Origin of the sequence: Cobetia sp. 3AK, assembly GCF_029846335.1 — a bacterium.
GTDB classification, from domain to species: Bacteria; Pseudomonadota; Gammaproteobacteria; order Pseudomonadales; family Halomonadaceae; genus Cobetia; species Cobetia marina.
In genome coordinates, this window is sequence record NZ_JARWKR010000001.1 from 1 (window position 1) to 230,686 (window position 230,686).

The window sequence follows — 230,686 nt, forward strand, 5'->3', positions numbered from 1 at the left end:
CCACCAGAACAGCTTGAGGATCTCGTAATCCCACATGATCCATTACTCCTTGAATAGCAGGTTGCCGAAGATGAGGCCGAAGAAGGCAGTGGGAATCAGGCTGCCGGCGACGATGCCGCGGTCCCACCAGCCCCGCCATTGGGGGCTCTCGAGCTTGGAGCGATAGTCAAAGCCCAGCGGACGGAAGAACAGCGAGAACAGGATGGTCAGCATCGCGAAATAGAAGCTGGAGAACGCCGCGCCATAGACCACCGGCCACACCGCGAAGACGGCACCGATGGCGGTGACCAGCCATACCTGATTGCCATCCCAGTGCGGCGCCAGCGTGTTGATCACCACGCGCCGTTCGCTGTCACTGCGACTGACCAGCGGCATCAGCATCGCCGCGCCCATGTCCATGCCATCGGTGATGACGAAGCCGATCAGCAGCAGACCCACCGCCACCCACCAGAACAGCTTGAGGATCTCGTAATCCCACATGATCCATTACTCCTTGAATGACAGCGAAGGATTGAGCGACATGCCCTCGTCGTCTCGCAGGGCGCCGCGCTCGAAGTGATAGCGGCCGGTATGCAGGGAAGAGGGTCCCTTGCGCGCGAAGTGGAACATCAGCCACATCTCGATCACGAAGAACAGGCTGTAGAAGGCCAGGAAACCGCCGATGGACCACCACAGATCCGACTCATCCAGGCTCGAGGCCGCCATGAAGGTCGGCAGAATCTCTCCGACCGCCCAGGGCTGACGCCCGAATTCGGCCACGAACCAGCCGGTCTCCACCGCGATGAACGGCAGCGGGATCGACAGCAGGCAGATCCACAGGAAGGGGCGCACATCGAAGCGATGCTTGGCACTCATCCATACCGCGACGATGAAGATCGCGAGCATCGCCATGCCACAGGCGACCATGATGCGGAACGAGAAGAACATCGGTGCCACCGGGGGGATCGAGTCGGCCGCGGCCTTGTCGATCATCTCCGGCGTGGCATCGGAGGGCGTCTCGACATAGCGCTTGAGCAGCATGCCGTAACCGAGATCCTGCTTGACGGCATCGAAGGCCTTACGGGTCGCGATATCGTCCTGACCCTCACGCAGCTGCTGGAGCAGATCATAGGCCTGCATGCCATTGACGATGCGTCCGCGGTGCTCCTCGGTCAGCTCCTTGATGCCCGGAATCTCGGTATCCAGCGAGCGCGTACCGATCAGCCCCATCACATAGGGAATGTGGATGCCGTAATCGGTGTGCTGGGTCTCCTCGTTGGGCAGACCGATCAGCGTGAAGGACGCCGGCGCCGGCTCGGTCTCCCACATCGCCTCGATGGCGGCCATCTTGGCCTTCTGCACGTCGCCCACCTCATAACCGGACTCATCGCCCAGCACGATGACCGAGGCCACCGAGAACAGTCCGAAGGCCGCGGCGATGGCGAAGCTGCGCTTGGCAAAGCCCAGATCCCGCCCCTTGAGAAGATAGAAGGCACTGATGCCGAGCACGAACATGGCGCCGGTCACGTAGCCTGCCGACACGGTATGCACGAACTTGGCCTGGGCGACCGGATTGAAGATGACATCCGCGAAGCTGGTCAGCTCCATGCGCATGGTCTCGAAGTTGAAGGCCGCCCCGACCGGATTCTGCATCCAGCCATTGGCGATCAGGATCCACAGCGCCGAGAAGTTGGAGCCGAAGGCGACAAGCCAGGTCACCATCAGGTGCTGACGCTTGCTCAGGCGGTCCCAGCCGAAGAAGAACAGCCCGACGAAGGTGGATTCGAGGAAGAAGGCCACCAGGCCCTCGATGGCCAGCGGCGCACCGAAGATGTCGCCGACGTAATGCGAGTAATAGGCCCAGTTGGTGCCGAACTGGAACTCCATCGTCAGGCCGGTGGCGACACCGAGCGCGAAGTTGATGCCGAACAGCTTGCCCCAGAACTTGGTCATGTCCTGGTAGACCTGCTTGCCGGTCATCACATACAGGGATTCCATGATGGCCAGCAGGAAGGCCATGCCGATGGTCAACGGGACGAACAGGAAGTGATAGAGCGCGGTCATGCCAAACTGGAACCGCGACAGCTCCACTACGGTATCGGAGATCATGTCTAACCCCTTTGCGATAAGACGAACGGCCAGACTGCCGTCTCTGCATGCGCTTGCCACCGACGTCGGGGGCAGTCTCCCCCCGACTCCCGCCGGAAAGCGCACAGGCAATGGCACCGTGGTACCAAGACCTTGGTCGGACATTCTCTGCCCTCTCGCGACAGGCTCCAGATGACAGGTTGTCGCAGCCGCACTCCGGCAAGCGCCGCCTGCGGGGATCGCAAGCCCATGAGCTGACAGCGGAAACGTCCATGGCCCGCATCATTGCTGGGCTGACGCGCAGTGGACCGCCAGCGGCCTCTCAACGCTCTCCTCGCGCACCTGCGCGACACCTGCGACCTTCCACCACACGCCACAGAGCACGGGCCTGCACGACAGCAGCCATGCACGGCTCGGACAATCCTGCGACGCGTGTTGAATGCGCAGACACAGGAGTTGCCGATCAGCGACTATCACTTCACCAGCAGGCTAACTATCATAGGGCGATCCATCGCTGGGTCCTGCGGCAGGGATTGCCCGTGACCCACCTCCCCTCTTTCGCTCGTGAACTTGCCATGACCTCCTTTTCCCGCCACTCCCTGTCCAGCGCCTCTCGGGGCCCACGTGCCACGGCGCCCCGTGGCCATGCCGACTACTGTGACCCCGCCCTGGGGAATCTGCTGGATTACCACGGCCTGAACCGGTTCGAGGCCCTGTGGCACGTGGCCGCCCAGGACGTTGATGCCCCTAACCGTGAGCGCGGAGGCATCTCGACGGTCTCGCTGCTCACTCTCGAGGACGAGCAGGGCCAGACACATCGCCTCTACCTCAAGCGCCAGACCAACCATCTGGGCCGCAGCCTGTCACGCCCACTGGGCGAGCCGACTTTCTCGCGCGAGTGGCGTGCCATCCGCCACTATCACGCGCTGGGCATTCCTTCGGTGGATGCCGGCTGGTATGGCGAGCGCCGCACCGGCAAGGAGTGGCGCGCCATCCTGATCACCTTCGATCTCGACGGCCGCGATGATCTGGACCACTGGCATGCACGCTGGACGGCGCTGGACGATACCCGACGCACGCAAGTCATCACTGCCAGCGCGCGTCTCGTGCGACAGATTCATCAAGCCGGCATGATGCACGGCTGCCTGTTCCCCAAGCATCTGTTCCTCAGCCGCCCACAGCCCGCCGCCGACGGTGCCAGCGCCATGCAGGAACAGATGGATGCCGTCATCATCGACCTGGAGAAGACCCGACGCTTCGTGCTGCGCCGTCACGAGTGCCAGCGCGACCTCTACGTGTTGTGGCGCCGCCTCAAGGCCTGGCAGGCAGCGGAGTGGCGAGAGTTTCTGGCCGTCTACCTCGACTGTCCCGCGCAGAGTGACGAGGTCAGTCGATGGCTCAACGAGCTTGAAGCACGTGCCCAGCGCAAGCGTCGCTGAATTCCCACACTGGTGGGCGCATCACGCATTGCGTAGCATGCGCTCACCTCACGAGCCGCCTACGACCAACGTCTCATGAATCTGTCGTGAAAATGAACGACCCTGTCGCTGTCCTGCGCCACCTCCAGTCTCATCCTCGAGACATGCACCTTTTCTGAAATAATCGGTAACATCCGCTAACAAGACGTCAAATATGTTTTCAAACATTGTTCTAAAAAAATGCTTGCCAAAAAGAACAGTGTTTTTTATAGTTCATCTCGTCCCCTGAACAAGGCAGCCTTGCCACACTCGGTACATCCCCCGAGTTCGCCAGGCACCGCCGACAGGAAGCCCCCGAGGCCACAAGCTTCAAGGAGAACATCACATGAAAACCATCAAGATCCTGACTGCTACCGTCATCGCCGGCACCATGGCAATGGGTGCACAATCTGCACTGGCCTACGGCAAGGGCGACATCTTCCTGCGCGGCGGCGTTGCCAAGGTCGACGGCAAGAGCAACAACGGCAATGGCCTGATCGCCAAGGATGAATCCGGTTTCGCCGGCTCCGTGGGCTACATGTTCCACGACAACCTGGCAGTTGCTCTGCAGTCCACTGAAGCATTCAGCACCGACTGGAAAAACAGCGACGGTGGCTTCGATCAGATGCCGATCAACCTGATGCTGCAGTACTACCCGCTGGGCGGTACCGAAGCTCGCGTTCAGCCTTACGCTGGCGTCGGCCTGAACTACACCCACTTCTCCGGTGAGTCTGCCGGTGGCCAGAGCATGGACATCGACGACAGCTACGGCGCTGCTGCCGAGCTGGGTGTTGACCTCAACATCAACGAATCCTGGGCCGTCAATGGCTTCGCTCGTTACGCTGACGTCAAGGCCGACACCAAGATCAACGGCCAGGACGTGAACGACACCGAGCTGGACCCGGTCACCGTCGGTGCCGGTGTCACCTACCGCTTCTAAGTGCTGAAACACGCACTGACGAGCCGCGCCGAGCCATGACGCATCAGGGGTGATCCCCTTGCCTCATTGACGACGCACAAGAACGCCGCAGGCCTCAGGGCCTGCGGCGTTCTTGCATGCGCGGACAGTCGGCGAGACAGACGGAACTTGATTTGAATCAAGTGTGACGAACCCTTGTCGGACATGACGGCAAACCCTTGTCATGGATCAATTTTTCGGCGACATGAGCTCCTAGACTGACATCTCCTTTCTCACCCCCTGTCACTTCGGGAGCGAACATGTCAGCCGCACAGTCCTTCTTGCCCTTCTCCTTCTGCCGGTCCTCTTCACGTCCGCTGCGCATGGCGGCGATCACGGCCGCACTCACGCTGACTGCCACGTCGGCTGTCGCTGCGCCGTTCTCATCGACTGACTCAGGCCTCGAGCACCTCGATTATGGTGCCGGCCAGTTCTGGACGCGTGCGGGTGTCGCCAAGGTCTCGCCTAAGAGCGACAACGGTCGCATCGATGCCATCGGTGCCGACGTGGACGTCGATGATGACAGCGCCTTCGCCTTCACTCTGGGGTATCGCTTCACCGATACCCTGGGGATCGAGCTGCTGGCCGCGCAGAATTTCGAGCATGACATCTCGCTGAATGGCCAGAAGGCCGGCTCCGTCGATCATCTGCCACCGACCCTGACACTGCAGTACTACCCCCTCGGTGGACGCGACTCCCGCATCCAGCCGTACATCGGTGCAGGCGTCAATTACACCCACTTCTCCGATGAAACCCTCGATGACGGCACCAAGCTCGAGATGGATGACAGCTGGGGCGCGGCCGCACAGATCGGTGTCGACCTGGTCATCAATGAGCATTGGGCGGCCAACATCGCTGCCTGGTATCTGGATATCGATTCCGATGTCACCGTGGCGGGCAGCGTCAACGACAAGGTCGAGATCGACCCGATCGTGACCATGGCCGGTATCAGCTATCGCTTCTGAGTCGCGCATCTGACTGGCCACAGACGACAACGCCCCGCCAGCCCATCACGGGCCGGCGGGGCGTTGTGCTTTCAGGGTGAATCAGCGCGAGGCGGCCTGCCCGCTGCTCGGTGCCGACGTCTCGGGCGCTGACGGCGACGTGTCGTCAGCCGGCGCCCTGGCTACCTTGCCCGGACGGGGGCGATCCAGCACCAGTCCCAGCACGACCAGTGCCGCTCCCACCACCATCAAGGCGGTCCACTGCTCATCGAACAGCCACCAGGCCATCAGCGCGGCACACGGCGGCACCAGGAAGAAGGTACGTGCGACCTGGTGGGCCTCGCCACGTTCGAGCATCAGCATCAGCAACCAGATGGCACCCACCGAGATGGCGATCACCAGCCAGGCGAGGGTCAGCAGCAGACGAGGCGTCGGGTCGAAGGCGAAGCTACCTACGCTGCTGGCTGCGATGAGGAAGACACAGCCCGCTCCCAGATACTGGAATACCAGCCCCTCCACCAGCCCCATCCGACCACCGACACGCTTCTGCCACAGCGTCGAGCTGGACACGCCGATGAGCGCCACCAGACACCACAGCAGGCCGATCATCGGCCACTCGAGCGTGGCGCTTGCGGCGCCTGCCCCCTGAAGCACGCCCGCCCCCAGCACCAGACTGACGCCAATCGCGCCACACCCCAGCCCCAGCCACTGCCTGGCGCCCAGACGGATACCGAACAGCGGCAGTGACAGCGCAGCCGTCACCAGAGGGTGCAGGCTGACCAGCAAGGCCGTCAGCCCCGCGGGCAGCCCGGCCTTGACCGCCGCGAACACGCCACCCAGATAGGCGCCGTGCAACAGCATGCCGATGCCCATCTGAGCCAGCTTGTCATGGCGCTGCCCCCACTGGCGCGGCTTGCGGCGTATCCACAGGATCAGCCCCAGCACCGGCAGTACCAGCAGGCTGCGCACCAGCAGCAGCGTGAAAGGCTCAGCATCCAGGGTGCCGAAACGTGCGGCGATGAACCCGGTGGCGAACAGGAAGACGAAGGTCAGCGGCATCCACATCAGATTGACTCCAAAGCACGAGAGACGGGACCTCACTGTCCCGAGGAGCGCTCACACCGAGCGCGTCATGCATCGCCGGCGTGATGTGACATGAGCTTGCCGCGAAGGCATCAGGGGATACAAGATACAGAGAATGGCTTTTTCAGGGGATACAGTCCGCATGAGTGGCACTCAAGACCTCCCATCAGCGCCGCGCTACCAACAACTGGCGACGCGCTTGAAAGCCGAGATGGCGACGGGGCAACTCGTCCCCGGACAACGGCTGCCCTCATTGCGCCGCCAGGCGGCCCTGTCAGGGCTGGGACTCAACAGCGTGATCCGCGCCTATGGCGAGCTGGAATCCGCCGGCTTCCTCGTGGCTGTCCCGCGCCGGGGATTTCAGGTCGCGGCCGCAGCGGCGCCTCCCTCTTCCGCCAGCCGCGATCACGACGCCGCCCCGTCACGCTGCACCCCTCTTGCCACTCCGTCACTGGCCATCGATGACCCGGCCTGGCAGGCCATGGCACATGCCAGCGACCCGGCGCTGGCTCCGCTGGGCGCGGCGCACCCCGAGCTGGATGCGCCCGCCGTGCGGCGCCTCTATCGGCTGGTGCGCCAGAAGCTCAAGCATCACGCCGAATCCCCCAGCGCCTACGCGCTGCCCCCGGGCTCCCCCGCCCTGCGCGAGGCCATCGCCTCTCACCTCAGCCACCATGGCCATCACTGTCACGGTGACACCCTGTTGCTGTGTCAGGGGGCTCAGCAAGGCATGTCGCTGATTCTCCGACAATGGCGCGCAAGCCGGGGACGCTGTCGCATCGGCATCGAGGCCCCCGGCTATTTCGGTGTGCTTGCGGCGGTGGAAGCCAATGGTCACGAAGCCATTGCCCTGCCGACACATGCTGGAAGCGGACTGGATATCGAGGCATTGGCCAGACTGCTGGAGGAAGGAGAGGCAAGGAAGATGGACAGGCGGCAGACGTGTGCAGGCAAGACGCGGCCAGAGATGCCGCCCACGGCCGGGCACCGACACGGCAAGGCCGCCCTCGACGCGCTGATCGTCTCACCGGATTGCCACAACCCGCTGGGTGGCCAGCTGAGCCTGACGGATCGAGATCGCCTGCTCAAGCTGGCCCAACGCCACGGGGTACAGATCATCGAGAATGCCACCTTCGCGGAACTGAGCTTCGACACCCGTCTGCCCTGGCTGATGGACCTCCATCAGCGCCAAGCACCGTCACCGGCGCAGACAACGCCACTGGGACAGACAATATCACCGGAACAGGCACCCGGCGTGATCACGGTGGGCTCGCTGTCCAAGACGCTCGACCCGCGAGCACGCTGTGGCTGGGTGTGGCTCCCACGGCCCGAAAGCGTGACGCCTGACGCCGAGCTGGGCATGCAGGGGCTGATTCGCGCACGCTGGGCCGATGGCATGGGCGACATGCCATGGATGCACGCCGCCCTCGCGGAACTGATCGCCAGCGGCGATTACGGGCGCCATGTCCACCGCATGCGCCGCTGCTACGCGAAGCGCCTGCAACTGCTGCGCGAGACGCTTGCCTCTGCTCTCGGCGATGGCGTCTGGCTGCCCGGTGTCAGTGGTGGCTATCTGCAGTGGTGCGGCCTGCCGGGACTCGATGGCGCGGCCCTTTCCCGCCTGCACCGCGAGCTGCTCGAGGCTGGCATCGCCACTCTGCCCGGCTACCTGTTCAAGGCGGTCAGCCCCGGCCTGCGCCTCAATGCGGCCCAACTGCAGGACGATGAGACCCTCGCTCGATTGACCAAGACCCTGCGCAACGCGCTGCACGGAGCCGATGCCTAGCGAACGCTCTGCGCCTCACGCGCGCGCTGCTCGCGCTGGCGCGCCCAGAACTGATTGATCAACAGCGCCAGCACGATGACCGCCCCGCCCAGCGCGAGACGCGGCAGGTCCGCGTCGCGATTCCAGATCAGCAGATTGACCAGCAGTCCCGCCGGTACCAGCGCATTGTTCATGATCGCCAGGGTACCGGCATCGACGCGCGTCGCTCCCTTGTTCCACAGGAAGTAGCCCATCCCGGACGCCACGATGCCCAACCAGCCCAGCACCACGAAGTGCACCGGCTGCGAAGGCAGCTTGTCGGTATTGCCGAACAGCAGGAACATCACGACCACCAGCGCCAGGGCGCCAAGATAGAACCAGCCGAACACATGACGGTGTGCGACACCTTCAGGCAGCTGGGGCGAGAGATGACGATAGGCGACCTGGCCGATGGCAAAGCACAGATTGGCCCCCTGAACGACGGCAAAGCCGAGCCAGAAGCCCTCGGTGACCCCGTCGTAGCGAATGATCGCCGCACCGATGACCGCCACCATCGCCGTGAGCAGGTAGAATGGCGACAGCCGACGTTTCATCATGTCATCCAGGAGGGTGATGTAGATGGGCGTGAAGATCGTGAACAGCAGCACTTCCGGGACGGGCAACAGCAGGAAGGAGCGGTAGAAGAAGATGTACATCAGCCCCAGCTGCACCGCACCGATGGCCATCAGCTGCCAGCGGATGCGGCCACTGATCGCCCGTGGGCGCAGAAAGGGAGCAAAGATCAGGCTGGCCAGCACGATGCGTGTCAGCACGGCCAGATAGCTATCGACCTGACCGGACAGGTAGACGCCGATCAGGGAAAACGAGAAGGCCCACAGGGCCGTGACACCGATCAGGTAGGACATGACGAGTAAACCCGTTAGGCAGAGAAAGTTGACAGGCATTGTAACCCTCCACGCGCTGCTTGAGCAGATACGCCACCTGGAATTTTCGTCACGCTCAGGGCCTGCCTCACGCAACGCCTGGTCCGGCCATGGCAGCGGTGAAGTGCGCCTCGAGAAGGAGATGCCTGATGGGGCCGGCAGGACTGGGGCGGAAGTCTCGTGGGACATCCTCTTCAATGAACAGGGGCAGTTCCGACTGGAGGGCCAGGCCAGCAGTGTCACGTTCAGCAATCGCTATCGCTGGCGACTGAGCCCCGATGGCACGGCCCTGTCACTGAGCCATGAGCGCCGCGGCCGCGATGCGGCGGTCTTCCTGTTCGACCTGATCGAGGCTCCCGCAGGCGATGGTGACCACTTCATCAGCCGCGAGGCACACCTGTGCATCGATGACCTCTATTCCGCCACCCTCGTCATCGTGCGCGATGCGGATGACAAGCCCTGCGGCTTCGACCTCGACTGGCGCATCACCGGTCCGCGCAAGGATGAACATCTCGCCTATCGCTATCGCTGCTGAACGTGACCCGCGCTGCCGGCACATGAAAACGCCGCTGACGAATCACTCCGTCAGCGGCGTTGTGGGACTGGCGGCCGATCAGGCCAGCAGGCGTGCCGTGAACCATTCACCGATCGCCTCGATCTCCTCGAGACACACGGCGTGCGCCATCGGCCAGGTGTGCCATTCAAGCGGATGCCCGAGGGCGCGAGCACTCTCGGTGCCAGCCTCCCCCAGTGCCAGCGGCACGATGTCATCCTGGGTGCCGTGATGGACACTGATGGCCAGCCCCTGATTGGCGGCTGACGGCGTGATGGTCGCGCTGGTGGCGAAATAGGTGGAGAGCGCCAGCAACCCACCCAACGGCCGCTCACAGCTCAACGCCGCCTCGTAGACCACGGCACCGCCCTGAGAAAAGCCTGCCAGCAGGATGCGCTCACTGGCGATCCCCTGCGCGACCTGCTCCTCGATCAAGGCATGCACGTAAGCCGCGGACTCGCGCAGCTGCACTTCATCGACACGCCGCCCAAGATTCATCTCGAGAATGTCGTACCAGGCCGGCATGCGCATGCCGCCATTGACGGTCACGGCCAGCTCACGCGCGTGCGGGAAGACGAAACGCACGCCGTGATCAGCCGGCAATCCCAGCGCCGGCACCACGGGCACGAAATCACTGCCGTCCGCCCCCAGCCCATGCAACCAGATGACACAGGCATCCGCCTGGCCCTGAGGCTCGATGATCTGCGGACTACGGTGGCCATGCTGGGGTGATGCGTCGTTCATCTCTGCGCTCCTGTCTGGAAAAGGGGAATGCCGCCCAGCCTACCATTGACATTGGTTTCTGCCACCTGCGCTCCCCTCGCTCAGACCCCGACCGCGCGATGCAGCACGCCTGCTCGGCCTGCGCTCCCCCTCTTCTGGCGCGCCCTCACCATGACACTGCCTCTGGACGCGAGACATAAAAAAACCCGCCAATCGGGCGGGCAATGAATGTCGGGACAGCGACACCCAGGACAGGAAAGCGCTTGAGAAACCGTGCCTGCGGGGGGCTTTCTCAAGCACTCTGGGTCTTTCTGACGAACATCCTTCTCGAGATCGCCTGAGGACTGTCACGCCACCTCGATGCGACCTGTCAGCGCGCCATTCCATCATCACGCACCATCGATCAACATCAATGAAATACAGCGCATGACAGCGCATGACAGCGCATGACAGCGCATGACAGCGAACCACCATCACGAAATCTCGACAATATCGCCAGAATACTTGCGGAGTATTCACGATGAATCTGCCAGGCGATGGGACCGGCAGCCTCCCGATTGACAGGATATGATTTCTGTCAAAGGAGATTCGCCAGCCCCACCGATACCTCGGACTTCAGGGTGACAGGATCTCGATAGCCCCCGCCAATCAAGGAAATTACTCCAGGATGTCGGCCAGTTCGTTCACATCTTTCACGACATGATCCGGCGCCTTTGACAGCGGGAAGAGTGCCTTGCCCGGGCGGGCGATGAAGGTGGTCTGCAAGCCCGCTTCCTTGGCACCCGCGACATCCCAACCATGTGCAGCGACCATCATGGCTTCTTCAGGTTCGACATCGAGCTTGTCCAGCACCCACTCATAGGAACGCAGGTCCGGCTTGTAGATCTGGATATCTTCAATGCTGTAGCGAGCATCAAAATACGGCAGCAGTCCCGCGTTCTCGAACTGGGCCTTGACGCCCTTGTTGGACGAGTTGGTCAGACTGACGATCTTGTAGCCTTCGGCCTTGAGCCTGGCCAGACCTTCCTTGACATCAGGGTGAGGCGGGAGTGTCAGCAACGGTGTGATGATGGCCTTCTTCGCCTGCTCATCCGTCAGTTCGACACCGTTGTTCTGCGCGACCACCAGCAACGAGGCGACACCGATCTGCCCGAAGTCGTGATAGTCCCGGGTCACGGTAGACACCAGGGAGTAATGCAGCATGGTCGAGAACCACAGGGGCAGCAGGTCTTCTCTTCCCCCCAGTGCCTCACCGACCGAACTGCGCATCGAGGTCAGGTCCAACAGCGTTTCATTGACATCGAAGATGAGCACCTTGGGCTTATCGGCGACATCATCCGCCATCGCATTCCCCGACATCAGGCCGATACCCAACAACACTGAACCTGCCACCTTCTTGAGTTTTCCGCGCACCATCATGGGTCTCCACTTGATCGATATCATGGCATCCGGCCTCGACATTTCCGGCATGCCGCTCGGCAATCAACAACGTTTAATCACCGTGACTCACCATGACACTCTCACCATGTACTGTCGATGAATCTTCACGAAAAACGCGGGAAATATCTGCAATTATCCAGATTAACAATCCTTCCTTGCGAGGGCTGACTGGCTTGTCATTCTCGAGCGCCTATCACGCCTTGCGCCCCAGAAATCGTCTCAAATCTGTCCAATGATACATCGCAGATATCAGCATCCAACCGGCGTAAATTTTGGCAAGAATGCCTCACGAAGACTCAAGAAAATCCTCTAACACCTTGTCGACATCCAGCACATACCATGCGCAGAGACGACCCACCCGGTGGCGGTAGCCAAGACCATCCACCAATGCGATCCCCTGTCCTCAGACGCTTTCGCTCAGGGCATGCTGGACGCGGGTAGCGGAAACGCTCTTGCCGGCATCATTGACGTACTCGCGGGAATCACGAGTGATCTGCGCCTGCTGACCATTGACGCTCTGGTTGTTCAGCGCCTGCTCGACACGACTGGCCGCAACACTCTTGCCGGCGTCGTTGAGGTGCAGCGGCTGAGTCGCTGCCTGCTGGGCCTGACCGTGGATCACGGATTCGCTGATGGTGGCGCGGACCTGCTGGTCGGCAACGCTATCAGCGTTGGCAACGCCTGCGGTGGTGACGGAGAGAACGGCGGCGGCGATGAGGGCATTGAAGGTCTTCATGATGTGACTCCTGGAAATGACACTGACGAAAGAGGTAGGGAAAGACAGAGTGCTTGAGAGCGACGCGCCGAGAGGCCGTATCTTGCGACCCGTTGACGACTCAGCGTTGCGTCGGCTCAGGCGTTGTCGCTGATGCTCTGCTGGACTCGGCTGGCTGCGACACTCTTGCCCTGCTCGGAAACGGTGTCATTGGCCCGGGATACGGCAGCGGTCTGCTGGCCACGAATGTGCTCGGCATTGAGTGATTGCTCGACACGTCCGGCGGCAACGCTCATTCCAGTCTCCGCGAAGCTCTGCTGGCTGGTGGCTGCCGGCTGGGACTGGCCGATGATCTGCTGGCTGTTCAGCGCATTCTGGACGCGCAGAGCGGCAGGGCTGTCATCAGCGGCAAGGGCGGACGTGCTGGCAGTGGCGATGACGGCGGCGGCGATCAATGTCTTCAGTGTGGTGTTCTTCATGGTCTATCTCCTGATCCTGGGTAGCGGATGATTCCGCGTGAAGTCGTTGTCAGCGAGTGAAGGATCTGGCGAGTAGCCCCTGTCCGGGCTCCGTCCTCCATTGGCTGTGGGTCGTGCTTCGCTTCGATAATTAACAGACTAATCTTTATTCCGCTTTCTAACTAGCCGTGCCATTGGAAGCTCACTGTTTCGCATTGAGCAACAAACTCGCGGTGGGCTGTCGATTCCGGGGCCAGCCTCTTCCGCGCGCCCCTCGAGATCGAAAATTCTTGTCAGAGTCATGGACAACTCTTGTACAACCATGATGGCGCAGAAACTTCCTGATTCCGTGCCGAGCCAGCCATCTGACTGACGCCTTGCCCTGGCAGAATCCTTCGGTGCTCGAGAGAAGTCCCCGTCTCGAGACTCCCCTCGGGAGAACATGTCGCCAGCGGTGAAGTGTGTCGTCATGTTCTGATGAGACATACGCCAAGGCCTTGAGACTGGATGCAGCAGAAAGAGAAATAATGCGTTTATTTTTCTGTCGGCCAGCGACAGGAAGCCGGATAACTCCCTTGCAGAGCAGAGGATTGTTCACCCCGGTCGCCCGAATTGTTCCTCACCCACCGGGTACGCCGAAGGTCGCTTCCACCATCGCCGGGGGCCCTGGCTCAAGCACGCTGCCTGGGCGCGATCGTCAGATGACGGCTCCGTCCTGGTCAGGTGACAAGGGGGCATTCAGACCTCAAGAGACACGCGCACATTGCCTGCATATTGTCTGCATGTTGCATCTACCCTTCGTTGAACACGCCGAGAGACGTGCAGCGCGTGGAGTACCGGCCTGACCATCACGGGTTGGTTCTCATGAGGAATCAATCCTCAACGACGATGCCCTCGCCAACACCGTCAGCAGAGGTCGCGGGTCCCTCTGGCACGAATGGCCGCGTGGGTGAGTGAGCGTTACACTGGCGACATGCCCAACCCGCCACCCATTCCTGACAATGACGCGCCTTTGCAGGCCCCTCCCACCCGCTGGCCGAAGACTGCCGGGCAGACCCTGCGTGGCGAATGCGAGCGCTATACGCATCCGCGCGTCAGGGATATCGCCTGGCTGTTGAGTGCCCCGGACCTGCTGACACTGCTCCCCTATCAGCGCCCGGCTCTCGAGGCGTTGGGACTGGGCGACGTCATCGCTCGCCATCGCTGGCTGAGCGAGCTTGAGCAGGCCCCCGAGGCACTGGAATCCGCGGTGGATGAGCGTCGCCACCATCGGCTCGGTCTCTATCACGAGCTGCTGTGGCGGTTCGTACTGGCCCACGCCCCGGGCAGCCGACTGTTGGCCCACAATCTCAGGATCATGGAAGGCAAGATCACGCTGGGCGAGCTGGACATGCTGTATCTGGCGGCAGGCGATACGACCCCCACCCACCTGGAAGTCGCGATCAAGTTCTATCTGGGATTGCCACAAGGTCCGGGGCCGGCGGATGGTCTGGAGCGCTGGATCGGCCCGGGCGGCGCCGACAGTCTCGCCATCAAGACGCGACGCAGTCTTGCGCACCAGCTGCCACTGGCGCTCAGCGAGCGGGGGCAACAGACGATTCGTCAGGCGCTTGGTCTACCCGTGAGCGACGCCGCCGAGGCGACGGGAGACTCGGCCCCCGGGTGGCTCGCGGGCCAATGCCTGGCCATGCCCGGCGGTCTGTTTCGCCCCTGGCAGCCGGAGACACCTGCCGATGAGCAGCTGCCGCCACCGCGTCACTGCCATCCTTCAAGCGCGGCGCAGGCTGGCTGGTGGGTCCCCGTGAGCCAGTTTGCCGCCTTCTGCCAGAGCCTCGACAGTACCGCGATGAATACCGCGCCGCTGCTGGGCTGTCTCAGGGAAAAGCCCGCCTGGCTGGCCCCTCCCCCAGTGCAATCACTGACCGGGTGGCGCGAGCTGCAACTCTGGCTCGAGGACTATTTCGCGCCCTCTGACGGGGAAGCGAACCCACCAACGGGCACTCCCCGGCAGGCGCCGCCTCAGCATCCGCGTCAGCTATGGCTGGAACGCGCGCCGCACCGGCCCTTGGACTCGCGACACGACACCCCCTCTCAATGGCGGGTATTCGTGGTGCCGGATGGATGGCCTCACTTCATCCCGCTGTCCCCGGCTTCCCCCACCTGACGGTTCACGTCGCGATCAGACCGGCAAGCGGACTGCTCGGGAGGGAGTACTCACTTTGTCTTGATGCGTGAAATCAACGATAATGCGCCGCGTCAGATTCAGGCGACTCACAGGTTGGCCTGTTTCTCGCCATGAGACGCGGGCTTCGCACTACCCCGCGAGCCCGAGTCTGCTGGTGACCTCACCCCTGTCGCTGGCCAACGGCTTCCCGGCAGCGTGTCGACTCCGACATCCTGCTGCCGCAACGCATCCGCTGAATCCGTAGGACGTCATCTTGAAAACACGACTTTCCAGCCTCGATATCGTGGCGCTGGGCTTCATGACATTTGCGCTCTTCCTTGGCGCTGGCAACATCATCTTCCCGCCTCAGGTAGGTCAGGGCGCAGGAGCCGAGTTCTGGCCAGCCGCACTCGGCTTTCTGACCACCGGTGTCGGCATGCCGCTGGCCGGAATCGTCGCGGTGGCCGTGATCGGCGGCGGGCTCGACAAGATCACCTCCCCGCTGCCCAAGTGGGCGGCAGCGGCCTTCGGCGTCGCCATCTACCTGTCCATCGGGCCGATGTTCGCCATCCCGCGTACCGGTACCGTCGCCTTCGAGATGGGCATGCGTCCGTTCATCGACATGACGCCCGAGTCAGGCCTGGCATTGCACTCGGTGGTGTTCTTCGGCATTGCCACCCTGATCGCCCTGAGCCCCGGCAAGCTGATGGACGTGGTCGGCAAGTGGCTGACCCCGCTGTTGATCGCGCTGCTGGCACTGATCGCGCTGTTCACCATCATCGACCCGCAGGGGCCGCTGGGCCCGGTGAGCCCCGAGTGGGCCGAAGCGCCCTTCATGACCGGCTTCCAGCAGGGCTACCTGACCATGGATGCGCTGGCCTCGATGGTGTTCGGCATCCTGATCGTCTCCGCGATCAAGGCGCGTGGCATCACCGCCACCGCTGACGTGACGCGCTACACCCTGTGGGCCGGCGCGATCGCCGCGATCTGTCTGGCAGCCGTCTATCTGCCGCTGACCTACATGGGCGCCACCAGCCATGCTCTGGTGACGGAAGCCGCCAAGGGCGAACTGATTCCGGTCTACGTCGAGGCCTTGTTCGGGGATGCCGGCAAGCTGATCCTGGCGCTGGTCATCACTCTGGCGTGTCTGACCACCGCGGTGGGCCTGCTGACCTCCTGCGGCGAGTTCTTCCATCGCCTGCTGCCGAGCGTGCCCTACCGTCTGCTGGTGATCGTGATGGCAGTGGCCTCGGCGTTGATCGCCAACCTGGGCCTCTCGACGCTGATCAGCGTCTCGATTCCGGTGCTGGTCACGCTCTATCCGCTGGTGCTGGTGCTGACGCTGCTCTCCTACCTGCGCCCGCGCCTGCATGATGCACCGCGCGTGTTCGCCTGGAGCCTGGGCCTGACCCTGCTGGTCAGCCTGCTCGATGGCTTCGAAGCCAGTGGCATCGATTCCCTGATGGCCATCTCGCACCGCATCGAGCCGCTGCTGCCGCTGGCCTCCATGAATCTGGGCTGGCTGGCACCTGCACTGGCGGGCCTGATCATCGGCATGCTGACCAGCCGTCGTGACCAGACGAATCTGGACCCGGTACTGACCGAGCAACGCTGAGCGCCCCTCGGCCCTCCCCTGGTGGCATGATGTTGCCAGGGCGTTGCCATGAAAAAGCCCGCCCCTCGTGATGAGGGGCGGGCTTTTTTCGTCACGGCTGTCGTCTCTGGCGTCTCAGCGCGGCGTGCTGCGTGACAGCCCCAGCCGTGCGAGCGTGTCATCATCCAGCGAGTGCACCGCTTCCACGTCTGCCAATGCCGTGAAATAGTCCGGGGTCAGGAAGTCACGCCCACCCAGCAGGTGCTCGAGATACTCACGGGCCGGCTTGAGTCCCTGACCGGTGCGCTCCGGCAAGGCGATGTACACCCAGGCCTCGATGACACCGTCACGTGTCACGATGGCATTACGAAAGCGCTCATATTCATGTGGGCGCCCCTCGTAGGGGTCCATCAGGGTGATCTGCTCAGGGTCGCGCAGCTCGTAGAGCACCCCTTCGACACGCTCACCCCGCGCCGGTTGCACATTGGCATGTGCGATCCCCGGAACACGCGACGCCTTGTCGAAACTCAGCCGATGCTCCTCCAGCCAGCCATGCAGGGCACGACGCGTGTCACCGATGCGTGCCGCGACACGCGCCGGATTCATGTTGCTTCCGTAGGCGAAGTAGTACGGCATACCCATCTCCCGTGTGAACCGCGACGACTCAGTTGTCGGTGATCAGCGTATCGATCTCGCGCACGACTTCCGTCATCGCCACGCGGCGCTCCGGACGCGCATCCTTCAACCAGGCCTCGATGGCAGGCGCCACGTCACACTTCACCGGGAAGCTGCCACGCGCGTCACACAGTGCCTCGAGACGCGCGATGAACACGAAACGCAGCCACTGCCCCATGTCCATGCGGTCCACGCAGAAGGGCTCCACGCTCATGAAGGCCTCTGGGGTCGGTGTCTCCATGCGCCACAGATCCGCCGCCTTCATCGTCGCTTCCAGGCGTGCCAGCAGGTCACGCAATTCGTCATGCGCGTTGCCGGCGAGTTCGCCGTCCTGGGGTATTTCGGTCGGGTTCATGACACCTCCGTCAATTCATGCATGATGCGTTCACGGTATTATCCCGTTCATACGCTTGGAAGGCCAGGAGGGCCAGATGGCAGATAGCCTGTTCAATGACGTGATGATCCTGCTGGGGGCCTCGGTGGTCGCGGCGGCGCTGTTCCGACGCCTGCACCTGCCACCGGTACTGGCCTATCTGGCGGTGGGCTTTCTGGTCGGCCCGCATCTGGCAGGCTGGATAGGCCGTCCGGAAGAGCTGGCCTTTCTGTCGGAGTTCGGCCTGGTCTTTCTGTTGTTCTCGCTGGGATTGGAATTCTCGATGCCCCGCATGCGAGCCCTCAAGACCACCGTCTTCGGACTGGGAGCCTCCCAGGTGGTGGTCTGCAGCGGACTCTTCTGGGCGCTGGGCTGCGCACTGGGGCTGACCCCTGCCGCGGCGCTGGTCGCGGCCGGCGCACTGGGACTTTCTTCCACGGCCATCGTGACGCGGGAGCTGGCGCGCTGGAACGAGCTGGACAGCCCCCACGGCCATGCCGCGGTGGGAGTGTTGCTGTTTCAGGACCTTGCCGCCCTGCTGTTCCTGATCCTGATTCCGGCCATGGCGGGAGATGGCAGCCAGCTGCTCAGCGATCTGGGTGTGATGCTGGCCAAGGGCATCGGCCTGGTGGTGGTGATGATGGCCATCGGCAAATGGGTGCTGCCACTGGTCTTTCAGGAAGTCGCGCGCTCACGCTCGGAAGAGCTGTTCGTGCTCACCGTGTTGCTGGTGGCCCTGTTCTCGGCCTGGCTGACCCATAGCCTGCACCTTTCGATGGCGCTCGGCGCCTTCCTGGCGGGCATGATGCTCGGTGAAAGCCATTACCGGCATCAGATTGAGGCGGACATTCGCCCGTTCCGGGACATCCTGCTGGGCCTGTTCTTCGTCTCGGTGGGCATGCTGCTCGACCCGCATGTCCTGCTGGCACAGTGGTACTGGGTGGTGATCGGCGTGATCTGTCTGCTGACCACCAAGGCACTGTTGATCACGGGGCTTGCCAGACTCTCCGGACGACCACTGGATTCGGCCATGCGCACCGGCCTGGTGCTGTCACAGGGCGGAGAGTTCGGGTTTGCCCTGCTGGCACTGGCCAGTCAACAGCAGCTGATGGACACCGATACCGTGGGACTGGTGGTGGCGATCATCATCGGCTCGCTGGTCGTCACGCCCTCGCTCATTCGTCACAACCAGCATCTGTCGCAACGTGCCTGCCGCTCACATACCCCCACCCAGGAAAATCCGCACACCACGGCGCAGTTGAGCGAGGCCACGGCCCCGCTGCACGATCACGTCATCGTGTGCGGCTTCGGGCGTGTCGGTCAGACGGTCGGGCGCTTCCTGACCCAGGAGAAGCTCCAGTGGATCGCCATCGATGCCGACCCCATCCGCGTGCATGAAGCCGCCAGCGCGGGTGAACCGGTGGTCTTCGGTGATGCCCAGCGTCAGGACATTCTGCGCGCACTGGGCATCGAGCGCGCCCGCCAGGTGGTGATCACCGTCAACCAGCTGCCGCATGCACTGGCCATCCTGCATGCCATCCAGCCGTTGCAGCTCCCCGAGCTCAAGGTGCTGGTGCGCACCCAGGATGATGCCGACCTGGACACCTACAAGGCCGCCGGCGCGACCGAGGTGATCCCGGAGGTACTGGAAGGCTCATTGATGCTGGTCTCGCATGTGCTGGTCAATCTCGAGGTGCCATTTCGCCGTGTGGCGCGCTCGATCCAGAAGGCCCGCGAGGCCCGCTACAGTCTGCTGCATGGCTACTTCCACGGCCAGCAGTCCCAGCTGACCGACAAGCGTGGCAACCCGCTGCTGAGACGCCATCCCGTGACCCTGACCGAGAGCACCTGGGCCTGTGAGCGCCGACTGGACGAGATCTCCCTGCCGGAGCGCAGCGGTATTCTGATCTCCCGCATCGTGCGCGCCAACGGGGACTGCATCGAGGAGCCCACGGGTGATCTTCGTCTCGCGTGTGGCGATACGCTGGTATTGTCCGGGCTGGCTGATCATATTGAAGAGGCAGAAGCGCGTCTGTTGTCGGGCTGAGGCTCTGTCCGCCGGACGGGCACAGGAGACCGGCCTTTCGACAGCAGGCAATGACCGCCTTCGTCACGTCACAAGGGATACTCATCATGCACGGACAGCACGCAACGTCTTGCTCGACCCAGGGGAGCCCACAGTCGATGGGCGTCCACAATTACATGGAGCAGCTGGTGTTCGATGGCATACGCCTGCATGCCACGGCCAGCGGCATGGATGGCGACAGCCGCGAGGATGTCGCCTGCATCGCGCTCAATCAGCTGGCACCGCGCTACATCCGTCATGATGTGGACATGGCCTTCTACATGACCCCTGCCGAACAGGAGCTGCTGGAAGAGCGTGTGGCCCTGGCTCTTGATGATGCGGTGGCCAGGGTGCACAGCATGCCGCGACGCAGCTAGTCGCCGCCCTCTTCTGCCCCGGGCGCATCGCGGGGATGCGCCCGGGCAATCACGATGCTCGCCATCAATCACGACGGGCCTCACCAACCACGACGAGCCTCACCAACCACGACGGCCCACCTGCGCAGGCAGGTGGGCCGTCGTGATGAGGGTTGCCCTTGAGATGGCAGCCGCTCAGATACCTGCCGCTCCCTGCGGCGGGACTTCATCGAGCACCTTGCGCAGGAAGGCGCGGGTGCGGTCATCCTTCGGCGCGCTGAACAGCTGACTCGGTGGCCCCTGCTCGACGATACGCCCGCCTTCCATGAAGATGACGCGGTCAGCGACTTCCCGCGCAAACTGCATCTCGTGAGTGACCACGATCATGGTCTGACGCTCCACCGCCAGCTGCTTCATCAGCTCCAGCACTTCGTCGACCCACTCCGGGTCGAGCGCCGAGGTCGGCTCATCGAACAGGATGACCTCGGCCTGGGCCGCCATGGCACGCCCGATGCCGATGCGCTGCTGCTGTCCACCGGAAAGCGCCGCCGGGAAGGCATCCGCCTTCTCGCTCATGCCGATGCGCTCGAGAATCTCGCGGGCGCGTTGATGCGCCTTGGCCTTGGGCCAGCCATTGACGACGATCAGGCCCTCGGCAATGTTCTCAAGCGCCGTCTTGTTGGCGAACAGCGCATAGTTCTGGAACACGAAGGCGCTGTTGCGACGCAGGGCAAGAATGTCATGGCGACTGGCGCGTGTGGCCGCGACCTTGTGCTCGCCGATCTGGATTTCCCCGTCATCGGGTTGCTCCAGGAAGTTGATGCAACGCAGCAAGGTGGACTTGCCGGTACCCGACGGGCCGATGACGACGATGATCTCGCCCTGCTTCACTTCCAGCGTGATGCCATCGAGTACGGCCTGTCCGCCGAATTTCTTGATCAGATTTCTGACTGCAATCATCGCTGATAGGCCTTGTTGAGACGTTTCTCCATCCAGCGCTGCACGAAGGACAGCCCTTCCACCATCACCCAGTAGACGATGGCCACCATGATGAAGGATTCAAAGTACAGGAAGCTGCTGGCCGCTTCCTTCTGGGTCGCGCCCATCAGTTCGGTCACCCCCAGCGTGAAAGCCAGCGACGTGGACTTGATCATGTCCACGAAGTAGTTCATCAGCGTGGGAGCCGCCACACGGGCTGCCTGTGGCAGCACGATGCGACGCATCAACTGGACATTGGTCATGCCGATGGACAGCGCCGCCTCGGTCTGGCTGCGATCGACGCCGACGATGGCCGCACGGATCGACTCGGCCATGTAGGCAGAGAAGTGCAGCGTCAGGCCCAGAATCGTCGCGGTCACGCCATCGATCTGGGTGAGGAACGACATCACCTGCGGCAGGCCGTAGTAGAACAGGAACAGCTGCACCAGCAGCGGCGTACCGCGGAAAAAGGAGATGAACACCACGGTCAGCGCATTGAGCACCGGCACCTTCAGCACCCGCACTACCGCCAACAGCGAGGCCAGTACCAGCGCGGCCACCATGCCGATACAGGCCATCTTGAGTGTCAGTGGCAGGTATTTGAGCATGACCGGCAGCAGGCCAAGCATGTAATCGATATTGAGAGTATCCATTCGTTATCCGGACAGGCTGAGGGCTTGGCTGAGAGTCTCACGGAAGACGCCCATCGACGTGATGACGGCAATATCCCGGCGACACGCGGAGCATCATCACGGCAACGGGGTGACGGTTGTGCCGTCACCCCGTTTGCTCACGACATCGATTGACGCGCCTGCACGTGACACACCGTCATGCGTCAGGCTCGTCCACGGGTGCCCCCTGTATCAGGGCGCGCCCGTCAATGTTCAAGGCGTGGTGATGTCATTGCCGAACCACTTGTTGGAAATCTCGGCCAGACGACCATTTTCCTTGAGCTCGGTCAGCGCGGCATCCACCGCGTCACGCTTGGCTTCACCCTCGGCATCCTTGCGGAATGGCAGCGCGTTCTCGAGACGTGAGAACGGCGTGCCTGCCAGCTCCAGCGGCAACGGCGTCTTCTGGATCACCTGGCTTGCGCTGACGCGGTCCATCACGAAGGCATCGACACGGCCCAGGGCGGTGTCCTGCTCGATGTTGGATTCATAGGTCTTGATGTCGATCTGGTCGGCGTACGGCAGCTCCTTCATCAGCGCTTCGTAGTTGGACCCCAGATTGACCGCCACGCTGTGCCCCTTGAGGGACTCGACGCCGGTGATCTCGTCGTTGCCACGACGCTTGACCACCTGCGCCCCGTCATAGACGTACGGCTGGGTGAAAGCGAACTTGGCCTTGCGCGCATCGGTGATGGTGATCTGGTTGGCCACGGTATCGATACGACCCGCTTCCAGTGCACCGATCAGACCGGAGAAGCTCATGGTGACGAATTCGACATCGTCGCCGGTGATCTCGCCCACGGCATTCAGGACATCCACCTCAAAGCCCTGCAGCTTGTCCTGCTTGACGAAGGTGAACGGGAAGTAGCCCCCGGACATGCCGACCTTCAGGGTGTCGGCGTGAGCGGCCAGGCTGCCCATGGCAGCAGCCCCCAATGCCGCCGCCATCACGGTGCCCTTGAGAGCAGTGGAAGAGAAGACGGCAGCAAGTGAACGTGAATGGCGCATCGGAAATCCTCGATGGTGGCAGACTTATGCGGGCAGGGCATGTGTCGAAGTGCAGACGTCATCCACCGTCCCACACGCAGCGAGCACATGACAGCAACGAATCAGGCATAAGCGCCAGCATTTATATGTGATTTAGTTTTATAGAATAACGAGCCTGTCGCGCATTCCCAAACATTTCCTCCACTTTGGTAAGAACGAAAAGGAATAACGCTACATGCGCGAGCAATGATGAGATTCTAGCATGCCTGCCCCTGCTGACCAGCCATGCGCCGAGGCGTCCCGGCGGGCGCAACGGCCGCTGCCACTCGGATTGAGTGTGCCCTCTCAAGAGCACGCCATCGGGTAGCGGCTAACGATGACAGCCTGAGGTCATCAGGATGACAGTTATTCACGTCTTCCGTGGACGATACTGTGGATAACCTTGTGCTTCCTCGCTGCAAGCCGCGCCAGACCTGGGCAGGAGAAAATTGATCAAATTTTCATCAGCGAGCCACCAGGACGTCTCCCAAAGGCCCCATAGCCGGCAATCCTTCTGCAATCAAGGTGTTGCGACAATGCGCGATAGCCTTCGCGGGTGGCATGCCAAGAGGCGAATCGCTAAAGTCTCAGCCATTCTTGGCGTATCCTTGCCGATATCACGCCCAATCTCAGGTCGTCCCGGACGCGTACTGCGTCCGGGGAGCCCAACCGCAGCGGTGAGCCTCATGACTCCACTCTCCTCCCTGAGCAACTTCTTCCAGCGCACCGGTGCTGACGTGTACCTTTATCATCTGGGGCGCATCCTGTCCCCCTTGAGCCTTGAAGAGCTGGAAGCCTTCGAGACCCAGCAACAGCCGTGGTCGCAACCTTTCAAGGGACAGGCCCGGCTGGCGTGCGTCTTCCGACCCGCCGGCATCGACGATCCACTGGTATGGTTTCTGGCCCTGCCGCTGGATGAAGAAGGCCGGCTTTCTCCGCCGCAACGAGATGCATTCCTCGAACGCCTGCTGACCACACTCGGCCAGACGGCACTGAGCGTCGGTCGTTCTGACCTGTTGCAGGCCGAGGCAGGCAAGATCGACAACCTGATGCAGGACAATCCCCTGGCCTTCACTCCAGATGACAGCCTGCGCGCCATGCTGCATGCCCGCGCCAGCATCGACTGTGATCGCCCTGCCAGTCAGTACTACGAACAGGCGGAACGCTATCTCGCCGCGCAACTGCCCCTTGATGACTGGCCCAGCGTTGGCCTGCAGGGCATCGCCGATGGGCTGACGCGTCGCGGTGAGTTCACCAATGAACTTGCCGAGGCGATGATCGAACGGATCGGCTATCTTCCCGACACGCCGCTGCGCGCGCTCGCCCTGTGCCTGGAGCAGGCTCCCCCGGCCCATCCGCAGCTGGCCAGTCCGCTGACGGACAGTCTGGAGGCGGAGCTGCTCGACAGTCTGATTCGCCGCGGTCAGACGGCACGGGAGCTGGGAGACCTGGAAACCCTGTGCGCCTGCCTGCGTGCAGCGGCTGCCAGCCCCCTGCCAGCGGCCGCCGAATGGCTGGATATGCTATTGGCGGACGAGAGCGCCGCCAGCGTGGATGTGCTGGTCGCGATCGCCGCACGCGGTTATGCCCATCTGGAAGATGCCGAGCGCCTGCCGACCTTCCTCGTGCGACTGGCCAACTGCCCGCAAGCCAGCTTCCAGGCTCTCGCCCGTGATCTGGCGCTGATTCCGCGTCTGCGTCTGCCGGTACTGATGACGCTGCGCAACGCCGAACCCGACAGCGCCCTGGGGCTCGCCCTGGCGTCGCTCACCGGCCGGACGGTGGCGCCGACGCAACGCCACTGAGCCACTGAATTACTGAGCCTCTGAATTACTGAGCCTCTGAGCCAGCCCTGCCATCAGGACCCGCCGCCCTCGCCGGTCCTGATGGCCAATCCCCTGCCGGCCCGTCCTGGCCAATCTCTCCTCTCGGCTCGTGCCCGGCACTGCGCCACGTACCTCGTTCGGCCCCAGGCCCAGCCCTATGCCTAGCTCTAGGCCCAGCACCTTGCCCGGTGGTCGCCAGCGCAAGCGACAGGTGAGCATCACAGTCCTTGAGATCATGCGCATAACCCACGACACTTGGGAGAGGCCTGATCATCGTGCGCGAGAACTGCCCGGTGAAAGCGCTCTGCAAGGCGCCAGGCACGGGAGCGGCGCTGCTCGCAGCCAAAGATATGCCAACAAGGATTGCTGCTGATACGGTAAGTGACTATGCTGCGCGCCCGTCTGGTCGCAATCCCGCTGTCTGCCACGCGCCATTGCGATCACCACGGTGCCTTTCATGCCGTGACCCGACCTCCAGGCCAGGTCATGCCCTCTGATTCAGGATGAAACATGCCGCATTCCAAGACCCCTGCTCGTCATCACGCTCACAAGGCACCGCCTCTGGATCTCAGATCCCTGAACCACGATCTGCTCGGCTTTCGACCGCGAGCCGTCGTCGGGCGGCGTGAACTGATCGAGCTGCCGGAGCTGCATCTGCACCTCAACGCCAAGATCGACACTGGCGCGCACTCGAGCGCACTGCACGCAGAGAACATCGAGGTCTTCGAGAAGGATGAAGACCTGTGGGTACGCTTCATCACGCGCAGTGGCGGCAGTGATTCTCCGCCCCATGATGTCGAGACACGGGTCCACGACCGGCGTCGGGTCAGGTCTTCCAACGGTCAGGCACAGTGGCGCTACGTGATTCGCTCCCGCATGCAGCTCGCCGGGCTCGACTACGACATCGACATGACACTGGTCGATCGCTCCCAGATGCGCCACCCCATCCTGCTGGGGCGCCGTGCACTGCGTCGCCTGCTGGTGGCACCGGGTGCCGCCTATCTGCATGGCGAGCCCTGACGACCTTCACATTGCGCAAGACTCGCCCCCGGCATGACTCGAACGGGCACGCCGCCTTCGCGGCGCTCGCGCAAGACGCCTCCTGACGCACCTCTTTCATCCTTTCGCCACCTTCTCATTCCTGACGGCCCTTTCGGCTCTGGAGGATTTCATGCATATCGGTATCCTGTCGCGCAATTCCCGCCTCTACTCCACTCGCCGCCTGATCGAGGCAGCCGAAGCCCGCGGGCATACCGCACGCGTCGTGGACACGCTGCGCTGCTACATGAACATCGCCTCGCACCGCCCCTCCATCCATTACAAGGGTGCCGAGATCGAGCATTTCGACGCCGTAGTGCCACGCATCGGCGCCTCCGTCACCTTCTATGGCTGTGCGGTACTGCGCCAGTTCGAGATGATGGGTACCTACGTGGTCAACGACTCCGTGGCCATCGCGCGCTCGCGTGACAAGCTGCGCTCGCTGCAGCTGCTGTCTCGCAAGGGGCTGGGCCTGCCGGTCACCGGCTTCGCGCATTCGCCGGATGACATCCCCGACCTGATCACCATGGTCAAGGGCGCGCCGCTGGTCATCAAGCTGCTGGAAGGCACCCAGGGCATCGGGGTGGTACTCGCCGAGACCAATCAGGCCGCCGAGAGCGTGATCCAGGCCTTCATGGGCATGAAAGCCAACATCATGGTGCAGGAATACATCAAGGAGGCGCGCGGCGCCGACATCCGCTGCCTGGTGGTGGGTGACAAGGTGGTCGCCTCCATGAAGCGCCAGGCCGCCGATGGCGAGTTTCGCTCCAACCTGCACCGTGGCGGCACCGCGAGCGAGATTCGCATCACGCCGGAAGAGCGCTCCACCGCCATCCGCGCCGCCAAGGCCATGGGCCTGGCCGTCGCCGGTGTCGACCTGCTGCGCGCCAACCATGGTCCGGTGATCATGGAAGTGAACTCCTCACCGGGTCTGCAGGGCATTGAAACGGCAACCGGCAAGGACATCGCGGGGACGATCATCGACCACATCGCCAAGTCCGCCGCACCCGCCAGGAAGATCCCGCCCAAGCCCAAGGGGTGAGATGCCGCCGGCTTGCCTGAGCATTCGGGGAGACATGACGCTGATCACGGACAGCCGTGACACTGTCGGACGTCACGATAACGTCATCGAACTGTCGTAAAATGAGTGGATTGACGCTACGGGAAGAAATATCAGGACTTTCTGCACATCAGGGGTAGAAAAACACTGTTTTCACCCGCACAATCTCTCCTGACGGAGGAGGTGACCGCCCATGTTTCTCGACAATCGCCAGGTGGCGATGGATAGCGTCCAGGAAGCCCTGGCAGACAGTCTTGATTATTTCGAGGACAACGCCGAACGGCTGCGTCCCGGGCTGCTGAAGGCCTTTGAACCCTTCTATGCCCGGCGCGTGGAGCTCAAGCAGGCGCTGGAAGTCGAGACGCGCAAGCATCTGAGCCTGATGCCGCGAGACGCTGATGTCGAGCGTGATGACTACATGTGGCTGTGGAGTCGCCTGAAGAGCATCGTCAGCAATGACAATCAGGTTCTGATCAACGAACTGCTCGAACAGGAGCGCGTGCTGATGCAGGCCTGCTCGACGGCCTTCACGCATCCTCTCCCGGACAGCATGGAGAAGGTGCTGGAAGCGTGCTTCCACAACTGCCGCCAATTGATTCGCGAGCTCTATCGTCACCAGACCGGCATCGCGGCACGCCGCCGCGCCGGCTGACCTCGGGCCCGCTCAGCGGAAAAAGCCTCGAGCAGACACGAAAAGCCCCCGCTTCCTATCGGAAGACGGGGGCTTTTCGTGTTGGCCGGCCGGTACGCTGAGCCGCTGTCGTCAACTGCCTGACACGGCCGGTACGGCTGGCAATACCGGTGTCGGTAGTCGCTCCGCCGGCCCCAGGAAACGCGGCTTGCGGCCCCACAGGTAAAGATCCCCCACCGTGGCGGCACGCGCCAGCCATTCGCGCAGCATCAGCCGCAGCCCCGCAGGCCGACGCTCGGAAACTGCCGGACAGCCGACGGCATCCAACCCCAGCACGTCAGCGATGAACAGTGCCCGTGGTAGATGCCAGGGCTGCGTGACCAGCACCGCCTGATCGACACCGAAGACCTTGTGCGCACGCACCAGCGTATCGAAGGTCGAGAATCCGGCGTAATCCAGCGTCATGAACTGCTGTGGCACATTGCGATCACGCAGGTCACGCCACATGGTCATCGGCTCATTGTAATAACGCGTACGATTGTCCCCTGACAGCAGCAGGTTGCTCACTCGATGCAGCCGGTAGAGCTGGGCGGCGGTGTCGAGACGAGCCTGATAGTGCGGGTTGCGTCCTCCGCCCACCAGGCCATGGGAGGTCCCGAAGACGATTCCCACTTCACGGCTTTCGCAGGTCAGCGGGGAAGACGCGATGCGATCACGGGTCGACATCACGACCCACAGATTGAGCCCGACCACTATCATCAGGCTCACGACCAACAGGCCAATCATGGCCATCACGGCCCGCTTGATCACTCGTCGCATCTGCTCCCCGCACCCATCCTTGCCTGTCACTACCGAATATCGCCATTCACTGCATCATGCAAGCATGAGCGCCCAGCCTACCCAAGCCATGCACACGACACCAGCGGGATGACGCCTGCAGGCTCGAGGGCCACGGGGTCAGGGCAGACGCCTGTCGGCTCACTCTTCCTGCGTCATGATCGCCTTGACGCTGACCGGCACCTGGGTCGCGATGTTGCCCAGTCCCGCCAGGTCACGCAGGGTACGGATGCCATCCACCAGCGAGAACTGGCTGGCATCGACCATCACCGGCGCGTCCGTCTGCACCAGCCAGCGCTCCCCCTGCAGACGTGTCACCTGCAGGCTCACCGGCAGGGTCTGGGTACTGTCATGCAGCGTCAGCTGCCCTTCCAGGCTGACATGCTGGGTATCGCCCGGCTCCATGACCTTGAGCGTCGGCATGTCCAGTGACGCGGTCAGCACGGCCAGGGGATAGTCACCGGCCTCAAAGAGTTTCTCGCTGACACGCTGATCACGGATCTCGATACCGGTATCGGCAGAGTCCAGGTCGATCTCGACCGACAACTGGCCCGCATCATTGACGCGAGCACGCCAGGAATCGAAGGCGTGCTGCTCGACGGTGCTGGCACCGTCCTTGCTCATCTTGGTGGACTGGAAATTCAGTTGCGAGGCATCGCTGTCCAGTGTCCATGACGCCTGTGCACTGACGGCAGTACTCATGATCAGGCTGGCGGTCAGGACACGTAAGGCTGTCGGGTAGCGCATTGGGATATTCCTTGCTGGCAGAGAATCACGATCTTCGACGCCACATGACGCAACGACGGCGCCATGGTGCAGTCCTTGGCACGGCTTGGAAAGCAGTTGGCGCGAGAGGTTCCGTCAAGACGGCCGTGCCGCCCGTTGCGCGATTGCGCCCGAGCGACACGCAGCGTCAGAACATGCCAAGTTCAAGGCGCGCCTCTTCACTCATCATCTCCCGCGACCAGGGGGGCGAGAACACGATCTCGACGTGAACCTTGGAGACATCCTCCGCGCCCAGGATCTTGCGCTTGGCATCCTCGGCGATCACGTTGCCCATGCCGCAGCCCGGCGCCGTCAGCGTCATCTTCAGATTGACCATCTTCTCGCCGCTGATCAGGGTGTCGATACGACAGCCATAGACCAGCCCGAGCTCGACGATGTCCACCGGGATCTCGGGGTCGAAACAGGTGCGCAGCTGCGCCCAGACGAAGGCCTCTATCTCGGCGTCGCTCTGCCCGGCCGGCAGATGCGGGCGCGGCACGGCGTCCAGTCCCAGTGCATCGAGGCTGAAGCTCTCGATCAGGTACATGCGGCCCTCGTACGCCACGCTGACGGTGCCGCCCTTGGCCTGCATGACTTCGACCACCGCGTCCTCATGCAGGGTCACCGACTTGCCGAAGGGTACCGAGATACCTTCCACGTCACGCTGCAACGGCATCTTCTGGCCCTTGCCGAGGCTGGCCAGCTGGTCTTCAGTGTGGCTCATGCCCTCTCCTTGCCGAACCGCATGACAGCCATGCGGATCAAGAATACTGTGGGTTCACTCAGGATGTGCGGGTCACAACATCCCCTGGCAAGCGCCGATAGCAATGAGGCCCGCCATGCGCGAGCCTCATTGATCAGCGCCCGTCAGGGCCACCGCAGGGGATGCTCAGCGCACCATGGTCAGCACGCGCTGCAGAGCCTCGACGAACAGGTCGATCTCCTCCGGCGTGTTGTAGGCCGCGAAGGAGGCGCGACAGGTGGCATCGACACCGAAACGTCGCAGCACCGGCTGAGCGCAGTGATGACCGGTCCGGATGGCGACCCCCAGCTGATCGATCAGCAGACCGATGTCCTGGGCGTGGGCACCGTCGACCACGAAGGAGATCGCGCCGGCCTTGTCGGGCGAGTTGCCGATGATGCGCAGCCCGTCCACTTCGCGCATGCGCTCGGTGGCATGGCGCATCAGCTGCTGCTCCCAGCGCGTGATCAGCGCCATGTGGGTGCAGTCCAGCCAGTCGATGGCCTTGCCCAGACCGATGACCTCGGCGATGGGCGGCGTGCCAGCCTCGAACTTGTGCGGCAGATCCGCGAACAGGGTGCCGTTCTCGAACGAGACCGTGCGGATCATCTCGCCGCCGCCCTGCCACGGTGGCATGGCATCGAGCAGCGCTTCCTTGCCGTAGAGCACGCCGATGCCGGTCGGGCCATACATCTTGTGGCCCGAGAAGACATAGAAGTCGGCGTCGATCTCGCGTACATCGACCTGCTGATGCGGCACCGCCTGGGCGCCATCGACCAGAATCAGCGCGTCGTGAGCATGCGCCAGCCTGGCCATCTCGGCCACCGGGTTGATGCTGCCCAGGGCGTTGGAGACCTGATTGACGCAGACCAGGCGCGTCTTCTCGCCCAGCAGGTCACGGTAGGCCGCCATGTCGAGCACGCCATCGTCGTCACACGGAATCACCTTGATGACGATATCCAGGCGTTCCGCCAGCATCTGCCAGGGCACGATGTTGGCGTGATGCTCCATTACCGAGATCAGCACTTCATCACCGGCATTCAGCCAGTTGGCACCCCAGCTGTTGGCAACCAGGTTGATCGCCTCGGTGGTGCCGCGCGTGAAGATGACTTCACGCGTCAGGCGCGCATTGATGAAGGCACGTACCTTCTCGCGCGTCCCTTCGTAAGCGGCCGTCGCCTCGTCCGCCAGGCTGTGCAGGCCACGGTGGATATTGGCATTGGTGTTGCGGTAATAATCGCTCATCGCGTCGATGACGGCAGTCGGCGTCTGGCTGGTGGCGGCGCTGTCGAGATAGATCAGCGGCACGTCACCATGCACGCGACGCTCGAGGATCGGGAAATCCTCGCGGACCCGCACGACATCGAGCATCAGATTGTCGAGTGCGCTCATGCGAAGTCCTCATCACGCGCCACCGCCACGGCCCCACCGCCCAGCTCGACACTCAGATCCACCAGCTCATCGAGGTGGAAGCGTGACGGCAGGCGACCCGCGACGCTGCGCTCGATACGCTCAGCGATGGCGTCGATGCCCAGACCGGACATGACCTCATTGGCGAAGGCCAGGGTCAGCAGGCCGCGTGCCGTCTGCTCATCGATGCCACGCGCACGCAGTGCGAAGACAGCCGTCTCGTCGAGCTGGCCGGTCGTGGTGCCGTGAGAGCACTTGACGTCGTCGGCGTAGATCTCGAGTTCCGGCTTGGTATTGATCTCGGCGCGGTCCGACAGCAGCAGGTTGGCGTTGTTCTGATGCGCCTCGATCTTCTGACTGTCACGCTTGACCAGCACGCGGCCATTGAAGACGCCACGTGCGCGGTCGGCCAGGATGCCCTTGTAGTTCTCATCCGAGAAGGTCAGAGCCTCGTTGTGATTGACCAGCGAGTGGGTATCCACGTGCTGACGATCACGACCGAAGAACAGGCCATCGAGGCGCGCATGGGCATTGCTGCCGTTGAGATCGCAGACGATGTCGTTGCGTACCAGACCACCACCGGTATTCAGGTTGATGGAGCGGTACTGGCTGTCACGCGGCTGCTCGACCTGCAGTGAGGCGATATGCGTCTCGCCGGTGGCGGCCTCACCCAGCTTGTAGTGATTGAGCACGGCGCCGCGCTCCAGCATCACTTCGCTGACCATGTTGGTGAAGTTGGTCGCGCCGGTCTCGCCGATGTGATGCTCGATCACGCTGGCTTCGGCACGGCTGCCCAGCTGCACCAGCAGGCGCGGATGGCTCATGGTCACGGGCTCGCCTTCGACGGCGGCGCGCGACAGGAACAGCGCATAGACCGGCTTGTCGAGCACCGTCCGAGGGCCGACCTGAATCACCGCACCCTCTTCGGTGAAGGCAGAGTTCAGCGCCACGAAGGGCGTGAAGTCGATACCGGTCAGGCGATTCAGCGAGCCGCCGATCACTTCCGGCTGATTGACGATGGCGTCAGACAGCGGCACGACACGCACGGTGTCGGGCAGACCTGCCACATCGGAAAGCTCGGCGTTGTAGAGACCATCGACGAACACCAGGCGGTAAGCATCGACGGCGAGCGCCAGCTCGTCCTTCACCGCCGCCGAGAGATGGGCATCGTCGGCGAGACGGTATTGCTGGCGACCCAGCGCCTGGGTGTCGGTGTACTTCCAGGCCTCGACCTTGCGAGTCGGCAGACCCAGCGCTTCAAAGCGGGCGATGCCGGCCTGACGGCGCGCCGCCATCCAGCTCGGGTCAGCCGCGAAGCGAGCCTTGCGCGCGGCGAATTCGCTGGCGAAGGCTTCGCTGCCGGGGACGGACGCGGTAGCAAGTGCTGTCATTACGCGGTTTCCTCCTGCAGCCAGTCATAGCCCTGGGCTTCGAGTTCGAGGGCCAGCGACTTGTCGCCGGACTTGACGATGCGGCCATCCATCAGCACGTGGATGTGGTCCGGCACGATGTGCTCGAGCAGACGCTGGTAGTGCGTGACCATCAGTACGGCGCGGTTCTCGTTGCGCAGGGAATTGACGCCCTTGGCGACGATCTTCAACGCATCGATGTCGAGACCGGAGTCGATCTCGTCGAGCATGGCGAGCTTCGGTTCCAGCACCAGCATCTGCAGGATCTCGTTGCGCTTCTTCTCGCCACCGGAGAAGCCCTCGTTCACCGCACGCTGCAGGAAGCTGGCATCCATCTGCATGAAGGCAAGCTTCTCGCGGATCAGCTTCATGAATTCCGGGGCCGGAATCTCGCCCAGGCCTTCGGCTTCACGCTTGGCGTTCAGCGCCGCCTTGAGCAGGTAGACATTCTTGACCCCCGGGATCTCCACCGGGTACTGGAAGCCCAGCAGCAGGCCGGCACGCGCGCGCTCCTCGACTTCCATCTCCAGCACGTCCTCACCTTCATAGGTGATGGTGCCCGAGGTCACTTCATAACCGTCCTTGCCGGCGATCACGGAGGACAGCGTGGACTTGCCCGCACCGTTCGGCCCCATGATGGCGTGGACTTCACCCTTGTTGATGGTCAGGTCGAGCCCCTTGAGGATTTCCTTGCCTTCCACCGAGACGTGCAGATCTTTGACTACGAGCATGATGATACCTTTGGCTGACAGGCCGCCCGCAAGCGGCCCTCAAGAATGGGGATGAATGCGAAACAGGCTGTGGCGTTAGCCGACGGCGCCTTCGAGGGTGACGTTGAGCAGCGCCTCGGCCTCGACGGCGAACTCCATCGGCAACTCCTGGAAGACGTCCTTGCAGAAACCGTTGACGATCATGTTGACCGCATCTTCCTCGCTGATGCCGCGCTGACGGCAGTAGAACAGCTGATCCTCGCCGATCTTGGACGTCGTCGCCTCGTGCTCGACGGTAGCGGTGGCGTTGCCGATCTCCTGATACGGGAAGGTGTGCGCACCACAGCGATCGCCGATCAACAGCGAGTCACACTGGGTGAAATTGCGCGCGCCCTTGGCCCGTGGACCGATCTTGACCAGGCCACGATAGGACTGCTCGGAGTTGCCGGCCGAGATGCCCTTGGAGACGATGGTGGACTTGGTGCCCTCACCGATGTGGATCATCTTGGTACCGGTGTCCGCCTGCTGGCGACCATTGGTGACGGCGACGGAGTAGAACTCCCCGACACTGTCCTTGCCACGCAGGATGCATGACGGGTACTTCCAGGTGATCGCGGAGCCGGTCTCGACCTGGGTCCAGGACACCTTGGAACGATCACCGCGGCAATCGGCGCGCTTGGTGACGAAATTGTAGATGCCACCCTTGCCGTCTTCATCGCCCGGATACCAGTTCTGGACGGTGGAGTACTTGATGTAGGCATCTTCCAGCGCGACCAGCTCGACCACGGCGGCGTGCAGCTGGTTCTCATCACGCTGCGGTGCGGTGCAGCCTTCCAGATACGAGACCTGAGCCTGCTTCTCGCAGATGATCAGGGTGCGCTCGAACTGGCCGGTGTTGGCGGCGTTGATGCGGAAGTAGGTGGAAAGCTCCATCGGGCAGGTCACGCCTTCCGGCACGAACACGAAGGAGCCATCGGTGAAGACGGCCGCGTTCAGCGCGGTGAAGTAGTTGTCTGCCTTGGGCACGACGGTCCCCAGATACTGCTTGATCAGCTCCGGGTAGTCCTGGATGGCTTCCGAGATGGAGCAGAAGATCACGCCCGCCTCGGACAGTTCCTTCTTGAAGGTGGTGGTCACCGATACGGAGTCGAATACCGCATCCACCGCCACGCCAGCCAGCGCGGCGCGCTCGTGCAGCGGGATACCCAGCTTCTCGTAGGTCTCCAGCAGTTTGGGGTCCACCTCATCCAGACTCTGCGGACGATCTTCCGGCTTCTTCGGGGCGCTGAAATAGGAAATCGCCTGGTAGTCGATCTCGGGGTAATCCAGGTGTGCCCAGGACGGCGCCTTCATCTTCAGCCACTGATGATAGGCATCCAGACGCCACTCCAGCATCCACTCCGGCTCACCCTTCTTGGCCGAGATGAAGCGAATCACGCTCTCATCCAGTCCCGGCGGAATGGTGTCGCTCTCGATGTCGGTCACGAAGCCCTGCTTGTACTCTCGCTGTACAAGCTGCTCCATCTCCTGGCTCGCCATGCTGGTCTCCTCTCCCGGAGAAGCTCCGGGTCTGTTCAGATTCCTGATCACCCCGCCTCAACTGCGGCGAAGCTCGAATATTCGAATATTTCTGAAGCCTGGCCCGCAACCGTGGGGCTGAGCATTCAGCGCCCGGACATGCCGTTGACGGCGCTTCCTGCACTGCTGTCCTTGTCGGGGGCTCCCCCGTCAGCCTCTTCATCGCTGTAGAGACTGACGGCCTGAATGGGCAACTGGATCGGCATCCGCAGCGGTGTGGTGGATGCCAGATGTGCCAGCGTCACGCTGCCCAGCAGTTCACCGATGGCGCGCGAGACTCTCTGCCAGTTGTCGGCCACGCCACAGGTGTTGACCAGCTCGCAATCGCCATCGGCGTGGCTGCATTCCGTGACGGCCACTGGACCTTCGATGGCGCTGATGATGTCACTGGCCGTGATGTCACTGGCGGGTCGCGCCAGACGGTAGCCCCCCTGCGCCCCACGACGTGACTCCAGCAATCCGGCGCGTACCAGCGCCTTCAAGGTCTTGCTGACGGTGGGATGCGGCAACTGAACGCTTTCCGCGAGATCGATCGCTGCATGGGCCGACTCCGGCTCGCGAGCGATGCGCGCCATCACCACGGCGGCATAATCGGTCATTCTGGAAAGCTTCAGCATCTTGCCTCCACTGCGGGGTTATCAATTGGGGACCATTTTAGTCCTGTATCAGAACGATGTGAAGCCAAGCACCCAGCGAAAACGCCAAATTGCGGCCTGGGCAACCAGTTTGCCGACAAGATAGCCGCCGATCACAACAAAAATAACAATCATTCCCATTTAAAATTCCTACTGACCACTCCATCCTGCCACTCTCAAGCCTGTACAAGCCCTTCTGCTGCCAGCCTTGGAACGCAAGACACCCCGCCGGGAAATCCCGACGGGGTGTCTTGGTCTTGCATCATCTCGACATCACGCGCCGCTCAGGAAAGCGACGTGGTCATGATCAGTCGTGGAACGGATTGCGCAGCACGATGGTCTCGTTGCGATCCGGGCCGGTGGAGATGATGTCGATCGGCACGCCGACCTGCTCTTCCAGGAAGCTGATGTAGGCACGGGCATTGGCCGGCAGCTTCTCGACTTCACGCACGCCGATGGTGGAGTCGCTCCAGCCCGGCAGATCCTGGTAGAGCGGCTCGATGGCTTCATAGCCTTCGGAATCCACCGGGTTGTCCAGCACGTCGCCATCCTTGCTGCGATAGCCGATGCAGACCCGGATGTTCTCGAGACCATCCAGCACGTCCAGCTTGGTCAGGCAGATGCCGCTGACCGAGTTGATCTGCACGGCGTGACGCAGGGCGACGGCATCGAACCAGCCACAACGACGCGCACGACCGGTGGTAGCACCGAATTCGTGGCCACGCTCGGCCAGGTGACGGCCGAACTCATCGAACAGCTCGGTCGGGAACGGGCCGGAACCGACACGGGTGGTGTAGGCCTTGGTGATGCCCAGCACGTAGTCGAGATACAGCGGGCCGACACCGGAACCGGTGGCGGTGCCGCCGGCAGTGGTGTTGGAGCTGGTGACGTACGGGTAGGTACCGTGGTCGATGTCGAGCAGTGAGCCCTGAGCACCCTCGAAGAGGATGTTCTCGTTGGCCTTGCGCACGGAGTGGACCAGGTCCACGGTGTCGCAGACCATCGGACGCAGCTCTTCGGCCATTTCCATGGCTTCGTCCAGCACCTGCTGGAAGTCGACCGGCGCTTCACCGTGATAGTGCTGCAGCACGAAGTTGTGGTAGTCCAGCACTTCGCCCAGCTTGGAGGCGAAACGCTCACGGTGGAGCATGTCACCCAGACGCAGACCACGACGCGCGACCTTGTCTTCGTAGGCCGGCCCGATGCCACGACCCGTGGTGCCGATCTTGGCGACACCACGCGCCTTCTCGCGCGCCTGATCCAGGCGCACGTGATAGGACAGGATCAGCGGGCAAGCCGGCGACAGACGCAGACGGTCACGTACCGGCACGTCATTGGCTTCCAGCTCACGGATCTCCTTGATCAGCGCTTCCGGAGACAGCACGACGCCGTTGCCGATGACGCAGGTCTTGCCCGGGTGCAGGATACCGGACGGGATCAGGTGAAGAACGGTCTTCTTGCCATCCAGCACCAGTGTATGGCCGGCGTTGTGGCCACCCTGGAAGCGCACGACGGCGCTGGCGGATTCGGTCAGCAGGTCAACGACCTTGCCCTTGCCTTCATCACCCCATTGGGTGCCGAGCACGACTACATTCTTGCCCATGATTCCTAGTCTCTTTCGGTGAATAACCGTCGGTGAAAACCCACTCACAAGTGCAGCCACCTCAAGGGCAGCTGCACCTCGGGACCTGGTGGCCCCTGCTGTTCTGCTGGCTGGCACGCGTGGCCGTCAGCGGATCACGACTGCAGCGTCACGACCTGCCAGGCGCCATCGACCTGGACAAGCTCGCGGTTGCAACGGTGCGCATCGGCACCGGTGGTCTGGCCCGGCAGCGCGGCGATGACACGCTCGCCGTCGGCGCGCAGCTGATCGACACACTCGCGCAGCGCGCTGTCATTGAGCGCCGGTGCCCAGATGCCATCGCAGGCCGGAGGCTGCACGGCGAGCGACGCCAGCTGCTTCAGGTCCATCGAGAAGCCGGTGGCCGGACGCGCACGTCCGAAGGCACGCCCAGTATCGTCGTAGCGCCCGCCCTTGGCCAGCGCCTGACCGTAGCCCGGCACATAGGCCGCGAACACCATGCCGGTGTGATATTCATAGCCGCGCAGTTCGGCGAGATCGAAGTACAGCGTGACCTGCGGATGACGCTCACGCACGACCTGACTGAGGGCGGCAAGCTGATCCAGTGCGCCGGCGACGGCAGCGGGCGCGCCGGCAAAGGCGGTCCGGGCCTGGGCAAGAATCTCTTCATCCCCGTGCAGGTGCGGCAGGGTCTTGAGCATGCCCGCCACCACCTTGTCACCCACCACCCGATCGATCAATGCATCGAGAGCGGAATACTGCTTGCGTTCGATGGCGGCGAACAGCTCGCGCTCGTGCTCGTCGCTCATGCCGGCTTCGGCGATCAAGGCACGATAGATGCCGATGTGCCCCAGCGCCAGGTGCAGCTCGCCAGCACCGGCCTGCTCGAGGCTGGTCAGTGCAAGGTGCAGGATCTCGTGGTCGGCCTCAAGGCCAGCATGACCGAACAGCTCGGCACCGACCTGCACCGGGCTGCGTCCGCCCTGATGCTTGTCCGCCTTGGTACGCAGCACGTTGGCGCAGTAGCACAGACGCACCGGCCCTTCACGATGCAGGGAGTGGGCATCCATGCGTGCCACCTGCGGGGTGACATCGGCACTGGCTCCCATCATGCGCCCGGTCATCTGATCTGTCAGCTTGAAGGTCTGAAGGTCAAGCTCGGTACCGGTGCCGGTCAGCAGGGAATCAAGGAATTCGACGGGAGGCGGCAGCACCAGGTCATAGCCGAAGCGATGATAGAGGTCGAGCAGCGCGCGGCGCAGCGCCTCCATACGGGTTGCCTGAGGCGGCAGTACCTCATCCATGCCATCCGGGAGGAGCCAGCGATCTGCGATGGTCATTGCGCTATCCTGCGAGAAATTTTTGACAAGGAGTGGCGCGTATCGCGCGTGCCGTCAGTGCAGGGACATGCCGCTGCAACTCAGTGACGAAACACCCGCGCAACACGCTGGACACTCGACGGCAACGCCCTTGAAACACGGCGTGAGACAGGCTCGAACCGCGCCTTGAGGCGGCTTCGCGAGCAAGGACTGTCACGCTGACAGCGCCTGTCCGGGGCCCATCGGGACTTCGTGGGAACGTCGTCGATAGAGGAAAAACGGCCACAAAAAAACCGGGCGGTGCCCGGTTGCAGGAGTCTAGCATGAATCCTTTCGGGATGAACCCCACACGAGACTTCGTGCGGGGTTCATCCGCGGCATCGTCATCTGTTCGCCTGATGACGATGCGGACGGTCAGCCGTTACTGAGAGCCGCCCTGCGAATCCTTGAAGAAGCGGAAGAATTCGCTATCCGGCTGGATGACCATCATGTTGCCATCACCCTTGAAGCTGTCGCGATAGGCCTGCAGCGAGCGATAGAAGCGGAAGAACTCCAGATCCGCCCCGTAAGCCGCAGCGTAGATGGCGGCCGCTGATGCGTCCCCCTCACCACGCAGGGTCTGCGCCTGCTCTTCAGCCTGCGCAAGCAGTACCGAACGACGGCGGTCCGCATTGGCCTGGATCTTCTCGGCCTGCTCCTGACCCTGGGCACGATATTCACGTGCCTCACGCTGACGCTCGGTCTTCATGCGCTCATAGACCGCCTGAGAGACTTCGTCCGGCAGGTCGATGCGCTTGACGCGGATATCGAGAATCGACACCCCCAGTTCCTTGCGCATCACCGCGTCGAGCTCTTCGGTGGGCTTCTTCATCAGCGCATCACGCTGTTCGGAGATGATCTGTACCAACTCGAGCTTGCCGAACTCGTTACGCAGACTCTCGTCGACACGCGGCGCGATCAGACGCTCTGCCATCTGCTCATCACCGGACGTCGCCTCGTAGTAGCGCTTCGGGTCGATGATCTTCCACTTGACGAAGGAGTCGACGATGACCGCCTTCTTCTCGCGGGTCAGATAACGGCTCGCCTGGGCATCCAGTGTCAACACGCGCGTATCGAAGGTACGAATCGTGTTGTAGACCGGCAACTTGAAATGCAGGCCCGGCTGGATGTTGTCTTCCACCACCTCACCAAACTTGAGCTTGATGGCGCGCTGGGTCTCATCGATCGTGTAGAGGCTATTGCTGGCGAACCAGGCAACGACGGCCAGACCCGCCACGGCCATCAGTGAGCGATTGTTGATCATTGACGACCCTCCCGACGAATGCTGTTGCTGCTGTCATTGCTGCTCTGGCTGCTGCGGCCGAGAGCGTCGCTCGCCTGTCGGGACACGCGATCCAACTCACTGCGACTCATGCCACTGGCATCCTCGGACGTGGCATTGGACTTGCCAGCCAGCTTGTCCAACGGCAGGTACATGAGGGAGTTGCCGTTCTCGACATCCACCAGCACCTTGTTGGTCTTGCCGAGCACTTCCCCCATGGTCTCGAGGTACATGCGCTCGCGGATGATCTCCGGTGCCTTCTGGTACTCGGTCAGCAGGGAAGTGAAGCGATTGGCCTCACCCTGGGACTTGGCCACCACCGACTCCTTGTACCCTTCGGCTTCCTCGATGATGCGCTGCGCCTGACCTTGAGCCGCCGGGAGAATCGAGTTCTCGTAGGCCAATGCCTGGTTGATCGTGCGCTGACGATCCTCACGAGCCTTGATGACGTCATCGAAGGAATCCTGGACCGCTGCCGGCGCCGACGTGGACTCGACGTTGATGGTCTGCAATGTCAGACCCACGCCATAGTTGTCCAGGTAGGACTGCAGACGCGACTTGACGTTGCTGGCCAGCAGCTCACGCCCGGAGGTCAGGATGTCGTTCATGTCGGCGCTGCCGACTTCGTGACGCAATGCAGAATCCATGGCGTTCTCGAGGCTGACCTCGGGAGCACGCACGTTGAGCAGGAAGTCACGCGGGTTGGATACCTGATACTGGACGGACATCTGCACTTCGACGATGTTCTCGTCCTGCGTCAGCATCGACTTGGTCTGGGAGAGCGAGCGCACCTTGGTGACGTTGATCTCGCGCACGTCATCGATGATCGGCGGATTCCAGTGCAGACCCGGGCCGACGATGTCGTTGTACTTGCCGAAGCGAAGCACCACGCCACGTTCGGACTGATCGACCAGATAGAAACCGGAAGCCGCCCAGATGGCGACCAGCACCACCCCGATGATGCCCGGCAGGGCAAAGGCATTGGTGCTGCCACCACTGCCGCCGTTACCGCCTCCGCTGCCGCCACGACGCTTGCGGCCGTTGCCCAGCATGCCGTTGAGCTTGTCCTGGAACTTCTTCAGCGCTTCGTCGAGGTCGGGCGGTCCACCGTTGCCACCGCCGTTGCCTCCACCCCCTTTCTTGTCCCCGTTGCGGCCACCGCCACTCCAGGGGTCATGCTGGTTGCCGCCACCCGGCTCATTCCAAGCCATACGTCGTCTCCACTCAGTCGATGTTCCGCTCGTCATTATGATGACGCCGCCCATGCCGGCTTTCGTTGCCGGGAATCGTCCCCGGCAATTGATGACCGGTTCTTTGCTATGACACGGCGGCGCGCCCCTTGCGGGAGAAGGCCATGGCCCTGCCTGACAACCATCCTCTGCCAGGCGGCATCCGACAATCCCTTCACGTCGAATGCCTGTTGCTCGCTGCACGTCACTATCCGTGCAAGGGCATCTGCATCAGGTACCTGCAGATGCCAGATGACGCAATCACTGCGTCAGGACTTGTGCGTCACCGAGAGGCGATGCTTCTCGGCGCGCTCGGCAGACAGCTCACGCTGCCAGGCCTCACGATCGTCATGCTCGCCCCCGAGGTAGGCCTCGGGAGATTCCCCAAGATGCGACAACAGCTGGAGAAAGTCGCGCTTCTCGAGACGAATGTCCATCAACGCATTGCCCTGCTCGTCATACGCTTCACTCTTGACGGCATCCAGCTCATGCAGACCGGCACGCAGGCGTGACTTCTCCGGCCCCAGCGTCAGACGGGTCGAGATGACATTGTCTGACAGCAGCTCGGAGAAGGCCTGCATCAGCAGATCCAGCCCCTTGCCGTCACGCGCCGACAACCATACGACCAGCGGACGCCCGAAGCCGTCGCGCTCGATACGCGGCGCCATGTCGAGGCGATCGACCTTGTTCATGACCAGCAGGCGTGGCACGTCACCGGCCTCAATCTCGTTGAGCACCTCGTTGACCTGCTCGGTATTGCGATCATTTTCCGGGTCAGCCGCATCGATGACGTGCACCAGCAGGTCCGCCTCGGCGGCTTCCTGCAGGGTGGCCTGGAACGCTTCCACCAGCTTGTGCGGCAGGTGCCGAATGAAGCCGACGGTATCCGCAAGCACCGCAGGGCCCACGTCTTCCAGCTCCAGACGGCGCAGCGTCGGGTCGAGCGTGGCGAACAGCTGATCCGCCGCATAGACCTCAGAGGTGGTCAGCGCATTGAACAGCGTCGACTTGCCGGCGTTGGTATAGCCGACCAGTGACAGGCTGGGGATCTCGGCACGTGCCCGAGCACGGCGGTTCTGATCGCGCTGCTTGTGCACCTTCTCGAGCCGCTTGTGGATCGACTTGATCCGGGCACGCAGCAGACGACGGTCGGTCTCGAGCTGGGTTTCCCCCGGGCCACGCAGACCGATACCGCCCTTCTGACGCTCAAGGTGGGTCCAGCCACGCACCAGGCGGGTGGACATGTACTCGAGCTGAGCGAGCTCCACCTGCAGCTTGCCCTCGTGGGTACGCGCGCGCTGGGCAAAGATGTCGAGGATCAGACCGGTGCGGTCGATCACGCGACACTGGAGCGAACCTTCAAGATTGCGCTGCTGGGAAGGGCTCAATGAATGGTTGAAGATCACAAGCTCGGCTTGGTGCTCGGCCAGGGCCTCACGCACTTCCTCAAGCTTGCCTTCTCCGATGAACGTACGGGAGTCAGGGCGGGGCCGGCTACCCTCGATGAGGGTGGCCGGCACGGCGCCTGCCGAACGTACGAGTTCGAGGAGCTCACCGGCATCCTCGCGTTCTTTTTCGTCCCGGAAATTGACATGGACCAGGACGGCCGTTTCACCGGCTTCGGGTCGTTCGAAGAACAATCAGCGCCTCGGATTTCAGCTTTCTGTGGAGGGCACGGTCGCATCCTGGGCCGGCAGGCGCACATTGCGCGAGGGCACCACGGTTGAGATAGCGTGCTTGTAAACCATCTGGGAGACGGTATTGCGCAGCAGGATGACGAATTGATCGAAGGATTCGATCTGGCCCTGCAGCTTGATGCCGTTGACCAGGAAGATCGAGACCGGAATACGTTCCTTGCGCAGGATGTTCAGGTACGGGTCCTGGAGTGATTGACCTTTGGACATGTGACTCTCCGTAAAAAATGTCTCGTTCGAGGCAAGTATGGTTATGTTCGCCAGCGCTCCGGGTTGCCCTCTTTGGGGGGCTTCACGGGCGCGGGTCGTGACAGCTCATGTTACGCTAAGTGCTGGTCTGGCGCACGATTTTCAAGGTTTCACTGTAAGGATTTACACCCATGGAATCCACGTGGTGAATCCCCTTCCAGCTACGCAGCCAGGTCAATTGACGCTTGGCGAGCTGGCGGGTGGCAATGATGCCACGCTCACGCATCTCGTCACGCGTCAGATGCCCCTCCAGATAATCCCACACCTGACGATAGCCGACGCAGCGTATCGAGGGCAGCCCGGGGTGCAGCTCCGAGCGAGCCTTCAGCGCTTCGACCTCGCCAATCAGGCCCTGTTCCAGCATCTGGTCAAAACGCGTCTCGATACGTTCATGTAACACGGCTCTGTCATGGGGCGCCAGTGCGATCGGGATCGGCCGGAACGGAAGCTCGGCTTCCGGCTGCTCCGCGAGCAGCTCCGTCATCGATCGCCCGCTCAACAGACAGACTTCCAGCGCACGTGTCAGACGCTGCGGGTCCGAGGGCCGAATTCTCTCGGCGCTCGCCGGATCCAGCCTGGCAAGCTGCGCATGCAGCGCCGGCAGCCCTTCGTCTCTGGCGCGTGCTTCCAGCTGTTCACGCAGCGCGGGATCCGCCGCCGGCAGCTCCGCCACACCTTCCAGCAGCCGCTTGAAATACATCATGGTGCCACCGACCAGCAGCGGCATCTTGCCGCGGGACTGGATCTCGGCGATATGCGCCAGTGCATCGCGACGAAACTCCGCTGCCGAATAGCTCTCCAGCGGATCCAGAAAGTCGATCAACCGATGCGGCGCCCGCGCCAGCTCTTCGGCGCTGGGCTTGGCGGTCCCGATGTCCATGCCACGATAGATCAGCGCGGAATCGACGCTCACCAGCTCCGCCCCCTGCTCCTCGTGCCAGCGGATGGCCAGGTCCGTCTTGCCGGAGGCTGTCGGCCCCATCAACAGCATGACGGGCGGTTTGTCAGCCAGCTCATGCGCGGCACGGGGGGAAATGTCGGGGGATTGCGTCTGGGTCATGACCTATTGTCTGGGCTAGGAGGTGAATCAAGGGTGAACCACTGTCGATACCGGGCAGGCTTACTGCCCACGCAGGAACAGCTTGTCGAGTTCATTCATGGAAAGTTCGGTCCAGGTAGGACGGCCATGATTGCACTGACCGGAGCGCTCGGTGCGCTCCATGTCTCGCAGCAGGGCATTCATCTCGGGAACCGTCAGGCGACGATTGGCCCGCACGCTGCCCCGGCAGGCCATGTCCGCGAGCAGCTCATTCATGTGAGCTTCCATGCGATCGCTGCGGCCGTAACGCTCGAGATCCTCCAGCATGCCGCGCACCAGTGGCTCGACATCGGCATTGCCGAGCACCACCGGCACCTGCCGCACCAGCAGGGTTTCCGGTCCGGCGGCGTCCAGCTCGACGCCAAGACGCGTGAATGCCTCGGATTCGCGCTCGAAGGTCCCCATCTCGCGCGAACTGACGGCAAGTGACACCGGCACCAGCAGCGGCTGGGCCTCCAGATGACCGCCGCCATGCACATGGCGCTTCATGCGCTCGTAGGTGATGCGCTCGTGGGCAGCGTGCATGTCGACCATCACCAGTCCACGCGAGGTCTGCGACAGGATGTAGACCCCGTGCAGCTGCGCGATGGCGTAGCCCAGCGGTGGCGTATCATCCTCGGCGCTCTGGGCTGGCAGGCCACGCATCACGATGTCAGAGGCGACAGGCGTGGCACCGTCAGCGGACACATTCTCTGCCGGGACTCCCGACGATGGCTCCGCTGACGGTGCCGAGACCTGCCAACCGGCGGCAGATTCGCTGATACCGGCCGGTGCGTCATCCTCACCTTGGCGCATCCCTTCGCCCAGGGTGACACGCGGGGCGCGCCGCGCCTCGCGCTCGGCACTGGCGATGGCGGCAGGGTCGCGAGCAGCGCCATGCTCAGGCGTCGTGCCCGCAGGCCCGCCACCCGGCGTCAGCAGATGGTCTTCGCTGGGATGCAACGCACGATAGCCGGCCATGAACTGACGCACCCGCTCAGCACTCAGGCGCTCGCTGGAGCGGCCATCTCCGGCCGGCGGCAGCTGTGACGATGGCTTCCAGGGCGCGGCAGCACCTGACGGCTCACCTGCAGCGGCTGACTGATCCTTCCCGGCCGACGCACCACCACCAGGGGATGACTGCGCTGACGCACCATGCTCCTGCGCATCCTGCTCCTGACGCCCGAGACGCATGCCCTGCTGCTGCCAGCCGGGATCCTCCTCCTTCTCCTGGCCCTCGATACCGGTGGGCGCGGCGCTGTTGTCACCGGGGCGCACCTCGGCCAGTGCCTTGTGCAGGCTGGAGAACAGGAAGTCGTGCACCAGGCGTCCGTCGCGGAAGCGCACTTCGTGCTTGGTGGGGTGAACGTTGACATCCACCACCGTGGGGTCCAGCTCCAGATAGAGCACGAACACCGGATGCCGGCCGTGGAACAGCACGTCGCGATAGGCCTGACGCACAGCATGCGCGACCAGACGGTCACGCACCACGCGGCCATTGACGAAGAAATACTGCTGGTCCGCCTGGGCACGCGAATGCGTCGGCAAGCCGACCCAGCCGGAGAGACGCAAGCCGGAGGCCTCGATATCCAGATGCAGCGCATGCTCGAGGAAGTTGCGGCCCAGCAGTGCGCCGATCCGGCGCTCCACCGTCAGCGTGTCCTCGCCGGCACGCAGCTGATGCACCACCTTCTGGTTGTGGCGCAACGTCCAGCCGATGTCGTGACGCGACAGCGCGAGACGCCGGAAGCTTTCTTCGACATGGCCGAATTCGGTCTTCTCGGTACGCATGAACTTGCGACGCGCCGGCGTATTGAAGAACAGGTCACGCACGGCCACGCTGGTGCCACGCGGATGGGGCGCCGGCGAGACACGCGGCGACATCTCACGGCCTTCCGCCACCACCCGCCAGCCATTGGCGGGCTCATCCGAGACGTTCGAGAACAGCTCCAGGCGCGAGACCGAGCTGATCGAGGCCAATGCCTCCCCTCGAAAGCCGAGACTCGCCACTCCTTCCAGGTCATCAAGGCTCTCGATCTTGCTGGTCGCGTGACGTGACAGGGCCAGCGGCAGATCCTCCTCGGTGATGCCGCAGCCGTTGTCACGCACGCGAATCAGCCGCGCACCGCCGCCTTCCAGTTCCAGCTCGATGCGCGTACTGCCGGCATCGATGGCGTTCTCGACCAGCTCCTTGACCACGGAGGCCGGTCGCTCCACCACCTCGCCCGCCGCGATCTGGTTGGCAAGACGCGGATTGAGAATGCGGATACGCCGCTCACGTGTTTCAGCGACATCCGTATCAGATGGCTCGACGGACATGGAAGAACTCCTGATTATGCATGCGTAGAGGGCGTCTCTCTGAAAACGACACTGCCCGCCGACCCGGCCTCTCCGTGCGGCGAGCACGCAAGAGCCGGGGCTGCGGACAGTCGACGGGCTTCATGCCCGGTGAATAGCGTGCTCGGGCCGCCACGCCCGCCTGCCGCCACGTCGAAGGAACAGGCGGCCTGACACTCAGCCGCGCGGAATCTTGAGCACCTGACCGACGCGGACCGTGTCCCCGCTCATGCCATTGGCCTGCTTCAGCGCGGCCATGCTCACGTTGTGACGCTGTGCGACTTCCGACAGCGTATCGCCACTCTTGACGCGATACTCGCCACCGTTGCCGCCTCGTGCCTGGCTGCGTCGCCATGCCAGCAGACTGGCAGGCGGCGGATTGCGCTCGAAGTGACTCTGGATACCCGAGAAGATCGAGCGCGCCAGCTTTTCCTGATAGGCGCCACTGTTGAGGTTGCGCTCTTCCTGGGGATTGGAGATGAAGCCCGTTTCCACCAGCAGAGACGGGATGTCCGGCGACTTGAGCACCACGAAGCCGGCCTGCTCCACCTGACGCTTGTGCAGCGAGTTGATGCGGCCCAGATTGGCCAGCACGCCGCTGCCTGCCGCCAATGAATCATTGAGCGTGGCGGTCATGGTCAGGTCCAGCAGCACGCCGCGCAGCATCTCATCCTTGTCATTCAGGCTGAGGTGGCCATCCACGCCGCCGATCAGGTCAGCACGGTTCTCGGTGGCCGCCAGCCAGCGGGCGGTCTCTGAGGTGGCGCCTCGGCTGGAAAGCGCAAAGACCGAGCTGCCATGCGGCCGCGGACTGTTGAAGGCGTCGGCGTGCACCGAGACGAAGAAGTCTGCCTTCTGCTCACGCGCGATCTCGGTACGCTTGCGCAGCGGGATGTAGTAATCGCTGTTGCGGGTCAGGATGGCCTTGAAGCCGGGCTGCTCGTCGAACATGCGCTTGAGACGCTTGCCGATCTTGAGCACCACATCCTTCTCCTTGGTGCCGCTCGGGCCGCTGGCGCCCGGGTCCTCACCGCCGTGACCGGGGTCAATGGCGATGATGATATCGCGCTTGGGATGCGTCGCCGCCTTGCTGCTCGGCAGCGGCGCGGCAGGCTCGCCCTTCAGCTTGCGCTTGGCTGCCGCCTGCTCCTGCTCGCGGATACGGGCTTCGATCGGGTCAATGGGATTCTCGACCGCGGACTCGCCCGGGAACTCGAGGTCCACCACCAGACGGTTGCCGTACTTGTCGTTCGGCGCCAGCGTGAAGTCCTTGGGATTGACCTGGCGCGTCAGATCCAGCACGACCCGCAGGGCATCGTCCTGTCGTCCGGTACGGATCGCCTTGATGGCACTGCCTTCCAGATCCAGCGCATCGAGCTTGCGCTTCACCGCGTTGCTGGCCACCTCGCTTGCCGCGAGGTCGATCACCAGACGCCGAGGATTGTCGAGGCTGAAGATGTTGGCACTGGCTGCGCTATCGAGATCGAACACCAGCCGCGTGTGGTCCGGCGCGGTCCACAACCGCAGATTCTCGACCTTGGCGGCCAGCGCCTGGGGAGCGAGCGCGAGACTTGCCAGCGAGCACATCACCCCCCCCGCCAGGCAGCGACGTAGACCGCGCATCATGCGCAGGCGAGAGGATTGGGGCGCAGTTTCAGGCATCGGAAAGGGTGACTCGAACAGAAGGAACATGGATGAATATAGCGAAGGATGACCAGACGCAGCCACGAAGATGATACGGCACGTCAGGCGCCATCATGCCTGAGAGGCGCGTCGCTCGGCCAGTGCCTCAAGCCAACCCTCTCCTCGCGGTGTGAGGGCATGCAACTCGGCCTCGCGGCCCTGCTCGGCGACGGACAACGTCACGCGCAGGTCCGGCACCGGCAGGAAGCCCTGACCACAGCTTGGCCACTCGATCAGCGCCAGGCTGTCATCGGCAAGCAGGTCTCGCCCGCCGATGAACTCAAGCTCCTCCGGGTCAGCCAGCCGGTAGAGATCGAAATGATTGATGTGCCATTCGCCGCCCTCGGGACGTGGCAGCACATAGGGCTCCACCAGGGTATAGGTCGGACTCTTCACCGCCCCCTCATGCCCGTAGGCACGCAGCACGCCACGCGTGAGAGTCGTCTTGCCGGCCCCCAGCTCACCTTCCAGGAACACCAGCCCTCGGCCGGCAAGGACGTCGCCCAGCTGGCTGCCAAAGGCAACCTGGGCATTTTCATCAGACAGGAGTATGCGCATTTCGGGCCCGTGGATTGAGCAATAAATGCATATAGGATGCCAGATCACCCGCGAGCAGGCCACGCTCGCCGCGCTCCTGCACCGCACGGTCGGCGGCCAGGGCGTGCACCAGCACGCCGACCCGTGCCGCCTGCGCCATGCAACGCGTGACATGCGCCGCCTGTGCCGTGCCCTGCTCATGGGTGCGTGACTGGCGTGCATCGAAGCCACCATTGAGCGCCTGGGCCGCCAGCCCCGCAATGATGCCGCCCAGCACGTCCCCCATGCCGCCACTGGCCATGCCGGGATTGCCATAGGGACACAGCGCCACGTCTGGCCCTTCCAGTACGCCGGCGGGACTGGCAATCAGACTGCCGGCCCCCTTGAGCACCACACTGCCGCCATATCTTTGCTGCAGGGCACGCACGGCGCCGGGCCGGTCCTGCTCGACCTGTGCCACCGAGCAGCCCAGCAGGCGCGCCGCCTCTCCAGGATGCGGCGTCAACACCCAATCGTCGCGTCGGATCACCTCACCTTCACCGGCTCGCCAGGCCAGCAGGCTCAGGGCGTCGGCATCCACCACCAGCGGCTGGTCGGCCGCGAGCACGCGAGACAGTCCTCCCCAGCCCCACAACAGGCTCTCCAGCGGCTCCGTCCCCATGCCGGGGCCGACCAGTGTCACGCTGGCCTGTGCCATCTGGGCTTCCAGTACGGCAAACCCGTCATGACTGCTGCCCTCCGGCCCGCTCTTGAGACCACGCACCATGACTTCCGGGCAGCGTGTCAGGCTGGCGCTGACATGCGCCGGCGCGGTAAGCAGCGCCACCTTGCCGGCACCGGCACGCGCGGCGGCTTCACTGGCCAGCAGAACGGAGCCGCCAAGCCCCGGCCCGCCGCCAAAGACCAGCACGCTGCCGGCATCCCCCTTGTGCGCCAGCGGAGAGCGCGGCACCAGCTCGGTCTCCAGCCAGCGTGGCGTGAGGCGCTGCACGGACTCGCACGCCAGCAGCGCTGCCGTTCGGGTCTGCTTGACCACCTCCGGCAACACCCGAGCCGCACCAAGCCGCGCCAGACTGACGTGTCCGGCATGCAGCTCGGCGCGCCCGGTGTGCAGACCCGGCTTGTCGACCAGAAATGTCAGCGTGACATCCGCCTCCACGGCGACACCGGCCACCGCCCCCGTGGCGGCATCAAGCCCCGAGGGCACATCCAGCGCCATGACATGCGCGCCCTCCCGGTGACGTTGGTTGATCAGCTCGATGGCGTGGGCGACCGCGCCGCGGGGCGCCTCGCGCAGACCGATACCGGTCAGGGCGTCCAGCAGCAATGGCCAGCCCTTCACCAATGATTCTGCCGTGACGGTATCTTGTGGCCAGGGGTGACGCTCGACCCCGGCTTCCCGCGCGGCAATCGCGGCCAGCTGGGCATCGCCCGTCAATTGCGCCTCATCCTTCAAAGCGATGATGCGCACCTCGAACCCCGCCAGCTGGGCAAGACGCGCCACCAGATAGCCGTCGCCCGCATTGTTGCCGCCACCACACAGGACACACAATCTGCGCGTCTCGGGCCATCGCTGCCGCAGCAGGTCGAAGGCTGACTGCGCCGCCCGCCCCATCAGACGCTTGTCCACCGACGCTTCAGGCAAGCCGTTGGTCATCGAGACGGTCTCTTCCGCCAGCAGCCAATGCTCGAGGTCACGCAGCGCCGCGATGGGCCACAGGCAATTGACCGAACGCCACAAGGCTTGAGTGGCGGATGAGACCGGCGTCACATCGCAGGGGTTAGAGGAATCGCTCACGGCCATGCCCACACTCCATGTCTGATAAACTGAGTCGTGCCCGCGCCCTGGAAAAGCGACGCCGCACGCCCTGAAATACTGGGTAGCGCACACCTCACATGCCGCTTGGGCTGATCGGCAAGTTACGCTAAGGTGGCGCCCTTTCGCACGCACCGCCGACTCCTCGCCGTGAGACGCCAGCGTGCACCATGCTCCTGAACATCCTGTCCAGCTGGAATGCCCATGCCTGCTTCATCCGCCACCATGTCCCTGCCCGCCGACGCAGCCGCAAGCTCTCCCGCCGAGACATCCGGTGCTGACTCGCGCGTCGCCGACCCTCAGGCCATGGCGGAACTGGCAGCCCGCATCAAGACATGGGGGCGCGAACTGGGGTTTCAGCAGGTCGGGATCACCGATGTCGACCTCTCGGAACACGAGGCCTACCTGGAACGTTGGCTGGCCAATGGTCATCACGGCGAGATGAACTTCATGGCCAAGCACGGCACCAGACGCACGCGCCCGGAGGAGCTGGTGCCCGGCACGCTGCGCGTCATCAGCGTGCGCCTCGACTACCTGCCGCCCGAGGTCGAGACCACCCAGGTACTCAGCCAGCCCGAGCGCGCCTACGTCTCACGCTACGCGCTGGGACGCGATTACCACAAGCTGATGCGCAAGCGGCTGGCCAACCTGGCCAAGCAGATAGAGAAGGAAGTCGGCACGTTCGGCTACCGCGCCTTCGTCGACTCCGCTCCGGTCATGGAGCGCGCGCTGGCCCAGAAGGCCGGTATCGGCTGGTTCGGCAAGAACGCCATGCTGATGAACCAGCAGGCCGGCTGCCTGTTCTTCCTGGGCGAACTCTACACCGACCTGCCTCTGCCGGTGGATGCCCCCTTCGAGAAGGAACACTGTGGCAGCTGCAACGCCTGCAAGGTCGCCTGCCCGACGGATGCCATCGTCGAGGACAAGGTCGTCGATGCACGCCGCTGCATCTCCTACCTGACCATCGAGCTGGATGGCGCCATCCCCGAAGAATTCCGCCGTGCCATGGGCAACCGCATCTATGGCTGCGACGACTGCCAGCTGTTCTGTCCCTTCACGCGCTTTGCCAAGGCGACCCAGGAGGCGGATTTCTCGCCACGCCATGATCTGGATCGCATCGAGTTGATCCGGCTGTTCTGCTGGGGGGAGCAGGAGTTCCTCGACAAGACGCAAGGCAGCCCCATCCGGCGTATCGGCTATGAGAAGTGGCTCTCCAACATCGCCATCGGACTGGGCAATGCGCCCTGGTCGGAGCAGGTCGAGCATGTCCTGCGTGCCCGCCTGCCCTATCCCAGCGAGCCACTGCGCGAGCACGTGCGCTGGGCACTGAAGGAGCAAGCCATCAAGCGCGGCGCCCGTCTGGCCACCGCGCTCTGAGACTCTCACCCTGCGTCGTTCAGACGATGCCCTGCTGGGTCAGCTTGAGGAAGGTCTTGCGGTAATGCGCAAGCTCCGCCAGTGACTCGCGGATATCATCCATCGCCTGGTGAGTCGCCCGCTTCTTGAAACCGTCCAGCGCGGCCGGATTCCAGCGCTTGGCGAGTTCCTTGAGGGTCGAGACATCGATGTTGCGGTAATGGAAGAACGCTTCCAGCAACGGCATCTCATGCTGCAGGAAACGGCGGTCCTGATGCACGCTGTTGCCGCACATCGGCGAGGCGCCTGCCGCCACGTGGCGGGCCAGGAACTCGAGAGTCTGACGTTCGGCTTCGGCGGTATCGATCTGACTTTCCTTGACGCGCGTCACCAGTCCGGATTCGCCGTGGGTGCGCGTGTTCCATTCATCCATCGCCTCCAGCAGGCTGTCCGGCTGATGCACGGCCAGCACCGGCCCTTCGGCAATCAGGTTGAGATCTCCGTCGGTGACCAGCGTGGCCACCTCGATGATGCGCTCACGCGCGGGGTCCAGCCCGGTCATTTCCAGGTCGATCCAGATGAGTCGATCGGCCTGCGCGGTGGGATTTGCCATGGGTCACTCCTTGCTGAACGGGGAATGGGAAGACGCTGAGGATCCGCCTGTGACGGCAGTATCACACGCCATCCCGGGGTGTCGCACGACACCCGAGGGCGCAAAGGGTACAATCGCGCCGCAGAGGGGGGAAGACGCTCCCATCCCTGGCGAACGAACGGCGACCGGAGTCACCAGCCAAGCATGAGCAAACGCAAGCTAAGCCGCCAGCAACAATGGCGCATCGAGAAGGTCCAGGCCGAGCGTACCAAGCGCGCCGAAAAGCGCGAGACGCAGGACCGCGACAAGCTCGACGCCGGCGAATACGGCCCGGAACAGCACGGCCGTGTCATTGCCCACTACGGGCGCAGCCTGGAAGTCGAAAGTGAATCCGGCAGCCTGCATCGCTGCCACCTGCGCGCCAACCTGGAAACGCTGGTCACCGGTGACCGCGTGATCTGGCGTGAAGCCAGCGATGCCACGGGTGTGGTGGTGGCACGCGGTGCCCGCACTACCGAGCTTGAACGCCCGGACATGCGGGGGGTGCTCAAGCCGGTGGCCGCCAACATCGACCAGATCATGATCGTGTTCGCCGCCGAACCCGCGCCACAACCCAATCTGATCGACCGCTACCTGATCGCTGCGGAAGCCACCGGCATCACGCCAGTGCTGGTGCTCAACAAGGTTGACCTCCTGCCCGAGAGCGGTGGTGTGCTGCGTGACCTGCTGGCACGCTACGAGGCACTCGGCTACGACGTCGTCGCCTGTACCACGCGCGGCGAGGCAGGCCTGGACGCCCTGAAGGCACAGCTGAGCGATCGCACCTCGGTGTTCGTCGGTCAGAGTGGCGTCGGCAAGTCGTCACTTGTCGGCATGCTGCTGCCCCGAGAAGAGATACGTGTCGGCCCGCTCTCCACCGAATCACGCCAGGGCATGCACACCACCACCACGGCCTGGCTCTATCACATGCCGGACGGCGGTGATCTGATCGACTCACCCGGTATCCGTGAATTCGGCCTGGTCCACCTGACGCCGGAGCAGGTCACCGATGGCTTCCGTGAATTCCACGACTACCTGGGGCTATGCCGCTTCCGTGACTGCAAGCACGAGAAGGAACCGGGCTGCGCCCTGCTTCAGGCGGTCGACAGCGGCGAGATAGGCCGCGTGCGCTTTGACAGCTACAAGAAGATCCTGCTGTCACTGACCGAGAGCTGAACGTGCGCGACTGACGCCTCTCTTCAAGGCCTGGTTCGCAAGCACCACGAAAAACCCCCACCCGTCTGTGACGGGTGGGGGTTTTTCATGTCAGTCGAACTGACGGGGCGAGGACGTGATCCGGCGGATCAGGCCAGCGCCTTCTCCACGACCTCGTAGAGATTGCGCGACAGCTTCTCGCCACGGATACGCTCGAGCTCAGCCTTCATCAGCGCCTGACGCTTGGCATCGAAACGCTTGTAGCGCGTCAGCGGCGTGATGATGCGCGCCGCGATTTCCGGATTCAGGCGATTGAGTTCGATGACCACATCCGCCAGCAGGCGATAGCCTTCGCCATCGAGGCGATGGAAGTTGACCCGGTTCTGGCCGGCGAAGGCACCGATCAAGGCGCGCACCTTGTTGGGGTTGGTCAGCGAGAATGCCGGGTGCTCCATCAAGAAGCGCACGCGATCCAGCACGTCAGCCTGCGGACGCGTGACCTGGATCGAGAACCACTGATCCATCACCAGCGGATCATGCGACCAGCGCTCGGCGAAGGCCTTGAGGGCCGGATCGCCCAACTCGGTGCGCGAGGAGTGCACCAGCAACGTCAATGCCGCGCGTACGTCGGTCATGTTGTGCGCCGCGGCCAGCTGAGCCTGGGCCAGACGCACGCCCTCCTCGTCCTCGATGCTCATCAGATAGCTGAGCGCGGCATTCTTGAGGCTGCGGCGCGCCATCTGCTCGAAGGTCGGCGCGTAGTCGCCCTGCTGCTCATTGGCGTGATAGAGCGCGACGAAATCATCGCGCAGTGCCGTGGCCAGTTGCGCCTTGGCGGTCTTGCGCGCCCAGTGGATGGCATCGACATCGACGACAGTCTGCTGCTCGGCGATATAGGCCTCCGACGGCAGGGTTAGCATCTCGGCCAGCACGGCACGATCGGACGGCTCGCTCTGGAGCAGGAAGCGATAGGCGGCCAGCAGACGCGCATCGAGTGATGCCTGGGTGTCGCCCTGCTGCCAGGCGGCCATCAGGTCCTCGAGCGCCGCCAGTGCCAGACGCTGGCCGGCATCCCAGCGGTTGAAGCCATCGCTGTCATGCTGCATCAGGAAGGCCAGCTGCTCACGGCTGTAGGCGAAGGACAGCTTGACCGGCGCCGAGAAGCCGCGCAGCAGCGACGGCACGGGGTCGGCACCGGCCTCGAGGCCAGTGAAGACGAAGGTCTGCTCGGCCTCGGTCAGCTCCAGCACCGTTTCCGTGCCCAGCGCCTCGCCGTCGAGCGTGAGCGCCAGATCACTGCCATCCGCACCCACCAGGCCCATGCGTACCGGGATCACCAGCGGCAGCTTCTCAGCCTGCCCCGGTGTCGCCGGCGTGGACTGATGCAGCGTCAGGGAATAGCGGCCCGTCTCGGCATCGAAGTTGCCACGGGCACTGATTTCCGGCGTCCCCGCCTGAGAGTACCAGCGCATGAACTGGGTGAAGTCACGCCCGGAGGCTTCGCTCATCGCACTGATGAAATCCTCGATGGTGGCGGCGCTGCCATCGTTGCGCGCGAAGTAGAGGTCACTGCCGCGGCGGAAGGCCTCTTCGCCCAGCAGGTTGGCGACCATGCGCACCACTTCGGACCCCTTCTCGTAGATGGTCAGGGTGTAGAAGTTGGAAATCTCGATATAGGACGCCGGGCGCACCGGATGCGCGGTGGGACCGGCATCTTCCGCGAACTGCGCGGTGCGCAGCATGGCGACGTCTTCGATGCGCTTGACCGGCGCCGAATTCATGTCGGCGGAGAAGGTCTGGTCACGATAGACGGTGAAGCCTTCCTTCAAGGACAGCTGGAACCAGTCACGGCAGGTGACGCGATTGCCGGACCAGTTGTGGAAGTACTCGTGTGCCACCACCCCTTCGACGCGCTGGAAGGCAGCGTCGGTGGTGGTGTCGGGATTGGCCAGCACACAGGCGCTGTTGAAGATGTTGAGACCCTTGTTCTCCATCGCGCCCATGTTGAAGTCATTGACCGCGACGATCATGAAGATATCGAGGTCATACTCGCGCCCATAGACCTCCTCATCCCACTTCATGGAGGCCTTGAGAGAGTTCATGGCGTGCTGGGTCTTGTCGAGATTCTCCGGCTCGACCCAGATCTCCAGGGCGACATCACGCCCGCTCATGGTGGTGAAGCTGTCGGCATGCTTGACCAGATCCCCCGCCACCAGCGCGAACAGGTAGCACGGCTTGAGGTGCGGGTCCTGCCAGGTGACGAAGTGACGGCCGCCGTCCAGCTCGCCACGCTCGACGGGATTGCCGTTGGAGAGCAGGATCGGGTAGTTCGCCTTGTCCGCGATGACGGTCGTCGTGAATACCGACATCACGTCCGGACGATCCGGGTAATAGGTGATACGGCGGAAGCCCTCGGCCTCGCACTGGGTGCAGAACATGCCGGAGGACACATAGAGCCCTTCCAGTGCCGTGTTGGCCGCCGGGTCGATCAGCACGACCGTCTCGAGCTCACAGCTGGCCGGCAGCGCCGCGAGGGTGAGATGCGTCTCGTCGACCTTGTATTCATCACTGGCGAGCGCTCGCCCATCGACACGCACGGATTCCAGCGTCAGGTGCTCGCCATTGAGCACCAGCGGCGGCGTCGCGTCACTGCCCACGGCGGCATCGGGATTGGCCTCGAGGGTCAGCACGGCCGTCACGCGGGTCGCGGACGGCGCCAGATCGAACGTCAACCGAGTGCTGAGAATGCGCCAGGCCGGCGCTTGATAATCATCAAGATGAATGGCGGCAGGTTGTGACATGAAGGACTCCACGATCAACGCCGCGCGGACGATGCCACACGGCAGGAAAACATCGGGCAGCGATGGCAGCCTGCCACCTCGCCCGCGATGAATGGCCCCTCACGGGAGGGGCGGGACACGCGAATGACTAGTCGTTCTGCAGGCGTTCGCCGCTGACGGGGCGGGAGGGCTCATCGAAGGGCTCGGCCGGGGAAGGCGCAGGCGCGAGTTCCTCGTATCCCCCGCGCGGCTCGGGGCGCGTGCCCAGCCAGATGGCCAACAGGGAAAGGAAGATCAGCAACGAGACCTTGACCGCCATCACGGAAACGGTGAAGAGAATGATCAGCATCGAGACCACCAGCATGCCGACCGCCAGGATGCGTGCACGCAGCGGGATGGCACGCTCGCGCTCCCAGGAGATCAGGGGAGGCCCGATCTGGGGGTGTTCGCGAATGTAGCGCGCGAAGCGAGGGGAGCCGCGACTGGCGCAAGCCAGCGCCAGCAGCATGAAGACGGTCGTCGGCAACAGGGGCAGAAACATGCCGGCAAACCCGATCGCGAAGAACAGCCAGGCCAGCCCCAGCCAGCAGATCCGCTTCATGCGCCGAAAAATCATCATCTCAAGGTCCCCTCAACCATCGGGCGCACACCGCGTGCCACCTGCTACCAGTCAAGCGCCAGATGCCTCCCGAGGGAAGTGCATTCTGGCTATCTTTCCCATAGCTGCTGCGTGCATGGTAACGGGCTTGCCCGTGACACGAAAGGCGAACGGGGTTGCGGTGCAGGCGACATTCAGTCGCTGTGCGCCACCTGCCAGAGGCGCATGATGGCTTCACAGCGGTCCGCCAGCAGTTCAGCGGTGCGCGTCAGGGCCTGCTCCAGCGGCATGGCAGCGTCACACAGGGTGAAGACGGCGCTGACGCCTTCGTCATGCGCAGCCTGCCAGCCATCCGCGAGACGCCCTGCCAGCACGATGGCCGGCACTCCAGCCGCTCGGGCGGCACGCGCCGCGCCGATGGGCGTCTTGCCTCCCAGGCTTTGCCCATCCAGCCCGCCCTCGCCGGTGATCAGCAGGTCACACCCTTCCAGGCGCTGCGCCACGTTCAGTCGTTCCATCACAAGCTCGATGCCCGGGCGCAGCTCCCCCGTGAGCCAGGCCGCCACTGCGTAGCCCATGCCGCCTGCGGCACCAGTGCCCGGCAGCTGCTGGTGGTCCTCCCCCAGCACCTCGGCACTCATCCGCGCGAAACGCCCCAGCGCGACGTCCAGCTCCTCGACCACCGCCTCATCCGCGCCCTTCTGGGGCCCGAACACGGCCGTCGCGCCACGCGGGCCACACAGCGGGTTGTCGACGTCCACCGCCGCGGACACCTTGAGAGTCGCCAGCCGCGGGTCCAGACCACTGGCATCCAGCCGCGCCAATCGTGCCAGCGCCGCCCCTCCGTCCGGCAGTTCGTCACCCGCCTCATCCAGCAGACGCAGACCGAGTGCACGCAACATGCCGCTGCCGCCATCGTTGGTCGCGCTGCCGCCCAGCGTGACGATCAGGCGCTCGGCACCGGCCTCCAGCGCGGCAAGCACCAGCTGTCCGACGCCGTAGGTACTGGCGATGCGCGCATCACGCTCATCGGGGCTGAGCAGGTGCAGACCACTGGCCTCGGCGAGCTCTACGATGGCCGTGCGGCTATCCGCTTGCCAGCCCCATTGCGCAGTGACCTCGCGCCCCAGCGGATCAAGTACCTGAGCGCTGCGCGCCTCGATGGGATCTGCGTCGCTTGCAGCGGCCAACAGTGCCGCCAGGGTGCCCTCTCCGCCATCTCCCAACGGGCACAGGTCGAGCTCGGCCTCGGGCAATACGCGCCGGATGCCGCTCGCCATTGCCTCGGCAGCCTCCAGCGCAGGCAGCGCCTCCTTGTAGCTGTCAGGGGCCAGCAGGATACGCAACGCCGAACGAGAGGAGGAAGTGGTAACGGGAGACATGGGCTGACGATCCTTGTTGTCAATGGTGGGGATGATCTCAGGTGCTCCTGCGTGATCAGGCATGCGCTGGATGACGCCACGGCACGCTCAGCGCGTCATGGACACGCAGGGCGACTCATGGTCCGCAGGGTCCTGACGCTCATTGGTGCCATGCGCTGCCCACAAACGCAACTGCCACCCGCCGGAGAACCGACGAGTGGCAGCGAAATTGCCGATGGAAAGCTTGTGATGCTGGCGCGGCAGAAGCCGCTCGGGCGATGCGCGACGCATCACCGGCGCCTCACTTGACCAGGCGCGTCTCGGTGGGGGCCAGTGTCACCTTGCCCTCGCGCTTCAGGTGGCCGATGGCACGCTTGAAGTTGGCCTTGCTGGCGCCGAAGGCGTCGCTGATGGCCTGGGGGTCGCTCTTGTCACCCAGCGGCAGCACCCCGGCGTTGGCTTCCAGACGTGCAAGGATGCGGTCCGCCAGCTGTTGATGGCCTGCAGGGCCCGGTGCCTGCGGGGTCAGGTCGATGTTGCCGTTGCCATCATTCTTGAGCACCCACAGACGCAGACGATTGCCGATATGCAGGCGGGTGAAGATGCGATCATGGTGCACCAGCCCCCAATGGGCATTGTCGATGATGATCTTCATGCCCAATTCGGTCTTCGCCGCCACCAGGCCGGAGATTTCCTGACCGACGGTGTACTCGGCCGGTGTCTTGTCCAGCCAGCGATCCAGGCGCATCGACGCGACCATGCGATCGCTGTGCTTGTCGAGCCCCACGTGCACCATGGCGAACTGGCCCGCCTTGAGCTCACGCTTGCGCTCGCCGTAGGGCAGCAGCAGGTCCTTGCCCAGGCCATTGTCGAGGAAGGTGCCGATGTCGTTGACCTCGACCACCTTGAGGGCGGCGAACTCACCGACCATGGCGCGCGGATAGCGCGTGGTGGCCAGCAGGCGGTCTTCATCATCAAGACTCACGAAGACTTCCACCGCGTCACCGATATCGGCACCGGCAGGAATGAAGGGAGTCGGCAGCAGGATTTCACCGCGGTCACCGCCGTCGAGGAAGACGCCGAAGCCGACCCGCTTGGTGATGGTCAGGGTATTGCGCTGGCCGATAGCGAGCGGAGCAGACATGTAACCTCTCTTTGCGCAGCCCGACCCACCCGGGGCGAGCGTCACGCGAATATGACGAACGAAGATGGTGAAACGCTTTGAGAGCGCAGCGCCTGAAACGGGTACGTGACGCTTTCAAAGCGATTCAAACGAACACAGCACCGCTCGCCGAGAGCGAACGGTGCTGAGAGTGGCGCCCCTGACACTTGTCGACGACATTTGCCGCTGACAGCGGTCAGCCGTGACATGAGCGCCAGGCGCGCGAGGAAGATCAGTCGCGGAAGTTGTTGAACTGCAGCGGCAGCTCGATGCTCTCGTCACCTTTCAGCAAGGCCATGGCCCCCTGGAGATCATCACGCTTCTTGCCGGTGACGCGCACCTTCTCACCCTGGATCTGGGCCTGGACCTTGAGCTTGGCATCCTTGAGCGCCTTGACGATCTTCTTGGCGGTCGGCTGGTCCAGCCCCTGACGCAGCACCAGCTGCTGGCGGGCACGCACACCGCCGGTGTCGGCGTCCTTCTCTTCCAGGCAACGCACGTCGATGCCACGCGCGATCAGGCGACCCTTGAGCAGCTCGATCATCTGACGCAGCTGGAAATCGGCGTCGGCTTCCAGATTGACGGTCTCTTCCTTCTCGAGTTCGAAGCCGGCAGTCACGCCCTTGAAATCAAAGCGTGTCGCAAGTTCGCGATTGGCCTGATCGACGGCGTTCTGAACTTCGTGCTTGTCGAGTTCGGAGACAATATCGAATGACGGCATGGGAGCGATTCCTTTGAAGCCATGAAGAATAAACAGCGCATCCTAGCCCATGGGGGCGACGCGCGCCATGCCCGGCCGTCAGGCAGCGCCCGCATCTCCCCACGTCGAGATCCCCTCAGCCCTGATGTCGCTGCTGCTGGCGGGCGGGTTTGATGAGGGAATCACCAGTGACTTGCGCATCTTCCAGGCCGCTGCGCCGTCGGCGTAGTAATCGCGCAGGCGACCATTCCTGGCAAAGCCGTGGCGCTCATAGAGGGTGATCGCTGCACCGTTGCCGGTATGCACTTCCAGATCGAACTGCTCACAGCCCTGCTCGATGGCCAGCTGCTCGAGCGCGATGAGCAGACGCTGGGCGAGACCGCGTCCGCGCGCCTCGGGATGCAGACAGAAGGAATAGAGTCGTGCCCGGCGTGAATTGCGTCGGAACAGCACGGTGCCATAGCCCAGCACGCTGCGCAGCGGGGTAGCGTCATCCTGCGCCACGCTGCCCGCCGGCCACAGTGCGGCCATCGCATTGCCTGCCGCCGGCAGGGCGTCCGAGCCATCGCCTTCTGGCTGGATGATGACGAGGGTGCGTGCATTGGCACGCAGAATCAGATGGGACAGCTGACGACGACTGAACCAGTCGCTATCGAAACTGACTTCCTCGAGCTCTACCAGAGCATCGAGATCGGCCCGGATCGCCGGACGCAGAATGGGGGTCATGATGCAGGCTCTCCCGCCTGTCAGCGCCCTGAGGCAGCCCTGAAATCAAGGTGTCGTGGGGCGGTAGCAATCCGCTGCATTCTGGGCATGCAGGCACGTCTTGTCTCGACCTATTTGCATGAAATTATTTCATCTTGTTGCCTATTGCGATGACGGAGATTGTTTTTCATGATGCGCTGCATTCGGCACCGCTTCGGTGCCCGCCCTTCGAGGCTACTCAATGTCCCGCCTGCGTATCGTGGTTGACCGTGTCAGTGACTGGCGCGCCTTCTATCCCAGTGATGATGTCATCAGCGCCCACGACTTTCTGTCCGAGCTCTCCCACGACAGCTCCGTGCCCACGGCCCGGGCAGACCAGGACGCTCCGCAGCCCGCGACCCACGTCATCAATCTCTGCGGCGGGCTCGATTACCTCGGGATCGGCTATTACGTCTCGCTGCTGGCACAGGCTCGCGGACAGAAAGCCCTGCCGTCGGTGGAAACGCTCAACCAGCTGTCGCGCAAGTCACTGATCGACATGGAACTGGGCAGCATCCGTGTGCTGCTTGAGGAGCTGACGCGCAAGAGCGCCCTGCCCGCCCCGCAGACAGTCCCCCACGAGACCGGCAAGCATGCGCATCTCGACCTGCTGCTGACCTTCGGTGAGAGCGATGACCCCGCACTGGCACGTCTCGGTCGCAAGCTGTTCGAGCGACTACCCTGCCCGTTGCTCGAGGTGCGACTCGAGGTGCGTGGCGAGCGCTGGACCCTCAGGCGAGTGCGCCCGCAATCCTTGAGTCATCTGGCGGAAACGGACGAGGATCGCTTTGCCCAGGCGCTCAACCGCCATTCACGCAAGGTCTGGCGCACCCCGAAGGCTCGCCGCCACTACCGTTTCGACCTGGCGATGCTGGTGGACCCGAATGAGGCACTGCCACCGTCCAATCGAACGGCGCTCAAGCACTTCATCCGCGAGGGACGCCGCCTGGGCATCGATGTCAGTCTGATCACCAAGCGTGACGAGGGACGTCTGGCCGAATTCGATGGACTGTTCATCCGCGAGACCACAAGCCTGGACCACCATACCTACCGCATGGCCAAGCGAGCCGAACACGAAGGGCTGGTGGTGATCGACGACAGTCAGTCGATTCTGCGCTGTACCAACAAGGTCTTCCTGCATGAGCTCCTGAAGGCTCGCGGCCTCAGCGCCCCACAGGGACGCCTGATTCATCGCGGCGAACTGCGCCAGCTGGCCGAACGCGGACAGCACATGCGCTATCCGCTGGTGATGAAGGTGCCGGATGGTGCCTTCTCGCGCGGCATCGTCAAGATTGACGGGCCGGAGACACTGGTGCGTGAAGCCGAGCGACTGTTCCATGACTCCGCTCTGCTGCTGCTGCAGGAATGGCTGCCGACCGAGTTCGACTGGCGTATCGGCGTGCTCGACGGCAAGGTGCTGTTCGCCAGCCGTTACTACATGGCGCGTGGCCATTGGCAAATCTATGACCACAGCGGCGCCCGCACCCGCTCCGGCGGCTTTGCCACCGTTGACCCGAGTGACGTGCCCCCCGCCGTGATCAAGGCGGCTCTCAAGGCGACACGTCTGATCGGTGATGGGCTCTATGGAGTTGACCTCAAACAGCTCGAGGATCGCGTGGTGGTCATCGAGGTCAATGACAACCCCAATCTGGATGCGGGAGTCGAGGATGTCGTGCTGGGACGCGAGCTCTACCACCGAGTGATGCAGGTCTTCCTGGAGCGCATGCAGGCGCGCCGCCAGCCCGTGCTCGGCTGAATCCCCCGGCTGAATCCCCCGGCTGAATCCGCTGGCTGAATCCGCTGGCTGAACCAGTCGGGCCGGCATCTTTCTTCGATATCCCCAGGCCATACGACAACGCCCGCACTCCTGGAAGGGAGCGCGGGCGTTGTCATCCTCATTAGCCTTGAGCTTATTCTTCAACACGGGACGACGTCATTCGCCGAGCTGGACCTCGACCTCATACCCCATGAACTTGCGCAGATTGATCACCCCGCTGTCGAGGATCAGATACTGACCCTTGAGCCCTTCGAGAACGCCTTCCACCACGGGTGTCTTGTCGAAGTTGAACGAGGTGACCTTGGTCGGCGCGGTACGCACCGGAAACTCGAAGGCCAATGCCGTGGTATCCAGTACCCGGATGGCGTCTTCACCGCAATGCGCCTGCAGCGCCGCCAGACCCTCGGCCATCTGCTCGAGCAGTGCATCACGCTCGGCTTCCAGATCCAGCTCGGCCACATCGCCCTTGAGCATCGCGCGCCAGTTGGTGCGGTCATTGAGTGCCTGCTTGAACAGCACCTCGACCAGCCCTGACTGCAGACGATTGGAGACCTCGACGATGGGCAAGGCCTGGATGGCACCCTGATCGAACCAGCGCGTCGGCATCTGGGTCTTGCGGGTGATACCGACCTTGAGGCCGGAGGAGTTGGCCAGGTAGACGATGTGCGGCTGGAAGCAATGTTCCTCACCCCACTGAGGATCACGACAGGTTCCTTCGGCGAAGTGACAGGTCTCCGGCTTCATGATGCAGCCATCACACTGTGGCAGCTTGCGAAAGCAGGGATAGCAATGCCCCTGTGCGAAGCTCTTCTTGGTCTTGCGCCCGCAATGGCTGCAGTGGATCTGACCGGTGAAGTCCAGGCGTACCTTGTGGCCAATATAGGCGTTCAGCGGCTGGGTGATCTCGCCCAGTCGCAGGCCATAGCTGGCCGCCAGCGGCTCACGCGAGCCTGACTGCGCATCCGCCGAGGTATCGATCGCAAGCGCCTCACCGGCAGGCACGATGGACATCTTGCGGATGTCTCCTCTCAGGGTCACCGACTCCACGGCGGGCTGAGGTGCGCCATCGACGTCCAGTGCATCATCCAGTGTCAGTTGACCCACTTGATCTGCTCCGGCTCATCGCGTGAAGCAGTGTCGTCACCGTCACGCGGACCGCAAGTACCGTTGTCGATGAAGCCGACACGTGACTCGGCAGGCACGTTGTTGTGGACCTCGTACTTGATGACGGCTTCCATGCACAGCTCGACCTGCTCCGAGGTCAGCACCCGGCCGTCCGGCCATTTGCGCAGCTGCATGGACTGCTTGAGGCTCTCGTAGATGGCCGGGGTCATCTGTTCGACCATCCCGTCGAAGGTCATGTCACTCATGGGAGTTCTCCTGATGCTGGAGCACGGCGCGGGGGCAGCGCCACGCCGTGCAAAATGCGCCCATTCTATCATTGTCATCCGCCTGGCTGTCATGACGTGGCGCCCGGCGCGCGGCGCGGCAGCACGAATCCCAGCACCAGCCCTGCCAGCAGCCCACCGAGATGCGCCTCATTGGCGATGGCCCCAAGGCCGATGGCACTCGATAACGGTGTCATGCACAGCACCAGATAGATCAACATGAAGATCATCAGCGAGCGCTGCATCTGATAGCCCAGCATCGGCCGTCGACGAGCCGCGATGAAGACATAGCCGATCACGGCGAAATCGATTCCCGAGAGCCCGCCAAACAGCACACTGCCGGTGGCGTACTGCGCCAGGTTGGCAGCCACCCCGCTCACCAGCACCACCAGCGCGAAGCGCCAGGCGCCATCGATGGCCTCGATCTGGCGCCCGAACACCCAAAGCCACAGCAGATTGAAGACCAGATGCAGAATGCCGAAATGCATCAAGGAAGGTGACCACAGCCGCCACCACTCCCCCGCCAGTGTCGTGGACAACGGCGCCGGTGCAATGTGCTGACTGCCCACCAGCTCAAAGGGCACGATGGCCAGCCATTCGAACACCGCCGCCTGACCCAGCACGTACTGACAGAGTACCGTGAGGCAGCAGGCGAGCCCGACCAGCCATGTCAGCGGGGTCTGTCTGACGAGCTGCCAGAGACCGCCCGATGAACCGCTTGAGAAACCCGACGCCTCCGTAGCCTCATCGCGCAGCGGCTCTCCGCGTGAGTGGCGCTCCAGCATCGCGATCACGCGGGGGAGCTGCTCGGGGTCCGCCAGCCACAGCATCTGACGCACCGCCTCCCCGTCAGGGGTCGAGACGCGCTCGGAGGTGATCTGGTGGCCGATCTTCTCCGCCCACAGCGCCTGACGCAGTGCGAGCGTATCGAAGGAGTCGTCTAAGGTCAGAACCTGGAACATGCAGTGTCCTTGCAGTGACAAGTCAGCGTGATGGCATCTCTCGACAGTAGCCCGACGTCGAGAGCGCCGATGGGCGGTCGGTGGCAGATCCAGCTGATGCCACTCTGGATAGGGACTTGTCTGGAGAGCCGCGGTGGCGGCGATGACAAACTGACAGGCATAAAAAAAGTCCGGTGGGGGGCACCGGACTGAGCAAGGGATCATTCAAGGGAACACTTACTCTGAGTCCGGGATGGCGCTTTGGTTCACTGGCTGCTTATTGAAAAAAACAATGGCAATGAGAAAAGACCGGCAGGTATGGCTATGGCCCAGCACGCTATCCCCTCATCTCACCGCGCCCCGACAACTCCTCGGCCGGCAACTCTTCCGGCAGTGGACGACTCGAGGGTTCGCGCGGCACCGGCACCCAGACGAAATTGGCGGCATCCAGCGTCGCTTCGCCACTGAAGCGATAGGCGACCAGGCGACCGCATTTGACGGCGCTGTAATCGAGACAGGCGATATTGGTCGCCGGGAGCGCAGGCACGCCTTCACACCAGTAATGCCCCAGGAACAATGGCAATTGCTCTGGTCCGTAATACGGCAATTTCTCGAGCTCGCCCTCGCTCAACCAGCGCGACTCCAGCTCTCCCGGCAGATTGTCGGGCTGGAACACCACATCGCCATAGGTGCGAGGCTCGCGCGCCCAGAAATGCGCCCGGAAACTGCGGCGCGTGAAGCCATCCCCCGAGTGGATCTCGACGCCCTCCGGCAAGCGCAGACTGGTCCCCCGGGTCAGGCGATCCAGCACCCGATAGGCAAAGCTCGAGGGGTCGACGGAGTCCTGCAGGAAGGCTTCATCGATGCAGCCATCCGGAAAGCGCGCCAGAAACGGACGCACCAGCGCTTCATCCCAACAGGCGTGGACCACGCGCAGACCACTCTTGCCCTCTCCCAGCGACGGCAGTTCAAGACACAGCGGCATGCGCATGAACCAGCTCAATACGTCATCCCACTCATCGGGATGATGCTGATACTGATCGAGCGTCTCGCGAATGATGCGATTGTGCCGCGAGGTATGCGGGCGCAGAAAATCACGGTGATCGCCACTCTCCCGCAGGCGTGCACGCCGACAATAGGCCAGCGCGTTGTATTCATGGTTGCCCATCACGATCAACGCCTCACCGGCTTCCACCATCCGGCTGGCCAACTGGACGGCCAGTCGGATACGAGGCCCACGATCGATGATGTCACCAAGAAAGATCACCTTGCGCGTGGCATGACGATACACGCCATCCTTCAGGTGATAGCCGAGCTTCTCCAGCAGCGCCGCCAGCGTGGCGCCACAGCCGTGCACATCACCGATCAGATCATAGCCATCCCGTGGCGCCACGAATGCGTTCATGCTGCTTGCCTTGATGTCATTCGCCGAGGCGGTTGCTCCAGCCGAGCTTGGTGCGACAGATCTCGAAATAGTTGTGCTCCAGCGGATGGATCAGCGTCAGACGTTCGCGCTTGCGACGAATCTTGAGCACATCGCCGGGCTTGGCCACGACCTGAGTCTGGCCATCGCAGCTGATGTGGGGATAGGTCGTGTTGCTGGCGCTGATGTGCAGGAGTATCTCGCTGGCCGCGTCGATCACGATCGGACGACTGGACAGCGTATGCGGGAACATCGGCACCAGCGTGATGGCCTCCAGGCGCGGGTGGACGATCGGCCCGCCGCCGGAGAGCGCATAGGCGGTCGAGCCGGTCGGAGTGGCCACGATCAAGCCATCGGAGCGCTGGGAATAGACGAACTGGCCATCGATGAACAGCTCGAACTCGATCATCCGCGCCGCCTTGCCAGGATGCAGCACGACATCGTTGAGGCCGTCCGCCGCACCTATCTTCTCGCCGTCCCGAAAGACTTCCGCCTCCAGCAGGAACCGCTGCTCACTGAGGTAGTCACCCTCGAGCACCTCGGCGACCTTTTCCTCCAGCTCATCTGGACGGATGTCGGTGAGAAAGCCCAGCCGGCCGCGATTGACGCCCAGTACCGGCGTGCCACTGCGACACAATGCACGCGCCGCGCCCAGCAGACTTCCATCACCGCCCACCACGATCACCAGATCACAGCGCTCGCCCATCTGACGACGGCTCGCCACCTCAAGGCCATGGTCAAGCAACAGCGTCGCCGTGCGCTCCTCGATGATCATCGCCAGCTGGCGAGCCTCAAGAAAGCGAATCAAGCGCTTGAGCGTGTCCACTACCTGAGCACTGCCCAGTCGACCAATCACGCCGATCGTATTGAATTGCTGCTTCATCACGCCTCCCGGGCTGTCATGCAGAACATTATGCGGACTCCCTTCACCAGCGGCAATGCACCTGCATTTTCCGTTGCTGCATCAAGTCACTACCCACCCTTGGCGATATCAGCACATCCAATTGCCTGAATGGCGCGTTAGTTCAGGCATATCGCAAGACATTGTCCCGGTCCACGCCCGCGTGTGACAGACAGCGACTCAACGGGACCGGACCAGCACGCCATGCTCTGCATGTCTCGCCATCAAATCACCTTCATGCCTCCTCGACGTGCTCCATCAATGTCACAGCCGAGGGGTTCACACGACTCTGGAGCTCTCTCCATGTCACTTGCCAACCTCTCATGGGGCGACTACCGTCAGCTGAACGATGGATTCCCAGCCAATGGAGTCGGGCCCCCGATGCCAGCACACACGACACCCGTCAGTTCGCAAGACCCGGACGACTTTGACCACGCCAGTGCCATAGAGGCCTGTGCGCTCGGTGATGAAACCGCCTTTCGTCGCCTTTATGACCTTGAGTCCGGCCGCATGCTGGCACTTGCCATGCGCCTGCTCGGCAGCCGGGATCAGGCCGAGGACGCCGTCCACGATGCCTTCATCAAGCTGTGGTCCAATGCCGGCCAATATCGCCGTGAACTCGGCAATGGCCGCGCCTGGCTGTTCACCATCCTGCGCTATCGTGCACTGGATCAGCTGCGGGCCCAGGGACGGACGCCCCGCGGTGACAGCGAGGCGCTCGATAGCCTCGCCGACTTGCTCGCCAACCCGGAAGCGGCAGCACACGACAGTCAGACAGCCCATCAGCTGAGCGATTGTCTGGGTGAGCTGGAAGCCCCACGACGCGAACCCATTCTGCTGGCATTCTTCAAGGGCCTGACCCACGAGCAGATCGCCGAAAAACTCAGCGCCCCGCTCGGCACCATCAAGGGTCGCATCCGTGCCGGACTCAAGCGACTGCAGGAGTGCCTGTCACGATGAACCATTCCCCGATCCCCGAATCTCCACAAGAGCAGAATCTGTTGCTGGGTGAACACACCCTGGGCCTGCTGGACCCCGAACGTGAAGCCGAGGTGCGCGCCTGGATAGAGCGCGACGATGAGGCCGCCCGCATGGCACTTCGCTGGCAGCAGCACTGGCTGAGCGTCAGTGATCGCCTGCCGCCGGAACCGGCCTCCGATTCGCTGTGGAAACGCATCGATGCCAGCCTGACGCGCCTCAAGCAGACTCCGACGCCAGCCAATGACACGGGTGGCGCTCCTGCTCCGCAAGCCCCTTGGCTATGGCGCTGGCTGGGAGGCGGGCTGGGTCTGGGGCTGGGCGCCGGACTCGCCCTTGCTCTGGCGATGCAGGTGGGACCCTTCGCGCCTCAATCACCACAAGAGGGCACCCCGCCGGTGGCGACCGAAGTGCCCGAGTCATCCGCGCAGCGCATGGTCGCGGTGCTGCAGACTCTCGAGGACCCTGCCACGCCGACCTGGGTCGCCAGTGTCACGGCCGATGGCGGACTTCAGCTGACACCCAAGGTCAGTATCGAGCGTCCGACGGATCGCGCCATCGAACTCTGGACCCTGACCGATCCTGCGGAGGGCCCGCGTTCGCTGGGTCTGGTGGACCCGGTGGCAGGTATCGAGTTGAGCGCCGAACAGATCGGCCGCATGAGTCCGGGCCAGTTGCTCGAGATGACACTGGAGCCCAGCGGTGGTTCGCCGACCGGCAAACCGACCGGCAAGGTGCTGGCCATCGGCCGCCTGGTCAACCTGGGACAGATCGACAGCTGACGGGAGCGCTCTCTGCCCAGGCTCGCCCGCCCTGCTCTCGGAGGCCCCCCAGGCCATGGGGAGCAAGGTCAGCGCAATGGCAACATCAGCGCCAGACACGAACGCCAGACACGAACGCCAGACACGAAGAAGCCCCGCCATGGCGGGGCTTCTTCGTGTCTGGTCAACCGTCTCTTCAGCAGATGCTCAAGGAAAGTGTCAACTCAGCTCTCGGTACGCTCGAGCCAGGATTCGACGGTTTCGGCACCGTGCTCTTCCTTCCACTCTTTCAGCTGCTTGTGATTGCCACCACGGGTCTCGATCACTTCACCGGTATTCGGGTTCTTGTAGACCTTCAGCTTGCGCTTGCGACGAACGCCGCCAGCCTTGGTTTCCGCGCTCGCGGCAGCTGCCGGCGTCTGGCTGGCTTTCGGATCCAGCAGGCCAATCACGTCGCGAGTGGACTTGCCGTATTCACTCATCAGGGAATCAAGCTTGTCCTTGAATTCCAGCTCATTCTTCAGGCGATCATCGTTGCGCAGGCTTTCCAGTTGCTCTTGAAGTTTCTTGAGCTCTTGTTCTTTCTGCATGAAATCAGTCAACAGGGACATGGGGTTCTCCAAGGGTATCGGGACAGTCAGGAATTCACTTCCGGAAACAGGTGTTGCGAAAGAATTCGCCGATCAACAAATAACAGCTGCTTCCTGGATTTGGCTCACGCAGGGACTTGGGACAGTAAGACCCTACAGAAGCTGAAGGGATTATAGACCAAGCATGTCCACGCCGTGAAGCACTAATCAACTAACGACAAGTTAATCAAGCGCTCTCTGGAATGCAATAGCTGGCACTCGAAAAGATATGTGAATTCAAAATAGTCTCTGCCTGCAAATATCGTTAATTAGAATCGACATGAGCCTAGAGTCCCTATATGGCGGGCGTCAGCGGCCGTCAGGCGGTATTGTAGAATCACATCGACATCACAGGCAGGTAAATTCTCTCGCTGGCAAGCCGCAGCTTTCATGAAGTATTCATATTGTGACTTTTTCAGTAGCTCTTTCATCACACATCATCACTCCGAGTCCCTCTTGTTCTTGAGCGTATCCTCAAAAGCATGCAGACACAGAGGAAAGTAAACCTTCGCTTCGGCTCCACCAATCCCTCAGCACTATTTTCGCCGGCAATATTAGAGACATCACCCCCTCCAGAAAGTGACACTTCACAAATCATGTCAACCTGATAAAGTGGTCAAGGTTAACAAAGAGGTTCAATTGCCGTCAGCGTCGATGGAGAACATCATGTCCTACCCCCAGACCGCCTCACATGCCGATCAGCCACAAGCGCTTTGGCATCCGTATACGCAGATGCACGCGATGCCTGCCCCGCTTGAGGTCGTGGGCGGAGTCGGGCCGCGCATGACACTGAGTGACGGCGAGACCCTGCTGGACGCAACCTGCTCCTGGTGGTGCATGATCCATGGCTACGGCCATCCTCGACTCGTCTCCGCGATTCAGCAGCAAGCGGCTCAATTGTGTCATGTGATGCTCGGGGGCATTCGGCACCAACCGGCGGTGGCGCTGGCCGAGGCACTGGTGCGCATCACCCCGGAGGGGCTGAACCACGTGTTCTTCTCGGACAGTGGCTCCGTCGGCATGGAAGTCGCCATGAAGATGGCAGTGCAATACCAGCAACAGCGTCAGGATCGTGATGACACTCGCGGGCGGACGCGAATGCTGTCGTTGATGAAGGCCTACCACGGGGACACGGCAGGCTGCATGGCGGTCTGCGACCCGGAAGAGGGCATGCACTCACTGTTTGCCGACTTCCTGCCTAGACATCATTTCGCGCCGGCACCGACGGCGGGATTCACGGCGCCATATGAAGAGGTCCTCGGTGACATCGCAGCTCTGCGCAGAGAGCTCGAGACGCATGATGACATCGCCGCCCTGCTGATGGAGCCGCTGCTCCAGGCAGCCGGCGGCCTCAACATGTACTCGCCTCACTACCTGAAAGCGGCACGTGATTTATGTGACGAGTTCGGTGTGGTGTTGATCTTCGATGAGGTCGCGACAGGATTCGGACGTACTGGAAAACTGTTTGCCTGTGAGCATGCAGATGTGACGCCCGATATCATGGTGCTGTCAAAAGGACTGACGGGAGGGTATCTGGGACATGCTGCCACCCTCGCCCAGAGCCATATCTTTCATGCCTTCGATGGCAAGGATGCCAATACTGCCTTCATGCATGGCCCGACGTTCATGGGCAACCCATTGGCTTGCCGAGTGGCACTGGAAAGCCTCAAGGTTTTCGAGGAAGACGATTATCTCGGCAAGATCGCCAGCCTCAATCAGGTACTACGAGAGGAACTCGCGGATTTCTCACATCCCGCCATTGGCGACATACGCGTATTGGGAGCCACTGCCGTGATAGAAGTTCACGATGCAGCAAGTCTTGAAGGGGCTCAGGCTCACGCTCGTCAGCAAGGGGTCTGGTTGCGACCGTTCGGCCGCTGGCTCTATACCATGCCGGCATATATCACCTCACACGACGACTTGCGCAAGATCACGCATGCCATGAAGAGCCACTTTACCGACAATCTCTGAGGCAAGACGTCAGGACAGGGATCTGCTCGGCTGCCTGTCGGCTGACGGGGAGTGACTGAGAGTGACGATCGCCCTCATCACTCCCCTCTTCTTCCTTCACTCTTCTCTCAACGCCGAGATTCGAAGCCCATCTCCCGGCAGGGGAATGCGGTCGGAAGCGCTCAATCTCCCCAGAGACGCCGCTCGAGGCGCGCATGTGCATCTGCCGTCAGCATCCCGCCCTTCATCAGTTTCTTGAGAAAATGACGATAGCGGCGGGCGATCTTGCGGCGCGCCAACCAGGCGATACCGGTGGCGAGGGGGATGAAGTCCGGATTGGAGATGCCATCGATCAACCACAGGCGCGGGGATTGATGCTCGCGAAACTGGACCACGATGTTGCGATCATTGAGGTCGGACGGTATCAGCCAACGCTTGTCGAGATAGCGATAGAGGTTGGCCAGCTCATCCATCAATGCCTCCTCCCCCACCCGCTCGGGAGTTTCATGACAGACCTCTCGCAGACGGCGCGAGGTCGTGCCGTCATCGTCGAGTATCAGGTCGAAGACCAGCCCGAGGCCCTCTCGGGTCGCCACGCTGCCATGATAGGCAGGCACGTAGGACCAGTCGTGCACACCTCGCCTCACGAGCCCTTCGAAGTAGCGCTGCTCGCGCTGATTCTGGCGGCTTCCTTTGTCGGGATAGCGCGGTACCTTGATGCAGCGCCGAGGATCACGGGGGTCCTGATAGACACGGCGATCATTGCCCATGCCGATGACACGGGCATTTTCAAGCTCCAGCATGCGCTCTCCTGTTGAATAACGCCTGCGACTGCAGCCGCCGGGCAGCGTGGCATTCTACAAAAAGCCCTTCCCTTGCGCCAACCGTGCCGCCGGCGGCCGCGTTCCATGAGGTCATTCATCGGCCATTCAGCTTGGGACCTCGCTCTGGTATGATAACGCGCCGTTTTCTGGCAGTTTCAGGACGAAACCGCCTGACGTAAGCGATCAGCACGACTTGCGAGGTATTGCCCGGGATCGGGTGGCCGCGCACACCTGCAACCCCCCGCTCCATTGGCACATCTCCCTTAATGAGGTACTCGCATGAATGCGGTAATACTGGCCGTTCTGGTCATGGTCGGCCTGTCACTGGCCCGAGTCTCGGTCGTCTTCGCTCTGGTGGCCGGCGCCTTGGTCGGCGGCCTGTTCAGTGGCCTGTCTCTGACTGACACTCTCGGCGCCTTCAACGACGGCGTCGGCGGTGGTGCCAAGGTCGCCCTGGCCTATGCCACGCTCGGTGCCTTTGCCGTGGCCCTGTCTCGCTCCGGCCTACCGGATCTTCTTGCCGCACGCCTGATCGGTATGCTCAATGGGGAGAGCACCCCTCGCCGTCAGACCGCCATCAAGTACGGCTTGCTGGGCAGCGTGACATTGGTGGCGATCTCGTCCCAGAACCTGATCCCTGTCCACATCGCCTTCATTCCGATCCTGATTCCGCCACTGCTGGTGGCCATGAACCGCCTGCGCCTGGATCGCCGCGCTGTCGCCTGTGCCCTGACCTTTGGTCTGACGGCTCCCTACATGCTGCTGCCGGTGGGCTTCGGTTCCATCTTCCTCAATGACATCCTGCTGGCCAACATCAATGAAGCGGGCCAGGCAATGGGGCTGGAAGTCACCCGCGGCATGGTGCCGATGGCAATGGCCATTCCGGTAGGCGGCATGTTCCTGGGACTTCTGACTGCGGTCTTCGTCTCCTATCGCAAGCCGCGTGACTACGCCAATCGCGAGATCAAGTCGACCAATGTCCCGCACCATACTCCAGTGCATGCACCATCCCGCAGCGGCCTGATCATGGCTGGGGTCGCCATCATCGCCGCCCTGGGCATCCAGCTCTATTCCGGCTCGATGATCCTGGGCGGCCTGGTCGGCTTCGCCATTCTTTCCCTGGGTGGCCTGTTCAAGTGGAACGAAGCCGACGACCTGTTCACCTCCGGCATGCGCATGATGGCACTGATCGGCTTCATCATGATCTCGGCAGCCGGCTTCGCCTCCGTCATGAAAGCTACGGGTGATATCCAGACCCTGGTGGATGCCTCCTTCCACATCATCGGAGACAACAAGCCGTTGGCCGCGCTCGTCATGCTGATGGTCGGACTCTTCATCACGCTGGGCATCGGCTCCAGCTTTTCCACCATCCCGATCATCGCGGCGATCTATGTCCCGCTGGCCCTGCAGTTCGGCTTTTCCCCCCTGGCGACCGTCGCCCTGATCGGCACCGCGGCCGCACTGGGCGATGCTGGCTCCCCCGCCTCTGACTCCACACTCGGCCCGACGGCAGGCCTGAATGTCGATCAACAGCATGATCATATCTGGGACAGCGTGGTGCCGACCTTCATCCACTACAACATCCCGTTGATCGTCTTCGGCTGGGTGGCGGCGATGACGCTGTAATCCGCCGGCCAGGGTAGCCTGGCAACGGCAACAGGAAATACGACAACGCCCGGCAGGCATCACGTCTGCCGGGCGCTGTCGTCTCTGGGCGAAGAATGAGGCGACACGCCGCCTGACACTGGACAGCCATCCAGTCTTTTAGGATGATGCGCGAATGCGCAAGATCCTTCATGCTGACTGCGATTGTTTCTACGCCGCCGTCGAGATGCTTCGTCACCCAGAGTGGCGCGAGGTGCCCATCGCCATCGGTGGCCGCACCGAGCAACGTGGCGTGATCGCCACCTGCAATTATCCGGCTCGCGCCTTCGGCGTCCGCTCTGCGATGTCCACAGCGCGCGCCCTGCGCCTGTGTCCGCAACTGATACTCGTCCCCCCCGACTTCGAGCGCTACCGTGCCGTCTCGCAGGAGATCCAGGCACTGTTTCACGAACTGACACCACTGGTGGAACCTCTATCGCTGGACGAAGCCTACCTGGACGTCAGCGATATCGAGGAATTTCAGGGAAGCGCGACCTGGATGGCGCGCTGGCTGAAGGAAGAAGCCCTGAAGCGCACCGGGGTCACGCTGTCGATCGGCGTAGCCGCCAACAAGTTCCTGGCCAAGATCGCGAGTGACTGGGAGAAACCCGATGGCCTGACGGTGATCACGCCAGAGTCCAGCGACGCCTTCATTCGTAAGCTGCCCGTCGGCAAGCTGCATGGCGTCGGCCCGGCCACGCTGGCCCGCCTCAATCGGCTGGAGATTACCACCTGCGATGACATCCGCACGACACCACTGACCACACTGGTCGAACACTTCGGCAAATTCGGACATCGCCTGCATGAACTCTCTCATGGCATTGATGACCGCCCCGTCAAGGTCGAGAGAGAGCGGAAGTCCATCAGTGTCGAACGCACTTTCGATCAGGATCTTCCGGATCTCTCCGCGTGCCTCGCCAAGCTTCCCATGCTGATGGAGCGCCTCGGGGAGCGTCACGCACGCCAGGAACAGCCGGTGCTGGCCAAGCAGTTCGTCAAGGTACGCTTCAACGACTTCACCAGCACCACGCTGGAAAGCCTCCTCCCCGCCTCCACCCTCTCATTGCCGGACGCCAGGAGTTTCGCACTGCTGATGGAGCAAGCCTGGCAACGTGGCCATCGACCGGTGCGCCTGCTGGGAGTCGGTGTCCGACTCAAGGCCCACGAAGAGACGCAACAGCTGGGGCTGTTCTGAGAGGGTGACGAGTGATGGGTGTAAACATCTTGGACAGGAGAGGGTGAGCTTACTTAACACCACCTGCAACGGCATCGTTTTCCCGATGAGTCTCGCCCTCCTCCCCCCAATTACCCCAGAGCGCCGAGGGTGAGCGTAGCCGTATTTCCAATGGCAAGCCCTCCACATCGTGTTGAACATCGATTTTCTCAAGCGGTTTCAACCTTACTTCCAGCATTGCCTGATGACCGTCGAAAGGGCCCGCCAATTGAGAGGGAAGCTTCTGCGTCAGTTCCGGTGGCGCTACGATGCGAGCCAATATACTTCGCCCATCTGCAAAATGTGCTTCAGCAACCCGCCCTACGGCGACCTTGCCAACATACTTGGGTGAGAAATAAGCATGGAACTCGGGTGAGTTGGCTGGCACCAGGACTCCCAGAGGATCTCCTGCACTGACTCGCTGGCCGACCTGGACATAGGTCTTGGCCAACAGACCATCTTGCGAGGCATCGATCCTCAACTCATGGATCATCGCTTCCAGCTGAGCAAGCTCCCGTGTCAGATTCTGACGTCGCTGGACGATAGGACCCACCAGCTCGGCACGCAACTTCTCACGTTGCTGCAACAAGAGGTTCTCTTCAGCCTCGGAGAGCTGATCACGAGCATTTGAACGCGCGACATGAATACTGGCCAGATCCGTCAGAGGCACTTCTCCCTGTCGTCGGAACGCTTCGAACTTGTCCGCCACCCCGGACTGGAACGTCAAGGACGACTGTGCATTGGCCACACGTCGCTGTGCCGTCTCTATCAATGACTCACTTTGTTCCTGGGCGCCTTGAGGAGGCAAGGTCGACAATATATCTTCAAGTGCATGTCGCTCGGCAGTGAGTGCCGGATCCTCAAGCTCGAACAGCCTCATATCGACGGACACCTTGTTACCCGCACGCTGGGGAACCTCAGTGACACGAGCATCGCGCGGACTGGTGATCACAAGAGGCTCATGAGTCAGCACTGCTGGCGCCACCAGCAACACACGATCACGTAATGCATACCAGCTGAAGGCGACGATGGGGACCAGTACCAATGCCATCAAACCAAACCAACGCCAGCGCCCCCCGCCACGACGTGCCTTGGCGTAAGGCACCTTGAGCCCATCCTGCTGATCAGGACGACGGGATTTTTCGGGATCGAAACGAATATCCATCAGAAACGGTTTCCTCTTCGCAGGACCCACCAGGGTGCCATGCTGGTTTCTTCGTGGCTGCGACGCAGCATTTCATTGAGAATCGCGACCAGAGCCAATAGGCGCATGCTCAGCTGATATATCGGAAGTACCGGCAGCCAGATCATGTCGCGTAGCGCAAGTGACGGCACTCGGCTCACACATAGCAATCCCATCAATGCATACCAGGAGCACAAGGCAAGATAGATCAGATACAACAACACGCTGATCGCCACGGCATGCACCAGCGGCTGGGTGGCATACCACCACATGACATACCCTCCTATCAGGAAGGGTAATGCCACACTCTGGACAAGCCCGTAAGCCAGGGTGAACAAGGTTCCGGGCCATCCCATCAATCGGGGTCGGATGCCATGCCAGTGCTTGCGTAGATAAACAAAGTAGAGATCTCCCTCCCAACGCATGCGCTGACTGGCAAGGCCCGCCACCGTATCCGGGCCATCCGTGAAACCTATGGCGTCCGGAATGAAGGCAAGGCGCATGCAGGGATGACGACGCTGGTACTGCTTCAAGCGCAGGGTGAGATCGAGATCTTCCGCCGTGTGGGTATCCCAGCCACCGATCTGACGCAGAATATCCGTGCGAAAGATCCCGAAAGCCCCAGAGATATTGTTGATCAGGTTCCAACGAGCCAATCCAGTTCGCCCATACTCGATGGACAGCAGATATTCCAATGATTGAAGTCGGGTCATCAAGGACTTGGTTCGATTGCGAATTCGCAGATTGCCCGCCGCAGCCAGCACATCGGGATCTTCGAACACCACCACACTGCGTGTGATCATGTCAGGGGCAAAACCTGTATCGCCATCCAGCGCATACACAAGCTCTCCCCGTGCCAATCCAAGCCCGGTATTGAGTGAAGAGACTCTGCCTCCCCGCTGCCATTTGGGGACAACACGCAATGTACGGTTAGTCACATCCTTGAAGGCAGCAGCCTGACGCCGTGCTGCCATCAAGGTAGCCTGATTGGCATTCGCACCATCAATCACCATGATGACTTCCACATGCCCAGGATAATCCTGATGCAGCAAGGTTTCGGCGCTCTCAGCTACACCCTCACCCTCGGAGTAGCACAGTACCAGGCAACTGACGGTGGGATAGCGGCAAGGAAGTACATCGGCATCACCCGATGCGTTTAGCCCACGTGCCTTCAGGTGCCCAACCATGCCGGTGATCACGATAGCCGCCAACGGTAGCTCAAAGAGAATCAACAGCGGCAGGATCGCTATGGCCACCCAGACGGATTGCAGCATTCCGTTGAGCACCCAATGCATTTCCCACACCACTTGAGAGATGAAGAAATTGAGGGCATTCATGCGAAGTACCTCATGCCATTTCCGATGGTGATCTGTAAGGCTTGCCTCCCAGCTCTGGCAACCACTCCGCTGCCTTGCCGACTTGGTGCTCACCCGGAAGTTCATGCATGTCGAGAGACAAGCCGGACTCACCCTCGGATTGTTCCAACTCCATGACGGAACGAATTCGCTGTGCCACATCGGTAAAGCGGGCACGCGGCGTGTGAGGCAGCAAAAATATCCACTGTCTCATCGAGTACTGACAGAAGAGGTCCGTGTCGCGCAGCAAGCTGCCAATGCGAAGGGCTAAGCGTTCAAGCAAGCCTTGCTCGCTCTCTCCATGTTGTGAGAGCACCATCAGCAGATGGTGATGAGAATGGCGACGCGCCAGCGGCACCAGAATATCCAGCATATTATGCAGCTCATGCGACTTCATTCGCTGACCCGAAGCCACTACTTTGACCTCCTCTGAAGCTGCAACTGCTTCCCGGCCAGCGGCACTCAATTGCAGCGAGGCAATTCGATGCTGAATAAGCTCGCCAGGTTGCTGGCTCTGTCCACAATCCAGGCATTGCGCTTCCACTTCACCCTCGACGATCCATAGATCGCATTTACCACAGGCCAAGGATTCAAGTGGGCGATCATAATCGACCCCGATATGGCGCAATCGAGTCCGACACTGAGGACAGCTGAGCTGCTCGGCCTTCACGAATCGATCCATTCGGTCTACATGGCCACAGGCAAAACAATGCAGGCCATCCAATGCCTTGAGATCCACCTCGCGACAGCGAGGACAAACATCAACATAATTGAGGTGCACACTTCGGCATTGACGGCAGTGGCGCGTCCGAGTGACCAACACCCTCTCCTCCACCCATCTCCGCTGCTCGAATGACCTTAGTACCTCGCGCTGCGCATCGGGCTTCACTCCCCATGCCGTCAGCAGAGGCCAATGACACCCTGACGTCAGTTCTGGGGCGAGCGAGACCTCAAGGACATGATCTGGATACAGGGTCCACCAGCGCAACAATGCCTCGAAAGGCGCCTTGCTCCTGTTGAGACTCACCATGACATCACTTTCTCCTGAGGGGCCATGCTGCTGATACAGTCGCTTCAGGTCGATCTCCCGACGCCCAGGCCATTGATTTGCCAGAGCCCGGACACAGGGTGTATCAGCCCCTTCCACAAGAATAGGAACAAGTGCGCCTCTCACCGTCGACCTGATACAGGTAATCAGCTCATCGAGCCGGTGCAAACCCTCAGCGCCTTCGGTGACCGGAGTGATACGGATGGCAGACCAAGCATATTCCTCAATCCGCTGACTATCGTGATCCGAGAGAGAATTTTGCGTCGCATGCTGGTCTAGCGCGGCCAGCATGGTGTCCTGTTCAACAGGGTATTCATAGGAATGGGTCGCGGCACGACCGATAACAGCAATACGCATGAGAAGGCTTCCAGAGACGTTACGTACTTCCAAGAGGCAGAGGCATGAATGTCGGCGCTTGTACAACGCATGAAGCACACCATCGGAATCGACTCATTCGGACTGACCAGATACACCAAAGTTCAGGTGGCAGATAGTGTCGACATGACTCGATTAGCAATATCAACCCTATGTAAACCTTAGTGACATATCTTTTTATGATGTTTTTGGATTAGATTGCTAGCACTAAAGGCTATGCCTGATAGCGTAATGCGCTTGAATAGAAAGGGGATCATTCGTTGGCTCAATAGCCGACAGGAGGCGACAGGCATAAAAAAAGCCAGTCACAAGGACTGGCTTGTCCGGTCATCGATACCCCAAGGGTATCGCCGGAAGGGTCGTGAAACCCGCTCAAGGAACCATCGCAACCTGCAATGCAGGCAGGAAGCGAGAGTGGGCGAACAGCTCTGCGCATTGAACGACGCAGCCACTCTCGGCAAACGCCTGCGGGGAGCATGAGATGCTCGACCCGCAGGTGTCAGGAAGGAATGCCCAGATTCATCGATGATGATGACAGTCCATCCGCTTCAACTGTCAGCATCATATCTTTTAGCCCGCAAACTAAAAAGCCGATCCACAGCAACAGTCCCATGACACAACGGCACCGGATCAACGCTGACTCAATGGCAACCGTTGGATGCACTGGTTGGATCACTGGACGGGCGATGGGCGCCAGGATGAGGCGGGTTGTTGCCCCCGGACAGCAGCCGCTGGATATCCGCCGCCGCCATGGGCTTGTAGAAGTAGTATCCCTGAATGAGATCACAGCGCATTTCGCGCAACAGCTCGAGTTGCTGGATATTCTCCACCCCCTCGGCCACCACCTCCAGCCCCAGTCGATGCCCGAGGAAGACCGTCGCTTCCATGATGGCGCGGTCCTTGGGTTCCTGAGCACATTCGATCACGAAGGAGCGATCGATCTTGAGCGCCGTCACCGGCAGCATCTTGAGGTAGCTCATCGAGGAGTAGCCGGTCCCGAAATCATCGATCGCGATCTTGTAGCCTCTGTCGTGCAGGGCACGCAGGCTATCGCGCACCTTGACGTCAGCATCGATCAACACGTTCTCGGTCAGCTCGATGCCGATGTCCCGTGGCGTCAGGCCATATTCCGCCACGCATGCCTCAAGACGCTGGAAGACGTCGCTGTTGATCGCCTGACGCCCGGAGATATTGATATCGATCCGATAGCCCTTGATCCCCATGGCATGCCACTCGGCCTGCTGGCGACATGCCTGGCGAATCACCCAGTCACCCAGGCGCTCGATCAGATTGGTGCGCTCTGCCACCTTGATGAAGTCAGTCGGGGGAATGGGTCCCTCGGGCGCATGCCAGCGCATCAGCGCCTCTACCGACTCGATACGCTCACTGCGCGCCGCGACCTGAGGCTGGAAGTGGAGGAACAGCTCGCCACCCCCATCCTCGCTCAGCAGCGTCTGAAGGCGCCCCGCCAGATGATGCTGATGCAGCATGGCATCGCGCACTTCCTGGTTGAAGAACTGATATCCATCACGCCCGGCCTGCTTCGCTCGGTGCTTGGCGACGTCCGCATTGCGCACCAGTTCCGGCGCATCATTGCCATTCTCGGGATAGAGGCTGACGCCGATGCTTAGACGCAGCAACAACTCACGCCCTTCTATCTGGAAGGGGCGCTGGAAATCTTCGCGGATCCGCTGCACGACCGACAAGGCATCACTTTCATAATCCAGGCGCGGCATCGCCATGACGAACTCATCGCCGCCGAAGCGTGACAGTAGATCCTGACTCCGCTGGAACCCCTGCAAGCGCGACGCGACGCTGCGAATCACGAGGTCCCCCATCTCATAGCCCTGGGTATCGTTGATCTCGGTGAAGTGGTCGATATCTAGGAACAGCACCATCAAGGTATCGCCGTGACGCTGACACTCCCCGAGCATGTTCTCGAGCTCAGTCTCGAACGTCTGCCGATTGGGCAGTTCGGTCAACGGATCGAATCGCGTCATGTAGTCCAGCTCACGCTGCACCTTGCGCTCGCCCGCCAGATCGATGTCGATGCAGAACATCAATGGATTGTCCGACCGCTCACCCAACATGACGTGGTGAGAGAACACCGGCACCGGTGCGCCTGACTTGTGCTTCAGCTCAAGCTCGCTCGCCGGGATCTGGGTGCCGTGATTGACCCACGCGTGGTGGGCATCCACCACGATGTCCGCCATTTCATCCGGTATCAGCAAGGCTTCAAGACAACGCCCTCGAGCTTCCTGCTCGCTGAAACCATACAGTCGCTCGCTGGCCTCATTCCAATAGATCACTCGGCGCTGGCTGTCGTACCCCTGCACTGCCACACGTGGCAGGCTTTCCAGCAATTCGCGAAAGCGCTGGTCACTGGCGGGGAGTCCCATGCTGGCCGAGGGGCCAACAACACTAGTCTGCATGACCGCCTCCTGCGTGTGCTGTTGATATGCCATCTGACGATGACGAATCAGCATGATGCCCGCAGTTGCGCCAATAATCACCATCAGCAGCGCTGAAGGCCAGCGGCCGATGATGTCCTGCACTGCCACGACCCCCACCAGCAGGCCGATCGCGATGGCAGCGACCACTGTTCCAAAGAGCGCAATTCCAGTCGCTCTTCCGGTCTGACGAGACCCATCTGCCATGATCCAGGATACCTCCCCTACCATCTTGTCTACCGACCGGTGCTCGGCGGGGACACGCACGTTGCCTGAATCCGCTGAGTTATCGCGATATACATCACTGGAGCCAATAGCAGTCTAAGTGTCTGCCTCGCATAAACACAGTGCCAAACCCGCCGTGACACACGCCTCCTCTCAACGCTACCAGCACCTGCGTCACGCATTGCCCATGCCGTTTTTCGCCGAAAGGCGACAAAGAATACCGCTCATGACTGACATGATGCCAGGAGATCAGACCTCTAATACCCCTCCATCGCCCAGACGCCCATATTGATGATACTTACGCAAGATTAACGCTCTAAGCCGCGCGCTTGGTTTGACTCTCTCTCATGCATCTTCCCATTCTCCTCGACGTTGCGAACGCAACACCTTCCAACAGGCGCTAAATGCCGAAACATCGAGGAATTCTTGCATGAACATCGTAAACCGTGGTGTACGTCAGCTGGCCGATGCTTCCCGTAAACTCACTCTGGACCAGAGCGCTCTCAACGATCGCTACCCGGCAACGTCATCAGAGGATAGCGCTCTCTCGCTGCCCAGGATCTCTGAGTACTGGCCGACAAGCGTGCATGAGGAGCTGGCTCGTCAGCACTGGAGCAAGGCAACGATCACTCCACACATTGACTTGAACGCCTGGCAGGGTTTCCTGGACAACCTTCCCCGTGACCCTTACGTCAACACACGCTGGAAGCGCATGTCCTGGCTGCACCTGAATGACCAGATGGAAGTCGAAACCCTTGGCGAGTGCCCGATGGCACAGGGTGGACGCTTCAATGACGCTGCCAGCATGGCGGACCGCCTGAGATACTACGATCCGCTGGAAGCGGCGTTCACCGAGCGCGACGACGTGCGCGCCTTCGTCAAGGCCTGGGCCGACATGTGGGGCATCGGGCCGCGTGAGCCGATCCTGATGCAGATCACGGGTGTCCGCGGCGACGGCACCATCGACCCTCTCCAGGGACAAGGCATTCACGCCGATGGCTGCAAGTACTTGAGCATTCTGGTACTCAATCGCGAGAACGTCAGTGGTGCCATCAATACCCTCTACCGCGACAAGGCCGGCAGCGAGTTGCTGGCGACCACCGAGCTGGCACCGGGAGAGGTTCTGCACATCCATGATGACCAGCTGTTCCACAGCGTCAGCTCCATCACTCAGGATAACGCGGGCCAGCACTTCGAGCGCTTCATCATCATCATCAACTGCTCATTCATCGATGAGTTCCAGAACCGCATGCTGCGTCGTCACTTCCCGGGGGCAGTCCTGAACGACTGCGAGTGAAGCCATTCGAATTCACTGAGCAGACTGGCAACCCGGTGTCCGGGCATCGCCCGCACAACTGCCTCGACGACAGCTTTCCTCATCTCATCCTGGGGGATCGGTAGCTTCCGAGGCCTCCCCACCTGACCTGCACTCAAGCGTCGCAGCACGCTACCTGAGCACGACACGAGGAACCAGCCGGGCAACCGGCTGGCCTGGCGTGCCACTCCTGACTGGCCCGAAGGCCTCAGCCTGACCGCGACCTGCCCCCCTCCTGCAACAGCCCCGCCAACGGCTTCCGCCTGCATGCCAAGCGCATCGGTTTCATTGTCCGCGCGCCATGTACAGGCGATATACTCGATTCATGACAGAGGCGTTGCCCACGATGCGCCTTCCACGACAGGAAATCCTCATGACGCTTGAATCAGGACTGACCTTCTTCCTTGCCATCTTCCTCTTCGGGATCACTCCCGGCCCCGGGATCCTCGCCCTGATGGCGCGTGGCATGAGCCAGGGAGGCAATGCCTGTGTCCCGATGGCCGTCGGCATGAGCCTCAGTGACGTCTGCTACATGCTGGCGGCCGTCTTCGGTCTCTCGGCACTGGCGACCCATTGGAGCGAGCTCTTTCTGGTCATCCGCCTGCTGGGGGCCGCCTATCTGATCTACCTGGGGTACAAGCTCTGGACCTGCCGGCCCAGCCTGGAAGACACGGAAATTCCCGACATGCGCGGAAGCTGGTGGCGTGGCTTCCTGCAGGGCTTCCTGATCTCGGCCTCCAACCCCAAGGTCATCCTGTTCTACATCGCCTTTCTGCCGACCTTCATGGACATCACCCGCCTGAGTGGTGGCGATATCGTGATCGCGGCCGCTCTCAATCTCAGTGCCTTGCTGATCGGGGTCGTCCCTGTCGGTTACGCCGCAGGCCGCATTCGTCGCCATCTGCGCTCGACGCGAGCCGTCAGACGCCTCAACCGCAGCGCTGCCAGCCTGATGATCGGTGCCGGCAGCTACCTCGCACTGCGTGGTTGAGCACCGGCCTCCTGCGCCAGTCTGGCCGCCGATACGAGAACGCCCCTGTCAATCACATGACAGGGGCGTTCTCTTCGATCACTGAGGCAATTCGCTCAGGTCATGCAACGGATGGCACCGTTACTGACGGATACCTTCCACCACCAGGTACATGTCGACCGTCGCGGCCGCTGGCCCAAGCTTGGAGGTGTCGATGCCATAGTCGGCGAGCTTGAGCGTGGTGGTGCCCTCGAAGCCCTGACGATAGCCGCCCCAGGGGTCTTCGCCACCGCCGATGTGATCGACATCGATGGTGATCGGCTGCGTCTCGCCATGCAGTGTCAGATCCCCCGTCAGCTTGCCGGCACCATCACCGGAAGAGGTGAACCCGGTGGAGACGAAAGACGCCGTCGGGTACTCGGAAGCATCCAGGAAATCAGCGGACTTGATGTGCTTGTCTCGCTCGGCGTGGGCGCTGTCCAGGCTGTCGACATCGACTTCGACCTTGACGCTTGACGCCTCGGGCTGACCCTCGTCATAGCGGAAGGTCCCCGTGAAGTCCTTGAACTCACCCAGGACGTAGGAGTAGCCGAGATGGCTGATCTTGAACTGGATGAAGGCGTGCTGGCCCTTGGTGTCAATGACATAGTCCGAGGCCTGAGCCTGGCCCGCCATCAAGGGGAGTGCCGCTGCCAGAAGGCCGCCAGCGAACGTCTTGCCCAGCGAGAAGGCCTTGGGTGTCAGGGATGTGTCGTTCATGTCCTAGCTCCTTGAGGATTCGTCATGCATGGTGCCGCCGTGGTGGCCGGCAATTCCTTTCAGCGCAGCGGCCAGAGCATACGTCGCAACGTGTCCTGGCCCTCCATCAGATGATGCTTGAAGGCGGCAGCGGCGTGACCAAGCGACAGGATGACAAGCGCCCAGGCCGCGTACCAGTGAACGTCTCCTGCCAACGTCGCCTGATCCTCCATCCCGCTGAGCAAGGCAGGCACGTCAAACAGCCCGAATACGCTGATGGCTCGTCCATCCGCCGTCGAGATCAGATACCCCGAGATCATCACCAGCAACAGCAATGCATACAGCAAGGCATGCCCGATGCGCGCCGCCCGCTGCTCGATGCGGGAGCCATGCGCCTGTGGCGTCGGCTGCATGGCTCGCCAGACAAGGCGCAGCAACGTGATCACGAACAGCACCACGCCCACGGAGCGATGCCACCAGGGACCCAGCTGATACCAGCGATCATAATAGCCCAGTGATGTCATCCACCACCCGAGGGCGAAGAGGCCGATGATGGCCAGCGCCGACAGCCAGTGCATCACGATGACGGGCCAGCCCCACCCCCGACGACTATTGCGCCACATGCTTGTCTCCCTGTCCTGTCATCCAACGCGCCGAGCGTGAGCCCACCTGCCGTGATCGACGCTCTGAACCGCGATACGACACCGTATCGTGATGATGCCTTCCCATGGCTGCCAGCTTACCCACTGGCCTGCCACGCGCCAAGCGATAGTCCCACCCCTTTCTCATCATGCCGCGCCAGCCATGCCGGCGCTGAGCGCTCTCTTCCCGAGACACCGGCCACCGTCACGGCCGAGCAGATGCAGAAACGCCCGGCATGGCCGGGCGTTCCCTCACGAAAGTGCTGGTCGACTCATGCAGACGCCAGGCGATCCAACCCAAGCGCCAGATCACGCTTGATGTCATCGAGATCTTCCAGGCCCACTGCGATGCGCACCATGCCGTCCACGATACCGGCGGCCGCTTTCTGCTCATCACTCAAGCGGCCATGCGTGGTGGTGGCAGGATGCGTGATGGTGGTCTTCACATCACCGAGGTTGCCGGTGATCGACAGGATGCGCGTGGCATCGATGACCGACCAGGCCCCTTCACGGCCTCCCTTGATGACCACCCCCAGCACGGCACCGAAGGCCTTCTGCTGAGCCTTGGCGAGTGCATGCTGCGGATGACTCTCGAGGCCTGAATAGTGGACGCGCTCGACCGCAGGATGCGCTTCCAGCCAGTGCGCCAGCTCCAGCGCACGTGCACAGTGGGCCTCCATGCGAATGTTGAGCGTCTCCAGTCCCTTGAGGAAGACCCAGGCATTGAAGGGGCTCAGGCAGGGCCCGCACGTCCGCACCACGCCGAAGACCTCTTCCATCAACGCGCTGCTGCCGACCACTGCCCCGCCCAGAGTCCGCCCCTGCCCATCCAGATACTTGGTGGCGGAGTGGATGACGATATCCGCGCCCAGGGTCAGCGGACGCTGCAATGCCGGGGTGCAGAAGCAGTTGTCGATGGCAAGCCATGCATCATGTTCATGTGCCAGCGCTGCCAGCGCCTTGATGTCACCGATCTCGGACAACGGGTTGGACGGCGTCTCGGCGAACAGCAGCTTGGTGGACGGTGTGATGGCCGCGCGCCAGGCCTCGAGATCCCCCAGTTCGACGAAGCGCGTGGTGATGCCCAGCTTGCCGAAGTACTTGGTGAACAGGCTCACACTGGAGCCGAAGATGGAACGCGAGGCGACGATCTCATCCCCGGCTTCCAGCAGGGCCAGCACGGTGGACATGATCGCGGCCATGCCGGAGCTGGTGGCCACGCAGCGCTCACCGCCCTCCATCGCCGCCAGTCGCTCCTCGAAGAAGCGCACCGTCGGGTTGGTGAAGCGCGAGTAGATGTTGCCGGCTTCGTCACCACCGAACTTGGCTGCCGCCTCGGCCGCACTGCCATAGACGAAGCTGGACGTGGTGTAGATGGGCTCGCCGTGCTCCTGCTCACCGCCACGCAAGTGACCGGCGCGGATGGCGAGCGTCTCCAGTCCCAGCTCATCGCGGGAAAGGTCGGCGCGGGAAAGATTGTCGTCGTGCATGGTGTCCAGTACCTCTACTGATGGAATCCGCTGATCTCTGTCTCGGATGACGTGGCTCACGGGATTGTCAGGTTACGCGCCGCGGGCGCTTCTTTCATGAGCCGGGAAACAGAGCAGAAAGCTGTCGGTCAATGTTACCGGTTTTGAACGCGCAACGGGCCCCGGATTTCTCCGGAGCCCGTTGCGAATCACTCACCCTGCCATGACCTGTCACGCGAGACAGGTCATGGGGTCAGTCGATGTCTTCGGAATCGTTGTGCAGATCCACGACCGCGTGGGTCTCGCCTGCGTTCTTGGCACCGTCGTTGCGTGAGGCCTGCAGGTCGTTGAGGTAGGCCTCATCGATATCGCCGGTCACGTAGATGCCATCGAACACGGAGCAGTCGAACTCGTCGAGGGCAGGATTGACCTCGCGACAGGCGTCCTTCAGGTCATCGAGATCCTGATAGAACAGACGATCCGCGCCGATCAGATCCGCGATTTCCCTCTCGGTACGACCATGGGCGATCAGCTCTTCCGCGGCCGGCATGTCGATACCGTACACATTGGGATAGCGAACCGCTGGCGCCGCCGAGGCGAAGTAGACATTCTTCGCGCCCGCCTCACGGGCCATCTGGATGATCTCGTTGCAGGTGGTGCCACGCACGATGGAATCATCCACCAGCAGCACGTTCTTGCCGGCAAACTCGATATCGATGGCGTTGAGCTTCTGACGCACGGACTTCTTGCGCAGCGTCTGCCCCGGCATGATGAAGGTACGGCCGATGTAACGGTTCTTCATGAAGCCTTCGCGGTAAGTCACTCCCAGATGCTGAGCCAGCTCGAGAGCGGACGTGCGCGAGGTATCCGGAATCGGGATGACGACATCGATGTCCTGCTCCGGCCATTCCCGCACGATCTTGTCGGCCAGCTTCTCCCCCATGCGCATGCGGGTGCCGTAGACATAGGCACCGTCCAGCAGGGAGTCCGGACGCGCCAGATAGACGTGCTCGAAGATGCACGGCTTGAGTACCGGGTCATCAGCGCACTGCAGGGTATGAAGCTGACGCTCCATGTCGATGAAGACGGCTTCCCCCGGTGCCAGGTCACGGATCAGCTCGAAACCGGCGACGTCCAGCGCCACGGATTCGGAAGCGATCATGTACTCGGTACCTTCAGCAGCCTCGCGCTTGCCGAAGCACGCCGGACGAATCCCGTGCGGATCACGGAAGGCGACCAGGCCGGTGCCGTTGATGATCGATACGGCGGCATAGCCACCCTTGCAGCGACGGTGCACACGACGTACCGCATCAAAGACATCACCCGCGCCCAGACGCATGCCCTGCTTGCCCAGCTCGTGAGCGAAGACATTGAGCAGCACTTCGGAATCGGAGCTGGTGTTGATGTGACGCAGGTCGGAGGAGAAGAGCTCCTGCTTGAGCTGCTCGGAGTTGGTCAAGTTGCCGTTGTGCGCCAGGGTGATGCCGTAGGGCGAATTGACGTAGAACGGCTGCGATTCCGCCTCGCTGGAAGAGCCAGCGGTCGGATAGCGAACATGGCCGATGCCCATGTTGCCCTTGAGTCGCTGCATATGACGAGTGCGGAAGACATCACGCACCAGGCCATTGCTCTTGCGCAGCAGGAAACGACCCTCGTGCCAGGTCATCATCCCCGCGGCATCCTGCCCACGATGCTGCAATACGGTCAGCGCGTCATACAGCGCCTGGTTTACCGAGGCGTTGGCCATCAAACCTACAATCCCGCACATCCCGTCATTACCTCACTGATACACACTAGGAGAGGGAGGCGCCAGCCATCATCAGCGCGCCTCCACATGGCAATATGAGTGCTCACATGCCGCAATTGTCAGGCCTGCCCACACCACAGGCAACACCTGACCGATGGGTCAATCGATACCACGATGCTTGCTGCACCTCGACGCGCTGACCTGCTCGGGGGGCGAACAGACAAAACAAAAGCGCCGAGCAAGAATGCCCGGCGCTTTTGTCGTCTCAAGGTGCTGCGGTGTCACCATCACGCTGCTGATGCTGCTGACGCATGAACTGCTCGGCGACCTGCTGACTGACGCCTTCACTCAGCGTGCGGCCTTCGTGGCGGGCACGCTCGAGCAGGCCACTCGCCTGCTGCTGGAAACCGGCAGTCTGTGAGGATGGAGCCGTCCCGTCCTGCGGCAACTGCCAATCCCCTCCCGTGTCCCACTCACGGTAGCGTGCCAGCGACCAGTCGCGCAGCTGCTCCAGCGTCGGGCGCAGCTGCGCCGCCTGCCAGTCCGCACTGTCACGCAGAGGTGTCAGGCCGACGACAGCCGTCACCAGCACCAGGATCACCGCCGCCCGAAGCGCGCCGAAGACACCCCCCAGCAGGCGATTGAAGCCCCCCATGCCGACCGCCTGGACCAGGCGTTCGAGCAGACGCAGCATCAATCCCCAGACTAGCACCGTGCCCAGTACCACCAGCACGAAGCCGACCGCGGTGCGAATGCCCGGAGACAGGATCACCTCGTCGAGCAGGGCCCCGGCTTCCGCCCCGAACTGGCGTGCCGCCACCAGGGCCACCAGCCAGCCTGCCAGTCCCAGCGCCTCGCTGAGCAGACCACGCATCAACCCCAGCAACACGGAGATGATCAGCAGCCCCAGACACAACCAATCGATCCAGACCAGCGCGTTCACTCACCCTCCTTCCGGCGTACCAGAAGGCCCTTGATATTGACCTGCTCCTGAAGGCGAGAGCGCGCGGACTCACCAATCTCGGAAGATTTGTAGGGACCGACGAATACCACGGTCAGATTGCCATCCCGCGCGACGCGATAGGCCGCGAATCCCTTGCTCTGCAGGTCCTTCTGGAGTCGCTCGGCGTTGGCCGGCTTGCCGAAGCTGCCGACCTGCACCGCCCAGCCACCGGCGGAAGAAGATGGCGCGCTGGCGGCAACGGCAGGCTTGGGCTCAGGCGCCGGCTTGGGCTCTGGCTTGGGCGTCGGGGCCGGCTTGGGCTGCGGTGTCGGCGCAGCCTTCGGCTCGCTGCTGGACACGGATCTGGTCGGCGACAGCTGCTGCGCCTCCGCCACGCGAGCTCGCGACTCGGAGGCGTTTTCGATGCCGGGTCCGGGATCACTGTCACGCACCTTGCCATTGCCATCCACGAAGGTGATGGGGACATCGGTACCAATCTTCAGCTCGCTGGGGGGCTGCGGTGCATCCACCGTCGAACGGTCGATATCCACCGGCTTGCCCAATGTCATCACCGGACTGGGACGCTCATCACGGGCCGGCGGCTCATCAAACAACATCGGGATGAAGATCACGCCCAGGGCCAACAGGATGACTGCGCCGCTGATCCGTTCTCGCTTGCCATATTTCATCGTGCCATCTCCCTTGCACCCGGATTCCAATGACCGCGGTCCTGCTTCACCTCAGGCATCCTCGTCGTCAAGCCATGCCAGCGCTTCGCCGACCGTGAAGAAGGAGCCGCAGACCAGCACCTCCCCCGCGGTGGCATGCTCCACCAGCCAATCCGCCGCCTCAGCGACCGAATCACACTCCGCCAGCACGGTCCCCTGGCAGGCACGCACCACGGCAGCCAGCTCACTGGCCTGGCGAGCACGCTCGCCGCCCAGTGTCGCCACGACGAAGCCATCCACCACGGGCGACAGCGCCTCGATCACGCCTCGTGCGTCCTTGTCTCCCAGCATGGCCAGCAGCACCAGACGCGGTCGAGCGGAACACTCACGCGCCGCCAGACGACTGGCCAGATAACCTGCCGCATGCGGGTTGTGCCCCACATCCAGACACCAGTCACGCCCATGACGCTGGACCCATTGCATGCGCCCCTTGAGCTGGACATTGGCCATGGCATGGCGCACGCATGACACCTCAAGCGCCACACCGGCTGCGACGAGCGCATTCAGCGCACTGGCCGCGTTGTCGCGTGGCAGGCCGGGGTCCGGAAGTGCCTCGAGGGTCATGACGGGGTCGCTCAGTCGCTGCCAGCGCCAGAGCCCATCCGCTGACGACCTTGCCGGGGAGGCGAGGTCCTGCTCGCAGGCGTCCTGCCAGACAAAGTCCTGCCACAGCACCTGAGGCGTCACACCCAGCGAGCGGGCGTGCTCGGCACAGCTGCTCGGCAAGTGATCGGAGCCGAAGATGGCCGGGCGCCCTGCACGCAGGATACCCGCCTTCTCGAAGCCGATGTTCTCGAGGTCCGTGCCCAGGAAGGCAGCATGATCCTGTGCCACGGTGGTGATCATCGCCACATCGCAGTCGATGATGTTGACGGCATCCAGACGCCCGCCAAGACCGACCTCCAGAATCGCCAACCGTGGCTGTCGCTGAGCGATCAACCACAGGCCAGCGAGCGTGCCGGCCTCGAAGTAGGTCAGGCTGATCACGCCCTGCCCATCTCCCGCATCCGAATGACGCGCCGAATCCACCTGCTCGAAGGCAGTGATCAGCTCGGCATCACTGGCGTGCTGCCCATCGAGGGTCACGCGCTCGTTGTAATGCAGCAGGTGCGGAGAGGTGTAAGTCGCGGTCGTCAGACCATGCGCACGCCCGAGCGCCTCGAGCATGGCGACCGTGGAGCCCTTGCCGTTGGTACCGGCCACGGTGATGACCCGCTCGCCAATGCGACGAGCCCCGGGGCCGACAAGCCCCAGACGCTCAGCCACGCATTGCACGCGGGCGAGCCCCATGTCGATGCTGACGGGATGCTGGCGCTCCAGACGCGAAAGCCAGTCTTGCAGTGACAGCTCGCGTGGCACGGCCTCATGCAGGGCAGCAACGCTCAGCGGAGGCCGCTTACGGGACTGCAGCACCTCTCGGGTGCTGCAGTGGCCCGGCGCATTGGCCTGCTCAGCCATCGCGACGATCGCCTTGCGGCTTGTCGGCGGAGAATGTCTCGTCAAGCACGCTGTCAACCGCGGAGCGCGGCTCTGCAGGCTGCGGCTCGCTCGGTGCAGCCTCGACAGCCTCACCTTCGACAACGACTTCCGTGGCATCTACCACCGGTGCCTGCACGTCAGCCTTGACCGGCAGACCCTGCAGCTTGAGCAGGATGCTGGACAGACGCTCACGCATGTCGCGACGATGGATGATCATGTCGACCGCGCCATGCTCGAGCAGGAACTCTGAACGCTGGAAGCCTTCCGGCAGTTTCTCGCGCACGGTCTGCTCGATGACACGCGGGCCAGCGAAGCCGATCAGGGCATTCGGCTCGGCAACGTTCAGGTCGCCCAGCATGGCAAGCGATGCCGATACGCCACCGAAGACCGGATCCGTCAGCACGCTGATGTACGGTACGCCTGCCTGTTTGAGCTTCTCGAGCGCGGCGGAGGTCTTGGCCATCTGCATCAGGGAGAACAGTGCTTCCTGCATGCGCGCGCCACCGGAGGCCGCGAAGCATACCAGCGGCACTTCTTCCGCCAGCGCGAGTTCGGCTGCACGCACGAACTTCTCACCGACGATGGCCCCCATGGAGCCGCCCATGAAGCTGAATTCGAAGGCAACGGCCACGACAGGCTGTCCGGAAAGCGTGCCGCGCATGGCGACCAGCGCATCCTTCTCGGACGTCTGCTTCTGGGCGGCGCTCAGGCGATCCTTGTACTTCTTGGAATCGCGGAACTTGAGGCGATCGACCGGCTCCAGATCTGCCGCGATCTCCTCGCGACCCTCGCTGTCGAGGAACCAGGACAGACGGGCACGCGCAGTGAGACGCAGGTGGTGGTCACACTTCGGGCAGACGTTGTCGTGCTTGGTCAGCTCCGGAAGGTACAGGACTGCTTCGCACTTGGGGCATTTACGCCACAGGCCATCAGGAATGGAGGTGCGCCGATCCTTGCGTTGGATACGGCTCATTGACGGCACAATCTTGTCAAGCCAGCTCATGGTGGGGAGGCTTCCGTTTTGCTGCTGTTCTGGGCACCGCTCGACGACTGTCGGCGGCCATGCGAGTTGGCACACGCCCACCTCTCCGGGAGGCAAGGACGTGGCGGGCAACGACTGACACCCTCTTCGCCCCCTTGTCTCGGGACGCTGGAGGAAGTCAGTGGCGCCAAAGGAAAAGACCGTGCAACCCATTGGTCGTACGGCCCCTTTTCCAGATTCTGGCAAACATTGTAGCGGCTTCGCCCCCCTTGCGGGTAGTGCGATATGCCAATTGCCTTGTGGAGTCCAGTGTTGCGCCTGTCCCGCGCAGGCCTTGCGGCATGCCGCGCAGGGCATCAGTGGAGTCAGTCGGCGGCTCGTACTGCCTGACAGAACGCCTGGAGGCGCTCCCGTGACTTCTCGCCAGGGGCAGACTCTACCCCTCCCGAGACATCGACCGCGTGGGGCGCTACCTGCCTGACCGCCTCCGTCACGTTGCCGGCCTCGAGCCCGCCCGCCAGGATCACTGGCAGGGGCAATTCTCGAGGGATGCGCGACCAGTCAAAGGTCTCGCCCGTGCCACCGGGGACACCGGGACGATAGGCATCCAGCAGCAGCCCGCGTGCGTCATGGAAGCGTTCTGCCTCTGCCGCCAGGTCGATCCCGTCACGCATGCGCAACGCCTTGATATAGGGGCGGCCAGCGGCGCGGCATTGCTCGGGCGTTTCGTTGCCATGGAATTGCAGCAGATCGAGATGCGGGGCAGCGGCGGCCACTTCAGCCTCACTGGCATCGACGAACAATCCGACACGCATCACGAATGCCGGCACCAGGCGCGAAAGCTCCGCCAGGCGAGCAACGCCCACCGCCCGCTTGCTGCCCGCCCACAGCACGAATCCCAGCGCATCGGCACCTGCCGCCACGGCGTCGCGGATATCCTGCTCACGCGTCAATCCGCAGATCTTGATTCGGGTACGCTGGCTCGCTCGAGCGCTCATCTCGGTCATGGGATCACTCCGTTCAACGTGAGGATTCATTCTGTGCGGCAGGAATCGCTTGTTCATGTTCCCGACTGAGACGCTCGGCCTCACGGGCAACGCTTGCCAGCCGAATGGCTTCCTTTTCACTGAGCTTGCCTGCCGCCCGAGCCTCTTCGGCACCCTCGGCTTCGGCACGGGCCAGGCGTGAGCGTACCATCGGGCAATCCGGCAAGGGACGCTCTCCCGTCCACTCCCCGAGATGGGCCACCAGACCAGGCCCGAGCGGCTCCCTGGGCAGCTCATAGCGCGGCGGATAGATGACGTCGACGAAGTGAAGTCCCGTGGCTGCTGCCGTGGCACTCGAACGCGTGCGATCTCCCCCGCGCATCAGCTCGACGATCCACTCGACAGGCTTCTCGCCACGTCCGATGGCCATCAAGGTACCGGCAATATTGCGCACCATGTGGTGCAGGAAGGCATTCGCCTGGATGTCGATCATGACCAGCTGGCCGTGACGACTCACCTCGATGAAATGCACGTGGCGTCGTGGCGAGCGCGACTGACAACCTGCCGCACGGAAGGCCGAGAAGTCCAGCTCCCCTACCAGATGGGCGGCCGCCGCCTGCATGTCGGCGACATTCAGGGGTTCACGACACCAGGTGGCGTTGTGACGCTCCATCACCGGCCGAAAAGGCTGATTGATGATCATGTAGCGATAACGACGCGCGATGGCGCTGAATCGGGCATGGAAGTCATCGGGAACGGGGACCGCCCAATGGATACCGATATCCGGGGGAAGATTGACGTTGCCGCCCATGCGCCATGCCTTGCGGCTGCGGCCCACGGGGGTATCGAAGTGCACGACCTGACGCACGGCGTGCACACCTGAATCGGTGCGCCCGCTGCAGTGGACGGTGATGGGAGTGGAAGCCACCTTGGAAAGCGCCTTTTCAAGCGTTTCCTGCACGGAAGGTGCGTGGCTGAGGCGCTGCCAACCGCAATAGCGGCTGCCATCATACTCGACGCCCAGAGCGATGCGCCCCGGGCGTCTTTCATTATCATCAAGCGGTGTAAAAAAGGGCATCAGGTCAGACCAAAGCGCTCCATCAACGCCAGCGCCTCTTCACGGATCATCCCGTCACTGGCGGAGGCGAGCGGCTCAAGCAGCGCTGCCGCTTGATCATCCTCACCATCCACCAGCAACTGGCGGGCTTCCTCGAGCTGCTGGAAGGCCACGCTATCCTGGGCGCCAGCCCCTGCCCCTGCCATGCCGACAGAGGGATAGGCATTATCCTGATCCCCGGACTCGAACGCCACTTCCTCCACCTCGAATTGCGAGATATCACGACGAGGGACATCCACCTCTTCCAGCGTCATGCTATCCAGCGACGGCAACTCGTCGGCTGCTGAAAAGGCGCTTGCAGGCGCCACCTCGTCGCCTGAAGGTGCACTGGATTTCGCAGATTCACCTTCCTCATCAATGGAGGCGGAGGTAAATTCGACCGCCTCACCCTTGAGCGCCTCGTCCGCCTTCTCAACACTTGCCACTGCCGCAGGCTCCACACCGTCGTCAAGCGTCAGTTCCGGCGCCTGGTAATCGATCACGTTGTCACTGAAGAAACTGGTATCGGTTGCCGCCTTTCCGTGCTCGGGACTCTTGCCCTTGAGGCCGGGCTCGAATGCGACTCCCACGTCTGCCGGAGTGTCATTCGTGACGGCGGTATCAGCGTGCAAGTCATCCTCGAACGAGCCACTGTCCTGCCCTTCGCCTGAAGAGTCAGACACGTCACCCTCCGGCTCGCGCTCATCGTCCTGCAGGTTTGCGCCACCTGCCGCCAGCCTTTCAGAGGCTGCGCTGCCCGAGGATGGCACACGTAGGGACTGGGCATATTGACTGACGACACCGGAGAGATGCGTCACGTTGCTTGCGGCCACCGCGCCACCCATGGCGGCACGCATGGGGCTACCCATTCCGGCATAACGGTTGAGCAGCGCCTGAGCCTCTTCACGCTCTTCTGCATTGCCCGCCGCCAATACCTTCTCGCTTTCGTGATTCAGCGCCTCGAGATTGCCAAGTTCTCCATGCACACCCATCAGCTTGAGACGCAGGTCCTGACGACTCTCATCGTCTGCAAGACCGGTTTCCAGCAGGGCTTGCGCCTGATCGAAGCGTCCATAGGCGATGAAGATATCCGCCTCGCTGATGGCAGCGGCCTCAGGCTGGGCCAGAGGCTCAAGAGTGTGAGAGCCACGACTTGCCACTGCAGACGCCTCTTCCGGGACCTGTCTGTCAGCGGTACCCGCTGCAGCACCAAAGGCACCCCGTGACGGGTCCTGCAGGTCCTGGTCGTTGTGACGCACGGCATCCGCGAAGCTCATGCTGGAGTCATCCTTCGGCCCCGAGCGACGACGCAGCAACAGCAACAGCAGCAACAGCAATGCTCCCGCCGCGCCGCCCACCATCATCAGATTGTCCTGTACCCACTTCCACGTCGCCTGCGGCCAGGGCTGGCTGGGCAACACGAGATTACCTTCACCATCACGCGGCTGGCCCAGATCCACCCCGGCAGCGACCAGACTCTCGGGTAGCGTCAAGGGAGTGATGCCGCTGTTGACCAGCAGACGGTTCTGCTTGGCCAGCAATACCTTGGCCGTTTCCAGCTGCTCGGTACGCTCGGCCAGGGAAGCACGCAGCTCACCGACCTCACTGCGCAATGAAGCGACTTCACTGCGCAGGTCGTCACGCTCCTGCTCCAGTTGATCCAGACGCTGCTGGTTGGTCAGCAACTGGTCTTCCAGCGATTCGAGGCGATCCGACAGCTCATCGATGGCCTGCTGGCTGCCCGCGGAAATCTGCGTACTGGCGGCCGCCTTGCTCGCCGGCGTGGCCTCTTCATCGATCAGCGTCAGGCGCGGCTTGCCGTCAGCACCCGCACTGGCGGGGCCGCTGGGAGCGGGCGCTGCAGCGGGCGTCTCACTGGCCGTGGCGGTATCCTTCGGAGACGCGGATGCCGTCTTCTTGCTGGCCGGAGCAGGGATGGTCTTGCCTTGCGCCCCCGCGACCCACTGCTGATATTGCTCACGCACTTCGCGATCGGCCGCCGTGCGCGAGCGGCCCAGCATGGTGGCGCGATCGGGAACGCTCAGGACCACCCCCGCCCTCAGCTTGTTGATGTTGCCGCCCGGGAAGGCACTGGGATTGGCTTCCTGAATCGCCAGCATGGCCTGACGGATGCTGACCCCGGCATCCGGACGCACGCGTCGTGCGATGGTCCACAGGGAATCGCCACTGCGTACCTTGATGCTTGACGGCGTTTCGCCCGCCGCGGGCGCAGCGCTTGCCGAGGACGACTGACCACTGTCACGGAAGACCACGGAACGCGAGGGTGTCGACCCCGTGTCGGCCAACGGACGTGAGCGCGCACCAGAAGGCGTCACCAGTGCCGGCTGACTGGAATAGCCCGCCGGATCGAACAGCAGCGTGACCTGACGCTGCAGCTTGCCATTGGGCCACTCGACGTCCAGCAGCAGATCCACATAGGGCTCACGTACCGCCCCGTTGGTGGTCAGCTGAAGATAATAGCGGCTGCCCTGCTGCTTGATGGCCACCTTGACGTCATCACTGACATAGCTGCGGTCCACACCGGCACGCGCAAAGGCGGCGGCATCGGAGACGTTCGCCTTGATCAGGCTGCTATCAAGCCCGGAGGTATCTGTCAGGCCGATGCGGGCATCCAGCGGTTGATTCAGATTCGAGCGCAATCGCGGCGATTCCATGCCGACCGCCAAGGCCTGAGCACTATAGATGGCGAAGGAGATCGCCAGTGCGAGAGGAAGCTTGCGTCCCATTGAGTGTCCCTTCGTATGCGACCGATTCAGTGTCCGGCCGGCGCATTATGTTACGTATTCTTACATATAAGATACCAGAGAGTCCGCCTCATGATTCAGGCAAGGCGCGACTCAGCCAGAAAAATTTCAACGCTAGCGGGCGTCGTCCCCTCTGATAGCCCACCTGCTCCCCGGATGACAGGAGTGACCAGCTCCACCTCATCCGGCTGACACGATACTCAAATATGCATACGAGATGCCATCATGCATCAACATCGCCAGCCAAATTCGCAAAAAATGCGCAAGCCGGAATGAAGCCGGTCAGTCATTCGAATGACATGCCGGTCATCTGCTGCCCATGGCACTGCCGATCATCGGCACGACCGACCATCGCAATCACCCTTCATTGGGCATTCGGGACATGACCGGGAACCCGGACATGGTCCGCCAGGACATTCGTCAGGGACGTTCGAGTGCATGGATATTCGATTGCAGGATTTACGATTGCAGAATTTTCGAGCGCAAAAAAGTCGCCCCCGGCTCCGAGGAGTCGGGGGCGACGTCTTGCATCACGCCATGGCACTCAACCGCGAGGGCCAGCCATCGTGATGATCAGGCGGCGCGATGTTCCCGCAGAATGGTCAGCATGCGCTTGAGCGGCTCCGCGGCCCCCCACAGCAGCTGGTCACCCACGCTGAAGGCAGACAGGTATTCACCACCCATCGCCAGCTTGCGCAGACGGCCGACCGGAACGGTCAGGGTGCCGGTAGCAGCAGCCGGTGTCAGGTGCTTGAGGCTGTCTTCCTTGGTGTTGGCAACGACCTTGACCCAGTCGTTGTGCTTGGCCAGGCGGTCTTCGATCTCGTCCAGCGGCACGTCCTGCTTGAGCTTGACGGTGAAGGCCTGGGAGTGGGAGCGCATCGCACCGATCCGCACGCACAGCCCATCGATCATGATCGGGTTGCCCTGGCTGTCGAGAATCTTGTTGGCCTCGACACCGGCCTTCCACTCCTCGCGGGTCTGACCGGATTCCATCGGGGAATCGATCCACGGCAGCAGCGAGCCGGCCAGCGGCGCACCGAACTGCTGGGTCGCGAAATCATCGCCGCGCATGGTGGCGGTCACCTTGCGGTCGATATCCAGAATCGCGCTGGCCGGGTCGGCAAGCTCCGAGGCCACGCTGCCATTGAGCTGGCCCATCTGGGTCAGCAGCTCACGCATGTGGCGCGCACCGCTGCCGGAAGCCGCCTGGTAGCTCATGGAGGTCATCCACTCGACCATGCCGGCCTCGAACAGGCCACCCAGACCCATCAGCATCAGGCTGACGGTGCAGTTGCCGCCGACGAAGGTGTTGGCACCGGCACCGATCTTCTCATCGATCACGTGACGATTGACCGGGTCCAGCACCAGCACGGCATCCTTCTCCATGCGCAGGGTGGAGGCCGCATCGATCCAGTCGCCCTTCCAGCCGGCTTCACGCAGCGGTCCGAACACCTGCTTGGTGTAGTCGCCACCCTGACAGGTGACGATGACGTCCAGCGCCTTCAGCTCATTGATGTCATTGGCATCCTTGAGCGCCGGCACCGGCGTGCCCACGTCCGGGCCGGCCTGACCGACCTGGGAAGTGGAGAAGAATACCGGCTCGATACCGGCGAAATCGTTGTCATCACGCATGCGTTGCATCAGCACGGAACCGACCATGCCACGCCAACCGACAAATCCGACTTTCAACATGCTTGTTCTCCTTGTTCATGCACGGCCGGGAGCATGGAAGACACCACCGCTCCCGACACAGGAATGACCCGCAGCGAGCACAGGCAACTCACCCAATGTGAGCCTTGCCCAACGCTCCAGCCGCAGGTCCTGACACGAAAGCCCAGCGACGCACGCCAGGCTTCCTCATGATCATCTCGCGTGAACGCCACTCACGAGCGGCGTTCACGCGGGTCTTGCCTTACGCCTGGGCCTTGAAGGCGGCCAGCACGGCATCGCCCATCTCAGAGGTGGAGACCTTGCGAGTGCCGGCGTAGGCGATATCGGCGGTACGCAGACCTTCATCCAGCACCACACCGACGGCCTTCTCGATACGCTCGGCCCACGCCGCTTCATTCAGCGAGTAGCGCAGCATCATCGCCACTGACAGGATGGTCGCCAGCGGGTTGGCGATGCCCTGACCCGCGATGTCCGGCGCGCTGCCGTGGCACGGCTCATACATGCCCTGGCCGCTGGCATTCAGCGAGGCGGACGGCAGCATGCCGATGGAACCGGTCAACATCGCGGCTTCATCCGAGAGGATGTCGCCAAACATGTTGCCGGTGACCACCACGTCGAACTGCTTCGGTGCGCGCACCAGCTGCATGGCGGCGTTGTCGACGTACATGTGCGACAGCTCGACATCCGGGTAGTCGGCGGAGATGCGCTCCATCACGTCACGCCACAGCATGGTGACTTCCAGCACGTTGGCCTTGTCGACACTGCACAGCTTCTTGTTGCGCTTCTGGGCCATCTCGAAGGCGGTACGGCCGATACGCTCGATCTCGGATTCTGAGTAGACGTAGGTGTTGTAGCCGACCTGCTGTCCGTCGCGCGTCTCGATGCCACGCGGCTGGCCGAAGTAGATGCCACCGGTCAGCTCACGCACGATCATGATGTCCAGACCGGACACCACTTCCGGCTTGAGGCTGGAGGCCTCGGCCAGCTGCGGGTAGAGAATTGCCGGACGCAGGTTGGCGAAGAGTTCAAGCTCCTTGCGCAGCCCCAGCAGGCCGCGTTCCGGACGCAGCGAGATGTCCTCGAGCTTGTCCCACTGCGGGCCACCGACCGCGCCGAGCAGGATGGCGTCTGCCGCCTTGGCGGCGTCCAGCGTGTCCTTCGGCAGCGGATGGCCCGCCGCGTCATACCCTGCACCACCGACCTTGCCTTCGCTCAGCGTGATGTCCAGCCCTTCGCTGCGTGCGGCTTCAAGGATCTTCACGGCTTCGGCCGTGATTTCCGGGCCAATGCCATCACCGGGCAGAATCAGGATATTGCGGCTCATCTGGAACTCCTTGGGCCGGAGAGCATCCGGCAAGACCGACGGTTCACCGCCGGTGCTGAGACTGGGCTCGCTGCCACTCTGGACGGCGAGCCATGACGAATGTGTTGCGACTGCGGCGCTGACTGGCGTGACGCTGGACAGATCAGGCCGTCTTGCCATCGCGGAACAGCCACGGACGCTCGGCGCGATGACGCGTCTCGAAGCTGTCGATGGCGTCCTGATCCTTGAGAGTCAGACCGATGTCATCCAGGCCTTCCATGAGGCAATGCTTGCGGAAGCTGTCCACCTCGAAGGCGATCGACTCACCGGACGGCGTGATGACGGCCTGTGCCTCGAGATCGATATCCAGACGATACCCTTCCACCGCCTCGGCTTCCTTGAACAGGCGATCCACCGTGTCCTCGTCGAGGGTGATCAACAACAGGCCGTTCTTGAACGAGTTGTTGTAGAAGATATCGGCGAAGCTCGGCGCGATGACGACACGGAAGCCGAAGTCGGTCAGTGCCCAGGGCGCGTGTTCGCGCGAGGAACCACAGCCGAAGTTGCGACGTGCCAGCAGCACGCTTGCGCCTGAATAACGCGGCTGGTTGAGCACGAAGTCCGGATTCAGCGGACGCTTGCTGATGTCCTGTCCGATATAGCCCTCATCGAGATAACGCAGCTCATCGAAGAGGTTCGGGCCGAAGCCGGTACGCTTGATCGATTTCAGAAACTGCTTCGGGATGATCAGGTCGGTATCGACGTTGGCGCGATCGAGCGGTGCCACGAGGCCCTGCTGGCGAATGAACTTTTCCATGTCGGGCCTCCTCAGGCTGCGTGAGTATCGGAAGTAGGAATGGGGGCAAAGTCACGAACATCAACGAAGTGACCCGCAATCGCGGCAGCGGCGGCCATGGCCGGGCTGACGAGGTGCGTACGCCCACCGAAGCCCTGACGGCCTTCGAAGTTGCGGTTGGAGGTGGAAGCACAATGCTCGCCGGCGCCCAACTTGTCGGCGTTCATCGCCAGACACATGGAGCAGCCCGGCTCGCGCCATTCAAAGCCCGCGGCGAGGAAGATCTCGTGCAGTCCTTCGGCTTCCGCCTGTGCCTTCACCAGGCCAGAGCCCGGCACGACCATCGCCTGCTTGAGGCTCTTGGCGACCGTACGGCCTTCGGCCACGCGCGCCGCTTCACGCAAGTCCTCGATACGCGAGTTGGTGCAGGAGCCGATGAACACGCGGTCCAGCTTGATGTCGGTGATCTTCTGCTGAGCGCTGAGGCCCATGTACTCGAGCGCACGGGTGATGCCACGCGCTTCGGTGTCATCGTTGGCGGCTGCCGGGTCCGGCACCACGCCATTGACGCTGGTGACCTGCTCCGGGCTGGTGCCCCAGGTGACCTGCGGGGCGATGTCTTCCGCCTTGAGCACGACGACCTTGTCGAATTCGGCATCTGCATCGGAGACCAGATTCCGCCAGTCGGACACGGCCGCTTCCCACTGCTGGGCGTTCGGCGCATAGGGACGGTCGCGCAGGTAATCGATGGTGATGTCATCGACCCCGACCAGACCGACCCGTGCCCCGGCTTCGATGGCCATGTTGCAGATGGTCATGCGGCCTTCCATGGAGATGTCCTGGATGGCGGAGCCGCCGAATTCGATGGCATAGCCGGTACCGCCGGCGGTGCCGATCTCACCGATGATGGCGAGCACGACATCCTTGGCGGTGACGCCAGTGCCGAGACGACCATCGACGCGCACCAGCATGTTCTTCATCTTGCGCTGGATCAGACACTGGGTGGCGAGCACGTGCTCGACCTCGGAGGTGCCGATACCGTGAGCGAGTGCCGCGAAGGCACCGTGGGTCGCAGTGTGGGAATCGCCACACACCACGGTCATGCCCGGCAGGGTCGCGCCCTGCTCCGGCCCGACCACGTGCACGATGCCCTGACGCGCATCATTGATGGTGAACTGCTCGATGTTGAAGCTGTTGCAGTTGTCGTCGAGGGTCTGCACCTGGATGCGAGAGGTTTCATCCTCGATCCCCGCGATGCCGGCAGCGCGCTCCTTGAGAGAGGTCGGCACGTTGTGGTCCGGCGTTGCCAGGTTGGCATCCAGACGCCACGGCTTGCGACCGGCCAGACGCAGCCCTTCGAAGGCCTGCGGCGACGTCACTTCGTGCAGCAGGTGACGGTCGATGTAGATGAGTGCAGTACCGTCTTCACGTTGCTTGACCAGATGCTGGTCCCACAACTTGTCATAAAGGGTCTGGCTGGCCATGTCGTGTCTCCTCGTGGCGCCCTACGGTAAGAGCGCTTGCTGCCTCGGGGCTCGTGGCGGCCCCTTGATGAGGTGTGTCGTCCAGTGTTGATGGCGGGGCGGTCGTGCGAGCCATGTCGCAGGTGGCTTGCCACCAGAGGCTCGAGCATCGCCGCCGCGTCCTGTGCATCAAGAGTACTCGGCGGCGATGAATAAAAGCAATTCATGTTTTTCATGCTTTGGATTCCCAGAAGGAATACCATTGCCTCAGCCGACATTCCCCCTGATCGCACGGAAGATCATTCTTCTGAACGCCCTCATGACAGGATAGCTGCCTCACATGGACACTCCCTCTCTTCAGGCCTTCGTTGCCGTCGCGGAAACCGCTTCCTTCTCGCTGGCGGCCGAACAGCTGCACCTGACACAACCCGCTGTCTCCAAGCGCATCGCGCAGCTGGAACAGCTCCACGGCGCGCGGCTGTTTGATCGCATCGGGCGGCGCGTCACCCTGACGGAGGCCGGCAATATCCTGCTGCCGCGGGCACGTGCCATTCTGGTGATGCACGATGACACGCGGCGCGCGTTGCGCAATCTGTCCGGCGAGGTAAAAGGCAGCCTGACGATGGCGACCAGCCACCATGTGGGCCTGCACCGTCTGCCGCCACTGCTCAAGGCCTTTACCATGTCCCATCCCGAGGTACGCATGGACATGCGCTTCCTGGATTCGGAACAGGCCTATCAGGGCGTACTGGATGGGGAGCTGGAACTGGCCGTCGTCACTCTGGCACCGCATCGCGATCCCAATCTGACGGTGGTGCCGGTGTGGCTGGACGAGATGCGCTTCGTGTGCGGACGAGACCACCCGCTGGCGGGACACAAGGCGTTGCCGCTGGCCGCCCTTTCACAGCACGACGCCGTGCTGCCGGGCCACCTGACCTTCACGCGCGGCATCGTCATCGACACCTTCGCGCGTGACGGCCTCTCGGTGGAAGTCTCGATGTCCACCAACTACCTCGAGACCCTCAAGATGATGGTCGCCATCGGCCTGGGCTGGAGCGTACTGCCGGAAAGCATGATCGACGACGAGATCGAGATCCTGCCCATCGACCACCGCCCCATCGAACGCCAGCTCGGCTACCTCTATCACAACAACCGCACCCTCTCGAACGCCGCCAGTGCGATGATCGAACTGCTGGAAGGCGCAAGGGATGCGGCGTCGAGAAATCTCTAGCCGATGCCGTAATCTATTCAAGTCAATCGATAAAAATTACCGCATAAGGTTGCCTAGAGTAGAGAGTTGAAAATTTTAATCATCTCACTCTAAACTCAACTCGGACATACCTAAACACTCAACCATAAATCTAATTGTCGCTAACACAGCATCTCTATACGGCGCCATAACAACCTCCAAAGGGATTACAAATTGAGCATAGACTTCCAAGAAATCAATCCAGCTTTACAGTTTATGTTTTTCATAGCAAGTCCTCTCATAACACTTTCCGCAGTAGCTGTTGCTTATCATGCGCTTTATCGACAGGCAAAGCCTTCTATCTCTATCTATTACGAGCCCAATCCTGATATAGCATCCATTATTGATTTGGTAATTATTAATAGTGGAGGGAGTGCTGCGAAGGACCTAACCTTTTCTCCACCTATTCCAATTAATAGATATGGCATTGAAAAAGCAGATTCGAACCAAGAAGACACTTTCAACTATACTATTCGCCATCTAAGCGCAGGTCGCGAGCTAAGATATAGAGCTGGGCAGTTTGCTGGACTAAGGGAAGTGATCCCCTCGGACCTAGAGGTTACTGCTAATTATAGCTTCAAATCTCCTATACGTAGCAAGAAAGCTAATGACATCTCTATTTTAGACATAAGATACTTGGAGAAAGCTCAGAGCTCAAATAGCGCCGCAACAACTTTATCAGATGCTCTACGGGGAAGAAATAACACCATTTTTATACAAGTCAGCAAAAACATAAGTGATGTAACGAAAGAGCTTAAGAACATAAACAACCACCTAAAGGAGTTCAAAAAATAAACCCTAGAAAATGTTAGCAAACAAATGGAGACAAAGGATTAAAAATCATAAAACTCCAATATCAGAACAATAAAAAATGACCAGCCTAATATAGACTGGTCATTTATCATGACCTCAAAGTATTTAGTCTTTATCAGACCCCTTCGGCCCACCAGACGCGCCATCCGTCTTGCTTGCCCCAGGCTTGGCATCGTCCTTCTTCGCCTCTTCCGCTGCCTTGGCGGCGGCAGCCTTGCTGACGTTGGAGGGACGGCCACGGCGCGGCTTGGGTGCTTCGCTGCCGGTGTCGCTCTTGGCGGTGGTGGCGGAAGCACCAGAGCCTGAAGCGCCCTGACTGGAAGTCCCAGTACTGCTGCCCGTCTTGGCAGTGCTCGCGCTTCCCGTCGAGCTGGCGGTGCTCTTGCTGGTTCCAGTCGTCTTGCTCGCTGTGCTCTTGCGCGTCGTCGCTGGCTTCGCAGCACTGGAGCCGGAGGCCGCGGAAGAAGTGCTGCTGTTCGAGGTGCCGGAGGCAGACGTCTTGCTGTCAGAGGCAGACTTGCTCGCCGCTGTCTTTCTGGCAGTTGTCTTGCGAGGCGTTGCTGGCTTCTTGGCAGCCGGGGCTTTTGCCGCAGGCGCCTTGTCAGCAGCGCTTGAGGTGCTGCTGCCTGAGGCTTCGCTCGTGGTCGACTTTAGCGTAGCTGATTCAGGTGCGGCCGGCTTCGGTGCGGCCGGCTTCGGTGCGGCTGGCTTCGGCGCTACCGACTTGGGTGTCGCTGCCTTCCTGGCAGGCGCCTTGCGTGCTGCAGGCTTGGCAGTTGTCGCCGATGGCTTGGCAGACGACGCGGCAGGTTTGGCGGAAGACGGCTTGGCCGTAGAGGCACTGCTGGCATCATTGGCGGCCTTGCCGGTGACGGCTTCGGTCATCGCGGTCATGGCCTCTTCCAGCGGCAGCGTCACCTGCTTGAGCGCTTCATTCACGCTCTTCTCGACCGTCTGCTGCACATCACGCACGGCCTTGAGCTGCGCATCCGCCACGCTGGTGATCTCTTCCGGGACGGCCTGCCCCAGCACTTCGGGGATGGTCTGGCGCGCGTAACGGCCCGGCGCCGCTTCGATCACCTCAAGCTTGCCCTTGCCAGGCGTGCGCGCAGAGACTTCCGGTTCCGGCTCGACGAAACCATTGCCGGACATCCATGCCTGCCAGTCATTCCACCAGGAGCCTTCATGCGCCTCGGTGCCTTCAAGCCAGGCATCCGGTGTCGCCGGCAGCTCGTCATTGGTGACGTAGCCGTACTTGTTCTTGTGCGGCGGATTGACGATACCCGCGATATGGCCTGAGCCACCCAGCACGAAGCGCTTGATGGAAGCCTTGGGCAGCTGGGTGCCGTTGTAGGTGGTCTGCCACTTGGCGATGTGATCCTCGCGGGCGGAGACCCAATAGCTGGGAATCTCGATCTGCGAGAGGTCGATCGGGACACCGTCCAGCTCGATACCGCCGGGCTGCACAAGGCGGTTCTCCAGATACATGTGACGCAGATACCAGGCATGGGTACCGGCCGGCAGGTTGGTGCCGTCGGTATTCCAGTACAGCAGGTCGAACGCGGTCGGCGCTTCGCCCTTGAGATAGTTGGAGACGTAGAACGACCAGAAGAGGTCATTCTCGCGCAGCAGGTTGAAGGAGAACGCCATCACGCGGCCATCCAGGTAGCCGTCCTGCGCCATCTGCTTCTCAAGGCCCTGCAGTACCGGCTCGTTGAGGAAGACACCGATCTCGCCGGGATCGGAGAAGTCCTGCAACGTCGCCATGTAACTGACCGAGCGCACGCGATCCGCCTGTTTCCTGGCCGTGAGATAGGCCATGGTGCTGGCCGTCAGCGTGCCGCCGATGCAGTAGGACAGGATATTGACCTGCTTCTCGCCGGTGGCCTGCTCGATGGCATCCATCGCGGCAAGCGGCCCCATCTGCATGTAATCGGCCCAGGTGAGATCGCTCTGCTCCGGCCCGGGATTGCGCCAGGAGATCAGGAACACGGTGTGCCCCTGCTCCACCAGCCAGCGCATCATCGAATTGTCCTGACGCAGATCGAGAATGTAGTACTTGTTGATCCACGGCGGCACGACCAGCAACGGCGTACTGAAGGCCTTTTCCGTCGCCGGGCGATACTGGATCAGCTGGATCAGCTCATTCTCGAACACCACATCCCCCGGCGTGACGGCGATGTTGTCGCCGAGACGGAAGGCTTCGGTGTCGGTCATCGCGACATTGATGCCTTCGGCGGAGTTGGCAAGGTCTTCCCGCAGACGCTTCAAGCCGTCGAGCAGATTCTGGCCGCCGGTTTCGCGGGTCACCCGCTGCACTTCCGGGTTGGTGGAGGCGAAGTTGGAGGGCGAGAAGGCACTGACGTACTGGCGCGCGTAGAACTCGAGATTGCGCTTCTGGCTCTCCGGCAATCCCTTGATGCCCGCCAGCATCTCATCCACGGCGCGCGAGAACAGCAGATATTGCTGCACGAGGAAGTGATAATACGGTTCGCTCTGCCAGGCCTCATCGCGGAAGCGACGATCAGAGCGTGCGGGGCTGATCACGGGCTCGACACTCTCACCGCTCATCTCGCGCAGCGTGCCCTGCATCAGGGCCATCTGGTCCTGGAAGAGGCGGGTCTGCGTGGAAATCAGCAATTGGGGGTCACGTGCCAGCGCCTCCGCGCCTGCCTGGAAGCAACGTCCCATCTCGTCGTAGATGGTGGAGGCAGCAGCACTTGGCCACAGGCGCTCCAGCATGTCACTCATCAGAGCCTGATACTGGGTGCTGGCTTCCTGTACCACGCCGGCCCATTCACCGCCGTCGGCGCCATCGGGAAACAGATGGGAAAAGGCCTGAGAGAATGCCTGAGAAAGTGCCTGCTGCTGGGCTGAAACCATATCGCCCGTCCTCCTTGTCATTGGCTATCGAAGCATGGCTGTCGAACGAACGCCGACATGCACGATTTCATCGAACCGAATCCTTCCGTACCTCTGCAGTGCAATGCCCTCGAAAGGCGTTCGCGGCGCCGTCACTGGCACCTTGCACCGACTCTCTTCACTCTGGCGTCACTCTGGCAAGCCAGAGCCTTGCAGTCCGCTTTCCGTCGCATTCATGCCAAAGGCGCGAATACGACGGAAAGCCGGCTGAGACCTCTCATCTGTCGTCTTGCCGCCTCGGGGGGGGCGACTCTCAGCATGCACCCGGGCCGTGATGGGGGCAATGCCTGACCTCGCCAAAAAAAGGGCTGGCGCGTGCGCCAGCCCTCTCGATGATTCTTCAGCTCTGCTTGGCGCGGCTGGTGGCACTTGCCGGCTTGCTGGTGCTGTCTTTCGCGGCATCCGCCGTGGCGGAAGACGCCTTGCTGGCAGCGGAAGATGCCTTGTCCGTGGCTTCCTTGCCCGCATCGGAATAGGCCTGTTCCATCTGGCTGCGCATCTCGTTGCCCATTTCCGCCAGTTTCAGGGAATCGTCCATCATCTGCTGGGACAGCTCGGTGGCCACTTCCAGCTGACGATTGCCGAATTCGCTGAGCTGCTCGACACTCTTCACTTCCGTCGCGGCGCGGGCACGCTCGAAACCGGTATCGGCATAGCGCTTGGCGGCATCCATCTGGAACTCGGCCACCTTGCTCATGTGGTCGAGCACCAGGCTGTTGAGCTTGCGCATCGGCTGATAGAAGCTGCGGGCCTGCTCGGCAAAGGCGTTGAACATCTGATCCTGTTGCATGACGGTTCCTCCCATGGATTCCGTACCGGAAGAGCGCGCAGAAGACTCTGCGCCATCTTTTGAGCGCAGCATTATGCTGCACTGCACAAAGACTAGTCTGCTCCCGAAGCGGTTGCAATCCCATGACGATAATCCTGCAACGCAATGCCTTCAGCTTCCCTCGTCATCCATCAGTCACGCTGACTGCGTGAGCGCGCGCTGGCGGCCTTGGGTCTGTCCTCAGCGGCCGCCTTCTGCGCAGCTCCCGCATGCGGGTCATTCCCAGCGGGCTCACTGTCGCCACCACTGGCCCCACCACTGGCGTTGCCCGTGCCCTGCTGACCGAACTGCTGCAAGGTATCCAGCATCATCTTCTGGTACTGCTGGAAAGCCGCCATGCCCTTGGCCATGCTGTCGCCCATCTCGTTGGATGAGGCCCCCGGGGAATCGGCCGCTGACGAGCCGCCCATCCCCGCCATGCCTTCCGCCATCCCCGGCGGCATGAACCTGGCAAACGGCGTGCCCGCCCCCGGTGTCATCAGCGGCTTGAGCAGGCTCATCGGATCATAGCCCTCGACGCCCGCTTCCATCTGGCGACGAAAGCGCTCCATCAATTCCTGTTGAAAGGCTTCCACATCCGGCAGGCCCATCGCCTGGCGAAACTCCTGAGGCGTCAGGTCGAATTCGACATTGATCTTCATGGCAGTGTCCTTGTGTTGTCTGCCCGCGCACGGCGTGGTGCGCGAGTCCGCTGGCATGCTTGCCATTCGAGTCTAGCAGCGAGAATGACACGGGGGCAGCCTGCTACTTACGCCTTTTCTTATTTACTTTGTGCAAGCCAACCCACCACGCAAGACGCCCCAGCCACGAAGGATGCAGGGCATCACTCCACGGATGGGGCGTCTCTTTCTCACTAAAAGTTCAGCAGCTTGGCAGCGTTACAAGTTCAACAGCTGGGCAGCGCCAGCAGTTCAGCCGCGCCGCAAGCGGCTTACACCTCGCGCAGCACCGGTGTGTCGACCTTGACGTCGGCATTCTGGCCACGATGGCGCAGCAGGTGGTCCATCAACGTCAGCGCGACCATCGCCTCGGCGATCGGCGTGGCACGGATGCCGACACACGGATCATGACGGCCGGTGGTGATCACTTCGACCGCTTCGCCATTGACGTCAATGCTGCGCCCCGGCAGCCGAAGGCTGGAGGTCGGCTTAAGGGCGATGCTGGCACGCAGGGTCTGGCCGCTGGTGATACCGCCCAGGATGCCGCCGGCATGATTGGAGAGGAAACCTTCCGGCGTCATCTCGTCACGGTGCTCGGTACCCTTCTGGCTGACCACGGCGAACCCGTCCCCGATCTCGACGCCCTTGACGGCGTTGATGCTCATCAGGCCATGGGCCAGCTCGGCATCGATGCGATCGAAGATCGGCTCACCGAGACCCACCGGCACGCCAGTCGCCTCGACGGTGACCTTGGCGCCCACGGAATCGCCTTCCTTGCGCAGGGCGTCCATGTACTGCTCCAGCTCCTCGAGGCGGTCCGCATCGCCACAGAAGAACGGATTGGTGTCGACCAGCGACCAGTCCTTGACCTCAAGCTGGATGGGACCGAGCTGGGACAGATAGCCGCGCACCTGCACGCCGTGGCTCGCCAGATACTTCTTGGCGATGGCACCGGCGGCGACGCGCATGGCAGTCTCGCGCGCGGAGCTGCGGCCACCGCCACGGTAGTCACGCTCACCATACTTGTGGTGATAGGTGTAGTCGGCGTGGGCCGGACGGAACTGGTCCTTGATCTTGCCGTAGTCCTTGGAGCGCTGATCGGTGTTCTCGATCATCAGGCCGATGGCCGTGCCGGTGGTGCGGCCCTCGAACACGCCCGAGAGAATGCGCACCTGGTCCGGCTCGCGCCGCTGGGTGGTGTGGCGCGAGGTGCCGGGACGGCGGCGGTCCAGATCGACCTGCAGATCCGCTTCGCTGATCTCGATGCCCGGCGGGCAACCATCGATGATGGCGCCCAGCGCCGGGCCATGGCTTTCGCCGAAGGTGGTGACGGTGAACAGCTTGCCGAAGGTATTTCCGGACATTCAGGGGGTCCTCAGGCGATGCCGCCGGTCATGGCCGACGGCGTTCTGATAATAGTTGTCGTGAGCTTTTTCAGGTCTGGCGCTGAAGCGAAGGCACCAGACGAGCCTGTCTTCAGGCGAATTCGGGGGCGCAGACGTCCAGTGTCTGGGCATCGATGGCGAAGACGCCGTTGCCGCCACGCTCGAACTCCAGCCACATGAAGGGCACGTCCGGGAACGCGTCCATCAGGTGGCGCTCGGAGTTGCCGACCTCGACGATCAAGACGCCGTCGTCGGTCAGGTAGTCACGCGCCTCGCGCAGGATACGGCGCACGATATCCAGGCCATCATCACCGGCGCCCAGCGCCAGCGCCGGCTCGTGGCCGAATTCCTGCGGCATGTGGGAGAGATCGAAACTGTCCACGTAGGGCGGATTGGAGACGATCAGGTCATAGCGCTTGCCGGCCACGCCCGCGAACAGGTCCGACTGCACGGCGATGACCCGCCCTGCCACATCGTGACGCTCGATATTGCGACGCGCGACTTCCAGCGCCTCCGCGCTGATATCCACCAGATCCACCTCGGCGGTCGGCATCACCAGCGCGGTGGCGATCCCGATGCAGCCGGAACCGGTGCACATGTCCAGCACCCGGGTCGGCGGCAGTTCCGGGAACCAGGCCGAGAAGCCGCTCTCGATCAGTTCGGCGATCGGCGAGCGCGGAATCAGCACGCGCTCATCGACATCGAAGGGCACGCCGGTGAAGAAGGCTTCACCGAGCAGATACGGCAGCGGCTTGCGGGTGGTGATGCGTTCACGCACCAGCGCCACGATGCGCGCACGCTCCATGGTCAGCAGACGGGCGTCGATCACGGCGGGGTCCGTGTCCCACGGCAGATGCAGCGCACCCAGCACCAGCGCCACCGCCTCGTCCCAGGCAGAGTCGGTGCCGTGGGCGAAGTGCAGACGGTGCGCGTGGAACTCGCTGGTCGCCCAGCGAATCAGGTCGCGCAGAGTCACCAGCTCCTCGACGAGACGGGAATCCGGCTCACTGAGGCTGGAAGGATGGCGCAGGTCGGACGCGGAAGTAGTGGACACGGTGATTCCTGTAAGCGGACAGATGGACAACGAGCGCCGCCAGTCATGATGCGTCGCTGGCGTCTCGCGCAGGCATTGTAGCGTTCACGAGGCGTGGCGGCGACCCTTGCACGCGCCATGGTCACCGCGCGTGACGTGCGCGACATCATGGGACGCCACTGACCTTGCACGGCACGGCGCGGTGCTTCACAGCACCGACAGCCACGCTATACTGCGCCCCTTGCCATTCACCGCTTGCGGAGCCCCCAGCCATGCCCCCCCGACACGACGACAGCTCGGATGACGGCGACGATTTCAACGCCTTCCGCGCCGCCCTCAAACAGGCCGGCGTGCGCAAGATCACCAGCAACCGGGCAGACCCCGGCCGCAAGCCGCTCAGCCGGGACGAGCAGGCCCGACTGGCCGCGCGTCGCGCTGCCGCCAGCGAAGCCTCGACCGACTCTCTCGGCACGCCATCGCGCACCACGGACGGCCAGGTCGAACCGGTCACGCCCAGCCAGCTGCTCGACTTCGCGGTACCGGACCTCCCCTACCGCCAGCGCCAGCGCCTCAAGCGCGGCGAGATCGCCTGGGAAGCCGGTCTCGATCTGCACGGCTACACACTGGAGCAGGCGCGCAGCGAGCTGGAATCCTTCATCGATGACGCCATCGCGCGGCGCTCACGCTGTGTGCTGGTCGTACATGGCAAGGCGTGGACCGGCATGGCGGATCACCCGATCATCAAGAGCCACGTCAACGCCTGGCTGCGCCAGTGGCCGGACGTGCTGGCCTTCACCTCGGCGCTGGAGCTGGACGGCGGCAGCGGCGCAGTTTATGTATTGTTGCGCAGCAAGGGCCGTGATCCGTTGATGGACTGAGCGAGCCCCTCCATCGCCACGCCACGGAGTAGCGACACAGGACATCTGAGCATCTGAACACCTGAGCAACTGAACATCTGAAGCAGGCCTCACGCCGAGCCTGCCACCATAACGACAAGGGAACACCCCGATGACACCCAACGCTGAACACTCCACACGCCAGCCCTCACGCCGCGCGCGCTCCACCGCCATCTTCAGCGGCGTGACCGCAGCCACCCTGTCACTGACGCTTGCCATGCCCGCTGCCGCCAGCGATTCCCTGGCCGACAGCACGCTTTCCCGCGTGAAGGAGACTCAGGTGCTGAAGGTCTGCACCACCGGTGACTATGCCCCCTTCAGCCATCGTGAAGACGACGGCGAGTTCGAGGGCATCGATCTCGACATGGCCGCCTCGCTGGCCGCAAGCCTGGACGCAAGCGTCGAGACGGTTCCGACCAGCTGGCCGACGCTGATGGAAGACTTCACCTCCGGCAAGTGCGACATCGCCATGTCCGGTATCTCGATCAAGCTGGATCGTCAGGCACAGGCCTACTTCAGCCTGCCCTACCAGACCGGCGGCAAGACGCCCATCGTGCGCTGTGAAGATGTCGACAAGTACCAGACCGTCGCCCAGATCAATCAGCCGAGCGTGCGCATCACCGTCAATCCGGGCGGCACCAACGAGCGCTTCGCCAATGAATTCCTGAGCGATGCCACGCGCGTCGCGCATAACGACAACCGCACCATCTTCAACAACATCATCGAAGACCGCGCCGACGTGATGGTGACGGATGCCATCGAGACCCAGCTGCAGGCCAGCCGTCACCCGGCGCTGTGCAGCGTGCATCCTGATGCGCCATTCACCTTCTCCCAGAAGGGCTATCTGCTGCCGCTGGGTGACAATATCTGGAAGGCCTACGTTGACCAGTGGCTGACCCAGATGCAGGGCACCGGCGAGCAGGCCGCCATCTTCGAGAAATGGATCAAGGGCTGAACCAGCGCGTCAGCGTCAGCCTGAGCCACATGCCAAAAGCCCCCGCCAATCTCGTTTGGCGGGGGCTTGCGTCATTGCCGCGTGCTCATCGACCTCCTAGCCATCCAGCCCCTTCTCATAACGATCCAGCGCCTCGGCGGCCAGGTGACGGCCCAGCTTGATCAGGCCTTCGGCCCGATGGAATTCGTAGGCGCCACACACCGTCTTGGGGATCTCGACCAGAATGTCCGGCGGATACCCGGCGATCTTGTACTTGGCCAGTGTCGCCTGGGTGATATCGAAGGAGCGCATCATCATGTCGAGCTTGCCCCAGGCCTGCTCCGGCGAATTGTCGTCGTCGACTCCCTCCTCGATCTCCGCGAGGCGCCGCGACTCCCGATTCTCGCTCTGACGCCCCTGCGCCTCGCGCGGGTCAGCGTCGTCCCGGCCCTCCTTCACGGCCTGATTCAGCACATCGTTCAGGGTCGCGCCCGTGCTGGTGACGGGCTCCGTCTCCGGCGCCTCCGACAAGGCCGTGAAGGGCGGGGCGAGACTGCCTCCCGGCGGCAGCGGCACGCCGCCCAAGGGGCTCACCGCCGAGGTGGAGGATGGCGGTGGCTCGGCGAGTTCAGGAGGCTGCGTCGTCTCACGTTCGGCCGAGAACATGCGCTCGGCACTGCGGCGCACGCCACGCAGCCAGTCACCGAATCCGCCCTCCTGCGCCTGCAGCGCGGCCTCGCGTGCTTCCTCTTCGGCCGCCTCCGCCGGGGGCAGCATCTGCTCCAGCGTCTGGTTGCGCGGCGAGTGCGCGGTGGCATTCACCGCCAGCACCAGATCCACATGCGCGGCCACCAGCGGCGTGATGGGCAACGGATTCATCAAGCCACCATCCACCAGCATCTTGCGATCGCGCTGCACCGGCGTGATCACCCCCGGCACGGCGATGGAGGCCCGGATCGCCTCGAGAAGATTGCCGCTCTGGAACCAGACCTCCTTCTGGGCGATCAGGTCCGTGGCGACGGTGGTGAGCGGTATCGGCAGGTCCTCGATGCGCGTATCCCCGATCAGGGCCTCCAGCTCTTCCATGATGCGACGGGCGCGAATGGCGCCCATCGGGCTCCAGGTCACGTCCACCAGTCGCAGCACATCGAAATAATCCAGCTTGCACACCCAGTCCCGATAGGCGTCGAGCTGACCGGCGGCATAGATACCGCCCACCAGCGCGCCCATGGAGCAGCCGGAGATGGCGCGAATGTCGTAGCCCCGCGCCAGCACTTCCTCGATGACACCGATATGGGCATAACCGCGTGCCCCGCCACTCCCCAGTGCCAGGGCGATGGTCTTGCGCTTGGCCATGGCATGTCTCCCGATGACGATGATGAAGGATGACCTTGGCGCGACGGACTACTCGCCCGCGACGGTCCAGTCGATGATCCGTGCCGCGACCGCCGCGACATGTCCCGGCTCCAGATGCAGGTGATGGCCGCCGGGCAGGACGCAACGCTCCAGCCCGCGCACGGCCGCTCGCGCCAGCTGCGCTTCGGGCCGCTCCCTCAGGATACCCTGCTCCCCCTCGATCAGCAGCACCGGCTGATTGACGGCGGCCAGCAGCGCCAGTACCTGCTCCGGGGTATAGCGCATCACCGAGGGTCTGAGCAGACGACGGTCACTGCACAGCCGCCAGCCCTCTTCGAGGGGTTCGAGGTTGCGCTCGACCACCGGGCGTATCGTCTCGGCATCCACGGGCGTGACGCCTCCGGCCACACGCGCCGCCACCGCCTCCTCGATGCCACGATAGTGCGCACGACGCGACGGCTGGCTCCCTGAGGCCTCTCGCGAGAGCGGACGCGCATGACGCGCCAGCAGGCCACGGCGCAACTGCCCCACCACCTCGTCAGCCGGTGTCGCCAGCGCCCCGATACCGTCGATCAGCACCAGTCGTGCGACATGCTCCGGCAGGGCCGCTGCGACTTGTCCGGCGACGGCAGCGCCAAGCGAGTGCGCCAGCAAGGTGACCGGTGCCTCCGACATGCCCTCGCCTCGCAACCCCTCCAGCGCTTCGATGACATCGTGACAATAATCCCACACCGCATAGTCGCCATCCGGCCCCTGGGGACTCGAGCGACCATGCCCGACCAGGTCGATGGCCACGATCCGGATGCCCAGTCGCTCACACAGCAGAGGTGCCAGGCGCGTGAAGCTGGCGGCATTGTCGAGCCAGCCGTGCAGCGCCAGCCATACCGGGGCGTCAGCGCTGGCCTGCTCGGAGCGCCACTCCAGCGCCGCTATCTCGCCGCCGCAGCGCCGCGTGAACGTCAAGGGACGAGGGGATGGGCGTGATGTGCCCGTCGTGCAATTCATGCCATCAACTCCGGTGCCAATTGCGAGAGGGTCGCCAACAGCGCCTCACGCGTCAGATCAGGATGCTCAAAAGGATACATGTGTCCGCCCGGCACCGTGGCGACCTCAAGCCCGGCCCGTTGGAGCCTGGCGATGCGCGGTGGCGTCAAGAGGTCCGACTGCTCACCTGCCAGTATCTTCACCGGTACCATGAGCCTGGCCACGGAGCCCGTGAGGTGATCACTCAGATGGCGGAAGATCTCCACCTCGTGACGCGTATCGAAGCTCAGCGACAGGCTGCCATCGCCGTGGCGATGCGTGGCATGCTCGATGTAGTCCGCAAGTGCGCGGGGCGTGAAGTTGGCGAACAGCGAGCGGCGACGCAGGTAATCATGCATCGCCTGAGGCGAATCCCAGCGGGCACGCCGGCCACGCGTGCGCCCTGCCGGCGTGACACGGTCGATGAAACCGAAGCGCTTGGCGATCTTGAGGCCGATGGCATCACGTCCCAGCATCAAGGGCGGGTCAAGCAGGATGACGCAGTGGAAACGCGCCGGCTGCTTGAGCGCGGCCATGTAGTTGACCACGCCTCCCAGCGAATGCCCTACCCCGATGACCTTGCGACTGTCCGGCGTGCCCACCGGCCCCAGCGCCGTGTCCAGACAGGCCAGCCATTCGTCCCGCAACGCGATCAGATTGCGCCCCACCGGATAGGCGGGATCATGCGCCAGCCTGTCCACCGGCAGCAGATCGAACGACTCGGCCAACGGGGCCAGCAGGCTGTTGTAACAGGCGCCGGTGAAGCCATTGGCATGGGCAAACGCCAGCAGCGGACGTGACTCTCGCGGCTCGGACACCTCCCGAGACTCCGCTTGCGGCGTGACCTCTACGGCCCCCGCCACGGCGGATTGCCCAGCGGATGCTGATGAGGCATTGCGGGATGGCACTGTCATCATGAAGTCTCCTCACCTTGCGTGGCGGTGTCGCCGGATGCCGCAGAGCAAACGGTCGTTTGACCCAGTTTCCCAGCATGCCAGCCCCACCGCCACCACGCTACTCGCCTAATGTCTCACCTTGCGCGGCAGGCCTGTCATCCACCGTCGAAGCCACCTCTTCGCTCGCTTGGGAAGCCGCCTGCAGAGCGGCCTGAATCGCCGTTGGCGACAGTCTGCCCGCCTCGAGGCCACCGCCCGCCTCTGCCGAGCCAGCGGACACGCCAGGATGAGGCCCGGTATGGGTCTCGATGACCTTGCCCAGACCGATCAAGCGCTCGCGCAGCGCACCGTTGACCTGGATCTCCACTGCCGCGAGACGCCGTACCAGAGCCGCCGGCCAGCGCGTACCCTCCAGGGTCAGACGCGCCCAGGGCTTGCTGCCGGAAGCGATGGACAGCGTCAGCTGCAGGTGATCATCCCGCGATGGCGGCTGGCGATACTGCCGCGCGGCGTGGGACCAGTTCAGGGTCAGCGTGACCGCCGGCTGCCAGTCCGCCTGCGCGACACGCAGGCGCAGATCGTTCTGGTTCAGGGGCGAGAGCGCCGCCATGAGGGCCTCGGCCGCCGCGCTGTCGGGGGCAAGCCCCCGCGTGTGCGGGGTATGGGATGCCTGCGGATGAGGCGCCAGACGCACCTCCACACGACTCAGCGCGGGCGGCCCCTGCATCTCGTGCAGCAATGCGGACAGATCCAGCACCTCGCTTGCCGCCAGGCCGCCCCGCCAGTCCGGCAAGCCGATGTCACGAGACAGTTCCAGCACCGGCGAGTCCGGCAGCGAAAGCCAGCGCACGTAACGCCCCGGCAAGGCATCAGCACCACTGCGGGCAGCCGACGGCGTGCCGCCCAGTTGCAGACTCACCTCGCCATCACTGCCGGTGACATTCACTACCGGAGTCTGCCCCGCCAGCCCCAGCGCCTGAAGCGCCTGGTCAGTCGCGGGCTTGCGCGTACGCAGACGTGCCTCGCTCAGCTGGTGCAGCAGCCCGATCACCTTGTCCTGACGCGCCGGCCAGTTGCCCAGTGATGCCAGCTGCCAATCCCCCTTCGGGTCTCGCGTCAGACTCAGCCAGTCCTGCGCCTCATCGGGATGGCGACGAATGCCGATTCTCTGCGCCGTCGCGGCGACATGCGACAACGCCGGCAGCGGTGTCAGGATGGCGCTTGAGGCCTCGCCCTCCTGAAGCGGAGCGCCTGGCCCGGCATCCGGAAACGAGCCCGACTCACGCGGGCCGAGCGTCAGAGCCCCGATCGCCAGCAACGAGGCCAGTGCTGTCAGCGCCCATCCGGCGCGATTGAAGCGACTCATGCGTCACCTCCCCTACGGCGCTCACCGCGATGATCCTCAGCGGCTCGGTCAGACGTGCTGGATGAGGCCGGCCTGTCGGATGCCGACGCCGTCTCGGCGCTGGTGGACGCGGACAGTCCCCCGCCACCGAGGCGATGACGACCGGGCTGACGATGGCCGGACAGTCGCCCGGCAGGGCGATAGCCCGCTCGACGACTCGCGTGATAGCGCCGCCAGCAGATCAGCTCACCCAACAGGCCCAGCAACACCGGCAGCGCCAGCAAGGTCCAGAGACGAAGCCTGCGACGCAGATCATCACGCTCGGCATTCGCCGCGCGCTGCTGGCGCGCGAGTGCGCTCTCGAACGCCTGTTGCATGTCATCCAGTGCCGTTCGCTGGTGTGCCGCCTCCGCCTTGTCGGCCACCGGGGCAGCCCCCAGTGCACTCAGGCGCGACTGCCAGTCATTGCGCAGACGGGTTTCCTCGGCCGCCTGGCGATCCGCCAGCTGATGCAGTCGCGTCAACTCGCGCACCTGATGGGCACCGGCACGCAGCGCCACCAGCTCCGGGCTGCCCGCCAGCACATCCACCGCGTTCTCCAGCCAACGGGCATTGGCATTCAGCTCGCGCTCACTGCCGTCCGCCGCGCTGCGCCGCCACAGGCGATCACTGGCCATGTCGACATCGCTGACCACCAGCAGCTGGCCCTCACGCCCGTCTTCATGCCCGTCGTCACGCGCCCCCTGATCCACTGGCGCCGGCCAGTGGGTCAGCACCGCCAGCCCACCCTCCTCGACGCCCTGTCCAGACAGGCCGGACAACGGCCGCGGGTCCATGCGGTTGGCGTACACCTTGTCGGCCGGCAGCAGGCGCGTGGTGTCGGCCCCTCGGATCAGCCACTGCCGCGAGGTCGCTGACGGTGTCTCCGCCGTCTCCTCACGTGGGGCCAGCCAACCGGCGCTGGACATCACCAGCTGATCGACATTCTGGTTCAGCAAGGCATCCGACAGACGGTCCGGGCCGATGCCAAGCAGCGTCGGACTGAGGGCGCGCGTGCCGTCCAGCAGACCGATCGGCAAGGCAAGTCGGGTGTCCGCCACCACCTCGCCGGCACGTGACTCAAGTCCTGCATGGGCCAGCAAGGCGCTCAGAGCCTCGGAAGCCGGGGCTGGCTGATCCAGCATCTCGGGGAACGGGTCCAGCATCATCAGCACTCGCCCACCACGATCCAGATAGTCACGGATCGCCGTCAGCGTCGCCGTCGGCAACAGGCGCGGGGCGATCACCAGCAGCGCATCCTGATCGGCGATCGGGCGCGCCGGGTCATCCCCGCCGGACAGCCAGTCGATGCGCAGGCGGGCATTGAGACGTTCCATCAGCCCCCAGCTGCCCAGTGCCCGGCCCTGCTCCATGCTCGGCTGACCCATCACCGGCAGGCTGGAGATCACGCCCAGACGGGGTGGCTGGGTGCGCGAGACTTCCTGGATCTGACGCGCGACCTGCGCTTCCAGTCCGCCGAGATCGGAGGCCTTGAGCATCGGGATCGCACGGCGCTCGGAATAGGGGCCATCGATGATCAGACCGAACAGCATTCTTTCACCGCCAGGCAGCGAGAGCGCCGTGAGCCCCTGGGCTTCGAGATCCGTGAAATCGGCACTGTCCGGCTGCGGGTCCACCCGCTTCAGGCGCACCTGAGGCTCACGCGCGAAGGCGCCCAGGCGCGTCTCGATTCGTGTCGCCAGCTCCCGCAGCTGCGGGAGGTCCGCGGCAAAGCGCTCGCTGTAGGCGAAGGTCAGCGTCACGGGGGATGTCAGCCGCGACAGCAGCTCCCGGCTGGCAGGGCTCAGGCTGTGCTGGCGGGTATCGGTGAGGTCATGCGTTGTGATCAGCGGATTGGACGCGTTCGGGGATACCATGGCGGGCAGACGCTGGGCGGCCAGCAGCACGGCCGTGACACTTGATGCCACGGCCAGGGCGACCAGCCACTGGGGCGCCTGCCGACGCGTGTTGCGCTCCTGCTTGAGGCCACGCACCTGCAGCACCAGACCGGCCAGGGTCAACGACAGGAAGTAGCCGACATCCAGCAGCGCGGGGCGCCCTTCGCTGAAGGGCGTGAGATGGGCCGGCAGACTGATCAGATCCAGCAGCTGCACCCAGTGTGGCGCCAGATGACGCGCCAGCTGAGCAGTCACCGCCGGCGTGCCCGGCAGCATCAACGCCAGCCCCAGCACCAGTGCCCCCAGCCAGGCCGAGAGCGCCGAGGGCGCACGGACCGCCAGCGCCTGACCGAGACTTGCCAGTGCCATCACCAACAGCGCCATGCCAAGATACCCGCTGAGCACAAGGCCGAGATCGGGATCGCCCAGCCAGTGGATCAGCACCAGCAACGGTGCCGTCATCGCCAGGCCCAGCCAGCCCAGCACACAGGCGCTTGCCAGGCGGGCACCCGCCAGCCGCCATGGGCCAAGCCCGAGCCCTGACAGCCATTCAAGCAGGCCATTGGCGCGCTCTTCCGGCCAGCCACGCAGGGCCAGCAACGGTGTCCATAGCACCAGCAGCCATGGCAATACCTGCCACAGCGCCCCCAGGTCCGCACGATCACGTGCAAGAAGATCACCGACCTCGAAGGCCCCCAGCGGGGCCAGCACCGCCATCACCACCAGCAGAGACCAGCTGGCCCCCTGGGTCATTGCCTGATGCAGGTCACGCCGCACCAGCGCCATCATCGCCCCCATGACGATACCTCCTGATCCGCATCCAGGGGGCGCTTCACGCGCGGCAATGGCGCGGGCTGCTCGGCCATGCGCGCCACCAGCTGACGGAATGCCACCTCGATGTCCCCCCGCTCATGCACGCACTCATCGAGCCGTATCTGCATGTAGCTGCACCACCGCGCCAGCGCGGAGCGCGGGTCCTGCCCGGGCCTGCCCACCAGTCGATAGGCCGGGTCCGCCATCAGGCGTCGCCCTGAGCGGGACACTCGCTCGGCGCCCTCGGGCGACACGGCGGTGATGGCCGCGACACCGGGCAGCCGCGAGACGCTGGCCAGTTCCAGCTCGCTGAGTTCGCGGCTCAGGATCACTCGCCACACCGGCAAGGGCGACGTGCCGCCATGAGCGGCACCGAGTCGCTCACGATAGGCACTGGGCACCGCCTCGCTGACGGACAGGGCCGCCAGCGCCGCCGGCGTGTCATCGAAGCCCAGCTGGCCGTTGGCCATGACCAGCACGCGATCACAGATCCGCGGCACCTCTTCCAGCAGATGAGTGGAGACGATGATCAGGCGCTCGCGCCCCAGCTCGCGAATGAAGGCGCGCACGCTGTCCTTCTGCAGCGGGTCCAACCCATCGGTGGGCTCATCCAGCAGCAGGATGTCCGGGTCATGGGTCAGCGCCATCGCCAGTGCCACGCGCCGGCGATAGCCTTTGGATAACACGGCGCACAATTGATTGGCGAACGGCGTGATGTCGAGGCGATCCATCAAGGCAGGCAGGCGCTCCTTGCGAGTCTTGCGCGACAGACCATGCAGGCCCGCGACGCACTCGAGCGTCTCGCGCACGGTAAGCTGCGGCCACAGTGGTGCCCCTTCCGGCAGATAGCCGATCCGTCGCTTCAGGCGATTGAGCTGACGCTGACCGGCTCGCCCATCGAAGGCCACTCCCTCGAGCGACAGTTCACCATCGGTTGCCGCCAGGGTGCCTGCCAGCATGCGCAGACTGGTGGTCTTGCCGGCGCCATTGGGCCCCAGCAGGCCGATCACTTCGCCGCGAAAGGCCTTGAAGGAGAGTCCGGACACGGCCTGGTGAAGGCCGAATTGACGCCCCAGCCCCCGGCTTGCCAGCAGTGGCACAGGCGCAGGCTGATGAGGCAAGGGCACGGAAGACGATGCGGCAGAGGTCGCGTATGGGTCCTGCAAGTTACCCGCTCCTTGTGATGATGTGGGGCCTGCGCCCGAAAGATTGCAGCACAGGGTAAGCGGACAGCCTGCGCTCGCCAAGCCGGGCGCGCGCCTTCCAGTCTGCTGCGCTGCAAAATCCTGATATGCTGGCGCTATTCTGCCGCAAGGCGAGGCGCCGGACATCCGTGAGGCGCCGGGACCACGCGCTCACCCTTCCAGGAGTTCCCATGCCCGATCCGCACGTCAACTCGCCCTCTTCCGGCTCCCGTTCGAACGCCTCACCGACACCCGAGGACCTGGAGTCTTCCACGGACGAGCGCTCGACCAGGCGCCCGCAGCGTGACACACGCCTGCGCAATCGCCTGTTCTGGGCACTGCTGACGGCAGCATTGATCACCGGCTTCTGGCTGATCTGAGGGCGGACTGACATGAGCGAGAGACTGACATGAGCGAGAGACTGGAATGAACGACATGCTGGCGCTGTTCGTCGCGACACTCAACATCACCGTGCCGGTCTTCGCGATGGTATTTCTGGGACTGGGTCTCAAGCGTCTCGGCTGGATCGATGACACCTTCATCGGCACCGCCTCTTCCCTGGTCTTCAAGGGCACCATGCCCGCACTGGTGTTTCTGTCCATCGTGCGAGCGGACCTCGACCACGCCCTGCGCCCCGGCATGCTGCTCTACTTCGCCTGCGCCACGCTTGGGACCTTCCTGCTGCTGTGGGGCTGGGCCATCTGGCGCATTCCACTGAAGGAGCGCGGCGAGATCGTCCAGGGGGCGTTTCGTGGCAACTGTGCCATCGTCGGGCTGGCACTGGCAGCCAACCTCTATGGCGATCTCGGCCTGTCGATGGGCGGTATCCTGATGGGCGTCGTCATCCTGTCCTACAACATGCTGTCAGTGGTGGTGCTATCGAGTTATCTGGGCGATGGCCGCACCAGCTGGAGTGCCATCGCGCGCGGCATCATCACCAACCCGCTGATTCTCGGTGTCCTGGCGGCGCTGCCCTTCGCGGCGTTCAGCTGGCAGCTGCCCCAGTGGCTGGAAACCTCCGGCGACTACTTCGCGCGCATGACGTTGCCGCTGGCGCTGATCTGCATCGGCGGCACCCTCTCGATGCGCTCACTGCGTGAAGGCCGCCAGCTGGCGCTGAGTGCCAGCCTGATGAAGATGATCAGCGTGCCACTGGTGGCCACGGCCTTCGCCGTGCTGCTGGGCTTTCGCGGCACGGAACTCGGTGTGCTGTTCCTGTTCTTCGCCTCACCGACGGCGGCGGCAAGCTTCGTGATGGTGCGGGCCATGGGCGGCAATGATCGCCTCGCCGCCAACATCATCGCCATCAGTACCCTGATGGCCGCGCTCACCATCACCCTGGGCATCTTCCTCCTCAAGCTGAGCGGATTGGTTTAGCACCTTTCGGATGACGCAACGCAAGCGCCCCCGACAGCGAATGGCTGACGGGGGCGCTTGCGTCTGAAGCTCATGTCCCGGTCCCGGTCCCGGTCCCGGTCCCGGGCACGCGCCTGCGCGTGTTCAGTCAAGCTCCGCCGGGCTGACGAAGTGGTGCAGGTCCGCCAGACCTGCCGCCCAGATATCGGCATCCAGCCACGCCAGACTCGCGGTGGCAAAGGCCAGCTGAGTGCTGCCGGGGCCATCCACCAGCGCACTGGCCAGGCTCGACACCAGCGGGTTGTGGCTGATGATCAGCCAGTCACGCGGCTCACGCGCCTCGCTGCAGGGCGGAACGTGGGTCTGCAGCCAATCCAGCACCGGCGTGAGCGGGTCATCCGGGGTGATGATTTCCAGAGTCGTCTGTTGCTCACCGGCAAGCTTGAGCGCCGAGGAGACTTCCTGCGCCGTCTGCTGGGCACGGGTGAAGGGGCTGACGACGAGGGTCAGACGGGCACGGCGTTCCGCGGGCAACTGATGCGCCAGCCATTGCCCCATGCGGCGGGCTTCTTCACGCCCTCGGGCGCTCAATTCCCTGCTGGCGTCCGGCGAGCCGGAGCTTGCCTCCCCGTGACGCATGATCAATACACTCATGGCTTTCTCCTGAAGGGTGACTACCGCGCGGGACGAAGATCCGCCCTCGCCGGTCGATGACAGTGCTCGCACGGCCGGAGCGCCGAGCGAGGAACGGGATGGCACCACTCAGCCGATGCCACCCCATGGAATTGAGAGTCTTCAGGAGCCATCAGGTTCCAATTGACGCGCCTGCTTGACGGACTCGCGCGACAGCACGAACTCCACATCCGTGGATTGCTCACCGCCCATCAGGGCGCGGGCCATGTGGTGAGGATCGACATCCTCGAAGAGCACCTTGGCCATGCCATTCACCAGCGGCATGTAGATCTCCAGACGCTCTGACTCATCCTGCACCAGTCGCACCGTATTGACACCTTCCGCGACCTGCCCCAGCACCTCCACGGCCTGATCCAGAGTACGCCCCTCCCCGAGGGCGTAGCCGACCCGATAGTTGCGCGACAATGGCGACGAGCAGGTGACGATGAGATCCCCCACGCCGGCCAGGCCGAGGAAGGTCATCGGATTGGCGCCCTTGGCCACGGCGAAACGGCTCATCTCGGCCAGCGCCCGTGTCATCAGCATGGCGCGGGTGTTCTCCCCCATGCCCAGGGCCGCCGCCATGCCCGCGGCGATGGCGTAGATGTTCTTCAGCGCCCCGCCCAGCTCCACCCCGTAGCGATCATTGCTGGCATAGACCCGGAAGTAATCACAGCCGAAGGCCGTCTGTACGCGTGCGCGGGTGTAGGGGTCATCCGAGGCGATCACCGTCGCGGTCAGCTGACGCTGAGCGATCTCACTGGCCAGATTGGGGCCGGAGAGCACGCCGATGTGGGAGAAGCCGGTTTCCTCTTCCAGCACCTCGCTCATCAGGGTGAAGCCTTCGCTCTCGATCCCCTTGGTGGTCGCGACCAGAATCTGCTCCTCGCGCAGATGCGGGCGCGCTTGACGCACCACACTGCGAAACGCCTTGGAGGGAATCGCCACGCACACCAGTTCCGCCTCCTTGAGGGCCTCTGCCATGTCGGTGGTGGCCCGCACGGCCGAGTTGATGACGAAATCCGGCAGATAGCCCGAATTGCGGTGCTCGGTGTTGACCTCTTCGGCCTGGATTGCATCACGCATCCACTGGGTGACATTGGCACCATTGTCGGCGGCGATCGAGGCGATCGCGGTGCCGAAGCTGCCGCCGCCCAGCACACAGACATTCAAGCCGGCTGCCTGCGGTGCACTTTCCGAAAGCTCGCGATCACGGATGGCGCGACGAGGAGCGGGTGAAGAGGCAGACATGAAGACTCCTGGTAGTGGCGTAAGAAGGAGAAAGAAACGCGGATTCGGCAACTGTCGCGCATTGTACCTCTAGTCAGTGCCTGTCGTCGGCACCTGTCGGGCTGCCCTCGCAAGCCAAAGCCTGCGTGGGCGATGACATCCTGACAGTGGTGGCGATGACGTCATATTCAACTCTCCTTGATGAGGGATGGCGAACACGAAAACGCCGGCAACTCTCAAGGCAGGAGCCCCGGAAGTTGCCGGCGTCGTCACGAAGGCCGATGGCCATCGCGTCTGCATCAGGCAGCGATCACCGCCCGGCAGTCAGTTCAGAGTGTCTTGAGCGCCGTGATCATGTCGCCCACCACCTTCTGACCATCGCCATAGACCATGCGCGTGTGGTCCAGATAGAACAGGTGATTCTCGACACCCGAGAAGCCTGCTCCCTGGCCACGCTTGATCACCAGCACGTTGCGTGACTGATCGGCATTGAGGATCGGCATGCCGTACAGCGGGCTAGAGGGATCGTTCTTGGCGACCGGATTGACCACGTCATTGGCGCCGATGACCAGCGTCACGTCGGTGTTCTCGAAGTCGTTGTTGATCTCGTCCAGGTCCGCGATCATGTCGTAGGGTACCCCGGCTTCCGCCAGCAGCACGTTCATGTGGCCCGGCATGCGACCGGCGACCGGGTGGATCGCGAAGCGCACTTCCACTCCACGCTCGCCCAGCAGCTCGACCATCTCCCAGACCTTGTGCTGCGCCTGGGCCACCGCCAGACCATAGCCCGGCACGATGATGACGCGCTCGGCGAAGGCCAGCTGCACGGCAGCGTCCATCGGATCAGAAGCCTTCATGCTGCCTTCGATCTCGCCCTGCTCCGCGCCGCTTGCGCCACCGAACTGCTTGAACAGCACGTTGCGGATCGGTCGGTTCATCGCCTTGGCCATCAGCTGGGTCAGCAGCGTACCCGCCGCCCCGACCACGGTACCGGCGATGATCATCGCGGCATTGCCCAGCACGAAACCTTCCATTGCCACCGCAAGGCCCGTCAGCGCATTGAACAGCGAGATGATAACCGGCATGTCCGCGCCGCCGATGGGCAGTGCCAGCATGGCGCCGAACAGCAGTGCCAGCACGAAGAACACGATCACCAGCGAGCTTGACGGCTCCACCGCCGCGATCACCACCCCGAGATAGATCGCCAGGCCCAGCACGATCATGTTGATCAGCTGCTGATTCTGGAAATGGACAGCCTTCTTGATGCGCCCGTCCAGCTTGGCCCAGGCGATGATGGAACCGGAGAAGGCCACCGCACCGATCAAGGCGCCGAGAACGCCCAGCCACAGGGCCAGCGAGCCGTGCTGCTCGATCAGTCCCGGGTTGTCGCTCATGCGCATCAGCTCGACCGCGGCGATCGCCGCCGCCGCGCCGCCGCCCATGCCGTTGTAGATGGCGATCATCTGCGGCATGTCGGTCATCGCGACCTTCTTGCCCGAGTACCAGGCAATGCCGCCACCGATCACGATGGCCAGCAGCATCAGCCCGTAGCGCCCGTCAATCTGCGGGTGCAGGAAGGTGAGCAGCGTGGCCACGACCATCGCGATCCCGGCCCAGTGGATGCCGCTGCGCGCCGTGGTGGGGTGCGACATGCGCTTGAGGCCCAGAATGAAGACTACCGCCGCGGCGAAATATCCTGTTTCGACCAGCCAGTTCATCAGCGAGCCTCCTTGTCGTTGATGGCGTTGGCCGCGTCAGCGCCCTTGCTGCGATCACTGGCCTTGAACATTTCCAGCATGCGCTCGGTGACGACGTAGCCGCCCACCGCGTTCCCCGCACCCAGCAGCACGGCGATGAAGCCGATGAACTGCTGCATGCCGGTCTCGGCCTGGCCGAGGGCGATCATCGCCCCGACCAGCACGATGCCATGGATGAAGTTGGAACCGGACATCAGCGGCGTATGCAGGATCACCGGTACCCGGGAGATGACCTCGTAGCCGACGAAGGCCGCCAGCATCAGGATGTATATGGCTGAGAGTCCTTCGATCATGCGGCGTCCTCCGCGCGAGCGCGTACGTCATCGTGGGTGATGCGACCCGCTTCGGTCAGGCGCATCGGGCCGAGTACCGCATCCTCGAAGTCCAGCGACAGTTCGCCATCCTTCATGAAGGGTGTCAGCAGGTTGAAGAGATTCTTGGCGTACATCTCGCTGGCATTGACCGACAGGCTGGAGGCCATGTCCAGCGGGCCGAGTACCGTGACGCCGCCATGTTCGACCCGGGCACCGGGCTGGGTCAGCTCACAGTTGCCGCCTCCTTCCGCCGCCAGATCCACCAGCACGGCGCCGGGCTTCATGCCCTCGACCATCTCGCGGCTGATGATGCGCGGCGACGGACGCCCCGGAATCGCCGCGGTGGAGATCACCACATGGGCATCGCCCATGTGACGCGCCAGTGCCTCGGCCTGCTGGGCGCGCTCCTCATCGGTCAGCTCACGGGCGTAACCGCCCTCACCGGAGGCATCGACACCGGTATCGATCATCTTGGCCCCCAGCGACTCGACCTGCTCACGGGCGGCTGCGCGAATGTCATAGGCCCAGACCTGCGCGCCGAGACGCTTGGCGGTGGCGATGGCCTGCAGCCCCGCGACACCGGCCCCGACCACCACGACACGTGCCGGACGCACGGTGCCGGCAGCGGTGGTCAGCATCGGGAAGAATACCGAGGACTCGTTGGCCGCCAGCAGTGCGGCATGATAGCCGGCCACGGCGGCCTGGGAGGACAGGGCATCCATGCTCTGGGCACGCGAGATGCGCGGCACGAATTCCATGCACAGGCTGGTCAACCCGCGCTGGGCAAGCGTCTGGATCAATTGCGGATTCTGATACGGCGTCATCAGGGCCACGATGACCGCGCCCTCACGGAAGTCGTTGATCTGGGACTCGCTGGGCGTACGCACGCAGAGGATGAGGTCCGCCGCGGCACGTGCCGCCGGGATGTCCTGCTCGGCGACGATGGCGACTCCGTCCTGCTCGGCATAGGCGGCATCATCGAAGTGCGCATGGCGCCCGGCGCCGCTCTCCACGTGCACGATGGCGTCGCCGGAGTCAGCGATGGCGCTGTCCAGATGACGCGCCAGCTTGCCGGCCGTCACCGGGTCCAGCGCGACACGACATTCTCCGCGCGCCAGGGTGGGGTCTGCGCTGCCCTGCTGTCCGTCTGCGGCCTGCGAGACAGTATCGGGCGCACGCATTTCACGCACGACAAGAATATTCAGCATCGCGCACCTCGTTTCACATCCATGTTCATGCCAGAGGCTGCCAGCCTTGAAAGGTTCATGGCGTCGTTCCTGTTGAGCGCTGATTCGCGTCATCCCTGCCTGCCCGATGCGCTTTCAGCGACGTTATTGTCTGTCACAGGTGAGGCGTGCCGGAATCGCAAGCCGCGGGTCACGCACGGCCAAGAGGCCTGACATCCCCTGTGACACGATGAGTGTCCAGTATCAGTCTTTTCTCGTCGGTGTATCAGGGTCAAGCGCTGCATTGCAAAAAAGGCAATAAAATCAATCATAAAGCTAACGTTATGCGCGACATAACAGTGAGCTTATGCCTGAACGACACTCCACATCTCGCCAAGCGACTGATTTCCAATGAGTTTGTGAATCAGGCCCTTCCAAGAATAGCTCAGCTTTGTGTTATGCATCGCATAATCTCGAGCTTATGGCTGTTGCCGCCATTGCCACGGGAAACGGGATGCCACCGAAGCAGCCTCCCATCGTGATGGCGCCGAGGTGAGTACCAGTGCATGATCCCGGCATTGCGCCCAGCGGATGCTCGGCCAGCGCTTGCACTGTCAGAAAGCGGTCCAGCCCTCTCGCCAGGCGCGGCTCAGGAAGAGCAGCTCATGCAGATCGGCGCGGCATTCGCCGCCGGCGGGCGTGTCCAGTCATCGGCGAGTTCCGCCTCGACACCCTGCGCCTGACCGAGTGCCTGCGCCGCCTCGAGACTGCCCTCTTCAGGACGATGGAACGGGGCACCCAGGCGCTCACGGAACGCTTCGAGCGTCGTGTCATCGCCCTGCTCGACCCGCGCGATCACTTCCAGCAACAGATGCGTGCGCGGCACGTAGAGCGGGTTCACACCCAGCATGGCGAGGCGCCGCTGGCGCTCATCATCGGCGGAGAGCCCGATGGCCATGACACGTGTCTGATAGCGTGCAAGCCAGGCCGAGGCTTCATCGCGCGCCTGTGCCGAGTTGCCGTGCGGCCCACGCTCGCCCGCCAGGCGCACGACCAGCGCTTCCGGCGCGGCCTGCGTGACATCCCAATGGCTGAGCAGACGATAGGCGTGGGTGTGATCCACCTTGCCGGCCGCCAGCAGCTCACGCCATTGCTGCACCAGTGTCATGTCCTCATCCCGGGAATCCGGCAGCCCGAGACGCGCGCGCATCAGGCGAGCATATTCGCGCTGCAACTCGCCTTCATAGGCGCCCAGCACGGCGGAGAGCGCTTCCACATCGATCAGCGGCGACAGCGCAATCCCGAGGCGCTCCAGGTTCCAGAGCCCGATGCCCGGCTGCTGGGCAAACCCATAGCGCCCGGCCTGGTCGGTATGGTTGGGGATCAGATTCTCTTCGTAGCCATCGAGGAAGGCATAGGGGCCATAATCGAAGGTCAGCCCCAGCAGCGACATGTTGTCGGTGTTCATCACGGCATGCACGAAGCCGTAGGCCTGCCAGGCCGCGATCAGTTTCGCGGTGCGAGTGATCACTGTCTCGAACATCAAAAGCGCGGCGGCGATGCGCGTCTCATCCGCCAGCGGCGCGCTGGGCGCTTCACCAGCGCGCGATGCCCCTTTCTCCGTGTCGGGCAGACACTCCGGGAAGTGCTCCCGCAGGGCGTGGTCGATCAACGTCTTGAGGTCAGCGTGACGGCCGGAGTGCGCCAGCCACTCGAAATGTCCGAAACGCAGATGACTCTCGCAGACCCGCAGCACGGTGGCACCGGGCTCGAGCGTCTCGCGCTGGACCTGCTCGGCATTCACCGCCAATGCCAGCGCGCGACTGGTCGGGATACCCAGCGCCGCCATGTACTCACTGGCCAGATACTCGCGCACGCTGGAGCGCACCACCGCCTGCCCATCACCGAAGCGGGAATATGGCGTACGCCCGGCTCCCTTGAGATGCAGGTCGAAGACGCTGCCGTTCTCGGTCTGAAGCTCACCGAGCAGCATGCCGCGCCCATCGCCCAGCTGCGGGTTGTAATGACCGAACTGGTGCCCGGTGTACTTCTGGGCCAGCGCGTCCATGCCCGGCAGCAGGCGCTCCCCCGCCATCAGCAGGCGAAGTGACTCGCGATCCTCCCGGCTTGACGCCATTTCCGCCACCAGCGAGTCCAGGCCCAGCAGGCGGGCGCAGTCAGGACTCACATCGGCCAGGCGAGTGCCTTGACGTGGCTGCGGCGCAACACGACTGAAGAAGTGCTCCGGCAGACGGGCGTAGCGGTTGTTGAAGCTCAATGACATCAGATCAGGCACGTTATCTCCGACAGCCGGGCTGTCTTCGCTGGATTCATTCATCGGAAAGCGGGTCGCGCGGCCGCGGGGGCGTGACGGCGCCATCCGGGGATTCACGGGAGCCACTCTCCTCGTCACGGCCAGTCCCAGGGGCTGTCGCGGGAGGCGCTTCAGGGGTCAACAGGCTACGCAGCCCCCCTGGCGGACGCCCCGGCGGCAACTGGCTGGCCATGTCATACAGCTTGCGCGCCGTGCTGTCCCTGTGCGCCTGACGCTCCAGCGCCTGGAGGCCGTCGTCGTGACGAGGCCGGGTCTGCACGTCGGGGGCCAGCTCGGCACCGGTCTGTCGGTGTTCGGCGGCGGCCCGAGTCGGACGCACTGGTTCGTCGACGGCCTGATGAGTCCGCTTGAGCATCAGACGCTTGCGGGGCGTCAGGGCGAGTTCGGCCAGCCGCGCACGTCCCCACCAGGGGTGAGGGGCACGGCTGCCATGGGCAGCCCCCGCCGCCTGCCCCCCCACGGCCGGACGCCACATCGCCAGCATCTCGGCGGGCAACTCCTGGATCAGAGGGAAGCGCTCACTCTCGGCCTGCGCCTGCCACCAGTGGCTCAGCCGTTCGTTGAGCACCAGCAGCTGTCGTGCCCGCGTGGCTGCGGTGTAGGTCAGATTGGTGACCAGCACCTGATTGGCAAGCTGCTGTCGTTCACCGGGCAACATCAGGTCATCCGCCAGCACGACGCAATCGAACTCCAGGCCCTTGGCGCGGAAGACGGTCCCGAGCATGACGCAAGGCAGCGTGACGGTCTGGTCGGCCAGGATGGCGGCCTGCAGATCACCATCCTGCCTGCGCAGCTCGCCGATCCATTGGTCCAGCGGCGCCTGCGCGTACCAGGAGGCCAGCTCGTGCAGGCTGCGCGCCTGATGATCATCGAGACGCGCGAGAGCCCCCAGCACCTGTGCCGGGGTCTGGCCAAGCCGCGTCAGTGCTGGCGGCAACTGACGCCACCATTGCTGCTGCTCGTGCCTGTCGCCCTGCTCCGCCAGCTGGTGGCAGCGCCACAGGCGCCAGTGGTCCAGCAGACCCGCCAGCGGATAGCCTTCGATGCCGTCCAGCCATGCCACCGCGATGCCACGCTGATGCAGTGCCAGCGCTTCACCCAGCGCCGCGATGGGCCCGGCACTGATCACGGCATGTCGCGCGCCGGCGGTCAGCAAGGCCTCACGCACGCCCGGTGCCGCCAGACGCGTGGCAGGCCCGAGACCGCTCATGGCCTGCTCACGCGAGGTCGGGGAACAGGCCGCCAGACGCGTTCCCAGCGCGGCCAGTGACGGCCCGAATCGCCAGGCCCCCGGCAGGGAGTAGACGGTGGCATCGCCAAGCAGCGGCGAATCCAGCGAGCTCAGCCCCTCGGCCTGGCGTGCCAGACTCTGGTGTGGGTCGCCGATCAGCAGCAGATCACAGCGCTGGCGTCTCAGCATGGCCAGCAGCGCCGGCGTGGCGTCCTGGGCCTCATCCAGCATGACCAGATCGGCATCGAGCGACTGACCATGCTGGGACCACAGCTTGAGCAAGGCATTGAAGGACAGCGCCTGCTGATGGTCCGCCGGGTCCAGCAGGCACTCCCACACCAGTCGCATGCTCTCGACCAGCTGGCGCAGCTCATTGGCGCTCAAGCGGTCGGCGCAGCCCTCCGGCAGATGCTCCGGCATGGGCACGGCATCACTCAGCGTGAAGAAGGTATTGAGCCCCTGGGCGATCAGGCTGCGCGACTGACTGGACAGGCTGCCCAGCCAGTTGAGGCTCTGGGGCGACAGTCGGCGCGTGATGTCCGGCTGCCGCTTGAGCTTGTCGCCGTACTCTTCCTGCAGCGCCTGACGCGCCAGCTGGTGCAACGACAGGGACTGGACATTGGCCGGCAGCTGGCTGGCCGTACGTCCCGCGACCGCCGGGTTGAGTGAGGTATAGATGAGGATCTCATCGGCATAGGTCCGCGCCAGCTCCACCATCAGGACGGTCTTGCCGCTGCCGGCACAGGCTCGCACCACCACGCAATCGCTGTTCTCGGCACTGGTGGCCGGCGTGCGATCGCGCAGTCGCGAGGGAAAGGGGTGGGCGAGAATCCGCCGTTGATCATTGCTCAGATGCATCGGGGCATGATCCCTTCTGTCAGACCGTGGGACAAGCGATTCACGCAGGACGATATCCAGCACCAGGGCTCACGACAAGACACCATTGGCCGCCAGGCGCTCACGCACGGTACGGATCAGGCCGCGATTCCAGCGCAACAGCTCATTGAGCGTCGCGAAGTAGGCCTCGCCCCGGGTCGAATAGGCGCCCAGCATCGGGATGAGATCCTCGGCGCGCACCCGTTCACCGGCATTGCGCAGGCGGGCCCGCAGCTGGCGCATCCTGGCATAACGCGGGTTGGCATTGAGGTTCTGGTAATAGGCGGCCAGCCCCGCCTCCAGACTCTCGAAGCGCTGATATTCACGCCCTGCCCGGCCGGTACCGCAGCCGGAGGTGAAGCAGCGCATGCCGAACAGATTGTTGGCGTTGCGGGCGTGACCGGACGTCCCCCAGCCGGACTCCTCGATGGCCTGCACCATCACCATGTCCAGTGGCAGGGTATCGATGCTCGCCAGCAGGTCGTCCCAGGGAATGCCGATGTCCGCGGCGCTGACGCTGCAGCGCTGCTGCGCCTGCTCGCACAGGGCATTCAATCGCTCCTGCTCACGCTCGCTGTAGTCTCTGCCGGCCTCGCCTGCTCGCCGACGCATCGCCTGCAGCCAGTCACGCTGTTCCGAAAGACGCTGATTCTGGGCCACCACCAGCGGGATCATCAGCTCGAAGAAGGCGACCTTGCGTGGATTGCCGGCAGCAAGGACACGCAGGTCCGGCATCTGATGGGTGGTGTCCCTGACCAGCAGCTCGTCATCCAGGCGTGCCGCCTCGGCGACCGAGCACACGGCCATCACCACCATCAAAAGGCAGAGGCCGGATCGACGTTGCATGCGTGACCTGGCAAAACGGCGCAGGAGTCGCTCGCCGGTGGCCAGCAGGCCACGAGCCATCGCGAGAGGCTGCAGGGACTGATGACGGTTCGGGAGTCGACAGGAAAGCAGGTAGGTCATGCGCGGCGCTCATGTGATGAGACATGTGATGAGAATGGACACATCCAAGACGCATAATCACTGGCAGCGTATCTCATGAGGCTGCATGAAACCCCAAAAATGCCGTCTGGAGAAGCCCATCTCATCGCCAGCGACACGAAAGACTGACAGGCTGACAGGCTGACAGGCACGGTTGCTGAAATACACGATGCCTGAAACGCACGATGTCTGAAACGCACGATGCCCCCGCAGCCGGGGCTGCGGGGGCATCGCGTCAAGCATGGCCGGTCACGAACGACCTGTCACGACGGGCATTCGAGCCTCCACGTGACGTGTTCGGTCAGTCGCCTCAGGCGCTGAGCATGCCGTTCAGGCGACGCACGTAGGCGGCCGGGTCTTCCAGCGCGCCACCTTCGGCGATGATGGCCTGATCGAGCAGCACGTGAGCGAGGTCGGTGAAGTAGTCGCCTTCGCCGCCTTCCAGACGCGAGACCAGGGCGTGCTCCGGGTTCAGCTCGAGAATCGGCTTCACTTCCGGCAGCGGCTGGCCAGCGGCTTCCATCATCTTGCGCATCTGGTAGCCCATCTCGTGCTCCGGCAGCACCACGCAGGCCGGGGAATCGGTCAGACGGTGCGTGATACGCACTTCCTGAACGCTATCAGACAGCGCTTCCTTGACACGCTTGACCAGATCTTCCTTGGCCTTGGCAGTCTCTTCCTGGGCCTTCTTCTCTTCCTCGTTCTCGACATCGCCGAGATCGAGATCGCCCTTGGCGACGTCGGCGAAGGACTTGCCGTCGAACTCGGTGAGGTGGCTCATCAGCCACTCATCGATACGGTCGGTCAGCAGCAGAACCTCGATGCCCTTCTTGCGGAAGATCTCGAGATGCGGGCTGGACTTGGCGGCGTTGAAGCTGTCGGCGACCAGATAGTAGATCTTGCTCTGACCTTCCTTCATGCGCTCGACGTACTGGGCCAGCGACTGATCCTGAGTGGCGCTGTCAGTATGCGTGGTGGAGAAGCGCAGCAGCTCGGCGATCTTCTCGCGGTTGGCGTAGTCCTCCGCCGGGCCTTCCTTGAGCACGGAGCCGAACTGGTTCCAGAAGGTCTGGTACTGCTCGGCGTCCTTGGCCAGCTTCTTGAGCATGTCCAGGCCACGCTTGGTCAGCGCGGACTTGAGCTTGTCGACCTGCGGGTCCTGCTGCAGCAGCTCACGCGAGACGTTCAAGGACAGATCATTGGTGTCCAGCACGCCCTTGATGAAGCGCAGGTACAGCGGCAGGAACTGTTCGGCGTCGTCCATGATGAAGACGCGCTGCACGTAGAGCTTCAGGCCACGCGCGGCATCACGCTGGTAGAGGTCGAACGGCGCACGACCCGGCACGAACAGCAGGCTGGTGTACTCGAGCTTGCCCTCGACCTTGTTGTGGCTCCAGCTGAGCGGGTCGGAGAAGTCGTGAGAGACGTGCTTGTAGAAGTTCTTGTACTCCTCGTCGCTGACCTCGGACTTGGAGCGCACCCACAGCGCAGTGGCGGAGTTGGCGGTTTCCCAGTGGATCTGCTCGTTGCCTTCCTCGTCCTTCTCGACACGCTGCATGCGCACCGGCAGTTCGATGTGATCGGAGTACTTGGTGACCAGGTTGCGCAGGCGATGCTCATCGGCGAACTCGAGGGCATCGTCCTTGAGGTGCAGCACGATCTCGGTACCGCGCTCGGCGCGCTCGATGTCCGCCACGCTGAACTCGCCCTCGCCACGGGACTTCCACTCGACACCCTGGTCGGCATCGAGGTCGGCGCGACGGGTGCGCACGGTGATCTCGTCGGCGACGATGAAGCCGGAATAGAAGCCGACACCGAACTGGCCGATCAGACGCGAATCCTTCTGCTGGTCACCTGACAGGTTCTTCATGAACTCGGCGGTGCCGGAGCGCGCGATGGTGCCCAGATTGGCCACCACGTCATCGCGGCTCATGCCGATGCCGTTGTCACGCAGGGTGATGGTCTTCGCGTCGGCATCGTGCTCGATCTCGATGCGCAGCTCGCTGTCATTGCCGTAGAGGGCATCGTTGTCCAGCGCCTGGTAGCGCAGCTTGTCGCAGGCATCCGCGGCATTGGAGACCAGCTCGCGCAGGAAGATCTCGCGGTTGGAGTACAGCGAGTGGATCATGAGGTGAAGCAGCTGCTTCACTTCTGTCTGGAAGCCATGTGTTTCGGTGTGGGTGGCGGTGGTCATCGTGAAGGACCCCTCTATGTCTGTGCCTGATGTGGAAACCGGCGGCAACCTGCGTCACCGCTGCAAGGTGGTGGCGAAGGCTCGCCCGTCATTCTCGGGGACGGGTCGAGTCACGCTCTCGTGGACCAGATATGGGGCAAGGATGAACGATTTCAAGGCACTAGAGGCAGCATATTGCGCTCGGCGTCGCGCTGATTCCTTCAGCAGGTTCCGTCAGGCCAGGCGTGAGACGACAGGGCACCCGCGCGGGGTGCCCTGAGGTGTCGCTGACGAAGGTGGCTGAGGATCAGGCCTCTTGTTCTCTTGCCAGAGGTTCCAGCACGAAATGCATGCGCGCACTGGCGACCGGCCGTTGACTGGAGTGCTGCCAGGCACTGACACGCACGTTGGCCATGCGCCGCCCCTCGCGCAGCACCTCACAATCGATGCGCGTGACACTGTCACCCCGCGCCGTGGCCAGATAATCGATGGAGAAATCGATCAACTTGGGCAGACGCGCCTGACGCCCTCCACGGCCATTCAAGCGCAGCACCTCGAGCGTGGCGGCCGTCTCCATCGCGGCCGCCAGCACGCCTCCATGCACGGCGGGCAACATGGGGTTGCCGACGTTCTCGGGCATGGCGGCCATCGCATAGCGAAGCGGGGTGGTCGGCAGCGGGTCATCCTCTGCCGACGAGGAGGGCGCCAGGGAGCACAGGCCCAGTCCGATGGCTCTGGCGTAGGGCAGGCTTGCCAGCAGGTCTGCAAGATCCCCTCGGGTGCGCTGGCCTTCGACGAAACGCCGGGCATGCTGCAGCCCGTCCCCCGGACGGCTGACGACCGGCTGCGACACGGCAGGGAGCGCCTCGTCGTCAGCGGTCTTCTGCGGGTCATCGATGACAGAGCCGGCTGCCCTCGCCGATGGGCGACCCTGCGCGGCGGCCATCAGCGCTTCGCCAAATCCTGGAGGCGTATTGCGCGCCCCCAGGCGAACGAAGTTGCCGATGGCGCGACACAGAAGCTTGCCCGGTTGCTGCCAGATCTGCGCTTCGGTGAAGACCATCGACTCGGTGACACGCAGGACGCGTGCCTCGCCGATCAACGCCATGCCTTCCACCCCGGGACGATAATGATCGAGACGCAGATCCAGCGTCGGGCAGACTTCCGGACGCTCCAGGCCCGTCAGGACGGCACTGCCGCACAGAGTGTCGGCGAACATCGTCAGTACACCGCCGTGCACCAGGTGGCGATGCGGGTCCCCCACCAGTGCCGCCTGCCAGGGTAACGTCATGCGCACGGCCGGCGCGGCGACCTCATCGACACTGACCTGCAATCTCGCGGTATGCGGAATGAAGCTCACGAACCCCGTCAGCGCCCTCACCCAGCTGGCGTCATCCAGCCCTCCTCCCGCCGCCGGCACGTCAGCGCGATTGACGGCCAGCCCCAGCAGACTGTGCGGCCCGTCTTTCGTCGCCTCCGACGCCGTCACATCCATAGCGGTATCGCGATCAGCGCGAGGGAGACCAGATAGCCGACGCCCCACAGCAGGGAGCGCAAGAGCGCGATATTCGCCAGATAGCAGCCCCAGTACCCCAGACGCGCCAGCACGAAGATCACCGCCAGAGTGGTGGCGATCGGCGCGCCGGGCGCGACGATGACACTCACCAGCACCCCGGCGGCAAACAGCGGGAACGCCTCGTTGCTGTTCTGATGCGCGGCGAGCGCACGCGCCCCGAAGCCCGTGAGTTCGCGCTGCTGCGCGCGGGGGTCATGGTTGTCATAGCGTCCGGTACGTTGCTGGGCCCAGGCGACGGGCGCCTTGGTCAGCACCAGCATCAGCGCCGCGAACAGCAGACAGGCATAGATCAGCATGCAGGATTTCCTCGAGACTCGTCATGAAAGGCATCGTCCGCCAGGGCACGTGTGCATGTCACCGGCACGACGCGGTTCAAACTGGTGTTTGATGATCCCTCACGAGCATGACAGGTGATCCTCATCGCCGCCATGCGGCCAATGGGCAGTGCCCTGCCACCGCATGGCCCGCCAGCGTCGTCAGGGCGCCGAGGGATCGGAAGGCTCGGTGTCGGGGACCTCGCCGCGCCACAGGCGATAGTCGGCCAGCGCATCATCGAGCTTGCCGAGCAACCAGGTCACGATCACCAGATCATCCAGAATCCCCAGCCCCACCAGCATGTCGGGGATCAGGTCCAGCGGCGAGACCAGATAGAGCAACGCACCTGCGGCCAGTCCCAGCGCCTTCCACGGCACCGGGCGATAACGTCCACTGATCACGTCACGGCACAGCGGAACGAGTGTACGCAATGCCGCTCCGGCCTTGCCCAATACGTGTCGGCGACCAAACAGGCGGGTCAACCACATTGCCTTGCCCATGGGAACACTCCTCGTACATTGCCTGTATCGCAGGTATTGCATGTATTGTGACTGTCAGCATCCATCGACACTGTCATTCCTCGTCATCGGCTGCCACGATAGCCCTCAATGGGTGCTATCTCTGCAACCCCTGATACACGACATCGGGGCACTGGGGCGTCTACGCAAGATGCGGGCGACGCCTCAGCCCTCTTCACCTCGTTCATCGCAGGAGTCTCCAGGTGACACTAGGCAAGTTCGTTTCCCCACCGGGCCGCGGCGCCCGCGCCATGCGCCGCTTCACATCGTTGCGCCATTTGACAAGCCTGGGTCTGCTGCTGGGCCTCAGCCTGCCGCTGCAAGCGGCCACTCCCAGTGATCAGAGCTTCCGCGCTGCGCTGGAGGATGCCCGAGCCAAGCGCTTCCAGGATATCCAGCAGGTCGCCGTCAATGGCCATGTGCTGGAAGGCTATATCGAATATCACCAGCTCAAGGCACGCCTGCCCTACGCAACGCCGGCGGAAGTCCTGTCCTTCATGGAGCGTCACGCCGATTCCCCCTTGGCGGAGTGGATGCGCGGCCAGGCCATCTCGGCCTACGGACGCACCGGACGCCATGATGCTTTGCTCGAGGTCAGCGATGGCGTGCCTGCCGGTGCCAGCCGTCAATGCCATTACTACACGGCACAGCTGAACAATGATTTCGCCAGCGCCTCGCAAGGCGGCCTGAAACTCTGGCATGTCTCGGGCTCGCAGGATTCCGCCTGTGACCCGCTGTTCTCGACGCTGCGCGAACGTGGCGTGATCGATGATCAGGCCGTCTGGGAACGCATGATGCTCGCCTGGGCCGCCGGTCAGGGCAGCATGGTCAGCTACCTGGAACGCCAGCTGTCGGGCAACTGGCAGCAGGCCATCGCCGCACGCGAGCAGCTGGACGGCAACTTTGCCGCCATTACCCGGATTCCGACCGATCTGGGTCACGGTGGGCATGCCTTTGCCGCGCTCAGTGTCGCTGCCATGCATGGCTTCGTGCGCGCGGATACCGAGGCAGCCCTGGAGGCCTGGCGCAAGGTCAGCCCGCACATGCCGCTGAGCGATGAGCAGCGTCATGAGGTCGAGCGTGATCTGGCCTGGTATTCCCTGGTACGTGACATTCCCAACAACCAGGGCTGGGTGGATGAGCGCCTGGCCATGCTCGATGATGAGGAGCTGTTCGACCTGCGCATGCGCAATGCCATTCGCGATGGCGCCTGGGGCGAGGTACGCGAATGGGTCCTCAAGATGCCGGAACGCTTCAGTGGCGAAGCCCGATACCAGTACTGGCTGGGCCGTGCGGATGACAGCCTGGGACGCCGGGATGAGGCACGCGCCGCCTGGGCACGCGCCAGTGGCGAACGCAACTTCTATGGTTTCCTCGCCTCGGACCGGATCGGCAAGGCCTATTCGCTCAATCGCGATGACCAGACCTTCGATGATGCGCAACTGGCAGAGATTGCCCGCACCCCGGCCGTCAGGCGTGTCAGGGCGCTGATGGAGATCGATGAGATCGGTCTGGCGCGTTCGGAATGGTTCAATGCCGTGAGCCAGGCCGATGACGCCGGCGCGCGTCGCCTGGCGGCTTACGCCCTCAAGCAGCAATGGTATGACCTGACCGTGTTCGCGACCATTCGCGGCAAGCTGTGGGATGGCCTGTCCTGGCGCTTCCCGCCCGCCTGGCAGCAGGACTTCCAGCGCTATGGGGCCAACGCCGGTGTGGACCCCTGGATGCTGATGGCACTGGCGCGTCGCGAGAGTGCCTTCAATCCTACCGCCACCTCGCCCGTGGGTGCCCGTGGGCTGATGCAGCTGATGCCGGGCACGGCGGCCAAGGTCAGTCGTGACCTGGGGCTTGCCACGCCCAGCCATGCCGCGCTCGGTGACCCGGACACCAACATCCGCCTCGGCAGCACCTATATCCGCGAGATGCTGGACCGCTACTCCGGCAATCGCCTTGCGGCAGCGGCGGCCTACAACGCAGGCCCGGGCCGCGTGGATCGCTGGCTGGCCGATACCCCGCGCGAATATGACCGCTTCGTCGAGCGCATTCCCTTCAAGGAAACCCGTGAGTACGTCAAGGCAGTACTGGCGTATCGCGTCATCTTCGAGTCGCTGGCCAAGGGCACGAGCGACGGCGTCAGAGTGGTCAGTGAGCGCGAGGTCAATCAGCCCTACACCACCGCGCTGGTGGACCGCCGCTGAAGAGAATCATGCCGAACGTCCAGCGCACGCGCTGACAGACCAATCGTGACGTCACACACGACAACGCCAGCCTCAGGGCTGGCGTTGTCGTCGTGCGTCTCCGCTACGGCTCAATCATCGCGTCGGGCATGGATTCCCGATAGCGGTGGCGTCTGGCCGTCACCCTGTCGGGGAGCTTCCTCATGCTGGGGAGCGTAGCGATTCAGCGCCTCGGCATAGCTCAGCGGACGCCCATCACCGCTGTCGCGCTGACTGCCCTTCCAGTTCTCGTCCTTGCGGGCGAGAGAGGGATTCGCGGGAAATGTCGAGGGCGAGGTCTCATGGGGTATCTGGCGAGCCCCATCCGAGTGACGAGCCGAATGGCTGACGCGAGGGCGGCGCCACAGGCGCCAGGCCAGTATCAGCCCCCCTGCCCAGCTGACGCTCCCCAGCAGCCCGTAGGCGATCATGCTCCAGACATTGCCGGGACGATGGCCCGCATTGATGATGATCACCCGCGACAGGTCGATGTCCGGCCAGCGTTCACTCAACAGGGCGCGCTCATCGCCGGGCAGGTCGGTCTCGGCATGCAGCACGGTACCGAACAGGCCATCCGGGAACTCGATGAGCGGCGGGACGTTCTTCAGGCTCTGGACGGAATCGGTACGCACCAGCACGCCCATGCGCTCGATGCGCGGCCACTCGTCCGAGGGAATGCCATCGATGCCACCGAAGGCGCGTGACAATCCTGCCAGCTCCAGCAGATAGGGGTTCATGTCCGAGATCACCGGGTAATAGAGCGTCTCGATTCGCTGCCCACCTTCGGCAGCCGCATCCAGACGAAAGGTCTCGGCATGTTCGCGATAGACCGCCCAGTGATCGCGTAGCGACACGAACTGATTGACCGGTAGATTGCCCTGTTCGACGGCTTCCAGGTTCAAGGTCTCAGGCCGGGACGTGACACGGCCCACCCAGCGTCCCTCTTCGAAGGCAAACAGCCAGGCCGCCAGCCCCACGAGCAGCAAGACGACGATACCCGCCCCGGCCAGCCGGCGACGCAAGGTGTAGGAAGGACTCATTGGTTAGCATTCCCTGCTTCTGCCAGCCTGACGTGCGGCCGGTCTTGATGTAATGACGACACGAACCATCGTGATCTTCACGACAGCATACCTCATCCACTCACGCGGCCTTTCCACACTTGGCCGGCCACGCGACTGCGGTGAGCGTCCGGACTCAAGGGCCCTTGAGTCGCGAGGACAGACGCTCACTTTCACGACAATAGCGCTGACGCAGACGCAGCACCTCAAGTGAGTTGCTCGACAGTGCATCCAGCACATAACGATTGCAGGCGCGTTCCGCACGTTTCTGGGCAGCTTCCAGCGCCTTGCGCGCCTCACGCTGGGCAGGTGTCATCCCGGCATAGGGGTCGCGCAGGGGCTTGTAGGTGGCGGCCGCCTTGCAATACATGGTGCGAGTGTCGAGATGGGCAGCACGCCCCCTCTGCTGCAGGGCGTGACAGGTCTCGACGAACAGACGGCTGGCCATGCGTGAGCAATCACGTTGCTCCGCCGCGCTGCCGGTCTTGCTCAGCCGGGCACATACCGACTCCTCCTGGATACGCCACAACTGATGACGGAAGTCGACGGTGTAGCCGTGATAGAGCACCTGTACCTGCTGGACACGCGAATCGTAGACATCGCTGATATCACGAGACTCAAGATGGGTCACGATCTTGAGGAAGGAGGCAAGGGTCAGCGTAGCAGGATCCATGTGGCGTGAGGGATAAGGCGTTCATCCCCGGCTTCTCCGTCGCAGTGAGTGCTCTCGTGCCCGCAAAGGGCCGCGTGCAGATGTCAGACGCCGCCGTCAGCGGCTCAGGGCCAGGCGCGCGCCGAGTGCCACCATCACGGTGCCGGTGATGCCTTCCATCCAGCTGGCGACACGGGGTCGAGCCAGCCAGCGCCCGGCACCGCCCACCATCACCGCCACACCGATCTGCCACAGGTTGGCGATCACGAAGTGGACACCTGCCAGCCACAGCGACTTGAGAATGGCCGGGTCGGTCGGTGCGATGAACTGCGGCAGGAACGCCATATAGAAGACGACGGTCTTGGGGTTGAGCACGTTGGAGAGGAAGCCTTCGCGCAACGGTTGCCAGAGAGAGACTCGCTGACGCGCGACATCGGCCTGGATATCCAGCCCGCGAGTGCGGCGCGCACTGAGCAGACTCTTGATCCCCAGCCATACGAGATAGGCAGCACCGACCAGCTTGAGTGCCGAGAAGGCCCAGGCGGATTGCAGAAGAATCAGCGAGATCCCCGCCGACGACACCAGGGCATGCACGAAGAGCCCGGCACAGATGGCAACACTGGTGAGCACCCCGTCGCGCAGGCCGCCACGCAGGGTGTTGCGAATCACCAGCAGGGTGTCCACTCCGGGGGTCACGGTGAGCAGCGTGATGGCCACCACGAATGACCAGAACGCGGTATCGAACTGAATGAAGTCAAACATGCCGCATATCCTTGTGACGGACTTCTCCACGCCCTGCGGCATGAACGGATGTCCAGTCTAAGCGAGGGATGCGAGCCTGAAAAGTCATCGCTGACAACCTTCAGACCGCCAGCCCATCCTCGTCGCTCAACTGCCGCCCTCGCCCCCACCTCGGCGTGATCCCTTCCACTGAGACTCGCTCATGCCTTCGAGGGAGGCGCCCCGGGCGCCGAGGCGCCTCAGGGCTTCAACCGACCAGCCACAATCCCGCCACCACATCGGCAAGCAGCACCGCCAATGCCAGCAGAATGACGACGCCATCCTCACCGATCAGCCCCAGCCCGAGCAGCAACAGCGTCGCGGCGGGCAGTGCCGAGGCAAACGGCACCAGCTCCAGAGGCACCATGGTGGCCGCCAGCAGAATGGCCAGTGCAGCGATCAGACGATAGGCAATGCCACGTGTCATGAAACCGAGCCGCGGCTTGAGCAATCGGTCGATGCGCCGTGTCCAGGGACGCGCTCGCTGCACGCCATGGGTGAGGCGCTCATGCTCGAAACTGAAGCTGGCCAGCCGTCTGGGCAACCAGGGAGTGCGATGGCCCAGCAACAGCTGGAAGGCGATCAGCCCGATGAACAGCGCACAGGTAGTCGGCACGCCCGGAATGGCCCCGGTCGGCAGCAGAACCAGCAGCGCCGGCAACACCAGCAAGGGGCCGAAGCCGCGTGAATTGAAATGTTCCAGTATGGCACCCAGCGAGATGTCGCCTTCTATCTCGCGGTCCAGCTCTTCCAGCAATGCGGTGAGACCGCTGTCCTTGGCGTGTTCGCTCATGAGATATCCGTGGTGAGACGTGACAGGGAAGAAAGAGCAGACACATGGCAATACCGATGTCGGTCAGTCCTGCTGTCGGCAAGCGGATCGCCTGCCATCAGCCGACCAGACGTTCACCGAGCATGCCGATCATGAATCCCAGCGTGGCCCCCAGCGGTGGAGACCAGTGATGCACCACTCGCGCCTGGGGGGCGATGTCCTGAAAGATCAGATACAGGATGCCTCCCGCCGCGAAGGCCATCAGCCCGCCCAGCAGCCGGGGGGCATCCGCCAACCACAGATGGCCGGAGAAGGCCGTCAGCGGACCTAGCAATGACAGCAGCAGGAAGGCGCCCAGTCCCTGTCGCGCGGTGAGGCCAGCGCCTTCCAGCTCCCGATAGGCATTGAAACCTTCTGGCAGGTTCTGCACGGCGATGAACAGCGCCATCAGCATGGCCGCCGCAGGTGAGGCGGATGCCAGGGCCCCGAGAGCGATCGCCTCGGGGATGAAGTCCATCAACATCGCCAGCAGCTGTCCCCTGGCGTCACCGCTGCGGGCCAGCCAGCGATCCAGCTGCATGAAGACGAGCGCCCCGAGCAGAAACAGCCCGAGCAGAGGCAGGACGGACAGGGATTCCATGGCGCGAGGCACCAGCACCAACGCGACCGCTGCCAGCAGGATGCCTCCCCCCAGCGCCGTGATGCCAGCCAACCAGCTGCGCTTGACGTGGGTTTCGTGGCTACGCTCCAGTTGCGCGATCACCCCACCCAGCGGGATGCACAACCCGGCCGCCCAGGCCATTGCCAACATTTCCCAGGGGAGGTCTGCCATCATGCTGCCGGGCGGCCACCAGGGGCCGGACGTTCACCCAGCACGCGCATCAGCAGGCTGGTACCGAGCCCCCAGGCACCATTGAGAATCAGCCCGCCGATGATCATCATCGGCACCACGGCGATGCCCTTGAGCGGGAAGACGACCAGCATGGCCACTGCCGTCGGACCGACGGCACCGAATGCCAGACTGATCAGCCAGTGGCTCATGCCGGTGCTGCGGCGTACCAGCGCCCATAGCGGCAGTCCCCATAGCCCGCCCCAGAAGGCCAGCGAGAGCACTGACGGAACGCCCAGCGGCCCGGCAGGGGTCATGTTGTAGGGCGCCTTGGGCAGGATATCGGCCAGATAGAAGAGCCCGAACAGCCCCTGATGGAAGATCAGGGTCGCCAGAAAAGCCGCCACGAAAGCCTTGAGCCAGATCATGTGAACATCCTTGTGATTGAGGCCGCCTGCACTGAAGGTCGGCGGCGTCCGGACAGTCCCGGAGCTACCTCCCGGGACCGATGCGGCACTGACGCTTGCCGAAGGTGGATCAGCGGGCCTGTTCCTGGGAGATCTGCTCGTTGAGCGTCCAGAAATCATAGAGCACGCCGATGAAGAACAGCCCACCGGTACACAGATAGATCAGCCCGGTCAGCCACTTGCCCATGTACATGCGGTGGACGCCGAATACGCCCAGGAAGGTGAGCAGAATCCAGCTCAGCGAGTAGTTGATTGGCCCTTCACGAAAGCGGAAATCCGCCTCGCGGTCCATGGCGGGAATCAGGAACAGGTCGATCAGCCAGCCGATCCCCAGCAGGCCGAAGGTGAACAGCCAGATGGTGCCGGTGACCGGTTTGCCATAGTAGAAACGATGGGCGCCGAGGAAACCGAAGATCCACAGCAGGTAGCCCATGGTCTTGGAGTGCGTGTCCTGTACGACGGGCGATGCGGTCATCTGTAAAGCCTTAGCCGTGAAACGGCAGATCATGATTGCGAATACAGTCAATGCGGTCTTGGCGGGCGGGAATCAAGCCTCTCGTGCCCGCAAGCCTCGTCCAGACGCGACAACGCCACCCACGCAGCCGCGCGGGTGGCGTTGAAGCCTGTCGTGTCGTCACCGAAGCCTAGATCACGCCCAGTTCGCGCAGACGTTCCTTGAGATAGGAATCCGCGGTGTGCTTGTCAGACAGCACCACTTGTGGACGCGGATGCAGGAAAAGCGGCAGGGACAGACGCGACTGACTGCACCCTTCCCCGGTCGGATTGATCACGCGATGCGTGGTGGACGGGAAATAGCCGCCACTGGCTTCCTGGAGCATGTCGCCGACATTGATGACCAGCTGACCCGGATCACAGGGCACGTCCATCCATTCACCATCGACATCCATCACCTGCAGCCCCGGCTCATTGGCGGCAGGCAGCACGGTCAGCAGGTTGATGTCCTCATGGGCAGCGGCACGCACGGCACCCGGCTCTTCCGAACCGGTCATCGGCGGATAGTGCAGGACGCGCAAGAGCGTCTGCCCACTGTCCTTGATCATGTTGGAGAGCGGCTCACGATAGAGCTCGGCCACTTCAGCGGGCGAATGCGCTTCCACCCAGCTCAGGAGCTCCGCGGCGAAGGCTTCTGCCTGACGGTAGTACTCCATGGCATTCTCGCGCAGGCTGTCCGGAATCTTTCCCCACGGATAGATGTGGTAGTACTCCTTGAGGTCCCGCGCCGTATGCCCCTTGGCGGTCTCGGAGACATCCGCCGGGAAGAGACCATCCTGGGTCTTCGGGTCGTAGCGCCACTCCAGCTTGTCGGCACTCGCGAAGAATTCCGCCCATTCAGCGTAGATCTTCTCGACCAATTCATGAGAAATCGGATGATTGCGAATCACGCCGAAGCCTGTCGTGCGCAGGGATTCGACAAATTTTTCGGCAGCATCGGCCGAGCGGTAATCTACGTTCTGGACCTTCATGGCATTTCCATCTATGTTGGCTCTGTGTACGCATCCTACTTGAGCAGGCAGACGTCGCCAATACGACGACTGACTATTCGGTCAAGATGCGAACATGTGCAGTTTCTACTGCAGGCGTAGGTCAAGCAGGAAAGGATGTCGTCGCAGGACGTAACGCGTCTCTCTGGTGGAATTCCCCCTAGCCGCACCAACGCAATCCGGTCTGATGGGCAGACCACCAACATCATCACGTAAGCAAGGAAAGAATCATGGCAACTGGCACAGTCAAGTGGTTTAACGACACCAAAGGTTTCGGCTTCATTTCTCCGGACGACGGCGGCGACGACCTGTTCGCGCACTTCTCTGAAATTCAGGCAGAAGGCTTCAAGTCCCTGCAGGACGGCCAGAAGGTTTCCTTCGACGTCACCCAGGGCAAGAAAGGCCTTCAGGCCGCAAACATCAAGCCGGTCTGATCACCTGATCACTCCGGTCAGTCCACCCTCACCGGTGGCCTGATGATGGCAAGACACAGAAACGCCCGCCTATTGGCGGGCGTTTCTGTGTCCGCTGCCTCCGCCAGAGCGATGGCACTACATCGCTTCAGGACGGCATGAGAGCAAGACGCACAACGCCGCAGCACGGGGCCGCGGCGTTGCAGGCAGGACATTCACTCACGTGAGTGATGGCATTGCCTCAAACGATCACTGCTGAGCGTCATCAACGGATTCGTTGGCCGCCTTCTGAGCTTCATTGATCTCGGCGTTGGCTTCTGCCGCAGCGTCATCACCCTGCTGTTCAGCGGAGTTGGTCAGTTCAGCAGCCTGCTCCTTGGTGGAGTCGTAGGCGTTCTTGGCAGCATCGGCGGTGGCGTCAGCGGCATCGTTCACACCCTGCTTGGCGGACTCGTAAGTCTCGCTGGCGGCGTTCTTGGTCGCATCGAGGGCATCATCGCTCTCGGCGGCAGCTTCATCACCCATGGCGTCAGCGGACTGCGCTGCGTCATCAGCCATGTTGTCAGCCTTGTCAGCCGCGTCGTCCATTTCAGCAGCAGCTTCATCTGCAGCCTGGTCCATCTCGGCAGCAGCGGCTTCAGCAGCCTGATCGGCACTCTGCTCAGCCTGCTCTGCACTTTGCTCTGCAGACGTCTCGGCTTGCTGGGCGGCCTTGTCGGTATCGCCATTGTCACAACCGGCGATGGCAAGGGACAGGCCAGCGGCCAGTGCGGGAATCATCCATTGCTTGAGCTTCATCGTCTTCTCCTTGATAGGTGGGGAGTCATCAGCCCCTTGTTTCCTGCGCAAAGCATTGCAACAAAGGTCGAGTATTCATGCAAGCGAAAGCGTGTTCAAACGCTTGGATGACTTCAACATGGTGCTCGCTTGGCAGCTTTTCAAGCAAATCGCCCTTTCAGTAGCATGAAAATGTTAACGAACACCATTTCTTTTCTCTGACGACTCTCTGATCACTCTCCGATATCTTCGTTCCATACTTCCGGCTGTTCGCGGATGAATGTCTCCATCAGCTCCCGACAACGCGCATTGTCCACGACGTCCACCTTGACGCCTTGAGCGCGCAGATGGTCTTCCGCACCCATGAAGGTCCTGTTCTCACCCACGACGACATGGGGAATCCCGTAGAGCTGGATGGCGCCACTGCACATCGGGCACGGTGACAAGGTAGTGTAGAGCACGCACTCGCGATAGACCTTCGCCGGCAGACGTCCGGCATTCTCCAGCGCATCCATCTCACCGTGCAGTACCGTGCTGCCCTTCTGCTGACGCTGGTTGTGGCCACGCCCGATGATCTTGCCATCGTGGACCAGTACCGAGCCGATCGGTACGCCACCTGCGGCATGGCCCTTCTCGGCCTCCTCGATGGCCGCTTGCAGGAAACCTTCGTGATCCTGAGTCTGCGCTGACATGGTCTTGCTCCTGAATATTCAGTAAGGGGGTTCAGTCATGAAACATCGGCGATGACGACATGGGGAGGCCACCCTGCAGGCACGCCCCTGTGAGCGAACCTGACATGAACGGCGAGCATCACCCGAGTCCCGCTTCCCCTGTCATCATCTGACGGGCTCGTCTCAGCCCTTCATTGCCCGCATTGGTGGGCTCACCGACTTCATTGGCAAGCTCGCGGAAGCTGCCCATCGCACCGAGCAGCGCCGAGGCTTCATAGGGGATGAAGACTCGATCACCGTCACGGGCCATGTCCGGCAGCATCTGCAGGTATTTCTGTCCCAGCATGTAGCCCACCACCAGCTGCGGATCTTCCGCCCCGATGGCATCACGCAGCTGGTAGATGGCCTGGCGCTCACCTTCGGCACGCAGGATGGAGGCCTGCTTGTCGCCCTCGGCGCGCAACACCGCGGACTGCTTCTCACCTTCCGCCGTGGCGATGGCCGCCTCGCGCTGACCATTGGCCTCGGTGACGGTGGCACGACGCCGGCGCTCGGCCGCCATCTGCAGACGCATCGCATCCTCGACTTCATCGGGCATGCTGATGTCCTGGATCTCGACTCGGGTGACCTTGACGCCCCACTTGTCACCGACCTCATCCATGGTGACCTGCAAGGCATCATTCACTTCCTTGCGACTCTCGAACAGCTTGTCGAGCTCCATTCGTCCGATCTCGGAACGCAGGCTGGTCTTGGCGAGCACCTCGATGGCCTGAGTGAAGTTCTCCACTTCATAGACCGCACGCTTGGGGTCGACGATCTGGAAATAGAGGGCGCCATTGACGGTCACCGTCACGTTGTCCGTCGTCACCACGCTTTGTCCCGGAAAGTCCATCACCGTCTCACGACGGTCGATGCGCGTCTCCTCGACCACCAGCGGCAGGTTGTCGCCCTTGATCTGGCGATAGCGGCGAATGGTAATCGAGCGCGGCTTGTCGATGAAAGGCACGACCAGATTGATACCGGATTCCAGAGTACGGCTGTAGCTGCCGAGCCGTTCTATCACGACGGCTTCGGACTGCTGGACGATCATCAATCCCTTGGCCAGCAGAATGACGACAAGCGCCACGATGAAGAGAATGATGATGAGACCCGGACTGATGATCATGTTGCTCAACTCCCTTGAACTGGGCAGCTTCCTGCCGCCCGAATGAATGGTGATATCACCACTTGTCCGACCGCCAGGACGGCGAGACGGACCTTGAGACAGATTACTCGACGCGCTCCACGCAGAGCGTGATGCCTTCGACGCTGAGGATCCTGACCGTGTCCCCCGCTGCCGGCTTCGTCTCCCCCTCCCAGCGTAGCGGATACTCATTGCCTGACACGCGCACGGCAAGTTTGCCGCCGTTGCCGATGATCACCTTGGCCAGCTGGCCGGTCTCCGCGCCACTGCCCAGGGTACCGTAGGGCGTCTTGGGCAACAGATAGGGATGGATCTTGCGGACGAATAACGGCACGACCACCAGCGCCGTGATCGCCACGCTGATCAGCTGGACGTTGAGCCCCGCCCCGAGAACGGATGCCAGAGCGCCACTCAGCGCACTGACCCCCAACGCCAGCAGCACGAATTGCGCCCCCAACAACTCAAGCCCCGCCAGAATCAACCCGAGAATGACCCAGAGATGCCACGCTGCCACACCTGTCATGCCATCGTTCTCCCAAGCGTTTCTCTCGTCCATTGCGGCCAAGAGACTGAAGAAATCTCGTGCTGAAAATGCCACGAGCGCAGCCCGAGTAAACCTCAGACTGCGCTCGTGTACCAGACTGGCATCGATGATGAGAGGAGCGCTAGCGCTTCGCCTGCAACAGCTCGGTATCCGCCGGCACCACCAGTTGCAGAGCCTGTGGCGCGATACTGAACTCGCTGTCCTCGATCAGATGACTCTCGCCGTCCAGATTGACCGGCAGCGGCTCCCCCCGATAGCGCAGCGTATCGGTACGCACATAACGCACGAAATGACCGTTCTCAGGCAGGGATTCCAACTCTTCCACCACCTCACCGATGCGCGCGATGGGGAAATCACGAATCACCAGCACATCGAAACCGGCATCATCGAGCAAGGCCCGTGGCGCCAGCTCCTGCCCGCCACCGGCCTGCCGACCATTGCCGATGGCCAGCACGAACAGCGCAAGCTCTTCCTCGACCCCATCGAGGGTGAGACGTCCTCGATAGGGACGGAAATCCCACGCCTTGAGCACGCCCATCAGCGAATAGGCCCCACCCCCGAACAGCTTCTTGAGTCCGGCCGGGGTCGAGCGGGTCACCTCCGCCCCGAAACCGGCCGAGGCGACATTGAGGAAGTAGGCATCATCGAGCTGCACCAGATCCACCGCTCGTGATTGCCCTTCACAGGCCAGTGCCAGGGCCTCGGAGATACCGGGCGGTATCCCGAGCGAGGTCGCCAGGTCATTGGCCGTCCCCAGCGGAAGAATGGCCAGTTCCGGACGTTGAGCCCGTGGATGCGTCATCAGCGCATTGGCCAGCAGGTTGAGCGTGCCATCCCCGCCCCCGGCAATCAGGCGTGTGACGCCTTCCGCGATCGCTTCATCCACCAACCTCGCGACATCCTGTGCTTCGAAGGTCAGACGTATCTCCAACCCCTGGGTGCGCTCACGCTGGGCGAACAAGGCATCACGCAGCTCAGGCTGCTGTGCCTTCTCACCGTTGAGTATCACGCGCACACGCGCCGCTGATTCCATGTGGTGTCTCCTTGGCGACATGCGGATCGAGCGACAAGCATACTCCCGTCAGGCCTCAGGAATGAACCACCCACGCGAGCCCACATCGGTTAGCTGCCCTGAGGTGTCTCATCGACGCCAAGCCCCGGCTGACGGCGCGCGCCCAGCAACAGCAAGGGAAGAATCATCACCACGCTGATCAGGAGCAATCCCTGCTGCGGCGCCAGCGGGGTACTGAGCAGCGCGGTGGCCACGATGGCCGAGCCCCCCAGCTGAATGCTGCCCAACAGCGCCGCCGCCGTACCGGCACGCTCACCGAAGGCTTCCAGCGCCAGACTGGAAGCGGCGCCCAGGGCCAGCGAGAAACCGACTGACAGCACTCCCACCGGCACCATGAAGGCTGCCGCCGACAACGGCAGCCAGGCCATGGCGGCCCCCTGCATCAGCCCGGAGACCAGGATGATCACCAGCCCCAGCCGAACCGTCGGCTGGCGTCCCAGCCGGGTGATCACGCGCGGTGCGAAGAAGAACGTCAGGATATTGATCACGGCGTTGCCCCCAAACATCGCGCTGAAGGCAAGCTCGGAATGGCCCAGCGTTTCCACCAGCAACTCGGAAGAGGAGGAGACATACAGCAGGATCGCACTCATCGCCGACATGGCCACCAGCGCCTGATACAGGAAGCGCCAGCTGGTCAGCACCGGACGATACCGCGCCCAATTGTAGAGCGGACGCTCCACCACCGTGTTGGCGGGGCGCGTCTCGGCGAACAGCCGCCAGGCGGCTGACCCGACGCATAGCGCGAAGAACCCCATGAACAGGAAGTTGGAACGCCACCCGAACTGCACCGCCAGCAGGCCGCCCAGAACCGGCGCCAACGCCGGAATGATGCACAACGCGCCGTTGAGGTAGCTGTACATCCTGGCACCCTGCTCCGGCGTATAGCAGTCACGCACCGCCGCGAAGGCCACCGTGACGGTGGCACAGGCACCCAGCCCCTGCAGGATGCGCCCGACATACAACATGCCGATGTCCTGGGCCAGCGTCGCGACCACGGCACCTGCCAGATAGACCAGCGCACCGCCCAGCAAGGCGGGACGACGGCCATAGAGGTCCGTCAGCGGCCCGACCAGAATCTGGCCGACCCCCACCGCACCGAGAAACAGGGTCACCGTCATCTGCATCACGTCGGTGGGCTGCGCAAACTCGCGCGCCATCGCCGGCAGCGATGGGAGATAGATATCGATCGCCAGCGGCGAGAACATCACGCAGCCGACCAATAGCAGCAACAGTTGTCGGGCACTCGGCAGGGGCCGTGCGGTAGCGGAGGAAGACGCGGACATGGAGTCTCTCATGGAGTCGGAAGGTAGCTCAGCGGCGAATGGCGAGCGAGTCGGAAGCTGCAGAGACTAGCGCCTGTGACTTATGCTGCAAAATGATATTATTTCAGCCCTGATATTCCACTGGCGAAATTCATGACCTCGACTTCCCGCCATGCTTCCTCCAATGCTGGCCTCCGGTCACCCGGCCCCCTCAATCCGCGCCTGGACCTCAATCTCCTGCAGGTGTTGCAGGTGCTTCTGGAAGAATGCAGCGTCACGCGGGCCGCGGGCCGTCTGCACCTTTCCCAGTCGGCCGTCAGCAAGAGCCTGGCTCGCCTGAGAGCGATGTTCGATGACCCCCTCTTCATTCGAGAGCGTCATGGCCTGCGACCCACGCCACGTGCGCTCGGGCTCAGGGGTGAGCTTGCCGAGCTGCTCTCGCGTCTCGAGCATCTCAGCGCACCGCCGTCCTTCACGCCCGCCACCAGTCGCCGACGCTTCCAGCTGGCCGTGCTGGAGAGCGCCTGGGCGACGCTGATGCCCTCCTGTACCCGCGCCCTCACCCAGGCCCTCCCGCTCGGCAGTCTCGAGATCAGTCGCTGGCAGGCCGACTGTCTCAATCTGATGGAAAGAGGCCTGCTGGATATCGGCCTCGGGGCACACGACCATCCGACCGACACGCCGAGCGAGCCCCCGGCGCTACCGAGAGGCTTCCACTCGCACACCCTGTGGCGCGATGATCACGTGATGTTGCTGCGCGACGGCCATCCACTGCTCGAGCGTTCGGTGCCGCTGACTCTCGAGGAGTTCGCCACGCTCGATCATGTCCAGGCCACCTGCGAGGGCCGCTCTCGCTGGTCGCTGGATGAGCGGCTCGAACGGCATGGTGCTCCGCGTCGCATCAAGGTACTGGTGCCGGACTTCCGGGATGCCTTGAGCATCGTCGCGCACAGTGAGCTCATCTTCTGCGCACCCAGAAGCTTCGCCCAGGCCAGCCGCCAGCAACACGGACTGGTCATTCGCGAACTGCCGCTGAAACTGCCGGCCCTGAGTTATCGCCTCATCTGGCATGCCAGCCACGAGCAGGACCCGGGCCATCGCTGGCTGCGTCAATCGCTGATGACCCACATTCGCAACGCCCATGGGGCAGACGCAGCCGCCGACGAACACTAGAATGGCCGCACACTCTGCAACCCACCGCTTTTGCGAGCGCTGACCGAGGGTGCTGATCAAGAGCCCTGATCGAGAGCACTGATCGCAAGCGCAGTGCAAGCGTCGTCAAGCCCGTCACCAGGGCTTGGCCCGACGCACAAGCACTCACCTCATATCACCATCCGCCTGTACACGAGGTATTTCCATGCGCCCCATCATCCGCCTGTTCTTCCGCACTCTGCGACTGGTACTGGCCCCCTTCATGCTGATCAGCGAAAAGCTGACCCGTGGCAATGCACTGGAGCGCAGTCCTGCCCAGCAGGCTGAAGTCGATGCCGAGACCGCCAGGCTGGCGCTGTATCAATTCTCGACCTGCCCGTTCTGCATCAAGGTGCGCAAACGCATGCATCAGCTGAACCTGAACATCGAGCAGCGCGACACCCAGCACAACGCCACTCACCGCCAGGCCCTCGAACAGGGTGGCGGTCGCGTCAAGGTGCCGTGCCTGCTGATCACCCATGACGATGGCCGCGAGGAATGGATGTACGAATCCGACACCATCAATGCCTATCTGCAGAAACGCTTCGGTCGCGCCGCCTGAGACTCTCGCAAGTCTCGAGACCGCCCGAGGTGCGCCTTGGCAAACAAAACGACGCCGCTCTCATGAGCGGCGTCGTTGCGTCAGCGGCACAGTCATCAGCATGCCGTTCAGGCCAGCGTCTGACACATTCCCGTCCGCTTAACCCGGTGAGCCTGGCTCATCCGATCCATCGCCCACACCATCGCCAATGTCAGCATGACGGCCCCCAGGGTGTGCGCCAGCGCCAGGTCCAGTGGCAGCCACCACAGCACATTGGCGATCCCCAGCGCGGCCTGCAGCCCCCAGGCTGCCAGTGCCCAGCCCCAGGGATTGAGCGTCCCCGTGGACATGAAGCGCCTATCGCCCGCCAGCCTCGCCAGCGGGCGTGCCAGTGAAGAGGAAGGTCGCGATGGAAGGACGGCCTCGGGATGCCCGGATTGCACATGACGCCGCTGGCGCCAGTAGAGCATCAGCAGCACTGCGCCCAGCAACACCGCTCCACCTCGATGCGCCAGATGGATGGCGGTACGCGCCTCCCCATGCAGCTGTCCGTGCAGATAGCTCGGGCCGACATCCTGAGACAGATGGAAGCCCTCTCCCCAATCCATCGCCGGCCATAGCGAGCCATTGCAGGTGGGGAAACCCTCGCAGGCGAGTCCGGCATAATTGCTCGAGGTCCAGCCTCCCAATGCCAGCTGTCCAAGCAACAGTGCCGCTGCCAGCGTGGCCAGCCACGGCTGACGCAAGACACGATGCCCGTGATCGTCCGCCGCCTTGGGCAGCGTTGCTCTCGCGTCACGCGCCGCCAGTCGTCGCGTCAGTGACAACCACAGCAACAGCAGCAGACTCGCCACGCCCAGGCCGCCCAACAGATGCAACGTCACCACCTGTGGCCAGAGCTTCAGCGTGACGGTAAAGGCGCCGAAGGCACCTTGTATCAGCAATGCCGCCAGCAACAGCCAGCACCCTGCCAGCGGGAAACAGGTAGCCACGTCCAGCGCCCGATGACGCATGCCTGCCGCCGACCGGGCGAGCCGCAGACGGCGCTCACGCCGCCGGACACGCCAGCCCAGCACGAGCAATGCCAGTGACGCCAGGCCGAGCAGGCTCGCCGCATAGCGGTGAATCATCTCTGCCCATGCCTTGTAGCCCTCCAGCGGGTGGTGAGGACTATGCAAGCTTGCCGTGTGCGCATCCGGCACCACTAGGGCGCCATAACAGCCAGGCCAATCGGGGCATCCCAGGCCGGCATCCACCAGGCGCGTCCAGGCCCCGAGGCCGATCACGAGAATGACCAGTCCCAGCATGCCGGCGACCAGCTGCCGAGCCATCCGCCACACACGCAGGAGGTCTGTCTGACTGACTGCCTGCCGGGTCATCGAGTCATCAGCAGCGGTCAGCGGTGTGATTCCCGGCACACTCCCAGGCAAAGGATGCCCTGTCAGCGAAGTGGCAGAGGCTGAGGGACGCAGGAACGGTGGCGGGGGTATCAGCGCGGCACCGCGCTGACGAGCGCGCGCGCTGACACGGGGACGCAGAGGGTAGCGCGGGTGCGAGACAAGGCGAGACATGGCGTATCTCCCTGCTGGAGAGAGCTAGGGGCGAGCGAGTGATCGACGCATCACACGCTCAGCTCAGCGCGGCGCAGCCGGATTGCGCTTGAGCAATCGGCGCACATCCTTCATGACGGCCTGCGGTGTGATCTCGGGGCCGTATGCCACCACGACTCGCCCCTGTGGGTCGATCAAGCGCAACGGCTGTGGCGAGGCCGCTGGGCCATTCGCCGAGGGCCAATGGCCCAGCGCACGCTGCTCCCCCGGTACTTGGGGATGCTGAAAGGACTGCTCGGCCACCACCAGACGCCCCAGCCGCGGCGCCTCCTTGCCAAGGGCGCGGTGCAGACGCCACCAACGTTCGGCCTGCGCCGTGGCCAGCTCCGACCGACTCGGCTCCGGCCAGCTGAGCCAGAAACGCTGCTCATCCGCGCCCCGAGCGGCTCTGGGCGGCATGCCACTGTCATCCTCGGGCTGTCGCGGGGCTGATGCACTCACGAGATACTCCAGTGACCAGTCCTGCAGCGGCATCACGTCCGGCAGCAAGGCGCCGTTCGCCACCCGCCCTTCGGGTATCCCCACCTGCACACTCAGCATGGCCCACGCCAATGGCAACGGGGCAGACAGCAACCCCAGCAATGCCACGAGTTTCAGACGCTGTCGCATCACGTGTGTCATACCACCTCCTCCAGAGCAAGACGTCCCTTGACTCGCTAGACCTGGCGCTGACGCAACGCGGCCTGTCGTTGGCGGCGCGCGCCCACGATCATCACCACCGCCGCACCGAGACTGAGCCCCAGCCACTGCAGGGCGTAGGCGTAATGGCGCTCAGGCGTCATGTTGCTCGGCTGCCACCAGGGCAAGAACCTTCCCGCACCACCGGTCTGATGCACGATGCCGGCAAACGCCGGAGCGCCAAGCACCTTCCAGGCACTCAGATCCACCTGCTGCAACCGCTGCCCCTCCCGGTTGGGGCCGAACAGTGGCCCACCGCTGGTCCCCTGGCCGTTCAACCACTGCCAGCGACCCCTGATCACCAGAGAGCCTTCAGGGGTGGTGAACTTCGGGTCCGCACGTGGCGCTGGCGATGCCACGAAGCCCCGCTCCACCAGCCACCAGCGGCCATCCCGGGACCTGAAAGGCGTGAGCACCGCCACGCCATGGCGCTTGTCCAACGTCCGGTTATCCAGCAACAGGCTGTGCTCCGCGAGCCATTCGCCCCGCAGCTCGATCAGGCTGGCACTCGCTGGCGGTGCCGTCGGCATCACCAGTTCCGGCGCACTGGCCGTATCTTCCAGATGCTGGGCTCGCGCCTGGCCTCGCATCACCTGCCAGCTGCACAGACACAGGCCCAGCACGATCAGGCATCCCCAGAACAGCCACCAGCCTCGCCCGACACATCGCTCCTGCGGCGCCTCCGGTGACGCCAGCGCTGTCACCGCCGACTTGCGCTTGTCCGTCGGATGGGCTCGACTGTCAGATACGGGGCGAGCGAGAGCCTTGCCCTCGCCTGACAACGTCTGCGCCCCGGGAGGTGACATGCTGCTCAAATCGCTGATCGCGCTGGTCTTCGTCGGCATGCTGGCAAGTCTCATCGCCGGAGCCGGCTTTCTGTTGCACGACGGCAGCCGCAGTCGACGCCTGCTGACGTCTCTCAAGTGGCGAGTGGGCCTGGCGGTCTGTCTGGTGATTCTGCTGGTCATGGGCTTCTCCACCGGAATGCTGAACTGACTCGCGCTCGACGCTCTTCGGCCTGCCTCAGAACACGTAGACGAACAGAAACAGGCCGATCCACACCGCATCGACGAAGTGCCAATACCAGGCAGCCGCCTCGAAGGCGAAATGGCGCTCGCGGGAAAAATGACCGCGAATCACCCGAACCAGCATCACGATCAGGATCACGGTGCCGATGGTGACATGCAGGCCATGAAAGCCGGTCAGCAGAAAGAAGGTACCGCCATAGACACCGGCTTGAAGCGTCAGCCCCAGGTGATGCCAGGCCTCGTAATATTCGAGCCCCTGCAACAGCAGGAAGCACACCCCAAGCGTCACGGTACCCGCCAGCCAGTTACGCGCCGTGCGGCGATATCCCATCTTCAGCGCCTCATGGGCCACCGTCAGGGTGACACTGGAACTGACCAGCAGCAGCGTATTGGCCAGCGGCAACTGCCAGGGGGACAGCACTTCCTTCGGTCCGGCAATGCTGGCATCCGGCGGATTCATCAAGGGCCAGCTGGCCGTGAAATCAGGCCACAACAGCGCCGTCACGCCCTTGGCACCCTCGCCATCCAGCCATGGCAACGCGAAAGTTCGTACGTAGAACAACGCGCCGAAGAAGGCTGCGAAGAACATCAGTTCGGAGAAGATGAACCACGCCATGCCCCAACGAAACGAGCGGTCCATCTGATCGTCGTAAAGGCCGCCCATCGACTCGCGAACGACATCGCGAAACCATCCTGCCATCACCAGCACCACGGCCAGCATGCCGATGCCTGACAACCAGGCGGCGCTGCCATGCACCATCCAGATTCCCGTGCCGATCATCATCCCACCCACGGCCAGCACACCGAGGATGGGCCAGGCACTGTGTGCCGGAACGTAATAGCTGCCACCGCTCATCGTTCACCTCCTGCAGAGTTCTCTGCCAGGTCGCCCGCCGGCATCGACGGCATCGTGACCGGGTAAAGGGTATAGGCCAGCGTCAGGTCGCGAATGCCCTCGGGGAGATCCGGGTCCACCTGGAAGACCAGCGGCAACTCGCGCCGCTCTCCCGCCGCCAGCGTCTGTTCCTGAAAGCAGAAACACATGATCTTGCGCAGATGCAGCGAGCCCTCGGCAGGACTGACACTGGGGACCGCGCGGCCACGCACCGGATGATCGGCGTGATTGGTGAACACGAAGCGCGCGCGGTACTGGCCACCGGGATGAATGCGGAACTGTTCATCCAGCGCCTCGAGTGTCCACGGCAGACCTTGCCCCTGCTGGGTGATGAAGCGCACCGAGACCCAGCGACTCTCGTCGATCTCCATGGCCACCGCGGCCCTGGCCTGACTGGCGGCCTTGCCATTGAGGCCGGTGAGATTGCAGAAGACGTCATAGAGCGGCACCAGCGCGAAGGCGAAGCCCAGCATCGCGACCAGCGCCATCAGCGTGCGCCGCACGGTGCGTGCCACCGCCTGTTGCTGTGCTGCGTGATCGCGTGAGGGCATGTCACTCTCCTGGCCGCTGGCTATCGCTCAGCGGATGATCTGACCATCGCGGGTCTGCGGCGGTATCTCGAAGGTATGCAGCGGTGCCGGGCTTGGCACACTCCACTCAAGATCCACCGCCCCTTCCCAGGCCTTGGCTGGCGCCCTGACACCGCCGCGCGCGCACTTGATGATCACGACCAGGAACAGCAGCTGCGAGATACCGAACAGGAAGGCCCCGATACTGGACAGCATGTTGAAGTCGGCGAATTGCAGCGCGTAATCCGGAATGCGCCGTGGCATGCCGGCCAGCCCCGAGAAGTGCATCGGGAAGAAGGTGAGATTGACGCCGATGACCGACATCCAGAAATGCCATTTCGAGAGCCCCTCGTGGGGATAGAAGCCAGTCCACTTGGGTAGCCAGTAATAGGCCCCGGCGAGAATCGCGAACAACGCGCCGGGCACCAGCACGTAATGGAAATGGGCCACCACGAAATAGGTGTCGTGATACTGGAAATCCGCTGGCGCGATGGCCAGCATCAACCCCGAGAAGCCGCCGATGGTGAACTGGACGATGAAGGCGATGGCAAACAGCATCGGGGGCTCGAAGCTCAAGGAGCCGCGGAACATGGTGGCGATCCAGTTGAAGACCTTCACGCCGGTCGGCACCGCGATCAGCATCGTCGTGTACATGAAGAACAGTTCCGCCACCAATGGCAGGCCGACGGCGAACATGTGATGCGCCCAGACCAGGAAGGACATGATGGCGATGGAACCGGTGGCGTAGACCATCGAGGCGTAGCCGAACAATCGCTTGCGCGAGAAGGTCGGCACGATGGCTGACACGATCCCGAAGGCCGGCAGGATCATGATGTAGACCTCGGGATGGCCGAAGAACCAGAACAGATGCTGGAACAGCACCGGGTCTCCCCCGCCTGCGGCATTGAAGTAACTGGTGCCGAAATTGATGTCGAACAGCATCATGGTGATGGCACCCGCCAGCACCGGCATCACCGCGATCAGCAGGAAAGCGGTGATCAGCCAGGTCCAGACGAACAGCGGCATGTCCATCAGGCGCATGCCCGGCGCACGCAGATTGAGGATGGTGGCGATGATGTTGATGGCGCCGAGAATCGAGCTGATGCCGGCGATGTGCAGCGAGAAGATGAAGAAGCTGGTCGAGGGCGGCGCATAGGTGGTGGAAAGCGGTGCGTAGAAGGTCCAGCCGAAGTTGGGACCCCCGCCCTCCATCAACAGGGTGGAAAGCAACAGCAGGAAGGCGACCGGCAACAGCCAGAAGCTGAAGTTGTTGAGACGCGGAAGCGCCATGTCAGGGGCGCCGATCTGCAGCGGAATCATCCAGTTGGCCAGTCCCGTGAAGGCCGGCATGATGGCACCGAACACCATGATCAGCCCATGCATGGTGGTCATCTGGTTGAAGAACTCCGGCTGCACCATCTGCAGGCCGGGCTGAAAGAGCTCGGTACGGATCACCAGTGCCATGATGCCGCCGATGAACAGCATGCTCAGCGAGAAGATCAGATAGAGCGTGCCGATATCCTTGTGGTTGGTGGTCAATAGCCAGCGCAGCATGCCGCGCGGCGCGGTGCCATGGCCTCCTCCCGCACGGGAGCCGCCTGCGGAATAGCCGCCGGCGGTCCCCTCGCTCTCGCTGGCCTGAAGTACCGCCTTGCGTGGCTGTTCACTGGCCATGACACGCCTCCTGAATGCGTCGCTTGCACGCTATTGAGACAGCTGTTCCTTGATGACGGCTGGCTGTACCAGCTCGCCGGTATCGTTGCCCCAGGCATTGCGCTCATAGGTGATGACAGCCGCAAGCTCGACCGGACTGAGCACATCGGCGAAGGCCGCCATGGGCGTGCCTGCCTTGCCGTTCACCACGATATCGATGTGCGCCTGCATGTCCTGCATGACGATGGCACTTCCCACCAATGAGGGGAATGCCGGGGGCATGCCCTGTCCATCCGGCTGGTGGCAGGCGGAGCAGATGGTGGCGTAGGTCTTCTCGCCCTTCTCCATCAACTCCTCGAGACTCCAGTCGCGTCCGGCATCATTGCGTGACGCTTCGGCCTCGGCCTTGCGTGCGATCAGCCACTCGTCGAATTCGGCCTCCGGCAGCGCCTCGACCACCACCGGCATGAAACCGTGGTCCTTGCCGCACAGCTCGGTGCATTGGCCGCGATAGGTGCCGGGTGTCTCGATGCGGGTCCAGGCCTCGTTGATGAAGCCGGGGATGGCGTCCTTCTTGACGCCGAAGTCCGGCACCCACCAGGAGTGGATGACATCGGAGGACGTCGTCAGGAAGCGCACCTTGCGATTGATGGGCAGCACCAGCGGATTGTCGACTTCCAGCAGGTAATGCTCGCCCTTGGCGGCGGTGTTGTTGATCTGCTCGCGCGGGGTCGCGAGACTTGAGGTGAAGGCGACATCCTCGCCCAGATACTCATATTGCCAGCGCCATTGGTGCCCGGTGATCTTCACGTCAAGCGCCGATTCGGAGGCGTCGTACATGTCCTTGAGGGTGGCGGTGGCGGGGACTGCCATCACCACCAGGATCAGCAACGGGATGGCGGTCCATAGAATCTCGATGCGGGTGTTCTCGTGGAAGCTGGCCGCGACCGCACCACGCGACTTGCGATGCTTGACCATCGCGTACCCCATCACACCGAACACCACGATCCCGATGACCACACAGATCCAGAAGATGATCATGTGCAGGGAGTGGATCTCGCGACTGACGGCCGTGACGCCGACCGGCATGTTGTATTCGACTCCCCATGCCGCGGGAACGAGCCCCATCAGTGACACCGCCGTCAACGGGCGCCACGAGCGCCGCCACCGGAGTGCGGTGACACGGGAAAGGCATTCCGCGATCCACGACATCGGCGCCTCCTTGTCATTGTTATCGAGAGCCTCATCCGGATGACGGCAATGAGCGACTCCCTGTGCTCCGACTTGCTTGGAGTATAGAAGAGCTGGGCGGAACACAAGGTCGCGTGGATCAACCCACTGATACTCCTTGGTCGCAAGGCGAGGAAGTGCAACAGCGGCTACGCGGTTCCACCAGACAAGCGCCGGCAGGGCCCCGGGCGACTTCCGCGATGTCTCCACGCACCGCGTGCATTCCACCTGCTTGCCTGCGCTTGCAGACAGGGACCACGTCGGGTCAGCCCGGGGCGACCAATGGCGAAGTTATATGCGCAAACATAGATGTTAGCGTCACGCCGATGACACGCCATGCATTGCCGTCGCCCCACTCACACGCCTACTGGAACGCCCCATGAACGCCATCTGGCTCGCCCTGTTCGGCTGTCTCGCCTTTGCCATCGGTTATCGCTTCTACTCGCGCTTTCTGGCGGAACGCATCTTCCGTCTCGACCCCGATTACGTGACTCCCGCCCATGCGCTGCGCGATGACACCGACTACCTGCCGACCAATCGCTGGATACTCTGGGGCCACCACTTCACCTCGGTCGCCGGTGCAGCGCCCATCGTCGGGCCGGCGATCGCCGTCTACTGGGGCTGGCTGCCGGCGGTGCTGTGGGTCGTGCTGGGCAGCCTGTTTGCCGCAGGAGTCCATGACTTCGGTACCTTGACGCTCTCGGCGCGTCATCGCGGCCAGTCCATCGGCACGCTGGCGGACAAGCTGATCGGCAAGCGCGCCAAGCTGTTGTTCCTGTTCATCATCCTGATTCTGGTGCTGATGCTGAACGCGGTGTTCGCCTGGGTGATCGCCAACCTGTTCATCAACTTCCCGGCCAGCGTGCTGTCGGTACTCATCCAGATTCCGCTGGCGGTCTGGATCGGCCATCGTGTCTATCGGCGTGGCGGCAAGATGCTGTTGCCCTCGATACTGGCGCTGCTGGTGATGTATGCCGCTGCCCTGCTGGCCGGCCAGTACGAATTCTTGCAGATTGATCTGGCCGGCACCTTCACCGCCATGGCAGGCGGCGAGGATGGTACCTTGCTGTTCGGCCTCTCACCGATCTCCAGTGCCTTCCTGGTGTGGATCGTCGTGCTGATGGCCTATGTCTACATCGCCTCGGTGCTGCCGGTGTGGAAGCTGCTGCAACCGCGCGACACCATCAACTCCCATCAGCTGGTGGTCGGGCTGGTGCTGCTGTATCTGGGGCTCGCCGTGGGCGGCCCACATCTCACGGCGCCGGCCTACAACACCGAAGCCGAGATGTCCTTCTATCCGCTGCTGTTCATCACCATCGCCTGCGGCGCGATCTCGGGCTTCCATGGACTGGTCGCCTCGGGGACCACCTCCAAGCAGCTTGCCCATGAGCCGGATGCACGCATGATCGGCTACACCGGCGCACTGGGCGAAGGCATGCTGGCGCTGATTTCCATCATCGCGGTAGCGACCCTCTTCGGGACCCAGGCCGATTTCACCGCCACCTATTCAAGCTTCGCCGCCGCCGGTGCCAACGGGCTCTCCAGCTTCGTGGAGGGTGCAGGACAGCTGATCTCGCACCTTGGCCTGCCGGCCAGCATCGGCAGTACCCTGGTGGCGGTCATCGTGGTGAGTTTCGCGGCCACCACACTGGATTCCGCGGTACGTCTGATGCGCTACATCATCGCGGAGCTGGGCAGCGAGTACGGCATGCCGGCACTCAGCCACAAGCACGTCGCGACCAGCATCGCGGTCATCTCCAGCGCCGCACTGGTCATCCTGCCGCAGGGGCCCAAGGGCTTCGGTTCCGGCGGCTATCTACTGTGGCCGCTGTTCGGGACCAGCAACCAGCTGCTGGCAGGGATCTCGCTGATGCTGATCTCGGTCTGGCTCAAGCGTCAGGGACGCCCGGTGATCTACACCCTGGCTCCGATGGTCTTCCTGATGATCATGACCCTGTGGGCGATGGTGCAGCAGGTAGTCCTGGACTGGTCCGGCATGGGCAGCAACGACCCGCAATGGCTGCTGTTCACCTTCGGCAGCCTGATCATGGTATTCGCGCTGTGGATTCTGCTGGAGGCCAGCCGCAGCCTGAAAGCCCCCGCCCAGGTGAGCGCCCATGAGAGCTGATGACGACTCCCGCGTAGCGCGCTCGCCACGACAACCCGGAATGATGAAGCGCCTGCTGACAGGTGCCGCAGGGCTGCGGGATGGCTGGGAGGCCATGCTGCGCGTCAATCAGCAGCGTGACCTGGCGCAGCTCGCCCGCGAGGAGGAAGACATCTTCATGATGATGAGCTTCGCCGAGCTGATGGGCATCCCCAATCCGGCACCCGCCGTCTCACTGGAGATGCTGCCGCTGATGCTGGAGCGCATGCACGACTGGCACCTGCGCCAGGGGCTTGAGCATTCACCGCTGGAAGGGATCAAATGCTGCTGAACTGGCTCAGGCGGCGTCGCCGACAGGATGGGACCCGACGCACGCATGCAGCCGAAGGCCGCTCCGACCCCGGCAGGGTGCGTGATACGCAAGAGGAAGGCGCCGCCCCCCGCCCCGAGATCTGGTTCTTCGGTGGCAAGGGCGGTGTCGGCAAGACCAGCTGCGCGGCGGCGCAGGCATTGGCGCTGGCAGAGAAAGGCGAGCCGACACTGCTGGTGTCGACGGACCCGGCGCACAATCTGGGCGATCTGTTCGGAGATCTGGGAGGCAGACCGCGCGCCATCGCGGCCTGCCTGGATGTGATGGAGCTGGACCCCGAACAGGAGTGCGAGCGCTATATCGAGGAGGTACGCCAACGCATCGCGCCACTGGTCAGCGGGGAGCGCAGCGCCACGGTGATGCGCCAGCTGGCACTCGCACGCCATGCGCCGGGCACCAGTGAAGCGGCGCTCTTCGATGCGCTGGTCGAGATCATCCTTACCCCGCCGGCCCCACTGGCACCGGACAGCTCATCGTATCGACACATCCTGTTCGATACGGCTCCCAGCGGGCATACCATCCGACTGCTGAGCTTGCCGGAGGTGCTGGGCGGCTGGCTGGAAGGCATGCTGGGCCAGCGCCGGCGAGCCGTCGCGGAGCGCAGCCTGTGGCTGGACAGCCAGCAGACAGCCACCGCCAGCGAGACCGGATCCTCTGCCCCCGAAGACCCGATCAGCGAAGCGCTGGAGCAACGTCGTACCCGCTACAAAGCGCTGCGTCGGTGCCTGACGGATGCCAGCCGGGCGCGCGTCATCCTGGTCAGTACGCCAGAGAAGCTGCCCTGTCTGGAGACGCTCCGTACGCGCGAGGCATTGGAGAGCCATGGGCTCTGCGTCGGCGGCCTGATCATCAATCAATGCCTGCCGGATGCCCCGTCAGAGGTGTCGGGCGCAAGCTCGCCCTCCTCCGGGGAAGCACAGGCCGACTGGATCAAGAGCTGGCGTGAGCAGCAGTTCCAGTGGGCGGCCAGACTGGAGGACGCCTTTGCTGATCGCCCCTGCCTGCGACTGTCACGTCAGTCACACCTGCCGGAAGACAGGGAGAGCCTCGGTCCCCTGATCACGGCACTCTCGACGTTCCGCCCGTGGTCTCACAACTCCTCATCGACACCTTCCTGGCACTGCCTCCCTGAATGAGATGCTCGATCACCGCGCCACGCCCTTCGGGCAAAATTTCTTCCCGGTGCGCAGTAGTTCAGCATTCATACACCTCTATCTGCTAACTTATGCACCATTGACGCATAGGATGGGCTGTCACCGCCTCATGTCTCACGAAGCTAGAGTGGGGCAATGCATGAGAACGATCCACATGATGGCAAGAGAAAGGTATTGCCAGGATCATGCAAGCCTGAACATAAGGTGCTGATCACCTGGCAACAATCTGTTGCAGCACGATGCGCAATAACTGCACAAAACAACCATACAGCCGCCTCGCCATTCCGATAGAATAGCTGGCTAAATATTTTTCTCATCATGACACCATTGCCTTGGCGTGCCGCACCCGCGGCGGGCCAGGGTGTGACGATTGAAACGCACCTCAGCCCCTGAACTTCGTAAAGGACGCTCCATGGCCCCGACTTCCCTCCGTCTACCCCGCCTGCAGAGACAACCCTTGGCCGTCAATGCCCGCCGCCTTGGCTTGCTTCCGGCAAGCCTGCTGCTGATCGGTGCCCTGTTGGCCGGTTGTAGCGGCGACAAGGAAGAGGCTGCCCAAGGCCCCGCCGCAGGTGCAAGCCAGGCCGCTCAGGTCGATGTCATTACCGTCACCACGCAGGATGTGCCTATCACCACCGAGCTGCCGGGCCGCACGCGCGCCTATCAGATCGCTGAAGTACGTCCGCAGGTGGGAGGCATCATCGAATCGCGTGACTTCACCGAAGGCAGTGACGTCAAGGAGGGGCAGGCGCTTTATCACATTGATTCACGCACCTATCGCGCCGATGTCGAGAGCGCCAGGGCGAGTCTGGCGCGTGCCGAGGCGAGCCTCAACACCTCCAGCCTCAAGGCCAAGCGCTTCAAGAACCTCGTGGCACGCAAGATGGTCAGCCAACAGGATTATGATGATGCCGTGGCGACCGTCGGCGAGGATCGCGCCGATGTCGCCTCTGCCAAGGCTGCCCTAACCAGCGCCCAGATCAATCTGGATTACAGCGTGGTGAAGGCCCCCATCAGCGGTCGTATCGGCAAGTCGAGCGTCACCAAGGGCGCATTGGTCACGGCAAGCCAGGACACCAGTCTGGCAACGGTCCAGCGGCTCGACCCCATCTATGTTGACGTGACCCAGTCCGCTACCGAAGTTCTGCGCCTCAAGCGTGAACTGGCCGAGAATCGCGATGCCGCCGCAGCACCGGCTCAAGCATCGGTGGAACTGGTAATGGAAGATGGCAGCGTATACGGCACTCAGGGCAAGTTGCAGTTTGCGGATATCACCGTCGATGAAGGTACCGGCATGGTCACGCTGCGCGCTCTGTTCCCCAACGAGGACGAGCTGTTGTTGCCCGGCATGTTCGTGCGTGCCCGCCTGACGGAGACGGTGGCCAGGGATGCCATTCTGGTTCCGCAGAAAGCCGTGAGTCGTGACAGCAAAGGCAATGCGAGCGTGATGACGGTCAATGCTGACAACAAGGTCGAAGCCAAGCAGGTAGTGATCGGTCAGGCCATCGACAATCAGTGGCTGGTGACCAATGGCCTCGACAACAATGACAAGGTCATTGTCAGCGGACTGCAGAAGATCAAGCCGGGTGCCACGGTCGAGATCGCTGCCAACGAGACGAGCACTGACCAGAATGGCTCGGCTCAGTCCGAGACTGAGGTCAGCGACTCCTCGGAAAGTGAACCGGCCGGGACTGGCAATCGCCAGTAAGCCTGCCGCCTCTTTTCGCGCCACTGTCGCCAGTCACTGAGCTATGCGTATCACGCCTGACTGGCGGCACGTCCCGAACGACGTTCCAGGAGCCTCAAACGTCATGGTCAGATTCTTCATCGATCGCCCTATCTTCGCCTGGGTGCTCGCCATCATCGTGATGCTGGGGGGTATCTTCAGTATCCTCAAGCTGCCGATCGAGCAATATCCCTCGCTGGCCCCGACCAGCATTACCATTCAGGCCACCTACTCCGGCGCTTCAGCCCAGACGGTAGAAGATACGGTGACTCAGGTCATCGAGCAGCAGATGAACGGCATCGACAATCTGCTGTACATGAGTTCGAGTTCAGACTCCCAGGGCAATGCCAGCATCGAGCTGAGCTTTGACACTGGCACCGATCCCGACATCGCTCAGGTGCAGGTGCAGAACAAGCTGCAGCTGGCTACCCCGCGCCTGCCGCAATCCGTCCAGAACCAGGGTGTCTCGGTCACCAAATCGTCCGGTAGCTTTCTGATGGTGGCAGCTTTCGTCTCTGACGATGGCAGCATGACCAAACAGCAATTGACCGACTATGTCGCCTCCGATATTCAGGACGAGGTAGCTCGCGTTCAGGGCGTGGGCGAAACTCAACTGTTCGGCGCACCGGGGGCCATGCGCGTCTGGCTTGACCCGCAGAAGCTCAACAACTTCAAGCTGACCACCAGCGATGTCACCACGGCCATCAGCACGCAGAACAACCAGATCGCCTCGGGCCAGCTTGGCAACCTGCCGGCGGTGAAGGGTCAGCAGCTCAACGCTACCATCGTGGCTCAGACACTCTTCGAGACACCGGAACAGTTCGGCAACATTCTGCTCAAGACACAGGAAGATGGCTCTCAGGTCTATCTGCGCGATGTCGGCCGTGTCGAGAAAGGGGCGGAAAGCTACAGCACCGTCAGCCGCTACAATGGCAAGCCTGCTGCAGGGCTGGGCATCAAGCTCGCCTCGGGTGCCAACGCACTGGACACCGTACAAGCCGTCAAGGATCGTCTCGGTGAGCTGTCCGACTACTTCCCCCCGGGCATGAGCTTCAAGGTACCTTACGACACCTCGCCCTTCGTCAAGATTTCCATTGAAGAAGTGGTGATGACGCTGCTGGAAGCCGTGGCGCTGGTCTTCCTGGTAATGCTTCTGTTCCTGCAGAACTTCCGTGCCACGCTTATCCCCACCATCGCTGTCCCGGTCGTTCTGCTGGGCACCTTCGGGGTGCTGGAAGTGATGGGCTTCTCCATCAATACCCTGACGATGTTCGCCATGGTGTTGGCGATCGGGCTGCTGGTCGACGATGCGATCGTGGTGGTGGAGAACGTCGAGCGCGTGATGCATGAGGAAAAGCTCTCGCCGCTCGAGGCGACGCGCAAGTCCATGGGGCAGATCACCGGCGCTCTGGTCGGCATCGGTCTCGTGCTGTCTTCCGTGTTCATCCCGATGGCCTTCTTCCCCGGCACCACAGGGGCAATCTTCCGTCAATTCTCGGTGACCATCGTCTCGGCCATGACGTTGTCCGTGCTGGTGGCGTTGATCCTGACACCGGCCCTGTGCGCCACGTTGCTGAAGCCGACCAAGGAGAAGACCACCGGCTTCTTCGGGCTGTTCAACCGGGTCTTCGACCGCTCCAACGCGCGCTACCAGAAAGGCGTCAGTGGCATGCTCAAGCGCACTGGCCGTTCCATGCTGGTCTACGCCTTGATCGTGGTCGGCTGCGGGGTACTGTTCACTCGCATCTCCACGGGCTTCCTGCCCGATGAAGACCAGGGCTATCTGTTCAATCAGGTCATCCTGCCGGTGGGCTCCACTCAGGAACAGACGCTCGAGACGCTGGAAAAGGTCGAGCATCACTTCCTCGTCGATCAGGAAGATGCCGTTCAGGAAATGTTCGACGTCGCCGGCTTCAGTTTCGCTGGCCGAGGCCAGAACATGGGCCTGGCGTTCATCAACCTCAAACCCTGGGATGAACGTACTCGTGACTCCTTCAGCGTGGTCGGACAAGCTCAGAGCTACTTCAACACCTTGAAGGAAGCCGTGGTCTTCGCCATCAACCCGCCACCGATCATGGAACTGGGCAACGCCAGCGGTTTCGACATGATGCTGGTGGACCGAGGGGGTATCGGCCATGAAGCGCTGACCAATGCACGCAATCAACTGCTGGGAATGGCAGCTCAGAATCCAGCAGTGACCGGCCTGCGTCCCAATGGTCTGGAGGACAGTCCGCAGTTCACGCTCAACATCGATGAGCTCAAGGCGACAGCGATGGGCGTCTCGTTGTCAGAGGTCTACTCGACTCTCTCCACGGCGTGGGGCTCGAGCTATGTCAATGACTTCCTCGACAACGGCCGCACCAAGAAGGTCTACGTGCAGGCAGAAGCCAGCGCACGCATGCAGCCAGAAGATCTCAAGAAGTGGTACGTCCGCAACACCTCTGGTGAGATGGTGCCACTGAACGCCTTCATCCACGGTGAGTGGACCTATGGGTCTCCGCAGCTGGAACGCTACAATGGCGTCTCCTCGATGGAACTGTTGGGTCAGGCGGCACCGGGTTACTCCACCGGTCAGGCCATGCAGGCCATGGAAGACATGGTCGGCCAGCTCGATAATGGCGTCGCGCTGGAATGGACGGGCATTTCACTGCAGGAATCCCAGAGTGGCGGCATGGCTCCTTATCTGTATGCCATCTCGCTGGTCTTCGTCTTCCTGTGTCTGGCCGCGCTCTACGAGAGCTGGAGCATTCCGTTCTCCGTCATGCTGGTCGTCCCGCTGGGGGTCCTCGGCGCCCTGCTCGCCACCTGGCTGCGTGGCCTGGACAATGACGTCTACTTCCAGGTCGGCCTGGTGACCACCATCGGGCTCTCGGCGAAGAATGCGATCCTGATCGTCGAATTCGCCAAGGACCTCGAGGTCCAGGGCCGCTCACTGATCGACGCCACCATGGAAGCGGTACGCATGCGTCTGCGCCCGATCCTGATGACCTCCATGGCCTTCACCCTGGGGGCCGTGCCACTGGCCATCTCGACCGGTGCCGGTGCGGCCAGCCGTCATGCCATCGGCAACGGCGTGATCGGCGGGATGATCTCGGCCACGGTACTGGCGATCTTCCTGGTGCCGGTCTGCTATGTGGTGGTTCGCCGCGTGTTCGGGGAGCCGAAAGAGCTCAAGCGGGCCCATGAAGCCGCAAGCCAGGAAGACGATCTTGTCTGAGCATTGATCGCACGCTTCCTCATTGCCGTCACCTCGCGTGATGGCCCTGCACGCCGCCCTCTCCGGGCGGCGTGTCGGTTCATGCGTCTGGTGGATCGATGACGGCACGGGTGCCCGTGATGTCTCGTGAGCGATGCTTCGCATTGGCGGGCATTGAGTGCGAGGCGAGTTTTGCGGCATCATGCAGGTATCGAACAGTGTTTGCCTGCCACCGGGGCAGGCGCCAGTCACCCGGACTTCGCCCTCGTCATTCTCGCCACTCGCCTTCATCCGGCATGGCGCCAACGCGCCCCTTCATTCAGGAGAGACATGCCTCGTCCTCTAGCTGCCTTGCGTCGTCTTGCGCGCCATACCCTGGAAAGACGTGACCCGCCGACACTGTTCGCGCCTGTCACGCGCAGCGTCTCACGGCGGCGACTTCGCGCATGCGAATGCTGTGACCTGGTCGTGGCCCTTCCGGCGCTCAAGACCGGCGAGCGGGCGCGTTGCCCACGCTGTGATCATCTCTTCGCCCAACGCCATGCCCATTCCGTCCAGCGCACCCTGGCACTGGCGACGGCGTGCCTGGTGATGCTGGGGCTGACGCTGCCCTTCGAGTTCATCGCCTTTGCCACCCGCGGCATCTCCGCCAGCCTCAGTCTGGTGGACACGCCAGCGGCGCTGACGGCAGAGTCGTATCCGTCGCTGGCGGTGCTGCTGATTCTGACCATCGTGCTGCTGCCGGCGCTCTACCTGATCGGGGTGATCTACACCCACACGGCCATCGGCCTGAAGGTGGCGTTGCCCGGCATTCGCGGCATTGCCAGAACGCTCAGCCATCTGCGCCCCTGGATGATGGCCGATGTCTTCCTTGTGGGCGTGATGGTGAGTCTGGTCAAGATCGCCGGCATGGCCGATATCAGCTTCGGCCCGTCGTTCTGGGCCTTCTGTGCCTTCGCCCTGCTGATGACCAAGACCCTGGCCAGCATCGACGGTGATCGCATGTGGTTCGCTCTGGCGGGCGAGCCGCCGGCCCCGGAGACAGCCAGACCGGGGCTGGGGGCCGCGCTGCAGGGGCTGGGCAGCTGTCACAGCTGCGGGTTGATCAACGAATGCACGCAGGACCAGCACGTCAACTGCCGGCGCTGCGGCGACCCGGTCCATCAGCGCAAGACACATAGTCTGCAACGTACCTGGGCGTGGTTGATCGCGGCGCTGATACTGTATCTGCCGGCCAACCTCTTCCCGATCATGAGTACCGTGAGTCTGGGCGAGAGCGACCCGCAGACCATCGCCGGCGGTATCGTGGTGCTGTGGTCCCACGGAGACTGGCCCATCGCGATGGTCATCTTCATTGCCAGCATCCTGGTGCCGGCCTCCAAGATGATCGCCATCGCCTGGCTGTGTCTCAGCGCGCAACGCCCGCAGGTCCAGCATGCCCGCGCGCGCGTCACGCTGTATCGCATCACCGAGTACATCGGCCGCTGGTCGATGGTCGACGTCTTCGTGGTGGCGCTGCTGGCGGCATTGATCCAGCTGGGCGCCCTGATGTCCGTGCACCCGGGGCCGGCAGCGCTGTCCTTTGCCAGCGTGGTGGTGCTCACGATGCTGTCCGCCCAGAGCTTTGATCCACGTCTTGTCTGGGATACGCCACAGGAGGCGCGAGTCGCGACCAGCGGCCTTCTCCAGGCAAGCAAGGAACGTGAGGTCTCCCCCGCTTCCTCCCCAATCGATTCACCGTCACAGGATGACCTATGAGTGATGACTCTCGTGCGCGTCGTGAAAGCCGACGCCGTCTTTCGCCGATCTGGATCGTCCCGATCGTGGCATTGCTGATCGGTGCCTGGATGGTGTGGCACAACATCGCCAGCCGTGGCCCGCAGATCACCATCGAGATGGAGACGGCAGAAGGTATCGAGGCCGGCAAGACCTTGATCAAGACCCGTAACGTCGAGGTCGGCAAGGTCGAATCCGTACGCCTGTCGGACAACCTCGACAAGACCATCGTCACGGCACGCATGTCCAAGGACAGCGAGCGCATGCTCAATGAGGACACGCGTCTGTGGGTGGTCAAGCCGCGTATCGGACGCGAAGGCATCAGTGGTCTGAATACCGTGCTGTCAGGCGCCTACATCCAGCTGCAGCCCGGCGACAGTCGCGAGGAAGCCGACCACTTCGTGGCGCTGGAGCAACCTCCGGTCACGACCCAGGACGCCAAGGGGCTGCGCATCGACCTGACCAGCAATGATGGCAGCGTGCTGTCCGATGGCGACCCCGTCACCTACGAGGGCTTCGTCGTGGGGCGCGTGGAATCCAGCGAGTTCCGCCCCAGCGAGAAGGAAATGCATTACACCCTGTACATCGACTCGCCCTACAACGAGCTGGTGACCTCGACCACGCGCTTCTGGTCCACCAGCGGTGTCAGCCTGCGCCTGGACTCCCAGGGGCTTCAGGTGGACGTGGGGTCACTGGAAAGCGTACTGAGCGGCGGGGTCGCCTTCGGCATCCCCGAGGACCTGCCGCGTGGCCGCCCTGTGGTGGAGAACACCTCCTTCACCCTGTATTCCGATCAGGAAGAGGCCCGTGAAGGCAGCTTCCATCAGGCCATCGACTACGTGATCATGGTCGACGACACCGTGCGCGGCCTGTCGCGTGGCGCACCGGTGGAATTCCGCGGCGTGCGACTGGGCACGGTGGTCAGCGTGCCCTACCGCCTGACCCATCAGCGGGTACGCACGCTCTCCAGCTTCGAGATTCCCGTGCTGATTCGCATCGAACCGGAACGCCTCGAGGGTCAGGTCGATGATGAAGGCGTCAAGCAGTGGGAGAAGCGACTGGAGCGACTGTTCAAGCGTGGTCTGCGCGCGACGCTCAAGTCCGGCAACCTGCTGACCGGTGCCTTGTTCGTCGACCTGGACTTCTATGACAATCCACCGCCGTACAAGACCGATACCTTCGATGACATCGAGGTCATGCCCAGCGTGTCAGGCGGCCTCGCGCAGATGGAAGCCAAGCTCAATGCGCTGCTCGACAAGCTCAATGGCCTGGACATCGAGCCGGTACTGGGCAATCTCAACAAGACCCTGTCAGCCTCCGAGAGCCTGGTGAAGCGTCTCGACAAGACCGCCGGCCATGTCGATGCCCTGTTGGGTTCCGATGAGGTACAGAAGCTGCCGAGCGACATCAGCACCAGCCTCGACAACCTCAATCGCACCCTGGATGGCCTGACACCGGAGTCTTCTGCCTATCGCAAGCTGGAGGGAGACCTCGAGCGCCTGGACCGCGTGCTCAAGAAGGCCGAGCCGCTGCTCGACACGCTGGAGAAGAATCCCTCAAGCCTGATCTTCGACAAACCGACGACCCGTGATCCGATTCCGAGGGCCCAATGATGACAACAGCCATGAGTCTCTCGACCCGCACGGCAGCCATGCCGCAAGCGTGCAGCGCGTCTGCCTCACCGCGCACTTCAACGTCGCACAAGGGCCGCTTCGGCGGCCTGATGGCAGGTTTGTTGATGCTCGGCACACTGGCGGGTTGCACGACCGCCGCCACTGGTGGCGCTTACCTGCTACCACAGACGACACAGACCGCTGCCCAGCGCAGCGTTGCCGCCGATGCACCCCTGCTGGAAGTGATGCCGGTGCAACTGGCTAGCTACCTGGAAGGCGGCAGTCTGGTCTATCAGACGGACGACATCACCCTGGTACAGGCCAGCCAGAACCTGTGGGCCGATGACCTGCAGGACATGCTGACCCGCCAGCTGCTGAACCAGCTGAAAGCCAGCCCCGCCCAGCCGCTGAGCCAGTACCGTATCGCGGATACCAGCCTGAGCGGATTGAAGGGTGCCCGCCTGAGCGTCAGCCTGGATCGCTTCATCGGTCGCCATGATGGCCAGTCCGTCATCACCGGTCGCTGGCGCCTGCGCGGCGTGGATGGCAGCGTGCTGGAGGAAGGCGACATCCAGACGCTGACTCCACTGACGGATGACGGCTATCCGGCACTGGTCAACAGCCTGGGCGAAGGCTGGCGTGTGACCGGCGAGCAGTTGGCACGTGAGATCGCCAAGGCATTGCCCTCCACAGCGGATGCCAGCTGACGACCAGAGAACCTGACGGTCTGACAGGCTGACTAAACAGGGTACGGCTGGATGCCCAGAGAGCTGGATGTCCAGAAACCAGAAGACCCCCGACGGATTCCGTCGGGGGTCTTCTGGTCTGGCGACTATTGCGCAGAGCGATCGAGGGAAACGTTTGAGAGAACTCATCGAGCCGCGCCTGTCGACGCTCTTCGTCTCCGCCTGACCGCTCGGCTATCTGGCCTCAGCCCTGCTGTGGCAGTACCAGCTCACCGTCACGAATCTCGAAGCGCTTCACGTCCGGCTTGTCTTCAAGACGCACGGTGCGAGTCTCGTCGCCCATGTCGACCTCGACGTCATAACCCACCACCTTGTCGCTGGCATCCTGCACTGTCTCGCAGCGCTGCTCGGTCGTGGTGTAGGTATCGCCCTTCTTCATCTGTCCCTGGATCTGATTGCCGGCATAGCCGCCACCCACGGCACCCGCGGCGGTCAATACCTTCTTGCCGTTGCCACCGCCGAATTGATTGCCCACCACGCCTCCGACGATCGCACCGACGGCAGTGCCGACGACATTGTGGGTATCCTTGCTGGGCGCCTGATGGGTCACGGTCTCGTTGTGGCATACCTGACGCGGGGTGGTCACGGTTTCCGTCACCGCATCCACCGCCACGATATCGGCGTATTCAGGGCCTGAGTTGCTGGCCGTATAGCTGCCGATCGCCACTCCACCACCAATGCCCAGTGCAGCAACGATCGCGCCAATCAGGATGGACTTGTTCATGCGTGTTCTCCTCACCGAATAGTGTTGCAGCCTGGCTCGTCGACCAGTCAGCCATGCCCCTGGATAACACTTGAGGGGCGTGCCGCTGCGTTCGGAGAGTAATCTAACACTGTTCGATAAACTCGGTAATGTGGCAACTTCACCACCCGGCTGTCTCAAGAAAGCAACAACCAGCCCGATAACGGCATATCGACGCTAGAAGATGCCGCTATTATGCAAATATTCTAAACAATTGAATATCCGGGCCTCGATTCGAAAGACTCAAGCAGCCAGGCATGCTCGGCCCCCTTCCAGCAGGGATTCAGGTCGTCAGTCCCGCTGCGTCGCGGTGATGGAGACAGCCTCGTCATTGCAGAACTGGACACGAACATCTCCCCACCAGCTGAGCAGACGGCATGACTGGTTGTCGGCGATGGTCTCGCTGACATCACTGGGCTTGCCCAGCAAGGACACCGCCTGAGACTCACTCATGCCTTCCACCAGATAGCCATCATCGATGGCCGAGCGAATCCGGTATTGGCGCTGACTCTCCTGACGGGCCGCCAGAGTCCGCTGCTTTTCGCGCTCGAGACGCTCCGCGGTGGCGTCTTCCTCCAGATCTGCCGGCCCGCGTTGCGCAGCGGGTACCACCGTCAGGGAGTCATCCAGCGCCACCGGCGCATCCCCTTGATGACAGGGCTGCTGCTGCCAGGTGGGGACACCGTCGAGCATGCAGCGATAGATGCTGTTGCCGGCCTTGGCAGCCGTTGGCAGGGCCGGCGCCACAGCTGGCGCGGCGGCATTGGCCTGGCCGGCCTTCACATCACCGTCCTGCGTCGTTGCAGGAGCCGCCAGTGTCATCTCTGCCGTCAACAAGGCTGCGGTCATGAACAGGCACTGCCAGAGACGCCCCGCGCGTCCACCACTCGTATCGATCATCAATCTCAATCTCCGGAATACGCAGAAAGGGTCTTGCCACCGGGCTGCCCGGGCACGGCCATGGAAGTGGCGCGACCGTAATCGGGAGCGGTGCGATTCAAGGACGTTTGTAGCCATAGCATCCAGTCCCGGCGACATGGGAGCTACCTTCGCCGTGAGTGTCCTGCTGTCGCGTCTCGCGCTGGGAGCCCTCCACACAGAGACGCATCTCTGACGAGGATGACGCCGGACTCGGCATCGGGGCGGTGGCTTGTGCTGTCGCCGGGATATCGGCCGCGTCGGCCTGGCTGCGGGGTTCATCCAGCATGTCCCAGGCCGTCACCACCCGATTGCGACCGGTACGCTTGGCGCGATACATCGCCTGGTCCGCACGACGGATCAGCTCCGGCAGCAAGGACTCGGCTGCCGTGGCCGGCCCTCCCTGGGCCACGCCGATACTGACCGTGACCCGCAGCAGCTTGCCATTGTTCAACACGAAGGCGCGTCCGTTGATGGACTGCAGCAGCCGGTCGGCCGCGTGTCGCAACCCTTGGCGATCATTGCTGGGGCACAATGCCACGAACTCCTCGCCCCCCTGGCGACAGAGCAGATCACTGCCGCGCAGGTGATGACTCAGACGGCGTGTCAGCTCCACCAGCACATCGTCACCGCTGGCGTGCCCATGCGTGTCATTGATCGTCTTGAAGTGATCCACGTCGATCATCAACACCCCCAGCCCGTCCTCCTGAAGCATGCGTGCGCCCTCCTCCCTGAGCGCAAGCCGCGAGAGGGCCCCCGTCAGCTGATCATGGCGCAACTCCAGCAGATAGCGCTTCTCGCGCCGCTCGGATTCCCACCCCATCTCGATGGCCACCAGGCCGATGAAGGTGACACAGATCACGAGATTGACGATGCTGGCCGTGGCCATGAACTCATAGGAGCCGATGTAGACAGGCCCCGGCAGGGATTGGGCGATCAGATAGAAGATCAGCAGGCCGCCACTGGTCAGGAGACGCGTGATCCGCGCCATCGGCGCGATGCAGATGAAGAAGATCGACAGGATGTGGTAGTACTCGAATCCCGCACCCACGCCGAACTGGTGCTCCCACCATGACGCCTTGAGCGATACCGGCACGACCAGCAGCAGCAACGCGGTCTGCAGGTGTCCCCTGCGATGCAGGATGATGGAAGCCACGGTGAGCAAGGTCCCGACCACCTGGGCGACGACGGGCTGCGGGTAGGGCTGCATGCTGAGCAGGGCGAAATAGCCGATGTGGCAACCCAGCGCACTGATGTAGCACCACATGAACAATTGATAGAGCCCGGCATGCCGCTCAGCCAGCCCTCCTGGAGCCGGCCAACGCCACTTCACCCCAGCCAGACCGGTCCTCTCCCCGGCCCGACGGCGATCAGGTTTCGCCATGATTCCTTCCTCTTTGAACTGACACCTTCCATGTGTCCCGTGTGAGAATCTCATACCGTCTGAATGCTCCCAGTCTACCTCACGTTCGAGTGTGAAACGTGATGGCGACAGTCCATGCGCGTCATTTAAGGCATGCAGGAAAGGGGGCATAACGTGACATAACGTCGCCGTTTGACGCGGGAAAGGCATATGGACGTGCCAAGTCTTCGTTGTAGGCGTTTGCGCCAGGGGCCACATCTCGTAGAGGATTTCAGGCAAGAGTGTGAGTGAGGTGCCATCACCTGCAAATGGCAGCCTGATACTCCTGCATGACAGCCAGCCTGATCACGTCTCGCTGACAGGCGCCGCAATCGATGCCGCCGACCTCAAATGCCATCCCTCATCCACACGATGTCCATCCCCCTCGACATGACCTGGCCGCGCATTGAATGCGGCCCATTATCCGGTGAGGCTGCATGGCGCATCAACCACGGTGGATGCCACGGGGCCGCGCAATGCTCGACGCTCATGCGCGGCGACGCTTGCCTTGGCAGCGCCCTTCGGATTAGGGATGATGAGGGCCATCAGTGATACGCCTGACTGCCGGGCCGGAGCAGCACGACCACAAGGTCCTGCCTCCCGCCACCATCCTTGTCCGTTTCCCCCGCCAAGGGGCAACGGCCTTCATGCAACAAGAGAGTATTCAATGGACGCGACCACTCTGACGCGCGATTTCCACCTGTGGCAGCGTTTCTCCAAGCAGGATCGTCTCGAGCGCGAACACCGTGCTGCCCGTCGCAAGATTGCCGAAGCCGGCACCATGGCGACCCGCATGATTCAGGCCTACCAGAGCATGGCGGCCAAGGGTGCCTCGGAAAACGCCTGCTACCGCACGATCTACAAGCACAAGGATGCCCAGGGGGATGTCCTGGTGCGCGAAGGTTGGCTGAAAGTCCGCAGGATCGTCGCCGAAGGCGGCACTACCCGTCTGCGTGGCACGCTGATCACCACCTTCAGTCTGGCAGATGGCGAGCGGGAGCCTGCCGATGCCGAGGTGGAGAAGCTGACGCTTGAGGTCTATGACGAGATCGTGGCCGGGACTCGCATGAAGCTCGCCTGCAAGGTCGATCGCTGCGATGGTGAGGGTCAGACGGACTTCATCACCTTCCTAGACTCGGTGCGCGGCGACTTGAAAGAGTGGCTGTGATGCCGTGAGCATGCTGGCATCAGGGCTCTGACATGAGGGCTTGGCATAAGGGCCCTGGCATAAGAGCCCTGGCATAAGGGCTCTGGCATAAGGACTTCGACATGAGGGCTCTGAAACGGAGCCAGCGGCGCATTGTTGCCAATCCGGAACAACAGCTGGGCCTACTGACACGGTGATGAGCTCACTGCCCTCTGCATGAACAAGGCACGACGTGATTCCTGATCCGGGAGGACGCCGTGCCTTGTCACATCCGGCTGTCATTCAGCGCAGGATCTTTCACACCCCCCGCCCCAACCGGCTTTCTCGCCAGTCACTTCGCCTCTGCCCCATCCTGCCGGTCTGCTGCCAGACAGGCGTCTTTCCGCGCGCCAGTCACACGCCCGCCTCTCGAGCGGGGCCTTGCATCAGTGGTTGCGACAACAGCAACAAGCCGTTACTCCCGGTGCAGGAAACTCCCTTGATCAGCGTGACTCTCATCTTGCAGACGCTCATCGTTCATCAAGTATCGGAGTCATTCCATGAATGCCATCGCCCCATCTGCCTATCACACCCTCGAAGTGAAACCGCTTGAACAGGTCACCACCTCACGCCTGCCTCTCCAGCCTCTGGGCGACATCAACATGGACAGCCCCGCCAGCGAACTGCTGACCGATTTCTCGGTGACCGCGGGTCGCAGCATCCAGGGGAGCGCCTCCATCGGTCAGGCGCTGGCGACCATGAAACAGGCAGGCGTGCGTCTTCTGCTGGTGCATGATCACGACGGCACCTTCACCGGCGTCGTCACCTCCCGCGAGCTACAAGGCGGGCGGGTGGTGATGCGGGCCATGACACGCTTCGATGTGCAGCGTGATGAAGTCACCGTCGACATGGTGCAGGTGCCACGCGCCGAGCTGCACGGCATTGCCCTGTCAGTGCTCAAGCGCGCCAGGGTGGGCGATCTGGTCGAGACCCTGCGTCAGAGCGGAGAATCCCACCTGCTGGTCACGGAAGAGGACAGCGATTGCCACCCCTGCATCCGTGGTTTGATCGCGGCATCTCGTGTCGGGCAGGCCCTCGGGCTCCACCTTGAGCATCCCCCGGAAGCCCGCAGCTTTGCCGACATCTGCCGGGCGGTACTTGGCAAGTACGAGTGACATGAGCCCTTGGCACCAGACGCCTCAGCCCTTGTCATCAAAGACGCCCATGAATCCAGCGACAGGTTGCATAGATCACTGCACCAAGGCGCTGGATTCAGGAAATCCTCGACAGGACGGCGTATGATATAGTCGACAGATATCGCTTCAACGCCATCCAACCCGTCTGGCGACCCGCCACTGAAAAGAGGCCAGAAGCTGCCAGAGAGGATTCCCGCCATGCCCTTGAGCTCATTGCGTAATCAACTGTTCAAGCAACGCCACGTCGAGGTGCTTGTCATCAAGCAGATCGACGGCGAACTGTTGCACGTCTGTGGCGTGGGTGTCCTGGAAGGGTCTGGCAGCGTCAACCACAAGCGACGTGAACTGTCCCGTGACAACCACGCCTTCCCGGTGCGCATGCATGAAGGCAACCAGGTCCTTCAACCCCAGGACTTCAATCGCTTGGTGTTGCTGGAAGAGGTACAGCTTCATCCTCGGGGCTGCCGTCCCAGGGAAGCCGTATCGCTGGAGGTGGAGGGCCACCGCTACCGCGTCGCCCATACCCCGATGCGCTGCTGGCACTTCAAGGGCCTGTTGAAGATCGAGCGTACCCAGCAGGGCCTGCTGCTGAGTACCGAGGACATGTCCCTGATTCGTGCCAAGGCGCTGCGTCGTCCCGCTGCCTCGTCGACCAGCAGCGTCTCGCCTGATCGCACGTCGCCGCTTTCCTCATGGCGCAACGGTGACACCAGGTCACGTACCGGGCAGCAAGGGCAGGGAGCTGGCACCACGCCACGCAAGACACCGCTTGAGCTCTACCCCGGGGCTCGCGAGCTGGAGCTCGAGCCGAAATACTGAGCCCCTCTCTGCAACCCGCCTTATCTCACAAGACGCCCAGCCCCTGCTGGGCGTCTTGCGTCGTGGATGCCAGATCGTGAATGGCAGGTCGTTCATTGCACGGCGTGCCTTGCATCATGGGTATTGCATATTGGTCGGAACCCGCAAGACAGTGCCGGAGGATGACGGTATTCTCGCAGAACTGTCCAAGCGTTCAGGAGGTTCACTGCCCCTGTCCGCCCGCGTATTCATGACTCTCCTTCACTTCAGGATAGGCCTGCCTCATGCGCCGAATGTCCGTTCCGCTGTTTCTGCTCATCCTGATACTGGTCGCCCTCAATCTACGACCGGCGCTGTCCTCGCTGGCTCCCCTGCTGGATCGCATCACGCAGGACCTTGGCCTGAGCACACTGGCCGCCGGCCTGCTGACGACTCTGCCGGTGATATGCCTGGGACTGTTCGCGCCACTGGCACCACGCCTGGCGGGGCGACTGGGGGCGGAGCGTACCTTGAGCCTGGCGCTTGTCACCCTGGGGATCGCCTTGTGGCTGCGTGCCAGCGACCTGACCCTCCTTCTCTATCTGGGGACCTTGCTGTGCGGCGGCAGTATCGGTATCGCGGGCACCCTGTTGCCCGCCATCGTCAAGCGCGAACATCCCGAGCGCGCTGACCTGTTCACCGGTGTCTACACCATGGCGCTATGCCTTGGCGCCGCCCTTGCCGCAGGGCTCAGTGTGCCGCTGGCCAACTGGCTGGACAGCTGGCAGGCCTCTTTGAGCTGCTGGGCATTGCTGGTGGTGATCGCCCTACCGGTCTGGCGTCTGAGCATGCCGCACCCCTGGCCTCGGCGCCTGCCGGCCGGTCAACATGACACGCCACGTATGTGGCACCTGCCATTGGCACGACAGATCACCTTCTTCATGGGCTGTCAGTCATCACTGGCCTATATCGTCTTCGGCTGGCTTCCGTTTCTGTTGCAACAACGTGGCTTGAGCGATGTCGAGGCCGGCTGGCTGATGGCCGCCTCGGTGATGGCCCAGGTACTCACTGCCCTGCTGGCGCCGGTGATCGGGCGCATGGGACGGGATCAGCGTCCCGCCATCCTGCTGCTGCTTGCCTGTTCGGCGGTCGGCTTGCTCGGCCTGATGGTCGGCCCGCTGTCACTGCGCTGGCTGTTCGCCGTACTGCTGGGCTTTGGTCAAGGAGGCAGCTTCTCGATGGCGCTGACCTTGCTGGTACTGCGCAGCAACGACGCTCGCCTGGCCGGGGCGCTGTCGGGAATGGCGCAAGGCACCGGCTACATGCTGGCGGCGCTCGGCCCGCTGGCGGTGGGCATACTGCTTGAATTCACCAATGACCTTGACGTGATCGCCTCGCTGTTCGCGCTGATTCTCATCGCCGCCGCAGCGCTGGGTCTCAAGGTCGGGAGACGTCAGCGCATCTGTCTGCGCGATGATGGCAGCCCCGAGGTCATCGACGGCTGAGTCCTATGCTGCGCATTCTTCATCTCTTCCCTGCCCCGCCCTTTTGCCCAAGCGGTTGCACGCGCTGACGTGATGTTCGAGCGTGCGCCCGGCGAGGCCTGTTGACGCGAGCGTCCCGCTCCGGCATTCACACGCTAACGTGCTGATGTCTGCCTGATATCGACCAGACCTGTCATGCACCTCCAAGTGATAGATTCTATCGATTCAACAATTACGATTAATTTATATATTCCGAATGTCTCATTTGGATTATTCCTGCCTGACCCTACCCTCTGAGCTCGCGTAGTAAAACAACGTACTTCACGGTACCTACTTCGCGGCACGTACTTCACAACAACAAGCTCACACTCAGAGGTGAAAGCCCATGCCCTGCCCCCGCAACAGACAGTCTTCCTCAGGCTCGGGAGATATCACATGCTGTCATTGATCGGCGTCGCCATCATCGTGGTCGGTCTGGCACTGCGCTTGAACGCTCTGCTGGTGGTCCTGGTGGCAGGCTTTGCCTCGGGACTCGTGGCCGGCATGACGCCCACCGAGATCCTCGGCGCCCTCGGCCAGGCCTTTACCGACAACCGCGCCGTATCACTCTTCATCATCACCCTGCCGGTCATTGGCCTGCTGGAGCGCAATGGCCTGCGTGACCAGGCCGAGCATCTCGTGCAGAAGCTGCGTGCCGCCAGTGCCGGCCGCATCACCCTGAGCTACCTGCTGCTGCGCAAGGTGACCAACGCCTTCGGGCTGCAGCTGGGTGGGCACCCGGCGATGATCCGTCCGCTGGTCGCGCCGATGTCGGTCGGTGCCGCCGAGCGCGACCTCTCCGAGGAAGCCGTGGCCTCCCCCCGCTTCAAGACCCTGAGCCAGCGCATCCGGGTACTCAATGCCGTCAGCGAGAACTTCGGCAACTTCTTCAGTCAGCTGATCTTTGTCGCCTCGGGCGGCCTGCTGCTGATCAAGAGCGTGCTGGACAAGAGCGGCACCAGCGTCAGTCTCGCGGACATGGCGCTCTATGCCATTCCTACCGCACTCGTCTCGCTGGTCGTGGTCTTCATCCTGTGTCGCCGGCTGGACAAGCGCATTCAGCAGGAGCATCGACTGCTGCGCGAGGAGTATCCCGCCTCCCCTTCGCAGGCAACCCCCGCGTCAGCCCCTGACAGCTACACCACTCCCGTGACGGAGAGCCACTCATGAGCGGTATCGATGCCCTTTACCTGATCACCGGCTTCGCCGTCATGGTGTTTGCCCTCCTGACCCTGACCGACCGCGACCACCCGCGTCGCCTTGGCACCAGCGCCTTCTGGATGATCTTCGGGATCAGCCTGGCCTTCGGCCAGTGGCTGCCCAATGTCGTGGTCGGCCTCGCCATGCTCGCCATGGCGCTGCTGGCCGCCACCGGTCAGCTCGGCTTCGGCAATTACGGACAGCTCAGCGATGAAGCCCGCCAGCAGCGCCGCCAACGCCTGGGGTCTCGGCTGTTCATTCCGGCACTGGTGATTCCCATCGGCACCTTCCTCTACACCCTCACCACCGGGCAGAGCGCACTGGTCGGACTGGGGCTTGCGACCGTGCTGGCGTTTGCCGTTGCCCTGCTGCTGCTGCGTGAGCGCCCCGGCACCGGCATGCAGGAAGGTCGTCGCCTGGCGGATGCCATCGGCTGGGCCGCCATCCTGCCGCAGTTCCTGGCCGCGCTCGGTCTGCTGTTCGATCAGGCCGGTGTCGGCCAGACCATCGCGGGGCTGGTCTCAAGCGTGGTTCCCGATACCAGTCTCATCGCCTGCGTGATCGCCTACTGTGTCGGCATGGCCGTGTTCACCATGCTGATGGGCAACGGCTTCGCCGCCTTCGCCGTCATCACCTCCGGGATCGGCTATCCGCTGGTCATCGCCCTGCATGGTGGCAATCCCGCCATCGTCGGCGTGCTGGGGATGCTGTCGGGCTATTGCGGCACGCTGATGACGCCCATGGCCGCCAATTTCAACATCGTGCCGGCGGCGCTGCTGGAGCTGGATGATCGCTATCACATCATCCGCGCCCAGATCATTCCGGCGCTGGTGATGCTGATGGCCAACATCAGCCTGATGCTGCTGCTGGCCTTCTGATTCGTTCTCATGCTTACCCGCGCATCGATCACCGCCAGCAGTGGCCTGCGGTGATCGATGCCAGTCAAGGAGTCTCCCATGTCCCGTCTGCTTCTCTGTGGTTTCGAGCCCTTCGGCCACGACAGCGTCAATCCGGCACTCAAGATCATCGAGCAGCTGGAGGGTCAGACCCTGGCCCTGCCGAATGGCTCATCGGACAGTGTCGAGATACGCACCTGCCGCGTGCCGGTGACTCGCTACGCCGCGATCGAGAGCGTGGTGGAGGCCATCGAGCGTCACGCCCCCGATACCGTGATCATGCTGGGCCAGGCGAGTGGTCGCAGCGCCATCACGCCGGAGCGCGTCGCCATCAATCTGGATGACTACCGCATCAAGGACAATGGCGGACACCAGCCGGTGGATGAACCCATCGAGACCGGTGGCCCGGATGCCTGCTTCACCACCCTGCCCATCAAGGCGATGGTCAATGATCTTCAGGCAGCGGGTCTGCCGGCCAGCGTCTCCTATACCGCCGGCACCTTCGTCTGCAACCACCTGTTCTACGGCGTGCAACGCCATCTGGCACACAGTCCGATCCGCTCCGGCTTCGTGCATATTCCGGCGCTCCCCGAGCAGAGCCTCGATGGCCGACTGCCGACCATGAGCCTGGAGAGCCTGCTGGAAGGCGTGCGCGTCCTCTGCATCAGCGCCATGACCCATCAGCAGGATGTGCGCATCGGCGGTGGCAACATCAGCTAGCCCTTCCGCCACCACCGCACTCGCTGCTGACCTGGTCATCCCCTTGGCAGCACGTCTCACCCGCCAGCCGGCATGCGTTACAATGCCGGCTTTCCCATTTCTGGCAGGTGGATACGATGACTCCCGAGACACACATCCTGGTGCTATATACCGGCGGTACGCTGGGCATGGTCGAAAGCGAGCAGGGCCTGGTGCCGGCCGGAGACTTCGATGCGCGTCTGCGAGCAGCGCTGGAGGATCTGCCGCCCAGCCGTCGTGGCCGTCTGCCCGCCTTCACCCTGCGCGAATTCCCGCAACTGATCGACTCCTCCTCGGCGACGCCCGCTGACTGGCAGCAGATCGCGGGCGAGATCGCCGATGCCTATGACAGTTTCGATGGCTTCGTGGTGCTGCAGGGCACCGACACCCTCGCCTGGACGGCGTCAAGCCTCGCCTTCCAGCTCAAGGGCACCGCCCGCCCGGTGATCGTCAGTGGTGCCCAGCTGCCACTGGAGGCCGACGGCAGCGATGCTCTTGCCAATGTCGAACTGGCCCTCACCGCCGCCGCCCAACCGACCCTCAATGAGGTGGTGGTCGCCTTCGGCGGTCAGCTGCTGCGCGGCGTGTGCACCCGCAAGTGGTATACCCAGGATCACCGCGGCTTCACCACTCCCAATGCCCCCCTGCTGGGCGAGTGGGTCGATGACCGTGTGGTGGTCTATCCAGGCCGCCTGATGGATGACCAGGGGCCGGCCTTCGAATTGCCGGATTACGCCTGCCTCGGCCAGGATGCCATCATCCGCCTGCCGCTCTACCCCGGCATCAGCGCCGAGAGCGTTCGAGTGCAGTTGCTGCGCGGCGAAGTGAAGGGCGCGGTGCTGGAATTGTGGGGCAGCGGCAATCTGCCGGCGGACGCCGAGCTTCTGGGCGTGCTGGCCGATGCGCGCGGCGAAGGCAAGCTGCTGGCCGGCATCAGCCAGTGTCCGCATGGCCCGGTCAGCATCGGCCACTATGCGGCAGGCGCGGGCCTTGCCACCATCGGGGTACTGTCCGGTGATGACATGACACTGGAGGCCGCCTTCACCAAGCTGCTGCACCTGGTCGCGCTCAATCAGGATGAGGACTGGCAGCGGGAACGCTTCCTGATGCCATGGGTAGGAGAGCGCGCCAGCGGCCTGCTGTAACCAAGCCTCGCCGTTAGCTTCATGACAACGAAAAGCCCCGACAGGCATGCCTGTCGGGGCTTTTTCATGCAGTGACTCAAGACTGGCCGACGCGATTTCGTCAGCCGCCGCCTCAGCCGGTGTTGCGCAGACCGGCCGAGATACCGGCCATGGTCACCATCAGGGCGCGCGACAGCTCGGCGGAGATGGCGCCATCGGCATCCCGGTTGCGCTGCAGAAGCTCGGCCTGCAGGCCATGCAACGGGTCGATGTAGGGGTTGCGAACATCGATGGCCTGACGGATCAGCGGCATGTGCTCCAGCAGCGTCTGTTGATCGCGGATCTCCAGCACCACCTTCTCCAGACGCTCGAGACGATCACGCAGCGACTGCCCCAGCTCCTTGAGCGCCGGCTCATCCACCAGACGTTGCTCGTAGTAGGCCGCCGTCGAGAGATCCGCCTTGGACAGCAGCATCTCCAGCATGTCGACATAGGTGGAGAAGAACGGCCAGTCGTTCATCATCTCGCGCAGGATTTCCAGCCCACCCTCTTCCTCGAGCCGATTGGCGAAGGCTTCGCCACTGCCAAGCCACGCCGGCAGCATCAGACGAATCTGGGTCCAGGCGAAGATCCACGGGATCGCCCGCAGCGTCTCGACGCCTCCGTCCTGACGACGCTTGGCCGGGCGTGACCCCAGCGGCAGGCGCGCCAGTGCCGTCTCCGGCGTGACCGAGCGGAAGTAAGGCACGAAGTTCGGGTCCTCGCGCACCACCCCCACATAGGCCTTGTGCGCGACGTCCGCGAGACGATTCATCTCGTCGCGCCATTCCTGACGCGGGGCGGGCGGCGGCAGCAGGCTGGCCTCGAGCACCGCACAGACATAGATCTCCATCGAGCGGCTGGCGATGTCCGGCAGGCCGAATTTGAAGCGGATCATCTCACCCTGCTCGGTCACGCGCAGGGAACCGGTCACCGAGCCCGGCGGCTGCGAGAGGATCGCCGCATGTGCCGGACCGCCCCCGCGACCCACCGTGCCGCCACGACCATGGAAGAGCGTCAGTTCGACGCCGTGCCGCTTGGTGACATCCACCAGCGTCTCCTGGGCACGATACTGTGCCCAGGCCGCCGCCAGCTGGCCGGCATCCTTGGCGGAGTCGGAATAGCCGATCATCACTTCCTGACGATTGCCGGCGTGCTTGCGATAGATCGGCATGCCCAGCAGCGTGTCGATGACCGGGCCGGAGCGATCCAGGTCGTCCAGGGTCTCGAACAGCGGCGCGATGGGCAGGCGCACGTCACCGCCCACCTCCTTCATCAGCAGCGCCACCGCCAGTACATCGGAGGCCTGGCCCGCCATCGAGATGATGTAGGTTCCCAGCGCCTCACGGTGTTCACGCGCGATGACCTTGAAGGTATCCAGCACTTCGCGGGTATCGGTGGAGCACTCCCAATGACGCGGGATCAAGGGACGCTGACCGCCCAGCTCCCTGGCGAGGAATTCACAGCGCTTCTGCTCATCCCACTCGAAGTAGCTGCCCATGCCCAGCGACTGGGTCAGCTCGTCGAGCACCTGGGCGTGGCGCGTACTTTCCTGACGGATGTCGAGCTTGGTGAGAGTCACGCCGAAACAGGCCACGCGGCGCAGCGTGTCGAGCAAGGCGCCATTGGCGATGGTGTCCAGTCCCACGTCACACAGCGAGCGGTAGCAGGCCAGCAGCGGTGCATAGAGCTGCTCACGCGTCTCGATGATGTCGAGCCCCTCGTGACGCTTGCCGTCCAGGCCAGCCTTGGCCCAGTCACGGGTGCTTTCCATGCGCAGGATCAGACGCCGCAGGATCTCGCGGTAAGGTTCCGCCACATCGCCGGCCTCGGCACGCAGCGCTGCGGAGCACTTCCACATGGAGAGCTCGGACTTGAGCTGCTCGAGATCCCGCAGGTAGAGATCCGCCGCCATCCAGCGACCCAGCAGCAGCACGGTGCGGGTGACCCGCGCGGTGACATTCGGGTTGCCATCGCGGTCGCCCCCCATCCAGGAGGCGAAGCGCAGCGGCGCGGCGTCCAGCGGCAGACGCTCGCCGGCCGCCTCCAGCGTCATCTCGTCCAGCTGACGATGGAAGTCAGGCACCGCCTGCCACAGCGAATTCTCGATGGTGGCAAAGCCCCACTTGGCCTCGTCCACCGGGGTCGGGCGCTCGTGACGGATCTCGTCGGTATGCCAGGCCTGGCTGATCAGCTCAGAGAGGCGTGCACGCGCGAGCGTCGCCTGTTCCGGGCGATCACAGGCACCTTCCATCTGGGTCAGGCAGCCTTCGATGGCATCGTACTTCTGGATCAGGGTACGGCGGATGACTTCCGTCGGGTGGGCCGTCAGCACCAGCTCGACGCGCATCGCCGACAGCTCCTCGACGATCTTCTGGGCACTGAAGCCACGCTCACGGATACGCGTGATCAGCTCGCCCAGATCCGGCTGACTGCCGGGACGATAATCCTCGACACGCTTGAAGCGGCCGCGGTAGTGCTGCTCGGCGATGTTGGAAAGATTCAGAAACTGATTGAAGGCGCGGGTGACCGGCAGCAGATCGCTGTCGGGAAGGTCGCGCAGGTAATCGATCAACTCGCGACGGGCCGCGAGGTCGCCTTGCTGGCCTTTCTTGGCCAGGGCGCGAATGCGTTCGATACGCTCGACGAAGTCATCGCCGAGATCGGCCGCGATGGTCTGGCCGAGGTTGTCCCCGAGAATGCGCACATTGTCGCGCAACGATTCATGCAGGTCGTGACTCATGCAACCCTCCTTGGGAGTGACGGTGCCGCCGCGGGAATCATCCCCTGTCATCAGGGGCATTCAGTTGACAGATCCATGACGGGCTCGCGGCCCGTCGCAAGCCCTGCGCCACCTGACACGGAGACTGGCACAGAGATCTGACGCATGCCCCAAACGAAAGGCCCGCGGCGCAGCAGACCGGAAAGCAGGACAAGGCACTTGCCCTGATCGCTTACCATCAGCATACGACCGCGGGCCTTGGCTCCACAATCCGACTATCGCGTAAACTTACTACATTTTCTTTCTGCCGCCCGACGACGGCATCACATCACCTGACAAGCGGAGTCACCGCACGCGCGTTCGACGAGCCATCCTCGAGGCTCTCGGACTGTCTGGCCGCCCGCTCCCGGCGCTTGGCCTCATCCCAGTGCGCATCCATCTCGGCGAGACTGGCCTCCTTCAGCGAACGCCCCTCTGCCGCAATCGCGGCTTCCACATGACGGAACCGGGACGCGAAACGGGCATTGGTCGCCCGCAGCTGCTGTTCCGGGTCCGCCTTGAGCGTCCGCGCCAGATTGACCACCGCGAACAGCAGATCCCCCACCTCCTCACGCGCATGGGCCTCATCGCCCTCGGCCAGCGCTTCCTCGACCTCGCCGAGTTCCTCGCGGATCTTGTCCAGCACACCGGCAGTGTCCGGCCAGTCAAAGCCCGAACGTGAGGCCTTCTTCGAGAGCTTGGCCGCCCGCGTCAGCGCCGGCAGGCCCAGCGGCACGCCATCCAGCACGCTGACGTCAGCGGCCTGGCTGGCAGATGGCTCGCCGGACTCCTGCTGCTTGAGGGTCTCCCACTGGGCATTCAGCGACCCTGCGTCCACCTCATGCGTGGCGATGCCCTCACGGCGCGAAGCCAGAGTGCCATCCGGGAAGACATGCGGATGGCGGCGCAGCATCTTCTCGGTGAGCACATGGATGACGTCATGGAAGTCGAAACGCTGCTGCTCGCTGGCGATCTGGGCGTAGAACACGCCCTGAAAGAGCAGGTCGCCCAGCTCCGCCGGCAGCTCGTCGAGCACCTCGGCATCTGCCGCGGCCCGCTCGATCACGTCGGCGACTTCATAGGCCTCCTCCAGGGTGTGCGGCACCAGGCTCGCGTAGTCCTGCTTCAGATCCCACGGACAGCCGTACTGCGGGTCACGCAGCACGGCCATCAGGGTCAGCAGGTCCTCAAGGCCATGGCGTCCGGGGGGAGTTGCGGCACTCATGACTTGTTGCCACCGACCCGCAGGCGCTTGACGTCGATGATGTTGGGCAGCTGCTGGATACGTGCGAACACGCGTCCCAGCACATCGAGGTTCTCGACCTCCAGCGTGATCCTGAGCGTGGCGATGTTGTCGAGCTGGTCGGTGCGCGTATTGACCGACAGCACATTGACCTTGTCGCCACTGAGCACATTGGTGACATCGCGCAGGAGCCCCGAGCGGTCCCAGGCCTGGATCTCGATATCCACCGGATACTGGCTGCGTGACCGCTGGCCCCAGTCGACATCGACGATGCGCCGCGGCTCGTCCGAGCGCAGCTGGATCAGGTTCGGGCAGTCCTGACGATGCACCGTCACGCCACGCCCCTGGGTGATGAAGCCAGCGATCTGATCCCCCGGCACCGGATGGCAGCAGTTGGCCATGGTGGTCTTCAGGTTGCCGACCCCCAGCACCATGACGGCGTCCGGCTTCTCCTTGCCCTGCGGCTTGCGCTGACGCAGCAGGCGCTCGAGCTGCTCCTGATCATCGGTGTCGCCGAACAGCTGCTGCGCCTGATGCAGCACCTGGCCGACCCGCAGGTCCCCCGCGCCGATGGCGGCGTACATGTCATCACGCGTCGGATAGTTGACGGCGTTGGCCAGCTTGTCGCGGTCAAGGTTCTCCAGCGCCAGACGCGAGAATTCCTTCTCGAGCAGCGCCTTGCCCTCATCGACGTTCTGATCCCGCGCCTGGAGCTTGAACCAGGTCTGGATCTTGGCGCGAGCGCGCGAGGTACGCACATAGCCCAGATTGGGGTTGAGCCAGTCACGACTCGGCCCGCCCTTGGTGGCCGTCAGGATCTCGACCTGCTGGCCGGTCTTGAGCTTGTAGGTCAGCGGCACGATACGGCCGTCAACCTTGGCACCACGACAGCGATGCCCCACCTCGGTGTGCACGCGATAGGCGAAGTCGATGGGCGTGGCGATCTTGGGCAGGTCGATGACGTGCCCTTCCGGCGTGAAGACATAGATGCGATCAGGCGCCACGTCGGAACTCAGGCCCTGACGGATGGACTCCTGTCCCCCGCTCTCGCCGACCTCGTCCTGCCATTCGAGCACCTGACGCAACCAGGCGATCTTGTCCTCGTAGCTGCGACTCTTGTGGCCGACGTCGTGGCCCTTGTAACGCCAGTGGGCACACACGCCCAGCTCCGCCTCCTCGTGCATGTCGAAGGTGCGGATCTGGATCTCGATGACCTTGTTGCTGGGCCCGACCACTGCGGTGTGCAGCGACTGATAGCCATTCTTCTTCGGATTGGCGATGTAGTCATCGAACTCGTGAGGCACGTGGTGCCAGCGCGAGTGGACGATGCCCAATGCCGTATAGCAGTCACTGACGGTGCCGACGAGAATCCGCACCGCACGCACGTCATACACCTGCGAGAAGGCGATGCGCTTGATCTTCATCTTCCGCCAGATGGAGTAGATGTGCTTGGCGCGGCCGGCGACATCGAAGTGCTTGATGCCCTGATCGCGCATCAGACTGCGCATCTCGACCAGCAGATCGGCGATGTAATGCTCGCGCTCCAGACGCTTCTCGGCCAGCTGCTTGGCGATGTTCTTGTACTCGGTCTCCTCGCGGTAGCGGAAGGACAGATCCTCCAGCTCCCACTTGAGCTGACCGATGCCAAGACGGTGAGCCAGCGGGCCATAGATGTCGAAGACCTCATTGGCGACCCGCATGCGCTTCTCACGCGGCGCATCCTTGACGTGACGCAGGGCGACGGTGCGCTCGGCGATCTTGATCAGCGCGATGCGCACGTCATCGATCATCGACACCAGCATCTTGCGCAGGTTGTCCTGTTGATCGTGCTGCGCCATGCCATGACTGGGCGCCTGCAACTGACTGATGGCGGCCATGTTGAGCACGCCCTCGATCAGGCGTGCCACCTCGGCACCGAAGTGCTTGTCGATGGCCTCAAGCCCCAGGTGCCCCTCACGCACCGCGCGATAGAGCACTGCCGTCACCAGCGCAGGCTGGTCAAGCTTCAGCTCCGAGAGGATATCCGCCATCTCGAGACTGAAGCGGAAACTGACCAGCGGCTCACGCCAGGGCTTGTCGCCACGCGCATCCGCCTCACGCGCCACCTTCAATGCGACTTCACAGGCTCGCACCATGACCTCGGCATTCACCGACGGGACTTCCTCGCGCAGTCGCGCGACCCACACCGGGATGTCCACACCACCGCTATCGGTCAGCGGCTGATCTTCGCGCACCTTGACCATGACCCTATGTCCTTGAATATCTTGCCATCTTGATGACAGCGCCCGGGGGCGCCGTCTCAGTCTTCCATCCGCTCCAGCAGCAGCATCGATTCCAGATGTGCCGTGTGAACGAACATGTCCGCCATCAGCGCACGCGTGACACGATAGCCGGCGTCGGTGAGCATCTTCACGTCACGCATCAACGTGGTCGGGTCACAGGCGATGTACAGCACCCGTGCGGGTGCATGGGAGACCTTCCCGGCATGCAGGTGACGTGCCAGCTCATCGCATAGAGGCTGAGCGCCATCGCGCGGCGGGTCCAGTACCAGAAGGTCGATACCCTCGAGTGATGGCAGCGCACGACTGAGGTCGGCGCGTCGAGCGCTCACCTGGGGCAGCGCGTTGTGCTCGGCATTGGCGATCAGCTGATCCACCATGCCCTGGCTGCCTTCGATGCCGGTTACCTTCGCGGCCCCCGCTGCCGCCACGGCCAGCGTGAGATTGCCGACTCCGGCGTAGAGGTCCATGACCGCAAGGCCACTGACGTCGCCCAGCCAGTCCAGCGCCGTATCCACCAGGCGCTGATTGAGCGCGGCATTGACCTGCACGAAGTCACCCGGCGAGAAGGCGAGACGCAGTGTCCGCTCGCCGACGCGCATGGAGTAGGCGGCGTCCGGCGTGCCGGCCAGCCATTCCAGTACCACCGGATCACGCCCGACTCGCCAGCCGACCACCAGCCCATGCTGCTCGGCAAAGGCCTGCCAGCGCTCGGCATCACGCGGCACGGCCTTGAGCTGTCGAATCACCAGGATGACCTGGTCATCCGCGGCCGTCAGCTCCAGATGCCCCAGGCGCTTGGGCGCTTCCAGCGTATTGATCAGCTCGCGCAGCGGCGTGATCAGTCGATCCAGCGCCGGCACCAGCACGCTGCAGCTCTGGATATCCACCAGCTGATTGCTGCCACGGCCGCGGAAGCCCAGCTGGATCTCGCCGCTGTCCGTGACGCGCACCCCGAGGCGTGCACGCCGACGATAACGATGCTCGTCCTCGCCCAGTGGCTGGATATCATCCGCCAGCGCCACGCCATTGCGCTGTGCATGCTCACTGAGCACCTGCACCTTGTGGGTGCGCTGGGCCGGCAATGCCATGTGCTGGAGATCACAACCACCACAGGTGCCGAAGTGTGCACACGGCGGCGTCACGCGACTCTCGGCAGCATTGTCCCGCGAGCGCACATGCGCCTCGTTGAAGCGCTTGTGGGTACGGTGGATGGCCAGCGTGACCCGCTCACCGGGCAAGGCCTGGTCGATGAACTGGGTCTTGCCGTTCTCGTCATGCGCGACGCCTCGCCCATCATGCGCCAGACGTTCCACCGTCAGCCATTGGCTGTCGGCATCACTGACGTTGCGCGTCTCGCGACTGGCCACTTCCTTCTCACGACGCGTCGGCTTGCGCGCTGGGCGTTTCTGTCCGAGCAGTGCCATCAGAGGTCATCTCCGTGGGTGTAGAGGCCGGTCGACAGATAGCGGTCGCCACGGTCACAGACGATGAATACGATCACCGCGTTCTCGACCTGCTCCGCCACCGTGAGCGCCCCTGCCAGGGCGCCGCCGGAGGACACGCCCGCCAGAATGCCTTCCTCACGCGCCAGACGGCGCATGCAGACTTCAGCGTCCCGCTGAGCGATATCCAGAGTGCGGTCGATGCGCGAGGCATCGAAGATGCGCGGCAGATAGGCCTCGGGCCAACGACGGATGCCGGCGATGCTGGCGCCGTCCGCCGGTTGCAGTCCCACGATCTCGATGGCGGGATTCTGCTCCTTGAGATAGCGCGAGGTGCCCATGATGGTGCCGGTCGTGCCCATGGAGGAGACGAAATGCGTGATGCGTCCCTGAGTCTGTTGCCAGAGTTCCGGTCCGGTGGTGCGGTAGTGCGCCAGGGGATTGTCCTGATTGGCGAACTGATCAAGGGCCTTGCCCTCGCCACGCGCGATCATCCCATCGGCGATGTCCCGCGCGTGCTCCATGTTGTCTGCCTCGATCAGCGTCGCGCCATACGCGCCCATGGCCTGCTTGCGCTCGCTGGAGGCAGTGGAGGGCATCACCAGCACCATGCGGTAGCCCTTGATGGCCGCGACCATCGCCAGCGCGATGCCGGTGTTGCCGGAGGTGGCTTCCACCAGGGTGTCACCGGGCTGGATCTCGCCACGGGCCTCGGCTTCATTGAACATCGAAAGCGCCGGACGATCCTTCACGGAACCCGCGGGATTGTGGCCTTCCAGCTTGGCCAGCAAGACGTTGTTGCGACCGGCGGTGATACGCGTCAGGCGTACCAACGGCGTATTGCCGACGACATCGGCAAGACTGGGGAATTCAGTCGCGGCAAGATCCGCGGGGTCACTGACATGAGACATGAGGGGCAGACTCCAAGGACGCGCCCGGATACTCCGATGCTGACCGTCAGGAGGCAGCATCGAGACCTGAGACAATCGGGGCCACGTCGGGGGTGTAGAAGATGTGCGCAGTATATCGCTCCCGCCACCTCCCTGTCAGGGCGCGAACCATCGCATCACTGCAGTCTGGAAGGTATGCTTGAGCCTGGCTTTCGCACGCCGCTCGTCGCTGGCGGCTGTGCGGGCCTTGCACGCAGGCCCTCGGACACGTCACCTACGAATGGTGCGGCACTGCAACCCTGTTTTCCTCTTCCTGCGGCATCCGAGTCTCTGGCTCGCTGCCCCGTCGCGATGGACTGCCATGCTGCTTAGAACCCGCTTTCAGCTCGCGTTGCTTCTGCTGCCGCTTGCCACGAGCCTGCTGTTCAGCCTCTATGTGGTGGATCGTGAGATCAGTCGTGAACGCACCGCCATGATGCAGCGTCTGCAGGCCAGTGTGCAGGCGATCATGCCCGGGCTTGCCAATGCCGCCCTGGAAGCCGACGACCAGCGTCTGCATGAACTGGCACAGATGCTCATCGATCAACGCGACGTGCGAGGGTTGACGCTGCGCCCCCCCGAGGGTGGCACCCTGCTTCACATGGGGCCGAGCCAACGTCCACAGACAAGCTCGCTGCTGGAAAGCGACGCCTACCCGCAAGCCCCCGACGCGCTGGTGCTGGTGACACCGGTGATCGACCCATGGCGGGAGGCACGACGCGGAGACCGCATCTCCTGGCTGATTCTCGAGGCCTCCGATACCCGTATCGTGCTGCACCGCTATCAGCTGCTGGTCGGCTATGGGCTGGCCAACCTGGTCTTCGGACTGGCGCTGCTGCTGTTCGCCTACCATGCCTCACGTCGCATGCTGCAGCCCTTCCATGACCTCGGCGAAGCCATGACCCGCCTCGCGCGCGGCGAGACTCACCAGCGTCTACCGGTGCAGGGCAATGACGACATGAGCGAGCTGGCCGAGCACTACAATCTCAGCGTCGAGCAGCTAAAGCGCGCGCGGGAAGACATGCAGGACCAGATCGACCAGACGACGCGTGACCTGCACGAATCGATGGAAACCGTCGAGATCAAGAACATCGAACTGGACATGGCACGCCGCAAGGCGCTGGAAGCCAACCGCATCAAGTCGGAATTCCTTGCCAACATGAGCCATGAGATCCGCACGCCGCTCAATGGCATCATCGGCTTCAGCAACCTGCTGGGGCGCAGTGACCTGGACAACCGCCAGCGCGACTGGCTGGGCCACATGCAGAACGCCTCCTCCTCGCTGATGTCATTGATCAATGACATCCTGGACTTCTCCAAGATCGAGGCCGGCAAGCTCGAGCTCGAGAAGGTCCAGATGGACATCGAGCCGCTCATCGAGGAAGTGCTGGCGATGCACGCCCCGGAGGCGCATCGCAAGCATCTGCACCTGCTGGGGCTGGTCTACGATGACGTGCCACAACGCTTCGAGGGTGACCCGCTGCGCATCAAGCAGGTAGTCACCAATCTGGTGGCCAATGCGGTCAAGTTCACCGAGCAGGGCGAAGTCATCGTCCGCGTGATGGTGGATGACCTTTCCGGCAGCAGTACCCGCCTGAAGATTGCCGTGGCCGATACCGGCATCGGCATGGACAGTGCGCAACGCAACCGCCTGTTCCAGGCCTTCTCCCAGGGTGACCCGTCCCGCGCCCGCCAGTTCGGCGGCACCGGCTTGGGCCTGATGATCTCGAAGCGCCTGGTGGAACAGATGGGTGGCGAGATCCAGGTCGAAAGCCTGCCCGGACATGGCTCCACCTTCCTGTTCAGCGTGCCGGTGGCCGTCAGCAGCATCGAGGAGCGCCCGCGCGAGATCGTCTTCGATCATCAGCGCATCTGTCTCATCGAGCCACACCCGGCCACGCGCCGCGCCCTGAGCTACCTGCTCTCGCGCTGGTCGCTGGACCTCGTCGGCATCGAGGAGCAGCCTGATCTCGTGGTAGTCGCCCTGGAAAGCCGTGACCTGAAGCGGCTGGAGGAATGGAGTCAGCGCCTCAAGCACCTGCCGTGTCGCGTGCTGTGTCTGCTGAATGCACCACTGCCGGCCAATATCGAGGACCTGCAGCAATACGGGATCGACGAACTGCTCAGCAAGCCGGTCACACGCCTGCAGATGCGCCACAAGCTGGCCAACCTGCTGCATTCACCGCGGCGCGACACACCACGCCTCCAGGAGCTGCCGGCCTTCACGCCGCTGGAGGATGGCACCACGGCCGGGCGGCTGACGCCTGATCTTTCCGCTCCGCTCCCGGAGCGCTCGCCGGCATCGCCGCGGGCCCCCGAGGCGCCGCCTGCCTCCCCCATGCCTGACGGGCTGCCTCAGGCTGCCACGCCTGCGGAGACGCCGAACATGACGCGCAAGTGCGTGATGGTCGTCGATGACAACCCCTCCAATCGCCTGCTGGCCGAGGAACTGCTCACCGACATGGGACTGGATACCCTGGCCGCCCAGAGTGGCGAGGAAGCGTTGGCCCTGGCACAGCAGCAGCCGGTGGATGCGGTACTGATGGATATCCAGATGCCGGGCATGAACGGCCTGGAAGCCACCAAGGCTCTGCGCCATCAACAGCGCATGCGCCATGAGCACCTTCCCGTCATCGCGTTGACCGCGCACGCCCTGGCACACGAGCGCCGGGAGCTGCTGGCCGAGGGCATGGATGACTACCTCATCAAGCCGGTCGACGAGCACCTGCTGGCCAACATGCTGAGCCGTCACCTTGGCATCACGCTCAGCGTGCCGAAGACCCCGCCACACGACACGGCCCCCGCCTTCTCCCCCCTCTCCAGTGCCACTGACGCCGGCAGTATCGAGCGTGGCAAGTGCCCCGAGGGTACACCTCCCATGCCCGCCGCGTTCGAGGGTCTGAGCGAGCAGGATGGCGAACTGCCCATCGTCGACATGGCACTGGGCATCGAGATGGCCGGCGGGCGCAAGGCGCTGGCCCTGGAGATGCTGGGACTGCTGATCAAGAGCCTGCCGGAGAGTGTGGTCACCATCCGCAGGGCCTGGGCGGTACAGGATGGCGAGGCCATGCTCGATGGGGTGCACTATCTGAATGGCGCCTGCCGCTACTGTGGCGTGCCGCGCCTGGCACTGCTGGTCGAGGCGCTGGAGACACGCCTGCGCGTCAGTGGCCTGGATCAGCTGGAGGACGACGTCGCCGCGCTGTTCGATGCCATCGCAAGCCTTGCCCAGTGGGCGCAGAGCGAGGAAGCCACCTTGCTCCTGGCAGAGTCGCGCCCCGACGCCTCGGACCGCGAGCGCTGAGCGAGAGCACTGGTCGAGAGCGCTGATGACGGCATCCGCTCTTCGCCAATCCTCTTTCTCTTCCCTTTTACGCCCCCTCCTCACCATCCCACTGCCGACAACGACAACGCCACCCTGGCCGCAAGGCGAGGGTGGCGTTGTCATGTCCAGCACTTTCAGCGGTCAGCGGATGCTCAGCGCTCCAGCACCACGAAGGCGATGGCCTGATCACGCTCATCACTGATCGACAGATGCAGATGACGAATCCCGGCACGCGCAGTCAGCGCTTCCGCCTCATCTGACAGCACGAAGGACGGCTTGCCCAACGCATCGTTCACCACCTGGATCTGGGTGAAACGCATGCCCTGACGCAGCCCGGTCCCCAGCGCCTTGACGAAGGCTTCCTTGGCCGCGAAACGCTTGGCCAGAAAAGCCGCCGGCTGGGGGTGATCCGCGAAGCGTGCCAGCTCCTGCGCTCCGAGCAGACGCCGAGCGAAGCGCTCTCCGTGACGTGCCATGCCGGCCTCGAAACGCTCGATTCGCGCGATGTCCGTGCCTATCCCGACGATCATCCGCAGCAGCCTGACCCTTGCACGTGCTCATGATCCTCATCGTGCTCATGGTCATGGTCGTGCGCATCCAGCGCTGCCATCAGCCCCGCTTCCTGGCCTGCGATGCACAGGCGCTTCATCTCGATGACGGCCTCCTTGAGGCCGACGAACATGGCGCGCGCGATGATCGCGTGACCGATATTCAGCTCGTTCAGCCCCGAGATGCCCGCGATGGCCTCGACGTTGTGATAGTTGAGACCATGCCCGGCATTGACGATCAGGCCCAGCTCGTTGGCGAGCTCGGCTGCGGCCGCGATGCGCTCGAATTCGACACGCGCCGCTTCACCGCTGGCATCCGCGTAGGCACCGGTGTGAAGCTCGACGACTGGCGCCCCGGCCTCGAAGGCGGCCCGAATCTGCTCAGGCTCCGGGTCGATGAACAGCGAGACTTCACAGCCCGCCGCCGCGAGACGCTCACAGGCCGCGCGGATGCGTTCCAGATCCCCGGCGACATCCAGACCACCCTCGGTGGTCAGTTCCTCGCGCTTCTCCGGCACCAGGCAGACATTGGCCGGACGCACTTCCTCGGCCAGCGCCAGCATCTCGTCACTGACGGCCATCTCGAGATTCATGCGCGTATTGAGCACCTCGGCCAGAAGACGCACGTCGCGCTCCTGGATATGGCGACGGTCTTCACGCAGGTGCACGGTGATGCCATCGGCGCCGGCTTCCTCCGCGACCAGCGCGGCCTGGACCGGGTCCGGATAACGGGTGCCACGCGCCTGGCGCAGAGTGGCGATGTGGTCAATATTGACCCCGAGCAGGATACGCAGCGGGTGCATGATCAGCTCCTAGCGATGGAGATGGAAAATAGGCATGGCAACAGGTGCCATGACGAAGACAGCTTGCATGACGACAGGATACGACCTGCAGGCAAGGCCCGCATCATCCTGTCTGACGACTTTCACGTCGCCGGGCGGTCAGCTGACGCATCAGTTCACGCGAGCGCAGCGGACGCTCTCCCAACAATGGCGCCAGTGCGCGCCGCGCCAGCCATAGACTCTCGCGCGACAGGCCGGCGTGCCCCCAGTCCTCACTGGCCAGCAGCTTCAAGGCACGCCCCTCGATACCTGCCGCCCCCTCGGGTTGGGCGCGAAAACGCCGCTCGCTGGCGACATAGTCGTAGCGCACGTCGGGCATCAGAGGGGCATCCTCCAGCGTACGAAACTGCGGCAATTGCTCAAGGGCTTCCAGCAGGGTGTATTCCAGTCGCCTGAGTGCCGGGGCGCGACGAGCAGGCAGCGCCACGTCATCCAGGGTCAGCGAATAGAGGGCGAACAGCTCCGGTACCGGCATTTCCACCGGCAAGGTGCGCGTCAATAGCTCATTGGCATAGAAGCCACACAGAAGCCCTTCCCCCGCCAGCAGACTGGCGCTGCCGCCGGTCTCCATCAGGTTGAGCGTCTTGAGATCGCTTTCCCCGCGCCAGGTGACGTGCAGGGGAGTGAACGGCTGCAGTCGCGCCCGCGACTTGCTGCCCGGACGCTGGACACCGCGTGCCACCGCGCGCACCCGACCATGCTCGAGGGTCAACAACTCGATGATGGCACTGGTTTCACGATACGGCTTGCGATGCAGCAGGAAGGCCGGTTGCGGCGTCATCGGACAGGCTCACGACAGAGAGGGCTTGCGGACAGGGAAGATGGCATCCGGCAGAGGCGAACGCCGAGCATCAGGCGATGCTCGACTGATGAGGGCACCCGTGGCGCGGCAGTCGTCTTGCCTGCCGCACCACGGGTGCGGGGAGCATCAGTCCTTGTCGTGGGTGTAACCCAGGCTTTTCAGGGCGCGCTCGTCATCCGACCAGCCACGCTTGACCTTGACCCACAGGTTGAGCATCACCTTGGCATCGAAGGCACGCTCCATCTCGAGACGCGCTTCGCGACCGATGTTCTTGATGCGCTCGCCGTTCTCGCCGATCAGGATCTTCTTCTGGCCCTGACGCTCGACCATCATCAGCGCGCTGATGTGCAGCGTGCCGCGCTGATCGGTCTTGAATTCCTCGATCTCGACGGTCATCTGGTACGGCAGTTCGTCACCCAGCTGACGCATCACCTTCTCGCGCACCAGCTCGGAGGCCAGGAAGCGTGAGCTCTTGTTGGTGATCTGATCATCCGCGAACATGTGCTCGCCGTGCGGCAGACGCCCCATCACGTTCTCGAGCAGCAGGTCGATGTTGGTGCCATTCTTGGCCGACATCGGGATGATGGCCGCGAAGTCACGACGCTCCTGCAGACTCTGGAGCCAAGGGGCCAGAGTGGTCTTGTCCTTCAGCCAGTCGATCTTGTTGACGACGAGAATCACCGGCGCCTTCACGTGGGCCAGCTTCTCGAGCACGATCTGGTCTTCTTCCATCCAGCGGGTGCGGTCGACGATGAACACCACGGCGTCCACATCGCGCAGCGCCTGGGTGGCGGTCTGGTTCATGAAGCGGTTGATCGCCTTGTTGCGATCGCGCTGCATGATGTGGATCCCCGGGGTATCGACGAAGACGCACTGGGTGCCGTCCTCGGTGTGGATGCCCATCACCTGGTGACGTGTGGTCTGCGGACGACGCGAGGTGATCGAGACCTTCTGGCCCAGGATGTGGTTCATCAGCGTCGACTTGCCGACATTGGGGCGCCCGACGATGGCGACGAAGCCACAGCGGGTATCCGGCAGCGGCTGATCGCTGACACCGGCGGCCGCCAGCATGCCCTCGAGGGCATCGGCGTTGCCGGTGTGCGTCTCGGTAGAGGCATCAGGGGCGTCGCCGCTCGGGGTGACGTTGTCTTCTGGGGTATGGCTCATGAGCGGCCTCCGCGGGCAGGTTCGAGCAGTTGCAGCGCGAACTCGGCCGCCTGCTGTTCAGCATGGCGACGGCTGGAGCCGACGCCTGTGGTCTTGGTGTCGATCATCTCGACGTGGCAATCGACGCTGAAGGTCTGCGAATGCGCTTCGCCTTCGACGCTGGTCACCTCATAGCGCGGCAGGGCCGCCTGACGCGATTGCAGGAATTCCTGCAGACGTGTCTTGGGATCTTTCTGGGTGTCCTGAAGGTTCAACGCCTCAAGACGGCTGTCGTACCAGCGCAGCACGTGTTCACGCACGACCTGCATGCCAGCATCCAGATAGATGGCACCGATCACGGCTTCCACGGCGTCAGCCAGGATGGATTCGCGACGATGACCGCCGCTCTTCATCTCGCCGGAGCCCAGGCGCAGGTTCTCGCCCAGCTTGAACTCACGGGCAAGCTCCGCCAGGGTCTGGCCCTTGACCAGACGCGCACGCAGGCGTGACAGCTGGCCCTCACGGGCCTGGGGGAAGCGCAGGAACAGCGCTTCGGCGATCACGAAATTGACGATGGAATCGCCAAGAAACTCGAGCCGCTCATTGTTCTGGCCACCATAGCTTCGATGGGTCAATGCCAGTTCCAACAGACTGGCATCCTCGAAGGTGTGGCCGATACGCTTTACAAAGGCATTCAGCGGGCTACTCACAGGTCTCCCTACTCTCTTTTTGTCGCTGACGCCCGCAGGCGTCCTGTCGAATGGTGCATCAGTCTTGACGGCTGATGCCTGTCGTCATCGACATGCTTCGCGATGCCCGAAGCCTACACGGCTTGAGGAGTTGCCGATCGCCACCATCCCAATCCGATATTCGTCAGCCGCGCTGCCCGCAGGCTCGTGGCCTCGGGTCCGACATGATGAACAGCAGGTTGACATGGCAGGCACGACGCATCGTCCCATGTCGAAAGATCCGTCCTTGCGGTACTGGCACGCCGCCGGGCGGCGCTGCCAGACACGACCGGGCCGCCTCTCGGCGGCCCGGTCAATGCACTGATCAATGAATCAGGCGTACCGAGGAAAAGTCCGGGAATCCGTCCTTCCAGTGCATCCACACCGCGACCGCCTTGCCGACGATGTTCTCTTCCGGCACGAAGCCCCAGTAGCGGCTGTCGTTGGAATGGTCGCGGTTGTCACCCATCACGAAGTACTGGCCTTCAGGCACCCGGATCTCGCGCATCTGCGGGCCGGGGTCCTGAGGGTTATTGTAGATTTGATGGGCGTGTTTCCCCAGTGTCTCATCCAGCAGACTCTCGCCGGGCTGCTCACTGACATTGCGCGCATTGAGCGTCTTGCTGACCGCTTGGCCATTCACGTAGAGCTGCTTGCCCTCATAGCGAATGGTGTCACCGGGCAGACCGACGACGCGCTTGATGAAGTTGGTGGACGGGTCCTCCGGGAAACGGAACACCATCACGTCACCACGCTCGGGCTCGCCGACCTCCAGCACCTTGGTGTCGACCACCGGCAGGCGCAGGCCATAGTCATACTTGTTGACCAGGATGAAGTCGCCGATCTTGAGCGTCGGCAGCATCGAGCCGGAGGGAATCTGGAACGGCTCATAGGCGAATGAGCGCACCACCAGCACCAGCAACAGTACCGGAAAGAACGACTTGGCATAGTCCACCAGCCACGGGTCCCGCGTCAGCTTCTCACGCGTACCACTGTCCAGCTCCCCTTCGACGGATGCCTCGGCCTTGGCCAGACGCGCCTTGCGCGCACCGCGCAGGGCAATCAGGTCTATCAGCCACACCACGCCGGCTACCGCTACGGCAATCACCAATACTAGCGAGAAATCCATCGTCATCCCTGTCTGCCCTGGGTCTTGGGGCAGGCCGCCAGCCGGCGGCCTGCATCAGTCGTTCATCTTGAGCACGGCAAGGAAGGCGTCCTGGGGAATTTCCACCCGGCCGACCTGCTTCATGCGCTTCTTGCCCGCTTTCTGCTTCTCGAGCAGCTTCTTCTTGCGGCTGACGTCGCCGCCATAGCACTTGGCGGTCACGTTCTTGCGCAGCGCCTTCACGGTGGAGCGTGCCACGACCTGGCCACCGACGGCCGCCTGGATCGCCACGTCGAACATCTGACGCGGAATCAGTTCCTTCATCTTCTCGACCAGCAGTCGGCCACGGCCGTGAGCATGGTCGCGGTGGATGATGGCCGCCAGCGCATCGACGCGATCGCCATTGATCAGCACGTCCAGACGTACCAGCTTGGCCGCCTCGAAACGCTCGAAGCTGTAATCCAGAGAGGCATAGCCCTTGGAGATGGACTTGAGACGATCGAAGAAGTCCATCACGACCTCGGCCATCGGCAGCTCGTAGACCAGCTGGATCTGGCTGCCCAGGAACTGCATGTCGAGCTGGACGCCACGACGATTGACGCACTCGGTGATGACGTTGCCGACGTATTCCTGTGGCACGAGGATGGTGGCGCGGCAGATCGGCTCACGCAGTTCATCGACGTTGGCCATGTCCGGAAGCTTCGAGGGGTTGGACACCGGCAGCACGTCGCCGTTGTCCATCAGCACCTCGTAGATCACCGTCGGCGCAGTCGTCAGCAGGTCGAGATTGTACTCGCGCTCCAGACGCTCCTGGATGATCTCCATGTGCAGGGTGCCCAGGAAGCCGACGCGGAAGCCGAAGCCCAGTGCGTCGGAGTTCTCCGGCTCGTAATCCAGCGAGGCATCGTTGAGCGCCAGTTTCTGCAGCGCGTCACGGAAGTCCTCGTAGTCATCGGAGCTGATCGGGAACATGCCGGCGTAGACCTGCGGCTTGACCTTCTGGAAGCCCGGCAGACGCTCGACCTTGTCGGCCGTCTTGGTGTGCACGATGGTGTCACCCACCGGCGCGCCCATGATGTCCTTGATGCCGGCGACGATGAAGCCCACCTCACCGGCACGCAGCACACCGGTTTCCTTGCGCTTGGGCGTGAAGATACCGATCGCGCCGGTTTCCCAGTCGCGGCCGGTGGACTTCAGGCGGATCTTCTCACCCTTCTTCAGGGTGCCGTCGAAGATACGTACCAGCGAGACGACGCCGAGGTAGTTGTCGAACCAGGAGTCGATGATCAACGCCTGCAGCGGCGCTTCCGGATCGCCCTTGGGCGGCGGAATGTCACGCACCAGACGCTCGAGCAGCGCTTCCATGCCCATGCCGGACTTGGCCGACACCTGACAGGCATCCGTCGCGTCCAGACCGATGATCTCCTCGATCTCCTGGGAGACCTTCTCCGGGTCCGCCTGCGGCAGATCCATCTTGTTGAGGACCGGCAGCACCTCGAGGCCCTGCTCGATGGCGGTGTAGCAGTTGGCCACCGACTGGGCTTCGACGCCCTGACCGGCATCCACCACCAGCAGCGCCCCTTCACAGGCATACAGCGAGCGCGAGACTTCATAGGAGAAGTCGACGTGGCCCGGGGTATCGATGAAGTTCAGCTGATAGGTATTGCCATCATCGGCGTGGTAGTCGAGGGTCACCGACTGGGCCTTGATGGTGATGCCGCGCTCACGCTCGATGTCCATCGAGTCAAGCACCTGCTCCTTGAGCTCACGGTCACTCAAGCCTTCGCACAGCTGAATGATGCGGTCAGCCAGCGTGGACTTGCCGTGGTCGATGTGGGCGATAATTGAGAAGTTGCGGATATGCTTCAAGGACGGTGGCGTTACGCGTTCGGTCATGGATCACTGCTCTGTATTTGTGCCCGTCTCCGTGAAATCACACGGCCAACACGGGAGACGACGGAAATCGAATTGCACGCATTGTACAGTCCGACTTGAGGCGATGATAGAAGGCGTTACCTTTTGCACCTCTCTCACCCAGCCGTTCGAACGGCAGCCACAGGGCAATCCTCATGCTTGCGAGCCCCGCGAGAAGGGGCTCGCCCCTGAATGCAGACGGGGCGCACAGTCGCCCGTGCGCCCCGTCGTCACTCGCCTCCCTTGCAGGCGTCCGCGTCATTCATCGCGCATGCGCAGAGCGATGTACAGCGGGCGACCGTTGCGCACCAGGCGCAGCGAGACCGGGCGATCCGCCGGCAGCTTGGCCACCACGTCACGCAGCGACTGCACGCTGGTCAACGGCTGCTGATTGAGCTCGACCAGCACATCGCCGGCAGTGATGCCCGCCTCTGCCGCCACGCCCTGTGGGTCGACCTCCAGCACCTTGACGCCATTGTCGAGGTTCATGTCTGCCAGCGCCGCCTTGCCAAGCTCGGTCACGGCAATGCCCAGGCCTTGCTTGTCATTGCTGGCAGCGGCAATCTTGTCCTGATCGCTGCCCGGCCAGTGACCTACCTTGGCCTGCAGGGTCTGATGCTTGCCATCTCGCAGGATGGAAAGCTTGAGCGAATCCCCCGGCGAGCTGGCACCGACCATGCGCGGCAGGTTGGCGGAGGTTTCCACCTCATCGCCATCGACCGCCATGATGATGTCGCCCGCCTTGAGGCCGGACGCTGCGGCCGGGCCATCCGGGTCAAGATCGGCGATCAGCGCGCCACGCGCCCGGTCCAGCCCGAAGGATTCGGCCAGATCCTTGGACACCGGCTGGATGACGACCCCCAGCCAGCCACGATCGACGCGACCATCGGTCTTGAGCTTGTCGGCCACATCCATCGCCACATTGATGGGAATCGCGAAGCTCACCCCCATGAAGCCACCGGAGCGGGTGTAGATCTGGGAGTTGATTCCGACCACGTCTCCCTCGAGATCAAACAGCGGCCCCCCGGAGTTGCCCGGGTTGATCGCGACATCCGTCTGGATGAAGGGCACATAGGCATCCGAGGGCAGCGTGCGATCGATGGCACTGACGATCCCCGCCGTGACGGAGTGATCGAAGCCGAACGGCGAGCCGATGGCCGCCACCCACTGACCGACTTCCAGGGCATCACTGTCGCCCATCGGCAGAGTGGGCAGATCATCCGCCTTGACCTTGAGCAGCGCGATATCGGTCTTCTTGTCCTCGCCGACCACCTGAGCCTTCAGCTCCCGACGGTCATTCAGGCGCACCATCACCTCATCGGCACCATCCACGACGTGGGCGTTGGTCATGATGTAGCCATCGTCGGAGATGATGAAGCCGGAACCGAGGCTGGAGCGCTTCTCGATCCCCCCACGCCCCTGACCGGGGAACTGATCACCGAAGAAGTGCTTGAAGAACTCCGGCATCTCCTGGCCATCCGGGCCACGGAACACCGGCCCCGAGGTACGTTTGATCTCGGTGGTGGTCGCGATGTTGACCACGGCAGGCGCCGAATCCTTGACCAGCTGGGTAAAATCGGGAAGTTCACGCGCCTGGGCCATCTGGGCACCCATCAGGGCAGCCATGGCCAACGCGGGCGCCATCAGGCGAGAAAGCGATTTCATCGATGCGACTCCTGGTACGTCCTGTCACTTGTTATGAGGCACGCTGTCACTTGCCATCCAGCATGCTGACGTCGCAAGCGACGTCCCATTCATTGACGCCAAGACGGCGTTGAAGTTCAGCGAATGATACCGCGCTCGACGCAACCTCAGGTCGCATGAAAGCGACAGACGACATGCAGCAGGCATTCTCGGGGACGGGCGAGGGTCGACCACTGCCGCTCACGCGCGCGAGCAGCTGTCAGCCGAGCACAAGAGCCGTCAGACAGCCTTGATGGCCAGCGAGTCCACTCCCAGGCGACGCAGCAGGCGGGGACGATACAGCGCCTGCTGCTCAGGACGCGCGGCATGCCAGCGCACCACGCCCAGCCCCGCCGCCAGCGAGAGCGCAAAGCCCAGCGGCACCACCAGAGCCCCTGCGCCTGCCAGCTGCTCGGCCACGATACCGCCGAGCATGCCACTCATCAGCGGCAGGCCATACAGCAGTCCGGCACTGCGCAGGAAGGCGGATTCGTCGATACCGATCACGACCCGTTCGCCAACCATCGGCCACGCCTCGCCAAGCGGCACATGAATCAGCACACGGTGTGCCTTGCGGCGCGAGAACTGGCTCAACAGCCCGCTCCCGCAACTGCTGCGAGCCTTGCAGGCTCCACAGGTGGAGCGGCGCTGGGTCTCGACCCACACCCCTTCCCTGCCATGACCGGTGACCTGCCCTTCTTCCTGCATCATCTTGCCGACTCCTGAAATCTCGCCACCTGCCGGCAGCACATACGGGTAGAATAACGCCTTTCAGGGGGACGCTTCACCTCACCCCGCCGCCATTGCCCCTCATCCCGGTCGACCGAGATGACACCCATGTCCGCACAGGAACTCTCATGAGCGAAGCACCGCCACCCTCCACCTCGCGTCTCGACCCCCTGCACGGGGTCACCCTCAAGGCGTTGCTGACCTGGCTGGTCGACCATTACGGATTCGAGACGCTGGGCGAACTGATCCCCATCAATTGCTTCCTGAGTGACCCCAGCATCAACTCCAGCCTCAAGTTCCTGCGACGCACGCCCTGGGCACGCGCCAAGGTCGAGGCGCTCTACATCCAGACGGCAGATCGCTATCTACATGACTGAGGCGGAGAGTGGCCACACCGCCAGGTGACGGCGCTGGCCGGACGCGACCAGGATATGCAGACGCAAAAAGAGGGGCAGCCAATGGCTGCCCCTCTTTTCCTGTCGACCCTTGCTGCTTTCACCTACCCTGGCAACGACGCCATCGCAGGCCAGTCATCCAGCGAAGGTTACTGGGCGACATCCTGCAGACTGATCCATTCGCTGCGCTCCGGCACGGGGCCGCGCTCGGACGACTTGCTCAGGTACGCTTCAAGCAGTCGACGCTGGGCAAGATCCGCCGCCGCGACGTTGCTGGACGACATGCCGGATTCATAACCGCCATTCTGCGGGGCCATGAACATGGGACGCGACGGAGAAGCCGTCACACCGACCTGCATCAGGCCGCCTGCAGCACTCGGTTGTGCCCACTGGGAAGCCTCGGCATTCACGGACGGCTGGCTGACCTGATGCACCGCGCCACCCTGCAGGCCTGAAGCCCCGCTGGCCAGCTCCGCGCCTGAGCCGTTGAGGCTCGGTACGCCAGTGTCAGTGCCATTGAAGACCTGCACACCGGTGATCACCATCACCGCGACACCCGCCGCGATCGCGGCAGAGCCTGCGAAGGAGAAGAGGCTGCGGCGCTCGGCCACGGGTTCGGCAACCGGCGCTTCACGAGAGATCATCTCGACCTCGGCACTCACGGCCGCCGAGATATCCATGGTGAAGCTGCTCTCGCGCTCGCGGTGCATGACGCTGCGCGCAAGATGATAGCGACGCCAGGTGTCTGCCGCCTCAGGCGATTCGTCGAGCCCCTTGAGGACACGTCGCAGATCCAGCTCGTCACCCTCCGCATCCATCAGCGCGGACAGCGACTCCTTCACGGATTCGGTGGTCTTAAGATTCATGCGTAAATACCCTCACACTCGACAGGCCATCACGGGGCACAACCTGCATTTCAGACAACGAATGGCGTCATGACACGACTGGCTCGCTGCATGACTCTTGGCGGCCCGACTAAACGAACCGGCAATCTGCACACTATGATCACGCGCGCGCCAGTTCGTTCCGCGATTCATTCAGAAAACATTCACTTTTCATGCACTATCTGAACAAGCCATTGTTTTTGATGAATTTTCTCGGCAGACAAGGATGTAGACCATCGGAGACAGATACTTGCCTGTCGGGTCCTGTTCGACCGCCAGACGCCATCTTCAACAGTGCCCCTCTCAGTCAGCTACCGCCCCAGCTGCAGCAGGACTGAGCAGCCCCTGGATGGCCTTGTCCACCGATTCGCGAGCACGGAAGATGCGTGAGCGAACGGTCCCCACCGGGCACTGCATCACCTCGGCGATATCCTCATAGGACAGACCGTCGAACTCGCGCAGCGTGATGGCGGTGCGCAGGTCTTCCGGCAATTTCTCGATGGCATCGAACACCACCTTCTCCAGCTCGTCACGCGCCATGGCCGCTTCCGGTGTCTCGACATCCGCCAGACGTCCGGACTGATCCAGCACCTCGGCATCCCCGATGTCCAGATCCGTCCCCGGGGGACGCCGCCCCCGCGAGACCAGATGATTCTTGGCGGTATTGATGGCGATGCGATACATCCAGGTATAGAAGGCGCTCTCCGCCCGGAAATTGGGCAAGGCGCGATAGGCCTTAATGAAAGCTTCCTGGGCGACATCCTGGACTTCGGCATGATCATGCACATAACGGCTGATCAGGCCGAGAATCTTGTGTTGATACTTGTTGACCAGCAGATCGAAGGCGCGGTTATCCCCTTTCTGGGCGCGCTCGACCAGCTGCTGATCTGTCTCATTGACACTCATTCACTCGCTCCCTCCGCGGGAGTGGAGGCACCGCTAGAGACGACTCGCAAAGACGTCCCCGGGGCATCAGTACCTGATGGAAATTGCGACTCGCGCATATGGAATCCGGCCCCTTTGACATTCATGCTCATGGATGCGTCGCGCAATTCGAACAGCACACTGTCTACCTTGCACCCGTTCGGGCGACCAAAATCAACGCACAGTGTTCCTGTTTATCATTTGCACGGCAAGACACGTGGTGGCCAAAGCCACAGGTTTTCCATGCCTACGCCTGAGATGACCGTGTTTGGCGACGCTGACTCGCTCAAGTGTAACGATTACTTTACGACTGACTCATTGCCAGGCATGACACTCGCTCCTGATCCCTCCATTTACCTTGACAGGTGATTTATATTGCGCCAAAGCCGCTGACAAGCGTCAAAGCAGCAGATACCATGGAGCCATTCACGACTCCACTCACGGCAGGGGGACAGCCTCTGCCAGGATCTGCGCTCACGATTGCGGACCGAACAACGCTCAGGACACCGTCATGTCAGAACAGCACGTCAACAACCTCAACGTCCTGTCCCAGGATGTACTGATCACTCCGCAGGCGCTCAAGCAGGACATCCCGCTGACCGACAAGGCCGAGCAGACCGTCATCGAAGGCCGTCGCACCATCCAGCGCATTCTGGACGGCGAGGATCCGCGCCTGCTGGTGGTGGTCGGCCCCTGCTCCATCCATGACCTGGACGCCGCCCGCGACTATGCTCGCCGCCTGAAGGTGCTCGCGGAAGAGGTCAAGGACAGCCTCTACATCGTGATGCGCGTCTACTTCGAGAAGCCGCGCACCACGGTCGGCTGGAAGGGATTGATCAACGACCCGCACCTCAACGATTCCTTCGAGATCGAGGAAGGCCTGCACATCGCCCGTGGCCTGCTGGTCGAACTGGCCGAGATGGGCCTGCCGCTGGCCACTGAAGCGCTGGACCCGATCTCCCCGCAGTACCTGCAGGACTGCATCAGCTGGTCCGCCATCGGCGCGCGCACCACCGAATCCCAGACTCACCGTGAGATGGCGTCTGGCCTCTCATGCCCGGTCGGCTTCAAGAACGGCACCGACGGCTCGCTGGATGTCGCCGTCAACGCGCTGCAGTCCGTCTCCCACGGCCACAACTTCCTGGGCATCAATCAGGCCGGTCAGGTCGCGATCATCCGCACCCGCGGCAACGCCTACGGCCACGTCGTGCTGCGGGGCGGCAACGGCAAGCCGAACTATGACAGCGTCAGTGTCGCCCTGGCCGAGCAGGAACTGGCTAAGGCCGGCGTCACCGCCAACCTGATGGTCGACTGCTCCCACGCCAACTCCAACAAGGACCCGGGCCTGCAGCCGCTGGTGCTGGAAAACGTCACTCAGCAGATTCTCGAGGGCAACCGCTCCATCATGGGCCTGATGGTCGAGTCGCACATCAACTGGGGCGCCCAGAAGATCAATGCCGACCGCAGCAAGATGGAATATGGCGTTTCCATCACCGATGCCTGCATCGACTGGGCGACCACCGAAGAGACCTTCAAGACCATGGACACCAAGCTTAAGGACGCCCTGCGCGCCCGCCTCGAGCAGTCCGCCGAAGCCTGATACGCACCGGACAGGCAGACAGAAAAAGCCCCGCCGATCGGCGGGGCTTTTTTGTGGCCACTCAGTACTTGCGAATCAGTACTTGCGAATCAGCACTTGCAGATCAGGCTTGCGGCTCAGTTCTGACGTACGCCGTCAATCTCGCGCACGAAGGGCGGTAATGCCTCGATCAGCTGCTGACCGTAACGCTTGGTCAGAATGCGCCGATCCAGAATCGTGATGCGCCCCTCATCGGCCTCCTTGCGGATCAGGCGCCCGCAGGCCTGTACCAGCTTGATGGACACATCGGGCACCGCGATGCGCATGAACGGATTGCCGCCTCGCGACTCGATCCACTCTGCAAGCGTCGCACCGACCGGATCATCCGGCACCGCGAACGGCAGCCGCGTGATCACCACATGGGTCAGGTACTTGCCGGGCAGATCGATCCCCTCGGCGAAGCTCGCCAGACCGAAGATGATGCTGCCGCGACCACCATCCACCGCCTTGCGGTGCTGACTGAGCAGCTCGTGCTTGGGCAGGCGACTCTGGGCCAGCACCCGCTTGCGGGTCTCGTTGTCCAGCGCCTTGTTGACCGCCGCCAGCTGCTTGCGCGAACTGAACAGCACCAGCACCGCCTCGCGCACATCCAGCGCATTGACGAAATCGACGATCGCCTGCTCATGCGGGCCGGGCGGCGACGGCTCCACCGCTTCGCGTGGGATGGCCAGCACCGCCTTGCCATAATCGAACGGGCTGGGCAGTCGCTGATAGCGATAGCGATTGGCCAGACCAGCGCGCTCCTGCAGGCGCTCGAAGCGGTTGAGCGCCGTCAGGGTCGCGGACGTCAGTACCGCGCCGAAACAGGTCCCCCACAGGTGGCGCGCCAGGGTCTCCGCCGCCGAGACGGGGCTGGCCGAGACGGTCATCTCCGGTTCGCCATTGAAGCGCTCGAAGGTCAGCCAGCGCGCATGCGGCGGGCCATCCGCGGGGTCGCTCAGGCCGATGGCCTCCCACAGCGCATGGGCTTCCAGCGCACGTCCATGCAACAGGGCCACCAGCGGCAACCAGTCCTCGGCATTCTCCTTGGGCAGGCCTGTCGCCTTCTCCGGGTCCAGACTCTCGCGCAGGATATCGGCGATCTGCTCCAGCGCCCGTGACAGCTCCGCGAAGCCCTTGAGCAGATTGTGCCCCAACTCCTTGAGCGCCTCCGGTGCCTGGCCGCGCTCGAAACGATGATTGGTGGCATCATCGCCCGACCCCTCCGGCAGGTCAGCCAGCTGGTGGCCCAACCCGAACACCTCGCCCAGCCGCGGCTCGATGTCGGCCAGCAACTCCGGCATGCGCGCCAGCAGGCGCCCGATGGTCGGCTGACTGCCCAGCGCCGCGTTCAGCTCGGTGAGCGACTTCTTGAGATTGCCCAGCCAGCGCAGCGTCTGATTGATCGGCGTGCGGTGGTGGAAGTGGTCCAGCGCCTTGTCCGGCAGGTGATGCGCCTCATCGAAGACGTAGATGCAGTCACTGGGCGAGGGCAGCACCAGCCCGCCGCCCAGCGAGAGATCCGCCAGCACCAGATCATGGTTGGCGACGATGATGTCGGCCTGCTCCAGCTGACGGCGGGCGCGGAAGAAGGCGCACGCCGAGAAGTGGCTGCAGCGACGATTGGTACACTGGCGGTGATCCGTGGTCAGCCGCGCCCAGTCGCGATCCTCGACCTGCAGCGGCCAGCTGTCGCGGTCCCCTGCCCACTCGCCGCTGGCATAGTCCTCGGCCATCTTGCCGGCCAGCTCCACGAAGCTGCCGCCATCGCTGGCGATCATGTCGCGCTCGAACAGCGCCATGGTCGGGTTGTCCTCGACGCCTTCCAGCGCCTGATCCAGCTTCTGCACGCACAGATAGCGCCGCCGCCCCTTGGCCAGCGCATAGTCGAAGGTCAGCCCCGAATGCTTCTTGAGCGCCGGCAGGTCCTGATGCATGACCTGCTCCTGCAACGCGATGGTGGCGGTGGAGACCACCAGCCGCTTGCCGCGTGCCTTGGCCACCGGCAGCGCGGAGAGCAGGTAAGCGAGCGTCTTGCCGGTACCGGTACCGGCCTCCAGCACGCAGACGTGCTCGTTGCCGAGGCGATACCCTTCCGGATTCTGCTCGATATTGCCCAGGGTGCGTGCAATCTCGGCGATCATCAGCCGCTGCCCATAGCGCGGCGTCAGCTCAAGCCCCTCAAGCAGCTTGCGATAGGCGGTCTGGATCTCGCCCTTGAGACTGTCTTCCAGCATTGCGTGTCTCTCCTTGTGCCGAGCTGACCGCCGTGCGGCGCCCTAGCGCAAGACGGCGAACAGCCTGAGCTGTTCGCCGTCTTGCGCTTACTTTCTTCTGACTGCGCTGCCGAGCCATGCCCTGATGAGTGGCATCGGTCATCCAGGCCAGACAGCCAGCATGAGCGGGGTATCACCCCCGCGTCACAGCATGCCCTGTGGCGGTTGCTCGCGGGGCAGCGTTTCCTGGATGTACTCCTCGATCTCCGGCAGGGAGAACACATCCTCCTCGCCGATGAAGCTGATCAGGCTCACGTCACTGAAGCTGGCACGATGCACGTAATCTTCCGGCACCTCCGGCAGCGTGAAGTTGATGGCATGGGTGGCATCTTCCAGCGGCAGACCCCGCCCGGCCACGTCACTGACCACCAGCACCTTGAGCTTGCCGTTGCGGAAGGCTTCCTGCGCCTCGAGACGTGCCGTCTGGGTCTCGGCACCCGACATCAGCGCCACCTCGATGCCTGCCTCACGCAGAGCGGCATCGATGCGACGCACCAGCGCACGGGTATTGCCGAATACCACCACGCGCTCCAGCGCGTCCTGCTCGACGAGCTTGACCAGCAGACGCAGCTTGTCGTCGTCGCTGACGGTGTAGGCCTGCACGCCCGCGTTGTCCGCCGGGATGGCGGCCGCGGCTTCGTGCTCCACCGCCACCTGAGCGGCCTCATGCGTCCACTGCTCTGCCAGGCCCAGCACGTCGGAGGACAGCTCGGCGGAGAACAGCAGTGTCTGGCGCTCCTCGGCACGCGGCGTGGCGCGGATGATGCGCTTGACGTCCGGGATGAAGCCCATCGACAGCATGCGGTCGGCCTCGTCGACCACCAGCACTTCGGTCTCGGAGAGATCGACATCGCGCTTGGTATGGAAGTCCAGCAGGCGGCCCGGCGTGGCGACCAGCAGGTCGACCTTGCGCTCGAGACGCTCACGCTGCTTCTGGTAGTCCATCCCGCCGACCACGCAGGCCACGGAGATGCGCGCGAATTCGGAGAATGCCTTGGCATCCTTCTCGATCTGCAGCGCCAGCTCACGGGTCGGCGCGATGATCACGGCACGCGGGGCACCCGGCTTCTGACCTTCCGGCGCCTTCTCTTCCAGGAAGTAGGCGAGCGTGGCGATCAGGAAGGCAGCCGTCTTGCCGCTGCCGGTCTGGGCGCGCCCGACCACGTCACCGCCCAGCAGCGCCTTCTCGAAGGTCTGGGTCTGGATCGGAGTGCAGTATTCGAAACCGGCCTTCTGGATGGCACGCATCAACGGCAGCGGCAGATCGAAATCGTGGAAGCGCCACTGACCGGCGACCGGCTCGACCTGGAACTGATCAAGGTTCCACTTGGACTGGGAGCGACGCGGCTTGCGGCGACGACGCTTGGGCTTTCTGGGCTTCTGGTTCGGGTCCTGCGGCTCTTGCTGAGTCTGCTCAGCGGCTGGCTGGGTCTGATCCGTCTCGCTCATGTAATCCGTTCTTTTCAAGGGTTCATATGCGACAGGCGCGGGCCGCTCTCGGAATCTCGCCACGACAGGCCACACCCGGATGGTTCGTCATGCCCAGTGGTCTCACCTGGTTCGCCTGACCCGCTTGTGACAAGCGGTCGTCTCGGGCTGCATGCGCCTTTGCCGGATTGGGAGTCATCCCGTACCTGTCTGCTCCCCTTCGGGGGTATGCGTCTCCAGGGCCACGCAGGCCCCGGGTGCAGACATGCACGAATGCTCTCACCTGTTCTGAACGGATTCACGCATCCGGATCTCCCCTGCCCGAATGTTCGGCAGGGGCTGGAGCGGACGTCGGCCATGAGGGTCAGCTCACCTGGCATCGGTCATGTCATCGCCGCGCACAGGGAACCGACAGGCTCATGGGTCGCCACAAGGGCGGCCAGTACTGCGTGTCGGTGGAATGGTTGTCTTCTGTCATCTTCTTTGGGCCCGGCGAGGACACGCTGAACGCTTCCTGCCGGAGCGACCGGGCGGTACGTTGCAGGCCAGGTCAACGAGGCTGGCGGGTCCTGAGAGCCGCTCCCCCGGCACGGCATTCAAGCAACGTGCCGCGAAGGCAGGGTACTTGAGACATGCGTGTGGAGGGTGAGGCTTCGGATCCTGCGGCCAGTCGCGAGTCGCGCCTGCGGGTAACAACGATGATGCCGGATCATTGTACCAGCACGTGACCATCTTCGCGCCCCTGCGTGGCATCGTGATGACCCCGCCCGGGCATGGAGAAACCTCCCATCACCGTCTGCGTCCTGCAGACATCAGGGGAGCGGCGTGTGACATGGTGCATGGCACCTGCCCCGTGCAGGCTGGTAGAATGCCCGCCAACTGATGCGATTGCCCGCACGCCACGCCCTGACTTGCGCGTGTGCCCGAGGCTGGCGACTGCTGACACCGAACAGGAAAGCCCGAAGATGACACGCAGAAAGAAGAGCCGCTCCATCGCCGACAAGGTGCAGATTCGCACCGGCCGCCGCAAGGACTTCAAGAAGTGGCGCGCCGAGAATCCGGATCAGGTACATTCCGGACCTCGCTATGTGGCCAAGAAGAAGGATCAGCGCAAGAGCCAGGCAGCCGCCAAGCTGGAACGCATGAACGCCGCCCCGCTGCTGCCGCTGCATCCGGACGCCCCTGCCGAGCAGGACGACAAGGGCGGGAATGATGAGGGAGGCAAGGCGTGATGCGACTGGTGTCCTTCAACATCAATGGCATCCGTGCGCGTCCGCATCAGCTGGAAGCGCTGATCGAGGCGCATCAGCCGGACGTCATCGGCCTGCAGGAAACCAAGGTGCAGGACAGCGAGTTTCCCCACGCGCACATCGAGGCACTGGGATATCACGTGGTCTGGCACGGCCAGAAGGGCCACTACGGCGTCGCCATGCTGACCCGCCAGGTGCCGAAGAAGGTGCATTACGGCATGCCCGATGACACCGAGGACGCCCAGAAACGCATGATCGGTGTCGAGATCGACGGCCCGAACGGCGAGCCGCTGATCGTCTACAACGGCTACTTCCCCCAGGGCGAGAATGTCGAGCACCCGGTGAAGTTTCCCTACAAGACGCGCTTCTATCAGCAGCTGTTCCGCCTGCTGGAAGAGGACCACACCCCCGATCAGCACGTGGTGGTGATGGGCGATTACAACATCTCGGCGACTGACCGCGACATCGGCATCGGCGAGCCCAACCGCAAGCGCTGGCTGCGCGAAGGCAAGACCAGCTTCCAGCCCATCGAGCGCGAGTGGATGGAGCGCCTCTACGCCTGGGGCCTGACCGACAGCTTCCGTCACGTGCACCCGGAAGTCGATGACCAGTTCAGCTGGTTCGACTATCGCTCGCGTGGCTTCGAGCGCGAGCCCAGGCGCGGCCTGCGCATCGACCTGATCATGACCAGCCCGGGTCTGACCCCGCTGATCAAGGATTCCGGTGTCGATTACGTGCTGCGTGGCATGGAAAAGCCATCGGACCACGCGCCCGTCTGGACCGATATCGGCTGATACGCTGAGCAACGCCAGCGCGAACACGATCGCCAGATACGCAAACGCCGCCTTCCCCCGTCTCAGGACGTTCAGGAAAGGCGGCGTTTTCGCTGCACTGACGGTCAGACTGCCAGGAGTCGCGGGGGTGGGCGCCTCAGCGCTGCGCGAGTGACTTCAGCCAGTCATCGGCCCCTTCGGCGCCGCGTGCCTGCGCCTTCTTGAAGGCCTCACGCGCGGGGTCCAGCTGGTCAAGCTGACGGGCGACCACACCGCTGAGCAACCAGTGACGCGCGGAATCATCCCCGCGCTCACCGGCACTGGCCAGGGCACCGCTCGCGATATCCCAGCGCCCCCAGTCATAGGCCAGTTCCGCCAGCTGCCGAGCATCCTCGACACGGCCACTCTGCTCGGAAACCGTCGCCCACGCCGTCAACGAGTGCTCGATGTCGCGCGCCGAGGTCCAGGCCTCTGCCAGCTGACGACGCAGTACCGGCGTGTCTACCAGCAACGGCTGCCCCTCGGGAGTTGCCGACGTCGAAAGTCCCGCCTCGATCAACTCCGCGGCCCGCGCCGGCGCGCCGGCGGCCAGTTGCAGATCGATGCGCTGCTGATAGGCCTCGCGACCACTGACGATTCCCGCCGCCCAGGCGGCTTCCCAGGTACTCGCCGCACGCCGCTGCTGATTGAGACGCTGATAGAGCGCCACGGCGCGCTGCCAGTCCTGCGCATCCCGCGATTCGCCAAGTCCCTGCTCGACCAGTGCCACCGCCGCAGCATGGCGTCCCGTCTGCTGATAGACGCTGACGGCAAGTTTCAGACGATCGCCTTCTGGCGCACTCGCTCTGCTGGCGCGCTCCAGCCAGTCCTCGGCCCGCGACCACTGGCCACGGTTGGCTTCCAGGCTGACGGCCAGCCACAGATCATCGGCACTCGCCGAGCCACCATGCAGGTACTCCGCCAGACGTGCGGTACCGGCTTCCTGCTCTCCCGCCCGCAATCTCAGCATGGCTTCGCGCCGCAGCCACTTGCGCGCCTGACTGGCATCGACGCCCGGCAACCGGCGCGCTTCGCCATAGAGACGCGCCGCCTGGGCCTGATCCCCTTGTCTTGCCCGCGCGCTGGCGGCCAACGACAGATACAGCGCACGTACCTCGCCACGTTGCTGACGGGCTTCCCGCTCGGCACGCTCGCCGACCTCGTCGTAATCCCCCTCTTCCAACCGTGACTGGAGCGTGCGCAGCTGCCCCGCGACCTCCGCCGACACGCGCATTGCCCCATTCGCGGTGGCGACGCCCCCGACCTCCATCATCAGCATCAGACAGGTGGAGACCAGGGTCACGCGCGTCAGGCGACGCCCGCCGCGACGAATCGCCGTCATCAGACGAGCGCCGAGACCTTCAGGCGTCGCTGACTCGGCAGGCGCCTGTCGCGTGGACTGCCCGCGCGGTGAGCGCTCGGCGGAATGCTTGTCTTGGTTCGACATCGTACGGATATCCTTTGCTCCACGACTCAAGTACGTCTCAGATACGCCTCAGGCGTCATGCCTGCCATCTGCTTGCAACACCAGCTCTCTTCTACACCAGATTCGCGGCGAAGACATGAATGACAGGTACCGCTTTGCATGCGCCCGGGTTGCCTCAACGCAACTGGAACTCAAGCCGTTGACGCGCCTGACGCGCTGTCTGGGCCGCCGGGAACTCCCAGCGCGCGATGGCCTTCATCGCGGCGCGATCAAAGACACCGGAAGGCTCTGCACGCACCACCCTCAGCGAACTGCCATCGACATTGCCATCCGGACGAATCACGAAGGCCACCTCGACGAAGCCCTCGATGCCACGCCGGCGTGCACGACTGGGGTACTCAGGCGCCGTGCGCAGCGTCGGGCGGGGCGAGCCCCCTTGCGCCGCGGGTGCCGGCGTCGACCTGGCCTCCGATCGAGAAGCACTGGCGGTGGCCTGGGCACTGGACTGGGCTGACGCCTGGGAGGCGGGTACCGGGGCCGGCTTCGGCGTGGGCTTGGGATTCGGATCCGGTTTCGGCTCCGGTGTCGGTCTCGGCGGACGCTTCACCTCCAGTGGCGGCAGGCTGTCATCCAGCGTCAGCTCCGGCGTTGGCGGCAGTGGTGTCTTGACCTCAGGAATCGCCACCGAGCTTGTCACCTCTGGTGACGGCATCGGTGCCGCTTTAGGCGGCGGCGGTGGCTCGGCCGGTGGTGTCGGCAAGGCCTCTGCCGGCGCCGCTTCAGGGGCAGGTGCCTCCTCAGGCGCCTGAACGGTCGAGACCGACAGCGGCTCAGGCGCCGGCGCATCGTTCACCGGCGGCGCCACCAGCAGTGCCAGGGCATAGAACAGGGCCAGCGCCAGCAGGGCTCCGCCCAGCAATCCGATCAGTCGATTGGCATACAGACGTCGCGTCATGTCATTCGCCTTTCGATGCCGCGACCGCGATATCCTGCACTCCCGCACTGCGCAGCGCATCCATCGTCTCCACCAGCAGCCCGGTCCGCGATTGACGATCCGCCTGGATCACCACCGGTTGGCCGTCGGCCAGCTCCGCCACCGCGTCCCCGACACGGTGGGCATCCACCGGCTTGCCATCGACCCACACCGCGCCCTCGGCGGTGATCGCCACCATCACGGCCGCATCCGGACGCGCCGTGGCATGCGAGGCCTCGGGGCGCTGGATCTCGACCCCCGACTCCTTGACGAAGCTGGTGGTGACGATGAAGAAGATCAGCATGATGAAGACGACATCCAGCATTGGCGTCAGGTTGATCTCGCCGCTGTCTTCCGCGGCTTCCATGCGACGTCTACGCATGCGGTGTCTCGCTTGTATCAGAGGAATCGGAGTCAGGCGCGGTGGACATGCCGCCAGGTACCTTGCCCTTGCGGGCATCATCCACGGCGCGCGCCAGGCGGTCGTGCAGGCGTTGGTCCTCACGACGCACGACACGCTCGAAACGGGTCACGAACAACAGTCCCACCACCGCCACTGCCATGCCGGCCAGGGTCGGCAAGGTGGCACGCGCCACGCCATCGGCCATCGCTCGCGCCTGGCCGGTACCGGCGATCGCCAGGGAATCGAAGACGTGGATCATGCCGGTCACGGTGCCCAAAAGGCCCGCCAGCGGGCAGATCATCACCAGCAGCTTGAGCCACGGCAACGGCGCGCGCAGGCGTGACAGCAGCTCGCGGGTCAGTACCTCGCGGTGAGTGAGCGCCGACCAGCTGTGGTGCTCGCTGCGCGCCACCCAGTCGTGGATCAACTGGCGGCGTGCCGGCCGATGCACCAGCCGCCAGTAAAGGCCGCGCTCCAGCGCCAGACCGAACAGCAGCATGGCGATCAGGCAGATCACCACGATCAGAGGCCCACCGCTATCCACCAGCCGCATGACCGGTGCCAGCGCACCGGGCAACAGGGAAGAAGAGGCCAGCGACTCAGGCATGCTCGGCTTCCCGCGTGCGGGCATTGGCCGTCGCCGCGGCGGCGGGCGCACGTCGCTCGAGGTGATCCGCCAGACGCGCACTGGCACGCCCTTCCAGGCGTCCCATCAGCCCCTTCGACAGGCTCGACAGACCGGTCTGCGCGAACAGCAGCGGCACGGCGGTGATCAGACCCAGCACGGTGGTCACCAATGCCTGGGAGATGCCGCCGGCCATCAATTTCGGATCGCCGGTACCGAAGACGGTGATCGACTGGAAGGTGCCGATCATGCCGGTCACGGTGCCCAGCAGACCCAGCAGCGGCGCGATGGCCGCCAGCAACTTGACCAGTGCCTGACCACGCTCCAGCTTCGGTTGCTCGGCGAGCAGCGCCTCATCGAGACGCGCTTCCAGCGCTTCCGGCTCATGATCATGACGCATGCCTTCAAAGCGGGTCAGCACGCGGCCCAGCGGGTTGTCATCCTTGAGCTGGGTCAGATCCGCTTCCTGACGCTTGACCGCGCGCCGCGTGGCCGTCAGGCGCACCAGCTGGATCAGCGCGATGATCAGCCCCAGCACGCCAAGCCCGACGATCACGTAACCGACCGCCCCGCCCTGCTTGAGTCGCTCGGTCAGCCCCGGCGCACGTGACAGGGCGCGGGTGACATCACCCCCGGTGGGATCGAAATCGAGTCGATCGGTATCGCCGGCATTGAACGCCGCCAGCTGATCACGCATGGTCGTCGGCGTCTTGCCGGCAAGGCCGAGACTTTCCAGTGCGCTTGCACCATCCACGGCCTTGTCATCGGACAACGGTGAGAGCAGCAGATCGCCACTGAAGGCCATCTGCTCGCCGACACGCACGATCTCACGTGGCTTGATGCTGCCATCGGCACCGGCCAGCGGTGCCTTGAAACGCAGCGCACGGCCACTTTCGCGGGCGATGCTACTGATGTCGGCCGTCAGGGCCGCGAGTCGCTCACGACCGGGCACTTCATCCCGCGGACCAAGGTCCGGCAGTCGGGCCTGCCCACCGGCCAGCAACCAGTTGCCGGCCACCCCTTCACGGACTTCCCGCGCATGCTTGCGCGCCACCGTGAAGACCTGGCCGAGATCCCCCTGCTGCGCCTGGCGCTCGTCATCCAGACCACTGAGGGTCGCCTGCTGCTGCTTCGCTTCGGCTTCAAGGGTCTCGCGCTTCTCGCGCAGGCTGTCACGTTGCGCCTCGGCCTTGGCCACGGCCGCCTTGAGCGCTTCACTGTCCGACAGCAACGTCTCCAGGCGTGTCTGATCACGACCTTCCGCCTGACTGGCCGCCTGCTCGAACTGCTCGACGCTCAGTGCCTGTGCCGCGGAGCCGGTCACGGCATGTGCCGGCAGCGCGCTCATGCCGAGCACGCCCAGCAGACTCACGCTGAGCCACCCGCGCTTGAGCGCGCCAGACATCGACAGTCGCGGGAATGTCTTGTGCATCATGGACATCAGCTGGACTCCTGCGCGGACGGGGTAGACGAAGCGGCATTGGAGACAGCCTGACGAGAGGCGTCGAGCTCCACGTTTTCCACCGGGACGGACAGCGGCAAGGTGAGCAGTGACGGGGCCTGCTGGTCACGCGCCATGCTGATTCCTTGGCGCAGCTCGCTCAGCGCACTGTCATCCAGTACCTGCCAGCTGTCATTCTGCGTCTTCCATGCCCCGCCGTGCTGGCCATCCAGCGTCAGGTAATAAAGCCCCACGCGACCGACACGCAGATACTGCACCTCGGTGTCCTCCGCACCGATCAGCCCCGCACGCCAGGTATCCAGGCCCTGGCCGTAGCTCAGCTCCTGCTGCCAGGCATTGAGCAGCTGATCGAGGCGCTCGTCATTGGTGAGACTGGCGTTGGACAGGTTGTCGCGCAGCCGTGCGACACGCGCCAGACGCTCTTCCTTCAGGAAGGGCAGGTCCTGCTCGATGAACGCTTCCAGCTCATTGACCTGCTCACGCAGCAGGCCCGGCAAGGACTCGCGAGTGGCCTCGAGATTCTCGAGCGCCGTGCGCTGACGCTCGATTCGCGCGGCACGGTCGGCATTGAGCGGGGTCAGTTCCGCGGTATAGCTTTCCAGACGCGCCGCTTCCTGACGCGCCTCGCGCAGCCTCACCAGCAATTCGCGGGTCTCGTCGTCAGCCGCGTCGATGCGCGACTGCAACTCCCCCTGAGTCTGCTGATGACTCGCCGCACTGTCACGCAGCGTCTGTGCATGAACCGGCAGACTCGTGGCACACAGAGGCACCATCAGCGCCAGCGCGGGCAGCATGCCGCCAAACGCGCGCGCCCTCGGGAAAGAGAAAGAAGTGGAACGCCGCACGGACATCTCCTGAAGAACAAGACTGGGTTGCATCCTCGGTCACTGGCCAAGCTGCCAGAAAGTCGCGAGTGGAAATGCAAATCACTGGCAGGGACGGTATTACAAACAAGAACAATTATCAATTGATCTCGATCCGCACTCGCCTCCATCTCTGCAATGCCGCGTTGCAGGCTGTCCCCTCGCGTGCCGACGCTCACGCAGAGCCTGTCAGATGTCATGCCCTCGGGATGCCATCCAGGCAGACGCCATGACGTGACGATGTCTGATCCGGGCACAAAAAAAACGCGACCCGCCGAAGCGGGTCGCGTTTTCTGCTCATGTCCGGTCCGGGTGTCCGGCGCCGGATGAGAGGTCAGCGCACTGTCTTACAGCTTGCCTTCCAGCTCCGGCAGCACCTCGAACAGATCTCCGACCAGACCGTAATCCGCGACCTGGAAGATCGGCGCCTCATCATCCTTGTTGATCGCGACGATGACCTTGGAGTCCTTCATGCCCGCCAGGTGCTGGATCGCACCGGAGATGCCGACGGCAATGTACAGGTCCGGGGCAACGATCTTGCCGGTCTGGCCGACCTGCATGTCGTTGGGCACGAAACCGGCATCCACGGCGGCACGTGAGGCACCGATGGCGGCGCCCAGCTTGTCGGCGATGCCGTCGAGCAGAGCGAAGTTCTCACCGTTGCCCATGCCGCGGCCACCGGAGATCACCACCTTGGCAGCTCCCAGCTCCGGACGCTCGCTCTCGGCCAGCGTCTCGTTGACGAAGCTGGAGACACCGGCATCCTCGACGACATCCACCGCCTCGATGGCCGCCTGGCCGTCAGCCGCCACCGGGTCGAAGCCGGTGGCACGCACGGTGATCACCTTCAGGACGTCGTCACTCTTGACGGTCGCGATGGCGTTGCCGGCATAGATCGGACGCAGGAAGGTATCGGCACTCTCGACCGCGATGATCTCGGAAATCTGTGCGACGTCCTTCAGCGCTGCCACGCGCGGCATGAAATTCTTGGCCGTGGTGGAAGCACCCGACAGCACATGGCTGTAGTCGTCCGCCAGCGCCACGACCAGTGCCGAGACATTCTCCGCCAGCTGATGGGCGTAGACCGCGTTGTCCGCCACGCGCACACGCTTGACGCCGGCAAGCCTCGCGGCCTGCTCGGCAACGCTCCCGACACCTTCCCCCGCGACGAGAACATCGATATCGCCACCGATGGCGCTGGCAGCCGCTACCACACTGGCAGTGGTACCTGTCAGCTGGCCATCGTGATGATCGGCAATGACGAGAATGCTCATGAGATCACCTTTGCTTCATTCTTGAGTTTGTCCACCAGCTCATCGACGGAGCCGACCTTGACGCCACCCTGGCGCTCGGCCGGCGGCGTCACCTTGACCAGCGTGACCTTCGAGGCCGTGGAGACACCCAGCTCTTCCGGCGTCTTGACGTCCAGCGGCTTCTTCTTGGCCTTCATGATGTCCGGAAGCTTGGCGTAGCGCGGCTCGTTGAGGCGCAGGTCCGTGGTGACCACCGCCGGCAGGCTGAGCTTGACGGTTTGCAGACCCCCGTCGATCTCACGAGTGACGTTGACGCTCTCGCCATCGACTACCACCTCGGAGGCGAAGGTGCCCTGTCCCATGCCGGTGAGCGCCGCCAGCATCTGGCCGGTCTGGTTGTTGTCGGCATCGATGGACTGCTTGCCGAGAATCACCAGGCCAGGCTGCTCTTCCTCGACCACCTTGGCCAGCAGCTTGGCCACTGCCAGAGAGTCGACGGCGTCATCGGTCATCACCTGCACGGCGCGATCAGCCCCCAGCGCCAGCGCGGTACGCAGCTGTTCCTGGGCGGCCTTCGGCCCGATGGTCACGGCCACGACCTCGGTCGCCACGCCTTTTTCCTTCAGGCGTACCGCTTCTTCCACGGCAATCTCGCAGAAGGGGTTCATGGCCATCTTGACGTTGGTCAGATCCACGTCAGACTGATCCGCCTTGACGCGAATCTTGACGTTGTAATCGATGACGCGTTTCACCGCGACGAGTACTTTCATGGTGTCCTCGCTGATCTCTCATGGAGCGAGAGGCTGCTCGAGGCGCCCCCGCTCGATTCATGCAAGCGTTTGATAGGTGAATATCATCCAAAATAGGTCGTGCTGACAAGCACCGCGTCACGGCACCCCATCCCACGACCCGAAGGCATGCTGCCTGCTGCTGGCGAACGCTGCTCGCCGGCCGTTGACAACCGGCCCTGATGGCAACGGATCATCATTCTCATGGGGGCATCTTGCGCAGAATTGGGGGTCGGGGTCAAACCGGAAAGCCACCATCCGGGTGCCCGGACATGAAACCCGTCAGGCGATATCCTGCAACACGCCGTGTGGCTATTACGTCAGACCCAAGCATAATAAACAAACGGTCGTTTTAAATGCTACTGTTGCGGCATGCTATGCGGCTGCCTTGCGCATGACAGCTCGCCACGACGGGATGGGAGCCATATCCTTCACTGTCGACACGACGAGCACAGCATCGTTTTTTGCTTTGGCGAGCCACCGCCCTGACGCGCGCCGCCGAAGATCAATAGCCCTGCGATCAGCAACGACTGATCGTGATACGCCCACCCCGCCGGATCCGCGGGGCCTGATACAGGGCATCAAGATTGAGGAGACGGGTCATGGAACGCGAATTCATGGATTTCGACGTCGTCATCGTCGGTGCCGGGCCTTCCGGCCTGTCGGCGGCCTGTCGACTGATGCAGCAGGCCAATGAGGCGGAGCACGAACTGACGGTCTGCGTGGTCGAGAAAGGCTCTGAAGTCGGCGCCCATATCCTGTCAGGCGCAGTGCTGGAGCCACGCGCACTCACCGAACTCTTCCCCGACTGGGCCGAGCGCGGCGCGCCGCTCAATACCGCCGTGACCCGTGATGAAGTCGTGCTGCTCAAGGATGACCAGAAGGCACAGGTCATCCCCAATGCACTGGTTCCCAAGACCATGCACAACGATGGCAACTACATCATCAGCGCCGGCAACCTGACCCGCTGGCTGGGCGAGCAGGCCGAGGAACTGGGCGTCGAGATCTTCCCGGGCTTCGCCGCTCAGGAAGTGCTGCACGGAGAAGATGGCACGGTGCGCGGCATCGTGGTCGGCGACATGGGCGTGGCCGCTGATGGCAGTGAAAAGGATGGCCACATGCCGGGCATGGAACTGCGCGGCAAGTACACCCTGTTCGCCGAGGGCTGCCGCGGGCATCTGGGCAAGCAGCTGATCTCGCGCTTCTCTCTCGACAAGGACGCCGATGCCCAGCATTACGGCATCGGCCTCAAGGAGCTGTGGGATGTCCCGGCCGAGCAGCATCAGCCGGGGCTGGTAGTCCACGGCAGTGGCTGGCCGCTCAAGGGCAACGCCGAAGGTGGCTTCTTCCTCTATCACACCGATGACCAGCAGGTGGTGGTCGGGCTGATCGTCGATCTCGCCTACGACAATCCGTGGCTGTCGCCCTTCGATGAATTCCAGCGCATGAAGCAGCACCCGACCCTGGCTCGGCACCTCGAAGGCGGCAAGCGGGTCTCCTACGGTGCACGCGCCATCGCCAAGGGTGGCCTCAACTGCCTGCCGAAGATGAGCTTCCCGGGTGGCCTGCTGATCGGCTGTGATGCCGGTACGCTCAACTTCGCCAAGATCAAGGGCCTGCACACCGCGATGAAGTCCGGCATGCTGGCGGCGGAGAGCGTGTTCGCCGCCATCAAGAGCGGCGATGAAGGTGGCGAGGACCTCGTCGACTTCGGCAAGCGCTTCCAGGACAGCTGGGCCCATGAGGAGCTGGATGCCTCGCGCAGCTTCGGCCCGGCGATGCACAAGTACGGCACCTTCCTCGGTGGCGCCTACAACTTCCTCGACCAGCTGATGGGCGGCCGACTGCCGACCCTGCATGACACCACCCCGGACTACGCGCGCATGCGCCCGGCGGATGAATGCACGAAGATCGAGTATCCCAAGCCGGACGGCAAGCTGTCCTTCGACAAGCTGTCCTCGGTGTTTCTCTCCAACACCAATCACGAGGAAGACCAGCCGTGTCACCTGCGTCTGGCAGACCCGGCGCTACCGGTGCGTGACAACCTGCCGCGCTTCGCTGAGCCGGCCCAGCGCTACTGCCCCGCCGGGGTCTACGAGATCATCGAGGAAGCCGGTGAGCCGCAGTTCCAGATCAACTTCCAGAACTGCGTGCACTGCAAGACCTGTGACATCAAGGACCCGGCGCAGAACATCACCTGGGTCGCCCCGGAAGGTGGCGGTGGCCCCAACTATCCGAACATGTGACCCATCGCTGCCCGCCAGCTGACAACGCCGCCGTGGCCCTGCCGCGGCGGCGTTGTCGTTTCTGGCCTCCCGTACAGAGCTGCTCCGTGGACCGCTGCGCGGTCCGCTTCAGCAGGGAGATGTCGCGCTCTCACGAGGGCGCTTCTTGTGTTATTCCAAAATAGTCTCAAATACTTCATTGATATAACTTTCCATGGATAGCACATTAGCCATCCTTGATTTCACTCACTTCAACGTGGTCAGACGGCGCAGCACCCGAGCGTCGATTCGCCTCTTCCTGACTTCCCTTGCTTCGGAGCCACCATGTCCGTCACTCGTCAGATACTGCTCGCCCTGGGGCTGGGCATCCTCAGCGGCCTTGCCCTGAACGCCGGAGCAGGTGCCTTGCCCGAGGGCAGTGTCGCCTGGCTCGACGCCAACCTGCTGACGCCGGTAGGCCAGATCTTCCTGCGTCTGCTGCAGTTCGTGGTGGTACCGATGGTCTTCGGTGCCCTCATCCTCAGCCTGACCAGTCGCGAAGGCGGTGCCGACGTGGGCCGCCATGCCGGGCGTCTGCTGGGCAGCTACGTGGTCACCAGCGCCGTGGCGCTGACGCTGGGCATGCTGGTCGCTCATTGGCTCAGCCCGGGCAGCGGTGCCGAGAGCCTGGTGGACTCGGCGCCTGAAGGGCGCAATGCCGACAGCATCGCCCAATGGCTGGTGGGGCTGGTGCCCAACAACCCCTTCACGGCGCTGGGTGGCGGCGGCCTGCTGCAGGTCATCTTCGCGGCCGCCTTGATCGGCCTGGCGATGCGTGCCCTGCCGGAAGAAAGCGCGCCGCTGCATCGCGTGATCGAAAGCGGCTACACCGTCAGCCTCAAGGTACTGTCCTTCGTGCTCAAGCTGGCTCCGCTTGGTGTCTTCGCGCTGATCACCTCGGTGATCGCCACCCAGGGGCTGGATCTGCTGATGCGGCTGGGCATGTACGTGATCGGTCTGATCATCGCGCTGGCCTTGATGGCACTGCTCTATCTGGTGCTGCTGGCCGTGACCGGTGCCCGCCCGCTGGCCTTCATGCGCCACTTCGGCCAGAGCCTGGGCTTCGCCTTCGGTACCGCCAGTTCCGGTGCCACCCTGCCGCTGGCGCTGGGCAATGCACGCGACTACGGCATGCAGGAATCCCTGGCCAGCTTCGCGCTGCCCTTCGGTACCGCGCTCAAGCGTGATGGCGCCGCCGTGCTGCAGGGCTTCAATGCGTTGTTCGTGGCGCAGCTGTTCGGTATCGACGTCACGACGTCACTGGTGATCACCGTCTTCACCACCGGTCTGCTGGTCAGCTTTTCCACGGCGGGCGTGCCGGGTGCCGGGCTGGTCGCGATGACCACCGTGCTGGGCGCGGCGGGTCTGCCGCTGGAGGGCGTGGCCGTGGTCGCCGGCGTCGACCGCTTCACCGACGGCCTGCGCACCGCCCTCAACGTGATGGGCAACTGCGCCAACGCTGCCCTGCTGGAGCGCTTCGAGTCGCGCAAGCCCGCCACGGAGCCCAAGACGCCAGCCTGAGCGCGCACGGAAAGCGCGCCCCACAAACGACAACGCCCGCCAGAGGTTTCTCTGGCGGGCGTTGTCGTTTCGGCAATATCCTTGTCGGGCTTGCCTGAATGCTACCCTTCGCTGGCCTCGCCGGTGGCGACCGGGCGTTCGGCGTCACTGATCCAGTCACTCCAGGAGCCGGCGTACAGACGCGGCAGCGGCAGTCCCGCGATCGCGAAGGCCAGAATGTTCTGACAGGCGCTGATGCCGGAACCGCAATAGGCGATCACGGCGCTGTCATCCGGCAATGTCCGGCGCAGCTCGCGCATCAGGCTCATGCGGTCCTTGAAGCGACCATTGGCCTCGAGATTGCCGGGGGTCGGGCGACACAGGGCGCCGGGGATATGGCCGGCCACCGGGTCGACCGGCTCCTGCTCACCGCGAAAGCGCGCTTCACCACGGGCATCCAGCAGCACCGCCTGACTGTCCACCACCTCCTCGGCAGTGGCCAGCAGGCTGTCGTCAAAGCTCGGCTGCCAGTCACTGGGCGCGGAGGTCACTGGCTGGGAGGGAGCGCGCTTGAGCTCGCCCATGGCCTGATTCCAGGCCTGGATGCCGCCATCCAGCACACGCACATCCGGATGCCCGGCCCAGGTCAGCATCCACCACAGGCGCGCCGCCGCCATCTGGCCGCCCATGTCGTCATAGACCACCACCTGTTGCTCGGGCGTGATGCCGAGACGGCGAAACAGCTCGGCTGTCGCCTGGTGCGACGGCAGTGGATGACGACCGCCCACGCCGTCCTCGCGCACGGGCGCGGAAAGATCACGTTCCATATCGACATGGATGGCCCCTGGCAGGTGCCCTTCACGCCACATCCGCTCGCCCGCCTCGCCATCCTCGAGGCGAGCGCGGCAATCCAGTACCACGGGGGACTTGAGCCCTGCCATCGCCAGCTGGGTCACCAGCTGACTGGCGTCGATCAAGGGTGCCTGCCGCTGGTCCGGGGCCAGCAACGATGAGGTGGAGACGGAGGCTGCCGCCAGTGCGGCAGGATCGGGATACTGGGCCATGGGAACTCCTTTCCAGCGGACGGTGACGCCATGAAGGCATGATGGCCCTCACGTCGATGATTGGCAATCGCGCACCTTGCCACCCTGGGCGTCTGGTCTTACAGAGCGGACAGTGGCGCACGCGAGGCGATCAGGC

General features: G+C 63.2%; 196 protein-coding genes and 1 pseudogene (1 of these 197 cut by a window edge). 57 read left to right on the plus strand and 140 right to left on the minus strand.

The window, feature by feature from the left end:
* Nucleotides 1-42 precede the first annotated feature (42 nt).
* Together cydB and QD228_RS00010 are read right to left on the minus strand one after the other, a co-directional pair.
* Nucleotides 43-480 carry a cytochrome d ubiquinol oxidase subunit II gene (gene cydB, locus QD228_RS00005; protein ID WP_347882120.1) on the minus strand — a complete coding sequence of 146 codons (438 nt, stop codon included), beginning with the start codon at nucleotides 478-480 and terminating at the stop codon, nucleotides 43-45.
* 6 nt (nucleotides 481-486) lie between these two features.
* Nucleotides 487-2,088 carry a cytochrome ubiquinol oxidase subunit I gene (locus QD228_RS00010; protein WP_084209032.1) on the minus strand — a complete coding sequence of 534 codons (1,602 nt, stop codon included), beginning with the start codon at nucleotides 2,086-2,088 and terminating at the stop codon, nucleotides 487-489.
* Between the two features lie 554 nt (nucleotides 2,089-2,642).
* On the opposite strand from QD228_RS00010, the gene QD228_RS00015 reads away from it, so the two are divergent.
* The 3 genes from QD228_RS00015 to QD228_RS00025 all read left to right on the plus strand — a co-directional run bounded on the left by QD228_RS00015 (nucleotide 2,643) and on the right by QD228_RS00025 (nucleotide 5,447).
* A complete protein-coding gene (locus QD228_RS00015; RefSeq protein ID WP_176502700.1) occupies nucleotides 2,643-3,506 on the plus strand; it encodes a lipopolysaccharide kinase InaA family protein in 864 nt (287 codons plus the stop codon).
* A 364-nt stretch (nucleotides 3,507-3,870) separates the two neighbouring features.
* Entirely contained in the window at nucleotides 3,871-4,464 is a 594-nt protein-coding gene (locus tag QD228_RS00020) for an OmpW family outer membrane protein (RefSeq protein ID WP_065392614.1), read from the plus strand.
* A 278-nt stretch (nucleotides 4,465-4,742) separates the two neighbouring features.
* Entirely contained in the window at nucleotides 4,743-5,447 is a 705-nt protein-coding gene (locus QD228_RS00025) for an OmpW family outer membrane protein (protein WP_279873994.1), read from the plus strand.
* A gap of 81 nt (nucleotides 5,448-5,528) precedes the next feature.
* Here the strand turns inward: QD228_RS00025 and QD228_RS00030 are convergent, their stop codons facing one another.
* Nucleotides 5,529-6,491 (minus strand): DMT family transporter, encoded by a 963-nt coding sequence (locus tag QD228_RS00030; RefSeq protein ID WP_279873996.1) that lies wholly within the window; start codon nucleotides 6,489-6,491, stop codon nucleotides 5,529-5,531.
* A gap of 160 nt (nucleotides 6,492-6,651) precedes the next feature.
* On the opposite strand from QD228_RS00030, the gene QD228_RS00035 reads away from it, so the two are divergent.
* On the plus strand, nucleotides 6,652-8,295 hold the full coding sequence (locus QD228_RS00035; RefSeq protein ID WP_279873998.1) for a PLP-dependent aminotransferase family protein: 1,644 nt from the start codon (nucleotides 6,652-6,654) through the stop codon (nucleotides 8,293-8,295).
* On the opposite strand, the gene QD228_RS00040 is transcribed toward QD228_RS00035, so the two are convergent.
* Entirely contained in the window at nucleotides 8,292-9,179 is an 888-nt protein-coding gene (locus QD228_RS00040; protein ID WP_084209035.1) for a carboxylate/amino acid/amine transporter, read from the minus strand. The genes QD228_RS00035 and QD228_RS00040 overlap by 4 nt on opposite strands.
* A gap of 28 nt (nucleotides 9,180-9,207) precedes the next feature.
* Between QD228_RS00040 and QD228_RS00045 the strand changes: the two genes are divergently transcribed.
* Entirely contained in the window at nucleotides 9,208-9,732 is a 525-nt protein-coding gene (locus tag QD228_RS00045; RefSeq protein ID WP_279874000.1) for a DUF6314 family protein, read from the plus strand.
* Between the two features lie 78 nt (nucleotides 9,733-9,810).
* Here the strand turns inward: QD228_RS00045 and QD228_RS00050 are convergent, their stop codons facing one another.
* The 4 genes from QD228_RS00050 to QD228_RS00065 form a co-directional block, all read right to left on the minus strand.
* Nucleotides 9,811-10,494 (minus strand): carboxylesterase, encoded by a 684-nt coding sequence (locus QD228_RS00050; RefSeq protein WP_279874002.1) that lies wholly within the window; start codon nucleotides 10,492-10,494, stop codon nucleotides 9,811-9,813.
* Between the two features lie 636 nt (nucleotides 10,495-11,130).
* On the minus strand, nucleotides 11,131-11,892 hold the full coding sequence (locus QD228_RS00055; protein WP_279874004.1) for a haloacid dehalogenase type II: 762 nt from the start codon (nucleotides 11,890-11,892) through the stop codon (nucleotides 11,131-11,133).
* Between the two features lie 424 nt (nucleotides 11,893-12,316).
* Entirely contained in the window at nucleotides 12,317-12,649 is a 333-nt protein-coding gene (locus QD228_RS00060) for a hypothetical protein (protein WP_176502704.1), read from the minus strand.
* A 116-nt stretch (nucleotides 12,650-12,765) separates the two neighbouring features.
* Nucleotides 12,766-13,107, minus strand: coding sequence for a hypothetical protein (locus QD228_RS00065; RefSeq protein WP_084209039.1), 342 nt, complete (start codon nucleotides 13,105-13,107; stop codon nucleotides 12,766-12,768).
* Between the two features lie 928 nt (nucleotides 13,108-14,035).
* Between QD228_RS00065 and QD228_RS00070 the strand changes: the two genes are divergently transcribed.
* Together QD228_RS00070 and brnQ are read left to right on the plus strand one after the other, a co-directional pair.
* Nucleotides 14,036-15,250: a DUF1853 family protein gene (locus QD228_RS00070; RefSeq protein WP_279874006.1), complete on the plus strand. Its 1,215-nt coding sequence runs from the start codon at nucleotides 14,036-14,038 to the stop codon at nucleotides 15,248-15,250.
* Nucleotides 15,251-15,524: 274 nt separating this feature from the next.
* Nucleotides 15,525-16,865 (plus strand): branched-chain amino acid transport system II carrier protein, encoded by a 1,341-nt coding sequence (gene brnQ / locus QD228_RS00075; RefSeq protein WP_219815740.1) that lies wholly within the window; start codon nucleotides 15,525-15,527, stop codon nucleotides 16,863-16,865.
* Nucleotides 16,866-16,979: 114 nt separating this feature from the next.
* Here the strand turns inward: brnQ and QD228_RS00080 are convergent, their stop codons facing one another.
* Together QD228_RS00080 and QD228_RS00085 are read right to left on the minus strand one after the other, a co-directional pair.
* The gene (locus QD228_RS00080) at nucleotides 16,980-17,480 is read right to left on the minus strand and encodes a gamma-glutamylcyclotransferase (protein ID WP_279874008.1); all 501 of its coding nucleotides are present in this window, start codon (nucleotides 17,478-17,480) and stop codon (nucleotides 16,980-16,982) included.
* A 28-nt stretch (nucleotides 17,481-17,508) separates the two neighbouring features.
* Nucleotides 17,509-17,874, minus strand: coding sequence for a YqcC family protein (locus QD228_RS00085; protein ID WP_084209041.1), 366 nt, complete (start codon nucleotides 17,872-17,874; stop codon nucleotides 17,509-17,511).
* A gap of 76 nt (nucleotides 17,875-17,950) precedes the next feature.
* Here QD228_RS00085 and QD228_RS00090 point away from each other — a divergent pair, with 76 nt between their 5' ends.
* On the plus strand, nucleotides 17,951-19,939 hold the full coding sequence (locus tag QD228_RS00090) for a cation:proton antiporter (protein WP_084209042.1): 1,989 nt from the start codon (nucleotides 17,951-17,953) through the stop codon (nucleotides 19,937-19,939).
* Nucleotides 19,940-20,076: 137 nt separating this feature from the next.
* Nucleotides 20,077-20,334 (plus strand): late competence development ComFB family protein, encoded by a 258-nt coding sequence (locus tag QD228_RS00095; protein WP_084209043.1) that lies wholly within the window; start codon nucleotides 20,077-20,079, stop codon nucleotides 20,332-20,334.
* A gap of 174 nt (nucleotides 20,335-20,508) precedes the next feature.
* Here QD228_RS00095 and QD228_RS00100 read toward each other — a convergent pair whose 3' ends face one another.
* The 3 genes from QD228_RS00100 to QD228_RS00110 all read right to left on the minus strand — a co-directional run bounded on the left by QD228_RS00100 (nucleotide 20,509) and on the right by QD228_RS00110 (nucleotide 22,910).
* Nucleotides 20,509-21,273 carry an amino acid ABC transporter ATP-binding protein gene (locus QD228_RS00100; RefSeq protein ID WP_077372546.1) on the minus strand — a complete coding sequence of 255 codons (765 nt, stop codon included), beginning with the start codon at nucleotides 21,271-21,273 and terminating at the stop codon, nucleotides 20,509-20,511.
* A complete protein-coding gene (locus QD228_RS00105; RefSeq protein WP_077372544.1) occupies nucleotides 21,270-21,944 on the minus strand; it encodes an amino acid ABC transporter permease in 675 nt (224 codons plus the stop codon). The genes QD228_RS00100 and QD228_RS00105 overlap by 4 nt, the downstream gene beginning before the upstream one ends.
* Nucleotides 21,945-22,175: 231 nt before the next feature.
* The gene (locus QD228_RS00110) at nucleotides 22,176-22,910 is read right to left on the minus strand and encodes an amino acid ABC transporter substrate-binding protein (RefSeq protein WP_103751385.1); all 735 of its coding nucleotides are present in this window, start codon (nucleotides 22,908-22,910) and stop codon (nucleotides 22,176-22,178) included.
* A 764-nt stretch (nucleotides 22,911-23,674) separates the two neighbouring features.
* Between QD228_RS00110 and QD228_RS00115 the strand changes: the two genes are divergently transcribed.
* From QD228_RS00115 to QD228_RS00130, 4 genes are all read left to right on the plus strand, one after another.
* Entirely contained in the window at nucleotides 23,675-24,793 is a 1,119-nt protein-coding gene (locus QD228_RS00115; RefSeq protein ID WP_279874010.1) for a DUF3549 family protein, read from the plus strand.
* A 531-nt stretch (nucleotides 24,794-25,324) separates the two neighbouring features.
* Complete coding sequence (locus QD228_RS00120) at nucleotides 25,325-25,834, plus strand: RimK/LysX family protein (protein ID WP_077372535.1); 510 nt, start codon at nucleotides 25,325-25,327, stop codon at nucleotides 25,832-25,834.
* A 151-nt stretch (nucleotides 25,835-25,985) separates the two neighbouring features.
* Nucleotides 25,986-26,894 carry a 30S ribosomal protein S6--L-glutamate ligase gene (gene rimK / locus QD228_RS00125; protein ID WP_279874012.1) on the plus strand — a complete coding sequence of 303 codons (909 nt, stop codon included), beginning with the start codon at nucleotides 25,986-25,988 and terminating at the stop codon, nucleotides 26,892-26,894.
* A gap of 211 nt (nucleotides 26,895-27,105) precedes the next feature.
* Nucleotides 27,106-27,564: a hypothetical protein gene (locus tag QD228_RS00130; RefSeq protein ID WP_077372529.1), complete on the plus strand. Its 459-nt coding sequence runs from the start codon at nucleotides 27,106-27,108 to the stop codon at nucleotides 27,562-27,564.
* 111 nt (nucleotides 27,565-27,675) lie between these two features.
* Here QD228_RS00130 and QD228_RS00135 read toward each other — a convergent pair whose 3' ends face one another.
* The 19 genes from QD228_RS00135 to QD228_RS00225 all read right to left on the minus strand — a co-directional run bounded on the left by QD228_RS00135 (nucleotide 27,676) and on the right by QD228_RS00225 (nucleotide 50,456).
* Nucleotides 27,676-28,302 carry an ElyC/SanA/YdcF family protein gene (locus QD228_RS00135; RefSeq protein ID WP_240499750.1) on the minus strand — a complete coding sequence of 209 codons (627 nt, stop codon included), beginning with the start codon at nucleotides 28,300-28,302 and terminating at the stop codon, nucleotides 27,676-27,678.
* A gap of 219 nt (nucleotides 28,303-28,521) precedes the next feature.
* A complete protein-coding gene (locus QD228_RS00140) occupies nucleotides 28,522-29,127 on the minus strand; it encodes a YceI family protein (RefSeq protein WP_136938173.1) in 606 nt (201 codons plus the stop codon).
* Nucleotides 29,128-29,293: 166 nt separating this feature from the next.
* Nucleotides 29,294-29,869 (minus strand): putative Fe-S cluster assembly protein SufT, encoded by a 576-nt coding sequence (gene sufT, locus QD228_RS00145; protein ID WP_084209050.1) that lies wholly within the window; start codon nucleotides 29,867-29,869, stop codon nucleotides 29,294-29,296.
* 165 nt (nucleotides 29,870-30,034) lie between these two features.
* A complete protein-coding gene (locus QD228_RS00150) occupies nucleotides 30,035-31,279 on the minus strand; it encodes a cysteine desulfurase (RefSeq protein WP_077372519.1) in 1,245 nt (414 codons plus the stop codon).
* Nucleotides 31,276-32,688: a Fe-S cluster assembly protein SufD gene (gene sufD, locus QD228_RS00155; protein ID WP_279874014.1), complete on the minus strand. Its 1,413-nt coding sequence runs from the start codon at nucleotides 32,686-32,688 to the stop codon at nucleotides 31,276-31,278. Before sufD ends, QD228_RS00150 begins: the two co-directional genes overlap by 4 nt.
* Nucleotides 32,688-33,437, minus strand: coding sequence for a Fe-S cluster assembly ATPase SufC (gene sufC / locus QD228_RS00160; protein WP_077372513.1), 750 nt, complete (start codon nucleotides 33,435-33,437; stop codon nucleotides 32,688-32,690). The genes sufD and sufC overlap by 1 nt, the downstream gene beginning before the upstream one ends.
* A 75-nt stretch (nucleotides 33,438-33,512) precedes the next feature.
* Nucleotides 33,513-34,955: a Fe-S cluster assembly protein SufB gene (sufB, locus tag QD228_RS00165; protein WP_077372510.1), complete on the minus strand. Its 1,443-nt coding sequence runs from the start codon at nucleotides 34,953-34,955 to the stop codon at nucleotides 33,513-33,515.
* Between the two features lie 125 nt (nucleotides 34,956-35,080).
* A complete protein-coding gene (locus QD228_RS00170; RefSeq protein ID WP_279874016.1) occupies nucleotides 35,081-35,611 on the minus strand; it encodes an SUF system Fe-S cluster assembly regulator in 531 nt (176 codons plus the stop codon).
* 325 nt (nucleotides 35,612-35,936) lie between these two features.
* On the minus strand, nucleotides 35,937-37,232 hold the full coding sequence (locus QD228_RS00175) for an adenylosuccinate synthase (protein ID WP_077372504.1): 1,296 nt from the start codon (nucleotides 37,230-37,232) through the stop codon (nucleotides 35,937-35,939).
* A gap of 134 nt (nucleotides 37,233-37,366) precedes the next feature.
* Nucleotides 37,367-38,551 (minus strand): ATP phosphoribosyltransferase regulatory subunit, encoded by a 1,185-nt coding sequence (locus QD228_RS00180; protein WP_077372501.1) that lies wholly within the window; start codon nucleotides 38,549-38,551, stop codon nucleotides 37,367-37,369.
* Nucleotides 38,552-38,951: 400 nt separating this feature from the next.
* Nucleotides 38,952-39,833: a protease modulator HflC gene (gene hflC / locus QD228_RS00185; protein WP_077372498.1), complete on the minus strand. Its 882-nt coding sequence runs from the start codon at nucleotides 39,831-39,833 to the stop codon at nucleotides 38,952-38,954.
* Nucleotides 39,830-41,062 carry an FtsH protease activity modulator HflK gene (gene hflK / locus QD228_RS00190; protein ID WP_077372495.1) on the minus strand — a complete coding sequence of 411 codons (1,233 nt, stop codon included), beginning with the start codon at nucleotides 41,060-41,062 and terminating at the stop codon, nucleotides 39,830-39,832. The genes hflC and hflK overlap by 4 nt, the downstream gene beginning before the upstream one ends.
* A gap of 287 nt (nucleotides 41,063-41,349) precedes the next feature.
* Entirely contained in the window at nucleotides 41,350-42,720 is a 1,371-nt protein-coding gene (gene hflX, locus QD228_RS00195; protein WP_065392482.1) for a ribosome rescue GTPase HflX, read from the minus strand.
* A 15-nt stretch (nucleotides 42,721-42,735) separates the two neighbouring features.
* The gene (gene hfq, locus QD228_RS00200; RefSeq protein ID WP_065392483.1) at nucleotides 42,736-42,984 is read right to left on the minus strand and encodes an RNA chaperone Hfq; all 249 of its coding nucleotides are present in this window, start codon (nucleotides 42,982-42,984) and stop codon (nucleotides 42,736-42,738) included.
* 115 nt (nucleotides 42,985-43,099) lie between these two features.
* Nucleotides 43,100-44,083, minus strand: a complete 984-nt coding sequence (gene miaA, locus QD228_RS00205; RefSeq protein ID WP_279874017.1) for a tRNA (adenosine(37)-N6)-dimethylallyltransferase MiaA — start codon at nucleotides 44,081-44,083, stop codon at nucleotides 43,100-43,102.
* 60 nt (nucleotides 44,084-44,143) lie between these two features.
* On the minus strand, nucleotides 44,144-46,420 hold the full coding sequence (gene mutL / locus QD228_RS00210) for a DNA mismatch repair endonuclease MutL (RefSeq protein WP_279874019.1): 2,277 nt from the start codon (nucleotides 46,418-46,420) through the stop codon (nucleotides 44,144-44,146).
* Between the two features lie 195 nt (nucleotides 46,421-46,615).
* Nucleotides 46,616-48,025: an N-acetylmuramoyl-L-alanine amidase gene (locus QD228_RS00215; RefSeq protein ID WP_279874307.1), complete on the minus strand. Its 1,410-nt coding sequence runs from the start codon at nucleotides 48,023-48,025 to the stop codon at nucleotides 46,616-46,618.
* A gap of 168 nt (nucleotides 48,026-48,193) precedes the next feature.
* Nucleotides 48,194-48,679 (minus strand): tRNA (adenosine(37)-N6)-threonylcarbamoyltransferase complex ATPase subunit type 1 TsaE, encoded by a 486-nt coding sequence (tsaE, locus tag QD228_RS00220; protein WP_136938177.1) that lies wholly within the window; start codon nucleotides 48,677-48,679, stop codon nucleotides 48,194-48,196.
* On the minus strand, nucleotides 48,660-50,456 hold the full coding sequence (locus QD228_RS00225) for an NAD(P)H-hydrate dehydratase (RefSeq protein ID WP_169477165.1): 1,797 nt from the start codon (nucleotides 50,454-50,456) through the stop codon (nucleotides 48,660-48,662). The genes tsaE and QD228_RS00225 overlap by 20 nt, the downstream gene beginning before the upstream one ends.
* 324 nt (nucleotides 50,457-50,780) lie before the next feature.
* Between QD228_RS00225 and queG the strand changes: the two genes are divergently transcribed.
* Entirely contained in the window at nucleotides 50,781-51,851 is a 1,071-nt protein-coding gene (gene queG, locus QD228_RS00230; protein WP_176493290.1) for a tRNA epoxyqueuosine(34) reductase QueG, read from the plus strand.
* A 19-nt stretch (nucleotides 51,852-51,870) separates the two neighbouring features.
* Here the strand turns inward: queG and orn are convergent, their stop codons facing one another.
* The gene (gene orn, locus QD228_RS00235; protein WP_084209058.1) at nucleotides 51,871-52,443 is read right to left on the minus strand and encodes an oligoribonuclease; all 573 of its coding nucleotides are present in this window, start codon (nucleotides 52,441-52,443) and stop codon (nucleotides 51,871-51,873) included.
* A 183-nt stretch (nucleotides 52,444-52,626) separates the two neighbouring features.
* Here orn and rsgA point away from each other — a divergent pair, with 183 nt between their 5' ends.
* Nucleotides 52,627-53,637, plus strand: a complete 1,011-nt coding sequence (rsgA, locus tag QD228_RS00240) for a small ribosomal subunit biogenesis GTPase RsgA (protein ID WP_077372474.1) — start codon at nucleotides 52,627-52,629, stop codon at nucleotides 53,635-53,637.
* Nucleotides 53,638-53,765: 128 nt separating this feature from the next.
* On the opposite strand, the gene pepN is transcribed toward rsgA, so the two are convergent.
* The 6 genes from pepN to QD228_RS00270 form a co-directional block, all read right to left on the minus strand.
* Nucleotides 53,766-56,417: an aminopeptidase N gene (pepN, locus tag QD228_RS00245; RefSeq protein ID WP_176502716.1), complete on the minus strand. Its 2,652-nt coding sequence runs from the start codon at nucleotides 56,415-56,417 to the stop codon at nucleotides 53,766-53,768.
* A 127-nt stretch (nucleotides 56,418-56,544) separates the two neighbouring features.
* Nucleotides 56,545-57,015, minus strand: coding sequence for a YbaN family protein (locus tag QD228_RS00250; RefSeq protein ID WP_240704164.1), 471 nt, complete (start codon nucleotides 57,013-57,015; stop codon nucleotides 56,545-56,547).
* 173 nt (nucleotides 57,016-57,188) lie between these two features.
* Entirely contained in the window at nucleotides 57,189-58,340 is a 1,152-nt protein-coding gene (locus tag QD228_RS00255) for a glycerate kinase (protein ID WP_279874308.1), read from the minus strand.
* A 316-nt stretch (nucleotides 58,341-58,656) separates the two neighbouring features.
* A complete protein-coding gene (locus tag QD228_RS00260) occupies nucleotides 58,657-59,499 on the minus strand; it encodes a S1-like domain-containing RNA-binding protein (RefSeq protein ID WP_077372464.1) in 843 nt (280 codons plus the stop codon).
* 250 nt (nucleotides 59,500-59,749) lie between these two features.
* Nucleotides 59,750-60,238, minus strand: coding sequence for a YajQ family cyclic di-GMP-binding protein (locus QD228_RS00265; RefSeq protein WP_077372461.1), 489 nt, complete (start codon nucleotides 60,236-60,238; stop codon nucleotides 59,750-59,752).
* A 78-nt stretch (nucleotides 60,239-60,316) separates the two neighbouring features.
* Nucleotides 60,317-60,943: an N-acetyltransferase gene (locus tag QD228_RS00270; RefSeq protein ID WP_279855038.1), complete on the minus strand. Its 627-nt coding sequence runs from the start codon at nucleotides 60,941-60,943 to the stop codon at nucleotides 60,317-60,319.
* Nucleotides 60,944-61,163: 220 nt separating this feature from the next.
* Between QD228_RS00270 and QD228_RS00275 the strand changes: the two genes are divergently transcribed.
* Complete coding sequence (locus tag QD228_RS00275; protein WP_279874023.1) at nucleotides 61,164-62,717, plus strand: RimK family protein; 1,554 nt, start codon at nucleotides 61,164-61,166, stop codon at nucleotides 62,715-62,717.
* A 177-nt stretch (nucleotides 62,718-62,894) separates the two neighbouring features.
* Here the strand turns inward: QD228_RS00275 and QD228_RS00280 are convergent, their stop codons facing one another.
* From QD228_RS00280 to QD228_RS00300, 5 genes are all read right to left on the minus strand, one after another.
* Nucleotides 62,895-63,842 carry a DUF2797 domain-containing protein gene (locus QD228_RS00280; RefSeq protein WP_279874025.1) on the minus strand — a complete coding sequence of 316 codons (948 nt, stop codon included), beginning with the start codon at nucleotides 63,840-63,842 and terminating at the stop codon, nucleotides 62,895-62,897.
* Nucleotides 63,830-64,108 carry a DUF1315 family protein gene (locus QD228_RS00285; RefSeq protein WP_176493003.1) on the minus strand — a complete coding sequence of 93 codons (279 nt, stop codon included), beginning with the start codon at nucleotides 64,106-64,108 and terminating at the stop codon, nucleotides 63,830-63,832. The genes QD228_RS00280 and QD228_RS00285 overlap by 13 nt, the downstream gene beginning before the upstream one ends.
* An 89-nt stretch (nucleotides 64,109-64,197) precedes the next feature.
* Complete coding sequence (locus QD228_RS00290; protein ID WP_279874027.1) at nucleotides 64,198-65,088, minus strand: rhomboid family intramembrane serine protease; 891 nt, start codon at nucleotides 65,086-65,088, stop codon at nucleotides 64,198-64,200.
* Nucleotides 65,089-65,404: 316 nt separating this feature from the next.
* Entirely contained in the window at nucleotides 65,405-66,472 is a 1,068-nt protein-coding gene (locus QD228_RS00295; protein WP_279874028.1) for a metallophosphoesterase, read from the minus strand.
* A gap of 16 nt (nucleotides 66,473-66,488) precedes the next feature.
* Nucleotides 66,489-67,373: an NAD(+) kinase gene (locus QD228_RS00300; protein WP_077372443.1), complete on the minus strand. Its 885-nt coding sequence runs from the start codon at nucleotides 67,371-67,373 to the stop codon at nucleotides 66,489-66,491.
* Nucleotides 67,374-67,694: 321 nt separating this feature from the next.
* On the opposite strand from QD228_RS00300, the gene QD228_RS00305 reads away from it, so the two are divergent.
* On the plus strand, nucleotides 67,695-68,351 hold the full coding sequence (locus QD228_RS00305; protein WP_205700458.1) for a sigma-70 family RNA polymerase sigma factor: 657 nt from the start codon (nucleotides 67,695-67,697) through the stop codon (nucleotides 68,349-68,351).
* Nucleotides 68,348-69,151, plus strand: coding sequence for an anti-sigma factor (locus QD228_RS00310; RefSeq protein ID WP_176502720.1), 804 nt, complete (start codon nucleotides 68,348-68,350; stop codon nucleotides 69,149-69,151). Before QD228_RS00305 ends, QD228_RS00310 begins: the two co-directional genes overlap by 4 nt.
* Before the next feature lie 203 nt (nucleotides 69,152-69,354).
* Here QD228_RS00310 and QD228_RS00315 read toward each other — a convergent pair whose 3' ends face one another.
* Entirely contained in the window at nucleotides 69,355-69,741 is a 387-nt protein-coding gene (locus tag QD228_RS00315; protein WP_077372437.1) for a histone-like nucleoid-structuring protein, MvaT/MvaU family, read from the minus strand.
* Between the two features lie 684 nt (nucleotides 69,742-70,425).
* Between QD228_RS00315 and bioA the strand changes: the two genes are divergently transcribed.
* Complete coding sequence (gene bioA / locus QD228_RS00320) at nucleotides 70,426-71,730, plus strand: adenosylmethionine--8-amino-7-oxononanoate transaminase (RefSeq protein ID WP_084209777.1); 1,305 nt, start codon at nucleotides 70,426-70,428, stop codon at nucleotides 71,728-71,730.
* 161 nt (nucleotides 71,731-71,891) lie between these two features.
* Here bioA and QD228_RS00325 read toward each other — a convergent pair whose 3' ends face one another.
* Nucleotides 71,892-72,512, minus strand: coding sequence for a YrbL family protein (locus tag QD228_RS00325; RefSeq protein WP_077372434.1), 621 nt, complete (start codon nucleotides 72,510-72,512; stop codon nucleotides 71,892-71,894).
* Between the two features lie 300 nt (nucleotides 72,513-72,812).
* Here QD228_RS00325 and QD228_RS00330 point away from each other — a divergent pair, with 300 nt between their 5' ends.
* Both QD228_RS00330 and dinB read left to right on the plus strand, forming a co-directional pair.
* Nucleotides 72,813-74,159 (plus strand): Na+/H+ antiporter family protein, encoded by a 1,347-nt coding sequence (locus QD228_RS00330; protein WP_077372432.1) that lies wholly within the window; start codon nucleotides 72,813-72,815, stop codon nucleotides 74,157-74,159.
* Between the two features lie 154 nt (nucleotides 74,160-74,313).
* Nucleotides 74,314-75,372: a DNA polymerase IV gene (gene dinB / locus QD228_RS00335; protein WP_279874032.1), complete on the plus strand. Its 1,059-nt coding sequence runs from the start codon at nucleotides 74,314-74,316 to the stop codon at nucleotides 75,370-75,372.
* 49 nt (nucleotides 75,373-75,421) lie between these two features.
* Here the strand turns inward: dinB and QD228_RS00340 are convergent, their stop codons facing one another.
* The 4 genes from QD228_RS00340 to QD228_RS00355 form a co-directional block, all read right to left on the minus strand.
* Nucleotides 75,422-76,555 carry an HlyD family efflux transporter periplasmic adaptor subunit gene (locus tag QD228_RS00340; protein ID WP_279874034.1) on the minus strand — a complete coding sequence of 378 codons (1,134 nt, stop codon included), beginning with the start codon at nucleotides 76,553-76,555 and terminating at the stop codon, nucleotides 75,422-75,424.
* The gene (locus QD228_RS00345; protein WP_176502723.1) at nucleotides 76,555-77,910 is read right to left on the minus strand and encodes a glycosyltransferase; all 1,356 of its coding nucleotides are present in this window, start codon (nucleotides 77,908-77,910) and stop codon (nucleotides 76,555-76,557) included. Before QD228_RS00345 ends, QD228_RS00340 begins: the two co-directional genes overlap by 1 nt.
* Nucleotides 77,911-77,920: 10 nt before the next feature.
* The gene (locus tag QD228_RS00350; protein ID WP_279874035.1) at nucleotides 77,921-79,333 is read right to left on the minus strand and encodes a hypothetical protein; all 1,413 of its coding nucleotides are present in this window, start codon (nucleotides 79,331-79,333) and stop codon (nucleotides 77,921-77,923) included.
* 659 nt (nucleotides 79,334-79,992) lie between these two features.
* A complete protein-coding gene (locus tag QD228_RS00355; RefSeq protein ID WP_254696435.1) occupies nucleotides 79,993-81,783 on the minus strand; it encodes an EAL domain-containing protein in 1,791 nt (596 codons plus the stop codon).
* 673 nt (nucleotides 81,784-82,456) lie between these two features.
* On the opposite strand from QD228_RS00355, the gene QD228_RS00360 reads away from it, so the two are divergent.
* Nucleotides 82,457-83,323 carry a 2OG-Fe dioxygenase family protein gene (locus tag QD228_RS00360; RefSeq protein WP_077372427.1) on the plus strand — a complete coding sequence of 289 codons (867 nt, stop codon included), beginning with the start codon at nucleotides 82,457-82,459 and terminating at the stop codon, nucleotides 83,321-83,323.
* A gap of 391 nt (nucleotides 83,324-83,714) precedes the next feature.
* A complete protein-coding gene (locus QD228_RS00365) occupies nucleotides 83,715-84,332 on the plus strand; it encodes a LysE family translocator (protein ID WP_077372424.1) in 618 nt (205 codons plus the stop codon).
* 120 nt (nucleotides 84,333-84,452) lie between these two features.
* On the opposite strand, the gene QD228_RS00370 is transcribed toward QD228_RS00365, so the two are convergent.
* The 15 genes from QD228_RS00370 to leuC form a co-directional block, all read right to left on the minus strand.
* Nucleotides 84,453-85,070 (minus strand): YceI family protein, encoded by a 618-nt coding sequence (locus QD228_RS00370; RefSeq protein WP_077372421.1) that lies wholly within the window; start codon nucleotides 85,068-85,070, stop codon nucleotides 84,453-84,455.
* Nucleotides 85,071-85,129: 59 nt separating this feature from the next.
* On the minus strand, nucleotides 85,130-85,672 hold the full coding sequence (locus QD228_RS00375; protein ID WP_279874038.1) for a cytochrome b: 543 nt from the start codon (nucleotides 85,670-85,672) through the stop codon (nucleotides 85,130-85,132).
* Nucleotides 85,673-85,962: 290 nt separating this feature from the next.
* Nucleotides 85,963-87,180, minus strand: a complete 1,218-nt coding sequence (locus tag QD228_RS00380) for an O-succinylhomoserine sulfhydrylase (RefSeq protein ID WP_077372415.1) — start codon at nucleotides 87,178-87,180, stop codon at nucleotides 85,963-85,965.
* A gap of 232 nt (nucleotides 87,181-87,412) precedes the next feature.
* Nucleotides 87,413-88,927, minus strand: a complete 1,515-nt coding sequence (gene purF, locus QD228_RS00385; RefSeq protein WP_077372413.1) for an amidophosphoribosyltransferase — start codon at nucleotides 88,925-88,927, stop codon at nucleotides 87,413-87,415.
* Between the two features lie 244 nt (nucleotides 88,928-89,171).
* Entirely contained in the window at nucleotides 89,172-89,849 is a 678-nt protein-coding gene (locus tag QD228_RS00390; protein WP_084209069.1) for a CvpA family protein, read from the minus strand.
* Nucleotides 89,846-90,538 carry an SPOR domain-containing protein gene (locus QD228_RS00395; protein ID WP_084209070.1) on the minus strand — a complete coding sequence of 231 codons (693 nt, stop codon included), beginning with the start codon at nucleotides 90,536-90,538 and terminating at the stop codon, nucleotides 89,846-89,848. The genes QD228_RS00390 and QD228_RS00395 overlap by 4 nt, the downstream gene beginning before the upstream one ends.
* 51 nt (nucleotides 90,539-90,589) lie before the next feature.
* Nucleotides 90,590-92,035 carry a bifunctional folylpolyglutamate synthase/dihydrofolate synthase gene (locus QD228_RS00400; protein WP_279874041.1) on the minus strand — a complete coding sequence of 482 codons (1,446 nt, stop codon included), beginning with the start codon at nucleotides 92,033-92,035 and terminating at the stop codon, nucleotides 90,590-90,592.
* Nucleotides 92,028-93,059, minus strand: coding sequence for an acetyl-CoA carboxylase, carboxyltransferase subunit beta (accD, locus tag QD228_RS00405; RefSeq protein WP_077372401.1), 1,032 nt, complete (start codon nucleotides 93,057-93,059; stop codon nucleotides 92,028-92,030). The genes QD228_RS00400 and accD overlap by 8 nt, the downstream gene beginning before the upstream one ends.
* A 344-nt stretch (nucleotides 93,060-93,403) precedes the next feature.
* Nucleotides 93,404-94,036 (minus strand): phosphoribosylanthranilate isomerase, encoded by a 633-nt coding sequence (locus QD228_RS00410; RefSeq protein ID WP_279874309.1) that lies wholly within the window; start codon nucleotides 94,034-94,036, stop codon nucleotides 93,404-93,406.
* A gap of 22 nt (nucleotides 94,037-94,058) precedes the next feature.
* Nucleotides 94,059-95,102 (minus strand): tRNA pseudouridine(38-40) synthase TruA, encoded by a 1,044-nt coding sequence (gene truA / locus QD228_RS00415; protein WP_279874044.1) that lies wholly within the window; start codon nucleotides 95,100-95,102, stop codon nucleotides 94,059-94,061.
* The gene (locus QD228_RS00420; RefSeq protein ID WP_279874046.1) at nucleotides 95,102-97,867 is read right to left on the minus strand and encodes a FimV/HubP family polar landmark protein; all 2,766 of its coding nucleotides are present in this window, start codon (nucleotides 97,865-97,867) and stop codon (nucleotides 95,102-95,104) included. Before QD228_RS00420 ends, truA begins: the two co-directional genes overlap by 1 nt.
* Nucleotides 97,868-98,458: 591 nt before the next feature.
* Nucleotides 98,459-99,580, minus strand: a complete 1,122-nt coding sequence (gene asd, locus QD228_RS00425; RefSeq protein WP_084209075.1) for an aspartate-semialdehyde dehydrogenase — start codon at nucleotides 99,578-99,580, stop codon at nucleotides 98,459-98,461.
* 220 nt (nucleotides 99,581-99,800) lie between these two features.
* Nucleotides 99,801-100,883, minus strand: a complete 1,083-nt coding sequence (leuB, locus tag QD228_RS00430; RefSeq protein ID WP_084209076.1) for a 3-isopropylmalate dehydrogenase — start codon at nucleotides 100,881-100,883, stop codon at nucleotides 99,801-99,803.
* Nucleotides 100,884-101,025: 142 nt separating this feature from the next.
* Nucleotides 101,026-101,679, minus strand: a complete 654-nt coding sequence (gene leuD, locus QD228_RS00435) for a 3-isopropylmalate dehydratase small subunit (protein ID WP_136938204.1) — start codon at nucleotides 101,677-101,679, stop codon at nucleotides 101,026-101,028.
* An 11-nt stretch (nucleotides 101,680-101,690) separates the two neighbouring features.
* The gene (gene leuC, locus QD228_RS00440; RefSeq protein ID WP_136938205.1) at nucleotides 101,691-103,142 is read right to left on the minus strand and encodes a 3-isopropylmalate dehydratase large subunit; all 1,452 of its coding nucleotides are present in this window, start codon (nucleotides 103,140-103,142) and stop codon (nucleotides 101,691-101,693) included.
* 319 nt (nucleotides 103,143-103,461) lie between these two features.
* On the opposite strand from leuC, the gene QD228_RS00445 reads away from it, so the two are divergent.
* Both QD228_RS00445 and QD228_RS00450 read left to right on the plus strand, forming a co-directional pair.
* The gene (locus tag QD228_RS00445) at nucleotides 103,462-104,352 is read left to right on the plus strand and encodes a LysR family transcriptional regulator (RefSeq protein WP_279874051.1); all 891 of its coding nucleotides are present in this window, start codon (nucleotides 103,462-103,464) and stop codon (nucleotides 104,350-104,352) included.
* A gap of 192 nt (nucleotides 104,353-104,544) precedes the next feature.
* Complete coding sequence (locus QD228_RS00450) at nucleotides 104,545-105,165, plus strand: hypothetical protein (RefSeq protein WP_279874053.1); 621 nt, start codon at nucleotides 104,545-104,547, stop codon at nucleotides 105,163-105,165.
* Nucleotides 105,166-106,203: 1,038 nt separating this feature from the next.
* Here QD228_RS00450 and phaC read toward each other — a convergent pair.
* The 5 genes and pseudogenes from phaC to prmB form a co-directional block, all read right to left on the minus strand.
* Nucleotides 106,204-107,934: pseudogene (phaC, locus tag QD228_RS00455) on the minus strand (class I poly(R)-hydroxyalkanoic acid synthase); the annotation flags it as partial.
* Between the two features lie 511 nt (nucleotides 107,935-108,445).
* Nucleotides 108,446-108,895, minus strand: a complete 450-nt coding sequence (locus QD228_RS00460) for a phasin family protein (RefSeq protein WP_167593039.1) — start codon at nucleotides 108,893-108,895, stop codon at nucleotides 108,446-108,448.
* Between the two features lie 170 nt (nucleotides 108,896-109,065).
* Nucleotides 109,066-109,575 carry a DUF6489 family protein gene (locus tag QD228_RS00465; protein WP_279874055.1) on the minus strand — a complete coding sequence of 170 codons (510 nt, stop codon included), beginning with the start codon at nucleotides 109,573-109,575 and terminating at the stop codon, nucleotides 109,066-109,068.
* Nucleotides 109,576-109,865: 290 nt separating this feature from the next.
* On the minus strand, nucleotides 109,866-110,957 hold the full coding sequence (gene aroC, locus QD228_RS00470) for a chorismate synthase (protein WP_279874057.1): 1,092 nt from the start codon (nucleotides 110,955-110,957) through the stop codon (nucleotides 109,866-109,868).
* A gap of 112 nt (nucleotides 110,958-111,069) precedes the next feature.
* Nucleotides 111,070-112,032: a 50S ribosomal protein L3 N(5)-glutamine methyltransferase gene (prmB, locus tag QD228_RS00475; RefSeq protein ID WP_279874059.1), complete on the minus strand. Its 963-nt coding sequence runs from the start codon at nucleotides 112,030-112,032 to the stop codon at nucleotides 111,070-111,072.
* A gap of 251 nt (nucleotides 112,033-112,283) precedes the next feature.
* Between prmB and QD228_RS00480 the strand changes: the two genes are divergently transcribed.
* Both QD228_RS00480 and QD228_RS00485 read left to right on the plus strand, forming a co-directional pair.
* Nucleotides 112,284-112,889: a Smr/MutS family protein gene (locus QD228_RS00480; protein ID WP_136938208.1), complete on the plus strand. Its 606-nt coding sequence runs from the start codon at nucleotides 112,284-112,286 to the stop codon at nucleotides 112,887-112,889.
* Nucleotides 112,890-113,019: 130 nt separating this feature from the next.
* The gene (locus QD228_RS00485) at nucleotides 113,020-113,862 is read left to right on the plus strand and encodes a transporter substrate-binding domain-containing protein (RefSeq protein ID WP_279855058.1); all 843 of its coding nucleotides are present in this window, start codon (nucleotides 113,020-113,022) and stop codon (nucleotides 113,860-113,862) included.
* Nucleotides 113,863-113,958: 96 nt separating this feature from the next.
* Here QD228_RS00485 and QD228_RS00490 read toward each other — a convergent pair whose 3' ends face one another.
* The 6 genes from QD228_RS00490 to QD228_RS00515 form a co-directional block, all read right to left on the minus strand.
* Complete coding sequence (locus QD228_RS00490) at nucleotides 113,959-115,197, minus strand: patatin-like phospholipase family protein (protein WP_279874061.1); 1,239 nt, start codon at nucleotides 115,195-115,197, stop codon at nucleotides 113,959-113,961.
* Nucleotides 115,198-115,245: 48 nt separating this feature from the next.
* On the minus strand, nucleotides 115,246-116,202 hold the full coding sequence (locus tag QD228_RS00495) for an alpha/beta hydrolase (RefSeq protein ID WP_279874062.1): 957 nt from the start codon (nucleotides 116,200-116,202) through the stop codon (nucleotides 115,246-115,248).
* Nucleotides 116,199-117,134 (minus strand): alpha/beta hydrolase, encoded by a 936-nt coding sequence (locus QD228_RS00500; protein WP_279874064.1) that lies wholly within the window; start codon nucleotides 117,132-117,134, stop codon nucleotides 116,199-116,201. The genes QD228_RS00495 and QD228_RS00500 overlap by 4 nt, the downstream gene beginning before the upstream one ends.
* Before the next feature lie 100 nt (nucleotides 117,135-117,234).
* A complete protein-coding gene (locus QD228_RS00505) occupies nucleotides 117,235-118,482 on the minus strand; it encodes a DUF4340 domain-containing protein (RefSeq protein WP_279874066.1) in 1,248 nt (415 codons plus the stop codon).
* Nucleotides 118,479-121,196 carry a GldG family protein gene (locus QD228_RS00510; RefSeq protein ID WP_279874068.1) on the minus strand — a complete coding sequence of 906 codons (2,718 nt, stop codon included), beginning with the start codon at nucleotides 121,194-121,196 and terminating at the stop codon, nucleotides 118,479-118,481. Before QD228_RS00510 ends, QD228_RS00505 begins: the two co-directional genes overlap by 4 nt.
* The gene (locus QD228_RS00515) at nucleotides 121,184-122,377 is read right to left on the minus strand and encodes an ABC transporter ATP-binding protein (protein ID WP_279874070.1); all 1,194 of its coding nucleotides are present in this window, start codon (nucleotides 122,375-122,377) and stop codon (nucleotides 121,184-121,186) included. The genes QD228_RS00510 and QD228_RS00515 overlap by 13 nt, the downstream gene beginning before the upstream one ends.
* Nucleotides 122,378-122,586: 209 nt before the next feature.
* On the opposite strand from QD228_RS00515, the gene QD228_RS00520 reads away from it, so the two are divergent.
* Nucleotides 122,587-122,775 carry a hypothetical protein gene (locus QD228_RS00520; RefSeq protein WP_084209085.1) on the plus strand — a complete coding sequence of 63 codons (189 nt, stop codon included), beginning with the start codon at nucleotides 122,587-122,589 and terminating at the stop codon, nucleotides 122,773-122,775.
* Nucleotides 122,776-122,821: 46 nt separating this feature from the next.
* Entirely contained in the window at nucleotides 122,822-123,772 is a 951-nt protein-coding gene (locus QD228_RS00525) for an AEC family transporter (RefSeq protein WP_077372342.1), read from the plus strand.
* A 123-nt stretch (nucleotides 123,773-123,895) separates the two neighbouring features.
* On the opposite strand, the gene sixA is transcribed toward QD228_RS00525, so the two are convergent.
* The 12 genes from sixA to QD228_RS00585 form a co-directional block, all read right to left on the minus strand.
* The gene (gene sixA / locus QD228_RS00530) at nucleotides 123,896-124,405 is read right to left on the minus strand and encodes a phosphohistidine phosphatase SixA (RefSeq protein ID WP_077372339.1); all 510 of its coding nucleotides are present in this window, start codon (nucleotides 124,403-124,405) and stop codon (nucleotides 123,896-123,898) included.
* Nucleotides 124,406-124,546: 141 nt separating this feature from the next.
* Nucleotides 124,547-125,674: an NAD(P)H-dependent glycerol-3-phosphate dehydrogenase gene (locus QD228_RS00535; RefSeq protein WP_176492988.1), complete on the minus strand. Its 1,128-nt coding sequence runs from the start codon at nucleotides 125,672-125,674 to the stop codon at nucleotides 124,547-124,549.
* A 308-nt stretch (nucleotides 125,675-125,982) separates the two neighbouring features.
* Nucleotides 125,983-127,371 (minus strand): NAD(P)(+) transhydrogenase (Re/Si-specific) subunit beta, encoded by a 1,389-nt coding sequence (locus QD228_RS00540; protein ID WP_077372333.1) that lies wholly within the window; start codon nucleotides 127,369-127,371, stop codon nucleotides 125,983-125,985.
* Entirely contained in the window at nucleotides 127,371-127,703 is a 333-nt protein-coding gene (locus QD228_RS00545; RefSeq protein ID WP_077372330.1) for an NAD(P) transhydrogenase subunit alpha, read from the minus strand. The genes QD228_RS00540 and QD228_RS00545 overlap by 1 nt, the downstream gene beginning before the upstream one ends.
* Nucleotides 127,700-128,932, minus strand: a complete 1,233-nt coding sequence (locus tag QD228_RS00550; RefSeq protein WP_279874074.1) for an NAD(P) transhydrogenase subunit alpha — start codon at nucleotides 128,930-128,932, stop codon at nucleotides 127,700-127,702. Before QD228_RS00550 ends, QD228_RS00545 begins: the two co-directional genes overlap by 4 nt.
* A 607-nt stretch (nucleotides 128,933-129,539) precedes the next feature.
* The gene (locus tag QD228_RS00555) at nucleotides 129,540-131,228 is read right to left on the minus strand and encodes a protein adenylyltransferase SelO family protein (RefSeq protein ID WP_279874076.1); all 1,689 of its coding nucleotides are present in this window, start codon (nucleotides 131,226-131,228) and stop codon (nucleotides 129,540-129,542) included.
* A complete protein-coding gene (locus tag QD228_RS00560; protein ID WP_279874078.1) occupies nucleotides 131,221-133,314 on the minus strand; it encodes an ATP-dependent helicase in 2,094 nt (697 codons plus the stop codon). Before QD228_RS00560 ends, QD228_RS00555 begins: the two co-directional genes overlap by 8 nt.
* Nucleotides 133,315-133,383: 69 nt before the next feature.
* Complete coding sequence (locus tag QD228_RS00565) at nucleotides 133,384-134,298, minus strand: glucosaminidase domain-containing protein (RefSeq protein ID WP_084209090.1); 915 nt, start codon at nucleotides 134,296-134,298, stop codon at nucleotides 133,384-133,386.
* Nucleotides 134,299-134,626: 328 nt separating this feature from the next.
* The gene (gene htpG, locus QD228_RS00570) at nucleotides 134,627-136,510 is read right to left on the minus strand and encodes a molecular chaperone HtpG (protein WP_141392148.1); all 1,884 of its coding nucleotides are present in this window, start codon (nucleotides 136,508-136,510) and stop codon (nucleotides 134,627-134,629) included.
* Between the two features lie 286 nt (nucleotides 136,511-136,796).
* Nucleotides 136,797-137,984, minus strand: coding sequence for a PaaI family thioesterase (locus QD228_RS00575; protein ID WP_279874081.1), 1,188 nt, complete (start codon nucleotides 137,982-137,984; stop codon nucleotides 136,797-136,799).
* Entirely contained in the window at nucleotides 137,975-138,361 is a 387-nt protein-coding gene (locus tag QD228_RS00580; RefSeq protein WP_084209092.1) for an MAPEG family protein, read from the minus strand. Before QD228_RS00580 ends, QD228_RS00575 begins: the two co-directional genes overlap by 10 nt.
* 180 nt (nucleotides 138,362-138,541) lie before the next feature.
* On the minus strand, nucleotides 138,542-138,880 hold the full coding sequence (locus QD228_RS00585; protein ID WP_254696432.1) for a DUF1232 domain-containing protein: 339 nt from the start codon (nucleotides 138,878-138,880) through the stop codon (nucleotides 138,542-138,544).
* Between the two features lie 221 nt (nucleotides 138,881-139,101).
* Between QD228_RS00585 and QD228_RS00590 the strand changes: the two genes are divergently transcribed.
* Complete coding sequence (locus QD228_RS00590) at nucleotides 139,102-141,096, plus strand: transglycosylase SLT domain-containing protein (RefSeq protein WP_279874084.1); 1,995 nt, start codon at nucleotides 139,102-139,104, stop codon at nucleotides 141,094-141,096.
* Between the two features lie 110 nt (nucleotides 141,097-141,206).
* Here the strand turns inward: QD228_RS00590 and QD228_RS00595 are convergent, their stop codons facing one another.
* The 8 genes from QD228_RS00595 to QD228_RS00630 all read right to left on the minus strand — a co-directional run bounded on the left by QD228_RS00595 (nucleotide 141,207) and on the right by QD228_RS00630 (nucleotide 147,156).
* Nucleotides 141,207-142,154, minus strand: a complete 948-nt coding sequence (locus QD228_RS00595; RefSeq protein ID WP_191236714.1) for a hypothetical protein — start codon at nucleotides 142,152-142,154, stop codon at nucleotides 141,207-141,209.
* 154 nt (nucleotides 142,155-142,308) lie between these two features.
* Nucleotides 142,309-142,845 carry a hypothetical protein gene (locus QD228_RS00600; protein WP_077372307.1) on the minus strand — a complete coding sequence of 179 codons (537 nt, stop codon included), beginning with the start codon at nucleotides 142,843-142,845 and terminating at the stop codon, nucleotides 142,309-142,311.
* A gap of 96 nt (nucleotides 142,846-142,941) precedes the next feature.
* On the minus strand, nucleotides 142,942-143,586 hold the full coding sequence (locus QD228_RS00605) for a LysE family translocator (protein WP_077372304.1): 645 nt from the start codon (nucleotides 143,584-143,586) through the stop codon (nucleotides 142,942-142,944).
* A 226-nt stretch (nucleotides 143,587-143,812) separates the two neighbouring features.
* A complete protein-coding gene (locus QD228_RS00610) occupies nucleotides 143,813-144,397 on the minus strand; it encodes an exopolysaccharide biosynthesis protein (protein ID WP_084209094.1) in 585 nt (194 codons plus the stop codon).
* A 97-nt stretch (nucleotides 144,398-144,494) separates the two neighbouring features.
* Nucleotides 144,495-145,211 carry a divalent cation transporter gene (locus QD228_RS00615; protein WP_279874086.1) on the minus strand — a complete coding sequence of 239 codons (717 nt, stop codon included), beginning with the start codon at nucleotides 145,209-145,211 and terminating at the stop codon, nucleotides 144,495-144,497.
* Nucleotides 145,208-145,633 carry a hypothetical protein gene (locus QD228_RS00620; RefSeq protein WP_077372298.1) on the minus strand — a complete coding sequence of 142 codons (426 nt, stop codon included), beginning with the start codon at nucleotides 145,631-145,633 and terminating at the stop codon, nucleotides 145,208-145,210. Before QD228_RS00620 ends, QD228_RS00615 begins: the two co-directional genes overlap by 4 nt.
* A gap of 109 nt (nucleotides 145,634-145,742) precedes the next feature.
* Nucleotides 145,743-146,147: a TM2 domain-containing protein gene (locus QD228_RS00625; protein ID WP_077372295.1), complete on the minus strand. Its 405-nt coding sequence runs from the start codon at nucleotides 146,145-146,147 to the stop codon at nucleotides 145,743-145,745.
* 169 nt (nucleotides 146,148-146,316) lie between these two features.
* Entirely contained in the window at nucleotides 146,317-147,156 is an 840-nt protein-coding gene (locus tag QD228_RS00630) for a 2OG-Fe(II) oxygenase family protein (RefSeq protein WP_077372292.1), read from the minus strand.
* A 248-nt stretch (nucleotides 147,157-147,404) separates the two neighbouring features.
* On the opposite strand from QD228_RS00630, the gene QD228_RS00635 reads away from it, so the two are divergent.
* Nucleotides 147,405-147,608, plus strand: a complete 204-nt coding sequence (locus QD228_RS00635) for a cold-shock protein (RefSeq protein ID WP_043335501.1) — start codon at nucleotides 147,405-147,407, stop codon at nucleotides 147,606-147,608.
* A 228-nt stretch (nucleotides 147,609-147,836) separates the two neighbouring features.
* Here QD228_RS00635 and QD228_RS00640 read toward each other — a convergent pair whose 3' ends face one another.
* From QD228_RS00640 to QD228_RS00665, 6 genes are all read right to left on the minus strand, one after another.
* The gene (locus QD228_RS00640; RefSeq protein WP_065392582.1) at nucleotides 147,837-148,385 is read right to left on the minus strand and encodes a hypothetical protein; all 549 of its coding nucleotides are present in this window, start codon (nucleotides 148,383-148,385) and stop codon (nucleotides 147,837-147,839) included.
* A 212-nt stretch (nucleotides 148,386-148,597) separates the two neighbouring features.
* Nucleotides 148,598-149,056, minus strand: coding sequence for a nucleoside deaminase (locus QD228_RS00645; RefSeq protein WP_077372290.1), 459 nt, complete (start codon nucleotides 149,054-149,056; stop codon nucleotides 148,598-148,600).
* A 118-nt stretch (nucleotides 149,057-149,174) separates the two neighbouring features.
* Nucleotides 149,175-150,200 (minus strand): SPFH domain-containing protein, encoded by a 1,026-nt coding sequence (locus QD228_RS00650; RefSeq protein ID WP_077372286.1) that lies wholly within the window; start codon nucleotides 150,198-150,200, stop codon nucleotides 149,175-149,177.
* A gap of 103 nt (nucleotides 150,201-150,303) precedes the next feature.
* Nucleotides 150,304-150,741: an NfeD family protein gene (locus QD228_RS00655; protein ID WP_141392150.1), complete on the minus strand. Its 438-nt coding sequence runs from the start codon at nucleotides 150,739-150,741 to the stop codon at nucleotides 150,304-150,306.
* Nucleotides 150,742-150,883: 142 nt separating this feature from the next.
* Nucleotides 150,884-151,795 (minus strand): lipid kinase YegS, encoded by a 912-nt coding sequence (yegS, locus tag QD228_RS00660; protein WP_077372280.1) that lies wholly within the window; start codon nucleotides 151,793-151,795, stop codon nucleotides 150,884-150,886.
* Between the two features lie 89 nt (nucleotides 151,796-151,884).
* Complete coding sequence (locus QD228_RS00665) at nucleotides 151,885-153,117, minus strand: multidrug effflux MFS transporter (protein WP_279874090.1); 1,233 nt, start codon at nucleotides 153,115-153,117, stop codon at nucleotides 151,885-151,887.
* Nucleotides 153,118-153,249: 132 nt separating this feature from the next.
* Between QD228_RS00665 and QD228_RS00670 the strand changes: the two genes are divergently transcribed.
* Together QD228_RS00670 and QD228_RS00675 are read left to right on the plus strand one after the other, a co-directional pair.
* Nucleotides 153,250-154,269, plus strand: a complete 1,020-nt coding sequence (locus QD228_RS00670; protein WP_279874092.1) for a LysR family transcriptional regulator — start codon at nucleotides 153,250-153,252, stop codon at nucleotides 154,267-154,269.
* A gap of 184 nt (nucleotides 154,270-154,453) precedes the next feature.
* Nucleotides 154,454-154,849: a glutathione S-transferase N-terminal domain-containing protein gene (locus tag QD228_RS00675; RefSeq protein ID WP_279874094.1), complete on the plus strand. Its 396-nt coding sequence runs from the start codon at nucleotides 154,454-154,456 to the stop codon at nucleotides 154,847-154,849.
* Between the two features lie 107 nt (nucleotides 154,850-154,956).
* Here the strand turns inward: QD228_RS00675 and QD228_RS00680 are convergent, their stop codons facing one another.
* The 3 genes from QD228_RS00680 to QD228_RS00690 all read right to left on the minus strand — a co-directional run bounded on the left by QD228_RS00680 (nucleotide 154,957) and on the right by QD228_RS00690 (nucleotide 157,922).
* The gene (locus tag QD228_RS00680) at nucleotides 154,957-156,159 is read right to left on the minus strand and encodes a COX15/CtaA family protein (RefSeq protein ID WP_279874096.1); all 1,203 of its coding nucleotides are present in this window, start codon (nucleotides 156,157-156,159) and stop codon (nucleotides 154,957-154,959) included.
* A 303-nt stretch (nucleotides 156,160-156,462) separates the two neighbouring features.
* Nucleotides 156,463-157,059: a hypothetical protein gene (locus tag QD228_RS00685; protein WP_077372268.1), complete on the minus strand. Its 597-nt coding sequence runs from the start codon at nucleotides 157,057-157,059 to the stop codon at nucleotides 156,463-156,465.
* A gap of 35 nt (nucleotides 157,060-157,094) precedes the next feature.
* The gene (locus QD228_RS00690; RefSeq protein ID WP_279874098.1) at nucleotides 157,095-157,922 is read right to left on the minus strand and encodes an SURF1 family protein; all 828 of its coding nucleotides are present in this window, start codon (nucleotides 157,920-157,922) and stop codon (nucleotides 157,095-157,097) included.
* On the opposite strand from QD228_RS00690, the gene QD228_RS00695 reads away from it, so the two are divergent.
* Nucleotides 157,921-158,112 (plus strand): DUF2909 domain-containing protein, encoded by a 192-nt coding sequence (locus tag QD228_RS00695; RefSeq protein WP_077372262.1) that lies wholly within the window; start codon nucleotides 157,921-157,923, stop codon nucleotides 158,110-158,112. The genes QD228_RS00690 and QD228_RS00695 overlap by 2 nt on opposite strands.
* A 27-nt stretch (nucleotides 158,113-158,139) precedes the next feature.
* On the opposite strand, the gene QD228_RS00700 is transcribed toward QD228_RS00695, so the two are convergent.
* Genes QD228_RS00700 through coxB form a run of 4 tightly spaced genes read right to left on the minus strand, consistent with a single transcriptional unit; the run spans nucleotide 158,140 to nucleotide 162,389 of the window.
* Nucleotides 158,140-159,000, minus strand: coding sequence for a cytochrome c oxidase subunit 3 (locus QD228_RS00700; RefSeq protein ID WP_077372259.1), 861 nt, complete (start codon nucleotides 158,998-159,000; stop codon nucleotides 158,140-158,142).
* Nucleotides 158,997-159,590: a cytochrome c oxidase assembly protein gene (locus QD228_RS00705; RefSeq protein ID WP_279874101.1), complete on the minus strand. Its 594-nt coding sequence runs from the start codon at nucleotides 159,588-159,590 to the stop codon at nucleotides 158,997-158,999. Before QD228_RS00705 ends, QD228_RS00700 begins: the two co-directional genes overlap by 4 nt.
* Nucleotides 159,591-159,617: 27 nt before the next feature.
* On the minus strand, nucleotides 159,618-161,282 hold the full coding sequence (gene ctaD / locus QD228_RS00710; RefSeq protein WP_077372253.1) for a cytochrome c oxidase subunit I: 1,665 nt from the start codon (nucleotides 161,280-161,282) through the stop codon (nucleotides 159,618-159,620).
* 30 nt (nucleotides 161,283-161,312) lie between these two features.
* Nucleotides 161,313-162,389, minus strand: coding sequence for a cytochrome c oxidase subunit II (gene coxB, locus QD228_RS00715; protein WP_279874310.1), 1,077 nt, complete (start codon nucleotides 162,387-162,389; stop codon nucleotides 161,313-161,315).
* A gap of 481 nt (nucleotides 162,390-162,870) precedes the next feature.
* Here coxB and QD228_RS00720 point away from each other — a divergent pair, with 481 nt between their 5' ends.
* From QD228_RS00720 to QD228_RS00755, 8 genes are all read left to right on the plus strand, one after another.
* Complete coding sequence (locus tag QD228_RS00720; RefSeq protein ID WP_077372250.1) at nucleotides 162,871-164,619, plus strand: carbon starvation protein A; 1,749 nt, start codon at nucleotides 162,871-162,873, stop codon at nucleotides 164,617-164,619.
* A 40-nt stretch (nucleotides 164,620-164,659) separates the two neighbouring features.
* Nucleotides 164,660-164,929, plus strand: coding sequence for a cory-CC-star protein (locus QD228_RS00725; RefSeq protein ID WP_279874104.1), 270 nt, complete (start codon nucleotides 164,660-164,662; stop codon nucleotides 164,927-164,929).
* The gene (locus QD228_RS00730; protein ID WP_279874106.1) at nucleotides 164,920-166,104 is read left to right on the plus strand and encodes a TRC40/GET3/ArsA family transport-energizing ATPase; all 1,185 of its coding nucleotides are present in this window, start codon (nucleotides 164,920-164,922) and stop codon (nucleotides 166,102-166,104) included. The genes QD228_RS00725 and QD228_RS00730 overlap by 10 nt, the downstream gene beginning before the upstream one ends.
* Nucleotides 166,105-166,534: 430 nt before the next feature.
* Nucleotides 166,535-167,830, plus strand: a complete 1,296-nt coding sequence (locus QD228_RS00735) for an efflux RND transporter periplasmic adaptor subunit (RefSeq protein WP_279874108.1) — start codon at nucleotides 166,535-166,537, stop codon at nucleotides 167,828-167,830.
* Nucleotides 167,831-167,933: 103 nt separating this feature from the next.
* Nucleotides 167,934-171,065, plus strand: coding sequence for an efflux RND transporter permease subunit (locus QD228_RS00740; RefSeq protein ID WP_176492971.1), 3,132 nt, complete (start codon nucleotides 167,934-167,936; stop codon nucleotides 171,063-171,065).
* A 309-nt stretch (nucleotides 171,066-171,374) separates the two neighbouring features.
* Nucleotides 171,375-172,802 (plus strand): paraquat-inducible protein A, encoded by a 1,428-nt coding sequence (locus tag QD228_RS00745; protein WP_084209107.1) that lies wholly within the window; start codon nucleotides 171,375-171,377, stop codon nucleotides 172,800-172,802.
* On the plus strand, nucleotides 172,799-174,433 hold the full coding sequence (gene pqiB / locus QD228_RS00750; RefSeq protein WP_084209108.1) for an intermembrane transport protein PqiB: 1,635 nt from the start codon (nucleotides 172,799-172,801) through the stop codon (nucleotides 174,431-174,433). The genes QD228_RS00745 and pqiB overlap by 4 nt, the downstream gene beginning before the upstream one ends.
* 11 nt (nucleotides 174,434-174,444) lie before the next feature.
* On the plus strand, nucleotides 174,445-175,140 hold the full coding sequence (locus tag QD228_RS00755) for an ABC-type transport auxiliary lipoprotein family protein (RefSeq protein ID WP_279874109.1): 696 nt from the start codon (nucleotides 174,445-174,447) through the stop codon (nucleotides 175,138-175,140).
* A 223-nt stretch (nucleotides 175,141-175,363) separates the two neighbouring features.
* Here the strand turns inward: QD228_RS00755 and QD228_RS00760 are convergent, their stop codons facing one another.
* The 3 genes from QD228_RS00760 to QD228_RS00770 all read right to left on the minus strand — a co-directional run bounded on the left by QD228_RS00760 (nucleotide 175,364) and on the right by QD228_RS00770 (nucleotide 178,223).
* Nucleotides 175,364-175,903 carry a glycine zipper 2TM domain-containing protein gene (locus tag QD228_RS00760; protein WP_279874110.1) on the minus strand — a complete coding sequence of 180 codons (540 nt, stop codon included), beginning with the start codon at nucleotides 175,901-175,903 and terminating at the stop codon, nucleotides 175,364-175,366.
* Between the two features lie 309 nt (nucleotides 175,904-176,212).
* Nucleotides 176,213-176,821, minus strand: a complete 609-nt coding sequence (locus QD228_RS00765; RefSeq protein WP_279855093.1) for a hypothetical protein — start codon at nucleotides 176,819-176,821, stop codon at nucleotides 176,213-176,215.
* Nucleotides 176,822-176,918: 97 nt separating this feature from the next.
* A complete protein-coding gene (locus tag QD228_RS00770) occupies nucleotides 176,919-178,223 on the minus strand; it encodes a GGDEF domain-containing protein (protein ID WP_191236703.1) in 1,305 nt (434 codons plus the stop codon).
* A 685-nt stretch (nucleotides 178,224-178,908) separates the two neighbouring features.
* Between QD228_RS00770 and QD228_RS00775 the strand changes: the two genes are divergently transcribed.
* The 8 genes from QD228_RS00775 (at nucleotide 178,909) to QD228_RS00810 (ending at nucleotide 186,842) form a co-directional block, all read left to right on the plus strand.
* Nucleotides 178,909-179,409 carry a hypothetical protein gene (locus tag QD228_RS00775; protein WP_077372220.1) on the plus strand — a complete coding sequence of 167 codons (501 nt, stop codon included), beginning with the start codon at nucleotides 178,909-178,911 and terminating at the stop codon, nucleotides 179,407-179,409.
* A 518-nt stretch (nucleotides 179,410-179,927) separates the two neighbouring features.
* Nucleotides 179,928-180,542 (plus strand): CBS domain-containing protein, encoded by a 615-nt coding sequence (locus tag QD228_RS00780; protein ID WP_279874115.1) that lies wholly within the window; start codon nucleotides 179,928-179,930, stop codon nucleotides 180,540-180,542.
* Between the two features lie 219 nt (nucleotides 180,543-180,761).
* Nucleotides 180,762-181,382, plus strand: coding sequence for a hypothetical protein (locus QD228_RS00785; protein WP_279874116.1), 621 nt, complete (start codon nucleotides 180,762-180,764; stop codon nucleotides 181,380-181,382).
* Between the two features lie 263 nt (nucleotides 181,383-181,645).
* A complete protein-coding gene (locus QD228_RS00790; protein ID WP_279874118.1) occupies nucleotides 181,646-182,845 on the plus strand; it encodes an MFS transporter in 1,200 nt (399 codons plus the stop codon).
* Between the two features lie 414 nt (nucleotides 182,846-183,259).
* Nucleotides 183,260-184,033, plus strand: coding sequence for a DUF969 domain-containing protein (locus QD228_RS00795; protein ID WP_279874120.1), 774 nt, complete (start codon nucleotides 183,260-183,262; stop codon nucleotides 184,031-184,033).
* Nucleotides 184,030-184,941 carry a DUF979 domain-containing protein gene (locus QD228_RS00800; protein ID WP_077372207.1) on the plus strand — a complete coding sequence of 304 codons (912 nt, stop codon included), beginning with the start codon at nucleotides 184,030-184,032 and terminating at the stop codon, nucleotides 184,939-184,941. The genes QD228_RS00795 and QD228_RS00800 overlap by 4 nt, the downstream gene beginning before the upstream one ends.
* A 78-nt stretch (nucleotides 184,942-185,019) precedes the next feature.
* On the plus strand, nucleotides 185,020-185,679 hold the full coding sequence (gene pcp, locus QD228_RS00805; RefSeq protein ID WP_279874122.1) for a pyroglutamyl-peptidase I: 660 nt from the start codon (nucleotides 185,020-185,022) through the stop codon (nucleotides 185,677-185,679).
* Nucleotides 185,680-185,795: 116 nt separating this feature from the next.
* Nucleotides 185,796-186,842 carry an asparaginase gene (locus QD228_RS00810; protein WP_279874123.1) on the plus strand — a complete coding sequence of 349 codons (1,047 nt, stop codon included), beginning with the start codon at nucleotides 185,796-185,798 and terminating at the stop codon, nucleotides 186,840-186,842.
* A 112-nt stretch (nucleotides 186,843-186,954) separates the two neighbouring features.
* Here the strand turns inward: QD228_RS00810 and ppc are convergent, their stop codons facing one another.
* From ppc to cysM, 5 genes are all read right to left on the minus strand, one after another.
* Nucleotides 186,955-189,603: a phosphoenolpyruvate carboxylase gene (ppc, locus tag QD228_RS00815; protein WP_077372197.1), complete on the minus strand. Its 2,649-nt coding sequence runs from the start codon at nucleotides 189,601-189,603 to the stop codon at nucleotides 186,955-186,957.
* A gap of 307 nt (nucleotides 189,604-189,910) precedes the next feature.
* Nucleotides 189,911-190,846, minus strand: a complete 936-nt coding sequence (mazG, locus tag QD228_RS00820; protein WP_279874124.1) for a nucleoside triphosphate pyrophosphohydrolase — start codon at nucleotides 190,844-190,846, stop codon at nucleotides 189,911-189,913.
* On the minus strand, nucleotides 190,843-193,107 hold the full coding sequence (relA, locus tag QD228_RS00825; RefSeq protein WP_279874125.1) for a GTP diphosphokinase: 2,265 nt from the start codon (nucleotides 193,105-193,107) through the stop codon (nucleotides 190,843-190,845). Before relA ends, mazG begins: the two co-directional genes overlap by 4 nt.
* 56 nt (nucleotides 193,108-193,163) lie before the next feature.
* The gene (locus QD228_RS00830; RefSeq protein WP_279874127.1) at nucleotides 193,164-194,570 is read right to left on the minus strand and encodes a TRAM domain-containing protein; all 1,407 of its coding nucleotides are present in this window, start codon (nucleotides 194,568-194,570) and stop codon (nucleotides 193,164-193,166) included.
* A complete protein-coding gene (cysM, locus tag QD228_RS00835) occupies nucleotides 194,570-195,499 on the minus strand; it encodes a cysteine synthase CysM (RefSeq protein WP_077372185.1) in 930 nt (309 codons plus the stop codon). Before cysM ends, QD228_RS00830 begins: the two co-directional genes overlap by 1 nt.
* A gap of 340 nt (nucleotides 195,500-195,839) precedes the next feature.
* Between cysM and QD228_RS00840 the strand changes: the two genes are divergently transcribed.
* Entirely contained in the window at nucleotides 195,840-198,821 is a 2,982-nt protein-coding gene (locus QD228_RS00840; RefSeq protein ID WP_279874129.1) for a response regulator, read from the plus strand.
* A gap of 173 nt (nucleotides 198,822-198,994) precedes the next feature.
* Here the strand turns inward: QD228_RS00840 and acpS are convergent, their stop codons facing one another.
* The 9 genes from acpS to QD228_RS00885 form a co-directional block, all read right to left on the minus strand.
* On the minus strand, nucleotides 198,995-199,372 hold the full coding sequence (gene acpS, locus QD228_RS00845) for a holo-ACP synthase (protein WP_077372179.1): 378 nt from the start codon (nucleotides 199,370-199,372) through the stop codon (nucleotides 198,995-198,997).
* A complete protein-coding gene (gene pdxJ / locus QD228_RS00850; RefSeq protein ID WP_077372176.1) occupies nucleotides 199,369-200,193 on the minus strand; it encodes a pyridoxine 5'-phosphate synthase in 825 nt (274 codons plus the stop codon). The genes acpS and pdxJ overlap by 4 nt, the downstream gene beginning before the upstream one ends.
* A 103-nt stretch (nucleotides 200,194-200,296) precedes the next feature.
* Nucleotides 200,297-201,013: a DNA repair protein RecO gene (recO, locus tag QD228_RS00855; protein ID WP_077372173.1), complete on the minus strand. Its 717-nt coding sequence runs from the start codon at nucleotides 201,011-201,013 to the stop codon at nucleotides 200,297-200,299.
* Nucleotides 201,014-201,160: 147 nt separating this feature from the next.
* Nucleotides 201,161-202,105 carry a GTPase Era gene (gene era / locus QD228_RS00860; protein WP_077373161.1) on the minus strand — a complete coding sequence of 315 codons (945 nt, stop codon included), beginning with the start codon at nucleotides 202,103-202,105 and terminating at the stop codon, nucleotides 201,161-201,163.
* Between the two features lie 92 nt (nucleotides 202,106-202,197).
* Complete coding sequence (gene rnc, locus QD228_RS00865; protein WP_077372170.1) at nucleotides 202,198-202,890, minus strand: ribonuclease III; 693 nt, start codon at nucleotides 202,888-202,890, stop codon at nucleotides 202,198-202,200.
* A 343-nt stretch (nucleotides 202,891-203,233) separates the two neighbouring features.
* Nucleotides 203,234-204,037: a signal peptidase I gene (lepB, locus tag QD228_RS00870; protein ID WP_077372167.1), complete on the minus strand. Its 804-nt coding sequence runs from the start codon at nucleotides 204,035-204,037 to the stop codon at nucleotides 203,234-203,236.
* Between the two features lie 54 nt (nucleotides 204,038-204,091).
* The gene (lepA, locus tag QD228_RS00875) at nucleotides 204,092-205,912 is read right to left on the minus strand and encodes a translation elongation factor 4 (RefSeq protein ID WP_077372164.1); all 1,821 of its coding nucleotides are present in this window, start codon (nucleotides 205,910-205,912) and stop codon (nucleotides 204,092-204,094) included.
* Nucleotides 205,913-206,188: 276 nt separating this feature from the next.
* On the minus strand, nucleotides 206,189-207,595 hold the full coding sequence (locus tag QD228_RS00880) for a DegQ family serine endoprotease (RefSeq protein ID WP_065392616.1): 1,407 nt from the start codon (nucleotides 207,593-207,595) through the stop codon (nucleotides 206,189-206,191).
* A gap of 258 nt (nucleotides 207,596-207,853) precedes the next feature.
* Complete coding sequence (locus QD228_RS00885; protein ID WP_077372161.1) at nucleotides 207,854-208,324, minus strand: SoxR reducing system RseC family protein; 471 nt, start codon at nucleotides 208,322-208,324, stop codon at nucleotides 207,854-207,856.
* A 146-nt stretch (nucleotides 208,325-208,470) separates the two neighbouring features.
* On the opposite strand from QD228_RS00885, the gene QD228_RS00890 reads away from it, so the two are divergent.
* Entirely contained in the window at nucleotides 208,471-208,719 is a 249-nt protein-coding gene (locus tag QD228_RS00890) for a VF530 family protein (protein WP_084209118.1), read from the plus strand.
* Between the two features lie 167 nt (nucleotides 208,720-208,886).
* Here QD228_RS00890 and QD228_RS00895 read toward each other — a convergent pair whose 3' ends face one another.
* Nucleotides 208,887-209,603 carry a sigma-E factor negative regulatory protein gene (locus QD228_RS00895; RefSeq protein WP_084209119.1) on the minus strand — a complete coding sequence of 239 codons (717 nt, stop codon included), beginning with the start codon at nucleotides 209,601-209,603 and terminating at the stop codon, nucleotides 208,887-208,889.
* A gap of 321 nt (nucleotides 209,604-209,924) precedes the next feature.
* On the minus strand, nucleotides 209,925-210,527 hold the full coding sequence (rpoE, locus tag QD228_RS00900; protein ID WP_077372152.1) for an RNA polymerase sigma factor RpoE: 603 nt from the start codon (nucleotides 210,525-210,527) through the stop codon (nucleotides 209,925-209,927).
* A 529-nt stretch (nucleotides 210,528-211,056) separates the two neighbouring features.
* Between rpoE and QD228_RS00905 the strand changes: the two genes are divergently transcribed.
* Nucleotides 211,057-212,145, plus strand: a complete 1,089-nt coding sequence (locus QD228_RS00905; protein WP_077372149.1) for a 3-deoxy-7-phosphoheptulonate synthase — start codon at nucleotides 211,057-211,059, stop codon at nucleotides 212,143-212,145.
* Between the two features lie 116 nt (nucleotides 212,146-212,261).
* Here the strand turns inward: QD228_RS00905 and dinG are convergent, their stop codons facing one another.
* Nucleotides 212,262-214,400 carry an ATP-dependent DNA helicase DinG gene (gene dinG, locus QD228_RS00910; RefSeq protein WP_279874132.1) on the minus strand — a complete coding sequence of 713 codons (2,139 nt, stop codon included), beginning with the start codon at nucleotides 214,398-214,400 and terminating at the stop codon, nucleotides 212,262-212,264.
* A gap of 183 nt (nucleotides 214,401-214,583) precedes the next feature.
* A complete protein-coding gene (locus QD228_RS00915) occupies nucleotides 214,584-215,888 on the minus strand; it encodes a DEAD/DEAH box helicase (RefSeq protein WP_279874133.1) in 1,305 nt (434 codons plus the stop codon).
* Nucleotides 215,889-216,832: 944 nt separating this feature from the next.
* Between QD228_RS00915 and QD228_RS00920 the strand changes: the two genes are divergently transcribed.
* Together QD228_RS00920 and xthA are read left to right on the plus strand one after the other, a co-directional pair.
* A complete protein-coding gene (locus tag QD228_RS00920) occupies nucleotides 216,833-217,099 on the plus strand; it encodes a hypothetical protein (protein WP_077372139.1) in 267 nt (88 codons plus the stop codon).
* Nucleotides 217,099-217,911: an exodeoxyribonuclease III gene (xthA, locus tag QD228_RS00925; protein WP_176493284.1), complete on the plus strand. Its 813-nt coding sequence runs from the start codon at nucleotides 217,099-217,101 to the stop codon at nucleotides 217,909-217,911. Before QD228_RS00920 ends, xthA begins: the two co-directional genes overlap by 1 nt.
* Before the next feature lie 136 nt (nucleotides 217,912-218,047).
* On the opposite strand, the gene QD228_RS00930 is transcribed toward xthA, so the two are convergent.
* From QD228_RS00930 to QD228_RS00965, 8 genes are all read right to left on the minus strand, one after another.
* On the minus strand, nucleotides 218,048-219,376 hold the full coding sequence (locus tag QD228_RS00930) for a hypothetical protein (RefSeq protein ID WP_279874135.1): 1,329 nt from the start codon (nucleotides 219,374-219,376) through the stop codon (nucleotides 218,048-218,050).
* A 154-nt stretch (nucleotides 219,377-219,530) separates the two neighbouring features.
* Complete coding sequence (locus QD228_RS00935) at nucleotides 219,531-220,310, minus strand: energy transducer TonB (RefSeq protein ID WP_279874137.1); 780 nt, start codon at nucleotides 220,308-220,310, stop codon at nucleotides 219,531-219,533.
* A gap of 1 nt (nucleotide 220,311) precedes the next feature.
* The gene (locus QD228_RS00940) at nucleotides 220,312-220,710 is read right to left on the minus strand and encodes a biopolymer transporter ExbD (protein WP_077372126.1); all 399 of its coding nucleotides are present in this window, start codon (nucleotides 220,708-220,710) and stop codon (nucleotides 220,312-220,314) included.
* Nucleotides 220,703-221,338, minus strand: coding sequence for a MotA/TolQ/ExbB proton channel family protein (locus QD228_RS00945; RefSeq protein ID WP_084209124.1), 636 nt, complete (start codon nucleotides 221,336-221,338; stop codon nucleotides 220,703-220,705). Before QD228_RS00945 ends, QD228_RS00940 begins: the two co-directional genes overlap by 8 nt.
* Entirely contained in the window at nucleotides 221,331-222,797 is a 1,467-nt protein-coding gene (locus tag QD228_RS00950; protein ID WP_279874140.1) for a MotA/TolQ/ExbB proton channel family protein, read from the minus strand. Before QD228_RS00950 ends, QD228_RS00945 begins: the two co-directional genes overlap by 8 nt.
* Complete coding sequence (locus QD228_RS00955) at nucleotides 222,797-223,663, minus strand: DUF3450 domain-containing protein (protein ID WP_167593047.1); 867 nt, start codon at nucleotides 223,661-223,663, stop codon at nucleotides 222,797-222,799. Before QD228_RS00955 ends, QD228_RS00950 begins: the two co-directional genes overlap by 1 nt.
* A gap of 365 nt (nucleotides 223,664-224,028) precedes the next feature.
* A complete protein-coding gene (locus QD228_RS00960; RefSeq protein ID WP_279874143.1) occupies nucleotides 224,029-224,955 on the minus strand; it encodes an FAD-binding protein in 927 nt (308 codons plus the stop codon).
* On the minus strand, nucleotides 224,952-225,704 hold the full coding sequence (locus QD228_RS00965; RefSeq protein ID WP_077372115.1) for an electron transfer flavoprotein subunit beta/FixA family protein: 753 nt from the start codon (nucleotides 225,702-225,704) through the stop codon (nucleotides 224,952-224,954). The genes QD228_RS00960 and QD228_RS00965 overlap by 4 nt, the downstream gene beginning before the upstream one ends.
* A gap of 620 nt (nucleotides 225,705-226,324) precedes the next feature.
* Between QD228_RS00965 and QD228_RS00970 the strand changes: the two genes are divergently transcribed.
* Complete coding sequence (locus QD228_RS00970; protein ID WP_176492953.1) at nucleotides 226,325-227,968, plus strand: electron transfer flavoprotein-ubiquinone oxidoreductase; 1,644 nt, start codon at nucleotides 226,325-226,327, stop codon at nucleotides 227,966-227,968.
* Between the two features lie 303 nt (nucleotides 227,969-228,271).
* Nucleotides 228,272-229,507 carry a dicarboxylate/amino acid:cation symporter gene (locus QD228_RS00975; RefSeq protein ID WP_176492952.1) on the plus strand — a complete coding sequence of 412 codons (1,236 nt, stop codon included), beginning with the start codon at nucleotides 228,272-228,274 and terminating at the stop codon, nucleotides 229,505-229,507.
* A 101-nt stretch (nucleotides 229,508-229,608) separates the two neighbouring features.
* On the opposite strand, the gene QD228_RS00980 is transcribed toward QD228_RS00975, so the two are convergent.
* Both QD228_RS00980 and QD228_RS00985 read right to left on the minus strand, forming a co-directional pair.
* On the minus strand, nucleotides 229,609-230,550 hold the full coding sequence (locus QD228_RS00980) for a sulfurtransferase (protein ID WP_279874145.1): 942 nt from the start codon (nucleotides 230,548-230,550) through the stop codon (nucleotides 229,609-229,611).
* 98 nt (nucleotides 230,551-230,648) lie between these two features.
* Nucleotides 230,649-230,686, minus strand: the 3' end of a protein-coding gene (locus tag QD228_RS00985; RefSeq protein WP_279874147.1) for an ATP-dependent helicase. Its footprint extends 2,533 nt past the window's final position; only the last 38 of its 2,571 coding nucleotides appear in the window; the start codon falls outside the window, past its right edge — the gene reads right to left on this strand; its stop codon occupies nucleotides 230,649-230,651.

Bases quoted from the DNA above. Each gene is read 5' to 3' on its own strand.
- cydB (WP_347882120.1), bottom strand. From the start codon at position 480: ATGTGGGATTACGAGATCCTCAAGCTGTTCTGGTGGGTGGCGGTGGGT.
- QD228_RS00010 (WP_084209032.1), bottom strand. From the start codon at position 2,088: ATGATCTCCGATACCGTAGTGGAGCTGTCGCGGTTCCAGTTTGGCATG.
- QD228_RS00015 (WP_176502700.1), top strand. From the start codon at position 2,643: ATGACCTCCTTTTCCCGCCACTCCCTGTCCAGCGCCTCTCGGGGCCCA.
- QD228_RS00020 (WP_065392614.1), top strand. From the start codon at position 3,871: ATGAAAACCATCAAGATCCTGACTGCTACCGTCATCGCCGGCACCATG.
- QD228_RS00025 (WP_279873994.1), top strand. From the start codon at position 4,743: ATGTCAGCCGCACAGTCCTTCTTGCCCTTCTCCTTCTGCCGGTCCTCT.
- QD228_RS00030 (WP_279873996.1), bottom strand. From the start codon at position 6,491: ATGTGGATGCCGCTGACCTTCGTCTTCCTGTTCGCCACCGGGTTCATC.
- QD228_RS00035 (WP_279873998.1), top strand. From the start codon at position 6,652: ATGAGTGGCACTCAAGACCTCCCATCAGCGCCGCGCTACCAACAACTG.
- QD228_RS00040 (WP_084209035.1), bottom strand. From the start codon at position 9,179: ATGTCCTACCTGATCGGTGTCACGGCCCTGTGGGCCTTCTCGTTTTCC.
- QD228_RS00050 (WP_279874002.1), bottom strand. From the start codon at position 10,494: ATGAACGACGCATCACCCCAGCATGGCCACCGTAGTCCGCAGATCATC.
- QD228_RS00055 (WP_279874004.1), bottom strand. From the start codon at position 11,892: ATGATGGTGCGCGGAAAACTCAAGAAGGTGGCAGGTTCAGTGTTGTTG.
- QD228_RS00060 (WP_176502704.1), bottom strand. From the start codon at position 12,649: ATGAAGACCTTCAATGCCCTCATCGCCGCCGCCGTTCTCTCCGTCACC.
- QD228_RS00065 (WP_084209039.1), bottom strand. From the start codon at position 13,107: ATGAAGAACACCACACTGAAGACATTGATCGCCGCCGCCGTCATCGCC.
- QD228_RS00080 (WP_279874008.1), bottom strand. From the start codon at position 17,480: ATGCCGTACTACTTCGCCTACGGAAGCAACATGAATCCGGCGCGTGTC.
- QD228_RS00085 (WP_084209041.1), bottom strand. From the start codon at position 17,874: ATGAACCCGACCGAAATACCCCAGGACGGCGAACTCGCCGGCAACGCG.
- QD228_RS00090 (WP_084209042.1), top strand. From the start codon at position 17,951: ATGGCAGATAGCCTGTTCAATGACGTGATGATCCTGCTGGGGGCCTCG.
- QD228_RS00095 (WP_084209043.1), top strand. From the start codon at position 20,077: ATGGGCGTCCACAATTACATGGAGCAGCTGGTGTTCGATGGCATACGC.
- QD228_RS00100 (WP_077372546.1), bottom strand. From the start codon at position 21,273: ATGATTGCAGTCAGAAATCTGATCAAGAAATTCGGCGGACAGGCCGTA.
- QD228_RS00105 (WP_077372544.1), bottom strand. From the start codon at position 21,944: ATGGATACTCTCAATATCGATTACATGCTTGGCCTGCTGCCGGTCATG.
- QD228_RS00110 (WP_103751385.1), bottom strand. From the start codon at position 22,910: ATGGCGGCGGCATTGGGGGCTGCTGCCATGGGCAGCCTGGCCGCTCAC.
- QD228_RS00115 (WP_279874010.1), top strand. From the start codon at position 23,675: ATGACTCCACTCTCCTCCCTGAGCAACTTCTTCCAGCGCACCGGTGCT.
- QD228_RS00120 (WP_077372535.1), top strand. From the start codon at position 25,325: ATGCCGCATTCCAAGACCCCTGCTCGTCATCACGCTCACAAGGCACCG.
- rimK (WP_279874012.1), top strand. From the start codon at position 25,986: ATGCATATCGGTATCCTGTCGCGCAATTCCCGCCTCTACTCCACTCGC.
- QD228_RS00130 (WP_077372529.1), top strand. From the start codon at position 27,106: ATGTTTCTCGACAATCGCCAGGTGGCGATGGATAGCGTCCAGGAAGCC.
- QD228_RS00135 (WP_240499750.1), bottom strand. From the start codon at position 28,302: ATGATAGTGGTCGGGCTCAATCTGTGGGTCGTGATGTCGACCCGTGAT.
- QD228_RS00140 (WP_136938173.1), bottom strand. From the start codon at position 29,127: ATGCGCTACCCGACAGCCTTACGTGTCCTGACCGCCAGCCTGATCATG.
- sufT (WP_084209050.1), bottom strand. From the start codon at position 29,869: ATGAGCCACACTGAAGACCAGCTGGCCAGCCTCGGCAAGGGCCAGAAG.
- QD228_RS00150 (WP_077372519.1), bottom strand. From the start codon at position 31,279: ATGAGCGCACTCGACAATCTGATGCTCGATGTCGTGCGGGTCCGCGAG.
- sufD (WP_279874014.1), bottom strand. From the start codon at position 32,688: ATGACAGCACTTGCTACCGCGTCCGTCCCCGGCAGCGAAGCCTTCGCC.
- sufC (WP_077372513.1), bottom strand. From the start codon at position 33,437: ATGCTCGTAGTCAAAGATCTGCACGTCTCGGTGGAAGGCAAGGAAATC.
- sufB (WP_077372510.1), bottom strand. From the start codon at position 34,955: ATGGCGAGCCAGGAGATGGAGCAGCTTGTACAGCGAGAGTACAAGCAG.
- QD228_RS00170 (WP_279874016.1), bottom strand. From the start codon at position 35,611: ATGCTGAAGCTTTCCAGAATGACCGATTATGCCGCCGTGGTGATGGCG.
- QD228_RS00175 (WP_077372504.1), bottom strand. From the start codon at position 37,232: ATGGGCAAGAATGTAGTCGTGCTCGGCACCCAATGGGGTGATGAAGGC.
- QD228_RS00180 (WP_077372501.1), bottom strand. From the start codon at position 38,551: ATGACCATCGCAGATCGCTGGCTCCTCCCGGATGGCATGGATGAGGTA.
- hflC (WP_077372498.1), bottom strand. From the start codon at position 39,833: ATGATCAACAATCGCTCACTGATGGCCGTGGCGGGTCTGGCCGTCGTT.
- hflK (WP_077372495.1), bottom strand. From the start codon at position 41,062: ATGGCTTGGAATGAGCCGGGTGGCGGCAACCAGCATGACCCCTGGAGT.
- hfq (WP_065392483.1), bottom strand. From the start codon at position 42,984: ATGTCCAAAGGTCAATCACTCCAGGACCCGTACCTGAACATCCTGCGC.
- miaA (WP_279874017.1), bottom strand. From the start codon at position 44,083: ATGACCCAGACGCAATCCCCCGACATTTCCCCCCGTGCCGCGCATGAG.
- mutL (WP_279874019.1), bottom strand. From the start codon at position 46,420: ATGTCCGTCGAGCCATCTGATACGGATGTCGCTGAAACACGTGAGCGG.
- QD228_RS00215 (WP_279874307.1), bottom strand. From the start codon at position 48,025: ATGTGCTCGCTGGCAAGTCTCGCGCTCGCTCCCCAGGCGCTGGCCGCC.
- tsaE (WP_136938177.1), bottom strand. From the start codon at position 48,679: ATGCGCATACTCCTGTCTGATGAAAATGCCCAGGTTGCCTTTGGCAGC.
- queG (WP_176493290.1), top strand. From the start codon at position 50,781: ATGGCGGAACTGGCAGCCCGCATCAAGACATGGGGGCGCGAACTGGGG.
- orn (WP_084209058.1), bottom strand. From the start codon at position 52,443: ATGGCAAATCCCACCGCGCAGGCCGATCGACTCATCTGGATCGACCTG.
- rsgA (WP_077372474.1), top strand. From the start codon at position 52,627: ATGAGCAAACGCAAGCTAAGCCGCCAGCAACAATGGCGCATCGAGAAG.
- pepN (WP_176502716.1), bottom strand. From the start codon at position 56,417: ATGTCACAACCTGCCGCCATTCATCTTGATGATTATCAAGCGCCGGCC.
- QD228_RS00250 (WP_240704164.1), bottom strand. From the start codon at position 57,015: ATGATGATTTTTCGGCGCATGAAGCGGATCTGCTGGCTGGGGCTGGCC.
- QD228_RS00260 (WP_077372464.1), bottom strand. From the start codon at position 59,499: ATGTCTGCTCCGCTCGCTATCGGCCAGCGCAATACCCTGACCATCACC.
- QD228_RS00265 (WP_077372461.1), bottom strand. From the start codon at position 60,238: ATGCCGTCATTCGATATTGTCTCCGAACTCGACAAGCACGAAGTTCAG.
- QD228_RS00270 (WP_279855038.1), bottom strand. From the start codon at position 60,943: ATGACCCCCATTCTGCGTCCGGCGATCCGGGCCGATCTCGATGCTCTG.
- QD228_RS00275 (WP_279874023.1), top strand. From the start codon at position 61,164: ATGTCCCGCCTGCGTATCGTGGTTGACCGTGTCAGTGACTGGCGCGCC.
- QD228_RS00285 (WP_176493003.1), bottom strand. From the start codon at position 64,108: ATGAGTGACATGACCTTCGACGGGATGGTCGAACAGATGACCCCGGCC.
- QD228_RS00290 (WP_279874027.1), bottom strand. From the start codon at position 65,088: ATGTTCCAGGTTCTGACCTTAGACGACTCCTTCGATACGCTCGCACTG.
- QD228_RS00295 (WP_279874028.1), bottom strand. From the start codon at position 66,472: ATGAACGCATTCGTGGCGCCACGGGATGGCTATGATCTGATCGGTGAT.
- QD228_RS00300 (WP_077372443.1), bottom strand. From the start codon at position 67,373: ATGAAGCAGCAATTCAATACGATCGGCGTGATTGGTCGACTGGGCAGT.
- QD228_RS00305 (WP_205700458.1), top strand. From the start codon at position 67,695: ATGTCACTTGCCAACCTCTCATGGGGCGACTACCGTCAGCTGAACGAT.
- QD228_RS00310 (WP_176502720.1), top strand. From the start codon at position 68,348: ATGAACCATTCCCCGATCCCCGAATCTCCACAAGAGCAGAATCTGTTG.
- QD228_RS00315 (WP_077372437.1), bottom strand. From the start codon at position 69,741: ATGTCCCTGTTGACTGATTTCATGCAGAAAGAACAAGAGCTCAAGAAA.
- bioA (WP_084209777.1), top strand. From the start codon at position 70,426: ATGTCCTACCCCCAGACCGCCTCACATGCCGATCAGCCACAAGCGCTT.
- QD228_RS00325 (WP_077372434.1), bottom strand. From the start codon at position 72,512: ATGCTGGAGCTTGAAAATGCCCGTGTCATCGGCATGGGCAATGATCGC.
- QD228_RS00330 (WP_077372432.1), top strand. From the start codon at position 72,813: ATGAATGCGGTAATACTGGCCGTTCTGGTCATGGTCGGCCTGTCACTG.
- dinB (WP_279874032.1), top strand. From the start codon at position 74,314: ATGCGCAAGATCCTTCATGCTGACTGCGATTGTTTCTACGCCGCCGTC.
- QD228_RS00340 (WP_279874034.1), bottom strand. From the start codon at position 76,555: ATGGATATTCGTTTCGATCCCGAAAAATCCCGTCGTCCTGATCAGCAG.
- QD228_RS00345 (WP_176502723.1), bottom strand. From the start codon at position 77,910: ATGAATGCCCTCAATTTCTTCATCTCTCAAGTGGTGTGGGAAATGCAT.
- QD228_RS00350 (WP_279874035.1), bottom strand. From the start codon at position 79,333: ATGCGTATTGCTGTTATCGGTCGTGCCGCGACCCATTCCTATGAATAC.
- QD228_RS00355 (WP_254696435.1), bottom strand. From the start codon at position 81,783: ATGCAGACTAGTGTTGTTGGCCCCTCGGCCAGCATGGGACTCCCCGCC.
- QD228_RS00360 (WP_077372427.1), top strand. From the start codon at position 82,457: ATGAACATCGTAAACCGTGGTGTACGTCAGCTGGCCGATGCTTCCCGT.
- QD228_RS00365 (WP_077372424.1), top strand. From the start codon at position 83,715: ATGACGCTTGAATCAGGACTGACCTTCTTCCTTGCCATCTTCCTCTTC.
- QD228_RS00370 (WP_077372421.1), bottom strand. From the start codon at position 85,070: ATGAACGACACATCCCTGACACCCAAGGCCTTCTCGCTGGGCAAGACG.
- QD228_RS00375 (WP_279874038.1), bottom strand. From the start codon at position 85,672: ATGTGGCGCAATAGTCGTCGGGGGTGGGGCTGGCCCGTCATCGTGATG.
- QD228_RS00380 (WP_077372415.1), bottom strand. From the start codon at position 87,180: ATGCACGACGACAATCTTTCCCGCGCCGACCTTTCCCGCGATGAGCTG.
- purF (WP_077372413.1), bottom strand. From the start codon at position 88,927: ATGTGCGGGATTGTAGGTTTGATGGCCAACGCCTCGGTAAACCAGGCG.
- QD228_RS00395 (WP_084209070.1), bottom strand. From the start codon at position 90,538: ATGAAATATGGCAAGCGAGAACGGATCAGCGGCGCAGTCATCCTGTTG.
- QD228_RS00400 (WP_279874041.1), bottom strand. From the start codon at position 92,035: ATGGCTGAGCAGGCCAATGCGCCGGGCCACTGCAGCACCCGAGAGGTG.
- accD (WP_077372401.1), bottom strand. From the start codon at position 93,059: ATGAGCTGGCTTGACAAGATTGTGCCGTCAATGAGCCGTATCCAACGC.
- QD228_RS00410 (WP_279874309.1), bottom strand. From the start codon at position 94,036: ATGAGCGCTCGAGCGAGCCAGCGTACCCGAATCAAGATCTGCGGATTG.
- truA (WP_279874044.1), bottom strand. From the start codon at position 95,102: ATGCCCTTTTTTACACCGCTTGATGATAATGAAAGACGCCCGGGGCGC.
- QD228_RS00420 (WP_279874046.1), bottom strand. From the start codon at position 97,867: ATGGGACGCAAGCTTCCTCTCGCACTGGCGATCTCCTTCGCCATCTAT.
- asd (WP_084209075.1), bottom strand. From the start codon at position 99,580: ATGTTGAAAGTCGGATTTGTCGGTTGGCGTGGCATGGTCGGTTCCGTG.
- leuB (WP_084209076.1), bottom strand. From the start codon at position 100,883: ATGAGCCGCAATATCCTGATTCTGCCCGGTGATGGCATTGGCCCGGAA.
- leuD (WP_136938204.1), bottom strand. From the start codon at position 101,679: ATGGAAAAGTTCATTCGCCAGCAGGGCCTCGTGGCACCGCTCGATCGC.
- leuC (WP_136938205.1), bottom strand. From the start codon at position 103,142: ATGGCCAGCCAGACCCTTTATGACAAGTTGTGGGACCAGCATCTGGTC.
- QD228_RS00445 (WP_279874051.1), top strand. From the start codon at position 103,462: ATGGACACTCCCTCTCTTCAGGCCTTCGTTGCCGTCGCGGAAACCGCT.
- QD228_RS00460 (WP_167593039.1), bottom strand. From the start codon at position 108,895: ATGCAACAGGATCAGATGTTCAACGCCTTTGCCGAGCAGGCCCGCAGC.
- QD228_RS00465 (WP_279874055.1), bottom strand. From the start codon at position 109,575: ATGAAGATCAATGTCGAATTCGACCTGACGCCTCAGGAGTTTCGCCAG.
- aroC (WP_279874057.1), bottom strand. From the start codon at position 110,957: ATGTCCGGAAATACCTTCGGCAAGCTGTTCACCGTCACCACCTTCGGC.
- QD228_RS00480 (WP_136938208.1), top strand. From the start codon at position 112,284: ATGCCCCCCCGACACGACGACAGCTCGGATGACGGCGACGATTTCAAC.
- QD228_RS00485 (WP_279855058.1), top strand. From the start codon at position 113,020: ATGACACCCAACGCTGAACACTCCACACGCCAGCCCTCACGCCGCGCG.
- QD228_RS00490 (WP_279874061.1), bottom strand. From the start codon at position 115,197: ATGGCCAAGCGCAAGACCATCGCCCTGGCACTGGGGAGTGGCGGGGCA.
- QD228_RS00495 (WP_279874062.1), bottom strand. From the start codon at position 116,202: ATGAATTGCACGACGGGCACATCACGCCCATCCCCTCGTCCCTTGACG.
- QD228_RS00500 (WP_279874064.1), bottom strand. From the start codon at position 117,134: ATGACAGTGCCATCCCGCAATGCCTCATCAGCATCCGCTGGGCAATCC.
- QD228_RS00505 (WP_279874066.1), bottom strand. From the start codon at position 118,482: ATGAGTCGCTTCAATCGCGCCGGATGGGCGCTGACAGCACTGGCCTCG.
- QD228_RS00510 (WP_279874068.1), bottom strand. From the start codon at position 121,196: ATGGGGGCGATGATGGCGCTGGTGCGGCGTGACCTGCATCAGGCAATG.
- QD228_RS00520 (WP_084209085.1), top strand. From the start codon at position 122,587: ATGCCCGATCCGCACGTCAACTCGCCCTCTTCCGGCTCCCGTTCGAAC.
- QD228_RS00525 (WP_077372342.1), top strand. From the start codon at position 122,822: ATGAACGACATGCTGGCGCTGTTCGTCGCGACACTCAACATCACCGTG.
- sixA (WP_077372339.1), bottom strand. From the start codon at position 124,405: ATGAGTGTATTGATCATGCGTCACGGGGAGGCAAGCTCCGGCTCGCCG.
- QD228_RS00535 (WP_176492988.1), bottom strand. From the start codon at position 125,674: ATGTCTGCCTCTTCACCCGCTCCTCGTCGCGCCATCCGTGATCGCGAG.
- QD228_RS00540 (WP_077372333.1), bottom strand. From the start codon at position 127,371: ATGAACTGGCTGGTCGAAACAGGATATTTCGCCGCGGCGGTAGTCTTC.
- QD228_RS00545 (WP_077372330.1), bottom strand. From the start codon at position 127,703: ATGATCGAAGGACTCTCAGCCATATACATCCTGATGCTGGCGGCCTTC.
- QD228_RS00550 (WP_279874074.1), bottom strand. From the start codon at position 128,932: ATGCTGAATATTCTTGTCGTGCGTGAAATGCGTGCGCCCGATACTGTC.
- QD228_RS00555 (WP_279874076.1), bottom strand. From the start codon at position 131,228: ATGAATGAATCCAGCGAAGACAGCCCGGCTGTCGGAGATAACGTGCCT.
- QD228_RS00560 (WP_279874078.1), bottom strand. From the start codon at position 133,314: ATGCATCTGAGCAATGATCAACGGCGGATTCTCGCCCACCCCTTTCCC.
- QD228_RS00565 (WP_084209090.1), bottom strand. From the start codon at position 134,298: ATGACCTACCTGCTTTCCTGTCGACTCCCGAACCGTCATCAGTCCCTG.
- htpG (WP_141392148.1), bottom strand. From the start codon at position 136,510: ATGACCACCGCCACCCACACCGAAACACATGGCTTCCAGACAGAAGTG.
- QD228_RS00575 (WP_279874081.1), bottom strand. From the start codon at position 137,984: ATGGATGTGACGGCGTCGGAGGCGACGAAAGACGGGCCGCACAGTCTG.
- QD228_RS00580 (WP_084209092.1), bottom strand. From the start codon at position 138,361: ATGCTGATCTATGCCTGTCTGCTGTTCGCGGCGCTGATGCTGGTGCTG.
- QD228_RS00585 (WP_254696432.1), bottom strand. From the start codon at position 138,880: ATGGGCAAGGCAATGTGGTTGACCCGCCTGTTTGGTCGCCGACACGTA.
- QD228_RS00595 (WP_191236714.1), bottom strand. From the start codon at position 142,154: ATGAGTCCTTCCTACACCTTGCGTCGCCGGCTGGCCGGGGCGGGTATC.
- QD228_RS00600 (WP_077372307.1), bottom strand. From the start codon at position 142,845: ATGGATCCTGCTACGCTGACCCTTGCCTCCTTCCTCAAGATCGTGACC.
- QD228_RS00605 (WP_077372304.1), bottom strand. From the start codon at position 143,586: ATGTTTGACTTCATTCAGTTCGATACCGCGTTCTGGTCATTCGTGGTG.
- QD228_RS00610 (WP_084209094.1), bottom strand. From the start codon at position 144,397: ATGAGCGAACACGCCAAGGACAGCGGTCTCACCGCATTGCTGGAAGAG.
- QD228_RS00615 (WP_279874086.1), bottom strand. From the start codon at position 145,211: ATGATGGCAGACCTCCCCTGGGAAATGTTGGCAATGGCCTGGGCGGCC.
- QD228_RS00620 (WP_077372298.1), bottom strand. From the start codon at position 145,633: ATGATCTGGCTCAAGGCTTTCGTGGCGGCTTTTCTGGCGACCCTGATC.
- QD228_RS00625 (WP_077372295.1), bottom strand. From the start codon at position 146,147: ATGACCGCATCGCCCGTCGTACAGGACACGCACTCCAAGACCATGGGC.
- QD228_RS00630 (WP_077372292.1), bottom strand. From the start codon at position 147,156: ATGAAGGTCCAGAACGTAGATTACCGCTCGGCCGATGCTGCCGAAAAA.
- QD228_RS00635 (WP_043335501.1), top strand. From the start codon at position 147,405: ATGGCAACTGGCACAGTCAAGTGGTTTAACGACACCAAAGGTTTCGGC.
- QD228_RS00640 (WP_065392582.1), bottom strand. From the start codon at position 148,385: ATGAAGCTCAAGCAATGGATGATTCCCGCACTGGCCGCTGGCCTGTCC.
- QD228_RS00645 (WP_077372290.1), bottom strand. From the start codon at position 149,056: ATGTCAGCGCAGACTCAGGATCACGAAGGTTTCCTGCAAGCGGCCATC.
- QD228_RS00650 (WP_077372286.1), bottom strand. From the start codon at position 150,200: ATGATCATCAGTCCGGGTCTCATCATCATTCTCTTCATCGTGGCGCTT.
- QD228_RS00655 (WP_141392150.1), bottom strand. From the start codon at position 150,741: ATGACAGGTGTGGCAGCGTGGCATCTCTGGGTCATTCTCGGGTTGATT.
- yegS (WP_077372280.1), bottom strand. From the start codon at position 151,795: ATGGAATCAGCGGCGCGTGTGCGCGTGATACTCAACGGTGAGAAGGCA.
- QD228_RS00665 (WP_279874090.1), bottom strand. From the start codon at position 153,117: ATGTCCGCGTCTTCCTCCGCTACCGCACGGCCCCTGCCGAGTGCCCGA.
- QD228_RS00670 (WP_279874092.1), top strand. From the start codon at position 153,250: ATGACCTCGACTTCCCGCCATGCTTCCTCCAATGCTGGCCTCCGGTCA.
- QD228_RS00675 (WP_279874094.1), top strand. From the start codon at position 154,454: ATGCGCCCCATCATCCGCCTGTTCTTCCGCACTCTGCGACTGGTACTG.
- QD228_RS00680 (WP_279874096.1), bottom strand. From the start codon at position 156,159: ATGGCTCGGCAGCTGGTCGCCGGCATGCTGGGACTGGTCATTCTCGTG.
- QD228_RS00685 (WP_077372268.1), bottom strand. From the start codon at position 157,059: ATGACACACGTGATGCGACAGCGTCTGAAACTCGTGGCATTGCTGGGG.
- QD228_RS00695 (WP_077372262.1), top strand. From the start codon at position 157,921: ATGCTGCTCAAATCGCTGATCGCGCTGGTCTTCGTCGGCATGCTGGCA.
- QD228_RS00690 (WP_279874098.1), bottom strand. From the start codon at position 157,922: ATGTCACCTCCCGGGGCGCAGACGTTGTCAGGCGAGGGCAAGGCTCTC.
- QD228_RS00700 (WP_077372259.1), bottom strand. From the start codon at position 159,000: ATGAGCGGTGGCAGCTATTACGTTCCGGCACACAGTGCCTGGCCCATC.
- QD228_RS00705 (WP_279874101.1), bottom strand. From the start codon at position 159,590: ATGCCCTCACGCGATCACGCAGCACAGCAACAGGCGGTGGCACGCACC.
- ctaD (WP_077372253.1), bottom strand. From the start codon at position 161,282: ATGGCCAGTGAACAGCCACGCAAGGCGGTACTTCAGGCCAGCGAGAGC.
- coxB (WP_279874310.1), bottom strand. From the start codon at position 162,389: ATGGGGCTCGTTCCCGCGGCATGGGGAGTCGAATACAACATGCCGGTC.
- QD228_RS00720 (WP_077372250.1), top strand. From the start codon at position 162,871: ATGAACGCCATCTGGCTCGCCCTGTTCGGCTGTCTCGCCTTTGCCATC.
- QD228_RS00725 (WP_279874104.1), top strand. From the start codon at position 164,660: ATGATGAAGCGCCTGCTGACAGGTGCCGCAGGGCTGCGGGATGGCTGG.
- QD228_RS00730 (WP_279874106.1), top strand. From the start codon at position 164,920: ATGCTGCTGAACTGGCTCAGGCGGCGTCGCCGACAGGATGGGACCCGA.
- QD228_RS00735 (WP_279874108.1), top strand. From the start codon at position 166,535: ATGGCCCCGACTTCCCTCCGTCTACCCCGCCTGCAGAGACAACCCTTG.
- QD228_RS00740 (WP_176492971.1), top strand. From the start codon at position 167,934: ATGGTCAGATTCTTCATCGATCGCCCTATCTTCGCCTGGGTGCTCGCC.
- QD228_RS00745 (WP_084209107.1), top strand. From the start codon at position 171,375: ATGCCTCGTCCTCTAGCTGCCTTGCGTCGTCTTGCGCGCCATACCCTG.
- pqiB (WP_084209108.1), top strand. From the start codon at position 172,799: ATGAGTGATGACTCTCGTGCGCGTCGTGAAAGCCGACGCCGTCTTTCG.
- QD228_RS00755 (WP_279874109.1), top strand. From the start codon at position 174,445: ATGAGTCTCTCGACCCGCACGGCAGCCATGCCGCAAGCGTGCAGCGCG.
- QD228_RS00760 (WP_279874110.1), bottom strand. From the start codon at position 175,903: ATGAACAAGTCCATCCTGATTGGCGCGATCGTTGCTGCACTGGGCATT.
- QD228_RS00765 (WP_279855093.1), bottom strand. From the start codon at position 176,821: ATGATCGATACGAGTGGTGGACGCGCGGGGCGTCTCTGGCAGTGCCTG.
- QD228_RS00770 (WP_191236703.1), bottom strand. From the start codon at position 178,223: ATGGCGAAACCTGATCGCCGTCGGGCCGGGGAGAGGACCGGTCTGGCT.
- QD228_RS00775 (WP_077372220.1), top strand. From the start codon at position 178,909: ATGGACGCGACCACTCTGACGCGCGATTTCCACCTGTGGCAGCGTTTC.
- QD228_RS00780 (WP_279874115.1), top strand. From the start codon at position 179,928: ATGAATGCCATCGCCCCATCTGCCTATCACACCCTCGAAGTGAAACCG.
- QD228_RS00785 (WP_279874116.1), top strand. From the start codon at position 180,762: ATGCCCTTGAGCTCATTGCGTAATCAACTGTTCAAGCAACGCCACGTC.
- QD228_RS00790 (WP_279874118.1), top strand. From the start codon at position 181,646: ATGCGCCGAATGTCCGTTCCGCTGTTTCTGCTCATCCTGATACTGGTC.
- QD228_RS00795 (WP_279874120.1), top strand. From the start codon at position 183,260: ATGCTGTCATTGATCGGCGTCGCCATCATCGTGGTCGGTCTGGCACTG.
- QD228_RS00800 (WP_077372207.1), top strand. From the start codon at position 184,030: ATGAGCGGTATCGATGCCCTTTACCTGATCACCGGCTTCGCCGTCATG.
- pcp (WP_279874122.1), top strand. From the start codon at position 185,020: ATGTCCCGTCTGCTTCTCTGTGGTTTCGAGCCCTTCGGCCACGACAGC.
- QD228_RS00810 (WP_279874123.1), top strand. From the start codon at position 185,796: ATGACTCCCGAGACACACATCCTGGTGCTATATACCGGCGGTACGCTG.
- ppc (WP_077372197.1), bottom strand. From the start codon at position 189,603: ATGAGTCACGACCTGCATGAATCGTTGCGCGACAATGTGCGCATTCTC.
- mazG (WP_279874124.1), bottom strand. From the start codon at position 190,846: ATGAGTGCCGCAACTCCCCCCGGACGCCATGGCCTTGAGGACCTGCTG.
- relA (WP_279874125.1), bottom strand. From the start codon at position 193,107: ATGGTCAAGGTGCGCGAAGATCAGCCGCTGACCGATAGCGGTGGTGTG.
- QD228_RS00830 (WP_279874127.1), bottom strand. From the start codon at position 194,570: ATGGCACTGCTCGGACAGAAACGCCCAGCGCGCAAGCCGACGCGTCGT.
- cysM (WP_077372185.1), bottom strand. From the start codon at position 195,499: ATGTCTCATGTCAGTGACCCCGCGGATCTTGCCGCGACTGAATTCCCC.
- QD228_RS00840 (WP_279874129.1), top strand. From the start codon at position 195,840: ATGCTGCTTAGAACCCGCTTTCAGCTCGCGTTGCTTCTGCTGCCGCTT.
- acpS (WP_077372179.1), bottom strand. From the start codon at position 199,372: ATGATCGTCGGGATAGGCACGGACATCGCGCGAATCGAGCGTTTCGAG.
- pdxJ (WP_077372176.1), bottom strand. From the start codon at position 200,193: ATGCACCCGCTGCGTATCCTGCTCGGGGTCAATATTGACCACATCGCC.
- recO (WP_077372173.1), bottom strand. From the start codon at position 201,013: ATGACGCCGCAACCGGCCTTCCTGCTGCATCGCAAGCCGTATCGTGAA.
- era (WP_077373161.1), bottom strand. From the start codon at position 202,105: ATGCTGGCGGCCGCCGGTGTCAGCGATCAGCCGCTGCCGGATACCCGC.
- lepB (WP_077372167.1), bottom strand. From the start codon at position 204,037: ATGGATTTCTCGCTAGTATTGGTGATTGCCGTAGCGGTAGCCGGCGTG.
- lepA (WP_077372164.1), bottom strand. From the start codon at position 205,912: ATGACCGAACGCGTAACGCCACCGTCCTTGAAGCATATCCGCAACTTC.
- QD228_RS00880 (WP_065392616.1), bottom strand. From the start codon at position 207,595: ATGAAATCGCTTTCTCGCCTGATGGCGCCCGCGTTGGCCATGGCTGCC.
- QD228_RS00885 (WP_077372161.1), bottom strand. From the start codon at position 208,324: ATGATGCAGGAAGAAGGGCAGGTCACCGGTCATGGCAGGGAAGGGGTG.
- QD228_RS00890 (WP_084209118.1), top strand. From the start codon at position 208,471: ATGAGCGAAGCACCGCCACCCTCCACCTCGCGTCTCGACCCCCTGCAC.
- QD228_RS00895 (WP_084209119.1), bottom strand. From the start codon at position 209,603: ATGAATCTTAAGACCACCGAATCCGTGAAGGAGTCGCTGTCCGCGCTG.
- rpoE (WP_077372152.1), bottom strand. From the start codon at position 210,527: ATGAGTGTCAATGAGACAGATCAGCAGCTGGTCGAGCGCGCCCAGAAA.
- QD228_RS00905 (WP_077372149.1), top strand. From the start codon at position 211,057: ATGTCAGAACAGCACGTCAACAACCTCAACGTCCTGTCCCAGGATGTA.
- dinG (WP_279874132.1), bottom strand. From the start codon at position 214,400: ATGCTGGAAGACAGTCTCAAGGGCGAGATCCAGACCGCCTATCGCAAG.
- QD228_RS00915 (WP_279874133.1), bottom strand. From the start codon at position 215,888: ATGAGCGAGACGGATCAGACCCAGCCAGCCGCTGAGCAGACTCAGCAA.
- QD228_RS00920 (WP_077372139.1), top strand. From the start codon at position 216,833: ATGACACGCAGAAAGAAGAGCCGCTCCATCGCCGACAAGGTGCAGATT.
- xthA (WP_176493284.1), top strand. From the start codon at position 217,099: ATGCGACTGGTGTCCTTCAACATCAATGGCATCCGTGCGCGTCCGCAT.
- QD228_RS00930 (WP_279874135.1), bottom strand. From the start codon at position 219,376: ATGTCGAACCAAGACAAGCATTCCGCCGAGCGCTCACCGCGCGGGCAG.
- QD228_RS00935 (WP_279874137.1), bottom strand. From the start codon at position 220,310: ATGACGCGACGTCTGTATGCCAATCGACTGATCGGATTGCTGGGCGGA.
- QD228_RS00940 (WP_077372126.1), bottom strand. From the start codon at position 220,710: ATGCGTAGACGTCGCATGGAAGCCGCGGAAGACAGCGGCGAGATCAAC.
- QD228_RS00945 (WP_084209124.1), bottom strand. From the start codon at position 221,338: ATGCCTGAGTCGCTGGCCTCTTCTTCCCTGTTGCCCGGTGCGCTGGCA.
- QD228_RS00950 (WP_279874140.1), bottom strand. From the start codon at position 222,797: ATGTCCATGATGCACAAGACATTCCCGCGACTGTCGATGTCTGGCGCG.
- QD228_RS00960 (WP_279874143.1), bottom strand. From the start codon at position 224,955: ATGAGCATTCTCGTCATTGCCGATCATCACGATGGCCAGCTGACAGGT.
- QD228_RS00965 (WP_077372115.1), bottom strand. From the start codon at position 225,704: ATGAAAGTACTCGTCGCGGTGAAACGCGTCATCGATTACAACGTCAAG.
- QD228_RS00970 (WP_176492953.1), top strand. From the start codon at position 226,325: ATGGAACGCGAATTCATGGATTTCGACGTCGTCATCGTCGGTGCCGGG.
- QD228_RS00975 (WP_176492952.1), top strand. From the start codon at position 228,272: ATGTCCGTCACTCGTCAGATACTGCTCGCCCTGGGGCTGGGCATCCTC.
- QD228_RS00980 (WP_279874145.1), bottom strand. From the start codon at position 230,550: ATGGCCCAGTATCCCGATCCTGCCGCACTGGCGGCAGCCTCCGTCTCC.